Consider the following 229,592-nt stretch of genomic DNA (forward strand, 5'->3'; position numbering starts at 1 on the left):
GGCGTAGCGGGCGGGCAGAGCGGGAGGCCGCCACCCCGTGCCGGGGCGGCGGCCTCCTCACACCTGGTCAGACCGTGCCGCACACCTGGTCAGACCGTGCCGCGCCAGGCGCCCGTCTCCGCTCCGCGGGCCTCCATGAACTCCTTGAACCGGGCCAGGTCACCGGAGACCTGCCGCTTCACGAACCCGAGCTTGTCGCCGACGGTCTCGGCCACACCACTGGGGTCGAAGTCCATCTGCAGCATGACCTTCGTCGTGTCGTCCTGGATCCGGTGGAACGTCACCACACCGGCCTGCCGCGCCTCGCCGCCCACGGTGGTCCAGGCGACGCGCTCGTCCGGGACCTGCTCGGTGATCTCCGCGTCGAACTCCCGCGCCTGGCCGCCGACTTTCGTCACCCAGTGCGTGAGGGTGTCGGTGCGCTGCTCGATGCGCTCGACACCGTCCATGAACTCGGGGAACGACTCGAACTGCGTCCACTGGTTGTACGCGGTGCGCACCGGCACGCGGACCTCGATGGATTCCTCTACCTGCGACAAGGCGATGCCTCCCTCTCTCGTACGTGAGCGACGGACGGGTACCGGATCTCGCGCCGCTCACTCATCGTCATCGCAACTTGTCCCAGCAGGTGTCTTTTCCGCCGGCGCTGGTACCCGGCCCCGAACTACGGAACGGGAGGTGATCGCCATGGCGGACACGCACCGCACGGCCCCCGCCGCTCCCCGCTCGGGGAACGCGCCGGCGGCCGGGGACGAGCCGGTGGGTGAGCTGGTGCAACGGGCCACCGAGCAACTGACCGACCTGGTGCGCGGTGAGATGCGGCTCGCCCGGGCGGAGATGACCGAGAAGGGCAAGCGCTTCGGCAAGGGCGGCGGCCTGTTCGGCGGAGCCGGCGTACTCGGCTTCGTCACCCTCCAGGCTCTGGTCGCCACGGTGATCGCCGCCCTGGCCGTACCGCTGCCGGTGTGGGCGGCGGCGCTGATCGTCACGGGCGTACTGGCCGTCGCCACGGGCCTCACGGCGCTGGCCGGCCGCAAGCAGGTGCGCAGCGCCACCCCGCCCGCCCCGCAGCAAACCATCGACAGCGTGAAGGCCGACGTGGCCGAGATCAAGGAGAGTGCACAGCGATGACCCAGCCCCCGCACGACGAGCCGACCGCCCGCAGCCAGGAGGAACTGCGCGAGCAGGTCGAGCAGACCCGCCACGAACTCGGCGACACCGTCCAGGCCCTGGCGGACCGGGCCGACGTCAAGGCCCGCGCCCGGGAGAAGGCTGTCGCGGTCAAGGAGCAGGCCGGGGCCAAGGCCCAGGAATGGAGCGGGCAGGCCAGGGCCAAGGCCGCGCACGTCGCCCACACCGTGGAGGAGAAGCTGCCCGAGCCGGTGAAGCAGAAGGGCGCCGCCGCCGCTCAGGGGGCGAAGGAGAAGGCCGCACAGGCCGAGCAGGTCTGGCAGGACAAGGCTCCGCAGCAGGTGCGCGACCACCGGGCCGCGCTACTGGCGGGCGCGGGCGCCGTCCTCGTGGCCTGCCTGCTGATCCGCCGCCGCGGCAACCGCTGAGCGGCCTGGCGCTGCTGACGCGCAGTCGCGAGAGGCGCTGAGCGGCCTGCTTGCCGACCCGCAGTCGTGGCAAGCGCTGAGCGGCCTGGCGCTGCTGACGCGCAGTCGCGAGAGGCGCTGAGCGGCCTGCTTGCCGACCCGCAGTCGTGGCAAGCGCTGAGCGGCCCTGCTCGCCGACCCGCCGTCGCGGCAACCGGCGAGCGGCTTGCCTGTTCACGGGCAGTCGTGGCAACTGCTGAGCGGCGTGCTTGCTGACGCGCAGTCGTGGCAACCGCTGAGCGGCCTGCTTGCCGACCCGCCGTCGCGGGAACCGGCGGCGAGCGACAGCGACGTCCGGGCCCCGTCACCGCACGCGGTGACGGGGCCCGGGCTTGCGTGACACGTGCCCGGGCGGCAAGGTCGGGTGCCGTGGCCACCTTGCTGATCGTTCATCACACGCCCTCGCCGAACTGCCAGGCGCTGTTCGAAGCCGTCGTCTCCGGGGCGACGGACCCCGACATCGAGGACGTCCGGGTCGTCCGCGTGCCCGCGCTGTCCGCCACCGCCTCGGACGTCCTCGCCGCCGACGGCTTCCTCCTCGGCACTCCCGCGAACCTCGGCTACATGTCCGGCGCCCTCAAGCACTTCTTCGACCAGGTCTACTACCCGTGCCTGGACGCCACCCGCGGCCGCCCCTTCGGCTACTGGGTGCACGGCGGCAACGACGTCACCGGCGCGGTCCGCGGGATCGAGTCGGTCACCACGGGCCTGGGCTGGCGCCGCACCGCCGAGGCCGTCACCGTGACCGGCGAGCCGGACAAGGGCGACCTCGAGCGGTGCTGGGAGCTGGGCGCGACGGTGGCCGCCGGCCTCATGGGCTGACCCGGCCGACCAGATCCGGCCCCCACGAGGTCCGGCCCACCACCGGGTCAGGTCTCTTCCAGCCGGCGCCGGTCCTGCTCGTCCCACGCCTGGGTGTCACGCGGCTGGGTGTACGGCTCGGCCTCGGGCGGATGCCCACCCGCGATGGCCCGCTGCCGCACCGTCTCCGCGTCGAACTCCAGACCCAGCAGGATCGCCAGATTGGTGATCCACAGCCAGACGAGGAAGACGATGACACCGGCCATGGTGCCGTAGGTCTTGTTGTACGAGGCGAAGTTGGCCACGTAGACCGCGAAGCCGCCGGAGGCGACCATCCAGATCAGCAGGGCCAGGAAACTGCCCGGGGTGATCCAGCGGAACCCCTTCACCTTGGCGTTGGGGGCCGCCCAGTACAGGATCGCGATCATGGTCACGACCAGCAGGACCAGGACGGGCCACTTGGCGATCGACCACACCGTCAGCGCGGTGTCGCCGATGCCCAGGGCGTCTCCGGCCTGCTGCGCCAGCCTGCCCGAGAACACCACGATCAGCGCGCTGATGACGGCCATCAGCAGCAGCACGACCGTCACGCCCACCCGCATCGGCAGCAGCTTCCACACCGGCCGGCCCTCGGGCATGTCGTAGACGGCGTTGGCGGAGCGGATGAACGCCCCCACGTAGCCGGACGCCGACCACACGGCCAGCACCAGACCGACGACCGCCATCAGCGAGCCGATGCCGGCGCTGCCCTGCAACTGGTCGACGGCCCGGGTGATGATGTCGCCCGCCGAGCCGGGCACGAGCTCGCGGACGTTCTCGGTGACCTTGTCCGTGGTCGACCGGCCGGTCAGGCCCAGCATCGACACCAGCACCAGCAGCGCCGGGAACATCGCCAGCACGCCGTAGTACGTCAGCGCGGCCGCCCGGTCGGTCAGTTCGTCGTCCTTGAACTCCCGCAGGCTCCCCTTCAGGACCGCGACCCACGACTTCCGGGGCATCTCGGTCGGCGAGTCCGGCGCCGCACGCTCCACCTCGGCGTCCGGCCCGGGTTCCTCGGAAGCGGGGGCGGGGGCGTCGCGGCGTTCGGCCTCGGGAGACTCCCGGCCGTCCGCCCCGGGGCCGGGGCGCGGGCTCTGGGGAGGTGGGGTCTCGGCCTCGTCGTGCTCTTTACGTCCCGGAATATGCAGCTTCACCATGTGAGCCGGGTAACCCCGGGTCGGGCCCTTAAGCCGAGTCCGTCCGAGCCGGACGCCTCCGCTGCTCCGAAAGAGGTTGAGGGAGCGCTCCCACACCCTGCACGATGCAGCCATGACCCCATCGCCCGCCATCCGTCCGTACCGTCCCGCAGACCGTCCCGCCCTCGACGACATCTGCATCCGCACCGCGCACCACGGCGAGGACAGCCGCCCCCACTACGCGGACCCGGGCATCTTCCCGGTGACCTTCGCCGCACCGTACGCGCATCTGGAGCCGGACCTGGTCTTCGTGCTGGACGACGGGCACGGACGGGCGGTCGGCTACATCCTCGGAGCGGCCGACACGCCGCGCTTCGCCGAGGCCTTCCGCGCGAGGTGGCTGCCCCTGGTCGCCGACCACTACCCGGAACCTCCCCGGCCGCCGCGCACCCCGGATGAGGCGATCGCGGGCCTGCTGCACCACCCCGAACGGATGGTGCTGCCCGAACTGGCCGCCCATCCCGCCCATCTGCACATCGACCTGCTGCCCGACTGGCAGGGCCGCGGTCACGGACGCCGCCTGATGCGGACGTTCCTGGGGGCCCTCCGGGACAGGGGGGTGCCGGCCGTCCACCTCTCCATGGCGACCGCCAACACCCGGGCCAGGGCCTTCTACGACCGGATGGGCTTCGCGGAGATCGACATCCCCGAGCCGGGTGAGGCCACTTACCTCGGACGCACCACGGAGGAACTCGGCCGGCTCTGAACGGTACGGAAGTGGCGTGGTGCAGCCCGTGCAACAGGGAGCGCTGCCATTGACCGTGATCGAAGACAGAAGTGCTCGCTTCCCCGCCGAGCGGCACCGTCCGGCGGGGCCCGGGCCGGCGGGGGCTTCATGAGAGTTCCCCGAAAGTTCTCGAGGGGAGTGAACACAGCGGCGCTCCCGTACGTATGGGGCGAGGGGATTTTCATGCCCGGCACGCCACAAGCGCAGGAGAGCACCCTTGGCACGCAACACGCGAAGACGCCCTACCGGCCCACGACGCGCGACCTTCGCCGCATTCGCACTGATCCTGGGCGGAGGCGGCCTGATGGCCGCGAACGTCTACGCCTCCGCCACGGACGGAGGTTCGGGCGGTGACCCCGCCGGGACGCGGTCCGGCACGGGGGTTGCGGCCGCGGGCGCGACGATCGACTGCCCGGACGTCGGCAGCAAACTGACCTCCGTCCCCGAGCAGGCGCGAGGGGAGGTCGACAAGGAACTCGCCCTCCTCGACGAGCAGATAGCCAAGGCCTATCAGCAGCTGAGCGAATCGGCCCAGCAGGTGCAGCAGGACCCCGGCTTCGCCGACAACGCGGTCGTGAACCCGCTGAAGGAGAAGCGGGCCGCGACCCTCGAGCGCATCGCGATCGCCATCGACCGCGTCGGGGACCGCCCCGAAGGGCTCGAGGCCCTGGCCGCCTGCACCGTCGAGGCCGGCAACGAGGCTCCCGCGCAGGGCGAAGGCCAGGACGCCGGTGACGGACAGTCCGCCGAGGAGCAGGGCCAGGCCGGCCAGGAGCAGGGCGCCAACGGCGGGCAGGCGGGCAACGGCCCCGTCGCCGCCGACTTCGCGGACATCAAGAGCGTCCAGCCCAACGCGAACGACAAGGGCGGCGCGTCCGGCGGTTCCTTCGCCACCAGTTGCGGAGTGAACGAGAACGGCCTGTTCAACTCCGACAACATCATCGCCGCCCCGGGCGTCACCAACGGCGCCCATCACTTCCACGACTACGTCGGCAACCAGTCCAACAACGCCTTCGCCAGCGACCAGGACCTCGCCAAGGCCGAGACCAGCTGCGACGACCAGGGCGACAAGTCGTCCTACTACTGGCCCGTGGTGCGCCTGCAGAACGGTACCCAGGAGCAGGACGCCCAGAAGCCGGGCGGCGGCATCGAGGGCAACGCCGGCGAGATCGTCACGCCGAAGCAGGTCACGCTGACGTTCGTAGGCAACCCGCGCGAGAAGGTCACGGCCATGCCGCGGCTGCTGCGCATCATCACCGGCGACGCCAAGTCGTTCGTCAACGGCCCCGCCAACGCCAACGCCTCGTGGAGCTGCACCGGTTTCGAGGACCGGCAGCTGAAGGACAAGTACCCGCTGTGCCCGCAGGGCAGCGACGTCGTACGGACCTTCAAGTTCCAGAGCTGCTGGGACGGCCGCAACATCGACAGCGCCAACCACCGTACCCACGTGGCGTTCGCGGACGCCGCCGGGAACTGCCCGTCCGGCTTCCGCCCGATCCCGCAGCTGGTCCAGCGCATCGTCTACGACATCGACGCGCCGAGCCTGCAGGACGGCGGCAGTACGACACCGCTGTTCGCCGTCGACTCCTTCCCGGAGCAGCTGCACAAGCCGGTCACCGACCACGGCGACTTCATCAACATCTTCGACGAGGATCTGATGAAGGAGATGGTCGACTGCATCAACGACGGCCGTAAGTGCGGCGCCGGAGCGGACGGCGGGCAGGACCCGGCGCCGAGCGAGGAGCCCCAGGAGGAGCCGACCAAGACTCCCGAGGCCCCGCAGGAGGAGCCGACGAAGACCCCCGAGGCGCCTCAGGAAGAGCCGACGAAGACCGAGGAGGCCCCGCAGGAGGAGCCGACCAAGACGCCTGACGCCCCGCAGAACGGCGACGGCGGCGGCAAGCCCGGTGACAACGGCGACGACGGCGACGACGGCAAGGGCGGGGACGCGAAGCCCCCGGCGGACGAGCCGGACGCCGAGCCGGAGCCCGGCGACGCGTCCACCGCGCCCGGTGGCGCCCGGCCGGAGGTGAAGGCGACGGCCTCCGCCGACGGCGGCAACGCCGCCGGGCAGGGCGGCGGTTCGAAGAACGGCGACGACGAGGACGGCCTCGGCGACTCCCAGGCCGTGGGCCAGGCGACCAGTGCCGCACCGACCCCGTCGGCCCCGTCCCGGACCGAGCCCCAGGCGGTCGGCCAGGGCGGCCTGGCCGACACCGGAGCCCAGCTCTGGCCGGCCGCGGCGGGCGCCGTGCTGGTCATCGCCGGCTTCGTCGTCCTCCGCCGGGTGAGGCGCAGCCACATGTGAGGCGGCTGGACATCACGCCCCGGCGTGAGGCGGTGACGGCGGCGGGATCCCACCGGATCCCGCCGCCGTTCCGTGTCCGGCCAGGGGCGCCCACCGGCACCCTTCGACCGCCGCCGCAACACCCACCCTCTAGCGTGGCCCCATGAACCTCATCTGGAACGGCAACCACGGCGGAGGGGCGGCGTGACGCCGTGGGAGATGGCCGCCGTGCTCGCCGCCGGCACGGGCGCCGGGGCCGTCAACGCCGTCGTTGGCTCGGGAACGCTGATCACCTTTCCGGTGCTGCTCGCCACCGGCATGCCCCCGGTCACGGCCACGGTGTCCAACGGCCTGGGCCTGATCCCCGGTTCCATCACCGCGGTCCTCGGCTACCGCGAGGAACTGCGCGGCCAGCGCCGGCGCGTCCTGCTGCTCGGCATCGGCGCCGTACTGGGCGGCCTAGCGGGCGCCGTACTGCTGCTGACCCTGCCCGCCTCGGCGTTCGAACGGATCGTGCCGGTCCTGGTGGGCCTCGCCCTCGTGCTCGTGGCGTGCCAGCCCTGGATCGCGAAGAGAGTGCGCCGCCGCCGCGAGGCAGGACAGGGCCCCGTCCGCCGTGACGGCGGCCCCCTGCTGTTCACCGGGCTGACGCTGGCCAGCGTCTACGGCGGCTACTTCTCCGCCGCGCAGGGCATCATCTACATCTCACTGATGGGCATGCTGCTCGACGAGACGCTCCAGCGGCTCAACGCCGTCAAGAACGTGCTGGCCGCCGTGGTCAACACCGTCGCCGCCGTGGTGTTCCTGTTCTTCGCCCGCTTCGACTGGACAGCCGTCCTGCTCATCGCCGCCGGCTCGGCGCTCGGCGGCCTCATCGGAGCCAGAACGGGACGCCGCTTCAGCCCGGCCGTGCTGCGCACGCTGATCGTGTCGGTCGGCACCGTCGCCCTCGTCCACCTGGTGCTCCACTGACCCCCGGCGCCGTCAGGAAGCGGAGCGCGCCTCGGCCTTCGACCCCTCGGCGTCGATGTGCGGCACCACCCGGTCGAGCCACCGCGGCATCCACCAGGCATGCCGCCCGAGCAGCGTCATCACCGCCGGCACCATGAGCAGCCGTACGACGGTCGCGTCGATGAGCACGCTGACGGCCAGCCCCAGCCCGAGCATCTTGACCACGATGTTGTCGCTGAGGAGGAACGCCGCGAACACGCTCACCATGATCAGCGCGGCACAGGTGATGACCCGGGCCGTGATCTCCAGGGCGTGCGCGACCGACCCCTTGGCGTCCCCGGTGCGGATCCACGCCTCGTGGACACGCGACAGCAGGAAGATCTCGTAGTCCATGCTGAGACCGAAGACGATGGCGAACATCATCATCGGCACATAGCTCTCGATGGGCACCTTGCCGTGGACCCCGAGAGCGGGACCGCCCCAGCCCCACTGGAAGACGGCGACGACCACGCCGTAGGACGCGGCGATCGACAGCACGTTCAGGACGGCCGCCTTGACGGCGACGAGCAGCCCGCGGAACACGGCCAGGATGATCAGGAACGCCAGACCCACCACGACGGCGATGATCACGGGCAGCTGGGAGGCGACGATGTCACGGAAGTCGACCTGTGTCGCCGTCGTACCGGTGACGTACCCCTTGGCGTCCGTGCCCTGGACGACGTCCGGCAGTGTGTCGTCGACGAGACGGTTCGTCAGGTCCGTGGTCTTGGCGTTCTGCGGGGACACGGTCGAGTAGACCGTGCCGATCAGGACGTCGCCGTCCTGCGTGGGCGTCAGGGGGGTGACGGCGGCGGCGCCCTGCACCTTGTCGAGCGACTGCTGCGCCTTCGAGGCCAGGGCGGAGCGCTGCGACTGAGGCACGTTCGTCTGGTCGATGACGACGGTCAGCGGGCCGTTCGAGCCGGGCCCGAAGGCGTCGGACATCAGATCGTAGGCCCGTCGGTCGGTGAAGGAGGTCGGGTCGGCGCCGTCACCGATGTGCCCGAGCTGGATGGAGAACAACGGGATCGCGAGGACCACGACCACGGCCACACCCGCCGACAGGAACGACAGCGGTCTGCGCTCCACCCGCTGCGCGTACCGGTGCCAGGTGCCCTGCGGCGTGTCACCCGCGCCGGCTTCGGTCTCGGCGATGGGCTTGCGCACGTGGAAGCGGTCGATGTGCCGGCCGATGAGGCCGAGCAGCGCCGGCACCAGGGTGAGCGCGCCGACGACGGCCGAGACGACGGTGACGGCGGCGGCGACACCGAGCAGGGCGATGAAGGAGACCCCGGACGCGGACAGGCCCGCCAGCGCGATGATCACCGTGCAGCCGGAGACGAGCACGGCATGACCGCTGGTGCTCGCGGCCTGACCCGCGGCCCGCACCGGGTCCATGCCGTCGATGAGGTTCTGCCGGTGCCGCGTGAGCATGAACAGGGCGTAGTCGATGCCGACACCGAGGCCGATCATCGTGGCCAGGGTCGGTGAGACCGTCGCGAAGGTGAAGGCCGCCGCCAGCAGCCCGAGGATGGCGAGACCGCCGACGACGCTGATCAGCGCGCTCAGCAGCGGGACGACGGCGGCGATCACGCTTCCGAACCCGACCAGCAGCACGATGACCGCCACGCCGAAACCGATCAGCTCGCTCACCCGGTCGTCGGCGGACGGCCGGGCGAGCTCGCCGAGCGGTCCGCCGTACTCGACCTGCGCTCCGGCCGACCGCAACGGCTGCACGGCGGTGTCGACGCCGTTGAGGTAGTCGTCGCCGAGTGTCGAGGGCTGCACGTTGAAACGGACGGTGATGTAGGCCGTCTTCTTGTCGTCCGACAGCGGCCCCACGTTCTGCTGACCGCTCGGCGTGGCCGGGGCGGTCAGCGGGTTCTGGGCGGACAGCACGTGCGGGAGCTTCTCCAGATCGGCGACCGTGGTCGACATCTGGGAGCTCAGCGCCGTCAGGGGCTGCTGGTCGTCGTGCACCACGATCTGGCTGCTGTAGCCGCCGGCCTGGGGATCGTGCGCCTTCAGCACGTCCAGGCCCTTCTGGGCCTGCGCCTGGGGCAGGCTGAAGTTGTCGGAGTACTCCCCACCGAACTCACGGCTCATGACCTGCAGCGCCACCAGCGCCACCAGCCAGGCGATGATGACGACGACGAAGTGGCGTGCGCACCATTCGCCCAGCCGCCGCAGCACACCCCCGCGCACGGCTTTCGTGTCCCCTTCACCGGTGCGGCTGTGCGGCATGGACGTCGTCTCCTGAGTCGGCCGGGAGGTCAATGCCGTCCATTAGATGCGCGCGGGTTCATTCCGGCCTTTCAGGCACGCGGACGCCGCGGTACTCCGGCCGCCCGTTCCCCCGAAAGGCCCGCTCCCGTGAACGGCGCTCGCCTGCCGCGCGCCTCAGCACCCCCGACCCGAGTGCCACCCCGAGCCCCACCAGTGCGCTGCCCGCCGCCTGTGGGAGTCCGTAGGAGCCCGTGCCGGCGAGCGGTGCGGTGCAGGCCGCCGCCACCGGGATGAGGCCGGAGAACAGGGTGGCGCGTTCCGCGCCGATCCGCTGCATGCCCATGTACCAGCACACGAAGCCCACGACGGTGACCACCACCGCCTGCCACAGCAGCGCGGCCGTCTCGACGCCGTCGGGCCGCCGCAGCCACCCGCCCCCGTCGGCCAGCAGCCCGATCACCGCCGACTCCAGCGCGGCGACGGCGCAGACCGAGAAGGCGATGCCCGTGCTGTCCGTGCGCCCCCAGCCCTGCACCGTGAAGGCGCCGACGGCCACTAGCAACGCCCCGTACAGCACCGGTCGTTGCGGCCCTCGCCCGTCCAGGAGGGGGACGAGTACGGCGACGACCACCGGCGCACACCCCACGAACACGCCGGGCACGGCCGGTTCCGCCGTGCGCTCGGCGGCCAGGACGGCCAGGTTGAAACCGACCATGCCGACCGCGGCGAGGAGGGCGAGACGGCCCCACTGGCGGGGTGTCAGGGCCCGCAGCCGGTCGGCGGCGCCCTTCCCGGCGGCGGGGAGCAGTAACAGACAGGCCAGTCCGTACCGCAGGAACTGGCCGCCGGCGTACGGGTAGTCGCCCAGGACGCTGTTGGCGGTGAAGGACCCTCCGACGAGGACGCAGGCGAGCGCGGCGAGCAGGGCTCCGCGTGTGGTGGTGGCGTTCATGGGGGCGACGCTAGGGAGCCGGGCGGCCCGGGAAGGAGTCCACTTCCGTGCCTGCTTGGTGGACCACTTCCCGGACCGGGGCGTCAGCCGATGTGGTAGCTGTCGCCGTACACCTTCCAGTCCAGCGGCGGGTTCAGATCGAGGTTGCGCCGGTTCAGGAAGACGCGCTGGGCCGTGTCGACCCGGCTCGTGTCGCTGTGTGCCTCCTCCTGCTTCATGGCCCACACCCGTGCGTCCAGGAACGCGTGGAGGTACGTCACCTCGTCACCGCCCTGCGCCGGCGGCTTCGCCGTCCGCAGGGCCCGCTTGCGGATGTTGCGGAAGCTCGTGGGGTCACCGCCGTCGCCGTGCATGACGATCGCGTCGTAGTACGCGAACTGGCCCAGCACCCGCAGCCCGTCCGCCTTGCCCTGCCGGACCGCCGGGTCGAAGTACACCCGGTCGCGCTCGTCGTCCTGGACCCGGCGGAACTCGGCGTCCCGCGCCGCCCGGCGCCAGTCGCCGGGGAAGCCGGGGTCGAGCCCGTCGTGCGAGTCGGAGCCGTCGACCTCGCGCAGGGCCGGCAGGTACTTCTGGAGGACGTTGCCGGGCTTGCGGGCGGCGTAGAGCTCGACGAGGTCCAGCATGTCGCCGGTGCCGGAGCAGAACCCGATGATGCCCGCCGTGTAGCCGCGGCCGTCGCCGATGTCCTCGATGTACTGGTACTGCGCCTTCCAGTCGAGCGAGGAGTTCTCCGCGCTCGACACGAGCTGCATGGCGATCTCCTTCTTCGCCGGGTCGTCGAGCCCGGTCGCCCGCGCGGACGCCGTGGCGTGCGACGGCTGGAGCAGCGGGGTGGTCACGAGAGCCGCGCCGAACAGCGCCAGCACGGTGCGGCGGGTGGCCGGGGCCGAGGGGTGTCTCACGGTGCCTCCAAGCGGAGTGGGGGGTTGGAAGAGCGGGCCGTGCAGAACTGATAGGAAGGTTTCCTATCACTGTGAAGGCGCAAGGGAAACAACCGAGTTGAAAGTTCGTAGGGTCGAACAAGCCGGTTCGCCCGACGAAAATCGGGGTGATCCCCGGCGGGTGATCGCCTAGGGTCGGCGCAGCCGGCGGCATCGGCCCGTCGGGGGACCACCGTGCCGTGGAGGTGCAGCGTGCGCTATCGCGAACTGGGACGCAGCGGACTGTCGGTGTCGGAGATCGGCTACGGCGCCTGGGGCATCGGCGAGTCCGCCTGGGTCGGCGCCAGCGAGAGCGAGTCCGTCCGCGCCCTGCACCGGGCCCTGGACCTCGGCGTGAACCTCATCGACACCGCCCGCGGCTACGGGGAGAGCGAACGCATCGTCGGCCGGGTGGTGCGGGAACGGGCCGGTGACGAGATCCTCGTGGCCACCAAGGTGCCGCCGCTGAACCGGCAGTGGCCCGCCCCGGACGGGGTGGACCCCGCGCAGGCGTTCCCCGGTGAGCACATCCGCGCCAGCCTGGAGACCAGCCTGCGCGCGAGCGGGCTCGACCACTTCGACGTGGTGCAGTTCCATGTGTGGAACGACGAATGGGTCGGCCGCGGCGAGTGGCTGGAGACGGTCGAGGAACTGAAGCGCGAGGGCAAGATCCGCCTCTTCGGCGTGTCGGTCAACGACCACGAGCCCGCCAACGCCGTCCGTCTGGTGCGCAGCGGCACGGTCGACACCGTCCAGGTCATCTACAACATCTTCGACCAGGCCCCGGCCGAGAACCTGTTCCCCGCCTGCACGGAACACGGCGTCGGCGTCATCGTGCGCGTCGCCCTGGACGAGGGCGGACTGACCGGACGGATCACGGCCGGCTCGGCCTTCCCCGAGGGCGACTTCCGCAACCGCTACTTCCGCGACGACCGGCCCGCCCAGGTCGAACGGCGTGTCACGGCGATCTGCGCCGACCTCGGCATCGGCGCGGACGACATGGCCGAGACGGCGCTGCGCTTCGTCCTGAGCCACCCCGCCGTCTCCACCGTCATCCCCGGGATGCGCAGCGTCCGCAACGTCGAGCGCAACACCGCCCTGAGCGACGGCCGGCCGCTCACGGACGAGCAGCTCGCCACCCTCGCCGGGCACCGCTGGCAGCGCAACTTCTACGGCTGAGCCACCCGACGGGAACCAAGCGCCCCTGTCACACGTCAACTCATTGCCCACCAAGGGCCGAACGGTCGGACCGACCAGCCGGAGAGGGGAATCGCCGTGGACGAGGCGACGTCGCAGCAGGGGAGCGAGGCGGAGGGCGCCGCCCGCCGGGCCCGCTTCGGGACACTTCCGGAGCCGGTGCGCGTGGAGGACATGGTCGAGGAGCGGGCGGCCAGTGTGCCCGACCCGGCGCGCACCGCCTACAACCAGGACGAATGGCTCGTGCGCTACTGCCTGTGAGGGGCCTCGCCGGAGGTCTGTTCCTCCGTGTCCAGGTCGCGCAGCCACCGCACGACGTCGTCGGCGTCCTGGGCGCGGGCGATGTCGAGCGGTGTCATGCCGTCGTAGCCGCGCCAGTGGCGGTCGGCGCCGTGGTCGTGGAGGTACTGCGCGGTGGGCAGGTGCCCGCCGTGGCAGGCGCCCCAGAAGGCGCTGGTGATCTCCTGCGGTGACGGCGGCTCGTCCGCCTCGACGAAAGCCCGGACCCGGTCGAGCAGGCCGAGCGTGGCGGCGTCCTGGAGAGTGACGCGGGCGCCGTGCTCGATGAGCCGGTGCGCGGCGCGCCACTGGCCGAATCCCCGGGCGTCGGCGAGCGGGCTGCCACCGCCGATCACCGCCCCGGGCGCGTCGATGTCGGCCCCGGCCGCGATGAGCGCGTCCAGCACGGGTACGTCGTTGTTGCTGGCGGCCCAGTGCAGCGGCGTCTCCGCGTGCGCACCGTCGAAGCGGGCCCGCGGGTCGGCCCCGGCGGCAACCAGAGCCGCGACGACCTCCGCACCCCTCGGGAAGTGACCGGGCCAGTCGGCCGCGATGTGCAGCAGCGTGCGCGTGCCCTTGCCGTCCTCGCCCTGCTCGGTGACGCGCGCGGTGGCCAGACCGGGATGGTCGGCGAGCAGCCGCCCCAGCCCGGGCAGGTCCCCGGTCCGGATCGCCTCCGTGACGGTGACGGCCAGCGGGTCCTGCGATCTCAGCGTCAGCAAGGCGGCCTCCCGATGCCCTCCAGGGCTCCCGATTCTGCCAGCCGGTGCCCGCGTGCACGGCCGTCCGCACGAAACGGCCGCACCGCCGCCCCTGGGCAGTCCGGTGCCCACGCCCCGGGCCTGCACATTCAGCAACAAACCGGGCACCCGTAGGGGGACATGCCCGTACGCTCCGCCAGGCGTAGCGTCCGGGTAGGAGCGGGAGGACACCATGCCCGGCAGCACGGCATACCCCCACGGCGCCGGATCGCTGGACGACGCCCTGGGGGTGGCGCTGGCCGGCACCGTGCGCGCTACCGGCGCCTCCATCGGCGGCCTCTACCTCCTCGAGGAGGCGGAGCCGGTGCTGCGCCTGGTGGCCCTGTGCGGTCTGCCGCTGGCCTTCTCCGCTCCCTGGCAGCGGCTGCCCCTCACCGCGCCGGTCCCGGTCGCCGACGCGATCCACGACGACACCCTGGTCAGCGTCGCCGGCCAGGAGGAGATGGCCCGCCGCTACCCCCGCGCCGCCGCCGTCCTGCCCTACCCCTTCGCCCTGGCCGCCGTCCCGCTGACCGGCGTACGGCGCTCCTGGGGCGGCCTCGTGCTGATGTGGCCCGCCGGCCGGCCGCGCCGGATCTCGCCCCGCGAACGCGGCCACATCACCTCCAGCGCCCACCGCATGGCCCGCCTCCTGGACGACGCCCCCCGGCCACCGGCCCTGCCCGACCAGCCGCGCGCCGTGCCCGTGGACGCCACCCGCCACCCCGCACAGACCGGTCTGGCCGCCGCCGACTACCTCGAACGCCTCCCCGAGGGCGCCGCGGCCCTCGACCTGGAAGGCCGCATCACCTTCGTCACCGCCACCGCGGCCCGCCTGCTCGGCCGCGACGCCGACCGGCTCCTCGGCACCCGGCCCTGGCAGTCCCTGCCCTGGCTCGACGACCCCGTCTACGAGGACCACTACCGCACGGCCCTCGTCAGCCGCGCCCCCGTCTCCTTCACCGCGCTCCGCCCGCCCGACCAGCCGCTGACCTTCCAGCTCTACCCCGACACCAGCGGCATCAGCGTCCGCGTCCTGCCGAGCGCGGAGCGGACCGAGGCCCCGCCGCAGCCCGCCGGTGCACGGCCGCCCGTCGTCGCACCCACGGGGCGCCTCTACCAGCTCGTACACCTGGCCGCCGCGCTCACCGAGTCCGTGACCGTGCGCGACCTCGTCGCACTGATCGCCCACCAGATCCTGCCCGCCTTCGGCGCCCAGGGCCTCGTGCTGTCCGGAGTCGACGCCGGACGGCTGAAGATCACCGGCTACCACGGCTACCCGGCCGACGTCATGGAGCGGCTCGACGCCCTGTCCCTGGACACCGACCTCACCCCCGCAGGCCAGGTCCTCGCCAGCGGCACCCCCGCCTTCTTCGGCCACCCCGCCGAACTCGCCGCCAGCTACCCGGACGCACCCCAGATCAGCGGCAAGCAGGCCTGGGCGTTCCTCCCTCTGATCATCTCCGGCCGCCCGGTCGGCTGCTGCATCCTGTCCTACGTCCGGCCGCACACCTTCACCGCCGACGAACGCGCCGTGCTCACCTCACTGTCCGGCCTGATCGCCCAGGCACTCGACCGCGCCCGGCTCTACGACACCAAACACCGGCTGGTGCACGAACTGCAGCGCGCCCTGCTGCCCCGCGCCCTGCCGCGGCTGCCCGGTCTCGACGTCGCCGCCCGCTATCTGCCCGCCGGTCACGGCACCGAGGTCGGCGGGGACTTCTTCGACGTCCTGCGTCTCGACGACACGACCGCGGCCGCCGTCATCGGCGACGTGGAAGGCCACAGCGTCGCCGCCGCCGCCCTCATGGGGCAGGTCCGCACCGCCATCCACGCCCACGCCACCGCCGGCGCCGCCCCCGGCCAGGTCCTCGCCCGCACCAACCGGCTCCTGTCCGACCTCGACACCGAACTGCTCGTCTCCTGCCTCTACGCCCACCTCGACCTGGGCCGGGGGCAGGCGTCCTTCGCCAGCGCGGGACACGTACCGCCGCTGCTGCGCCACGCCGGGCGCCCCGCCGCCGTCCTGGACGTCGAACCCGGCCCCCTGCTGGGCATCGACACCGGCGACGACTACCCGGTCACCACCGTGCCCCTGCTTCCCGGCACGACCCTCGCCCTCTACACCGACGGCCTCGTCGAACTCCCCGGCAGTGATGTCACCCGCACCACGGCCGATCTCGCCGGGCACCTGGACACCGCCGACGGATACGACCTGGAACGGCTCATCGACCGGCTCGTCCGCCACACCACACCCACCGGACGGCACACCGACGACATCGCGGTGCTCCTCCTGCGCGCCTCCCGCCTGCGCGGCGAACCGGCGTGAGGCGAAGCGGCGTGCGGCCGAAGCAGCGTGAGGCCGAAGCGGGCCCTCAGACCTGTTCGGGCTGGTCGGGCTGGTCGGCGCGGACCCGCTGGGCCACGTCGCGCAGCTTGAGGTTGTGGTCCTGGGAGACGCGCCGCAGCACGCCGAACGCCTCGTCCTCGCTCATCCCATGGCGTTCCATCAGGATCCCCATGGCCTCACCGATGGCGTGCCGGGTGTCCAGGGCGCTTTCGAGCTGGTCGACGGTACGGGCGGTCGCCAGCGCGACGGCCGCGTGCGAGGCCAGCAGCCACCCCGCGGCCTCGATGTCCTCGCCGAACGCCCCCGGGGTCCGCGAGTAGAGGTTCAGCGCGCCGAAGTCCTCCTCGTCGGTGTAGAGCAGAACGCCGGTCATGCTGCCGATGCCGAGCTCGCGGGCCGCCCGGCTGTACCGCGGCCAGGACGGCTGCGACCGGGTCATGTCGGCGATCCGGAACAACCGCTCCCCGTCCACGCGACGGGCGGCGTCGAAGCACGGCCCCTCGCCGAACTCGCCCTGCAGCCGGTCCGACTCGACGACGATGTCACCGCACACGGAAAGGGTCACGGCCCGGCCCTTCGAGACCGTCAGGATCCCGGCGGCGTCGCAGCCCTCGATCACCTTCACCGCCGACGACGAGATCGCGTCCAGCGTCGCCTGCACCGAATCCTGCGCGACCAGGTCCCGGGCGAGCTGCGCCATCTGCTCGGCGTACCGCCGCCACTCCACCGCCACCACCGCCTCGTTCGCCGGTCCCGCCCACCGTACTCCGCGCCGTTTCGTACGTCCCTTCGCCGACTCGCCCGGGCGTCCGGGCAGCGTGCCCGGTGCCGAGCGCCGCCATCAGCGGTACGCCGTCAGCAGCAGCGCCACGTCGTCCGGCCGCTCCCGGGCCTGGAGGGCCGTCCCCACCAGCCGGTCGGCGAGATGCTCCACCGAGTCCGCCGGAGTCTCGGACAGCGTGCGCCGGACCGCCTCGATGCCCGTCTCGATGTCACTGCCCGGCCGTTCCACCAACCCGTCGGTGTACAGGGCGAGAACGCTGCCGGGGGCCAGGGTGAGCTCCGTGACGGGGTACACCGAGTCGGGCTGCACGCCCAGCATGACGCCGCCCGCGAGGTCGAGCGTCTCGGCCCGTCCGTCGGGGTGGCGCAGCAGCGGCGGGGGATGGCCGGCCCGCACCGCGAGGGCCCGTCCGGTGGCCGGGTCGAGCTCGATGTAGCAGCAGGTGGCGAAGACGTCCGACTCCAGCTCGGCCAGCAGCCGGTTGGTGTGCGTGATGACCTCCTGCGGTGGCCGCTCGCTCGCGGCGAAGGCGTGCACCGCGCTGCGCAACTGCCCCATCACGGCGGCGGCGCCGACACTGTGCCCCTCGACGTCCCCGATGACCAGGGCCACGCCCCTGCCGGTGGTGATCACGTCGTACCAGTCGCCGCCGATCGCCATGCCCTGTGTACCGGGCAGATAGCGGCCGGTCGTGCGCAGGCCCTCGACGGCGGGCAGCCGGTGCGGCAGCAGCCCCTCCTGGAGGCCGCGGGCGACGGCGGACTCCGCGTCGTAGAGCCGGGCCCGCTCCAGGGCCTGGGCGACCAGGCCGCTCAGCGCGGTGAGGGCGGACCGCTCGTCGGGGGTGAACCGGTGCGGGGCGTCCCAGCCGAGGATGCAGGAGCCGACGGGGTGGCCGGAGGCGATCAGCGGCAGGAACGCCCAGGCCTGCATGCGGTCCAGGGTGATGCCCGGATAGGCGGCGGAGAGGTCCTCGGGAGACTCGAAGAACAGGGGGAGCCGGGTGGTCAGCGCGTGGACGCCGGGCAGCTGCGTGTCGAGGGTGACGCCCTCGAACGGGGCGAGGAAGTCCTCCGGGTAGCCCGACTCCCACAGCAGGTACATCCGGCCGTCGCGGACGGTGTACAGGGCGAGTTCCCGGGCGCCGAAGGCGGGCAGCAACTGCTCGGACACGGCCCGGCAGACGTCCCGCACGGTGACCGCCTCGGTGAGCACGCTCGCCATCTGCACCACGTGGTACAGCGCTCCGGCCCGCGCCGCGGCCACCGGCCCGGGCGGTGGCGCGCCGGCCGTGAGGGCGGGACCGGTGGCGGTACCGGTCTGCGGCTCCTGCTCGGCGCCGGTGGGCGGCGGGCCGGTCGGGAAGACCCGGCCGGTCAGCCCGTGCACGTCCGGGTACAGCACGAAGCTCAGCCAGTTCCCGTCGGGACGCCGCACGAGGAAGGACACCTGCTCCTGCGAGAGCATCGCCGCCCGGTAGCGGTCCTCGTAGGCGGGATCCCGGAGCCAGGTGACCACCTCCCAGGGGTAGCGGCCGAAGAGGTCTTCGCGGCCGGAGCCCAGCAGCTCCTCGCAGCGGCGGTTGGCGAACGTCAGGCGGCCGTCCTGGTCCAGCGAGAAGAGCCCGTCGGGCAGCCGCTCGGCCGCTTCGGCCGCGGTGATCCCGCCGCCCGCGTCGACGAGGGCGCCCACCAGGATCCGCGCGGAGCCGGTGCCGCCGTGCACGAGGTGGCCCCACAGCTCGACCGGCCGGTACCCGGTCTGCCCCTCGCCCCGGGACTCGTCCCGCACCCGGAAGTGGCGCGACCTGACCCGGCCGTCGGCCAGGGCGTCGTACCGGCTCTCGCGCAGTTCGTGCAGGTCGTCGGGGTGGACCCGGGCCTCCACGTCCTCGATGCCACCGCCGTAGTCCGCCCGGTCGATCCCCAGCAGTTCGAGGGCCTCGTCGTCGGCGGTGCAGCGGTCGCTGTCCAGGTCCCAGTCGATCAGCCCGACCCGGACCGGGCGGGCGGCGGAGGTGGGCAGCCGGACGCTGATCGGCTCGTCGTCGTACTCGATGGGACAGGGGGCGGCATCCGGGCCCGGCCGGCTCGCGGCGAGGTGGTCGAGGCGCTCCTCCATCGCCCGTTCCGCGGGGCGCAGCGCGAGAGTGACCGCCTCCGCCTCCATCGGTGGCCGGGTCGCCGAGCGCAGGACGACCAGGACACCCACGGCCTCGCCGCCGGCCCGGATGGGCTGGTAGGCGGAGCCGAAGGAGTAGGGCAGGCCGGCGGTGAAGTGCGGGAAGCGCACCATGGTGGCCCGCTCGTCCGGGAGCCACAGCGTCTCGTCGCGCCGGTAGGCCTCCGCCATCGGCAGGGCACCGCCCACCGGCACCCGCCACCAGCTCTTGAGCAGCGAGCGGGGCACGCCGGCGACCATCGCGAGCACGAGCGAGCGCCGGTCGCGTGAGCGCAGATAGACCAGACCGCCGTAGCCGTCGAGGTCCCGTACGGCCTCCACCAGCGGGTCCGTGAGGGCGTCCTCGATCCGTCTCGTGTCCCCGCCGGGGACCCGGCCGTCAGCCCCGTCCCGGCTCCGGCCGGCGGCCGACTGCGGCCCGTCCGGTACGGCGGCTGCCTCATCCATGTCGCGTCCTCCCGGTACGGACGCACCGGACATCAATCGCTCCCCACCAGGATGTGCCATGGTCGTCCGTCCGTCGCGGCAAGCGCAACCTTTCGGTCCGCCCGGCCGTCTCACCCGATACCAGCGGAATGCAAGCCTCGGGGGCGGTAATGGGACGAATCAGAACAGCATGCGTGACTCTCGCACTGGTGGGCGCCACGGTGGGCGTGGCGGCCGTCCCGGCCGGCGCGCAGTCCACCTCCCGCGCCACGGCGTGTCCGACCGGCTGGGGAAGCCTCGCCAAGACCGACGCCGGCGCCACGGTCGCACCGCTGACGAACGTCAGGACCGGCCGGCACACCTGCTTCGACCGGATGGTCGTCGACGTGCCCGGCGCGGGCAGCGGCGTCGGCTACCGGGTCCAGTACGTCGACCGGCTCCACCAGGACGGCTCGGGCCGCCGGATACCGGTGGCCGGCGGCGCCGTCATCGAGGTCCGGGTGTCCGCGCCCGCGTACGACCCCGAGACCGGCGCGGCCACGTACCCCGGCCGGGTGGCGCGCCCCCTGCCGGGCGTGAACCTCACGGGGTACCGCACCTTCCGGGACACCCGGTTCGCCGGCAGCTTCGAGGGCGACACCCAGATCGGGCTGGGCGTCCGGGCCCGCCTGCCCTTCCGGGTGCAGCAGCTCGACGACCGAGTCATCGTGGACGTCGCCCACAGCTGGACGGCCACGGGCTGACGCGCGGCACCCGGCTGTACAGGCCGGGCGCCGGGGCCTGGGGCGGGCGCCAGGGTCGCGGTCTATGGGGCGGACGCCCGGCGTGCGCGCTCCATGGGCCGGATGCCGGGGTCACGGACCGTCGGTCGGGTGCCTGGTGCACGGTCCGAGTGCCGGGGCGGTGGTGCGCGGCCGCGCGCGTGGGCCAGGGGGCGGGTGCCCGCCACCACGGTGCAGGGGCATCCGGCTCCCCCGGGCCAGGAGCCAGGGTCGCGGTCTACGGGGCGGACGCTTGGGGCGCGGTCCATGGGCCGAGTGCCAGAGCGTCGGCCCGTGGACCGGGTGCCAGAGCCTCGGCCCGTGGACCGGGTGCCGGAGCAGCCGTCCGTCGCCAGAGCGCCGGGTCCACGGGCGGGGTGCCCGGGCCACGGCCCGCCGGCCGGGCGGCTACAGCGCGGCCGGGGCACGGGCCACGCCGGTTGCCCGGCCCGGCGGTCCGCCTCAGCCGCCGCGGAACCGGCCCAGTTCCTCCAGCGTCCGTGCCGCCGCACCGGCCAGCCGAGGCCGGTTGCGTACGAAGCGGCGGGCGGCCCGGGCGGGCTCCCGGCCCAGCCAGTGGGCTGCCCCGCCCGGTACCGGCCGCACCACCGCTCCCTCGTACACCCGCAGGTCGCGGGTCTTGAGCGACTCCTTGTAGCGGGCTGGACCGCTCCCCAGGTCGACGGTCTCGACGCCGTCGGCCGCCGCGGCCTCCAGCATCCTCAACTGCAGCACGAGACCGGGGGAGTACTTGGCGAACGCGCGGTCGTACGCCGGGAACCACCAGGACAGCACGGTGCGCGAGCGCAGCCCGAAGTGCGCGGCGACAGGCCGGTCCGCGGCGTACAGCACGGACAGCACCCCGCGGCACTCCGGCTCCTCGCTCTCCCCGAGCAGCCCCACCAGCCGGGTGATCCACTCCTGCGCGAACCGGTCCCGCCGGCCGGTGCGCCGGTACTGCGCCGATTTCCACTCCATCAGCGCCCGCAGCGCGGCGGGGTCCCGGGCGTCGTACACGAACCGCACCGGGCCGACCTGCCGGACCAGCTTGCGCTCCTTGGCCAGAGTCTGTCTGAGGAAGCCCGGTGACCGCGCCCGCAGCCGTCGCGTGTACGCCTCGAAGCCCTCGCCGATGTCGACGACCGGAGAGGCGAGCTCTTCGACCGCGTGCGGCACGAACACCTCCTGACCGGCTTCCAGATTGTCGAACTCCCAAGCCGACAGCCCGCAGACCCGTAACAGCCGGCGCGCGTCCAGCCGGATCCCCGGACGCAGCACCGCCCCCTGACTGTCGGACACCCCCAGGCCGACAGCCCGGCCCCGGCCCCACACCCCCACCTCGTACGGGAAGAACCCCACGGGGGAACCGTCGTCCAGCAGCACCGCCACCCTGACTCCCGGCCTGACCCGTCCCACCGCCACGGTGAACGCCGGATCGAGAAAGGGATTCGCCGGGGCGCCGGACTCCGTACGGATCTCCCGCCACATCTTCTGCTCGTTCGGACCGAGTTCGTCCGGCCTCAGAACGAGAACGCGCTGTCCAGGCAACTCTGCCTCCTGTGTCATCGGCATGGGGACACACGAAGGCCTGCACATCACCGCGATTCGGCACCAGGGCAGTACTCAGGCCGCACGGCGCAGGCCCTTGTCGGTACTGCCGTCCCTCAGCAGCGGAACGTCTGCAACCGGGCAGCGCTCGGGGCGGATCCGACCGCCCCCGGACACGGTCCCGCTCCCGCCGCACGGAGGTCCGGGCCATCCCGGTCCGGCACGGAAGCGCCGGTCACCGCAGGGCTCACCCCGGCCGCCCCCACGGCAGCCCGCGGTGTCCGGGCCGCGGGCTGCCGCCCGGACGGCTCCTTTTCACACGGACACGGCTCCTCGGCCTCTCTGGCCCCCTCGGCCCCGGCACTCCACGCCGCGTCCGACTCCACCGCGGCCACGACTGCCGCGCGCCCCTCGCCCGCGAGCCCCGGGACGACGAGTTGCAGCAACAGCAGGCAGGCCACCAGACCCACCACCGCTGCCCAACGTCGCCGCACCATCAGACCCCTGACCTGCGTTCCGGCGGGGGAACACGGAGTGGACTCGACCCCAGGGCCGACGCCGGACCTGCCCCCCGACACGGCCGGCTGCGCCTTCCAGTAGGCCGAGCCCGACTCCACCCCGTCAAGCCCTGGTGTGACGATTCGTCCCCTCGGCCGGTTGCCACCGGAAACCCAACGGAAAGCGCTGCCCTCCCCGAGGGGGTGTTCGGTCGCGGTGCTCAGTCGCTCGCGCTCAGCACCTCACCCGGCTTCGGCGCCCGTACGTTCAGTGGCTCGTCGAAGCCGCTGAACGACGTCGTGGTCTGCTGTGCGGCGCTCTTGTAGACCGTCTTCAGCAGATACGGCTCGCCCTCCCGGGCCACGTAGAAGGTGTACGTCCCTTCCTTGTCCGCCTTGTCGGTGACGATCAGTTCGATGGCCTCGGTGTCTCCGACGCGCGCGGATCCGCCCTTCTTCGCCGTGCCGAACGAGTCGAAGGGCCGTTCGCAGGAGGTGAGTCCGTTGCCCCCGGCGGGGGCCTGCTTCACGGGTGTCTTCACCCAGAGCCTCTGCTCGCCGGTGGCGCCCGGCTTGTTCTTCCACTTCTGGAGGTAGGCCCGGTCCGGACGGACGTAGTCGGTCTCGTCCAGGCGGATCTGCTCCAGCGTGCCGCCCTTGGACCAGGTCGTCCTCGACCGGCACCGGCTGTCCAGGTCGGTCACGAGGTGGCTGGTGACCGTGCCGCTGCTCGTGGTGCGGTTGGTGATGTCGACGGTGACGGAATCCAGCTTCCGCATCCTGGCGTTGGCCTCGTCGAGGATGTCGCCGGCGGATCTCTCCTCCTCGCCGCCGCCGGACCCGCAGCCGGCCAGGGCCGCGCTCGCCAGCAGGCACAGCGCGGTCGTCGTCACGGTAGCCATGGCCCGCACGGAGCCCCCCTGTTGATCGTGTCCGCCGATGATCAGCAGGGGAGCTTACCCGCCGGCTTCCGTGCTAGGTCTCGTGGACCAGCTCGATCGCCCTGCCGAGGGTGTCGAGCCGGTCGTCGAGGGTCTCCCCGGCCGGGTAGAGGCGGACCGTGTCCACCCCGGCGTCGCGCCAGACGCGCAGCCGCCGCCGGACCATCTCCTCCGTGCCGATGAGCGTCGTCGCCAGCACTATCTCGTCGGTGACGAGACCTGCCGCACCGTCCCGGTCACCCGCCTGCCAGCGCTCGCGGACCTCCGCCGCGACCTCGGCCCAGCCCTGCCGGCTGTAGGCCCGGTTGTAGAAGTTGGTCGACGCGGAACCCATGCCGCCCAGGCTGAAGGCCAGTTCCTTCTTCCGCCCGGCGACCATGGCGGCCAGCGCCTCCTCGTCCCGGGCGAACGCGACCTCGGCGCCCTGGCAGACGTCGAACCCGGCACGCTCCCGGCCGGCGGCGGCCAGACCCTCGTCCAGGGGAGCGAAGTAGGCCTCCGCCGCGCCCTCGGGGACGAAGCTCGTGCCGAGCCAGCCGTCCGCGACCTGGCCGGTCAGCCGGAGCATGGCGGGGGACAGCGCGGCCAGATAGACGGGGACGGGGTGCTCGGCGCGCATGGAAAGCCGCATCGGCACCGCCTCCGCGCCGGGCAGCGGAATGCCGAACTCCGAGCCGCTGTAGGAGACTTTGCCGCCTCCGACCACCTGCCGCACGATCTCCACCGTCTCCCGCATCCGCGCCAGCGGACGGGCGAACGGCACCCCGTGCAGGCCCTCCATCACCTGCGGCCCGGACGGGCCGAGCCCCAGCAGGAACCGGCCGCCGGACAGGTTGGACAGGGTGATCGCCGTCTGCGCGAGGGCGACCGGCGTGCGCGTGCCGACCTGCATGACCCCCGAGCCGAGCAGCATCCGCTCCGTACGGGCGGCGTAGAAGCCCAGGGCGGACGGAGCGTCCGAACCCCAGGCCTCGGCCACCCAGCAGATGTCGAGCCCCAGCTTCTCGGCCTCCGTCACGAAGTCGGCCTGCCGGGACCAGGAGCCGAGGGCCGCCGCCTCGACGGTCGTCGCCGCGCGCATCATGCCTCCGCCCGCTGCCTGATGTGCTCCAGCGTCGCGGTCATGCCCCGCTCGAACTCCCGCAGCCTCACGAACACGATCTTCTGCTCCTTCTCCGGCATGGCGTCGATCGCGAACGACAGACCCGAACGGCCGGGCCCCATCCGCATCCACTGCGACAACACGGTCCCGCTGTCCTTCGGCTCGAGCCGGAACCGCCACACGGCACTGGGTTCGGCCGGGTCCCCCACCGCCCAGGCGAACTCCCGCTCCGGCTCGCACGCCACGACCGTCGACGTCGTCTCCCACTCCCCGAGCTGCTCGTGCCTGCTCCGGCCGGTGAACCGGGCCCCCACGGCCGGCCCGGACGCACCCTCGGCCCATCGCGCCGAGTGCAGCTCCTCGCTCATCTCCGGCATCCGCGTCACATCCGACACCAGCTCCCACACCCTCCCCGGCGGGGCGGCGACCCACGTCGTCACCTCGACCGTCGGTTGGTCCGCGTACCGCGCGCCCGTCCACTCCATCGCGTGCCGGCCTCCTCGTCGACAGGAACTGTGGCCACAGAGTTGCGTAATGAGACTCACCAGGTCAAGAGGGATTACGGTCCGCTGAGGTGAGGAGGCGTGCGGATGTCCCCCGGTGCGCGGAACCGCGCCGGCCGAGCCGCGTACGCTACCGATGGGTCCGCCCCCGAGGGACCGTCACGTCTGACGAGTCCGGCGGCGGGGGAGCCATCGAGGATGGTGGTGGCAGTGCCGACGCGTCGGCGGGCACCATGGTCACGGCGGGGCACGGTCCGCGGGAGCCCGCCCGCGCCGGCCTTCGAGCGGAGGACGAGATGGGATCGGCGATGGACGAGCGGTTTCACCGCCGGCAGAGGTGGGCCGCCCGGGGCGCCCTGGCCGCGGCCGCACTGGCGGCGCTGCTGCCGCTCGTCTCCGGCGGACTGCGAGGACTGCTCCTGCTCGTGGCGGGCCTCGCGGGACTCGCCCTGACCGCGGCCGCGCTCTGGTGGGTGCTGTCCCGGCGGGGAGCGGTTCGCATCGTGTCGGCCGCGCTGGCCGTCGTCGCGCCCGTCGGCCTCATCACCCTCTTCGCCACCGCGAATCTGCTCTGGGTGGTCTTCGTCTCCCTGCTCCTGTGGTGCGCGGCGGTCTGGAGCGGCCGCTACGCCCTGCGCAGCACGGGCCTGCGGACCGTACGGGTCAAGGAGTACCGCACACCGCCGCCGCTGCGTCCCTTCCTGCTGCTCAACCCCCGCTCCGGCGGCGGCAAGGTCGAGAAGTTCAACCTGCGGGAGAAGGCCGAGGCACTGGGCGCGCAGGTCGTCCTGCTCGACCCGGACCAGCAGCACGACGTCACCGCCCTGGCCAAGGCCGCCGTGGCCGAGGGAGCCGACCTCCTGGGCGTCGCGGGCGGCGACGGCACCCAGGCCCTGGTCGCCGCCGTCGCCGCGGAGCACGGCCTGCCGTTCCTCGTCATCGCCGCCGGTACCCGCAACCACTTCGCCATGGACCTGGGCCTGGACCGGGACGACCCCGCCACCTGCCTCGACGCCCTCACCGACGGCGTCGAACTCCGCGTCGACCTCGGGTTCGCCGACGACCACCCGTTCGTCAACAACGCCTCGTTCGGCGTGTACGGGGCCGTCGTCCAGAGCCCCGGCTACCGCGAGGACAAAGTGGGCGCGGCCCTGGAGCGCCTGCCCGACCTGCTCACCCGGCAGAGCGGCCCGCGTCTGACCGCCACCGCCGACGGCACCACCGTCGCCGACCCGCAGGCCATCCTGGTCAGCAACAACGCCTACCGCATGGACGACCCCTTCGGCTTCGGCCGGCGCGAGCGGCTCAACTCGGGGCGGCTGGGCGTGCTCGCCGTCCGCGTGGACAGTGCGGTGGAGGCCGCCGAACTCCTGCTGTCCCCGCGCCCGGAGGGGCTCACCGTGCTCACCGCCCAGCACGTCGTCATCGACGCCGACGAACCGCAGCTGGACGTCGGCCTCGACGGAGAGGCGCTCACCATGCCCGCTCCCGTCCACTGCCGCATCGCGCGCCGTGCCCTGCGCGTCCGGGTGCCCCGCGACCGTCCCGGAGTCCCCGAGGCGCCCCCGCGGCTCGACTGGCGCCGGCTGCGCAAGCTGGCCGCCGCCGTCGGGCGCACCGCCGTACCCACGCGCTCCGGGCGCGTCTAGCGCCCGCAGGGGCATCACGCACGAGCGCTCCGGGCGTACCTGAGCGTCCGCGGGACCGTCACGCACGAGGTCCCCCGCGCCGCGTGGGCGTGGGGGACCTCGTGCGTCGCGCCGTCGGTCAGACCTGCTTCGGCCCGGCCTGCTGCACCACCTCGAAGGACCACAGCGTGGAACCGCTCGCCGCGGGCTTCGGCCGTTCGCCGCCCTCGCCGCCGCCCTGGTGCGCGCTCTTCATCGGCCCCTCCATCCAGGCCTGGAACGACTCCTCGTCACGCCACCGCGTGTAGACGAGGTAGGTGTCGGTGCCCTCCACCGGGCGGAGCAGCTCGAACCACTCGAACCCGTCGGAGTGCTCCACGGCGTGCGCCCGGGAGGCGAACCGCTTCTCCAGCGTCTCCCGCTGCTCGGCGGGCACGGTCAGCACGTTGATCTTGACTACGCTCATGCGCCCCATCTTGCCCGATGGCGCGTCCGCGCAGGATGAGCCCTCCACCTCGCCCCGCGTGCCGTCGCCCGAGTCGCCGTAGTCGCCGCAGCCGACCAGCACCACCCCGCCAGAACCCCGGCGACGCCCAAGGCGCACACCCGCCTGCCGTTCCCCGCCCCCGCCCATCGGACCAGCCCACGGGCGTCACGGTCAGTGGCGGCCCCTGAGCTTGCCGAGCAGACGCTGGGCCTGGGCCCGCTTGCGGGGGTCGGCCGCGGCCCGCCGCGCCTGGTCCACGGCCCGCCGCCCCTGCGGGCTCCGGGCGAACTGCTTGATGCGATCCAGCATTCCGGCCATGACGCACCTTCCTTCCTGTCGCGCTGTCGCTTGCCTGTAGTGCGCGTACCCTGCCGAGGACGTGCTCAGGCACGCCGTTGCCCGCTTGGCGCGCGACCGAATGTGTTTGCGGCCGGAGTCAGAGGCAAGTCGGTGTCCATGACTGAAGAGAACAAGCGCACGAATCAGAAGGCGACCACCGTACGGACCGCGGAGTCCAAGGCCCGCAGCACGGCGGACAAGGCCACCGCGCCCGCGTCCCAGGCGGCGAAGGGCGCCGCGGGCAAAGCCGGTGAGGCGGCGTCAGCCGCCAAGTCCGGCGCGGAGCGCTCCGCCGAGACAGCGAAGACGGCCGCACAGACCGCGGCCAAGGGCGTCGAGGCCGGCCGCCAGGCGGTCGTCACGGCCTCGGGCCACGTCGCGACCACGGCGAAGACGGCCTGGACGGTCATCGCCCACCGCAAGCTCGTGGCCGCGGGCGTCGGCGCCGGCCTGACCGCTTTGAGCGCCGCGTCCTACGCCGTCGGACGCCGCGCGGAACGCGGCGCGCACGGCCCCCTCACCCGCCTGACCGGCGGGCGGATCTGAGCACGGCCGGCGCGATGGACGTGCCGGCATCAGGGGAGCAGGCGGCGCGACGCGCCACCGGGTGTTCCGGTGGTCCGTGGCGCCGCCTTCCCCGTGCTCCGAGCCGCTCCCCGACGCGCGGCCTGGCGCACATCCGTCCCTCACCGGGGTGCCCCCCTCGCGCTTCACCGCCGTGACGAGGAAGGATGAGACCGCACGCGAAGGATCGACCCATGCGGAGGAGCGGGCCCATGCAGCACGAGCGAGCGGGAAGTCCGGCCGGACCCGAGGATCTCGTCGATGTCGCTCGGCTGGTCACCGCGTACTACGCGCGCCGGCCCGACCCGGACGACCCGGGGCAGCGCGTCACGTTCGGGACCTCCGGACACCGCGGATCGTCCCTGGCGGCCGCCTTCAACGACGACCACATCGCGGCGACCAGCCAGGCCATCTGCGAGTACCGCGCCGGCCAGGGCATCGACGGTCCCCTCTTCTTGGGTGCCGACACCCACGCCCTCTCGGAGCCCGCCCGGGTGACCGCCCTCGAGGTGTTCGCCGCCAACGAGGTGACCGTGCTGATCGACGACGCGGACGGCTACACGCCCACCCCGGCCGTCTCGCACGCCATCCTCACCCACAACCGCGCCCGCACCAGCGGCCTCGCGGACGGGGTCGTGGTCACGCCCTCCCACAACCCGCCCGCCGACGGCGGGTTCAAGTACAACCCGCCGAGCGGTGGCCCCGCCGCCTCCGACGCGACCTCCTGGATCCAGGACCGGGCGAACGAGATCATCCGGGGCGGCCTGAAGGACGTACGACGCGTCTCGTATGCCCGCGCCCTCGCCGCACCCACCACCGGGCGTTACGACTTCCTCGGCACCTACGTCGCCGACCTGCCCGACGTGCTCGACCTGGACGCGATCCGCTCGGCCGGTATCCGGATCGGCGCCGACCCGCTCGGCGGGGCGTCGGTCGCCTACTGGGGCCGCATCGCCGAACAGCACGGCCTCGACCTGACCGTGGTCAACCCGCACACCGACCCCACCTGGCGGTTCATGACGCTCGACTGGGACGGCAAGATCCGCATGGACTGCTCGTCGCCGTACGCGATGGCCTCGCTCATCGAGCAGCGCGACCGCTTCCAGATCTCCACCGGCAACGACGCCGACGCCGACCGGCACGGCATCGTCACCCCGGACGCGGGCCTGATGAACCCCAACCACTACCTGGCCGTGGCCATCTCCTACCTGTACGCCCACCGCGACCGCTGGCCGGCCACCACCGGCATCGGCAAGACGCTGGTCTCCTCCGCCATGATCGACCGGGTCGCCGCCGACCTGGGCCGCGAGCTGGTCGAGGTGCCCGTCGGCTTCAAGTGGTTCGTGGACGGACTGGCCGGCGGCACCATCGGCTTCGGCGGGGAGGAGTCCGCCGGGGCGTCCTTCCTGCGCCGGGACGGTTCCGTGTGGACCACCGACAAGGACGGCATCCTCCTGGCGCTGCTCGCCTCCGAGATCACGGCGGTCACCGGGAAGACCCCCTCCGAGTACTACGCGGCGCTGACCGCCCGCTTCGGCGAACCGGCCTACGCCCGCATCGACGCCCCCGCGACCCGCGAGGAGAAGGCCCTCCTGGCCAAGCTCTCCCCGGCACAGGTCAGCGCGGACACCCTGGCCGGGGACGCGGTCACGGCGGTGCTCACGGAGGCCCCAGGGAACGGCGCGGCCATCGGAGGCATCAAGGTGACCACGGACAACGCCTGGTTCGCGGCCCGTCCCTCGGGCACCGAGGACGTCTACAAGATCTACGCCGAGTCGTTCCTCGGCCCCGACCACCTGAGCCGGGTCCAGGAGGAGGCCAAGTCCGTCGTGCTGGCGGCCCTGTCCGGCTGACCGCGGACACATCACAGCCCGGGCCACCGCACGGGGCCCGGGCTGTTCCCCTCGCGCGTCAGCTGCGCAGGCTGCGGGCGGGCAGGACGACATGCGCCGCCGAGGCCATCGCGTCCTCGTCCGAGGTGAAGGCGGCGAGTGCCTCGGCGTCACCGGGCTCGGCGCCCTCCGGCCACGGACGCGTGGCGAAGATGAGGTAGGCGAAGCCGAGCTCGCCGACCGTCTCCAGCCAGGTCTCCGGCGGTACGAACTGGGACTTGAGGTGCTGCAGGGTGAGGACGGCCGACCCGGGCACGACGAGCAGGCTCACCGGCAGACTGGGCCGCTGGGCCGCGTGGACGAGCCCCTCGCCCAGGGGCAGCCCGGCGCCGAGCAGCAGTTGCTCGATGGCTTTCGCAGTGCCCTCCGGACCGTTCGCCCCGTCTCCGAGGGAGCAGGCCAGCAGATAGGGGACGTCGGTCCCTTCGGGGGTCGTGCCCCGCCAGGACTGGACGACGAGGGAACCCAGGTCGTCGGTGGACACGGACTGCGTTTCGGGTGAGATCGAGGTCACCGCGGAACCGTACCGGCGCACCTGACGGCACCCGGTCCGCCGTCACCCGAGTGGACCAGCCCCCGCCGGGCTCTCCACACGAACGAGGGGTCCACGCGCCCGACATGGCCGCGATACAGGACACTGGGTGAAGATCCGACCGGAAGGACCGACACGTGATCATCTTCGGCACCAAGGGATACCTGTACCAGCTGGCGATACTGACGCTGGTGTGCGGCCAGTGCGGAAACCCCGCCGCCCACACGCTCAGGAAGCGCGTCACGAAGTTCACCCTGTTCTTCGTCCCGCTGTTCCCCATCTCGACGAAGTACCTGACGCAGTGCACCTTCTGCGGCGCGGAACAGAAGGTGACCAAGGAGCAGGCGGATCACCTGCAGACCCAGAGCGCCAACGGCCCGAGCGGCCAGGAGTACGGGCAACAACAGCAGCACGACCGGTTCTGATGCCCGGAAGGCTCGTGTGCGGCCGGACCGCTCTCGCCGCGGGCCCCGGCACCGGCCACCGGCCACCGGCCCAGCCTCACCGGTCGACACTTCGGCGGGCGTCGAAGCGTCCCGCCCGTAGCGTCCCGGCCATGACGTCCCGCACCCACCTCGTGATCCGCCCGAGCATTCTCTACTTCGGCACGCCCGTGGTCCTGCTGACCACGGAGAACGCCGACGGCACCTGCAACCTCGCCCCGATCTCCTCCGCGTGGGCCCTGGGGCACCACATCGTCCTGGGACTCGGCAGCGAGAGCCACACCGCGCGCAATCTCGCCGAGCGCCCGGAGCTCGTGATCAACGTGGCCTCGCCCGACCTGTGGGAGCACGTGGAACGCCTCGCACCGCTGACAGGGGCGGACCCCGTGCCGGAGGCCAAGCGGCCCGTCTACCGGCACGAGCGGGACAAGTTCGCGGCGGCCGGGCTCACTCCGGCCGCCTCCGACCTGGTGAGGCCCCCGCGGGTCGCCGAGTGCGCCCTGCAACTGGAGGCCCGGGCCCGCGCTCTGACCCCGGGCGGAGCCGGCCTCTTCGTCACCGTCGAGTGCGAGGTCCTGCGCGTCCACGCCGCCGAGCGCATCGTCGTCCCCGGCACCCAGCACATCGACCCCGCCGCCTGGAGCCCGCTCATCTACAACTTCCGCCACTACCACGCGCTGGCCCCCGAGATCGGCCACGGCTTCCGCTCCGAAACGGCGAGGACCACCGTCTGATCACATCCGATGTGGCAACCGGAGCTTCCCGGGTACCCGGCCTCCGCGGGCCCGGACCTGTGTGGGCCGGCCTCCCGCAGTCGATCAGTGAAAACGGAGGCAGTTCAGATGAGCACCATCAAGGAGACCGTGGAAGTCGACGTGCCCGTCCACACCGCCTACAACCAGTGGACGCAGTTCGAGGAGTTCCCGAACTTCATGGAGGGCGTCGAGGAGGTCAGGCAACTGGACGACCGCCACAACCACTGGACCACCAAGATCGGCGGGGTACGGCGCGAGTTCGACACCGAGATCGTCGACCAGCTGGCCGACGAGCGGGTGACGTGGCGTACGACCGGCGGAGACACCCACCAGAGGGGTTCCGTCCGCTTCGAGCGCCTGGACGACACCCACACCAGGGTGGAGCTCGTGCTGGATGTCGAGCCCAAGGGAGCCGTGGAGAAGGCCGGCGACATGATGGGCGCCATCGACCGCCGGGTGAAGGGCGACATGAAGCGCTTCAAGCAGTACATCGAGGAGCGCGGAGTCGAATCCGGAGCATGGCGTGGCCGCGTCCAGCCCGGCGACAGCCCCGGCGGCCCCGGCCCCGTCCTCTGACGCCAGCCACATCTCGAACCCGGCCTCCCCGTGAGGCCGGGTTCTTCTGTGCCCGCATGTCCGCCCCACGCGGAGAGAGCGTGAACTTTCGGTCAACGTCATGACATGCACCTGTCCATATCGCTCTTCCGGTGGCACGCTGCCCCCTGACTGTCCGCAGTGAGACCCCTGCCTGACCGGGTGGAAGGCTTCCCGCCACCCGGCCCCCACAGCAGAAGGAGACCGCGTGATGGGCCAACCCCGCAGCGCACGCTCGACCGGTGGCGACACCCGCGTCCGCCGGTCCGTCCTGGGCGCGCTCGCCGGCGTCGCCGCGCTCCTGGCCACCGGCGTCACCGCCGCACCGGCGAGCGCCGCACCGGACCCCGGCGTGACGACCACCTCGGCGCGGGAACGCGCCCTGGCCTTCTGGACCCCGCAGCGGATGCGCGAGGCCACCCCGCTCGACCTCCTGACCGTCGACCGTGCCGATGTACGGACACCCGCACCCCGCAAGGGCAAGGCGGCGGTTGTGGCCCCCAGCGCGCCGGCCTCCGCCACGGGCCCCCTGGCCTTCCCGCACGGCGGCGGACCCTGGTCCGGCGGGGGAGCGGTCACCAAGACCGCCGGACGGGTCTTCTTCAGCTACCAGGGCCGCACCGCGTCCTGCTCCGGCAACGCCGTCACCAGCGCCAACAAGAGCACGGTGATCACCGCGGGCCACTGCGTGAAGCTGGAGGGCGCCTGGCACACCAACTGGGTCTTCGTGCCCGGCTACCACGACGGGCAGCGCCCGTACGGCACCTGGACCGCGGCCAAGACCCTCTCCACGCCGCAGTGGACGGCGAGTGAGGACATCAACTACGACATCGGCGCGGCCGTGGTCGCCCCGCTGGACGGGCAGAAGCTGACCGACGTCGTCGGCGGTCAGGGCCTCGCCTTCAACACCGGCTACAACAAGGCGATGTACTCCTTCGGCTTCCCGGCCGCCGCGCCCTACGACGGGGAGAAGTTCATCTACTGCAGCGGCACCACCACCCGCGACTTCCTGCTGTCCAGGGACCACGGTATGACCTGCGACATGACCGGCGGCTCCAGCGGAGGCCCCTGGTTCACCCAGTTCAGCGAGGCCACGGGGACCGGCCTGCAGTCCTCGGTGAACAGCTTCAAGTACAACTTCCTGCCGAACGCCATGTACGGCCCGTACTTCGGCACGGACGCGCAGAACCTGTACCAGAGCGCCCAGTCCTCCTGATCCACCGCCGCACCGGGGCCGGGTCCTCCACCACGCCGTGGTGGAGGACCCGGCCCCGGTGCGTTCCGGGACGGGCCGGCCGGTCACTCGCCGCAGGGCGGGCGCCGAGCGGGTGTGACGCAGAGAGCACGGGCGATCGGAATTCCGCGGGGATGCGTTGGGCATACATCGATCGGTTGTCGCCGCCCCCCACAAGGAGTGAAACCGGCCATGAGCGCTCCCGCCACGCCCCCCATCCGCACCGCCCCCGGAGGGCTCCCCCTGATCGGTCACGGTCTCCAACTCGCCCGCAACCCCCTGCCCTTCATCAGCTCCCTGCGCGCCCACGGCTCCGTCGTGCGCATACGCATCGGCCCCACGCCCGCCTACGTCGTCACGGACCCCGCCCTGACCCGCAAGGTCCTGGTGACCGACGCCGCGCACTACGCCAAGGGCGGCAAGATCATCGATGCCCTGCGGGTGTTCTTCGGAGACGGCCTCGCCACGATCGCGGACGGCGACGCCCATCTGCGCAACCGGCGTCTGATGCAGCCCATGTTCAACAAGGCGCACATCGCCGACCGCGGAGACGCCATGATCGAGCAGGTCGCCAGGACGGTCGGCGCGTGGCCCGAGGGGCAGCCGCGCGAAGTGTACGAGGACATGAACGAGGTCACGCTCGCGGCCTTCCTCGTCGCCCTGTTCGGAGCGGACCTGCCCGAGCACCTGGCGGGCGAGTTCACCACGCTGATGCCGGACATCATGAAGGGAACGATTCGGCAGACCATCCTGCCGCCCTGGGTGACCCGGCTGCCGCTCCCCGCCAACCGGGCGCACGCACAGCGCGTCGCCCGCCTGCGCGCCCTCATCGACCAGGCCATCGACCACCGGGCGAGCCGCGCGTCCGGCCCTTCCCCCGACGCCGGGGCCACCGCAGCGTCCGACGCGGGATGCCCCCACGCCGCGGCCGCCCGGGAGGAGCGGACCGGCCTCTTCGACACCCTGCTGAGCGCCGAGAACCCGCTGACGCGCCAGCAGCTCCAGGACGAGGCCATCACCCTGCTGACCGGAGCGATCGAAACCACCGGCACCACCCTGGCCTGGACCCTGTGCGAGATCACCCGGCATCCGCACGTCGAACAGCGGCTGCGCGAGGAACTGGCCGCGGTGTGCGCGGACCGTCCCCTGACCTACGGCGACCTGGAGCAAATGCCTTACGCCCGCCGGGTGTTGCAGGAGGCCATCCGCAAGTACGGCCCGGCCTGGCTGGTGACCCGGACCGCCACCCGCGACCTCGACCTCGGCGGGCATCTCGTTCCCGAGGGCGCCGACGTGGTGTGGAGCCCCTATCTGCACCAGCACGACCCCGGCGTGTTCAGCGACCCCGACACCTTCGACCCGGACCGCTGGACGGCCGAGAACGTCGCGGCCACCCGCGGTTCGTTCCTCGCCTTCGGTGACGGCCGCCGCAAGTGCATCGGCGAGAACTTCGCCTGGGCCGAACTCCAGATCATCCTCGCGACCGTCCTGCGCACCTGGCCGTCCTTCCGGCTCACCTCCCGGGCGCCGCGCGCCCAGGCCGTGGTCACGGTCAAGCCGGACCGCATGACCATGGAGTTCCACCGGGAGCCGGCTGCGCCGACCAGCGACCCGAGCCGCGTCACGTCGGAACCCGGCTCCGGCACGAAGCCCTCACCGTCCATCGGCTGACACCGCGGCCGACCGACGCAACCCCGGGCCGCGGGCAACCATCCCTGAGGATCTGCGTCTCCGGGGGTGGCCATGGAGGGCGGACCGTCAGATGGCGCTCCTGCTGCGGGAGTCGGTGCGGCCGGAGCCGGAGCGGCGTGCCGCGGCACCGAAGGGGCTGGGGAGGACCGGCAGGGGCGAACACACCGGCGTCCTCGTCGATGCGGCCGACGCCCCCGCCCCCCGGGTGCGCGCGGCCGCCGCCCTGGCCCGGGCCGGCTCGGCATTGCGGAGGCGGGCCGGGACGTGCTGCCCCTGCTGACGGACGACGCGGATCCGGCCGTGCGGCGCAGGGCCTCGGTCGCCGCCGTCCGGCTGGGACGCGACGCGCCCGCGGCCACCGGGCGTTCGCCCGGCTGCTGTCCGACCCCGACCGCCGTGGGGGGCCACCGGCTCACCGCCCCCGGACGACGGGAGGCCCCGTGCCCGGCTGACCGCTCTCACCGAGGACCGCTCGTCCCGGCTGCGTCACGCCGCCACCCGCCTGCTCGGCACACCGGACTCCGGCCCGCCGTAAGCGGATCCGGCCGCAGACACCCGCACCGGCGATTTTCGCCCACGTGCGGCCGTGCGCCGTGTGTCCGGCGCCCGGCCGGTCCACACTGGGACCCATGCGCGTGGTGATCATGACGGCGGGTTCGCGCGGCGACGTCGCGCCGTACACCGGGCTGGGCGCCGGGCTGGCGCGCAGCGGGCACGAGGTCACGCTGGCGACCCACGCCCTGTTCGAACCCCTGACCGCCGGCTCGGGGGTGCGCTTCCACCCGACCCCGGTCGACCCGCACGCCGTCTCCCACTCCGACCGGGGCCGCGACCTGCACGCCAGCACCACCGGCTCGCGCTCTGGCCGGGGAGGACGGCGTGGCCCCGGTCCTGGCCGCGCTGGACCGACTCACTTCGTGACCGCTCCACCCTCCCGCGACTGCTCTCCCGGACGGGAACGCCCGTGCAGCCGGATCGCGACGGGGGCCGCGGTGAACACCGAGGAGTACGTCCCGACGGCGAGGCCGATCAGCAGGGCCAGGGCGAAGTCCGTGAGCGAGGAACCGCCCAGCACGGCGAGGGCGGTGAGCATGAACGCCGCGCCCATGCCGGTGTTCACCGTGCGGGGCAGGGTCTGCAGGATCGCCTGATTGACGGTGCCGGCGAACGGCGACCCGGGGCTCCGCCGGGTCAGTTCCCGGACCCGGTCGAAGAGGACGACGGAGTCGTTGACGGAGTAGCCGATGACGGTGAGCAGGGCGGCGAGGAACACCCCGTCGACCGGCTTGCCGAGCCAGGCGAACACTCCGAGCAGGACGACCACGTCGTGGAGGAGGGCGACGACCGCCGCCGAGCCCAGCATCCAGCGGAAGCGTGCCGCGAGGTAGACGAACTGCGCGCCGAGGGCCACCGCCAGCGCGATCAGGGCACCTTGGCGCAGCTCCTTGCCGAGGCTGGGGCCGATCAGCTCGTCGCGGACCTTGTCCGCCCGGCCGTCGAGGTCGCGCACCGCACCGGTGACCTCGGCCTCCTCCGCGTCGGTCAGCGGATCCGTACGCACCGTCAGACCCGTCTCACCGGAGGACTGCACGACCGCCCGGGGGAACCCGGCGTCGGCGAGCGCGGTGCGGACCGGGCCGGGGTCGACGGGGGCGCTGGTGGTGTACTCGATGAGACGGCCCCCGGTGAACTCCACACCGAGGTCGACGCCGCGCACCACGATGCCCGAGCCGGCCAGCGCGAGCACCGCCGCGGAGGTGACCAGCCAGCGGCGCGGGCGGCGCATCAGGAGCGGGTCGCGCCGGGTGAGGCGCTCGCGGACCGCGCCGATGGTGGCGATGCCGGTGAGACGGGGGCGGCGGCGCACGCCCGGGCGGCTCGCGGCGAACTCGGCGAGCACCCGGCTGATGACCAGGGCGCTGAACATGGAGGCGAGCACTCCGATGCCGAGGGTGACGCCGAAACCGCGCACGGGCCCGGACGCGAGGAAGAACAGCAGGGCGGCCGCGATCAGCGTGGTGATGTTGGAGTCGGCGATCGCGCTGAAGGCGTTGCGGAAGCCGGCCGCGAGCGACGAGCGGATGCTGGGCCGGCGGCGGACGGCGTACTCCTCGCGCGCCCGCTCGAAGACCAGCACGTTGGCGTCGACCGCCATGCCGATGGCCAGTACGAAACCGGCCAGGCCCGGCAGCGTCAGGGTGGCGCCGAGGGCGGCCAGGGCGGCGTAGGAGAGCAGGCCGTAGCAGGCCAGGGCCACGGCGGCCAGGCCGCCCATCAGCCGGTAGACGACGATGATGAACAGCGAGGTCAGCGCGGTGCCGATGGCCGCCGCCCAGGCACTGGCGGTGATGGCCTGCGCGCCGAGGGTGGGGCCGACGGTGCGCTGCTCGACGGTCTCGACGGGCACGGGCAGGGCACCGCCGTTGATGAGCAGCGAGAGTTCGCGGGCTTCCTCGGGGCTGAAGGAGCCCGTGATCCGGGTGGCGCCGTCGCGGATGCCGGTCCCGCAGGTGAGGGACGGGTCGACCTGCGGGGAGGAGATGACCTTGTCGTCGAGGACGATGGCGACCCGCCGTGCCGGATCGCCCGGCGCCTCGCAGGCGGCCTCACCGGTCAGATCGGCCCAGCCGGCGCGGCCGGTGTCCTCGAAACCGACGGTGACGTGCCATCCGGCGCCGCCCTGCTGGTCGAACCGGGCGGCGGCCTCCTTGACGTCTTCGCCGGTCAGGGAGGCGGGTCCGAGGCGCAGCGGCGTGCCCGACTCGTCGGGCACAACGCGTTCCCGGGGCTGTTTCGGCAGGGGCCGGGAGGTGTCGTCGGGTCCGTCCGCGGCACCGAGCACGGGGTGGAAGGTGAGCTGCGCGGTGCGGCCCAGGACGGCGGCGGCCTTCTTCGGGTCCTGCACACCGGGCAGTTCGACGATGATCCGGTGGTCGCCGGAGCGCACCAGGGTGGGTTCGGCGACGCCGAGCGCGTCGATGCGGCCGCGCAGGACCTCCAGGGTGCGGTCGGTGGCCGCGCCGTCGGCGTCGGTGGTGGGGGTGGAACGGGTTTCGAGCACGATCTGTGTTCCGCCGCGCAGGTCCAGTCCGAGCCGGACCGGCACGGTGGCGGCGACGTACAGGGACAGGGCGAGCACGGCGAGGGCGAGCAGCGCCCGCACGCGCAGGGAAAGGTTCAAGGGGTGCCTCCGGCAGGCGCGCCACGGCGGCGGCCGTCGTGGGCCGCCGCGGGGCGGGGTGAGTGAAGGGAAGGGGCGTCAGGTGCCGGAGAACCCCGGGGGCGCCCGCCCCCGGTCCCGCGCCGAGTTCTGCTGCGAGGAGGGCACGTGCTCGGCCGGAGCCCCGCACGGGTTCGGAAGCCGGTACGGGGTGGTGTCCGCGCTCTCGCCGCAGGTGCCGAGGAGTCCGCGTGCGGCCGGGTGCTCGCCCTGCGGCTGCTCGTGGCGGGTGGCCGCCCGGACGGCGCAGGCGGCGTCGCAGCCGGTGTCGGCGCGCGTCCCGTCGTACCGGTGGAGGTCCGCGGCCACGGGTACGCCGGTCACTCCCGTGCCCCATGTCCCGGGCGGCGGAGCGGCGATGCCGAGTGTGGTCAGCACCGCCAGGACGACGACGGCCAGCACCGCGCCGACGGGGGAGTGGGGCCGGGTGGTGCCGCCGGCGGACGCCGCGTGCACGGTGTGACGCACCCTGCCCCCTCTCTCGTCGTGGTGTGCGGACCGGGCCCGCCTCCGGGTCAGGGCTCGATCAGACCGGCGCGGATGGCGTAGCGGGTCAGGTCAAGGCGGTCGCGCAGGCCGAGCTTCTGCAGCAGGTTGGCGCGGTGCCGCTGGACGGTCTTGATGCTGATGAACAGCAGGTCCGCGATCTCCTTGGACGAGTGGCCCTCGGCGACCAGCTTGAGAACCTCCTCCTCGCGGGGGGTGACGATCTGATCGGGCGTCTCGTCCCCGTGGCGGGCCCGGTCGAGGTAGTTGCGGATCAGGGCGGTGACCGCGCCGGGGTAGAGGAAGGGCTCGTCGCGCATCGCGGCCCGGCAGGCGGCGACCAGGTCCCGGTCGGCCACGGACTTCAGCACGTACCCGCTCGCGCCGGCCTTCAGGGCCTGGAAGAGGTACTGCTCGTTGTCGTGCATGGTGAGCATCAGGATCCTCAGCCCCGGCTTGAGAGCGGCCAGTTCGCGGGCTGCCTGGAGTCCGGTCAGGCGCGGCATGGCGATGTCGAGCACGGCCAGGTCGACCTCGCTGGTGCGGGCCAGCTCGATGGCCTCGGCCCCGTCACCGGCCTCGGCGACCACTTCGAGGTCCGGTTGCTGGTCGAGGATGAGCCGCACGCCGCGTCGGACCAGTGCGTGGTCGTCGGCGAGCAGGATGCGGATCGTGCTCGACGGCGTCGGGGCGGGCGTGGTCGTGTCGGACATGGTCAGGGCTGCTTCCTTGCGACGGGCGCGGTGAGCTGGACGCGGGTGCCGGCGTGGGGTGCCGGGGTGATCTCCAGGCTGCCTTCGACGAGCAGGGCCCGCTCGCGCATGCCGCGGATGCCGGCGCCTTCGCGGGGTGCCCCGATCCCGCTGCCGTCGTCGGTCACCGTCAGCACCACGCTGTCACCGTCGCGGCGCAGGGCGACGGTGACCCGCCCGGCGTCCGCGTGGCGGGCGACGTTGGTCAGCGACTCCTGGGCGACGCGGTAGAGGACCAGCTCCGTCTCCGGCGCCAGAGCGGGCAGGTCGGCGTCGAAGCGGCGCGTGACCAACAGCCTGGTGTGCGTGGCGAAGTCCTCGGCGAGCGAGGTCAGAGCGCTCACCAGGCCCAGATCGTCCAGCACACCGGGCCGCAGCCGGCGCACCAGACGACGGACCTCGTCCAGGCTCTCCCGGGTGATCTCCTGCAACTCCTGCAGCTCCTCGCGCAGCGGCTCCGGCGCGTCGTCCGCGGAGCGCTTGAGCCCCAGCAGGATCGCGGTCATGCTCTGCCCGACCTCGTCGTGCAGTTCCTGGGCGATGCGCCGGCGTTCCGCCTCCTGGGCCAGCAGGGCCCGGGCGCTGCTGGCGACCCGTTCCTGCTCCAGCCGCTCCAGCATGGCGTTGAACGTGCGGATCACCTCGGCGACACCACCCCCACCGGAAGCGGGCAGACGCTGGCCGGGACGCAGCAGGTCCACGGTGGTCATCAGCTTCGTGAGCCGGTCCAGCGGGGCCAGACCGAGGCGCAGCAGCGCGGCGTTCGCGACGAGCATGACGGCCAGACCGCCGACCAGGATGACCGCCTCGGTCAGCAGCACCGGCACGGAGACGGTCACCGGAGCCCACAGCAGCAGGGCCGTGGCCATGCCCAGCACCACGGCGTTGAGGGCGAAGATCCGCCAGAACAAGGACACCGTCCCTGTGCCTCCCCTTCTACAAGCTCGGTCTCACCTCCACTGTCGGCCATCGCGGAGCCCGCCGCGTTCGCGGCCCGGGCACGTGAGCAAGCCTGCGGTCACCCTGTCCCCCCACCGCGCCTCCCGTCCATGGGACCTGGCCCCCATTTCGGCGGGCACGCCGCACCCATGGCGCGGCCGCATGGGTCCCCCGACCCGGTGGAAATGGGGCCCGCGCCCGATGGGTATCCGCCGCGCACCCGGCCAGGGTGGAGAACACACGACCACCCGACAGCGGACGGGCGGCCCGGCAACGCCGCCGGGCCGCCCGCCGCGCATGACCGACCCGCGCCACCGCGCACCCGCCGGCAACGCGGACCCTTTGTACGTCGCCGGGAACGCGGACCCGTTGTACGCCGCCGAGAAAGGGACCGACCATGTCGCTCGATGTCACCCGGGCCGAATCTCACTCCGACGAGGCCCGCCGGCGCCTGGAACACGCCCGCACCTCCCGGCTGGCCCAGCTGCGTGCCCTCGACGAGACCGAGCGCAGCACGGACGACCACCTGCTGTCCGCGCAGAAGGCGGCGATGGAACGCGTTCTCAAAGAGATCGAGGAAGCCTTCGCCCGCATCGACGACGGCAGCTACGGAATCTGCGTGGGCTGCGCCAAGCCCGTTCCCGCGGAGCGCCTCGAGATCCTGCCGTACACCCGCCACTGCGTCGCCTGCCAGCGCCGCACGGCCTGACCCTCCCTTACCGCCCTCCTACGCCCTGCCGCAAAGGGGTGACGTGGTGAACCACCGGATCATCGACGAGAGCACGACGCACCTGTCGGCCGAGGACCTCGCGGCGCTGCGCGAGAACCTCCACGAGCAGCGGCTGTTCCGCCAGGAGCAACTGCGCCTGCTCGCCGGACCGGTCACCTCCCGGGCCGAGGACCGGATCCGGCAGCGGGCCGCCGCGCAGATCGAGGTCCGCGTCAAACTCGCCGCCTCCGCCCGCATGGTCCTCACCGACGTCGAAGCAGCCCTCACCCGCATGAACGAGGGCTCCTACGGCACCTGCCACCTGTGCCGGCACCCGGTCGAGAGGGAACGGCTCATGATCGTGCCGCAGGCCCGCTACTGCGCCCGCTGCCAGCAGGTCAAGGAGGCACAGCCATGACCGACGCCCACGGCCTGTCCGGTCACGCCTCCCGTCACCGGCCCTGGCCCCTGTGCCGGCGCTGCTGCGGCATCGCCCTGGACATGGGCAGCGCCCGCACCCGCGTCTGGCTCGCCGGCAAGGGCACGGTCGTCGACGTGCCCACCGTCACCTTCCCCGGCACCGGCGCGATCCACCCGGTCCAGCGCGGGACCATCGTCGACACTCCGGGGTGTGCCCGGATGCTGGAGCGTCTGCTCGGCCACCGGTTGCCCCGCTTCACCCGCCCCATGGTCATCGTCACCACTCCGGTCCTGGACGGCGTCGCCTACCGCACCCGGGCCCGCGCCGCCGTCGAGGTGCTTCGGCCGCGCAGCGTCCTCACCGTGCCCAGTGCCCGGAGCATCGCCCTGGCCGCCGACGCGGACCTGTCCCGGCCGCTGCTGGTGGTGGACATCGGCGCCCGCCTCACCGAAGTGGTCCTGCTGTGCGACGGCGCCGTCACCGACGCGCACCGCACGGCCGTGGGCACCAGCGACCTCGACGAGACGACCACACCCGAGCAACTCGTCGAGGCGGTGGTCGCGATGCTGACGGCGATCCGCCGCCAGGACCGCACCTCGCTCACCGCCGGAGCCCTGCGGCGCGGCCTCCTCCTGGCCGGCGGGGGAGCCCTGCGCCCGGACATCACCCACCCCCTCACGGCCCGCCTCAAGGCGCCGCTGCGCATCGTCCCGGCCCCGCACACCGCGGCCGTACGCGGCGCCGCCAAGGTCCTTCAGGCCGCACACGGCCACCCCTCGGCCTCCGCGGCACTCCCGCCCGTCAACCACCCCCACTAGTCCGGTCGCGAACGCGCCGACTGCCGCGCGGCCACGCCCTGTTCGCGACGCTCTCCGGGCTGCCGCGCCTTGCCCCCGTGCCCGGTGGGCGCCGAGAGGCGCGCGGCGGACCAGGACCCGCGCCCGCCGCGGCTCGTGCCCACCGTCGTCGGCCAGGGCCGTCCCGCCGCCGACCTCGGACGCACGACAGCGTCAACGCCGGTGAGCCCACGCGTCACTGGCTCCGGTCCCCGCCTGGCTTCGCTCCCCGCCTGGCTCTCCGGCGGCCGGGTTGTCCGGGCGGCCCGCAACGGGGTACTCGGCGCCGGTGCACACAGGCGTGTCAACGGGGCCCGGCCGCAGGCGGGTTCGGGGTGCGCGCAGAAGTGGAGGGCGGATGACGGTCGACCTGCTCGGTTTCCTCGGCGTTGTGCTGGTGGCGTATGTGGTGCCGGGCCCGGACTTCCTCGTGGTGGTCAGAGCGGCTGCCGAGGATCCATCGAAGGGCAGAGCCGCGGCACTGGGCGCCCAGACCGGGCTGTGTGTGCACATGCTGGCCGCCGCGGCCGGCCTCTCGGTGATCGCCGCTCGCTCACCCGCGGTGTACGACGGGATCCGACTGATGGGGGCGGCCTACCTCGTGTATCTCGGTGTGCGGGCGGTACGTGCCGCTCGCCGGACCGCCCGCACACGGCACCACGCCGACGAGGCCAGATCCGACGCCCTGGAGCAGGGCGGGCCCGCCGAGGGGCGTCTTGCAAGCTGTTTCACTCAGGGGTTGCTCACCAACGTGCTCAACCCGAAGGCCGCCCTGTTCTTCCTCAGCGTCCTTCCGCAGTTCGTCGACGGGGACCGGCCGATCGCGCAGCAGATCTTCTTCCTGGGCATGCTGGACATCCTCATCGGCGTCGCCTACTGGTTCGCCCTCGTCGTGGTCGCCGCGCGACTGGGAGCCCTGCTCGCCAGGCCGAGGATCCGCAGGCGCTGGGAGCTGACCACCGGCTGGTTGTTCATCGCGATCGGCGTCTCGGTGGCGGCCGCCGCCTGAGGATTCGGGGACGACCCGGCCGGGCAATGGGCTAAGGAATGTCATGAGCACGACTGCCCTTCCCCCACAAGGAGGTCGATCATGCACGTCCGAATGCTGACCGGCGGTCTCGCCGCTGCCTGTCTGGTGTCCGTGTCCCTGACGGGTGGTCAGGCCGCGGCCGCCGTCCCCTCAACGGCCGACATGCCTCTGGCCGCCCGTGTCGTGACCTACGACGCCAGCGGGTCCGCCGAGTTCAGGAGTGCCGTCGACCGGGGCGCGGCGATCTGGAACGAGAGCGTCGACGCCGTCGAGCTGCGGCCGGTCGCCACCGGCCAGCGGGCGAACATCCGGGTTCTCGCGGACAACGGCTGGCCCCGGGCCCTGCCCACCACCCTGGGCAACGGCACCGTGTACATCGGGCGCCAGGCCGTCGACCAGGGCTACAACACGATCCGCATCTCCGCGCACGAACTCGGGCACATCCTGGGCCTGCCGGATCGCAAGCCCGGACCGTGCTCAAGTCTGATGTCCGGCTCCAGCGCGGGCACTTCGTGCACGAACCCGTATCCGAACGCGGCCGAGAAGGCGGAGGTCGAGGGCAACTTCGGCGGCGAACTCGCCGGGCGGGCCCGGGCGGTGCGTGCCGGGGTGATCGTGGACTGACGTCCGCCGCGCGCCACGGGTGAAGAGACCCTGCGCCCACGCCGGATCGCTCGCCGTCGACCGGTAGCGGCGGCGAGCCGCGACGGTTCCCCTGCCACCACGCCGCACGGCAGGGGAACCGACCGGCCCCTCGCGGCGGAGGACCCGCCGTTCCGTGGACCTGGTGGAGTCAGCCCTTCAGCGCGGCGAGGGTGGCGTCCAGGTCGGTGGCGTCGGGCCGGTTGTAGGGGAGCCGGGCGAGCATCTTGGCCATGCCGCACGTGTTGGTCACGGCGGAGAAGACCAGGCCGCCGGCGACGCCCGCGGACAGCACGCGCGCCGCGCTCCAGCGCCGTCCGGCGAGCAGGCCGGTGAGCACGAGGGATCCGGCGGCGAGGCGGACCTGGCGGTCCATGGCCCAGGGGGAGCGGGAGCCGGCGGGGCGGTGGGTGTCATGGCCGAGCCGGGCCCAGGCGGTGGTGCCGCCGGTGAGCGTGGCGGCGTCGATCCCCCGGTCGGCCAGGCGCTCGCAGGCGGTGGCCGAGCGGGCGCCCGAGGCGCACACGACGAGGAGTTGCCCGCGCTCGGCAGCGGCGCTCAGCGAGGACACGGCGGCGTCCAGGTGGTCGAGCGGGATGTTGTGAGCGCCGGGCAGATGGCCGGAGGCGTATTCGCCGGGGGTGCGGACGTCAATGACGGTCAGTTCGTGGAGGCGGGCGTGGGCCTGGTCGGCCGTGAGGGCGATGGTGGGTGTCACGGGGGCTTTCCTTTGCTCGGTGCCGTTACCCCTTCGGTAGCATACCCGTAGGGGTATCTCGCGAGGGAGTGTGGGCTGTGGAACTGGCGATGGCGGCTGAGGAACTGAAGACCGTGGTCAACCGGCTGCGCCGGGCGCAGGGGCAGATCGCCGGTGTCGTCAAGATGATCGAGGAGGGGCGGGACTGCGAGGACGTGGTCACGCAGCTCGCGGCGGCGTCCCGGGCCCTGGACAAGGCGGGCTTCGCGATCATCGCCACGGGTCTGCAGCACTGCCTGACCGATGCGGACATGGCCGCCTCCGGTGACCGGGAGCAGATGCGTGCGCGTCTGGAGAAGCTGTTCCTTTCTCTGGCGTGAGCCGTGTTGGCGTGTCGCTGGGCGCTGGATGTCGGGCGTGAGCCGTACTGCCGTGTCGCTGTGCGCCGGTTCTCCGGCGTGAGCCGTACCGCCGTGTCGCTGTGCGCCGGAGCGGACCGTCCGGTGAGGGCATCGGCGAGTGTGACGGCGGCGACGGCCAGGGGGCATCGCGTAGGAGCGTTGCGGCAGACCGCCGGTGGCCTTGGCGGCCGGGCGTTTGCCGTCTCATGCGCCGAGGGTCGCCGCGCCGGTGAAGGGGGCCGGTGACCGCCCAGTCGATGCCGGCGGTGTCGCGTCACGGGTGGTCAGGGAGGCGAGCGAGTTCGCCGAGACGATGAGCAGGCTGGTGCCTACGGCGGCCTGCGTCTCGTACGCCGGCACGGTGACCAGGGCGGGGACGGCGAGGAAGCCCCCGCCGACGCCGAGCAGTCAAACGAGCCGGTCAACTGCCCGTCGGTGAAGGCCACTTGGCTGCGCAGATCCAGCCCGGCCCGGCCTCTCGGCGACGAAGGTGTCGACGTCCCTGGTCAGGGCGTCGTCGGTCCTGCGCTCCCGTCCGATGGTGGTCGCCTCCTCCGTGGCCTGCGAGGAGGAGCAGAAGCCGCCGAATCCGTGCACCCTCCTCACCGTCGTCCGGCTGGGGCGGCTACGCGAAGGACGCGCACGCCTGAGGGGGGCGGTCCAAGACCGGTGACATTGCCGGTCCGCGCGCGGCGGCAGGTCCCCGACAGTGGCACGGCCAGCCCAACGGCGGTGCCCGACCACGGGCACGCGGCAGACGCCCCAGGTCCCGCGTGCCCGTGGAACGGCCGATCGCCACGACAGAGAGGACGACTCGTCGTGCACCTCATTCCCCACACCCCCTCACCCACCCGCACCCGCGGGCGCCGGGCCGGACGACTGGCCGGAGCCACCGCCGCCCTCGCCCTCGCCGTCGGCCTGGGTCCCCTGGCCGGCCCGGGGGCGCACGCCGCGGACAACCCCTACGAGCGCGGCCCGGCCCCCACCACGTCCAGCATCGAGGCTCTGCGCGGTCCGTACGCCGTGTCGCAGACGTCCGTCTCCTCGGTGTCCGTCACCGGATTCGGCGGCGGCACGATCTACTACCCGACGTCCACCAGCGACGGCACCTTCGGCGCCGTGGCCATCTCGCCCGGCTACACCGCCTACGAGTCGTCCATCGCCTGGCTCGGACCGCGGTTGGCCTCCCAGGGCTTCGTGGTGTTCACGATCGACACCCTCACCACCCTCGACCAGCCCGACTCACGGGGCCGCCAGTTGCTCGCCGCCCTCGACTACCTGACCGACCGCAGCTCGGTCCGCTCCCGCGTCGACGCGAGCCGCCTCGGCGTCATGGGGCACTCGATGGGCGGTGGCGGCAGCCTGGAGGCCGCCAAGTCGCGTCCGGCCCTTCAGGCGGCGATCCCGCTGACCCCGTGGAACCTCGACAAGACCTGGCCCGAGGTCACGACCCCGACCCTGATCTTCGGCGCCGACGGCGACACCATCGCCCCGGTCGCCTCCCACGCCGAACCGTTCTACTCGAGCCTGCCCTCCTCGCTGGACAGGGGCTACCTGGAGCTGAACTCGGCGACCCACTTCACGCCCAACTCGTCGGACACGACGATCGCGAAGTACAGCGTTTCCTGGCTCAAGCGGTTCATCGACAACGACACCCGCTACGAGCAGTTCCTGTGCCCGCTGCCCCGGCCGAGCCTGACCATCGAGGAGTACCGGGGCAACTGCCCGCACGGTTCCTGACCCGCCCGCGCGCCCTGGGTCCACGGGGCGGGGCAGCGGAGGACCGGCGGCGGACGCGCGCGAGGCGTCCGCCGCCGGTGCCGTGCCCGGGCACTGCCTGAGCGGCCGTCCGTTGGGACGCCGCACAGTTCGTCCACCGGTCGAGCCCGGTCAACGCGCAGGTGGAGCAGCGGGTTTGCGCACCGGAGCGTGCGGACGTAAGCCTTCCGGTCATTGCTACGCGCAAGTAGCCTCCGTGGGATGACGGGAGACAGCAGCAGAGCGCGAACGGCTCCCCGTGCAGGGAGCCGGAACGGCCACGACGCCGCCCGATCGGCCGCCGAGGACCGCGGCCGTGCCGAACTCGAGCGCGGCAGGCGCCAGCTGTTCGACGGGCCCGTCGGCGACGCGCGTGCGACCCTGCTGCTGGCCGCGTCCCTGCTGGCAGCCGACGCCCCGGAGACCGCCGAGGCCGCACACCTCGGCGCGGCGGACGCCGCCTGGGCGGCCGGCGACGTCCTGGCCTGTCTGACCACCCTCGACGACACGGACGTGTCGGGGCCGGCGGAGGGCCGCGGCGCAGCCACGCTCCTCGCCGTCTCGGGGGGAGCATCGACGGCCGTCGGGGGCGGCGCTTCGGCAACCGGCGAGGACGGTGCCGCGTCGACGCCGCACGGCACGGAGGACCCACCGGTGCCTGGTGCTCGGCGAGGCACGGGAGCCCGGACGCCGTCCGGCGTCGGGCGGGTCCCGGACGGTCCGCCGTCGCCGGGTGCCGCGGGCGGCCCTGGCGCTCCAGTGTCGCCTGGTGCTCGGCGAGGCACAGGAGCCCGGACGCCGTCCGGCGTCGGGCGGGTCCCGGACGGTCCGTCGTCGCCGGGTGCTGCGGTGGGCCCTGGCGCTCCAGTGTCGCCTGGTGCTCGGCGAGGCACGGGAGCCCCGCGGCCGTCCGACGTCAGGCGAGTGGCCGATGGTCCACCGTCGCCGGGTGCTGCGGTGGGCCCTGGCGCTCCACCGTCGCCCGGTGCTCCGCGAGGCACGGAAGCGCCACTGCCGTCCAACGTCGGCCGTGACCTGGACGGTCCGCCGTTGCCGGGTGTCGCGCTGGGCCCTGGCGATTCACTGCTGCCCGGTGCCCCGCGAGGCCCCGGCGCCCCGCCATCGCCCGGCGTCACGAACCTCGCCCTTCCGCCCGCAGAGGCCGCGCAACCGGTACAGCCCGCCCCCGGCCTCAGGCCGGCCGGCTGGGTCCGTGACCCCTTCTTCCGGGACTACCGCGACGGTATGCGTGCCCTGCTGGCCCGGCGGCCGGAGCACGCCGCCGGGCCGCTGCGGCGCGTGCTGGAGCGGGCCCGCCGTGACGACCGCCCGGAGCGGCTGCTGCGCGCAGCGGCCGCGGCCCTGCTGCTCGGGGACGTCCACGCCGCCCGCACCGCCGGGGCCCGCGCCCTCGCGGCCGCCCGGACCACGGAGTGCGCCGCGCTCGAAGCACGCGCCCTGGAGTACCTGGCCTACGGCGAACTGCGCGCAGGCCGTCATGCGCAGGCGCGCGCCCACGCCGAGGAGGGCGTGCGCGCGGCGCTCCTGGCCGGTCACCGCAACACCGCGGCGAGCCACCACGCGATGCTCGCCCTCGCCGCCTCGATCGAGGGCGACACCGCCGCGGTCGCCGGGTACGCCTCGGCCGCCCTGGCCACCGCCCGTCGCCACGGCCTGGCCCAGGCCGCGACCCTGGCCGAGTGGGCCATCGCCCGCGCCGACCTGGCCCGTGGCCGTCCCCTGGACGCCGCCGACCGGCTCGGACCCCTCGTCGGTCCCGGCCCCCGGCGCGGTCACTTCGCCGTCTGGATGCTCGCCGTGCCCTGCTTCGTGGAGGCCGCGGTGCTGGCCGGACAGCCGGAGGACGCAACGGACGTCGTCGGCGACCTCGCCCGATGGGCCTCCTTCGGCGCCGATCCGCACGCGCCGGCCCAGCACGCCCGCTGCCGGGCCCTCCTCGCCGCCGACGACCGTGAAGCCGATGACCTCTACCTGCGGGCGCTCGCCCTGCACGACGAGTCCGGCGGCGACTTCGAGCGGGCCCGCACCGAGCTGCTGTACGGCCGGTGGCTGAGGCGTCGCCGCAGGCTGCGGGAGGCGCGCGGCCGGCTCGGAGCCGCCCTGGTCGGCTTCGACCGCTGCGGCGCCGGAGCCTGGGCCGACCAGACCCGGGGCGAACTGCGCGCCAACGGAGCCGCGTCCGGGAAGGAGCCGGCCGTGGGGCTGTCGGGGCTGACGCCGCAGCAACTGCGCATCGCACGTCATGTGGCCGAGGGCGCCACCAACCGGGAGGTGGCCCAGCGGCTGGCCGTCAGCACCCGCACAGTCGACTACCACCTGCGCAACGTCTTCGCCGCCCTCGGCGTCCGCTCCCGCATCGAACTGGCCCGCATGGTCGACCAGGAGCAGCGCCAAGACCAGCGCCAAGAGCAGCGCTGATCCCTCGAAAATCTTGGTGGCCGTATCGAGAAGACGCCGCACGACCCTGGGGACCGACCGGACGGTATGTCATCCTTCGAAGCAGCACCACACGGGTGACGACGGCCGTACGGGCTGCGCACCCGCCGGACGCCGCCGCGCCCGGACGGCGTCGGGGGCCGCCGGAAGGCCGAAGTCGGGGGAGGACCGCCATGCATCCTGCCGCACGCACACGTACGACGTTCCGCACCGGCCGGACACCCGTGCCGCAGCCGCGGTCACGACGGATCCGGTCGCTGATCGACGCCGACGCGCTGCGCGTCCTGCACCGGGCCGCCCGCGTCCTGCTGGACGACCTGCCGGACCTGACCGACCGGCTGCTGGCGGTCCTGCGCGAGCAGGAACCGGCGTACCGGACCGCGCTGGAGAACGACCACGCCGCCACCTGGCAGGAGGTGCACCGCTCGCTGCGGCACAGCGTGACCTCGCTGCTCGACCCGCGCGGCAGCCGTGAGGCCGCCCACCGCTGCACCTGGCGGATCGGCGCCGACCGCGCCGCGCAGGGGCTGCCGCTGGACGCCCTGCTGCACGCGTTCCGGCTGGGCGGGTCCCTGGTGTGGCAGCGGCTGGTCGAGGAGACCACCCGCTCGTCGCCCGAGGACATCCGGCTCCTCGTGCACGTGGCCACGGACGTGTGGAACTTCGTCGACGAGCACTGCACGCTCGTGGCGGACGCCTACCGTCAGGCCGAGCGGCAGCTCGCCTGGCGGCGCGAGAACCGGGTGCGGCTGCTGGCGGCGGCCCTCCTGGACGGCACGAGCCGGATAGCGGACCTGCCCGAGACCGCCGAGGGGCTGTGCCTGCCCGAGCACGGCCGGTACGTCGTCGTCGCCATCGCCGGCGGTCTGCCGCATGATCTCCCGCCCGGCGGGAGCGCGTACCTCCACTCGGGAGTGGAGGTCGACCACGGCATCGTCCTCATCGGCGACGAGGGCGACGGGACGGCCGGCCGGGATCCCCTCGCGGCCCTGGACCTGACCGCCGACGCCCCGGCCGGGCGCCGGGTCGGCGTCGGCAGCGCCGTGACGGGACTCGCCGCCGTCGGCGACGCCCGGCGCCTGGCCGACCTGGCTCTGAGCATCTGCCCACCGGAAGGCGGCACGGTCCGGCTCACCGAACATCTCCCCGAGGCGCTGGTCGTCTCCTGCCCGGAGCTCGGCGCGAGCCTCACCGAGCGGGTGCTCGGACCCCTGCTCCGCCTGGAACCGGCCGACCGTGACGTACTGCTGGACACCCTGGTCGCCTGGTTCGCCTGTGAGGGTTCCGCCCAGCGCGCCAGTGAACGGCTGTACTGCCACCGCAACACCGTCCTCAACCGCCTGCGCCGCTGCGAGCAGCTCATCGGCCGTTCCCTGGCCCGCCCGCACGACGTGGTGGAGATCAGCCTCGCACTCACGGCGCGCCGGCTGCCGCGCGGCTGACCGGAGACGCCTCAGGCGCTGCCCAGGGGGGCAACACACCCCGGCGTGGGCAGCGCACACCCGCCCCTGGCGTGCCGCACCGGTCCCGTCGCCCGGGTCGCACCCGCCCCTGGCCTGCCGCACCGGTCCCCGTCGGCCCGGGTCGCACCTGCCCCTGGCGTCCCGCACCGGTCCCCGTCGGCCCGGGTCGCACTGCCCCTGGCCTGCGCACCGGCCCCCGTCAGCCGGGCCACACCCGCCCTGCCCAGCCGCACCCACCCCCCGTCAGCCCAGGTCGCGAGCCCACCCCCTGGGCAGCCGCACAATCCCCGCCCGCCCGCGTTGGGAGCGTGCAGCCACCCGGTCCGAACATCTGTACCGCCCCTCCGGGTCCGTGCTGTCGTGAGCTGCCCTTCCACCGAAGCACCCGTGCCCGACGGCACGGGACCCGAGGAGCCGTGATGCCCGAAGCACCACCGGACGAGGAGCCCGCCCTGCACGTCGAGGGCCTCGACGTGACCTACGGCCGCGCCCTGTCCGCCCTTCGCTCCGTGTCACTGACCGTCCCGCACGGCACGGTCGTCGCCCTGCTCGGCGCCAACGGAGCGGGCAAGACGACCCTGCTGCGGGCGGTGTCGGGCACCCTGCGCCTGCACCGCGGCGCGATCACGGCCGGCCGTATCCGCTACGGCGCCACGGAACTCGACGGCCGGGACCCGGTCGCCGCGGTGCGCGCCGGGGTCGTCCAGGTCCCCGAGGGGCGGCGGGTCTTCGCCGGGCTCACCGTCGACGAGAACCTGCGCTCCGGCGGCCTCGGCCTCGGGCGGCGCCGCCCGGACCAGGTCGCCGAGGCGCGGGAGCGGGTCTTCACGCTCTTCCCGCGCCTCGCCGAGCGCACCCGGCAGGCGGCGGGCCTGCTCTCCGGCGGTGAGCAGCAGATGCTCGCCATCGGCCGGGCCCTGATGGCCGCGCCCCGTCTGCTCCTGCTCGACGAGCCCTCCCTCGGCCTCGCCCCGCAGATGGTGTACCGGATCGCCGAGGTCGTCCGCGAGATCAACGCGCAGGGCACCGCCGTTCTGCTCGTCGAGCAGAACGCGGGCATGGCGCTGTCCCTCGCCGACACCGCCCACGTCCTGGAGGTCGGCGAAGTACGCCTCTCCGGGCCCGCCGAAGAACTCGCCCGCACGGACGCCGTGAAGCGGCTGTACCTGGGCGAGACCACCGAAGAAGGCGCCGAGGCTGCAGAAGAGGCCGCTGAAGAGGGCGCCGACACCGCCGAAGAACGCGCCGAGAACACCCGGAGAGCCGGAACCACCGAGGGGCAGGGAGCCGCGTGACCGCCCGCACCACCGCACCGCCCGAACTCGCCGTGACGGACGTGACCGTCCGCTTCGCCGGGCTCACCGCCCTCGACGCGGTGTCCTTCACCGTCGCCCCGGGCACCGTCCACGCGCTCATCGGACCCAACGGGGCAGGCAAGTCCACCTGCTTCAACGTGCTGTCGGGCCTGTGCCGCCCGGCCACCGGCACCGTACGTCTCGGCGACGCCGACCTGACCCGGCTGGCGCCGCACCGCATCGCCGCGCTCGGCGTGGCCCGCACTTTCCAGAACATCGTCACCACCCAGGGCACCGTCGCCGACAACCTGATGCTCGGCCGCCACGCCCTGTCCCGGGCCGGCTTCGCCGCCAGCGCGCTGCGCCTGCCGCACGTGCGGCGCGAACAGCGCGAACACCTCGCCCGGGCCCGCGAGATCGCCGAACTCACCGGGCTCGGACACCACTTCGACAGCCCCGTCGCCCTGCTCTCCTACGGCGACCGCAAACGCGTGGAGTTCGCCCGTGCCCTCTGCCTGGAGCCCAGCGTCCTGCTGCTGGACGAGCCGGTCGCCGGGATGAACGCGGCCGAACGCGCCCGGACGGTCGAGGTCGTGCACGCCGTGCGCGCCGAACTCGGCCTGTCCGTCGTCCTGGTGGAGCACGACATGGGCCTGGTGATGCGGCTCGCCGACGAGGTCACCGTCCTCGACTTCGGACGGGCCATCGCACACGGCACACCCGACGAGGTCCGCGGCGACCCCGAGGTGCTGCGCGCCTACCTCGGCACCGGCGCCGAACAGGAGGACGCGGCATGACCACCCTCCTGGACACCCTCTTCAACGGCCTCGCCCTGGGCGCGGTCTACGCCCTCGTCGCGCTCGGCTTCGTCATCATCTTCAAGGCCTCCGGCGTCATGAACTTCGCCCACGGCTCCCTGCTCCTGCTCGGCGGCTACCTCACCGCCGTACTCCACGACGACCTCGGCTTCGCCGGGGCCCTCGCGGTGTCCGTCCTGGCGACGGCGGCCGTGGCCGGTGCCATGGACCGCTTCCTGCTCCAGGCCGGCGGGCCGGACCAGCACGGAGCCCATGTGCAGACCATCGTCACCATCGGCGTCGACATCCTCATCCTCACCGACCTGTCCCGGCGCATCGGCGGTGACCTGCTCTCGCTCGGCGACCCCTGGGGCGACTCGGTCAGCGCGCTGGGGCCGGTGACCGTCGCGGACAGCCGTATCGCCGCGATCGTGGTCTCCGCCGTGGTCATCGCCGGTGTCTTCGCCCTGTTCCGGTACACCTCCTGGGGCCTGTCCCTGCGTGCCGCGGCCGAGGACGTCGAGGCGGCGTCCCTGATGGGCGTACGGCTGGTGCGGATCCGCATGCTGGCCTGGTGCCTGGCCGGAGCGCTGGCCGCCCTGGCGGCGGTCTTCCTCGCCGCGTTCCCGGCGCCGGGGCTGGAGCGCACGACGGGGCAGATCGCCCTGAAGGCGTTCCCGGCCGCGATCCTCGGCGGGATGGCCTCGCCACCCGGCGCCCTCGCGGGCAGCCTCCTGATCGGCATGACCGAGGCGCTCGTCGCGGGCTACCAGTCCGACCTGCACGTCCTGGGCGAGGGGTTCGGCGACGTCGCCCCCTACGCGGTGATGGTGCTGGTGCTGCTGGTGCGGCCGACCGGGCTGTTCGGAGGAAAGGCGGCGGTCCGTGTCTGAGCGACCCTCCCGAACCCGCGCTGTCCGCGTGGGCTGGACCTCGGCGGCCGTCGTCGTCCTGTGCGCGCTGCCCTTCTACCTCGACGCGTTCTGGCTGCGCATCGGCCTGTTCTCGATGGCGGCGGCCATCGGCGCGGTGGGCCTCGGCCTGCTGTCCGGCACCGCCGGCCAACTCTCCCTCGGCCACGCCTTCTTCCTCGCTGTGGGTGCCTACGGCTACGTGTGGCTGGCCGGTGAACCCGGACCCGGGCTGCCCACCGCCGTGGCCGCCGTACTCGCGGTGTTGCTCGCCGGGGCGGCCGGCGGGCTCTTCAGCCCCGTCGCCGGCCGGCTGCGCGGCATCTACCTGGGCGTCGCGACCCTCGCCCTGGTCTTCCTCGGGCACCACGTCCTGCTCACCGCGGACTCCGTCACCGGCGGATTCAACGGCCGCTCGGTACCGCCCCTGGAACTCGGCGGGTTCTCCTTCTCCGCGGAATCCGAGCTGACCGTGCTGGGCGTGCCGTTCGGCGCCGAGGAACGACTCTGGTACCTGGGCGTCGCCCTGTTCGCGGTCACCTGGTTCACCGCCCGCGGCCTGCTCAGCGGCCGTCCCGGGCGCGCCCTGGTGGCGCTGCGCGACAGCGAGACCGCGGCGGCCGTGATGGGCGTGAACGTCTCCCGGCACCGCTCGGCGGCCTTCGTCGTCTCGTCGATGTACGCGGGCCTGGCCGGGGTGATGCTCGCCCTCTCCTTCCGCCGCGTGGTGCCCGACTACTTCGGCCTGGTGTTGTCGGTCGACTACCTCGCCATGATCGTCATCGGCGGTCTCGGATCGGTGGCCGGAGCCACCGCGGGCGCCGTCTTCGTCACCGCCCTGCCGCTGCTGATGACCCGCTACGCCGACCAGCTCCCGCTGGTGGCCGCCCCCGGCACCACCGACGGCACGGTCGGCCCCACCGAGGCCGCCCGCTACCTCTACGGAGCGGCGATCGTCCTGATCCTCCTCTTCGCCCCCGACGGCCTGCACGGCCTGGTCCGCCGCCTGCGCGCACGCCTGCGCCGCCGCCGGGCCGCCCCGCCGCCCGCCGGCACCACGTCCGCTTCCCTGCCGCCCACGACAGCCGTACGAGCCAAGGAGCCCACCCCGTGAAGTCCACGCACCACACCGCACCACGCGCCAGAACGCTGCTGGCCACCGCCCTCGCGGCCCTGCTGCTCGCGGGCACCGGATGCAGCTCCAAGGCCGGCTCCTCCGGGAGCACCGACGACAGCGCCGACGGCATCAAGACCGGCCCCGGAGTCACCGCCAAGACCATCCGGCTCGGCGCCCTGACGGACCTCACCGGCCCCTACGCCACCCTCGGCAAGAGCATCGTCCAGGCCCAGCAGATGTGGGCCGACGAGGTCAACGCCCGCGGCGGCATCTGCGACCGCCGCATCGAGATCGTCGTCAAGGACCACGGCTACGACGTCCAGAAGGCCGTCACCGCCTACGCCGACATCTCCACGGACGTCGTGGCGCTGCCCCAGGTCATCGGCTCGCCCGTGGTGGCCGCCCTGCTCGACGACATCGAACGGGACAAGGTGCTCACCTTCCCGCAGGCCTGGGCCGCCTCCCTGCTCGACCGGGACTCCGTGCAGGTCCTGGGCACCACCTACGACATCGACATGATCGCCGCCGTCGACTTCCTCACCCGCACCAAGGGTCTGGCGAAGGGCGACACGATCGGCCACGTCTACTTCGAGGGCGACTACGGCGCGAACGCCCTGGAGGGCTCGAAGTGGGCCGCGAAGAAGGCGGGCCTGAAGGTCGCGGGCCAGAAGATCAAGGCGACGGACACCGACCTGTCCGCGCAGGTCTCGGCGCTGCGCAAGGAGGGCGTCAAGGCGATCCTGATCAGCGCCGGACCGGCCCAGACGGCCTCACTGGTCGGGGTCGCGGCCTCCCGGGGCCTGAAGGTCCCCGTCGTCAGCAGCGCCCCCGGTTATGCCCCGCAGTTGATGAAGACTCCGGCCGCCCCCGCCCTGGCGGCCATGCTGAACGTGGTCAGCGCCGTCCCCGCGGTCAGCTCCGACGTGGCCGGGGTGCGCAAGATGGTCGCCGCGTACAAGAAGAAGTACCCGGGCGCCCTGGTCGACTCCGGTGTGCTCTCCGGCTACAACGCCGCTCAGCTCATGGGTACCGACCTGAAGAAGGCCTGTGAGAACGGCAGTCTGGCCCGCGAGGACGTGGTCAAGGCCCACCGCTCTCAGTCCAGCGTCGACGTCGGCCTCGGCTCGCCGCAGAACTTCTCCGACAAGGCACGGCCCGCGAGCACCTCGACCTACGTCTACAAGCCGGACGCCAAGGCGGTAGGGGCCGCGGTGAACGTCGAGAACGCCCACATCGCCCCGGGCGTCAAGCAGTACCTCGATTCGCGCGACTGACAGCGGGTCCCGGCCGGGGCGACGCCGCACGCCGCGTTGTGGAGCGGCGCGCGCCCCGGCCGGCTCAGCCGAACCGCAGGATTCGGTGATCGGTGAACGGCTGCCCGAGACCCGGGCCAGGCTCAGGAAGACGTCGCGGCCCGATCGGACTCGCCGCGCAGGACGCAGAATTCATTGCCCTCGGGGTCGGCGAGGACGGACCAGCCCGCCCCGTCGGGCTTCCGGCGATCGGCGACCAGGGTGGCTCCGAGCCTCAGCAGCCGCTCGACCTCTTCCTCACGCGAGGTCGTCGGCCGCAGGCACAGGTGGATCCGGTTCTTGATCGTCTTCGGCTCCGGCACTTGGTTGAAGTACAGCAGCGGTCCCTCCGGAAGCATCACCTGAACCTCCCGGTCGCCCGGTCCGTCCTGCGGATGCAGCGGACAACCGGTCACCTGACTCCAGAACCGGGCCAACTCATAGGCGTCCGTACAGTCGATCGCCACGTTCTGCACCACCGAAACCATGCGGGTCAGCTTGCCCGAGCGCCGCCCGGCCCGCCAACCGCCACGGCCGCCGGCCACCGTCACCGAGAGTTCACCGGCCGGCGGCGACACCGGCCCTATTCCTGGTATTGCGTGAGGTCGATGCCGTACACGGCGAGGTCGTGGCCGTGAACCGGGTCCTGCGCGGTGCCTTCCGCCTGCATGCCGAGCTTGTCGAGGACGTTCGCGGAGGCCGCGTCGGCGATCCGGCGCACGGCCACCACCCGGTCGAGACCGCGGTCCTGCACGGCGAACTCCAGGGTGGCGTGGGCCGCTTCGGAGGCGTACCCCTGCCCCCAGAACACCCGCCCGAGCCGCCAGCTGATCGCCACCTGCCCGGCGATCTCCGCCGGAGCGTCGGCCACGGACAGACCGACGGCGCCCGCCAGCTCACCGGAGCCGAGGAGTTCCACGGCGAACATCCCGAACCCCTCCTCGTCCCACTCCTCCTCCCACGCCTCGATGTCCCGCGCCGTCTGGTCCTCGGAGCGCGGCGCGCCGTCCCCGACACGGCGCATCACCGCCGGGTCGGCGTGGATCTCGGACAGCGGGACGAGGTCGTCCTCCACCCATCGGCGCAGGAGGAGTCGGGGCGTGCGGATTTCGGTCATGGGCCCATCCTGCCGACGCGGAGGTGCAAGCGCGAACCGCGGCCCACGAACCGGGGCGCTGCGCCTGGCGATCCGACCCGGTTACTGGGCCGCGCGTTCCTCATGCGTCGTGGCGCCCCGCCTCCCGGGTCGGCGGTCACCTCGCCGGAGCACGGCACCTGCCGCCCGGCTGCGCCTACGGTCTGCCCGCAACCGGCTGCCTCTCCCGGGACGGTACGACCGTGCCAACCGCCGCCAGGAGCAGCACCACCGCGGCGATGACGAGGAGCGCCCGGCCGGTGCCCAGCGGCACCAGCAGCAGCGTGCCGAGCACACCGCCGCTGAAGATCCCGCCCACGGTGGCCGTCCAACGGGTCCTGGCCAGGCGCTGCTTCACCGTCATGCCGCGCAGCGCCGCCCGGGGATGTCGCAGCACGTCGTTGATGAGCTCGGCGATGGCCGTCTGGCTCAGCAGCGTCGGCATCCCCGGCACATGGACGCGCAGGACGGTGGAGGCACGCACCCCCATGGCCAGCGCCACCAGCGCGACGACCCCGCGGTCGTCCTGGGCCGGGATGGCCCCGGTGCCGTGTCTCGCCAGGGCCAGTGCGCCGGCGCACAGCAGCAGCACGGCCTCGCAGCCGAGCCCGACCGGGAACCACGACCGTCCGCGCCCCGCGAGCCACGTCAGTACGACGTCCGCGACGGCTGCCCCGGCCATGAACGCGCCGATCGCGACGGCGGGTCGCGCCACCGGAACATCACCCTCCCCGGCGAGCCCGAACGACAGGAAGAGCACGTTGCCGGTCGCCAGCGCGCAGAACACCTTCCCCATGGTCAGGAAGCTCACGGCGTCGACGGCACCGGCCAGCACGGTGAGCACGGTCATGACGGCCACCCGCCGGGCATCGGTCGCGAGGACCGGGGACGCATCGGACATGCGGCCAGTGTGAGCAGCGCCCAGGGCCCGCCACGGCACCGCGGCCGGGACACGCGGCCGATGGCTACGGGCGGGCTACCGGAGTCGCGGGCCGGCTGGAGCGCCCTGCGCCGGGGGGAACCTCATGAGCCCGGTCGGTGAGGCCCGGCGGGCGGGGCCACCTTCCGCCCCGTCCCGCCGACGCCTAGAGTTCCGGCAGAGCGAGTCACCCACGAGGAGCGATCACATGGTCGGTGTCCCGAGCGCGCGTTGACGTCGTCGGCCGTGACCGGCCTGTCATCGCGTGCCGCCCTTGATCTCGCGGCACAGCGAGCCTTCTCCTGCCCGAACCGCCGGCACACCTCCCGTGCGCGCGGTGGCGGGCCTCGTTGTCGCACCACACAAGGGATGCCCGTGCCGTCCGCTTCCTCCGCTGAACCAGATCCCCGCCGGCCTGCCCCGCCCAGCCTGTGGCGAGATGCTGACTTCCGCAGACTCTGGGCGGGGCAGACGGCCTCCCAACTCGGGGAACACGCAAGCCTGGTGGTCCTGCCGCTCCTGGCCGTCCTGACACTCGACGCCGGCGCCGGCGAGCTGGGCGTCCTCCGCGCCGTGGGGCAGGCGCCGATCCTGCTGCTGTCGCTCTTCGCCGGTGCGTGGGTGGACAGATGGCGTACCCGCACGACCATGGTGCTCACGGACGCCGGCCGCGCCCTGGCCCTGGGCGCGGTGGCCGCGGCCGGCCTCTTCGGCCTGCTCGGCATGCCCGGCCTGCTCGCGCTCGCCTTCACCGTCGGGGCCCTGTCCGTGTTCTTCGACGTGGCCTACCAGGCGTCGCTCGTACGGCTGGTGGATCGCCACCACCTGCTGCGGGGCAACAGCGCGCTCGAAGGCAGCCGGTCCGCGGCGCAGATCGGCGGTCCCGCCCTCGGGGGAGCGCTGGTGTCCCTGCTGTCCGCGCCGATCGCCGCCGCCTCCAGCGCGCTGTTCTTCGCGCTGTCCTTCCTGTCGATCCGGCGGATCCGCCGCGCCGAAATGCTGCCCCCGCGCCCGGACGAGCCTCGCACCGGCGACGACCACGGCGGCACGTACCGCATCACCGCCCCGCGGATGTGGCGGCGCATACGTGAGGGCCTGCGCTTCGTCGCCGGCGACTCCGTGCTCCGGGCCGTGTGCCTCGCCTCGGCCGCCTTCCAGTTCTCCTTCGCGGCCATGATGACCGTCTACCTGCTGTTCCTGCCGCGGGAACTGCACCTGTCGGGCACCGTCGTGGGGCTGGCGCTCGCCGCGGCGGGACCGGGAGCGCTCCTGGGCTCGCTGCTGGCGGCCCGACTGCCGGGCCGGTTCGGGTACGGCACGGTCCTCGTGTGCGCGGCGGCGCTCGGCGACGGCGTGTTCCTGTGCGTGCCCGCACTGCACGGCCCCTTCGCGGTGACGGTTCCCGCCCTCCTCGCGGTCGGCTTCGTGTTCGGGTTCGGCGGGCAGCTGGTGAACGTCACGGTCATGGCCGTACGGCAGTCCGTCACTCCCGACGGGCTGCAGGGCCGCGTGGCGGCGACGATCACGTTCGCCGGCATGGGTCCGACCCCGCTCGGCTCCCTGGCCGGTGGACTCCTCGCGGGGGAGTGGGGGCTGCGTACCGGTCTGATGGTGACGGCCGCAGGCATGCTGCTGTCCCCGGTGGTGATGGTCCTTTCCCCGCTCGCCCGTCTGGGACGGGAGCTGCCGGCCCCGCACGGCACGCCACCGGCGGCCGGACGGACACGATCCCCGGACCCCGCCCGGGAAATCTGACCTTCCCGGGCGAAATCGGGACATGTGGAAGGCTGGAGGAGTGAGGACCGACCCAGCGGGCCGGGCACGGCGCGAATCCCGTGCCGGTCGCCCGCGGTCGCGAGGTTCGGCCGAGGCCGCGGCGTTCCCCCGGCGCGTCCCCGGGCCGGACGCAGGCCGCGTACAGCATCGTGAACGGGACGCCGACCCGCAAGGAGACCGCCGTGTGCGGCTGCCCGTGCAGGCCGGTGCGCCGGTCGGGTCGACAGGCCTAAGGGGCGAATGTGATGAGCCGAGCGAATCAGCGTTCGGAGGGTGATCCGGAGGAGGCGGCATCCGGCCCGAGCGGGCTGATGGACCTCCTGGGCGTCGCCGCGGTGCTGGTGGAGGCCGACGGCCGGATCGACATGTGGAGCCCCCAGGCCGAGGAGCTGTTCGGCTACACCTTCGACGAAGCGGTCGGGCAGTACGCGGCCGCCCTGCTGCTCCATCCCGAGCACCAGGAGGCGGGGCTCGCACTGTTCGCCGAGGTGGTGGAGACCGGCCGAGGCTGGGCGGGACCGTTCCCCGTGCGGCGCAAGGACGGCAGCACCCGGACGGTCGAGTTCCGCAACATGCGGCTGACGGACAGCCTCGGCGACCACTACGCGCTCGGGCTGGCCACCGACCGGGCGACCGTGCGGCAGGTGGAGCGCAAGGTGGCCCTGTCCAGCCAGCTGGTCACCCAGGCGCCGATCGGCGTGTCCGTCCTGGACACCGAGTTGCGGTACGTGGCCGTCAACGGAGCCCTGGCCGCGATGCACGGCGTCCCGGAGGCCGAACACCTGGGCCGCCACTTCCGGGACGTCCTGCCCGGGGCGCCCTTCACGAGCGCGGAGAACCGGATGCGGGAGGTCCTGGAGACCGGCCGGCCCCTGGTCGACGCGCAGGTGGTGGGACGCACCCGAGCCGACCCGGACCACGACCACGCCTGGGCGGTGTCGCTCTACCGGCTCGAAGACCAGAGCGGACAGGTGCTGGGCATCGCCAACGTGGCCGTGGACGTCACCGACCGTTACGAGTCGGCCCGGCAGGCCGAACGGGCCCAGCAGCGCCTGCGCCTCATGGCCGACGGTTCGGCCCGTATCGGGACCACCCTCGAAGTGGAGCGGACCGCCCAGGAGCTCGCGGACGTCCTGGTGCCCGACCTGGCCGACATGGTCGCGGTGGACATTCTGGACTCCGTCCTGCGCACGGGCCGCCCGGACCGCGGCGACGGCCCGGCACTCTTCCGCGCCCTGGCGGTGAAAACCGCCTACCCCACCGCCGCCTCCGAGGCGATCATCGCGCCCGGCCACCTCACGGCCTACCACGCCGACCACCCGGCGGCCCACTGCCTGCGCACCCGCAAGCCCCAGCTGATCACCCACCTGGAGCGCGGCGATCTCAGCCGTATCGCGGCCGACGACGCCGCCGCCGGCCTGCTCGCCGAAGCCGGGGTCCACACCGACATGGCCGTCCCCCTCATCGCCCGCGGAGAGATCATCGGAGTGATGGGCCTGGCCCGCGCCCGCAACCCGCAGCCCTTCGACGAGGACGACCTCACCCTCGCCTGCGAGCTGGCCTCGGCCGCCGCGCTGAGCATCGACAACGCCGTCCTGCACCAGCACATCCGCAAGGCCGCCGAAACCCTTCAGCGCAGCCTGCTGCCCCGGCCCTCGCCCCGCCGCCCCGGCCTGCAGATCGCTGCCCGGTACCGGCCCGCGCAGGCCTTCAGCGAGGTCGGCGGCGACTGGTACGACGTCATCCCCCTCAGCGGTGACCGGACCGCCCTGGCGGTGGGCGACGTCATGGGCAGCGGCATCCCGGCTGCCACGACCATGGGCCGGTTGCGCACCGCCACCTCCACCCTCGCCGACCTCGATCTCGCGCCGAACCGGATCCTCACCCACCTCGACAAGATCACGCAGGGCCTGGACCCCTACATCGCCACGTGCGTGTACGCGGTCTACGACCCGCACGACCGCCGCCTGCACCTCTCCTGCGCCGGCCACCTGCCCCCGGTCCTGGTGCGGGCCGGCAGACCACCCGAACTGCTCGACCTGCCCACCGGCACCCCGCTGGGCGTCGGCAGCGGCCCCTTCGAGACCTCATCCGTCGAGATGAACCCCGGCGATCAGCTGGTCCTCTACACCGACGGCCTGGTGGAGACCCGCGACGACCCCATCGACAAGCGCCTGGACCAGCTGCTGCGCCTGCTGGCCCCACCGCACCCGTCCGCGGAGGACACCTGCGACCGGCTGCTCCAGGAGCTTCGCCATCCCGCCGACCACGACGACGTCGCGCTGCTCATCGCACACGCGCAGCCCCTGACCGCACCCTGAGAGGATCCCGGACCCGGGGGCCCGAGCAAGCCCCGGCCGCCACGGGCCCCTCGGCCACGGCACCGGCACCGCCCGCGTCCCTCGCGCTCTCGCTGTGTGGGCGAAGCGGCCCCCGGTGTTATTCAATGAGGTGTGCGGTCAGGGACTCGGGGCCTTACCGCACGGGCCCGAAAACAACCCCGGCACCCACGCCGGGGCTTGCTGAGAGAGCCGCATGGACTCCACACCCTCGCCCTCGTCCTCCTCGGCGTTCGACCTGGTCAGCCGCGCTCTGGGGCGCTACATCCCGCGTGGCGGAGCGGCGGCGCCCGTGAGCACCGCCGAAGAGCAGGGCGACCGCGCCCCCCTGCGGCTCCCCGAGAACCCGGCATCCGGCCGTCAGGAGCAGATCCTCGGCGCGCTCAACCTGGACACGGACCTCATCATCACCCGCTGCAATCTGGACGCGCCCGTGTTCGCGGGGCTGGACGCCGGAGCCGGGAAGCCGTTCGTCGATCTCCTGCCCCCCGGTGACGTGCCGACGGTCACGCGGCGGTTGCACCAGGTCGTCGAGAGCGGTGAGGCGCACGTCGCACGGATCCAGCGGCTGCGCCGGGGCGACGGGTCGGAGCTGGTGGTCTCCATGAGCATCCTGCCCGCCGCGGCACCCGAGAAGGGCCTGACGGTCTCCGTGATCGCCATGGCCAGGAGGCTGCACCTGTACGCCGCCGAGACCGCGATCGGCACCTCGCTGGACATCGGCGAGACGGCCCAGTCGCTGGCGGAGTCCCTGCTGGCCTGGGGTGACGTGGCAGCCGTCGACCTCGACTTCGCCGTGTGGACGGGCGAGGGCGTCACCGGAAAGGCGCAGGGCCGCATCCATCTGCGGCGGGCGGCCCTGGTACCCGACAGGGTGTGGCCCGAGGGGTACACGACTCCGGGCGACGATCTGCCCGGGGACGCCAGTCGGCTGCTGGCGCAGGCGGTACTGCGGGACGACGCCCCGCAGACCATCGTCATACCCGACCGGGAGGCCCTCGAGCGGGTCTTCGACAGCCCACGCGCCGTGCGTGCCCTGGTGCCCGGCGACCGGTCGGCGGGGCTGGCCTGCATCCCCCTGGTCCTGGACGGCGCACCGCCCGTCGTGCTGGGCGTGGCGGAGGTCTGGCGGCGGGCGGACAGCCCCTTCCGCGACGGTGAGCTGTTCGACCTGCAAGAACTGGTGGCCCGGACCGCACACCACGTCGACCTGGCCCGTCAGCACCAGCGTGAGCACACCCAGGTGCTGGCGCTGCAGCGCCGGCTCCTGCCCCGGGCCGGCGGCGACACCATCGACATCGCCAGCGTCTACCAGCCCGCCACCCCTGACAGCGCGGGCGTCGGCGGCGACTGGGTGAACAGCTTCCCGCTGCCCGACGGCCGTACCGCACTGGTCGTCGGCGACGTCGTCGGGCACGGCCTGGGAGCCGCGGCCACCATGGGTCAGCTGAGCATGGAGGCGCGGGCGCTGCTGTCCGCGGGGCTCGCGCCCGACCAGGTGCTGGAGCGCCTGGACGAGACGGTGACGGTGCTGGACGACGCGGAGTCCGGGCTGGCGGCCGGCTACAGCGCCCTCGGTTCGACGTGCTGCATCGCCCTCTACGACCCGGTCGGCCACCATGTGACCCTGTCCAGCGCCGGGCACCTCCCGCCGATCCTGGTCTCCCCGGACGGGCGCGCGGTCCCGCTGTCGCTCCGGCCTCACCCCGGCCTGGGAGCCGAGTTCGCGCTGCGGGAGCCGTTCGATGTGTACACCGTCGGCGTGCCGCCGGGCTCCATGCTCGCCCTCTACACCGACGGCCTGGTGGAGGACCGCGCTCTGTCGATCGACGAGGGCATCGACAGACTGTCGGACCTCGTGTCCACCGTGCACCCCTGGGACTCCCTGCAGCAGACCGCGCGGCAGATCGTTTCCACCCTGGCGCCCGCGCCGCAGCGCGACGACGTGACCCTGCTGCTCGCCCGCATGATCGGCTACCGCAAGGAGGACACGGCGACCTGGCGGCTGCCCGCCCGCAGCGACGCCCCCGCCCGGGCACGCGAGCACGTCGCCGCGCTGCTGAGGCGGTGGGGCACCAGGGACGTCACCCGGGACAACACCCTGCTGCTGGTCAGCGAGCTCGTCACGAACGCGGTGCGCTTCGCCGAGGGGCCCGTCACCGTGCGGCTGATCAGGGCCGGCCACGGCCTGCTGTGCGAGGTGGGCGACAGCGGCAACGGCAGGCCGCGTCTGAGGCGGGCCGATCTGCTCGACAACGGCGGGCGTGGCCTGAACGTCGTGCACCGGCTCACCACCCGGTGGGGGGTGCGGTGGACGGACACCGGGAAGGTCGTCTGGGCGGAAGTCGCGAAGTGACGCGGCTACGCCCCCGGGCCGCGGCCGGCCCGGGGGAGTGCGACGGCCCGGAACGTCTGCTCGTCGCCCTCGCCGGTCCACGGTGCGGACGGCGCCCTCCGGCGCGCTACAGCCACTGCCCTTCCAAGGCAGTGGCGGTGAGTCCCGGAGCCGCCGCGTACAGCACCGCGCGGTTGCCGGGCTTCTGCTGCCCGGCGTCGTGCGCCCGCCGCAGGATGTCGAACACGGCGGCGCCTCCGCGGTTGCCGCTGGTGTAGCTGTCCCGGCTGTAGTCCAACAGCCCCGAGGGCCACGCGCCGGGCATCGTCTGCTCCATGTACTCCAGCACGCGGGTCCCCCCGGGGTGCGCGAGCAGTACGTCGGGGTGCCAGGCGTCGGGGTCGTCCTGGTACCGGGTGCGCAGCCACTCCCACATCGCGGTGACCGTTTCCTGTACGGCACGCGGCCCACGCCGGTCCATCACGAAGTGGGTGCCGTCCTGACGGGTCTCCAGGCGGTGCAGGTCCTGGGTGCCGGGCAGGGTGTGGTGCCAGGCGGCGTCGAGGCGCAGCACCGACTCGGGCCTCGGGCGGCCCGTGACCACCGCCGCGACGGCGGTGTCCGCGAACAGCAGCCGGACGATCAGGGACTCGAGGGTGTCGTCCGCGGGCTGGTAGGTCGTGCTCAGGGCCTCCGAGATGACGACCAGGACCACCCGGTCGGGGTCGGCGGCCACGAGGTCGGCGGCCAGCGCCAGGGAGCGGGTCCCCGCGATGCAGGCCCACTGCGTGGCCGGCAACAGCATCACGTCGTTGCGCAGCGACAGCCTGTTGGCCAGGGACATGTCGAGACCCGGCAGTGCGGGGGTGGTGGAGTGACTGGTGATCAGGCAGTCGACGTCCGCCGGGTCCAGCCCGGCGATCTGCAGGGCACCGCGCGCCGCGTGCTCCCCGTAGGACTGCACGGCCTCCCAGGCGGGTGCGGTGCGTTCCTGCACGGTCTGGGGCGCGGGCACGGTCTCCAGGGCGGCGATCACGCGGTCCACGTCCTGCCGGGTGAACCCGCCCCGGGCCAGCGCCTCTTGGGCCGGCTCTACACCGATCGCCCGCAGGGCGTGGCCCTTGCCGGGAGCGACCGCGGTCTCCAGGGGCAGCATCCACCCGCGGGTCTCTATGCCGGTACTGGCCGCGATGCCGTCGACCCGCGGCGCCCACGGCGCGTCCGGGTGCCGGTCGCTCACCTCCGCCACGATCTGGCTGGTCTTCACGGCATGCTTGCCGTGTATCACGGCAGGCGGGCAGAGGAATGCGGCCATGGTGGAGCACCTTCCGAGGGGCGGGGAGAATGTCACGAGGGCTGTGTCATGGGTCACTTTGCACGTCGTGCCCAAGAGGATGCCAATGGGCCCCACTTCGGGAGCCGACGTCCGGTCCGAGCATGGACGCCAAATGGACATTTCCGCTGTGATGCAGACAACTTAGGCGGACTTTGATGGTGTGACACGGCGCACACCGCCACCTCGGAAGACGTACAACCGCTTTCAGTCCGGTACCGGCTCCAGCTTGCAGCGGAAGTGGCGGAGGAGCGGCGGCTGTTCGACCAGGCGGTAGCCGGGGATCCGTTCCTTGTCCTTGACTGTGGCCGCGAGGACCTCGCCGACGTAGTTCAGGTGCCCGAGACCGTACGTCCTGCGGGGAAGCGCGAGCCGGACCAGCTCGTAGGGCGCCGACGTGACCGGGTCGCCGTTCTCGTCCTCGCTGCCCAGGTAGAGGGAACCCAGCTCCACCGAGCGGATGCCGCCTTCGAGGTAGAGCCGGCAGGCGAGCGCATGGCCCGGAAAGCGGTGGGCGGCGATGTGCGGAAGCAGACGGCCCGCGTTGAGGTAGAGGGCGTGCAGCCCCGGCGGCTCGACGATGGCGACGCCGGCCTCACGGGCCAGGCCGGCCAGGTGCCGGGCGGCGTCGGCGCGGGCCCGGAGGTAGCCGGGTTCGGTGACCTCCGTCAGGCCCTGGGCGACCATGTCCAGATCCCGGCCGGCCAGACCGCCGTAGGTGGGAAAGCCCTCCGTGGCGATGAGCAGCAGCTCGCACCGCTCGGCCAGGGAACGGTCGCGCAGTCCGAGGAAGCCGCCGATGTGGACGATGCCGTCCTTCTTCGCGCTCATCAGGCAGCCGTCGGCCATGCGGAACGCCTGCTCGGCGACCTGTCGTGGACTCATGTCCCGGTAGGCGGCCTCGTGCTGGGTGACCAGCCAGGCGTTCTCGGCGAAGCGCGCGGCGTCGAGGAACAACGGAACCGCGTGCTCCCGGCACAGGGCGGCGGCCCGGGCGAGGTTGTCCATGGAGACGGGCTGGCCGGCTTCGCCGTTGTTGGTCAGCGTCATGATGACCAGGGCGATCCTGGCGGCGTCGGGGCCCCGCAGGGCCTCCTCCAGCCGGTGCAGATCGATGTTGCCCTTGAACGGCTCGTCGCTGTCCAGGTCCCTGGCCTGCGGGCAGGGCAGATCCACCGCCTGACAACCGGTCAGCTCGACGTTGGCGCGCGTGGTGTCGAAGTGGGTGTTGCTGAGCGTGATCCGCCCCGGTGTGAGCAGGGTCGAGAAGAGGATGCGTTCCGCTGCCCGGCCCTGGTGGACGGGCAGGACGCAGGGGTAGGAGGTCAGGTCACGCACCACCTCCTGGAAGTGGTGGAAGGACCGTGATCCGGCGTAGGACTCGTCACCGGCCATGCCCGCGGCCCACTGCGCCGCCGACAGGGCACCCGTGCCGGAGTCCGTGAGCAGGTCGATCGTGACCTCGTCGGACCGCAGTCCGAACAGGTTGTAGTGCACGCGCCGCAGGGCCTGCTCGCGCTGGGCTCGCGTCGTCACCGGAATCGGCTCGACGACCTTGATCCTGTAGGGCTCCACTAGGTCGCCCACCCTTCCTGAACGCGGTTCGCGGCGCGCCGAGGGCGGACCGCGTAGGCCTCCGGCGAGAAGTAGACGTTCACCCGCGGCGGTTGCCAGGTGCTCTGCACGAGGGACACGTACGCGATCAGCCCCACCCCGTCGCGCGGGCGCCGGGACGTCATCGCCGCGCACGCGGAGCCGACGGCGCCGGGATCCATGCCATAGCCCCGCAGCACGGCCGTGGCCCGGTCCCGGGCCACCTCGTCGTCCGGTGCGTAGTCACGGACCGGTACGTGCACGGTGTAGCCACTCGGGTGCGTCCCACCCCGCGCGGTGTAGGACAGGCAGGACACCAGCGGCCGGTGGTCGAAGCGTCCGGGATCGTCCGCGACCACGCGGCAGAACTCGCCCACCCGCTGCGCCGGTTCCCCGGGCAGCAGACGTGCCACCGCGTGCGCCTCCGCGGCGGTGATGCCGTGGTGGGCGACGTAGACCTTCACCCGTGGTGTGTGCCAATTGCCCAGATCGAGCGCGAAGAACAGGATCTCGTCCCTGTCCGGGCCGCGGGGCAAGGCCCGTTCCCGGAGTGCGGGCCATGCCCCGCCGAAGCCGAACCGGTTCAGTGCCTCCTGCGTCACCTGCGCGGACCGCGCCCGCCCGTGGGCCTGTGGATTGACGTACACCTTGACGCCCGCGGGCCGGTCCTGCCGCAGATCCATCGCGCACCACAGCGCGAACCTGCCGTCCATCGCGGGCGGGAAGAACAGGTCCTCGACCCGGCGCACCGGGTCGGTCGAGAAGCCCCGGCGTGCGGCCAGTGCCTCCAGGGCCTGCCGGCCGAGGCGGCCGTTCTCCTCGAGCGTCGTCGCCGAGCAACCGGGCTCGACCAGGAGACGCAGGGCCACCGGACTCCCGGCCGAGAACGCGAGCGAGAACTCCACCGGGGAGTGGTCGTCGCAGACGAACGAGCGTGAGGGCGGGCCGGCCGCGAGGGGGCGGTGGGCCGCGGGACCGAGCAGGTCGAGCAGATCGGTCAGCACGCGACCGGAGCCGTCGGCCGCGAACCCTGCCGCGCCGCACATGCGGCGCGTCTGCCCTCGCACATGCTCGCCCAGGGTCACCGCGGTACGAGGAGGCGGGGACGACGTCAGCCCCGAGACGGAGTGCGGATGCCGGGGGTTGCTCAATTCCATGTGTGGACTCCAGGACCGTGTGCCGTGAACACCGGGCCCACCGTCCCCGCTCCGGTCCTCGCGCCGGTCACCTCCCGGTCACGCGGTGACTACACTGTGTATCCGGGTGGTCACTTCACACGGTGCCGTGGTGGCGGCCCGCGGGCGAGTGACCGGGGGAGCGGTGAGTACGCGGTACGAGTTCAGGGTCCTGGGGCCCCTCGAAGTCCTGCGCGACGGACATCCTGTGCGCATCGACGCGGCAAAGGTCCGGCTGCTGCTGGCGGCACTGCTCGCCGAGGCCAACCAAGTGGTCACCGTGGAGACGCTGGTGAACCGGCTCTGGGGGGAAGACCCGCCCGGCCGCGCGCGCAACACGCTCCAGAACTACGTCCTGCGCCTGCGCCGCGCCCTCGGTTGCCCCGCGGGCGGTGCACCGGTGTTCACCCGCCCCCACGGCTATGTGATCCAGACCGCGCCGGACGCCCTGGACCTGCACCGCTTCACCTCCCTGGTCCGCCAGGGCCGCACCGCTCTGGCGGAAGGCGCGGCGGCACGCGCGGCCCCGCTGCTGGGTGAGGCCCTGGGGCTGTGGCGCGGGGACCCGCTGTCGGACCTGCCCGCGCACCTCGTCCGGGGCATGGTGGCCGCGCTGGACGAACAGCGCCTGGACGCTCTGGAGTTGCGGATCGACGCGGACCTGGCCCTCGGCCGGGCCGCCGACGTCCTGCCGGAACTGCGTGGCCTCATCGGGGAGTACCCGCTGCGTGAACACTTCTGGGCGCAGCGGATGCTGGCGCTCTTCCAGTGCGGACGCCAGGGCGAGGCGCTGGAGAGCTACCGCGAGGTCACCGCGCTGCTCGCCGACGAACTGGGCGTCGCGCCCGGGGCCGGACTCAGACAGGTCCACCAACGGCTGCTGGCAGCCGCCCCGGACCTGGTCGGGGCGCAGGCGGCGAGGGCGACCCCGCCGTCACGGGACGGCGAACTGCCCGTGGAGATCACCACGTTCGTCGGCCGTGAGGCGCAGGTGGCGCAGGTGCGGCGCCTGTTGGGGACCGCCCGGCTCGTCACCCTCACCGGAGTGGGCGGTGTGGGCAAGACGAGGCTGGCTCTGCGGGCCGCCGCCGAGGCGGCACCCTCCTTCGCCGACGGGGTCCGGCTCGCCGACCTCGCCCCGCTCACCGACGCGGCCCTCCTCGACCGGGCCGTGTCGGAGGCGCTCGGCCTGCGCGACCAGTCCGCGCGCCCTGTCGCGGACGCGGTCGCCGACCATCTGCGCGACCGCCGGCTGCTGCTCGTCCTGGACAACTGCGAGCATGTGGTGGAGCACGTCGCGGGGCTCGTGCTGCGGCTGGCGGCTACGGCACCCGGACTGCGCGTCCTGGCCACGAGCCGGCAGCGTCTGGGAACTCCCGGCGAGTACGTACTGACCGTGCCGCCGCTCACCCTGCCCACCGTGGCGGGCACCGCGGGCGGCACCCCCGCCCGCCGGAAGCCCGCGGCCGAGGCCTCAGGTGAGGACGGGGGCATGGCCGCGGCCCCCGTTTCCTCCGACACCGACGACCCGTTGCTGTGCTCCGAAGCCGTGCGGCTCCTCCTGGACCGTGCCGCCGGCTCCGCCCCCGCCTTCCGGCTCACCGCCCGCAACCGTCAGGCGGTGGCCCAGTTGTGCCTGCGGCTGGACGGCATCCCCCTCGCCATCGAACTGGCCGCGGTGCGCCTGAGCGCGATGACGGCCGAGGAGATCCTGGAGCGCCTCGACGACCGGTTCCGCCTGCTGTCCCTGCCGCGGCCGCGCACGTCGGCCCGCGGTCACCACACCCTCAGAGGCATCGTCGACTGGAGCTACGACCTGTGCACCGAAGGCGAACGGCTGCTCTGGAACCGGCTGTCCGTGTTCTCGGGCGGCTTCGACCTGGAAGCGGCGGAAACGGTCTGTGCGGGCGAGGGCGTGCTCCGGGAGGACGTGCTCGACCTGCTGGCCGGGCTCGTCGACAAGTCGATCGTGGCGGTCAACAGTTCCGGTGACCGCGCCAGGTACAGCCTGCTGGAGACCATTCGCCAGTACGGCGGGCAGCGGCTCCAGGAGGAAGGCGGCACGGCACGGGTGCGCGTGCGGCACAGCGCGTTCTACCGGACGACCGCCGTACGAGCCGGCCAGGCTTGGTGCGGGCCGCGTGAAGTCGACTGGCTGGTCCGGCTGCGCACCGACCTGCCCAACCTCCGCACCGCCCTCGACTACTGCGCGAGCCGGCCCGACCTGGCGGATGACGGACTGGAGATCGCGGTCAACCTGGCCCGCACCCGGTGCTGGTTCTTCAGCAGCACGCTGGGGGAGGGCCGGCACTGGCTGGAACGGCTGCTCGCCACGGGGGAGCAACCGGCGGCGCCGGCGGCCACGCGAGCGCCGACGCTGACGGCCGGCGCGCTGGCGATGAAGGCGTGGATCGCGCTCTGCCAGGGTGACAACCCCGCTGCCGAGACGTTCCTTGCCCAATGCCGTGCCGTGGCCCGGGAGCTGCCCGACGGGCCGTCGGCGGCGCCGGTGACGTACATCGAGGGAGCGCACGCCATGCTGGTCTGCGGCGACCCGGCCAGCCGAGCGCTGCTGGCCGAGGCACGGGACCGGTTCCGTGCCGCGGGTCAGGCCGGCGACGCGCACATGGCGACGATGCTGTGGGCCATGGCCGAGGCGTTCTTCGGGACCCGAGCCTCGGCCTCGTCGGCTCGGGACGTGTACGTCGCCGAGGCCGAGGCGAGCGGAGCCGAATGGGCCCGCAGCTGGGCCCAGTGGTGCTCGGGACTCGTGGAGTTGCGGCACGGGGAAGCACAGCGGTCCCTGGCCCCTCTGCAGCGGGCCCTGGCGCGGCAGCGGGCGATCGGGGACAGCTGGGGACCCGTCTGGGGCCTGGAGACACTGGCCTGGGCGGTGGCGGCCACCGGCGACGGCACCCGGGCGGCGTGGCTTCTGGGCGCCGCCCACCGCATGCGTCGGGTCACGGGGGTGGCGCTGATCGGACTGCGCCCGTTCCACGACGCGCACCTCACCGCCGAGCGGCGGGTGCGCGCGTCCCTGGGCGCCGAGGAGTACGCGGCGGCCTGGTCCCGCGGTGCCTGCGCCGAGGACACCCCGGGGCCGGTACCGGAGGAGCGGACGGCACGCGTGCGGTCGACACGCACCCGGACGGGTGGTTCCCACACTCCGACAGCGTAGGAAGGCGCCTCACGCGGGGCGGCGGGAGCGGGCCCGCCGGAAGCTCCATGGAGCCGCGTGTCGCCCGGCCCCGCCAGGAACCGGACTGCCTTCCTCACCGCACCACCCCACGGCCCGGAGCACCCCATGTCCCGTACGACCCCTCCCCGCGTGAGCGTGATCATCCCCGCGTACAACGCGATGCCGGAACTGACGCGCTGCGTCACCTCCGTGATGGAGCAGACGCTCGGTCCCGAGGCGATCGAGATCGTCGCGGTCGACGACGGCTCGACCGACGGCACCGGACAGGAACTGGACCGCCTCGCTCGGACCTGGTCCGGCATGCAGGTCGTCCATCAGCCCAACAGCGGAGGGGCCGGAGTCCCCCGCAACACCGGCCTGGACAGGGCCGTCGGCGACTACGTCTTCTTCCTCGACTCCGACGACTACCTCGGCCCGGACGCCCTGCGCCGGATGGTCGCCATGGCGGACGAGAACCGCACCGACGTGGTCCTCGGCAAGATGGTGTCGGTCGGCGGACGAGCCGTGCCGACCGCGGTCTTCTCGCACAACCAGCCCCGGACCGACGTCTTCTCCTCCGCCGCCTACCGCACCCTGGGCTGCTGGAAGCTGTTCCGGCGCTCGCTGATCGAACGGCTGGACCTGAGGTTCCCGCCGTACCGCAACTGCGAGGACAAGCCGTTCACGGCTGCCGCCTACCTCAACGCCGACGGCATCTCCGTGGTCGCCGACTACGACTGCTACTACTCGCGCAACCGCCAGAACGGCAACAACCTCACCCGCACCGCGGCCGACCTCGTCCACCGCATGGACGGCACCCGGCTGTGCTTCGAAACGGTCGCCCGCTACCTGGAGCCCGGACCGCGACAGGACCGGATCATGCGCCGCCACGTGGAGTGGGAACTGTGCGGGCCGCTGCGTGCGCTGCTGCCCCGCGAGAGCGACCAGCGGGCACGGGAGCACTTCTACCCGCAGTTCCGGCACTGGGCGCGGAACTACGTGAGCGACGGCGTCTTCCAGTCGATCGCCCCGCAGGACCGGCTGATCGTCCACCTCCTGCGCGACGACCGCTTCGAGGACCTCATGACCGTGGTCCGGCACGCCAAGGAGGACGCGGCGCGCGGCCATGTGGTGGACAAGGGCCGCGTCTACTGGGCTCACCCCTTCTTCCGTGACCCCGCGAAGGCGGTCCCGGACATCTGCTTCGACGTCACGAGCCGCATCCCGGTCCCCCACGAACTGGCCGAAGCCGCCTGGACCGGCGACGGCGATGTGCTCCGGCTCGCCGGTCACGCACAGATTGAGTCCCTCGGCCCCCTCCAGTCCGGCACCCGCCTGATCCTGCGCCCGAGTGGCTTCCGGCACCCGGACATCCACGTGCCCGCGACCGTGGGCACGGACCCGCATGACGGCGGGGACGCCGCGACCGGCTTCACGGCCGACGTGGACCTGGACACCGTGGACGCGGGCGCTCCGCTCGGCAGCGGCCGGTGGGACCTCTACCTGGATGTCCGCGCCCAGGGGGTGAGCCGAACCGTGAGGCTCCGGCAAGCCCGGACGGATGCGAACGGCGAGCGGCACGCTCCACCGCAGCGGGACCTGGCCCCCGGCCCCCGGCCCGGGCACGGCCCCACCACCGCACGCCCCTTCTTCACCCCCCACGGCCACCTCTCCCTGGACCTCCGGGAAGCCGAGGTCGCTCCGCTCTGCCGCGTGACCGGGATCGCCTGGGACACCTCCGCGCCCGCCACCCTCGTCGTCGGCGGCCGCCTGACCGACGATGCCGCCGGCCGCCCCGTCACCGCCCTGCGCGCCGAAGAGAACGCGGGCTCGGTGCGCGAGGTACCCCTGCTGTACGCACGCGACGGCAGCCCCGCCTTCACCGCCCGTCTGCCCGTGGGGACGCTGCGACCAGGACGGTGGACGCTGATCCTGCGCACGGACGACCCGGGAAGCCGCATCCCCGTCCCGCCCGCGAGGGCACTGTCCGGCACCCGGTGGTTTCGCGCGTCCCGCCTCGGCCGCCCCTACTACGCCAAGCCGCTCCCGGGCGGCCAGGGGGGAGCCCTGGTGCTGCGCGTGGCACCGGTCAGACTGACGGCGGCGGCCCTCCGCCGCGTGAAGGGCGTCAGCCGGTGGCTGATCCGCTAGCGGATGTGCCGCCCGGCGCGGAGGCCGGTGTACTGGCGGAGCGTCTGAAGGAACGCATCTACGCGACGATCACGATGATCGCCGTGGTGGTCGGTCTGTCCATCGGCGACGTGAGTGCACTCGGCGCCCTCGCCACGGTCCTGACGACCGCTCTGGGTCTCTGGCTCGCGGCGCTCGTCGCCGACCAGCAGGCCCACCGCACCGTCCACCGGCACCTCGCCACCGGCCGTGAGCTGCGCCGCATGCTGTACGTCAGCAGCCCACTGCTGTCCTGCGCCGTGGGCCCGTCCGTGCTGATCGCCCTGGCCGCACTCGACGTCCTGACCCTGCACGCCGCGTTGCCGGCGGCGGCGGGCGTGTGCGTGTTCTCGCTCTTTCTGTGGGGCTGTGTGGGCGGGCTGCGCATGGGAGGCGGCGTCCTGGCGGCTCTGGTGGCGGGCCTGGTGGACGCCGCGATCGGTGTGGCCGTCGCCCTGGTGAAGGCGGCTGCCGGGCACTGACCCGCGGGATCAGTCCCGTTGCGAGGCGAGCAGCTCCCCGAGTTTGCCGAGACCCTGACTCCAGCCTTCCTCGTGGAGGGCCCGCCGCCGCTCCGAGGCGAACTCGCCCTGATCCAGGACGAGTTCGGAGCGCGCGGCGTCGATGTCGTGAAGTGACAGTGTCACCACCGTCTCCCGGTCCTCGGGGTCGGGATCCTCCCAGCGGAAGGTGTACGCCAGGCGTTCCGGGGGCTCGACCTCGAGGAACTCGCCGACCAGGTAGAACAGTTCACCTTCCGGAGGTCGCATCGCGATGCGGTAGGCACCGCCCGGGCGCAGGTCGCTCTCCACACTCGGGATGGTGAACCCGTCCGGCCCCCACCAGCGGGCCAGTTCCCGGGGATCGGTCAGCTCCCGGAACACGGCCGGGCACGATCCGTCCAGGGCGCGCCGCAGACGCACTCTCAGTTCACCGCCACGTGTCATCACGCCCACCTCCCACCGCAAGTGCCAGGAAGGACCGTCACACCCAGTCTATGGTCCGGGGCGGTGGAAAACCGCTGCTGGACGGGATGCTGGTCAGGCGATGCCCAGCCGGTGTGCGACGGTGCCGAGGGCCGTGCCCAGCGGCAGGGAAACCCTGGTGAGGGCGTGCTGATCGCCCCGGGTCTGATCCCGGTTGACGATCAGCACCGGCTTGCCTTCCTGCACCGCCTGGCGGACGAACCGAAGCCCGGACATCACCGTCAGCGACGAGCCGAGGACCAGCACCGAGGTCGCCGCGCGGACCAGCTCACGGCAGTGCGCCACCCGCTGCGGCGGAACGGTTTCGCCGAAGAACACGACGTCCGGTTTGAGTGTGCCGCCGCAGGCCACGCAGGCCACCATGCGGAAGCCCCCGACCTGGTCGTCCGTGAGGTCGGCGTCCCCGTCCGGGTTGATTCCGGCGGCCACGGGTTCGAACGCCGGGTTGGCCTCCTCCAGTCGCAGCGCGAGTTCGTGACGCGGGCTGACGGCCCCGCAGGAGAGGCAGCGGACCCGGGTCAGGGTCCCGTGGAGCTCCACGACGTCCTCACTGCCGGCGGCCTGGTGCAGGCCGTCCACGTTCTGGGTGATGACACCCGAGAGCAGACCGTGCCGCCCGAAGGCCGCCACGGCCTGGTGGCCGGCGTTGGGCCGGGCCCGGCCGAAGGTGCGCCAACCGAGGTGGCTGCGGGCCCAGTACCGTCGCCGGGCCCGGGCGTCGGCGGTGAAGTCCTGGTAGGTCATCGGCGTGTGCCGGCTCAGGCTCCCGCCCTCGCCCCGGTAGTCGGGGATGCCCGATTCCGTGGAGATGCCCGCTCCGCTGAGCACCAGCACTCCGCCGGTGCGCAGCGCGTCGGTGACCGGCTCCAGATCCGTGGTCGCCGGCGGCAGGTCCCCGGCAGGGGTCCAGCTCAGGGTCGGGCGCATGCGCATGTCGTCAGCGTACGGAACAAGGCTGCAGAGCCGATATCGGACGGAGACGTTTGGGCGGGCGGGATCGGCGCACCCGATGACTTAACAGAATCCTTATGCGACGAAGCGGAGACACACCATGGGCATCATTGCTTGGATCATCATCGGGCTCCTCGCCGGCGCGATCGCCAAGGCGCTGATGCCGGGCAAGGACCCGGGCGGCATCATCATCACCATGCTCATCGGCATCGTCGGGGGACTGCTCGGCGGTTGGCTCGGCAAGGTCATCTTCGGTGTGGACTCCATCGACGGGTTCTTCGAGCTCTCCACGTGGATCGCCGCGATCGTCGGCTCCCTTATCCTGCTCGCCCTGTACCGCGTCGTCGCCGGCAACCGACGCTCGCACCGGCACGCCTGACCCGGCGCAGGCAGACGCCTCCGAATACCCCCCAACAGACCCTGAGGGCTCCCTTCCCGTACGCACCGGAAGGGAGCCCTCGGGGTCTGTTCGGTCGTCGGCCGCCCCGGTAGCCATGGCACCCGCGTGGTCAGCAAGGGCTCCGCCACACCCCGAGTTCCGGCTCCTTGCGCATCGACGACAGCCTCAGCCGGCGGGACTCGGCACAGAAGCTGCTCCGCGGCTCCTCGTACTCCACGTGGAACACCGCCTTGCCCGCGGCGATGAACGGGGAGAGCTCGCCGCACTCGTCGTACTGGGCGCACTCCTCGTTGACCGCGAAGTCGAAATGGCCCACGAGCTCGGGGATCTGGGGAAGGTCGTTCTTCAGCCCCACCGACAGCCCCCGCTCGTGGGCGATGTCCGCGATCATGCGGTTGTACCTGAGCTGGTCACTCGCGGTGAGCGGAAAGCCGGTGTCGTTGCCGTAGCCCTCCACCAGATCGGGCTCCACCGCGTCGAAGCCCTTGTCGCGGCACATGTCGAAGCGGCGTTCCATGATCGGTCGCAGGACGGACAACTGCCGGATGTCCAGCCACCGCTCGCCCGACCACCCGTTGGGCTCGCCGAGAACCGCACGGGGGAAGGCGCTCCGGTCCGGCCGGAAGTCCTCCCACGCTCCCACGTTGACGTAGCAGATGACCTTCCTCCCCGCGCGGTGCAGCCGGGCCACGTCAGCGGCGGAGTTCTCGAAACCGTCGATGTCGTAGACCGGCACGTCGGCCGACGCGTCGACCCTGCCGTCCAGCTGCCACTGCCAGGCGAGACCCGGACGGGGCTGCCACACGGACCGCGAGGGCGACGCCGTATCGTGCGCCCCGCCGTGCGCGTCGCGGGGTGGCTCGGCGCTGCCGGAGCAGCCCGTCAGCGCCGCGGCCGTCAGCGCGGACAGCAGGGCCGCACGGGCAAGGGCGCGCCCGCTCATCGGCCGGCCCCGGCGAGAGCGGGCGTCAACTCGGCCCAGGGGTTGGGTGGTTCACCCGTCACCGGACCGCAGACCGCCGCCCCGCGCTCGTGCGCCGTGCGAACGGCCAGCGGAACGAGCGCCTCGGGCACGCCGTACACGAGGTGGCACAGCCGCCCGGCCGGGTGTCGTGCGGTCCATGCCGGCCGGCTGAAGGCGGAGACGTACGTCGACCAGTGCCCCTCGAAGGTGACGGTCAGGTCGGCGAGGCGGGCGTATCCCGGCGCGGGATGGACCCCGGGGTTGAGGACGACCGTCCCCACGCCCAGCCGGCGCAGCGTCCGCACCAGCCGTCGGCAGGCCGCCAGCCCGTCCGCCGTCGCCGTCACCCGGTCCAGGAAGCAACCGTCCGCCGCGTACCAGTCGCGGTGCCGCCGCACGTCCTCGGTGATCTCCGCTGGGTCACGCACCCCGTAGTCGGTGTCGACATAGCCCAGCAGCCGCGCCCCCGCGGCGCGCAGCGCACCGGCCGCCGCGGTGAACGCCGGGTCGGGGACCTCGCCCGGACCGCTCGCCGGGTTGAGAACGACACCGTAGGTGCGGGTCGCCGCGGTGATCAGGCGGTGCCAGGCGCCCGGGTCCTCGGCCGGATGGACGTACAGCGGGATCAGCAGGCTCACGGCGTACCGCCGCCTTCCCACAGAGCGGCCAGCGCGTCGTCGAGGGAGTGGGCCGGACGCCAGCCCAGGGCCTCCTCGGCGGCGGAGATGTCCGAACACTGCCACGACACCTGCGCGGAGCGGGCCGAACCGGCCGGACTCGCCGCGCCCTCCTCGATCCGGCCCCGGAAGCCGGCCAGACCGGCCAGGCCCCCCACCAGGTCGCGCACCGGGACGGCCCTGCCCCCGCCGACGTTGAGGACGGGCGGCAGCGGGCCCGGAGCCGTGGCCGCGAGGACCACCGCCCGTGCCACGTCGCGCACGTCGACGAAGTCGCGGTGGGCGGACAGGTCGCCGAGTCGCAGCACCGCCTCCGGGTCGGGCCCGGCCTCGCGCAGCAGCGCGGCGATCCGGCCGGGCAGCCCGGTGGACGGTGCTCCGGGCCCCACCGGATTGCCCACCCGCAGCACCACCGCGTCCAGGCCGGAGGCGGTCACCGCGACCGTACCCGCGAGCTTCGTCGCACCGTAGGGGCCGACCGGGCGGGTGGCGGCCGACTCCGGCACCGGCATGTCCGGCGTGCCCGGGCCGTACTCGGCGGCCGAGCCCAGATGCACCAGACGGGCCGCGGGGGCCGCCTCGCGCAGAGCCGCGCACAGCGCCGCGGGACCACGCGCGTTGACCTCGGCGAGGGTGACGGCGTCGCCGCCGGTTGCGCCCGCGCAGTTGACGACGGTGTCGGGCGCCGCCGACGCGAGGGCCTTCGCCAGCCGCTCCGGGCGAACGCGGGCGAGATCGGCGTCGACATCGGCGGCCGGTGACCGGCCGCCGACGAGGACCCGCGCGCCCGGCAGAGCACGCAGCCGCTGCGCGACGTGAGCGCCGAGATAGCCGGTGGAACCCAGGACGAGAATGCGCATGACGTGCTCAGGCTCCCTTGAGCAGAAGCGACTTGCGGGTGGTGAACTCGGCATTGGCCCGGTCGTAGTCGTCCGGGCGGCCGATGTCCAGCCAGTACCCGTCGAACTCGTAGGCGTGCGGCTGGTTGTCGGTCTTGAGCAGGTCGAGCACCAACTCGTCGAAGCCGAGCGGGAGTCCGGGCGTGTAGCCGTCGAGGGTGGTGCGGGACAGGCCGTAGACGCCCATGGAGACGCGGTAGTCCACGCTCGGCTTCTCGGTGAACGCGACGACCTTGCTGGAGTCGGTGGTCAGCACCCCGAAGTCGATGTGCACCTTGCGGGCGTACGTCGCGATGGTCAGCGGGGCCCCGGACGCGCGGTGCCGGTGCAGGACGTCGGCGTAGTCGAGGTCGGTGAGGACGTCGCCGTTCATCACAAGGAACGTCTCGGGCAGGCGGTCGCGCAGATTGAGCAGCGGGCCCATGGTGCCCAGCGGGCTCTCCTCGGTGGCGTAGTCGACGGCCAGGCCCCACTGGGAGCCGTCGCCGACGTAGGCGCGGATGATCTCGCCGAGGTGGCCGATGGCGATGGTGCAGCTGGTGAAGCCGGCCGTGGACAACTGGCGCAGCACGATCTCCAGGATCGCGTGCTGGTCGCCGATGGGCACGAGCGGCTTGGGCAGCGCGGTGGTGTACGGGCGCAGCCGGACGCCCTTGCCTCCCGCCAGGATCACTGCGTGCATGGGGCTCCTCCTTCGTGAACGCTTCGTGGACGTGCGCGGACGTGACGGACGAGTTGCGCTGTGCGGGGTCAGATGTTGTAGATGCCGGTCTTGTAGCGGGCGAGGTTGGCCGGGTCGCGGAAGAACTCCACGGTGGCCGCCAGGCCTTCCTCCAGGGTGTGCGCGGGCTGCCAGCCGGTGGCCGCCGCGAGCCGGCTCGCGGCCGCGACCAGCCGCATCACCTCGGAGTTCGCGGGACGGATGCGGGCGGTGTCCTCTCGGACGTCGAGGGCGGTGTCCATCACCTTGCCGATCAGCGCGACCAGGTCGCCGACCGAGATCTCCCCGCCGGTCCCGGCGTTGAAGGTACGGCCGACGACCTGCCCGGCGGGCGCGGTGCCGACGGCGAGGAAGGCCTGCGCGGTGTCCTTGACGAAGGTGAAGTCCCGGGTGGGACGCAGGTCGCCGAGGGTGATGGTGCGTTCCCCCGCCGCGACCTGCCCGATGACGGTGGGGATGACCGCGCGCATCGACTGGCGCGGCCCGAAGGTGTTGAAGGGCCGCAACGTGACCACCGGGGTGTCGAAACTGGCGTGGTAGCTGTCGGCCAGCCGGTCCCCGCCCGCCTTCGAAGCGGCGTACGGCGACTGGGTGTTGATGGGGTGGTCCTCGGTGATGGGCACGGTCTGCGCGGTGCCGTACGTCTCGCTGGTGGAGGTGTGCACCAGCCGGGGCGTGCCGAGTGCGCGCACGGCCTCCAGCACGTTGAGGGTGCCGGTGACGTTGGTGTCCACGTAGCTGTGCGGGGCCTGGTAGGAGTACGGGATCGCGATCAGGGCGGCCAGGTGGTAGGCGGTGTCGGCGCCGTCGAGGAGGCCGCGGACCGAGCCGGGGTCACGGACGTCGCCGAGGACGATCTCCACCTGGTCCAGGACGTCCGGGTGCAGGGTCTCCAGCCAGCCGTAGGAGGAGAAGGAGTTGTACTGGGCCATGGCCCTGACCCGGTGGCCGGAGGCGACCAGTGCCTCGGTGAGGTGCGAGCCGATGAAGCCCTCGGCTCCGGTGACGGCGGCGAGCGGTGCGGAGGTCAACTGCGGTGTCCCTTCGGTTGGGTGGGGTGCGAGTGGAGAGCGGGTGGGGCTCAGGCGTGCGGTGCGGGCCGGCCGAGCAGCCACAGCGCGCACGCCGCCAGGCACAGGGCGGCGGCGCCGCAGACGAGTGGCAGGGCCAGGGCGTTGCCCGGTGGCAGCCGGAACAGGGCGACTGCTCCGGCCGCGCCGGCCGCCGCGAGGCAGATCCCGGCCGACGACCAGGCCGCCCCGAACGCCTGGAGCAGCAGTGCGGTCCACAGGACGGCCGCGAGGAGCAGCAGGGCGGCCGGGTCGGAGCCGGTGAGCAGGGCCGCGGGCAGCAGCGGCGCGAGATAGGCGAACAGACAGAGGCCGAGGACACCGGCCGAGCGCAGCAGGAACCCGGCGGGCGTGGCGGTGGCGCGCAGCGCGGCGACCGACAGTCCGCGGTAGCGGTACAGCAGCCACTCCGCCGGCCCCATGCTCAGTGTCAGCACGATCACCGCGTACGGTTCCTCTCGCCCTTCCAGCAGCACCAGCACCCCCGCGGCCAGCCCGAACAGGCCGTACGGCAGCGACCACAGCAGCCGCGGACGGGGCGCGCCGGTGGAGGCCGGCACGGCGAGAGCGCCCCGCAGGACCCAGCCGGTGACGCCGAGCGTGGCGAGCAGCGCCAGCAAGGGCAGCCCGGCCCGCAGTGCGGGGTCCAGCTCCCACCACGGCAGGACGGCCGCACCCGCGAGCAGCGGGCTGAGCGCGGCCAGAAGCAGGCGTTCGCGGCCCAGCACCAGCAGGACACCGGCGGCCGCCAGATACGCGGACTGCGCGGCCGCCACCAGCGTCACCGCTCCGCCGTCGGCGGGCAGCGCGGCGACCGCCGTGGCCACCACCGCCCCCACGGGCGCGCCGGCCAGGAGGGTACGGCCCGCCTCCCGGCGTCCGGTCGCCATCCGCAGGTGCGCGCGGTGGCCGAGCGCCTGCCCCCACGCCCAGGAGACGAGCCCGGCCACGACGAGGGCGGGCGCGTACCCGCCGGCGTTCCACAACGGCGCGGTCAGCAGGTAGGCGAGCCCCGGCAGGGCGAACAGCACGCCCCGCAGCAGACAGCGCAGGGTGTCGGGACGCCAGGGGTCGACTGCGGGGGCGGGCTCGGGGAAGGTGCGCGGCACCCGCTCATAGAGGGCGGAGGCCAGGGAGAACAGGTTCGGGTGGCCGTAGCGTTCGTTGATCAGGGAGGCGGACAGTCCCTCCGCCTCCAGCAGTGCCGCCACCTCGTAGGGGTGGACGGCGGGGCCGATGCGGTCGGCGAGTTCGGCGGCGAGTTCGCTGACCGCCTCCTCGTCGGGGCCGTGCCGGGGCAGCCGGATGGCGAGGGTGGTGTCGTCCAGGGCCCAGCGCGGCCGGCGGCGCGGCGGGCGGGGACGGGCCAGCCGGATGGCCAGCGTGTCCTGCTCCGCGCCCCCGGGTTCCAGGGACATCGGCCCGCTCACAGCACGAGGCTTCCGGTGCCGTGGACGACCGGCGCGGACATCCCGAACGCCGGCAGGACCGCCGTCGACTCCGGTGCCGGGTGGGCCAGTTCCAGATAGACGGACCGAAACGTGTCAATGGTCTGCCGGAGGGTGAACTGCTCGATGACCCGCAACCGTGCCGCCTCACCCATCGCCCCGCGCCGCGCGGGGTCCCCCAGCAGCTCCAGCGCCGCCGCGGCCATCGCCGCCGGATCGCGCGGGGGCACCACCAGCCCCGTGTCTCCGACGGCCTCGCGGACACCGCCCACGTCGGTGGAGACGGTGGCCCGGCCGCAGGACATGGCCTCGATCAGGGTGAAGGGGAAACCCTCGCTGATGCTGGAGAGCATCACGACGTTCCCGGCGCCGTAGGCGTCCCTGATGTCGTCGACGCGCCCCTCGAAGGTGACGGCGTCGGCGTGCCCGAGCTCGGCGGCCAGCGCCTCACAGCGCTCCCGGTAGGCCTCTCCGCCCCGCGGTGTCCCGCCGAACAGCCGGAGCCGCGCGAGCGGCAGCCGGTCGCGGACGAGGGCGAAGGCCCGGATGAGGGTCTCCAGGTCCTTGATGGGGTCGACGCGGCCGGCCCAGCTGAGGGTGGGGGAGTCCGGCTCGGGCCCCGCCGCCGGGAACGCGGCGGGGTCGACGCCGTTGTAGACCGTGCGGATCGACTCCGGGTCGGCGCCGCCCTCCTCCTCCCACAGCCGGTTGTAGCGGTTGCCCGGTGTGATCAGGGCGGCCCGGCGGTAGCTCTCCTGCGCGAGCAGCCGGAAGAACCCGAGGATCACGGCTTTCACCGGCCAGCGGTAGGGCGCGGTGCGGTACCCGAGGTAGCGCTCGCGCAGATACACGCCGTGCTCGGTCAGCAGCAGCGGAACACCGTGCCGTTCGAGGGCGACCAGGCCCGGCAGGACGGCGACCCCGCCGCTCACCGCGTGCGCGACCCCGCTCTCGGGGGCCGGGGCGGCCAGGGGGCGCAGGGCGTGTTCCAGCAGGGCGGTCGCGGTGAGCGCGTCGTGCAGGGTCGGCCGCGCCTCGCGCACGGCGAGACCGGGGCGGTTCCACAGCGCGGTGAGGATCGCGATCGCCCGGTCCGCGCGCAGAAAGGGGCTCAGCGTCCCCTCCGACGCCGCCCGTGCCAGCACGTACAGGGCGGGCGCGAACCCGTCCTCGCCTCGCGGGTCGAGCAGCGCGGTCAGGAACCGCTCGTAGGCGGCGGCGAGTTGGTTGCGGGACCGGCCCCGGGGCGGGCGGCCCTCGGGCGGGGCGCCCCACATCGGGACGGACAGCACACGGGAGACGTGCGCGGGCAGGTCCCAGACGACCGGCTCACGTCCGGTGCCGGTGACGGCGATGACGTCGAAGGCCAGGTCGGGCATGCCTTGGACGAGTTGGTCGCACCAGACGCTGACGCCTCCGTGGCTGTGCGGGTAGGTGCCTTCGGTGAGCAGGGTGACGCGCGTCGCTCCGGTACGTCGCGCGCCCTGGGGAACGGGCATCGATGTGCTCCACGGCCGAGGTGTGGGGTGGTTCGGGCAGGCCCCGGCCGCCGCCGGGCGGCCAGGACCTTCAGGTCGTGCGCGGATGCGCCGTTCAGCTGTCCGTGGTGCGACCCACCGGGTCGGTGACGCCCGCGGGGACACGGGTGTCCGGTGCGGGCCTGGTGGCGGGGGCGGTCCCGGCGGCGGCCTCGGGGCCCGGAGCCACGGCGGAGGCCGGCAGGGTGAGGGCGAGCGGCGCGCCCGTGGAGGGAGTCCAGCCGGACACCGACCCGGCGTAGGCCTCGCCGAACGCGGCACCGGCCAGCGTGGTGCCGGTGGGCAGGGTCGCGGTGACCGCCAGTCCGTCCCGTGCGTCGACGGTCACCGTGCCACCGATGCGGTAGGCCGTGATCTCTCCGGCCCCGAGTGCGGCCTGCCACTTCGCCCGGCGCCCGAGTTCCGCGCCGATGTCGCGCATCCGCAGGTTCACCACGGGGGTGTTCTCGGAGAACAGTGCCTTGTAGCCGTCCAGGACGCCGTCGAGCACGGGGTAGGCGATGCGGTCCTCGGCCAGGTTCGACTGGTGGATGAAGTGCGGCTTGGGGTCGTTGGCCAGGACGTGCCCGAGAGCGATCTGCGTCTCCAGCGGCACGATGTGATCGGCGTAGCCGGTGGCGGTGTCCAGCGGCGCCGGCAGACATGTGGTCGTGGCCGGGTTGTCCTCGCAGATGCCGCTGCCTCCCTGGGCGCGGCTGGTGTAGATCCAGTTGTACTCGTCGACCTGCTCGGCCGCCCGGCCGGCGTTGTAGAAGACGTTCATCGGGTAGCGGGGCACGGTCGTGGACGGACCGACCCGGCGCTGTCCGGGCTCGCGGGAGTTGTCGGAGCCGAGCCAGGCGATGTCGTTGTCGCCCAGGGCGAGCGCCAGATTGGGGTTGTCCTCGGGCTGCTGCGGCAGGACCTTCATGCCCGAGTGCTCGCCGGTGACCAACTCGCCGTTCACCAGCGGCAGTCCGGCGCTCACGCCCCAGACCCGGTTGATGGCGATCTCGTCGGAGATGTCGTTGCGGCTCATCCACCGGGTGCTGCCGTCGGCGTCGGTCGCGCACGTCCAGGGCACCACGGTCGTGTCCTGAACACAGCCGAGGAAGGGGTGCGAGTAGGTGTGGTTGATCCACCGGAACTCGCCCCGGCGTGCGATCAGCCGGTCGGCGAGCGGGTCGGAGCCGTTGTTGTCCTCGCGGTGGTCGACGCTGCCGGCGCCGTTGTAGGCGAAGTCGAGGGTGAACTGGTTGCCGTTCTGCCACTCGACGGCGTGGTCGACGTCGGAGGGAGTCATCCGGATCGGGTCGGGCGTGGCCGTCGGGTCCGTGCAGTCGACGTCGCCGGGCGTGCAGTTGAGCCGGCTGTTCCACCGGTCGTCCGCCGCGAACACATCGTCCACGTGGACGGCGAAGTAGTTCCGCGAGGCGCCCAGGTGCACACCGCCGGTCATCCACTCCACGATGCCGCGGGCCAGGAGCCGGAACTGCTGCTGGTACCGGTTGTAGACGAAGGTGACGACCAGCTCGCGCCTACCGTCGTGCCGGTACTCGCCCACCAGCGTGCCCTTGCCCGACTGCCCGGGGATCGCCGCCTCGACATACGGGGTGAAGTCGGCCCCCGCCACGGGCTTCGACAGGTAGGCGTAACTCTCGCCGATCGCCGGGTCGTTGTCCTCGAAGGGCACCGCCCCGTCGAGATAGCCGAAGGGGCCCGCCTTGCCTGCGGCGGTAACCTCCGCCCGCTTGCCGTCGATGCTGCCGGAGTAGCCGCCGTGGACCGGGTACTGCAGACCGGCTTCGGGACGCGCGTACGTGTAGGCGTCGACCTGGGGCACGTCGTACGTCCGCTCGTACGCCGCCAGGGCCGCCATCTCGGAGGAGCCGGCCGGGAACGGGTTGTCGTTGGGCAGCACCACGGCCTGGAACTTGGCGCGCGGCCTGCCGTCCACGGTGTCCGCGAGGAAGTCGGCGTCGATCACGGTCCGGCCGGACTGCGTGAGGTCGATCCGGGTGTACGGCGTACCCGCGGCGGCCAGTTCGGCGGCGATGGCGTCGGTCGACGGGCCGCCGTCGCTCACCACCAGCACCCGCAGATCGATGCGGGGCGTGGTGTCGGCGTGTGCCGCGCCGGCCGGCAGGCCCAGAGCGGCGATGAGCGCGCCCACCGTGAGCACGGTGGTGCGTGTGGTCCGCTTCATGCGGTGAGGTCCCCTCCCCGGGCAGGGGTGAGTACTGCTCCGCTGAGCGGACGCACCCCCTTGCGTGCCGCCGGCGTCCCCCTCAGAAGCCAGTTCGTCACGCATCCGTTCGGGTCACATAGTGAGGTCTGTGTGGAGATTTCGCGGTCGTGTTGCGGAACATGACGGAAAAGCGCAGGTGTCGAACAGGACGCTTCCGAAAGCGAAATGAGTCGTTCCCGGTCACGTCCGGACGTCGGAGCAGTTGGGTGCGGGGGCCCGGCATGCTGGTCCGGGGCCTGAGCGGCGCACCGGCGGGCCGGTGGGGCCCGCCGGCCGGAGTGCCAGTGGTCCAGACCGGGGCGGCTGCCTGGGCAGGGAGGGTTTCAGGTCACCGCCGTCGGCTCCGTACGGAGTGTCAGGAACAGAGCACTCGCGTCACGGGCGTGTACACCGGGCCGCCACTGACGTTCGTGGAGTCGCTGAACTCGGCGTAGAAGTACGAGTAGAAGCCGATGTTGCCGTTGCAGCCGGAGTCGGCGGCGACGTCCAGCGTCAGGGTGACCGTACGGCTCTGACCGGGCGGGATGGTGGTGCCGTAGTTGCCGCCGAGGTTGGCCGGGCCGGTGCCGGTGCACGGGGCGGGACCGTTGGCGGTGGCCAGGTCGCACCCGGAGAAGCTGTATTTCAGGTCGGGGCGCTGGGTGGTCAGCCAGGTCGGCTCGATCGTCTGGTACACGAACCAGACGTCGTAGGTGTTGTTGTTCTTGATGGTCATCGACAGCTTGACCGAGCCGCCGGGCGTGGTGGTCGCGCTGTCGGTGGCGAAGGTCAGCTCCGCCGGCGCCGGGTCCGCCGCACTCGCGCCGGGGGCCAGGCCGAACACGGCGAGGGCGAGGGCGAGGACGGCACCGAGGCCGACACGTCTCATCAGGGGTGATCGCATGGCCTGGGAGGCTAGGCAGGGGCCGGGCGGAGCGTCTGCCCCGAAGGGAAGGCGCCGTCGGCCACTCGGCTGGAAGTGTTCATGACGTGATCGAGGCGTGTCGAAAGTATGGAGGTGCGGCGGAGGTCGCGTTCGCCCAGGCAGTCGGCGCGCGCCGGAAGCGGTCGTGCGGGCGGAACGTGGTCGCCCGATTCCATGGCGTGAGGAGTGGACATTGGCGCGTATCGGATCCGGCAGGCCTCTCCGGCGCCCGTGATCATCCCGGGATTCTCGGCCATCCGCCGAATTCCGGCCGCTGCGCCACCGGCCCCCGTCAGGACGTCCCGAGGCCACGCGGCGGCGTGCCGACCACGACGCCCGCCGCCGGCGCGGGACTCAGCCCGAGGTGTCCACTGCCTCGGCGATGTTGTGAAATGGAGGCTAAGCGCTACAGCGACGTAACACTTCTCGAATCGACGCCGTCGAGATGCCAGTCACCTGTCGAGACGGTGACGGCGTAAGGGAAGTGCATGTGCGAGGCTGGTCAGCGGGGCGATACGGACAAGAAAGGTGATGCGCCATGAGCGATGTCGAGGAGAGGGCGCTGCTGGCGGGCGGGTGCTTCTGGGGCATGCAGGAGTTGATCCGGTCGCTCCCCGGTGTGATCCGTACCCGCGTCGGCTACAGCGGCGACAACGACAAGCCCCACCCCACCTACCGTGACCATGGCCGGCACGCGGAGTCGATCGAGATCGTGTTCGATCCGACCGCGACCGACTATCGCGCGATCCTGGAGTACTTCTTCCAGATCCACGACCCGACCACGAGCAACCGGCAGGGCAACGACATCGGCCTGAGCTACCGCTCCGCCATCTTCTACCTCGACGACGAGCAGCGCCGCGTCGCGCAGGACACCATCGCCGACGTCGAAGCGTCCGGCCTGTGGCCGGGGCCGGTGGTGACCGAGGTGGTGCCGGCGGGCCCGTTCTGGGACGCCGAGCCGGAGCACCAGGACTACCTCCAGCGCTACCCGGACGGCTACACCTGCCACTTCCCGCGCCCGAACTGGCGGTTGCCCAGGCGTGGCTAAAGGAGCCAAGGCCACACCGGGCGGTTGAGCGAACGCGAACGAGCTCTGGACCGGGCCGGCCCGGTGCCCTTAGCCCATCTTCTCGTTGCGGCACGGTTTTTGGTGGGGGGCGACGCGGCGCGCGGTCACCCCCGCCGAGTGCCGCAGCTCCGCCAACTGCCCCTGCGCTTCGGCGTACCGCCGCTCCCAACGCTACCGCTCCGCGCCCTTCTCGCCTTGCTCCTCGATACAAGGCCCACGTCACTGGCAGCGCAACAGTCGCCGCGCCGGACACCGCTCGGTTCCAGCAGCCCGGTCCAGCGGTCCGGTCACGCGGACTGCTCCAGCGCTCCGGAACGCACAAAAGGCAAGGAGATCTCTCCTTGCCTCTCCCAACTTATAGCGCACCGGGGGCCTTGCGGCAAGGCCCCCGTCTCGGCGCAGAATCATCGGCCGAAGCCACAACCTGCGGAAACGGGGACACGAGGTGCGTGTGTCGGAGATCGGGACGTGCTGGACCTGCGGCGCGGCAGAAGCGGAGGTGTCGCGATGACCGAGCAGTACGTGCTGGATCTTCACGAGGTGGACGAGACACAGCTCGCGCTCGTCGGCGGCAAGGGCGCGCACCTGGGCGCGCTGTCGCGGATCGAAGGAATCCGCGTGCCGGGCGGATTCTGCGTGACGACGCATGCCTTCCGGCAGATCATGGCGCAAGCGCCGTCGGCCGGCGATCTGCTGGATCAGCTGTTGTGCGTGAACCCCGAGGACCGGGAGGCGATCAGCACGCTCAGCGCACGGATGCGCCGGACCATCGAAGGGATCCCCATCCCGGGCGATCTCGCGTCGGCGATCACCCGCGCGCTCTCCCGCGTCGGCGAGCAGGCCCCCTGCGCCGTCCGGTCCAGCGCGACGGCGGAGGACCTGCCGACGGCGTCCTTCGCCGGCCAGCAGGACACCTATCTGAACGTCGTGGGACCGACGGCGATCCTCCAGCACATCAGCCGGTGCTGGGCCTCGCAGTTCACCGAGCGGGCCGTGACGTACCGTCAGCGCAACGGCATCGACCACCGTACGGTCGACATGGCCGTGGTCGTGCAGCGGATGGTCTTTCCATACGCGTCGGGCATCCTCTTCACGGCCGACCCCGTCACCTGCAACAGGAAGGTCGCCACCGTGGACGCCGGCTTCGGTCTCGGCGAGGCCCTGGTCTCAGGCCTGGTGAACCCGGACGTCTTCAAGGTGCGGCACGGCGAGGTCGTCGCGAAGACGATCGCCGCGAAACAGCGCGCCGTCCACGCCCTGCCGGCCGGCGGTACACAGGAGGTGGAGATCGACGCGCGGCGGCAGGGGCAGCCCGCGCTGACGGATGCGCAGGTCGTGCGGCTCGTCCATCTCGGGCGGCGGATCGAGGAACACTTCGGCCGCCCTCAGGACATCGAATGGTGCCTGGTCGACGACGACTTCCAGATCGTGCAGAGCCGGCCCATCACGACTCTGTTCCCCATCCCCGAGGCCGCCGCCGGCCAGGGGAATCGCATCTTTGTCTCCGTCGGGCATCAGCAGATGATGACCGACGCCATGAAGCCCCTCGGTCTGTCCATGTGGAAGCTGACGGCCATGGCGCCGATGACCGAGGCCGGCGGGAGGCTGTTCGTCGACGCCACGCGAGCCCTTTCCACACCCACCGGCCGCGCCGGCCTCCTGGACCTCGTCGGGAGGGGCGATCCACTGACCAGGGACGCGCTGGAGACCGTCCTCGACCGCGACGACTTCCTCCCCCTGCTCCCGGACCCGGCTCCCGGCGGACCCCCGGCCGGCGGCGCGCCCGCACCGATCGAGACCGATCCGGCCCTGGTCAGCGGGCTGATCGAGCGCAGCCAGGCGTCCATCGCCGCACTGCGGCGCGACATCGCCGCGCAGACCGGACCCGCCCTGTTCGACTTCCTGACGGAGGCCTTCCAGGAGCACAAACGAGTCCTCACCGATCCGCTCAACCATCAGGCGATCATGGCGGGCATGGAGGCCACGTGGTGGCTCAACGACAAGCTGCACGAGTGGCTGGGGGAGAAGAACGCGGCTGACACGCTCACCCTGTCCGCCCCCGACAACGTCACGTCGGAGATGGGCCTGGCGCTCCTCGACGTCGCGGACGTGATCCGCCCGCATCCGGAGGTGGTGGCGTTCCTGCAGAGCGTCGAGGACGACGACTTCCTGGACGAACTGCCGAAACACGCGGGCGGGACCACGGCGCGCGACGCCATCGAGGGATACCTCGACCGCTACGGCATGCGCTGCGCCGGCGAGATCGACATCACCAGGCCCCGATGGCGCGAGAGCCCCAGCACCCTTGTGCCGGCGATCCTCGACAACGTCAGGAACTTCGAACCCGGCGCCGCCCGGCGGCGCTTCGAGCAAGGCCGGCAGGAGGCCTGGAAGAAGCAGCAGGACGTGCTGACCCGCCTGCGGGCCCTGCCCGACGGGGAGAGCAAGGCCGATGAGACACAGCGGATGATCGAGCGGGTCCGCACCTTCATCGGCTACCGGGAGTACCCGAAGTACGACATCGTCAGCCGCTACTTCGTCTACAAGCAGGCCCTGCTGGCGGAGGCCGAACGCCTCGTGCGGGCCGAGGTGCTCCCGGAGAAGGAGGACATCTTCTACCTCACGTTCCAGGAGCTGCACGACGCCGTACGCTCGCACCGGGTGGACGACGGGCTCGTCCGGCAGCGCAAGGAGACGTTCCGGACGTACCAGGCGCTCACACCGTCCCGGGTGCTCACATCGGAGGGCGAGACCGTCAACGGGGCGTACCGGCGCGACGACGTGCCGGACGGCGCCCTGATCGGCCTACCGGTTTCCGGCGGGACCATCGAGGGGCGGGCCCGCGTCATCCTCGACATGGGGCAGGCCGATCTGAAGCCCGGCGACATCCTGGTCACGGCCTACACGGACCCCAGCTGGTCACCCCTCTTCGTCGGGATCGCGGGGCTCGTGACCGAGGTGGGCGGCCTCATGACCCACGGCGCGGTGATCGCACGCGAATACGGCTTGCCGGCCGTCGTGGGCGTCGACCGGGCCACCCGGCTGATCCGCGACGGCCAGCGGATCCGTGTGCACGGCAGCGACGGGTACGTCGAGATCCTGCCCTGACCGGGACCGGGACCGGGACCGGGACCGGGACCGGGCTGTGCCCGACCTGCCCGGGGCCTCCACTGGTTCTGAACTCGGCGGCCCCGACCCGGCCCCGAAGCCTGCTGCACGACCAGCGCGCCGGCCGGGCGGAACCCGTCTGGTGCGCGGCGGACCGAGCCGTGGGGGCCCGTACGCATCAGGCGATCAGGGCCTGCTCCGTCGTGGGGTGGCAGGGGATGAGGGTGTCGACGCCGACCAGTTGGAGAACGCGCAGGACGCTTTCCTGGGCTCCGGCGATGCGCACCCAGCCGTCTGCCCGGCTCACCTGCTGGTGGGCGGCGACGAAGATGTTGATGCCGCTGGAGTCCATGAACGTCACACCGCTGAGGTCCGCGACTATCCGCGGCGGGACCGTACCGTCCTCGACCAGCAGGGCTTCGCTGAGCACGTCCCGGACGTCGTGGTCGATCTCGCCCCGCAGCGTCACGACACGGACGCCTGCGGTCATGTGGTGTTCGGCGTGGAGCCGGCCCGGCCGGTCCGCTTCCTCGAGCTGGGACACCGTCTCCTCGATTGTGCTTAGGCTTGCCCGGTCGGAATGTGCGCAGTCGATTGTGCCCCACCGCCCCGGCCGGATGCACCCGCGCGGCTGAGCCGAACAGCATCCTTCCGGCATGTAGGGCAGCGAAACGGGTACCGGCGCGCATGAACGGGGAGTGAGGGCGAGGCCAGTGAAACCTGATGCCGACGGTGACGGCTGTACTACGCCTGACGAGCATCTCATGCGTGTCGGGTACGCCTTGGACGGAGACGACAGCTGTATCGCGGACGCCCGCCGTCACGCCGCCGCGTTCCTCGACCGGGCGAGCGCCGAGCAGCACCTGCCCGTCTCCGCACGAGCGAGGGACCTCACCGCGCTGGTGGTCAGCGAGCTCGTCACCAACACGCGCAAATACGCTCCGGGTCCCGTCCTGCTGGAACTGCGAGTCACCGCCCGCGTCGTGGAGATCGCCGTCTGGGACAGCGACCCCACCATGCCCGCGGCCCGGGCCGCCGACCCCAGCAGGGTCGGGCAGCACGGCTTGGAGATCGTGAAGGCCGTGGCCGAGGAGTTCGCCGTGCGGCGGGAGGCGGTGGGCAAACGCGTCACCGCCCGCATCCCCTTGGCCGACGGCCCCGGCCGCGGTTTCTGACGGCCGCGACCAAGGGCGTCCGGATACCCACACGTCACCCGCGCCGAGCTGGAGTCCCCGGTGCTCAGCCCTTCGTGACGGACTCTGCGATCCGCAGGGCGGCCTGCTCGGGCGTGAGGTGCGTGGTGTCGATGACCTCGGCCTCGTCGTGCAGCCATGTGCGGGCGGCCTCGGCGTAGGGCTCGAGGTATTCGAGACGGAACGGGGAGGGGCCCATGACGCTGTCCCCTTCGATGCGCCGGCGGAGCGTGACCTGGTCGGCGTGGAGGACGAAGTGCCGTACCTCGATGGCATGTTCGGCAAGGCCCGCGCTGATCTCGCGCCAGTACGGCTCGACCAGGACGGTCATGGGCATCACCAGCGTGCCGCCGGTGAAATCGAGGACGCGGCGGGCGGTCTCGACCACGAGTGGCCGCCAGGGCGGCCAATGCTGGAAGTTGTTCGTCGAAGGCAGCCCCGGCTTGATGTCCATGAGTGTCTCGCCGACCTTCTCGGCGTCGAACACCCGTGAATCCGGGATAAGTTGCTGCACCAATGCACTGGTCGTCGTCTTGCCCGCGCCATGGGTGCCGTTGAGCCATACGATCACGGGCCCCACGCTAGCGCCGTGCGGCCGCGATCGAAGCGTGTCAGTCATCTTCCGCCTCGTCCAGGGTATCGCCGGCGTATCGAAACTCGCATACGCCACCGCATCGCCCCTGCGCATGCAATGGAGGCATGACCCACCACACCTCCCTGCCCTCACCGCCCGGCCGCACGCGCGGCATCGTGCCCCTCGTCCTGGCGATCCTCGCCCTGGCCGGCGCCGTGTTCGTTGTACGGCGGCCGCTCATGCTGTCCGCTCCGGCGTGCATGACCGGCCGGTGGCACGGCTGCTTCGACACGTTCAACGGTGACGTGCTCCTCACCCTGGCCGCGCTGCCGGTGGCCGCGCTCGCGGTCTGGTTTCCCGGTACGTCGTAGCCGGCGGGGTTCGGGCATGTCCCCGCGTCGTCAGCTGTCGGAGTCCTCGGTCTGTGCCCCGGCTTCCGGCGCGGCGGCCGACCGTGCGGCGGGCGCGGTGTAGAAGACGGACCTGCCCTGCTTCGAACGCTCCGCCTGACTCTTGGCGACGAGCCCCTCGAGCGTCACACGTACGACCTTGGCCGCGATGTCGCGGTGGGGGTGGGCCTGGCCGAGCGCCGTGGAGATCTCCGCAGCGGAGCGCGGTTCCTTCTGCACCGCGAGGTGGCGCCGGATGAGCTCCACGAGGGTGGGCTCGGCGGACTTGGCGGTGCCTGCCTTCTTGGCGGTGCCCGCCGCCTTGGCGGTGCCCGCTGCTGTGCTGGTGGCTGCCGCCTTGGCGCTGCCTGTCGTCTTGGCCGCGGACTTCCCGGCTGCCCGCTTCGCCGGCGCGGCGGTGGACTTGCGCGCCTTCTGCTTCCCGCCGGCCGCGGCACCGCCCTTCTTCCGCCGAGGAGAGGGCACCACGGCACCCGCGGAGTCGGAGGCGGACTCGGTCGGGTGCGTGGTGATGCCGAGAGCCTGGTGCATGCTCACCAGCACGCCGTGGTCGCGCTGCAGGGCGGCAAGCTGCTCCTGCAGCGACGCGATCTCCGCACTGACACGTTCCTGCTCCTTGACGTTCGCGTCGAGGTCGCCGGTCACCTGGGCGATGTACTGAGATGCCAGTTCGGTGGCCGGAGTTGTCGTCTCGGACATGCTGCTTGCCTTTCCTCGGCGTCGGAGGCGTACCGCGGATGATGCCTGTCTGGGAGCCAGGTCCCGGCGGCCCGGTAGGACGCCGCATGTGCCGCAAGTTGCCTCGGTGTAGGCATGGTACGGACCGAGGAAGCAGGTCGTTCCCCCTGAGGCGAGCAGGGACAAGGCGAGCAGGGGCAAGGCCTGTTCGGATGGTGTGCCGGGCTCGGCGGCGTAGACGGTCATGGTCAGGCCGGGATCGGCGGCCGGCTCCAGGCCCTCGAAGGCCATCGACCCCCTCCTGACCGGCCGCATCAACCCCGGCGAACGCCGGCTACGGCTCGTTGCGGTTCACCGCCGGACGCTGCCACCACGCGGCACTCGCGTCGCGCAGGGTGTTGGTGCCGCAGTGCACTTCACCCATGCCGAGGTGGTACGTGTACCAGTCGTCGATGTACGACACCTTCATGCCGACCCGCTGGTAGACGGCGGTGACGGCTTCCGTGAAGATGTCCTTGCCGTTGACGACGGGCCCCCACTGGCGTGGCGCGAGGTAGCGGTCGCGCCCCAGGAGCAGGCCGTTGACCGCACCAGGAACGTACGCACCGGTCATCACCGTCGCCGGGGCCGCCGCCCCCGGGGCGGGGCTTCCGGCGAGCCACTTCTGCTGGCCGTGGTCCGAGAGGCCGTCGACGAGGTCGGAGCCGGCGCCCATGCGCGTCAGACGGGGCACGGGAATCTCCTGCCCCTCGGCGCTCAGCGCCTCCGAGCCCCGGGTGTACAGCGCGGGCACCCGCACGATCTCCTCGTCGGTGACCCCGGTCTCCCGCTTGAGGATCTCCAGGTTGGCCGCGATGCGCCGGGCCGCCATCTCGTTGTCGGCCACCAGGTGACGCGAGGCGAGCGCCTGGTCGATGGTCTCCTTGGGCGCCGGAGTGTCACTGCGGCCCGGGACGGAGAACATCTTCGCGCTGCCGTGTCCGTCGCGCTTGGCGTCGCGCAGCAGCCGCAGCCCCGCCTGCGGATCGGCGACCCCGATGCGCCAGCCGCGCGGGGTGTCGGCGGGCAGGAACTGCACGAACTCGTCGACGTGTCCCACGCTCAGCCAGGAGGTGTCCAGCAGCAGCGGGTCCTGCATCCCCTGAGACTTGAGCAGAGTCCGCATCACCTTCGACGGACGCGCCCCGCTGTCCTTGCGCTCGCCCATGATGATCCGCCCGGCGGGGAAGGAGCGACCGCCGTGGGCGTAGGGCGGGATGGTCTCCAGGTTCCCCATGGAGTTGAGCGACCAGTCGTCGGGCTCCGCCGGGTCGTTCACCTGCACGACGCCGATGTCCCGGCCGCGCACCCGCTCGAACAGTTCCCGGCCCGCGTCCCGGTCCGGCTGTGCGGAACGCAGCATCACACGCATCACGTGCCGCCGGCCGTCCGGCCCGGTCATGCTGACGTACGCCGGCTCGACGAAGTCCTGGGCCCAGCGGTCGGCGTACTTCTCGAAGGTGATCAGCGGCGTGGTGATGCCCGCCTTCTTGACCTCCTTGCCGAGGGCGGTGACGAACTCCCGCTGAAGACGGCTGTCCGGGCCCTCGCCCTGGACCTCGGACACCATCACCTGCTGTGTGTTCTGCAGGTGATGCTGGGTCAGCAGTGGTGCGACGCGCAGGGTCACCGCGTCGGAGGTGGACATGCGCCCGGACGTCACCGTCAGCCGGACCACGGCACGTCCGTCCCACTTCGTGGCGTCCCGGACGACATCGGTGGCCTCGACGCCGAACTCCACACCCGCACGCAGCTCGGCGGCCGTCAACCTGGTCGCGGACGTCACGAGGATCCACTTCCCGGCTCGCTTGAGGAAGAGGTGCGCCTGCGTGCCACCCGTGGCGATCTTCAGGCTGCCCGTGGCGTCCGCGGGGAGGTCCGGCAGGGGCACGGAACGGATTCGGGCGAGGTCGGCGGCGTCCTCGGTGCCGTTGACCTTCGTGTCCGTGCCGTCGTTGCACGCGGCCAACTTGGCGTCGGACAGCGGTGCGCCACCGGGCCCGGTCACCGGACACCGCTTGGTGTCGTCGTCGATGTTGGGCAGATACACGGCCCCGCGCTCGATGGACCAGTCGTCCTCGCCGGTCTTGTCGCTGCCACCGGTGACATCGACCCGCCCGTCGCGGTTGACGTCCGCCCGCAGATCCGCGCGTCCGCCGGCGTCGGCGGCGAAGGCGGAGCCGGCCGGACCGGCCAGCACCGATCCGGCGGCAGCCATGGCCAGGACCACCGACCCGGCCGGGTACAGGCGCGACCGCAGACGTCTAGGTGAACGCACAGTGCATTCCTCTCAGTTGGGGGGTTCTCCGCCCTGCAAGAGGAAGGACAGGGGCTGTGCGTTCACTGCGCGGCCAGAGTTGCTTCCCGCGAAGGTGCCGACAGCGCCGCCGCCGAGGCGGCGCTTGGAACCCGTCGGCCGGTCAGGCGATGGACGCCGAAATGATGGCGGACACGGCGAGGTTGCAGGAAGCCGTCACCCAGACCGCGGGATGAGGCTCCTCCTCGACCAGCGTTGCCCCCAGACGCCCGGGCGTGACCAGGTCCACCACCAGGAACGCCACCGCCATCATCACCAGTCCCAGCAGCCCGAACGCCGCGGTCGAGACCAGCCCCTTGCCGAAGTCCTCGTACGTCGTCCATATGGACGTGAAGACGATGCCGCCGATACCGAGCAGCGCGGAGCTGAGGACCGTGGCGGCGTTGCGATTGCGCTGTTCCCAGATCTGCCGGCCGAGCTTTCCGGGCGTCAGCACGTCGACCAGGACGATGCCGAGGACCAGCAGAACCAGCCCCAGACCGCCGTATGCAGTGGCCCGCCCGAGTCCGTTGACGATGTCGCTCATGGGGTTGCCAACTCCGAAGCGTAGAGATCATGAGTGATCGCGGTCAAAGAGAGGCAAAATGTAGCGCACACGCGCAGCCCGCCGAACGGCGCCTGGCCCACTGCGAAGGATCACCGGCGGTGGCGCGCAGGATCCTCGAGTGGTGCCGCAAAGATTCATCGTCGACGGGCGAGGTGATGCGTGTCACTGCCCGGGTGTGTCCTCCGGGGCATGCGCGATCATGACGGGATGGACGCTCGCTTCCTCGGCATCGCCGAGCTGACCGAACCCCCCTCCGTGGCGGTCGTGATCGACGTCATGCGTGCTTTCACGGTGGCTGCCCGGGCCTTCGGCCAGGGTGCGGAAAAGATCGTGCTCGCCGAGTCGCTGGACGAAGCCCTGGCCCTCAAGGCTCGCCACCCGGACTGGCACTCAAGGACGGACCGCCCTCGCCCGGGTTCGACGCCGTGAACTCGCCGGGTCTGCTGCGGTCGCTCGACCTCACCGGACGGACCGTCGTGCAGAAGACCACGGCAGGAACCGTCGGCGCCCTGGCGCTCAAGGAGGACTCGCTCATGGTGCTCCGTCCAACGACCGAACCCGTGCCGGGCCCGGGGGAGGAGTCCCGATGAGCCGGCCCGAGGAACGCGAACCCGTCCTCTTCCACACCCAGGGTCGCGCCGCCCGCATCACCCTCAACCGGCCTCACGCTCTCAACGCCCTCACCCACACCATGGTCCGCCGCATCGACGAGGCACTCACCGCCTGGGAACGGGACCCGTCCGTGGAGACCGTCGTCATCACCGGTGCGGGGGAGCGCGGCCTGTGCGCCGGCGGTGACATCCGCGCCATCCACGACGACGCCCGTGACGGTGACGGCACGGCCTCCGCCGCGTTCTGGCGCGACGAATACCGCCTCAACGCCCGTATCGCCCGCTGGCCCAAGCCGTACGTCGCCGTCATGGACGGCATCGTGATGGGCGGCGGTGTCGGTGTCTCGGCCCACGGCAGCGTCCGTGTCGTCACCGAGCGGTCCCGGGTCGCCATGCCGGAGACCGGCATCGGCTTCGTGCCGGACGTGGGCGGCACCCACCTGCTCGCCACGGCCCCCGGGGAGCTGGGTACCCACCTTGCCCTGACGGGTGCTCAGATCGGCGCCGCCGACGCGGTGCTGTGCGGGCTCGCCGACCACTATGCGCCGACAGCCGCACTGCCGGACCTTCTGGACTCCCTCGCGGAGTCGCCCGTGGGGGAGGCCCTGGCCGGGTTCGTGCGGACCCCGGACAAGGGTGCCCTGGCCGCCCGCCGAGACTGGATCGACGCCTGCTACGCCGCCGACACCGTCGAGGAGATCGTGCGCCGGCTGCTCGCACACGGCGACCCCGACGCGAAGGAGGCCGCGGAGACCCTGCTCGCCAAGTCACCGACCGCCCTGAAGGTCACCCTCGCCTCCCTGCGCCGCGCCCGGAAGCTCGGCACGCTGGAGCTCGTCCTCAACCAGGAGTACCGCGTCTCCTGCGCTGCCCTGGACACCGCCGACCTGGTGGAGGGGATCCGCGCTCAGGTCGTCGACAAGGACCGCAGACCGCGCTGGTCACCGAAGACCCTGGGCGAGGTCACCGACGCTGATGTCGAGCGCTTCTTCACCCCGCTCGGTGAGCGGGAACTCGGCCTGTCGCCGGCCATGAGCTGAAAGCACATGACCCGCCGGCGATGCCGTGGAACGGACTCGTGAGGGGACGCCGGGGCTGAGAAGCCCCCGGCACCCCATCGGCTTCATGAAAGGTCAGAGCATGAGCAGCAGCCGGGTATGGGGGACGAGTTTCCGGTTGACGCTGGTGCTCTGCACGAAAATCGTGAAGTGGTCGTTGTGGTCGGGCTTGACGCGGACTTCCGTGTCAGGCAGACCGAGCAGGGATCGGGCCTCGGGTCCCGTATAGACGCGGTCCGTCTTCTTTTCCAGCACCGCGATCTGCTTCTGTGCCTGGACTTTCTCCGACTTGCTGAGCTCGTAGAACGCCCCACCGGTCCGGTAGGTGTGTCCGCATTCGACGACCCACTCCTTGATACCCGCATTACGGGCCACCGGGATCAACTGGTACTTCGACGGATCGACCGGCGTGAGACCGGCCGCCTTGATGGTGTCCTCGTTGACCGCTTCCGCGCCGGTGGAGAACACCGCGCGCGATCCCCGGATGCCCTGGGTGCGGCCCATCATGAAGTTCTCGGTGGCCTGCCGGATGACCTGCCCGGCCTCCTCCAGACCCTGCGTGCTGGTGGCATCCCATATGGCGATGTTGTCCTTGGGGAAGCCGCACTGCATGGCCTCCCGCTTGCCCATCTGGTCGGGCACCAGCACGGCCAGCGTCCAGTTGTCCTGCTGCCGCTCGATCATCTCGGCCACGGACTGGACCAGTTGGCGAGGATCTTTGGCGGGCGCGTCCGGGCAGCGGTGGCTCGCGTTCTCCTGCCCGTCGGTGAGCACGAACGTCAGGAAACTGTGGTCGCCGTACAGTTGGGCCGTCTGGGCCAGCTCCCGCTGCGACTTCAGCGCGGCCGCCAGCAGGGCCGTCATTCCACCGGTCCGGTAGAGCTGCTTCAGCGACGGCATGCGCAGCACGTCCTTGTCGTAGATGACGCACTCCACCTTGTCGGCGAAGACGTACACCGTGACGCGGGTTTCCTGGTCCAATTCCCTGGAACGGCGCGCAAGATAGGCGATCTGCTGGTCGGCGACCTCGACGACTTTCCGGCTCAGGTGCGACATCGACGAGCTCGCATCGAGCACCAGAGCAACGTGATTGATGTAATTCTGGGTTCCGGACATCACAGCTCCCCCTTGTTCCGACTTGATGCCTCCAATCCTCTCACCCACCACTGACAATCGATCTTGGTCCGATGCGGGCCCGCCCCCCTCGGGCACGCGCACTCCGGCCGGCACGTTCGTCACGCTGGGGGCCACCGAGGTCGCCACCCGCGCGCGCGTGGCCGGCAGCGCGGCACGAGGACGTGCGGCGACGGTCAATGGCCGCCCTGGTGTCATCTCCTGGAACGAGGACGGCACCCCGCTCTCCCTCCTCGCCTTCACCGTCGCCGACGGTCTCATCACCGAGATCTCCGCAGTGGTCGACCCGTCGGAACTCGCGCTCCTGACCCTGTCCGGCCCGAGGTGAGTGCGGCTGTCACCCACCAGGCGTCCGAGCGGGCACCGTCGGCCGCGGTGGCGAACGGTGCCCGCTCAGTGCGCTGATCGGTGGTCAGGCCGTGTGCAGCCGCAGCCCGTACCGGTTGAGGATCTCGTTGACGGGCTGGTGCCAGGTCTCCCCGCCGCTGCCGCAGTTGCCCCAGCCCCCGGAGGTGACGCCCTGGGCCTGGTCGCCGCTGATGAAGGAGCCGCCGGAGTCACCGGGCTCGGCGCAGACGCTCGTCTTCGTCATCTGGTGGACGGCGCCCTGGCTGTAGTTCACCGTCTCGTTCTTCGCCAGCACGGTGCCGCAGTGCCAGCGCGTGGTGGAACCGGAACGGCAGACCGAGGCACCCACCGGCGCTTCGGCGGAGCCGCGGACGAGCTGGTCGGGGACCGTGCCCCAGCCGAGCACGACCGGCACGGTCCACCAGCCGCTGCCCACGCTCACCCATGCGTAGTCGTCGCCCGGGAACGACGACCCCTGGAAGTTGCCGACGTACGACCGGTCCCAGCCGTACACCGCCGCACTCGGCGAGCCGCAGTGCCCGGCGGTGACGAAGCCGCCGTGCACGGAGAAGCCGATGGAGCAGCGGACGTTGCCGGTGTAGTACGGGTCGCCTCCCACGGTGCCTGCCGCGAAGGTGCGCGGTGCCGCCGGGGTCTCCCGCACCGTCACGGGACCGGCCTCGCGGGCCCGGGAGAGGAAGGCCCGGACATCGTTGTCGTCCCGGTGCGCGGCGACGACGTCCACGACGACCTTGTTGGCCTTGGGATCCACATGCCAACTCCCGACTCCGGCGGGCGCGGACAGCGCGTCGATGCTCTTCTTCGCCGCGTCGAGCTGCCGCGCGCTGAACCGCACGTGCTGCACGGCCGCGCCGGTCGCCCGTACCGCGTCGGCGTGCGCGGCACGGGTCACGGCGACGGTCAGTCTGCCGCTGCCGGCGTCGTACCAGGAGCCGCCGTAGGCCGAACCGGCGGCCTTCCGGGCCTTGTGTTCGACGGCCGTCGCGGTCTTCTCCGCGGCCAGGCGTGCCACGGCCTCGCCCCGGGTCAGCCCCAAGTCGCGCTGCATCGCGGAGAGGAGTGCTGAGGAGGCCGGTGCCTCGGTGGAGCGCGGGGGAGCGTCGGCGGCGGAGGCCGGCAGGGCGCTCGCGGTCGCCCAGGTGCCGAGCATGAGCAGTGCGGACAGTCCGGTGCGCAGGAATGTGGTGCGTCTCAAGGGATGCCCCTTCGTTGTTCCAGCAGGGTGGGGGTGGAACAGCAGAGCTTGAGAGCGCTCTCGGATACGCGCGGCAGAGCCTAGCCCGTGATGATGAAAAGGTCTATGCCTGTGCCCGAGGGTGCCGGGTGCTGGGTACCGGGTGCCGGTGCGCAACGGGCGTAGGGGCCAAGGGGATTGAGTTCGCGGGGGCTCGTTCGTGGTGATCGCCTGGAGGAACAGGCTCCGCCGACCGACCACCTGAGCCATGCGGGACAGCTCGCAGAGGGCTCGACGGGGCGGGTGCCTGCTCCTGCCTACCGACTCAGCAACGCGGCAAGACGGGCGGCCGTCTTCTCTCCCGCTCGCTGTTTGATCAGGCCCTCCTTGGCGGCTGCACGGAGCACGACCTCCGTGCAGTTCCCCGTGCTCCTCGTGACGAGGGCGGTGACCACTACGGGATTCATCCCGCCGGCCCCACCCCCGGCCACGACACGGATCATTTCCTGGCCCGTGCCTGATTCGACATGGGCGGGCCTCCCGGACCGCCCCGCCCCCTCCAGGACTCCGACGACGCGCTGCACGGCCGCGTCGAACGGCAAGGGGATGACAAGGTCGATCTCGTGGGCGTTCTTCTTCAACAGCCGGGCCACGAGCCCGGTCAGGCGGCCACTACCCCCACTCACAGCACCCAGCGCGGCAAGCTCGTCCACCAGGATCTGGTCCTCGCTCCGGTCCACGCGTTCCCCCTTCACTGCCTGAGACGTTGCTGCACCCTCCGCCCCGACCATGTCAGATCACCTGGTTCAACTCGGCCTCCATCTGCGACGCTTCGACGTCGCGCGAGACGGCCTGGGCGAGCAGCATCCGCAGTACGAGCACGATGAGAGCGACGCCCAGGATGGCCACGCCGATCCCGCCCATGATGAGAGTGACGCCCGGGTCCTCCCGCTGCCCCGGCGCATTGATGACGGTGACGGCGAACCAAAGGAGGGCAGCCGTCACGATCGCGCCGATCACGGCGTCGACGTACCGGAAGGCGGCGGGGGAGAAGACGGTCCTGCGTCGCACCATCGTCACCAGCCGCCCTACGCAGACCGCGGCGACCTGTGCCGCGACCATGCCCAGGATCGTGATCACACGCAGTGGGGTCAGCGGGAGCGACCCGTCCTCCGGGTCGGTGGCCAACGCCCACACCATCGATGCCTGCACGAACACGGTGCCGAGCAGCACCACCCCGAGCACGGCGCGCAACGCACCCAGTGTCAGTTTCCCCATCGCTCATCCTTCCATCGAGACACGATGGGAATCTATCGAATGTCGATAGGCTAAGCAAAGGCTGCCGACGCCGCCGCCAACCGCAAGCGGTTTGTACGGCCGGTGCCTTACGTGTGTAGCCGACAGGGCGACGGCATGGCGCCGCGTGCGGGCCGGGCCCCTACGCGTCCGCGGTGCGGGAGCGCCGGTCCCCGCGACGTCGCAGGTACAGCGGCAGCGCGTACCAGCAGAGGCCGAACCACAGCATGACCCCGCCGACGAGCACTTCGGCGAGAACGCCGGGGACGACGAAACGGAGTATCAGCAGGAGCGTGCAGCCGATGGTCAGGGCGAGGAGGACCATGCCACACATCATCAGACGGCCGGCGGCTTCGACGACCTCGTCCTTCATGCGCTGCCCGGAGAGGAACCGGTGGATGGAGACGGGGGCTATGAGTGCTCCGGTGGCCGCTGCCCCGAGCACCACGGTGGTGACGTAGATAGCGCGGTCCAGCGTCTCCAACTCCCTGAACAGAGGGGTGAAGGCCACGCTGAGCAGAAAGCCGAAGAGGATCTGCACGCCGGTCTGAGTGACGCGTGTTTCCTGCAGTATCTCGTTCCAGCGCCGGTTGACTCGCTCCCGCGCTGTCTCGGGGTCCTCGGTACCGGGTCTCGCACCCGGCCCGTTGTGCCGCGCGCAGCACGCGCTGCTCTTGCCTTCCGGCTCGACAGGCCGCTCCGTCATGGTCATGGCATCCTCCCTGTTCCAGAGGATCCGCTTGCCCCGCCGTCACGCATTCAAGCAGCGCCGCCCACCGGGTGCGTTCAACGCGTCGAGGTCACAAGGTGGCGGCTTCCCACTCCCACGGATCAGTACAGGTGCACCTTCACCATGACGTCGGGGTCGCCGACATCCGCTCGGCGGGGCCGATCTGCTCGAAGCTGCCGTGTTCGCCACGGGGACCGGACTTGCCGGAGCCGTTCGACGCCCGGCTCCACGTAGCCTCTCTTCCGTGCCGTCCTCCCCTCTCCACCGCGTCGCCGTCCTCGTGCTCGAGGGTGCCAAGCCGCTCGACGTCGGCATTCCCGCACAGGTCTTCACGACGCGCGCGAGCATGCCCTACGAAGTGCGGGTGTGCGGGGCGACACCCGGTCTGGTGACCGGCGGCGACGGACTCGCGTACCACGTCGCCCACGGCCTGGACGCGCTGGCGTGGGCCGACATCGTCTTCGTCCCCGGCTACCGGCACCCGGACCTCGAGGACCCTCCGCAGCCCGTCGTCGACGCGCTGATCGCCGCCCACAGGCGCGGCGCACGGCTCGCCGCCATCTCCACCGGCGCCTTCGCGCTCGCCGCGACGGGCCTGCTCGACGGCAGGCGCGCCACCACGCACTGGCACTACACGCGAGCCCTCACGGCCAGGTACCGGCGCGTCCAGGTCGACGAGAACGTGCTGTTCGTCGATGAGGGCAGCGTGCTCACGTCGGCCGGCGCCGCCTCCGGCATCGACCTGTGCCTGCACATCCTGCGCGGCGACCTCGGAGTGGCCGCCTCCAATCACGCCGCCCGCCGTCTGGTCGCTGCCCCCTACCGCAGCGGCGGCCAGGCCCAGTACGTGCCGCGCAGCGTGCCCGAGCCGCTCGGCGAGCGCTTCGGCACCACCCGCGAGTGGGCGCTGCACCGGCTCGGCGAGCCCCTCTCCCTCGACCTGCTGGCGCGACAGGCCGGGGTCTCGGCGCGCACCTTCTCCCGGCGTTTCGTCGAGGAGACCGGCTACACACCGATGCAGTGGGTGATGCGCGCCCGCATCGACCGGGCCCGGGAACTGCTGGAACGCTCCGAGCGCAGCGTCGAACAGATCGCCGCCGACGTCGGGCTCGGTACCGGCGCGAACCTGCGCCTGCACTTCCAGCACATCCTGGGCACGACGCCGAGCGAATACCGGCGCACCTTCACCCGGGGTGAGTAGCCGTGGCGTGATGCGCGGCGCGATCTGTGGCGCGATACGCGGCGCGACCTGCTACGGGACCTGTGACGGGATGGGCGGATTGGCGGGATCCTTTTGAACCGTGGCGATCGCGCCACTGTCGGCGGCGTGAGCGGCCAGCGAGCCTGGTGGCGATACCGAAGGGACATCACTCATGACTCGCATCGCCATCAACGGATTCGGCCGCATCGGGCGCAATGTGCTGCGCGCCCTGCTGGAGCGCGACAGCGCCCTCGAAATCGTCGCCGTCAACGACCTGACCGAGCCCGCCACGCTCGCCCGGCTGCTCGCCTACGACTCGACGGCCGGCCGCCTCGGGCGTCCGGTGACCGTCGAAGGGGACGTCCTCGTCGTCGACGGCCGCCGCATCAAGGTGCTGGCCGAACGCGAACCGGCGCAGCTGCCGTGGGCCGAACTCGGCGTCGACATCGTCCTGGAGGCCACCGGCCGCTTCACCTCGGCCAAGGCCGCCCGCGCCCACCTCGACGCGGGCGCGCGCAAGGTACTGGTCAGCGCGCCGTCGGACGGCGCCGACGTCACCCTCGCCTTCGGGGTCAACACCGACTCCTACGACCCGGACCTGCACACGATCGTCTCCAACGCCTCCTGCACCACCAACGCGCTCGCCCCGCTCGCGAAGGTGCTCGACGACCTCGCCGGTATCGAGCACGGATTCATGACGACCGTGCACGCCTACACGCAGGAGCAGAACCTGCAGGACGGGCCGCACCGCGACGCCCGTCGTGCCCGGGCCGCCGGCGTGAACATCGTGCCGACGACGACCGGTGCCGCCAAGGCCATCGGACTGGTCCTGCCCGGCCTGGACGGCAAGCTGTCGGGCGACTCCATCCGCGTGCCGGTGCCGGTCGGCTCGATCGTCGAACTCAACACGACGGTCGCCCGCGACGTGACCCGCGACGACGTGCTCGCCGCCTACCGTGAGGCGGCCGGGGGATCGCTCGCCGGCGTCCTCGAATACTCCGACGACCCGCTGGTCTCCTCGGACATCGTGGGCAATCCCGCCTCGTCCGTCTTCGACTCGGCTCTCACCCGCGTCGACGGCCGCCACGTGAAGGTGGTCGCCTGGTACGACAACGAGTGGGGCTTCTCCAACCGCGTGATCGACACGCTGCAGCTCCTCGCCAACGGCTGAGGGACGCGGACTCTCCAGGCCCGTTCAGGTCGCTGTGACACACGGCACGGATGTGGTTCGGAAACGGTGGAATCCAGAGTCGCGGTCAGAAGGTTGGCATATACATCCGACCGTGAGTCTGCGAGGAATCCGTGAACCACTCCGTCCATGAGCAGCCTGCCGACGTCGTCGCCCGTCTGCGCGCCACCTTCCGCACCGGCCGCACCAAGCCCGTCGAGTGGCGCACGGCCCAGCTGCGCCGGCTCCGCGACATGCTCACGGAGAACGGCGCGGACCTGGCCGCCGCCCTCCACACCGACCTGGGCAAGAGCAGCGCCGAGGCCTACCGCACCGAGATCGACTTCACCGTCCGCGAGATCGACCACACCCTCGATCACCTCGCGGACTGGCTGCGCCCCGAGCCCGCCCCGACCCCGGCCCACCTCGGCGCGGACGTGACGGCCTGGACGCAGTACGACCCGCTCGGCGTCGTCCTCGTCATCGCGCCCTGGAACTACCCGGCCCAGCTCCTGCTCGCCCCGATCGTCGGAGCCCTGGCCGCGGGCAACGCGGTGGTCGCCAAGCCGAGCGAGCTGGCCCCGGCCACCTCCGCCACCGTAGCCCGGCTGCTGCCCGCGTACCTCGACACCGACGCGGTCGCCGTGGTGGAGGGCGGCGTTCCCGAGACCACGGCCCTGCTCGCGGAGCGCTTCGACCACATCTTCTACACCGGCAACGGCACGGTCGGGCGTATCGTGCTGCGCGCCGCCGCTGAGTACCTCACCCCGGTCACCCTCGAACTGGGCGGCAAGTCGCCGGCGTTCGTCGACCGCGACACCGACCTGTCCGTCGTCGCGGACCGGCTGGCCCGGGGCAAGTTCCTCAACGCCGGGCAGACCTGCGTCGCCCCCGACTACGTCCTGACCGATCCGGAGACCTCCGCGGCGCTGGAGCCGCTGCTCGCGGACGCCGTGGAGACGCTGTACGGCAGCGACCCCGCCGCCTCCGGCGAGTACGGGCGGATCATCAACGAACGGCACTTCGACCGGCTCACCGGCCTGCTCGACTCCGGCCGCACCGTCGTGGGCGGCACGAGCGACCGGACGGCGAAGTACCTCGCGCCCACCGTCCTCGCCGACGTCGACCCCGACGCGCCCGTCATGCGGGAGGAGATCTTCGGCCCCATCCTGCCGATCGTCACGGTCCCCGGCCTCGACGAGGCGATCGACTTCATCAACGACCGGGACAAGCCGCTCGCCCTGTACGTCTTCACCGAGTCCGACGGGACGCGGCGCCGGTTCGCCACCGAGACCTCCTCGGGCGGCCTGGGCCACGGCCTCCCGCTCGCCCATCTCACCGTCTCCGACCTGCCGTTCGGCGGGGTGGGGGAGAGCGGCATGGGCAATTACCACGGCCGCTACTCCATCGAGACCTTCAGCCACCGTAAGGCGGTCCTGGACAAGCCGCTGCGCTGACGACCACCGCAGGATCCGGCACGGCCCGACCCCCGCGGAGCCGCCTGGTCGCGGCCGGGCCGTCCACCGGGTCAGCCCTCGGCCGGGCCGCGCAGCGGCTCGCCGACACTCCTGAGGTGGCGCAGCGCCTCCCGGTGCGAGGCGATCAGCCCCGTCCGGTGATACGGCACGCCCAGCTCCGCGCAGTACCGCTCGGTGATGACCTGCGCCCTGGCCAGTGCGGGTGTCGGCATGCTGGGGAAGAGATGGTGCTCGATCTGGTGGTTGAGCCCGCCCATGAATGCGTCGACCAGTGCGCCGCCCCGGACATTGCGCGAGGTGAGGACCTGGCGGCGCAGGAAGTCCAGTCGGGTCCCCTCCTCGATCATCGGCATCCCCTTGTGGTTGGGCGCGAACACCGAACCGAGGTAGATGCCGAACAGGCCCTGGTGGACAGCCAGGAAGAGCAGCGCCTTGGCGGGGGACAGGACTGCGAACAGGCCGCCGAAGTACAGCACGAAGTGGGTCACGAGCAGCGTGCACTCCAGCGCGGGCCTCTTCACCGACGGACTCTTGAGAGCGCGGAAGCTGCTGAAGCTCAGATTCAAGCCTTCCAGGGTCAACAGCGGGAAGAAGAGCGCGGCCTGATGCTTTCCGATGAAACGCGGCAAACCCCTGGCCTTGCGCGCCTGCCGGCGCGACCACACGAGAATGTCCGGCGAGACGTCCGGGTCCTTTCCCTCGTGATTGGGATTCGCGTGATGCCGGGTGTGCTTGTTCATCCACCACCCGTAACTCATGCCCAGCAACAGGTCGGCGACCAGCAGCCCCCCTGCCTCGCTGGGCCGCCGACGGGAAAAGACCTGCCGGTGAGCGAGGTCGTGCGCAGCCAGTCCGAGCTGGCCGAAGACCACGGCCAGAGCGACGGCGACGAACAGCTGGCCCCAGCTGTCCCCCAGGGCGAGAAAAGCACCGACACACCCCGCGAGAGCGAGGGCCACCAGTCCGAAACGGACCGTGTAATACAAAGGGCGGCGCCGGAGAAGCCCGGCCTCGGCCATACGCCGGGACAATTCGGAAAAGTCACTTCCCCTGTTGTCGCTTCCCCTCTTGTCCCTTCCCCTGTTCTTCTCCTGCCGTTCTCTTTGCGTCGACGGGTCCACCGGAAGCGCCATGGAATTGGTCATGCGGCTCAGTATCCGGATCATTCTCCGGCGGCAGAATGGCGTTCACCCCCTGAACGAGGTGGAGTTGGCTCCACCATCCTTCGGGGGGAACACCGCAGCCGGGGGGGCAGCCGGTCAGGTGACCGACCACCGAGCGCATCGCATGCCGCAGGGCAGGAAGCGTCTCCTCCGGCGGGTCGATCGTTTCGAACCCATGGTGGCCGTTGGGGACATCGACCAACTCGAGTCGCGCTGCGCAGCCCTTGGCCGCGGTCACGAACGCATCGACGGTCGCGGCGATCTCGGGTGCCTCTCGCCCGGCCCGCAGGAGGACCACGAGCAGGGAGCCCGCCTGATCGACCGCCCCCGCGGGGTGAAAGCGGCTGCCGGACATCCCCCAGGCGGGAAGGGGAGCCAAGATGGGGTAGGACGCGGCCAGGCAGCGCAGCCAGGCGGGAGGCCGGGCCAGCCAGTCCGTGGTGAGAAGACCGCCGCCGGAGAAGAACCACAGGGCGATCCGGTCTGCGTCCACCCGGGCGTCGGCCCGCACCAGTTCCACCGCGGCGGCGACGTCCTCGGCGGCGCGGTCATAGTCCGAGAGGTCATGGAGCCGGTGGTCGAGAGTCACGCCCACCATGCCCTCGGTGGCGGCCAGGCGGGCATGGCCCACCAGGGTCGGCCACTCCCGCGGACGCGGGCGCGCTCCGGCGGGCACCGGTCCGCCGTGCACGAAGACCACGGCCGGTCGCGGGCCTTCGCCGTCGGGGACGTACAGATCGACCTGCCCTTGGCGGTCGCGAGGCAGCTCGGGCAATTCCAGCGGGAACGGGCGCAGATGGGCAGGTGCCGATGCCTCGCCGCCGGCCGGCCGCAGGCGGTGCCCCTCACCGGCGGCGGCCCGCAGCAGCGCCTCCGCCAGCGCGTCGGGGCAGGACAGCATCGGCCAGTGCCCGGTGGGCAGTTCGAAGAAGCTGACCTGAGGTTCGGTGAGGACCGCCAGTGAGGGGTCGCCGAAGTCGACGAGCCGTTGCACCAGGTCGATGGTCGCGCCGTTCCCGGCGCACAGCACGCCGGTGACGGGAACCGAGGCCACCGCTCCGCTCAGTCGCAGCGGCTGAAACAGGGTGCCCAGCGGTTGCGGCACTGCGGAGGCGGTCAGCCGCTCCAGCGCCGCCTCGCCGACACCGGCGGTACTGCCCCAGCGTCCCCACTCGTCATGGGCCGGTGGCGCCAGCACGCCCTCGCGCTCACCCGCCTCGGCTCGTCCGGCCAGCTGCGCGCGCAGGGCCTGGTCCGGTACGGCGGCCAGCGGCGGAACACCGTTCTGCGGCATCCCGCAGTCCAGGTACACGACGCGTGCGATGCGCTCCGCCCGCCGGTCGGCGGCGCCGAGCACCGGGTGGATCCCGTAGTCGTGACCGACGAGCACGATGTCCGGCCCGGATGCGGCGTCCACCGCGTCGATCGCCGCGATCACATCCTCGATGTGCGTCTCCAGACCGACGTGCGCCGGCGCGGCGGGCCTGGCCGGGTCGATGCCCGTCAGCGGGACCGCGTGCGCCGCGCCGCCCGCCGCGACCAGCCGCTCGGCCGTCTCCTGCCAGACATGGGCCCCGGTGAACACACCCGCCACCATGATGAACACCTGCACAAAGGCCTCCCCGGACTCGTCCCATGACGGCGCGCCGGTCGCGTACGCCGTCCTCCGCGGTCGTCCACGGCACCTGCCGTTCCCCGCGCCCCGGTACCGTAGGAACTCCCCTTAAGGGAGGTTCAACTGTCCGCGCCACACGAGCCGTTGTGGAGCATCGGGGAGCTCGCCGAGCGCGCCGGTGCCACGGTGAAGACCGTCCGCTTCTACTCCGACCAAGGCCTGCTGCCCGAAGCCGCCCGCAGCAGTGGCGGACACCGCCGCTACGGACCCCAGGCACTGGAAAGACTGCAGCTGATCCGCTCCCTGCGCACCCTCGACCTGCCCCTGCCCCAGGTACGCCGCATCCTCGAGGACGAAGACGCAGCCGGCGATGCGCTCGAGGACGCCGTCGACAGCCGCCTGCGCGAGCTCGGCGGTGAGCTGAAGGCCCTGCGCTGGCGGGAAGCGGCACTCCACCTGGTGCGGGACTGCCCTCCGGCCCAGCGCGCCGGCCGGCTGAGGCTGCTCGGCACGCTGGAGACCCCGCCGAGCACCGCACCACTGGCCAGGTTCTGGCGCACCTGGCTGCCACCACGTATGCCGCGCCGGTCTACCGCGGCATTCCTGGAGGTGGCCGTCCCGCGGCCGCCCGACGAACCGCACCCGTCCCAGGCACTCGCCTTCGCGCAGCTCCACGCGATGACGACGGCTCCCTGTCCGGGCAGTCGGCAGCCCCAGCCGGACGTGCACCGAGTAGCGGGAGCCGACGGCGCGGCCCTGCTGTACGAGGGCCTTGTCGAAGCATTCGAACTCGCTGCCCCACACCTGCGCAGAGCACGTGACCCGCAGCCGGGCGAGGCCCTGGACGCCTATGTCGCGGCCTACGCGAGCGCATACCGCAGCCGCGACACCCATGATTTCCGCCGCCTGCTCGCCGCCCGGCTGTCGGCCGATCCGCGCCTGGACCGCTACTGGGAACTCACCGCCGTCGTCCTGACCCCGCCGGGCAGCAGCCCGCAGCCGACCCCGGGCACGGCGGACGACTGGCTGCGCGCGGCACTGCGACGGGACAACGCCGAAGCGGCGTGACGGGAGGATCCGCGACAGGCTGCCCCTGTCGGTCACGGACGTTGCGGGGGTGGCAGGTTACGCCCGGCGAGTCGTCGTACCGGGCACCGCACACGCCGCCGTCCCACCTGGCAGCCGCCCGCGGTTGTCGGCCACGAGTCGGTACACGCCGTGGGCGACCCAGCGCACGGGCGGCAGGGTGAGCACCGCTCCCCACATGGTCCAAAGGCCGCCCGCGCTCAGCAGGACTTTCGCCACGGCCTGCGCACCGCCGTACACCCGTCCCGTGGGTGTCACCCACAGGGCCTCGTAGCAGGCCCGCTCCTCAGTGACGCCGAGCGACACGAGGTCCGCGTGCTGCCATGCCACGGCCTCGCACCGGGGCCGCACCAGACGGCGGGCGAGGTCCACCGACGTGGTGCAGAAGCCGCAGTCTCCGTCGAAGATCAGTACTGGTCGCTTGCGCACACCTCCATCGTGCCGCACCCGGGGCGGATCCGCCCCGGCAGGAGGCGGTGGGGAGGTGCCCCGATGGTGGAACTGATCACGGGTGGGCAACACTTGGTCCTGGGAAGCCTTCTCGGGGAAGGCCCGGGGGAGAGGCGGTGACGACTAGTGGGTGAGCAAGGTGGCCGCGACTGGGTGTGCATGACTCCGGACGACTTCGACCGTGACGCGCCGCCTCGCCCGGAGGTGGACGGACGGATCCCCGCCGAACTGGACGAGTGCGGTACGGCTCCGCTCTTCGGCGACGATCCGGTTCCGGCGAGAACGGACGGGCCCACGTCGCGACGCGTCCAACGTGGGTATCAGGGGCGGTTGTTCTAGGAGACCGGTCTTGTGGTCACCGCCGGCGTGCCCGATGTCGTGGGTCGCCGTACGACCAGGTGGCTCACCTCGTACGACATCTCGGTCGTCTCCGGCTGGGGTGGCGGGTGGTAACGCCCGGCGCACACGGAGAGGTTGACGATGAGGTAGGCATACCAAGTGCGGCCCACGCCGCGTCCGTCGGCGAAGATCCTCGTGCCGTTGAGCCACCATTCCACCGACCGGGAGCCGAACACGGTGCGCAGGTCCACCTGGGCGCCCGGCCGGACCGCCTCGTCGTGGTGGTAACGGTTCGTGCCGCGGACGTGGTTGGTGAATTCGAGGAGGTCCGGGTTGTCCGGGTGGTACTCGAAGATGTCGATCTCCTGGTCGCCGTCCCGCCAGGTCCAGATCGCCGGCCAGGCGCCGATCTCCTTCGGAAGCCGCACCCGGGCTTCCAGGATGTCCCCGGGGCGGACGGTGAATCCCTCCTCGCTGCCCTCGGTGGTGAGCAGCCCGGTGTTCCACCGGCCGTCCGGCCGTCGCCTGGCGCGGAAGACGCCCGACCGGCTGTACGCGGCGTCGGAGACCAAGTGGTCGAGCTTGTCGTCGCGCGGATTGACCGGGCCTCCGCCGGGATAGGCCCATGAACGGCCCGCGACCCACTGGGTGGTGGAGGTGAAGTCGGCCGTGAAGACGACCGGGGCGCGAAGTGGTGGGCCGAGAGCCGGAACCGGGCTGTCCGGTAAGGGTTCGTTCATGCCGAATGTCTCACCGGCTGGTGGCCGACTATGCATCATGGCCACTCTCCACGGCATCCCTTGACCCTTGCGGGTGAAGCAGGCACCCGGGGAGGTGGTACCGGTCAACTCAACATCGACGCGGCGCGCGGCTACGCGGTGGCCACCATCGACGCCGCCGGGTGCGGTGGCCGCCCCCTGTCCGCCGCGGAAGGCCCGGTCGGGTACTCCGGGGATGGACCGCCCCCGGTGTCCGGCTGGCGGTGGTCGAGCCGCGCATCGCGGCCGCGGGCTTCTTCGCCGGTGGCTTCGTGCCCTGTGCCGAGCGGGAGCAGGCCCGGCAGGTTCCATTCCGCGCCGAAGACGCCGGTGGAGGACTCAGCGCCAGTCGTCGATCACGTAGGCGTCCGGGTGGCTGTAGCCGGGTTCGTTCGGCTTGTGCATGGTCACGCCTTGCAGCCAGGTACGGAAGCCGCGGTCGGCCATGCGCCGGTACGCGTCCTGGCGGGCCAGGTTCACTCCGGCGTCCAGTTGTCCCAGGCCCTTCTCGGTGGCCAGCTGCTCGCACGCGTCCAGCAGTCGTTCGAACCGCTCCCCGGCGTCCGGGCCCGGCCGCACGGCACCGAACTTCACGAAGCACACGTCCTCACCGGCCTCCGATCCCGCTCCGCAGTGGCAGACGGCCAGACCGTCCAGGTCGGAGTCGGTGCCCTCGAGGAGGATGGTGTCCCCGAGCTCCTGGGCCTGCGTCGCCACGATCTCCCGCTCCAGGCTCAGGCCCTCGTGCACGGCCCCCGTCAGTGCGCGCGCGAGCCTGAGTGCGTCGGGCCGCTCGGCGGCGGTCAGCTCGCCGTACAGCACGCGGCCGGGGGCTGCGGCACCGCCGGCGACCTGCTTCTTCATGATGGCTGTGAGGAATCGGGGCCAGAAGCCGTACCGGCGGTAGAGCTCGAGGTGCTTGGGGCTGTGCGAGAAGGTGAACAGGCCGAGGTGGCGGTTCTCCCAGGTGTCGAAGCAGGCCATGACCGGATCCATGAGCCGTCTGCCGATGCCCTGGTCCCACAGATCCGGATGTACGGTCAGCGGGCCGAAGAACCCGACGCTGCCCCAGTCGGCGGCGAAGTTCGATCCGACGACTTCGCCCTCGACGGTCGCTGCGAAGGCCGCGTGCGGATCCGCAGCCCAGCGGGTGCGGACGTAGTCGGCCGTCCCGAAGAACGTCTCCGGCTCAGGGGCTCCGAGGAAGGTCCCGAAGGCGACCCTGAAGATCTCGTCGGCCCGGTCCAGGTCAGGCTCGACCAGCGGGCGGACGGACACCGGGGCTGCGACACTCGTGCGTTTCGCTGCGGGCATGATCGCTCTCCCTTCCGCCCCAGTTCCATCGCACCACGGACGTGGCCCGCGGGCGAAACGGGAGATCCCGCGGTAGCTGAGGGGTCGAGGTGCGCCGGGGCCACGAGAACGCAGGACTAACCCGGGGGAGCCCGCTGAGATCGGAGTGGAGGAGGAAGGGAGCAAGGTCACAAAAGCATATCGGGCATTTGGCGCTTGGATCTTCACGGGAGGATCACAAGGTGGCTAAGTTGGTCACTGTCTGCACGAGTTCCATCGATCGGCAGGTGGCCTTGTGCACGCTCGGATGAAAGGAGCGCTTATTTCATGGCGCCGGAACGAACCTCGGGCCCCGGAGTGACCGGCTTCGCGGACAGGATCAACTCCCTTGCCCCGCAGGCCCTCATCGCCGAGGTCCGATGCTCACGGTCTGCTGGGGCCCGCGTTGACGACTGAGAGCGAGGCGCCGAGCCCCGACGAGGTCCGGCGGTATGTCGACAGCCTCTACGACCGGGCCGAGAGTGACACGGGCAAGTTCAACGCGACTCGCGCCGCCGGGATCCCGCGCCAGCGGAGCGCGACCACCCGCGATCCCTCCCGGGAGGACACGGAGCCTGCCATCGGAGGCCTTGCCCGGCAGTGGTTCGACGCAGCCCGCGCCAAGCTGGGCCCGACGGTGCCGGCGTCGCTGCCGGAGAGAAGGTCGCCGGCCGTTCCCGACCGCGCCCCGCAAGCGGCGCGCCCCGTGCGCCCGGTCGAACGACCTGCGGAGCCCCTCGCCCTCGAAGCGCCCAGGACGCCCAAGGCCCTCGAGGTCCCTGAGGCGCCCGCCAGCGTTGCATGGGAGCTGACCGCCGGCTCAGCTCAGACACCGCCGACTGCCGCCCTGCCACAGCTCCCCGAGCGGCCGGTCGCACCGGACCCCGCAGGCGAGTCCCGACGGGACGAGAGCACCTGGCGTGCCGATGCGCGGCCGGCCGCGCGCGACACGGTGGCACCGTGGCCGCTGTATGAGCCCGAGCCGTCTCCCGCCCTGGACTCTGTCCCGGTGCTCGCCCCGCAGCCCGCCCTGGCGCTGCCCACCGGTTCGGACCCCACCGCGACCTATCGCACCGGCCTGCCGGACATCACTGCTCCTGCCGTGACGGCACCTGTTCCGGTACCGCCTGCCGAGCCGGCCGGCGCACCCGCCATCGCGGCGCCCACAGCGGCTGCCATGCCGGCGCCACAAGTCACCTCCCCGGCTTGGGAAACCACCTCCACCACCGTCACATCGGCGACGTACGGCGGATCCTGGCAGTCCCCGGACGCCGGCCACAGGACCCAGGCAGAGCGCGTGATCACCTTCGCCCGGGCGCAGATCGGCCGGCCCTGCGTATGGGGCGCGGTCGGACCCGGATCGTACGACGCCCCCGGTCTCACCCAGGCCGCGTGGAAGGCCGCGGGCGTCACGCTTCCCCGGACCACCGAGGCGCAGTGGAGAGCGGGGATGCAGGTCACGCTCGCTGACGTTCAGGTCGGCGACCTGGTCTTCTTCCACGACGACCTGCGCCACGTCGGCATCTGCAGCGGCAACGGCACGATGATTCACGCACCGGGCCCGGGAGCGCGCATCTGCGAGGAGTCGGTGTTCTTCGCCGGTCAGTCGGCGATCAAGGGTGTGATCCGTCCGGCCTGACACCGGCCCGGTCTGACGTCGGCCGGCCTCCTGCGGCGCGGCTACGGCCAGGGCAGGACCAGTGCGCCCCAGGCGACGACAGGGCCCAGGAGGTGTCGACGATCGTCGTGGAGGGGAAAGCCAGTCGGCGGCACCTCATGCGGTACCCGGCATGACAAGCTGTGCTCTCCAACGTCCGAGCCCAGGAGGTCACCATGGCCGCAGAGTCTCCAACACCCGAAGGTTCGGAGCCGGCTGACGCCGAGAGCCCTGCCCTCACGCCCGACGCCGACGGACAATACGATCTGAAGCGCAAGTTCCGTGAGGCCCTGGCCCGCAAGCGCGGTATGCAGGCGGAGGCCGCCGACCTCGCCGCGAATCCACACGCGTCGAAGATCCGTGGCGCGCACGGCCCGGCGGCCCACCAGCGGTCGTTCCGGCGCAAGAGCGGCGGCTGAGCCGAGACCCGGCAGGGCACGGCCCGTCGGCGATACAGACGAGGTGCGCTGTGCCCTGCCGGGTGTAGGTCGGCCTGATGGCGCGAGAGGACCCTGCCCGGCCGCGGCGACGGTTCGCCAAGACCACAGCCGCCGTCCATCATGGCCGCGCCCCCGCCCTGATCCCGGGCGGGGGCGCCGTCTTCGTCGCGCGATGGGGTCAGTTGGCGTTCACCAGGTCGTGCGCCGGGACGGTGACCGTGCGCTTCCCCGGCTTGCCGCCGAGCACGATCTTCCGCAGGGCGCTGTTGTTGTCGAGGCTGGTTTCCTTCAGCCGCTTCTCCGGGTTGGCCAGCACCTGGATGTAGTAGGTGCCGTTGGGCACGCCGGTGATGTCGAACGACTGGCCCGGCAGGTCCTGGGTGTAAGTGTCACCGGATCCGACGTCCAGCACCTCGCGGACGGAGATCGAGTTCTCCTCGCCACAGGCGGTGGCCAGGTCGGTGTTGTACGGATGCCAGTTGGCGTTCTTCACCGTGTAGTCGATCGCGTCGGTGTTGGCCAGGCAGAACGCTTCCTTGCCGCTGCGCACGGTCTCCTTCTTGTCGGCCTTCAGCAGCCGGTAGCTGGCGAAGTCGGTGAAGTGCCAGTGCACATGCCCCGGGCGCGGGTCTCACTCCATGGTGCCGGTCGGGGTGTAGCCGACCTGCTTGCCCTTGGCGTCGTAGAAGTACTGGAAGGCGTCCATTTTTGCCTTGCCGGGCGAGCGGAATCCGTCCACCACGAGCTGCGCCGGGCCGGCGTTCCAGACGTTGGCGCTGAACGCCAGGTAGTCCTTGCCCGGGACGTCCTTGTCGCCGTCGCTGATGGTGATGCCGTAGGCCGGCAGCGAGCGCAGGTCGGGCTTGGGGACGTCCGGGACGGAGGCCTTGCCGGTGGGCCGCTTCGACAGCGGTTCCAGAGCGGGCGCCTGACGTGAGCCGTCGGTCTGGCCCCGGGTGTCCCGGGCCTGCTGAGACAGTGCGGACTGCTGCTTCTTCTTCAGCGCCCACGGCAGCGCAGGCGGCGCGGCCTTCAGCGGACCGTGGCCCACGTTGTACGAGGGGCCCGCACCGCTCGTCACCGGAGCGGCGGCCTCGGCGCGGCTCGGGGCATGCCCCGGCCCGTGACCGGCGTGCGGGGTCGGCGCCTGATGACCGGCACCGTGCCCGGCGTGCTCGCCGGCCTTCGCGGAGCGGGGCGCCACCCCGGTGGAGCCTTCATCGCCCTCGTCGCTTCGTTCCACCACGGTCACCTTGACGGTGGCCGCCTTGTCGGCCATGCCGAACAGGTCGCGGTACTTCTTGGCGACACCGACCCTGGCCGTGTACGTACCGGCCGGCAGCTGGACCGGCTCGCCGTACGAGCCCGCGTAGGTGTTGGCCGCCCAGCCCTTCTCGACGCCCCACACCGAGCCGAGGGTGAAGGGGTTCGTGGGGCAGCTCTCCGGATACTTGGACTTGGCGGGTGCGTCGGGCCGTACGCGGCCGCTGGCGTTGTTCGGGCAGAAGCTCTCCCTGCGGGTGAGGACCTTCTTGCCGGCCTTGTCGGTCAGGGTGATCTCCGAGAAGCCGGGCAGCCCGGAGAAATCCTTCACGGTGCCCGTGGGCAGCTTCTTCGCTTTGGCCTTGCCGCCCTCGTACACGGTCTGGGTGACAGCCACCGGGTCCTTGTACGACTTCCGGGTCACCTTGAGTTCCAGCGGCCTCCCCTCCGCGATGAGGTAGGTGCCGAGGTCCAGGTACACACCCGGCTCCTCCTTCCAGGAGGTGAGCGTCACCGAGTTGGTCGCGGCGACGAGGCTCAGCTCGGGGCCCTTCGCGGCCTTCGTCGGCTCCTGGGCGGCGGCCACGATGCCGGCCGTGACGGCCGTCACGGCGATGGCCGTGGTGCCGGCGAGCAGCGTACGCCGCAGCCGAGTGGTGCGTCTTCTGGTCATGGTTCCCTCGTCCTCCGGTGCTCGGGAAGGAAGCAGGCGGCACGACGCGTCCACGAGGGCCGGGCCGGGGCCGTCACGTAAGAGGCGTTTTGTTCCGCCCGCGCTGTGAGAGGAACGGACCGGTCGTGTGGTTGTCCGGAGGAGGAAAGGGGGTGAAGGGTTGGCCGGATGCCGTCGTGGTGACGAGATCCGGCCGTTGGTGCGAGCACGCCTCATCCGAGGGCAGCTCGCTGTCGTCGCGCCCTCTCGGGATCGTGCCGTTGCTCAGGCGTGTGTCTGGCGTGCCCGGTCGGAGGTGGGTTCGAGGCGGACGATGATGCCCTTGGACGTGGGCTGGTTGCTGATGTCGGCGGTGCTGTCCAGCGGCACCAGGACGTTGGTCTCGGGGTAGTAGGCGGCGGCCGAGCCCTTGGCGGCCGGGTAGGACACGACCTCGAAGTTCTCGGCACGGCGCTCGATGCCGTCCGTCCAGACGCTCACCAGGTCGACCCGGTCGCCCTGGGCGAGGCCGAGTTCGGTCAGGTCGGCCGGGTTGACGAGCACGACGTGGCGGCTGCCGTGGATGCCGCGGTAGCGGTCGTTGTCGGTGTAAGGGATGGTGTTCCACTGGTCGTGCGAGCGCAGCGTCTGCAGCAGCAGGTGTCCCTCGGGCGCCTGCGGGACCACGCGCTCGTTGCAGGTGAACAGGGCTTTGCCGACCGCGTTGTGGAAGACGCCCTCGTTGACCGGGTTGGGCAGCTGGAAGCCCCCGGGACGGGTCACCCGCGCGTTGAAGTCGTGGAAACCCGGCACGACGCGCGAGATACGGTCGCGGATGGTGCCGTAGTCGCCCTCGAACTCGTCCCAGGGGATCTCCGCCTTGCCGTCCAGGGTGCGGCGGGCGAGCCGGCACAGGATGGCGACCTCGCTGAGGAGCACGGGTGAGGCCGGCTCCAGGCGGCCCCGGGAGGTGTGCACCTCGCTCATGGAGTTCTCGACGGTGACGAACTGCTCGCCGTCGGCCTGGACATCACGCTCGGTGCGCCCCAGGGTCGGCAGGATCAGCGCGGTGTCGCCGCACACGGTGTGCGAGCGGTTGAGCTTGGTGGAGATGTGGGCGGTCAGCCGGCACGAGCGCATCGCCTCCTTGGTGACCTCGCTGTCGGGAGCGGCGCGGACGAAGTTGCCGGCCAGCGCGAGGAAGACCTTGACGCGCCCTTCGCGCATCGCCCTGATGGAGTTCACCGAGTCCAGGCCGTGCGGGCGCGGCGGGTCGAAGCCGAACTCCTCCTGCAGGGCGTCGAGGAAGGCGTCGGGCATCTGCTCCCAGATGCCCATGGTGCGGTCACCCTGCACGTTGCTGTGGCCGCGCACCGGGCAGGCGCCGGTACCGGCACGCCCCAGATTGCCGCGCAGCATCAGGAAGTTGACGATCTCCCGGACGGTGGGCACGCCGTGCTTGTGCTGGGTGATGCCCATGGCCCAGCAGACGACGACGCGTTCGCTCTTCAGGACGTCGTCCCGGACCTTCTCGATCTCCTCGCGCGTCAGCCCGGTCGCCTTGTGCACGTCGTCCCAGTCGACGGTGCGGGCGTGCCGGGCGAACTCCTCGAAGCCGGTGGTGTGGGCGTCGATGAAGTCGTGGTCCAGGACGGTGCCGGGCCGGGCGTCCTCCGCTTCCAGCAGAAGGCGGTTGAGGGCCTGGAACAGGGCGAGGTCGCCGCCGGGCTTGATGTGCAGGAAGCGGTCGGCGATCTGGGTGCCTCGTCCGACGATCCCGCTCGGCTTCTGCGGGTTCTTGAAGCGCCTCAGCCCGGCCTCCGGCAGCGGGTTGACCGCCACGATCCGGCCGCCGCCCCGCTTGGCCTCCTCCAGGGCGGAGAGCTGGCGCGGGTGGTTGCTGCCGGGGTTCTGCCCCACCAGGAAGATCAGGTCGGCGTGGTGGAGGTCGTCGAGGCTGACCGTGCCCTTGCCGGTGCCGAGGGTCTCGGCGAGAGCGAAGCCGCTGGACTCGTGGCACATGTTGCTGCAGTCGGGCAGGTTGTTGGTGCCGAAGGCGCGGGCGAAGAGCTGCAGGACGAAGGCGGCTTCGTTGCTGGCGCGGCCGGAGGTGTAGAAGACAGCCTCGTCGGGGGAGTCCAGCGCCTTCAGCTCCTGTGCGAGGACGCCCAGGGCGTCGTACCAGCCGATGGGCTCGTAGTGCTCCGAGCCGGGCCGCTTGATCATCGGCTCGGTGAGCCGGCCCTGCTGGTTGAGCCACATGTCGGACCGTGTGGCGAGGTCGCGGACGCTGTGCTCACGGAAGAAGTCGGCGGTGACCCGGCGCGTGGTGGCCTCGTCGTTGATGTGCTTGGCGCCGTTCTCGCAGTACTCGTTGCGATGGCGTTGGCCGGGGGCCGGGTCCGCCCATGCACAGCCGGGGCAGTCGACGCCGCCCACCTGGTTCATCGTCAGAAGGTCCACCCCGGTCTTGCGCGGGGAGGTCTGGGCCAGGGAGTACTCCAGCGCGTGCACGACCGCGGGGACTCCGGCCGCCCACTTCTTCGGCGGTGTCACGGAGAGGGTGGTCTCCGGCTCCTCGGCGGGCGGGTTCTGCATCGGTTGGCCTTTCTCTTGCGGTGTCCGGTGTCCGGTGTCCTGTGTGCCGGTCAGCCGACGGGCCACTGGGGCACGCGGCTCCTGGGCGGTTCCGGGTGAGCGTGCTGCACGCGGCCGTTGCGGATGGTGCCGCGCCAGGCCCCACCCTCCTGCCCCACTGCCTCGATGAACTGCTTGAAGTTCACGAGTGCGCCCCGGACCAGCCGGGCGGTCAGCTGTGCGGCCCAGGGCGAGCGGGTGAGGATCCTGGCGGCGCCCCGCGGTTCCAGGAGCATCCGGACCGTGATCGCGGTGCCGCCGGAGTGCGTCGGCCTGAACTCGACCTCGCCCTGGTGGGAGGGGTCCTGCTCCAAGCCGCGCCAGGCCAGGTAGGCGTCGGGGTCCTGCTCCACGATCTCGACCGTGAAGCGGTGGCGCAGGGGCCCGTAGCCCATGGTCCACGCGGTGACGGTGGGCTTGATCTGCTCCACGCCGTGCACCACGGTCGCGAAGCGCGGGAAGGTCTTGAACTGCGTCCACTGGTTGTACGCGGTCCGCACCGGGACCGCGACCTCCACCGTCTCCTCTACGTGCCGCTCCCGCAGCGGACGGCGACGCTGGACGCCGTCACCGCCGGTGCGCTTCCCCGGCGGGTTGGGCACGGCTTGCTGGGCCTCGTCGTGGTGCGCCATCGTGGTCTCTCTTCCGGTGAGGGAGCCGGGCGTCCGAGCAACCGGCCTGGCCTCGTGTGTGAGGGCTTTTCTACCGGTTCCCCCATCGTGCCGTCCGAGTCACTCCGGTGGCCCGTACGCCACGCGTTCGGAGTGCCGGCTCCACCACTCGTGGACACCAAGGCATCGAACACCTGTCAGATCCGCGGCCGCGGCCAGCCGAAAGCGGCCCGGGCGAGACGCGGCTGGTCCGCCGCCAGGTCTGCCCGCGGACCAGCGACACCGCATGTCGCACGCAGGGTCACGGGCCGGGGCGGTTCACCCTGCCACGGTCGCCAGCACGTCGTGTCCCAGTCGCCGGACGACGTCGGTGGCGAGCCGGTGACGCACGCACCAGCTCAGCAGCCGGTCCCGCAGCTCCAGCGGGGCCGCCGCCCACACCACCAGCATGATCACGGCGACGGGCAGGGTGAAGGGGATCGGGGTACCGATGCCCGCCTTGCGGCGCAGTGTCTGCAGATAGCCGACGCAGAGCATGAACGACGTGCTCATCGGGGTGATGGGGTTCGTGCAGGAGTCGGCGATGCCGTAGAGCGCCATGGTCATGGCCGGACTGGTGCCGAGCGCGCAGAGGGGGCATTGCGTCGCCCTACCTGAATGCAGCGCTGCTTCGTCAGTCTTGCCCTCGCTGCCCGGCACGACCCTCAAAATCCCGGCGGACTGCCGCGCCTTCGTCCTCGGTCAGCCCACCCCGGTCGGGAAATTCCAGAACACTGCCACAGTGGCTGCACAGCTTCCCGTCCTCGGCGGGTGTGCCGCATGCCTTGCAGAACCGATTGCCCTTCGCGTCCTCAATGCCCTGAGTCATGACTCTCCGGATGTAGCCAGGCTGGTGGTTTTGAGTGCGGGGGTACCCACGGCATTGCAGTCGATGCCGCCCGACGTCCTGCTGGAGAGGTGCCAACCCCTCTCATGTGCCACCGCCAGCCGCCAAGTGACGTGGCATCAGGCCAAGTTGCGTCGGCTGCCTTCCGGGATCGTTGTCTCGCCCATATTCTCGTGCGCCCAGCGTTACCAACGGTAAGGGGTGGCGATGAGCGGCACCACGCGCAGAGGGTTCCTGGGCACTGCCGCGGCCGCCGGTGGCGGAGCAGCCCTCGGAATCCCAGAACGGGCCTCGGCCGCGAACGGCTCCACGCCGCAGTCCGTGGCGGTCCTGGGCGGCGGCGTCGCCGGCCTCACGGCCGCTCACGAACTCGCCGAGCGCGGCTTCCGGGTCACGGTCTTCGAACGCAAGGCACTGGGCGGCAAGGCCCGCAGCATGGACGTGCCGAACAGTGCCACCGGCGGCCGACGCCCCCTGCCGGGCGAGCACGGCTTCCGCTTCATCCCCGGCATCTACCACAACCTGCCCGACACGATGCGGCGCATCCCTTTCCCCGGCAACCCGGGCGGCGTCCACGACAACCTCGTCGCCCCGAAGGAGATGCTGTTCGCCAGGTCGGGCGGCCGTGAAGACATCCGGATCCCGCTGCCCTGGCCCGACAACCCCCCGGCCGAACTCACCCCCGACGACATCCGCCGCGCCCTCACCGCCGTTCTGGACACGGCCTTCAACCTCCCCCTCCACGAGGCCCTGTACTTCGCCAACCGTCTCCTGGTCTTCCTCACCAGCTGCGACCAGCGCCGCGACACCGTATGGGAGCGCACGCCCTGGTGGGACTTCGTGCGGGCCGGACGGATGTCCTACGACTACCAGCGCGTCCTTGCCGTCGGCATCACCCGCAACATCGTGGCCACCAAGGCGGAAGAGGCCAGCACCCGCACGGTCGGCACGCTGCTGGAGGCCTTCGCCTTCAACCTCCTCGGGCGGGGCGCGGACGGACCACTGGACCGGATCCTCAACGCGCCCACCAACGAGGCATGGATCGACCCCTGGGTGACCTACCTGAAGTCACTCGGGGTCGAGTTCCACGTCGGCTGGACCGCACGGGACCTCACCCTGGACGCGGGTGCGATCGCAGGAGCCGTCGTGGAGGACCCCTCAGGCGTCCGCCGAACCGTCACCGCCGACCACTACATCTCGGCGATGCCCGTCGAGCACGCCCGCCGCACATGGAACTCCGCCGTCCGCGCAGCCGACCCCCAGCTGGCCGAGTGCGACCGGCTGGAGACGGACTGGATGACGGGCATCCAGTTCTACCTGACCGAACGCACACCGATCGTGCACGGCCATCTCGACCTCATCGACTCGCCCTGGTCGCTGACCGCGATCGCCCAGGCCCAGCACTGGCCCGGCCGCTGCTTCCCGGCCGACTACGGCGACGGCACGGTCGCGGACTGCCTGTCCGTGGACGTCTCCGAGTGGGACCGCCCGGGCATCCTGTACGGCAAGACGGCCAAGCAATGCACCCGTGCCGAAGTCGCACGCGAAGTGTGGGCACAGCTCAAGGCATCGCTCAACGACAGCGGCCGTACGGTCCTGAAGGACTCGGTGCTGCACTCCTGGTTCCTCGACCCCGCCGTCGACGGCCTCGGCACGCCGCATCCCGTCAACGACGAACAGCTGCTCATCCACCCGGTGGGCACCTTCCACCACCGTCCGCGGTCGGCCACGAAGATCCCCAACCTCTTCCTGGCCGGCGACTACGTGGCCGTGCCCATCGACCTCGCCACCATGGAAGGCGCCAACTCCTCGGCCCGGCAGGCCGTCAACGCCCTGCTGGACCGCTCCGGTTCCACCGCACCACGCTGCACCGTGACCCCCCTGTACCGGGCCCCCGAGCTGGAGCCCTTCCGACGCCACGACCGCACCCGCTACCTCCTCGGACTGCCGAACGCGTTCGACATCGGCTGACCGCTGGGGAGTTGTACCGACGTCCAAGAACGAACATCACCATGTTCGGAGCGACGCCCGGGCCTCCCCACTCACGCGGCACGCGCCCGCTTCGCACAGCAGTGGAATGACCGCCGGGCCCACCTGCATGACGGTGCCTTCACCCCCTTGACACCCGCCGGGTGCGAAGGGGGCGGCCGCGTGTAATCGTCGATGACCTGCCTGGAAAGCCCGACCGGTGATTAGTACGGCACAGCCGGGTACCCGGCGCCGGATCATACGGCACCCCCCATGCACATGGCCTGAGCCGGCCGTGGCCGGTCAGACGCGGAGGAACGATAGCGATGAGCCAGCCCAACCCCCTCAAGCGGGCGGCGGACAAGGTCACCGAAGCCATCCAGGGCGTCGGACAACCGGAGGAGGGGATCCCGGGCAAGCCGGCCCCGGAATCCCCCAGTGTCGCGGAACCCACGGAACCGCGTGAGCCGCTGCCTCCGAAGCCCGATCAGAGCGGCCCCGACACCATGTCACCCACGGGGCAGCCCACCGGCGCGGCGCAGGCACGCATGGCCCAGTCCGGCGCCTACCTCACCGATGCTCAGGGCACGCGCCTGTACGACACCGATCACTCGCTCAAGGCGGGCCCGCGCGGGCCGGTCCTGCTCCAGGACCACCACCTGCGCGAGAAGATCATGCACTTCGACCACGAGCGCATCCCGGAGCGGGTCGTGCACGCCCGTGGCGCGGCGGCGCACGGCGTGTTCAAGAGCTACGGCACCGCGGCCGCCGTGTCGAAGGCGGCGTTCCTGGCGCCGGGCGCGGAGACGCCGGTGTTCGTGCGCTTCTCCACGGTGCTGGGCTCCCGGGGTTCCGCCGACACGGTGCGGGACACCCGCGGGTTCGCGACCAAGTTCTACACCGAAGAGGGCGTCTTCGACCTGGTCGGCAACAACATCCCGGTCTTCTTCATCCAGGACGCCATCAAGTTCCCGGACGTCATCCACGCCGGCAAACCGCACCCGGACCGGGAGATCCCGCAGGCCCAGAGCGCGCACGACACCTTCTGGGACTTCGTCACGCTGCACACCGAGGCCACGCACCACACCCTGTGGAACATGTCCGACCGGGGCATCCCGCGCTCGTACCGGATGATGGAAGGCTTCGGCGTCCACACCTTCCGGCTGGTGGCGGCCGACGGTTCCACGACGCTGGTGAAGTTCCACTGGAAGCCCAAGCTCGGTGTGCACTCCCTGGTGTGGGAGGAGGCGCAGATCGCAGGAGGCGTGGACCCGGACTTCCACCGCCGTGACCTCGCCGACGCCATCGAGGCGGGTGCCTACCCGGAGTGGGAGCTGGGCATCCAGACCTTCCCCGACACCCCCGACCAGACCTTCGAGGGTATCGACCTGCTCGACGCGACCAACCTCGTCCCCGAGGAGCTCGCCCCCGTCCAGCCGATCGGGCTGCTGACGCTCAACCGCAACCCGTCGAACTACTTCGCCGAGACCGAGCAGGTCGCCTTCCATGTCGGTCACCTCGTGCCCGGCATCGACATCACCGACGACCCGCTGCTCGCCGGACGGCTGTTCTCCTACCTGGACACCCAGATCACCCGGCTGGCCGGCCCGAACTTCTCGCAGATCCCCATCAACCGGCCGCACTCGCCGGTCAACGACATGCTGCGGGACGGCTTCCACCAGGACGCCGTCCACCGGGGTGTGGCACCGTACCGGCCCAACTCGCTCGACGGCGGCTGCCCGTTCCTGGCCGGGGCGGACACCGGGGCGTACATCGAGACGCCGGTACGGGTGCCGGAGGCGACGAAGGTCCGTGAGGCTCCCGAGTCGTTCTCCGACCACTTCAGCCAGCCGCGCCGGTTCTGGCTGAGCATGAGTGCGGTGGAGCGGGAACACATCATCGCCGCCTACACCTTCGAGCTCGGCAAGTGCTACGAACAGGCCATCAAGGAACGGGCCTTGCAGGTGCTGGCCAACATCGACGCCGAGCTGTGCGCGAGCGTCGCCGAGGGTCTCGGACTGCCGGCGCCCGAGCCGACCGTGCCGCTCGCCGAGGTCGAACCGAGCCCCGCGCTGTCCCAGGTCGGGCAGTCCTGGCCCACGGACGGCCGCCTCATCGGCATCGTCACCGGCCCGGACGGGGACCTGGACGCCGTGCGCGCGGTGCGCGAGGCAGTGCTCGGCGCGGACATGGTGCCGCTGATCATCGCCCCCACGGGCGGCAAGCTCGGCACCGGTGACGACGCGGTCACCGTCCAGCGGACGTTCGTGACCGCCCGGTCCATCGAGTTCGACGCCCTGCTGGTGGCCGGGGCACCTGCCCCCGGCAGCGATGCCTACGGCTCCCGCGACGCCAAGGCCCAGCCGGCCGGTGCGCCCGGGGCGGTCGACCCGAGGGTGAGCCTGCTGCTGTCGGAGATGTTCCGTCACGGCAAGGCCATCGGCGCCTGGGCGGGCGGCGACGCGGCGCTTCAAGCGGCCGGCATCCCCGCGGACGCGCCGGGCGTCGTGGTCGGACAGGACGGCACCTCGGTGCTGGAACAGGTACGTGAGCTGATGTCCAAGCACCGCGCGTGGGAACGGTTCGCCACGAGCGCCTGAGCGGCCGGCCGCCGTCCACACAGCGGCCAGGGCTGCTGCCCCCTAACGGGGCAGCAGCCTCTCGCTCCGTACTCGCCGGCCCGGCGGCGGTGACGGTGATGGTCTGCCGGACCGGCGGTCCGGAAGCGCCCCGGTGGCCCGCGGCCAGGATGCGCGGCGGCTCGCGCGGCGGCCGCTGGGTGGCGTTGGTGCGGCGGCGGTCCGTGCCGGACGGTGGGGTCGTCGTGCGTCTCCGGCGGCAGTGGCGGTCAGGGCGTCGGTCGTGGGCCGATGCCTCGGCCGGAGGCCGGGTGAGGGTGCACCGTTTTCGGCGCTGTCACCGGTTCCCGGCCCCCCTGCCCTCCAGCAGTCCGTGCAGGTGCGCGGCGGCGTTCTGGATGTCCACGTATTTCTGCTGTCCGGCGCGTACCTCGGCGGAGAGCACACCACAGCGGTGGACACGATGGAAATCGCCGTAGGGGAACTTGTACCGGCCCTTCGTCTCGTTTCCCATCTCGTCGTCGATGCCCAGGTACCACCTGGCGTACTCGGCGAATCCGTGCTCCTCGAGGTAGGCGTTCTCGTCCGCTGCCGAAGGCCGGTGCTCGCTCCACTCGTCCCGGTCGTCCAGCACGATCCGCCCCTCTTCGGTCAGCTTCTTTGCGTGGGCGAACGCCGCCGCGTTCAGTTTCACCGTCATGCCGTTTACCGCCGTATCTACTGTCGTGCTCAGATGTCGGCTGCCGCAGACTGGATGTCCTGCCGCGCCTGCCTCATCAGCTCGTCCAAGTCGCCGACCTCAGGGGCGAGTTCCCGTGCGCGCGGCCCGATCTGCTGCAGCCATGCCGCAGTGGCCAGGGCCAGATCGGCGGCCTCCCGGGTCCGCTCCTCGCCGAGCAGTTTCTCGACCTTGAAAGCAATGCTCGCGAGCGTGTCGTCATCGGTGACCGGCACCAGGTAGGACTCCAGGCCCGGCGGATACGGTGTCCGCGCTCGGTACTCACGCATCGCGGTCACGACCCCGGGCACCGCGCTGTACTGGTCGAGGAGGCCCATGAAGACGTACAGGCGGGCCGTCAGCCGTGGCAGGCCGGGGTGCCGATCCAGCCAGGCCATCAGCTCACGCTGATCACCGAAGTGGGCCATGATCTGCGACATCGCCTGCGCGACCCGGGTGGGCCAGGTCCAGTGGAAGGGCAGCAGCCGCGCCACCTGATGGGCGAGCGCCGCCTCGCTCTCCGCGTCCAGCGTGCCGGCTACGAATTCGGCGACCTGTCTGTGGTCCAGTCCGTAGTCGGTCGGCGTCGCCCGGTCCTGTGAGCTCTGCGACGAGTCGTGGCGCAGACGCAACAGCTGTGTGCCGATCTTGCTCAATGTCCGGTTCCGCATTGTTCCTCCCAGCTCGCGATGCGTTCTTCAGCGTCCGGAGCAGGACCAGCCTGGCGCCGGGTGCCGGACGTCCCAGCCAATTCAGGCGCAGGCTGCCCGCGGCCCCCTGGCCAGGGCCGCGGACCACATCGCCGGTCTGGTGATCCAGTCGCCGCGCGGCCGTGCGGTCGTCGGCGATCCGCCGGTCCCGACCGCGCGGCCTGCCGTACGTCCGCGGGGCGGAGGCGGACCCGTTCGTCCCGGGGCACCCACTCGCCCCGCCGGGCCGCGTCGGCCTGCTCGGCGGTCAGCGGCCTGGCGATGCTCTCCAGGGACTGAGACACGGCCGGTCCAGCCGTACGGGCGAGGGCCGGGCTCGCGCCCAGCGCAACGTCCCGCCATGCGCTGCGCGCGGACGAGCCAGGGGAGCAGGTTCGGCGCTCGATGACAGCGCTCGATGACAGACCCCCGGCGCCTTGAGACGTTGTCCTGTGCAACGGCATTCATGGCCTCAGCTCGAGCTCTGGTCAAACGGTGCACGGGGTGACGGCGGCGCCTTCCCTTTGGCATCTCGCGCAGCTCTCAGTAGACATTCCGCTGCCGGCATCTCTCTTCGTCCGTCCAGTACAAGACGCGAAGTCGCCATTTGATCCTGCAGGCGGAAGCGCCCGGACGGCATACCGGCATGCCCAGCACGCCCGCCCTGGTCGTCGGCGTCCTGGCGGCCCCAGCTGCGGCTTCGGCCGGGCCTCGTCCAGGCAGGTCCAGCATGGCCCGACGGATCGACCTGTCAGGCCGAGGCAGTCGCTCAGAGCCGCGGCTAGCGTCGGGTGAGCAGATCGCCACCGGAGGAGGAACGACGATGGCCGGTACCGAAACGCTCGACCGCAGCACCTGGGAGACCGCCCTCAACCAGATGACCGAGGAACACCAGGGGGAGTTCGTCACCATCGAGGTACTGGACCCGGAGGTCGGGCACCAGTACGAAGCCAACCGGCTGCCCTTCGCCGCCATCGTGTACGACCCGAAGGACGACGTAGTGGCCGTCTCCGTCGGCGGACGATCGCCGCGCTACCCCGTCGTCCTGCGGCACCTGGTGTGGCACCCCAGGGAGATCGACGTCGCCACGCAGGACATTCCCGAGCCGGCGGTCCGGATCGTCGACAAGGACGGCACCGCCACGCTGATCACCTTCTTCCCCAAGGAGTCCGGCACGGAGTCCTGACCCCTGAGGCGCGCCCGCCGCCGGCAGCCGTCGCGGCACCTCGTTCGCCGGGCCGTGATGCGACGCAAGACCCGGGGCTTTCCGTCCGTCCTGCACCAGCACCACCGGGCGGACCCGGTTGCCGGTGCGCGCCCGCCTGCGGGCCGTGGAGCGGACCGCACAGCCCGCCCGGCAACCCTCCGTCACCGCGTGTCGTGCGGCCGAGGGGCCTACCGTGGGAGATGGTCCCGGTGTCGGCCCCGCCGACCGGCCGGTCGTTCATGCCGGGCGCGGAAGGAGGCACGAGATGTCCGATGCGATACGGGACACCACGGCCCGGCGCGTACGACATTTCGTCGACGCCGGATACCCCGACGCCGGGCCCGTCGAGGCGGCGGTGGAGGGAGCCGTCTACCGACTCGGGGACGGAACCGTGGCCAAGGTGTGGGAGCGCCGACAGGGATCCGAGCTGCGGCGGATGCAGCGTTTCTACGCCGATGCCGCGGCGCACCTGCCGTTCGGCGCCCCGGAGATCCTCGCCGTCGAGGACATCGACGGCGTCCCGATGACCGTGGAGCGGGAGCTGACCGGCGAGCCCCTGGCGGGCAAGATCCGCACCGACGACCCGGACGAGGTGCTGCCCGAAGCGGTCGACTGCCTGGTCGGCGTGTTGCGCGCCCTCGCGGACGCCCATGACGTCGACGAGGTCAAGCACCTTCCCGTGCTGGACGAGGAACGCCCGCTGTGGGAAGACCACGCCACCTTCGGATCCGCCCTGGCGGACCTGGTGGACCGGCGGGCCGGCCGGTGCGCGGACCGGCTCTCCACGCAGGTCCGCGACTTCGACGACACACGCGCCCAGCTGCTCCGGAAGCTGCGCTCGCTGCCCCGTACCGACGAGGCGGTCGTCCACGGTGACGTCTTCCCGGAGACCGTGCTGGTGGACGACGACCTGCGGCCGCTCGCCCTCCTGGACTACGGCTTCCTGTCCACGGGCGGGGACCCCCGCTTCGACGCCGCCGTGGCCGCGGCCATCTTCCCGGCGGGCACCGAGCACGCCCAGGAGATCACCCGGCAGCTCACCACGCGGTTCGCCGACGAGTTCGGCTACGAGGCCGACGACCTCCTGCTGTACCAGGCTGCCTATGCGATGGCCACGAGCGACGCCTTCGCGCCGGGCGGCGGAGACGAGCACTTCAACTGGTGCGCCACCGTGCTCGAGGACCCGGCCGTCGCCGAGTCCCTGCACCGGTGAGGCACCGCGGGCAGCCGAAGTCGCTCGACTGGATCTGCGACTTCCGGGTTTTCTCCGCGATGGCTCCTACTTCAATGCCGACTTCAGCGCATTCGCAGCGGGCCCTGAGCTGGTGGAGGGAACCTTCCAACGAAACGCGACGCCGTGGCCGTCGACGTAGACGAGGGTGCCGCCCTTGTCGGCGCTGGTGATGTCGAACGCGACGGTGTTGACCTGGTAGGTGTCGGCCCGCACCGCGGACTTGCCACCGCCGTCGTTGAAGCCGACGGGGGCGACGCCGCGTGCCCCCTCGCTGTTTCCGGCCTTGATGGTCTTCCCGTCAAGCGCCTTCCATCGGAAGCCGCCCTGGCCGGCAGTGGTCGTCACCGACTCCTCGGTCCGATTGCCCGTCTTGAACGTGACCACAGCGAAGAGACCGTGCTCCGGAGCGTCGGTGCCGGCTTTGGCGACGTAGACGATGGTTTCCGGGGTGATCTGCGCGGTGCCCTTCCCGTCGGCCCCGACGGTGTCGGCGGTCTGCCCGAAGCTGAGCGCGGTGCGCGGGCTCGGCTGCGGTTCACTCGTGCCGTCACCCGCAGAACAGGCTGCAAGGCTCAGACACGTTGCGGCGAGCACGGATGCTCCGGCGACATGGCGCATGATCCCCCCGGGACCGACACAGATGCAGTAGGTGTTTGCCGCGACACGCTAGCAAGCCACTGGCACTTCTTTGCCCCGCGGTGCCCAACCCAGCGGCAGCGCGTCCAGCACCCCCCGGCCGTCCTCTATCCGAGCGTGAGCATCGCCTCGGTGACCTCGTCGGCCGCCGTATCGGGGATCACGGTGGCGGCCTCCTCGAGGACGAGCAGCCGTGCCCCGGGGATCTCGCGCGCGATCGCCTCGCCATTGCCGACAGGGAAGAACCGGTTGCGGCGGCCGTGGACGACGAGCGTGGGGACCTCGATCCCGGGCAGGCGCTCGCGCCAGCGCGGCGTGCAGTCGAGCCTGGAGAACACCAAGCCCAACTGGTTGGCCATCTGCACCGGGGCTGCGGTGCCGGGCGTGCGGTCCCAGACGCGTGCGGCGACAGCGCGCGCGGCGACGGGGTCGTCGCCCAGGATTCCCGCGCCGGTGGCGGCGAACTCCGCGACCGCCTCACGGTCGGCCCAGTCGGGCATGGGACGCGCGAACAGCCGGCTCATCGTCGCCCGGTCGTGGTCGGGGAGGTCGTCGTCGGGCGGGCCGGGGGCGACCGGCCGGGTGCCGACGAGGGTGAGTGCCGAGAACGCGCCCGGGTGGTCGAGCGCGGCCACCTGCGCGACCATCCCGCCGACGCCGATGCCCGCGAGGTGCGCCGGCCCGCCGCCGAGCGCGTCGGCGAGGGCCACCGCGTCGGCGGCGAGGTCGCGCAGGGTGTAGGCGGGCGCCTGTGGGTCCGTCGTCGTGGACTCTCCGCTGTCGCGCAGGTCGTAGCGCACCACACGCCGCCCGCCGGCGGCGAGGCGCTCGCACAGCGCGTCGGGCCAGGAGAGCATCGTCGTGCTGCCCGCGAGCAGGACCAGTGGCGCGTCGTCGTCACCGAACGACTCGATACCCAAAGCGATCTGATTGACGTTCACAGTGGTCATCGGATCACCGGCGGACGTCGTAGGTCATGTGCGTGGCCTCGCCGGCGCCGTAGCCGGACGTGTCGTCCCAGCCCGGGCCCGGGTGGAGCCCGGTGGCGAAGCTGTCCAGAGAGACCGAGATGTCAGCGATGATTCGGGTCATGCCGGGGTAGACCCGGCCTGCTGCCGGAACTCATCGCTCACACATGCAGCGGCCCAGCCGACGGGCGCTGTCGAACGCCTGCGTACCAGATGTCCGTTCACCGGGCGGCCCTGATGCCGCTGTAGGCCGCCGGTACCGCTGCCCTTCTCACGTGGTGAGACATTCCGGGGAGGGTGTAACGCGCACCCTTGACGGGGCCTGTTCGCGACACGACACTCCCGTACAGGAAGTCCTAGTGAATCGGTAGGGAAAGATGGGCTGCACTGTGCTGGACCTCGGCCGTCGGGCTGTCCGCATCGTCGTCCGGATGCTGCCCCTGCTGACGTCCCGCCGCCACATCGACCTACTGCGCGTATGCAGTGCGGCGAGTTCCCTGCACGGTGAGCGCGTGTCCATCCGCGCCTGATCCTCACACCGGTACCGCATCACGGCCGTGCCGAAGCCGCCACGAGCCGCCGCCCCCGTATGCCCGTACGTCTGTGACCGAGCACCCAGGGAGACGCATGTCCGCCTCGTTCCCGACAGCCGTGCCGTCCTTCCGGAGCAGGATCGGCTGTGACACGCGCGGCGGCTTCTACGCCGCGCCGCAGCGCTACCGGCTCCACGTCTCGCCATCCTGTCCGCACTGCTTGCAGATCGCCGTCACACACAGCCTGCTCGGCCTCGACCGCGTTCTCCCGGTGGCATGGCTGCCCGCTGTGCCCGACGCTCCGGACGGCGGGTACGCGGCACTGCGCCCGCTGTACGAAGCAAGTGCGCACCAGCATTCAGGACCGGCCCTGGCACCGGTCCTGAGTGACAACTGGACGGGAACGATCGTCAGCACCCACACTCCCGACATCCTGCGGGACCTGGCCCGGCGGTTCGACGGACATGGCCTCGATCTCTACCCTCGCGGTGCCGAGAAGGGCATCGACACCGTCGGGCGGCTCTGCGAGCAGGGCATCACATGGGCCGCCCAGCGTGCCGGGCAGTCCGGTGGGGACGTGGCGGCCCGCGACACCGCGCTGGCCACCTTGCTGCGCACGCTCGATCTGCTGGAGTGGCGTCTCACCTCCCAGGAGTATGCGCTGGGAGATGAACTCACCCTCGCAGACGTTCACTTGTGGGTATCGCTCGTGCAGTTGGACACCGTGCACCGCCATCACCTGGACGTCGCCGCAGTGCACCGGATCACAGGGCACCCCCACGTGTGGGCCTACGCACGGCGGCTGGCGGCGCACCCCGCATTCGGATCTCACCTCGACCTGGACGGCATCGCCCGCAGGCACCACGCCCACTGCCGGGGCATGGAGGCGGCGGGGGCGGCGGTACAGATCGTGGACTGGAAGGCTTACGCGCCTCGCAACGAGTCCGTGCGACATCCCGGCTGACCGCGGCGAACGGATGGCGGACCTGCGGGCGTGATTCGGAGGGACAGTTCGAGGAAGTCCAGGTCGGCGACGTGCCGTCTCCGTTGACGTCGTACATGTAGTCGTGTGTGCGACACCCCCCACCGCGTCATGACCCGGCGCCGTCCGGCCGCCGAAGAACCCAAAACGACGGCACGCGGGCGACTTTGCCGGGGAGAATGACCGTTATGACGTACGAAGGCTCCTCCATCGACCCGGCCAAGCCCAGCATCGCCCGCGTCTACGACTACCTGCTGGGCGGCAAGGACAACTATGCCGTGGACCGTGAGATCGGCGAGGTGTTCAAGCGCGATCTGCCCGGCTCGGTGGCCATCGCCTTCGCCAACCGTGCGGCCCTGACCCGGGCGGTCGGACAGATCGCGAAGACAACGGGCATCCGGCAGTTCATCGACCTGGGCAGTGGCCTGCCGACCGCGGACAATGTCCATCAGGTCGCCCAGCGGCACGCTCCCGAATCGCGCGTCGTCTACGTCGACACCGACGTCCAGGTGCTGGTCCACGGCCGCGCACTGCTGGAGGACAACGACCGGACCCGCGTCATCGGGGTCGATGTGCGTGACCCCGAGGGCATCCGCTCTCACCCCGCCACGCTCGAGATCATCGACTTCGCTCGTCCCGTCGCGGTCATCCTCAGCGCCATCCTTCACCACGTCAACGATGACGAGGACCCGGCCGGCATCGTCCGCTACTGGCGCGACCACGTCCCGTCCGGAAGCTACTTCTTCATCAGCCACTTCCGCTCCGGCGACAACCCGGAGACCGAAGAGGCCGAGAAGGTCCTCCAGCAGACGTTCGGCCGCGGCCGGTGGCGCACGGACGCGGAGATCGCCTCCCTGCTGGACGGCCTGGAGATCCTCGACCCCGGGATCGTCCCCGCGTCCCTGTGGCGTCCTGACGAGACCGACAACCCCTGGACCAGCGCCGAAAGACGAGAGCTCACCGTCTGGGAACACCTCATCGCCGCCGGACTGGCCCGGAAGGTCTAGACGCGGACCGAGCTGCACCGTCACCTCGCGAGCACACGGACGTGCCCGCGAGAGACATCGGCGTGGGCGCCCGCGAGCCTCTTCGTGATGATCGGCCTGTGCGTCTCCCTGCGCGCCGAACCGGCGGACGTCTACGAACCGGCGCGTGAACACGAGCGCGACACCGACGCCGCCGAGCCGCCCCGGTTCCGGCCGGCCTCTTGACCCCCGGTGTCCTCCTCCCCGATGCTCGGTTGCGTATAGCGGTGCGTGTATCTGATAAAGCAACTCATGAAGCAGTGCACCCGCGCGAGTTTCCCGTTTGAGGAGCAGCTCATGGCTCACGAGGTACGTGCTGTCGTCGCCCGGAAGAAGGGCGCCCCGGTTTCCGTCGAGACGATCGTCGTCCCCGATCCCGGTCCGGGTGAGGCGCTGGTCAAGGTCGAGGCGTGCGGCGTCTGCCACACCGACCTCCACTACCGCGAGGGCGGGATCAACGACGAGTTCCCCTTCCTTCTGGGGCACGAGGCGGCCGGCCGTGTGGAGGCGGTGGGGGAGGGGGTCACCGGTGTCGAGCCCGGCGACTTCGTGATCCTCAACTGGCGTGCCGTGTGCGGTCAGTGCCGGGCGTGCAGCAAGGGCAAGCCCTGGTACTGCTTCGCCACCCACAACGCGACGCAGCCGATGACTCTGCTCGACGGCACCCCGCTCTCGCCCGCCCTCGGCATCGGCGCCTTCGCGGAGAAGACACTGGTCGCCGCCGGGCAGTGCACCAAGGTGGACCCGGCCGCCCCGGCGGCCGCGGCCGGGCTGCTCGGATGCGGTGTCATGGCGGGCTTCGGCGCCGCCGTCAACACGGGTGCGGTCGGGCGTGGGGACTCCGTCGCCGTCATCGGCTGCGGCGGAGTCGGCATGGCCGCCGTCGCGGGCGCCCGGCTCGCAGGCGCGTCCAAGGTCATCGCGGTCGACATCGACCAGCGCAAGCTGGAGCGTGCCATGACCATGGGGGCCACCCACACCGTGGACAGCACCAAGGGCGACGTGGTGGAGGCCGTGCGCGAACTCACCTGCGGCTTCGGCGCGGACGTCGTCGTCGAGGCCGTCGGCCGTCCGGAGACGTACCGGCAGGCCTTCTACGCCCGCGACCTGGCCGGCACGGTCGTGCTGGTGGGCGTGCCCACCCCGGAGATGAAGGTGGAACTGCCCCTGCTCGACGTCTTCGGCCGCGGCGGCTCGCTGAAGTCCAGCTGGTACGGCGACTGCCTGCCCTCGCGCGACTTCCCGGCCCTCATCGACCTGTACCTCGGCGGCCGGTTCGACCTCGACGCGTTCGTCACGGAGACCATCGGACTCGGCGACGTGGAGGAGGCCTTCGGGAAGATGCACGGCGGCGACGTACTGCGCTCCGTGGTCGTGCTGTGATGGCCGGCGCGCCCCGCATCGAACACCTCGTCACCAGCGGGACGTTCAGTCTCGACGGCGGCACCTGGGACGTCGACAACAACGTCTGGATCGTCGGTGACGACGACGAGGTGGTCGTCATCGACGCGGCTCACGACTCCGACGCCGTCCTGGAGGCCGTCGGTGACCGCCGTCTGTCGGCCGTTGTGTGCACTCATGCCCACGACGACCATGTGCGCGCCGCACCGGACGTCGCCCTCGCCACCGGCGCGCGCGTCCTGCTGCACGCCGACGACCAGGTGCTCTGGAAGACGGTGCACCCGAACCGACGCCCCGACGCTCCCCTCGCCGACGGCGACGAACTCGTCGTGGCGGGCATCGGGCTGCGCGTCCTCCACACGCCCGGCCACGCACCCGGGGCCGTGTGCCTGTACGCCCCCGACCTCGGGGCACTGTTCAGCGGCGACACGCTGTTCGCGGGAGGCCCCGGCGCGACCGGGCGCTCGTACAGCGACTTCGGCACGATCATCACGTCGATCGGTGACCGGCTGCTGACGCTCCCCGGCGAGACCGTCGTCCACACCGGACACGGCGACACGACCACCATCGAGGCGGAAGCCCCGCACCTGGAGGAGTGGGCCACCCGCGGCTGGTGACACGAGCACCGCCGCACCGGCCGGGGCGGCCGAACGCCCTCGGTCCTCCAAGCTCCGGGCGAGCCCCATGGGCACGACCACCCCGGCCCCCACACCACCGCCGAAGCCCCGCTTCTCAGGCGACCCCAGCTCTGACCTGCGTTTCCCATGGCGCAGGGCGTCTCGCATCACGCAACGAAAATTCGGGTCGTCGAGCGCCCCGTGAACTCCTTGACAAGGGTTTGTGAGCGACCCCAAACTGACGTTGCGTTCACCGCAATCCGTTTCGCTATACGCACCGAGGTGTCATGATGATTCCCGCGTGCCGTCTCGTGGATCTGCCCCGAGGCGAGGCCCACAGGCTCGACATCGACCCGCCGGTCTCGGTGTTCCACACCGAGGACGGCGAACTCTTCGCCATCGACGACACATGCACCCACCAGGACGCCTCGCTCGCCGACGGCTGGCTGGAGGGTCGCGAGGTCGAATGCCCGCTGCACGCCTCGAAGTTCAACCTTGAGACCGGAGCCGTCGACGCCCCGCCGGCCAAGCTCCCGGTGCGCACGCACGAGGTCTTCGTCGAGGACGGCATGATCTACGTCCGGCAGTCCACGGCAGCCCCGAACCTTCCTCCCTGCGTCGCCGCCCGGCTCGCCGGGGGCCTCGCGTGAGGACGGTGGCCGTGGTGGGCGCGTCGCTGGCAGGTCTGTCAGCGGCGCGCTCCTTGCGCAAGCAGGGGTACGACGGACGGCTGGTCGTCATAGGCGACGAGCTCCACCGCCCGTACGACAGGCCGCCGCTGTCCAAGGAGTTCCTGGCCGGCGGCATCGGCGAAGCCGACCTCGCACTGGAGCCGGACGACGAGGACCTGCAAGCGGAGTGGCTGCTCGGAGCCCGCGCCGCCGGACTCGGCACCACCCCCCGGGCCGTGCGGCTCACCGACGGCCGTGAAGTGAGAGCCGACGGCATCGTCATCGCCACCGGTGCCGCCGCCCGGACCCTGCCCGGCATGGACGGCCTGGCCGGTGTGCACACCCTGCGCACCCTGGACGACGCCCGCGCCCTGCGGGACGAACTGGCCGGAGGCGGACGCCTGGTCGTGATCGGCGGCGGCTTCATCGGCGCCGAGGTCGCCTCCACCGCCTGTGCGCTCGGCGTCGACGTGACCATCGTGGAGGCGGCGCCCACACCCCTGGCCGGACCGCTCGGCGCGAGCATGGGAAGCATCGTCTCCGCCCTCCACGCCGACCACGGCGTACGCCTGTTGTGCGGCGTGGGCGTCAAGGGGCTGAGCGGCGAGACCCGCGTCGACGCCGTCCTCATGGAGGACGGCCGCAGCATCCCCGCCGACATCGTCGTCGTGGGGGTCGGGGCGCGCCCCTGCGTCGACTGGCTCGAAGGCTCCGGCGTCGAACTCGACGACGGCGTCAAGTGCGGTGCGGACGGCCGTACCAGCCTGGCCGGGGTGGTCGCGGTAGGCGACTGTGCCTCCTGGTACGACCCGCGGGCGGGCACCCACCGCCGCGTCGAGCACTGGACCGGCGCCCGGGAGCGCCCCGACGCGGCGGTGGCCGCACTGCTGTCCTGGGGCGAGTCCGAACCGGGCGTACCCCGGCCACCGTACTTCTGGTCCGACCAGTACGGAGTGAAGATCCAGTTCGCCGGCTACGCCTCCCGTGCCGACAGCGTGACCATCGAGGAAGGCGCGCCGGACGACCGTAACGTCCTGGCCGTCTACCGGCGTGCCGGGCACCCGGTCGCCGTCCTCGGGATGAACCAGCCCCGGCTGTTCATGCGCTGGCGCAAGCAGCTCGCGGCCCACCCGTCCTGAGAAGGACGCTGCTCCTCCTTGATCCGACGGCGTCCGGTGCAGCCCGTCCCGGCGCGCGCATGCCCGATCCATGACGCTTCTGCGAGGAGTGCCCTGTGACCTCGACCGGCCTGCCGGAAAGTCTCATCGCCACCCTGCCCGGGACCGCCTACACGGATCCCGGCTTCTTCGCCCGGGAGCAGGAGCACATCTTCGAGGCGATGTGGTTCTGCGCCGCGCGCGCCGCCGACCTCGCCGGTCCCGGGGCCTTCCGGACCGTCCAGGTCGGCCGCGAGAGCATCCTCCTCACCCGTGCGCGCGACCAGTCCGTACGCGCCTTCTTCAACGTCTGCCGGCACCGCGGAGCCAAGCTCTGCACGGCGGAGAGCGGCGAGGTCAAGCGCGCCTTCCAATGCCCCTACCACGCCTGGACATACGACCTGACGGGCAAACTCGTCGCGGCGCCCAACCTCACCAAGATGCCCGACGTCAGCCGCACCGAGTACGGTCTGGCAGCCGTGGCGACGCGCGAATGGCTCGGCTATGTCTGGGTGTGCCTTGCCGAGAACCCGCCCCCCTTCGACGAGGTCGTGCAGGACGTGGTCGCGCGTCTCGGCGACACGGAGTCGATCGAGCACTACGGCATCGAGGATCTCGAGGTCGGAAGACGGATCGTCTACGACGTCCGGGCGAACTGGAAGCTCATCGTCGAGAACTTCATGGAGTGCTACCACTGCGCGACGATCCACCCCGAACTCACCGAGGTGCTCCCCGAGTTCGCCGACGGCTACGCCGCCCAGTACTACGTGGGACACGGCGCGGAATTCGGCGCGGACGTCAAGGGCTTCACCGTCGACGGCTCGGAGGGGCTCGACCTCATTCCGGGCGTCACCGAGGACCAGGACCGCCGCTACTACGCGATCACCGTCCGGCCGCAGGTGTTCATCAATCTCGTCCCCGACCATGTGATCTTCCACCGGATGTATCCGCTCGCGGCGGACCGCACCGTCGTCGAGTGCGACTGGCTCTACCTCAAGCACGTCGTCGACAGCGGCAAGCACGTCAGCCGGTCGGTGGAGCTCTTCGACCGGGTCAACCGGCAGGACTTCGACGCGTGCGAGCGCTGTCAGCCCGCGATGAGCTCCCGGCTGTACGCCAAGGGCGGGGTCCTCGTGCCCAGCGAGCACCACATCGGCGAGTTCCACACCTTCGTCCAGGAGCGTCTGGACGCGGGACGGCCACAGTAGCGGCGGCTCCCGGCGGCCCGGCGCTCCCCGGCGCGCGGGGGCGGTCGACGCCGGCGACGCGGCGGGATCAGCCCAGGTAGCCCATTCGGTGGCTGATCTCGTCCGCGCCCTTGACCAGCACCGGAGCGAGGTCGTGCATCCGGTCCTCGGTGAGCCGGTACGCCGGTCCGGAGGCGCTGAGCGCCGCGATGACCTCTCCGTCCCGGTTGCGCACCGGTGCGGCCATGGCGTGCAGCCCCGCCTCGAACTCCTCCAGCGTCCAGGAGTAGCCGCGCTCCAGCGCCTCGGCGAGGTTCTTCTCCAGCTTCGTCCTCGCGGTCAGGGTGCGGGGCGTCATCTTCTTCAGGCCCGCGTCCGACAGCAGCGCGGCACGCTCCTTCGGCGGCATGTGGGCCAGCAGGATCTTGCCGCTGGACGTGGCATGCAGCGGCGTCAGCTGGCCGACCCAGTTGAACGCCGTCACGGCACCCGGACCGCGCACCTGGTACAGGTTGATCGCGTACTTCTCCTGCATCACCGCGAGGTTCACGGTCTCGCCGATCTCCTCGGCGAGACGCTCGCAGACCGGGCGGCTCTGCTGGGTGATGTCGATGCGCCCGGTGACCGCACCGGCGAGCCGGACGATGCCGAAACCGAGGCGGTACTTGCCGCGCTCACCCGCCTGTTCCACCAGACCGCGCACCTCCAGGGCGCCCAGCAGCCGGAACGCGGTGGACTTGTGGACGTCGATCTCGGCGGCTACCTCGCTGACGCCGGCCTCGCCGCGCTGGGCCAGGATCTCCAGCACGGTGATGGCCCGGTCGACCGACTGCACCCCACCGGTCGGCGCACTTGTCGTTTCGGTATGTGCATGGTAGTTGCTCACAACGCAACTATACGGGTGATTAACATAGCCAGCAGCGGTGCAGGTCAGGGGTCTGGAGCGGAAAATCTGAAGTTGCGTTGTCCGCAACCTGGTGCGCATAGAGATACCGGTACTAGCATGCCGCGCATTCTCTACGGCGCGAGCGAGACGAGGCCTCATGGCTGACTTGCAGTACGACTTCGTCATCGTCGGTGGTGGATCGGCCGGCAGTGCACTGGCCAACCGGCTCTCCGCGGATCCCGGCAACCGGGTACTGGTCCTGGAGGCGGGCAGACCCGACTACCCATGGGACGTCTTCATCCACATGCCCGCGGCGCTGACCTACCCGATCGGCAGCCGCTTCTACGACTGGAAGTACGAGTCCGAACCCGAGCCCCACATGGGTGGCCGGCGCGTCTACCACGCGCGCGGCAAGGTCCTGGGCGGTTCCAGCAGCATCAACGGCATGATCTTCCAGCGCGGAAACCCCATGGACTACGAGCGCTGGGCAGCGGACCCCGGGATGGAGAACTGGGACTACGCGCACTGTCTGCCGTACTTCCGGCGGATGGAGAACTGTCTGGCCGCCGACCCGGACGACGAGTTCCGCGGCCACGACGGCCCCCTCGTCCTCGAACGGGGCCCGGGGACCAGCCCGCTCTTCGAGGCCTTCCTCAAGGCCACCGAGGAGGCGGGGCACGCTCCCACCAGCGACGTGAACGGCTACCGGCAGGAAGGTTTCGCCAGGTTCGACCGCAATGTCCACCGTGGGCGCCGTCTGTCGGCCGCGAAGGCGTACCTCAAGCCCGTGCGCAAGCGGCCCAACCTCACCGTCACCACGCGCGCCCTGGTCACCCGCGTCCTCTTCGAGGGCAAGCGGGCCGTCGGTGTCGAGTACCGGCGCGGTCGTGGCAGACCCCAGCAGGTGAGAGCCGGAGAGGTCATCCTCTGCGGAGGCGCGATCAACTCCCCGCAACTCCTCCAGCTCTCCGGTATCGGCAACGCCGGGGAACTCGCGGCGCTCGGCGTGGACGTCGTACACGATCTGCCGGGCGTCGGCGAGAACCTCCAGGACCACCTGGAGGTGTACATCCAGTACGCCTGCAAGCAGCCCGTCTCCATGCAGCCGTACCTCGCGAAGTGGCGTGCCCCCTTCATCGGCCTGCAGTGGCTCTTCCGCACGGGACCGGCCGCCACGAACCACTTCGAGGCGGGCGGCTTCGTCCGCGGCAACGACGACGTGGACTACCCCAACCTGATGTTCCACTTCCTGCCCGTCGCGGTCCGCTACGACGGCTCCGTGCCCGCCGGCGGACACGGCTACCAGGTGCACGTCGGACCCATGTACTCCGACGCCGTCGGCTCGGTGAAGATCAAGAGCAAGGATCCCTCCGAGCGCCCCGCACTGCGCTTCAACTACCTCTCCACCGAACAGGACCGCCGCGAGTGGGTCGAGGCCGTCAGGGTCGCGCGCAGGCTGCTCAACCAGCCCGCCCTCGCCCCCTACAACGCCGGGGAGGTCTCGCCCGGCCCGTCCGTGGAGAGTGACGAGGAGATCCTCGCCTGGGTGGCCAAGGACGCCGAGACCGCACTGCATCCCTCCTGCACCTGCAAGATGGGCACCGACGAGATGTCCGTCGTGAACCCGGCCGACCTGCGCGTGCACGGCGTGGAGGGGCTGCGGGTCGTCGACGCGTCCGTCATGCCCTACATCACCAACGGCAACATCTACGCGCCGGTGATGATGATCGCCGAGAAGGCGGCCGACCTCATCCTCGGCAAGGAGCCGCTGCCGCCGTCCGGCGCCGCGTACTACCGGCACCGCGAAGCATCCGCGTAACCCACTGTTTTCAGCCAGCCGACCGGCCCGGAAACCTGGCGCTCCGGGCCGGTCGACGTCGGGTTCTCAGGGTTGTCTCCTTGGTGGAACCGTCATCGGCCAACCCCTTGACGTGGGTTCCCGCCTTCTCCAGAGTGTTCCACCACAAGCAATTCGGTGCGCGATGCGCAACGCTGTTCGCTCGAAGGGCCCCGACGTGGCAGACCTGTACGTGGATGGCACATGGCGAGATCCCGTGGCCGGAGGCCACCGGGACATCCACTGCCCCGCAGACGGCACACTCTCCGTGACCGTGTCCGAGGGCACCCGCCCGGACGCCGAGGCGGCCATCGCCGCGGCCCGCCGGGCCTTCGACGAAGGCCCCTGGCCGCACACCTCCGAGCGCGAGCGCGGCGCACTCCTGCTGCGCACCGCCGACATCCTCGAACGCGACACCGACGCGTTCGCCCGCGCCGAATCACTGGACACCGGCAAACGGCTGGTGGAGAGCGAGTACGACATCGCCGATGTCGTCTCCTGCTTCCGCTACTTCGGGGGGCTGGGCGGCACCGACGCCGGCCGCGTCATCGACACCGGCCGCGACGACGCCGTCAGCCGCGTCGTGTACGAGCCGATCGGCGTGTGCGCGCTGATCACCCCCTGGAACTACCCGCTGCTCCAGGCGAGCTGGAAGGTCGCACCGGCCCTCCTCGCGGGCAACACCATCGTCCTCAAGCCCAGCGAGCACACCCCCTCCACCTCGATCCTGCTGATGAGGGCACTGGCGGAAGCCGGACTTCCGGACGGCGCCGCCAACCTCGTCCTGGGCACCGGGCCCGAGGTGGGAGCACCGCTCGCCGAGCACCCCGCCGTCGACATGGTCTCCTTCACCGGCGGCCTGGACACCGGAAGACGCATCATGGCCACCGCCGCCGCGACCGTGAAGAAGGTCGCCCTGGAGCTCGGCGGCAAGAACCCCAACGTCGTCTTCGCCGACGCCGACTTCGAGACGGCCGTGGACTTCGCGCTCACGGCCGTCTTTCTGCATTCGGGCCAGGTCTGCTCGGCGGGCGCCCGGCTGATCGTCGAGGACGCGCTGCACGACCGGTTCGTGGACGAGGTGGTCCGCCGTGCCCGGCGGATCCGCCTCGGCGGCCCCTTCGACCCGCACGCCGACACCGGACCGCTCATCTCCGCCCAGCACCTGGCGAAGGTCGAGGCATACGTCGCCGCCGGACTCGCCGAGGGCGCCGTCCTGCGCTGCGGCGGCGAACGCCCGGACGACCCCGCCCTGGCCGGCGGGCACTACTACCCGCCGACCGTGCTCGACGCATGCGGCCAGGACATGAGCGTGGTGCACGAGGAGTCCTTCGGACCCGTCCTCACCGTGGAGCGCTTCACCGACGAGGACGACGCGGTACGCATCGCCAACGACACCGAGTACGGACTCGCCGGTGCCGTCTGGACGCAGGACGCCGGCAAGGCCCAGCGGGTCGCCCGCCGGCTGCGCCACGGCACGGTGTGGATCAACGACTACCACCCCTATGTGCCGCAGGCGGAGTGGGGCGGGTTCGGGCACTCCGGCGTGGGCCGGGAGCTGGGACCGACGGGCCTGGACGAGTACCGGGAGCCCAAACACATCTGGCAGAACATCCAACCCCGGCCGCAGCACTGGTTCCGCGGCTGAACGCCGAAAAGAGGTCGAACATGACCCCAGCAACGACCGAGGCGCCGCGGCGGCGCGACACCCCCCAGGACTCGGCACCCACGCCGGTCATCTCCGTACGCGCACTGTGGAAGGTGTTCGGGCCGAAGGCGGCCCACGTACCCGGATCCGAGGAGCTGCGGGGACTCACCCGGCGCGAACTGATGGACCGCACCGGATGTACGGCCGCCGTGCGCGACGTGCACTTCGACGTCGCACCCGGCGAGGTGTTCGTCGTGATGGGTCTGTCCGGCTCCGGCAAGTCCACGCTGGTGCGCTGTCTGACCCGGCTCATCGAACCCACCGCCGGCGAGATCCTCTTCGAGGGCGAGGACATCCGCGACGCGGACGCGAGCCGCCTGCGCGAACTGCGCCGCAGCAAGTTCTCCATGGTCTTCCAGCACTTCGGGCTGCTGCCGCACCGCCGGGTCGTCGACAACGTGGCCTTCGGCCTGGAGATCCGCGGCATGAGCAGAGCCGAGCGCACCAAGCGCGCCCTGGAGGTCGTCGAACTCGTCGGCCTGTCCGGGTACGAGAACTCCTACCCCGACCAGCTCTCCGGCGGCATGCAGCAGCGTGTGGGCCTCGCCCGCGCCCTGGCCGGCGACCCCGACGTCCTCCTCTTCGACGAACCCTTCTCGGCGCTCGACCCGCTGATCCGCCGGGACATGCAGAACGAGGTCGTCCGGCTGCACCGCGAGGTCGGCAAGACGATGGTGTTCATCACCCACGACCTGTCCGAGGCACTGCGTTTGGGCGACCGCATCCTCATCATGCGCGACGGCAAGACGGTCCAGTGCGGCACCGGCGACGAACTGGTCGGCGCCCCCGCGGACGACTACGTACGGGACTTCGTCAGGGACGTGCCCCGCGGTGACGTGCTGACCCTGCGGTGGATCATGCGCCCCGCGGAGCCGGACGACCCCCTGGACGGTCCCGAACTCGGCCCGGACGTCGTGGTGAAGGAGGCCACGCGAGCGGTGCTCGCGGCCGACAAGCCGGTCAAAGTCGTCGAGAACGGCAAGCTGCTCGGCATCGTCGGCGACGACGAGATCCTCGCGGTGGTCGCCGGGCAGGAAGGCGACGCGTGATGACCGTCGCCGTGCAGAAGGCCGGGAGGCCGGAGAGAACCGGGACCGAGGAGCCGCCCGCTCCCGCCCGGCGGGCGCGCACGGTCAGCCGCTCGATGATCGTGGCCGCGATCCTGGTCGTCTGGCTCGCCCTCTTCGCCGTGCTGCGCGGCAAGCAGACCCTGTCCCTCGCCGCGGCCGATCTGACCGACCTGCACCGGTGGTTCAACGACGTCAACGACTCCATCGGGGCGAACCGCAACTCCAACCCGCTCTTCCTCTACTTCTTCAACGAGATCCGCCTGGTCATCGACTCCCTGGTGACCTTCGTCCAGGAGCTGATCTCGCAGCCGGCCGCGGGCCGCCCGGTTCCGCAGATCGGCTGGCTCGGTGTCGTGGGCATCGTCGGCTACGTCTCCTGGGCCGTGGGCAACTGGCGGGTCGCGCTGCTGACCGTCGCCGGCTTCACCTTCCTCGGCCTCCAGGGCCTCTGGCAGGAAAGCATGGACACGCTGGCGCTGACCCTCTCCGCGGTGTTCGTGGCACTGCTGTTCGCCCTTCCCCTGGGCGTGTGGGCCGGGCTGTCCGACCGGGTCAACCGGATCATGACGCCGTTCCTGGACTTCATGCAGACGATGCCCACCTTCGTCTATCTGGCGCCCCTGACCCTGTTCTTCCTGATCGGCCCGGCCTCCGCCACCATCGCCACGGCGATCTACGCGGCACCACCCGCGATCCGCATCACCGCCCACGCCATCCGGTCGGTGCCCGAGACCACCGTGGAGGCGGCGGACTCGATGGGCGCGACGCGGCGTCAGGCGCTGCTGAAGGTCCTGCTTCCGATGTCCCAGCGCACCGTGGTGATGGGCGTCAACCAGACCATCATGGCCGCCCTGGCCATGGTGACCATCGCGGCCCTGATCAACGCGCCCGGCCTCGGAGCGACCGTCGTCCAGGCCCTGCAGTCGCTGGACGTCGGCACGGCCTTCAACGCCGGACTCGCCATCGTCGTCCTGGCCATCGTGCTGGACCGGGTCACCACCGCCGCGAGCGGACGGGCCGACTCGGCCCGGGGCTCGGACAGTTCCTTCCTCAAGTGGCGGCGGCAGCTCATGGTGGCCGGGGGAGTGATGGCCGCGGTCCTGGTGTACCTGTCGCACACGTATCTGTGGGCGGCCGAGTTCCCCGGCGAGGGCAGCACCGGAAGCACCATCGCCAGGGCGGCGACCGATGTGACCACCTGGGCACAGGACAACCTGTCGGGACTGACCAACGCCTTCCGGGACATCCTCACCACCGGCCTGCTCAACCCCTTCCAGACCGTGCTGACGGACTCCCCGTGGTGGCTCGTGGGCGCCGCCCTCGCCGCGCTCGGCACGGTGCTCGGCGGATGGCGTGCCGGGCTCACCACCGCCGTGTGCGTGGGCCTGCTCATCGGCACCGGTGTGTGGTCGGACGCCATGACGACCCTGGCGTCCACCGCGGTGGCGACCGTGCTCGTGATGCTGCTCGGCGTCGTCCTCGGGGTGTGGATGGGCCGCAGCGCGCTCGTCGACCGGCTGCTCAGGCCCACGCTGGACGCGGCGCAGGTCATGCCGCCGTTCGTCTATCTCGTGCCGTTCCTCGCGCTGTTCGGCGCGACACGGTTCACGGCCATCGTCGCGGCGATCGTCTACGCGGCGCCCGTCGCGATCAAAATCATCGCCGACGGGGTGCGGGCCGTGCCCGGGACCACCGTCGAAGCGGCGATGTCCACCGGATGCAACACCTGGCAGATCATCACCAAGGTCCAGCTGCCCATGTCACGCGGAGCCCTGACCCTCGCGACCAACCAGGGCCTGATCTACGTGCTCTCGATGGTCGTGGTGGGCGGCCTGGTGGGAGCGGGCGCCCTCGGCTACGACGTCGTGGCCGGGTTCTCGCAGGGCCAGCTGTACGGCAAGGGACTGGCGGCCGGACTCGCCATCGTCCTGCTCGGAGTCATGTTCGACCGGATCACTCAGGCAGCGGCTCGCCGCGCCGGGGCATAAGGAGCACCTCACCATGGCACGACACTGGAGAGCCGGCGCGGCCGGCCTGGCCGTCCTCGGCCTCACCCTCACGGCTTGCGGGGGCGCGAAGGTCGGCGACGACAGCGCGGCCGGCTCGGGCAGCTCGGGCACATGCGGAACCTTCAACCTCGCGATCAACCCGTGGGTGGGCTACGAGGCGAACGCGGCGGTCCTCGCCTACGTCGCCGAACACGACCTCGGCTGCAAGGTCGAGCAGAAGGACCTCAAGGAGGAGATCGCCTGGCAGGGCTTCGGCACGGGTGAGGTCGACGCCGTCGTGGAGAACTGGGGCCACGACGACCTGAAGAAGAAGTACATCACCGAACAGAAGACGGCCGTCGAGGCCGGTCCGACCGGCAACAAGGGCCTCATCGGCTGGTACGTGCCGCCGTGGCTGGCCAAGGCGCACCCCGACATCACCGACTGGAAGAACCTCGACAAATACGCGTCGAAGTTCAAGACCTCGGAGTCGGGCGGCAAGGGCCAGCTCCTCGACGGCGACCCCTCGTACGTCACCAACGACGAGGCCCTCGTCAAGAATCTCAAGCTGGACTTCAAGGTGGTGTACGCGGGCAGCGAGACCGCGCTTATCCAGGCGTACCGCAATGCAGAGAAGAACAAGGAATGGGTGATCGGCTACTTCTACGAGCCGCAGTGGTTCCTGTCCGAGGTGCCGCTGAAGAAGGTCAGCCTCCCCGAGTACAAGGAGGGCTGCGACGCCGACGCGGAGAAGGTCGCCTGCGACTACCCCGTGTACGAACTCGACAAGATCGTCAGCGCGAAGTTCGCCAAGTCCGGCAGCCCCGCCTATGACCTGGTGAAGAACTTCACCTGGACCAACGACGACCAGAACACCGTGGCCAAGTACATCGCGGTGGACAAGATGGCGCCCGAGGCCGCGGCGAAGAAGTGGGTCGAGGCCAACCGCGACAAGGTCGACGCCTGGATCAATTGACTTGCTCCTCGGGCTGAAGCCCGAGGATTCTGGCCTTCCCTAACCGGTTGCTGTGCCGCTACGCGGCACGGTTTCCGGTAGGGAATCCGTGGCTTCCTGCTTCTTCGCGCTGTGCCGGGATTTCTCCTGGTCTCACCGGCGCTCCGCAGGCCGATACCGCCAGTCCGGCGGCCGTCTTCACATTGATCGCGGCGTTGGTGTCCCGGTCGTGGACGGTGCCGCAGGCGGTACAGGTCCATTCCCGCACGTTCAGGGGTTTGGGTCCGTCCTTCACACCACAGGTCGAGCAGGTCTGGGACGTCGGTTCGAACCGGCCGATCCTGACCAGGGTGCGGCCGTACCGTTCCGCTTTGTACTCCAGCATGCTGATGAACGATGACCATCCGGCGTCGTGCACGGACTTGGCCAGCCTCGTACGGGCCAGTCCCGCCACCGACAGGTCCTCCACGGCGATCCCTTGGTTCTCGGAGATCAGCTTCGTGGAGAGCTGGTGGTGGAACTCACGGCGCGCGTCGGCGACCTTGGCGTGGGCGCGGGCGGCCTTCAGGCGGGCCTTGTCCCGGTTCTTGGACCCCTTCTGCTTGCGGGACAGTTCCTTTTGGGCCTTCTTGACTTTCTTCTCCGCGCGCCGCAGGAAGCGCGGGGAGTCGATCTTCGTGCCGTCGGAGAGGACCGCGAAGTGGGTCAGGCCGAGATCGATGCCGATGGTGCGGTCGTTCTCCGGCATCTGTGCCGCGTCGGCGTCCGGGTCGGTGTCGATGACGAAGGAGGCGAAATATCTGCCGGCCGCGTCCTTGACGACGGTGACGGAGGTGGGCGTGGCGGGCAGGGTGCGGGACCATTTCACCTTCACCGCGCCGATCTTCGGCAGGCTCAGACGGCCACGGTCGGTGATGCTCCAGCGGGCGTTGGCAGTGAAACGGATCGACTGTCGGGCGTCCTTGCGCGACTTGAAACGGGGCGGGCCCAGTTTCGGTCCTTTACGGGCGCCCTTGAGGGAGGCGAAGAAGTTCTTGTAGGCGGCCTCGGCGTCCCGCAGGGACTGCTGGAGGACGACGGCGGACACCTCGCCCAGCCAGGACCGTTCCGCTGTCCGCTTCGCCTCGGTGATCAGCTTCCGGGACAGATGGCCGGCCGTCGGGAACGGCTGTGCGGACCTTCGGGCGTCTTCGCGGGCGCGGACCGCGTCGTTGAACACGACACGGGCGCACCCGAACGCCTTCGCCAACGCAGTCTGCTGGCCGGTGTCCGGGTACACGCGGAAGCTGTACCTGAGCTGCATGATCGTCACCCTACGTGCTCGGGTTATGGGTGAGATGCAGGAGATCAGAACTGGTCGCCACTGTGCTTTCGTGATGCATGTGTACTCGGTCTTCGTGACCAAGTTCCGGCACAAAGTCTTCACCGATGCCCACTTGAGGCGGATGGAGGAGATCATGCGGTCGGTGTGTACGGACTTCGAGTGCGACCTGGTGGAGTTCAACGGGGAGGCCAATCACGTCCACCTGCTGGTGAACTTTCCGCCCAAGGTCGCCGTGACCAAGCTGGTCAACTCCCTCAAGGGCGTCTCGTCCCGCGGCCTCCGTCAGGAGTTCCCCGACCTGGTGCGCCATTACTGGCGGGCCAACAAGCTCTGGTCCGCGTCCTACTTCGTCGGAACCGGCGGCGGTGCCGAGCTCTCCGTGGTCAGGCAGTACATCGAACAGCAGAACCGGCCGGTGTGAGCACCGCCCGGCTCCGCCGGGAGAAGCCCTCCCGGCGCTCCGCGCCGCGGGCGAAGAACCGCGGTGTCCGGCGCCGCCGGACCAGATGCGGCGACGCTCCGCGTCGACACCACCAGATTCGCTTCACCACCGGCCTGAAGACCGATGCACTGCGAATGAATTCCGGGAGCGCGCGGGAACGCCCGTGTGAGTCCGGCCGCGGAGGCCCGGCAGGCTGTGTCGTCAGCCTGCCGGGCCTCGTCGTTTTGCGCTGGTACCTCCCCGTCGCGGCCAGGTGATTTTCCGGCGTCGCGGACCTCTTGACACGCCGATGCACGGCGGGCACATTGAGTTGCGCAACCTGAACCCTGTTGCGTAGACAGCAACTGGATCGCTTTCAACGTCGGAGGTGCGGCGATGGCGGGACCCCGGGTGGTCATCATCGGAGCGGGCGTCGTGGGGGCGGCGCTCGCCGACGAGATCTCCGCGCGCGGCTGGACCGAAGTGACCGTGGTCGACCAGGGCCCACTGCCCGCCACCGGGGGCTCCTCGTCGCACGCCCCGGGCCTGGTCTTCCAGACCAACGCCTCCAAGACCATGACCGAGATGGCCCGTTACACCGTCGAGAAGCTGTGCTCACTGGACGTCGACGGGCAGCCCTGCTTCCTCCAGGTCGGCGGCCTGGAGGTGGCCACCGGCCCGGAGCGCGTCACCGAACTCCAGCGACGCCACGGCTGGCTCGCCTCCTGGGGCATCGAGTCCCGGCTGCTGACCACCGAGGAGTGCGTCGCACAGCACCCGCTCGTCAACCCGGACAAGGTCCTCGCCGGCCTCCACGTGCCGACGGACGGCCTCGCCAAGGCGGTCCTCGCCGTCGAGGCGCAGATCCGCCGGGCCACCGAGCGCGGCGTCAGCTTCCTCGCCCGCCACGAAGTCCTCGACATCCGGCAGGCCGAGGGCGAGGTGACCGGCGTCCTCACCGACCAGGGCGAGATCCCCGCCGACATCGTCGTGTGCTGCGCGGGCATCTGGGGCCCGAAGATCGCCCGCATGGCCGGCATGAACCTCCCGCTCACCCCGCTTGCCCACCAGCTCGCCTGGACGGGCCCGGTCCCCGCCCTGGCCGGGCAGACGCAGGAGGCGGTCCGCCCGATCCTGCGCCACCAGGACGCCGACCTCTACTACCGCGACCGCTTCGACGGCCTGGGCATCGGCTACTACGGCCACCGCCCCATGCCGGTCTCCGCCGACGACATCCTCTCCGTGGACGAGTCCGACGAGATGCCCTCCGTCCTGAAGTTCACCGAGGAGGACTTCGAGGAGGCCTGGACCGAGACGCAGTCACTGCTCCCGGCGACGAAGGACGCCAAGGTCGAGGAAGGCATCAACGGCCTGTTCTCCTTCACCACCGACGGCCTGCCCCTGCTCGGCGAATCCCCGGACGTCAAGGGCTTCTGGGTCGCCGAGGCCGTCTGGGTCACGCACTCCGCCGGCGTCGGGAAGGCCATGGCCGAATGGCTCGTCGACGGCTACTGCTCCTCCTTCGACCTGCACGAGTGCGACGTCAACCGCTTTGAACCGCACCAGCTCTCACCGGAGTACGTACTGGCCCGCGACTGCCAGAACTTCGTCGAGGTCTACGACATCCTGCACCCGCTGCAACCGTCCGGGGACCCCCGCCCGATCCGCACCAGCCCGTTCCAGACCCGCCAGCGGGAACTGGGCGCCTTCTTCCTGGAGGCGAACGGCTGGGAACGCCCGCAGTGGTACGAGGCCAACGCGGGCCTGGTCGAGGGCCGTTCCATCGTCACCCCCAACGACTGGGCCGCGAAGTACTGGTCGCCCATCGTCGCCGCCGAGGCCCAGACCACCCGCGAGACCGTCGCGATGTACGACATGACGGCCCTCAAGCGGCTGGAGGTCAGCGGGCGCGGCGCCGGCGCGTTCCTGGAGCGGCTGTGCACCGGCAAGGTCGCCAAGTCCGTGGGCTCGGTGACGTACACGCTGCTCCTCGACCACGACGGCGGTATCCGCAGCGACGTCACCGTCGCCCGGCTGGCCCCCGACCTCTTCCAGGTCGGCGCCAACGGCAACCTGGACCTCGACTGGTTCACCCGCCACCTCCCCGTCGACGGCACGGTCCAGGTCCGCGACATCACCCCCGGCACCTGCTGCATCGGTCTGTGGGGACCGCGCGCCCGCGACGTCCTCCAGCCGCTCACCGACGCGGACTTCTCGGCGACCGGCCTGAAGTACTTCCGCGCCCAGCGCGCCCACATCGGCTCCGTGCCCGTCACCGCGATGCGCCTGTCGTACGTCGGTGAGCTCGGCTGGGAGCTGTACACCACCGCCGACCTGGGGCAGAAGCTGTGGGACACGCTGTGGCAGGCGGCCGAGCCGCTGGGCGGCATCGCGGCCGGGCGGGGCGCCTTCAACAGCCTCCGGCTGGAGAAGGGCTACCGGTCCTTCGGCACGGACATGACGTACGAACACGATCCGTACGAGGCCGGTGTCGGCTTCGCCGTGAAGCTCGACAAGGACGACTTCGTGGGGAAGGCGGCGTTGGAGCGGCGCAAGTCCGAGGTCCGGCGGAAGCTGACCTGTCTCACGATCGACGACCCGAAGGCCGTCGTCATGGGCAAGGAGCCGGTGTACGACGGGGACTGTGCGGTGGGGTACGTCACCAGTGCCGCTTACGGCTACACGATCGGCAAGGGCATTGCCTACGCGTGGCTGCCGGTGGAGCTTGCGGAGCCGGGGACCGTGGTGCACATCGGGTACTTCGATCAGTCCGTCGAGGCGGTTGTTGCTGAGGAGCCGTTGTTCGATCCGTCGATGTCCCGTCTTCGTGGGTGAGTTTTCGTCTGCGGGTGCGTCGTGGCTTGTCGCACAGTTCCCCGCGCCCCCTGAAGGCCGTTCCACCACAGCCTCGTTGGAAGGAACCCACCCGGTGACTGCACAACTCCTCGACGGCCCCGGACTGATCACCAAGGACATGCCGCGCCCCGGCGCGGCCGTCCCCGACGTCGGCATCACCCGCACCGACCAGGGCCTGGTCGGGGACATCCACCCGGACGCCGCGGAGAGGAACGCGAACGCCGTATGAACGCGCTGAACACCCCCTTGGCGGAGCTGGACCCCGAGGTCCACGCCGCGCTCCGCGCCGAGCTGCACCGCCAGCAGTCCACCCTCGAGATGATCGCCTCCGAGAACTTCGCGCCGTCCGCCGTGATGGAGGCCCAGGGTTCGGTCGCGACCAACAAGTACGCCGAGGGCTACCCCGGCCGCCGCTACTACGGCGGCTGCGAACACGTCGACGTCACCGAGCGGCTGGCCATCGAGCGCGTCAAGTCCCTCTTCGGCGCCGGCTTCGCCAACGTGCAGCCGCACTCGGGCGCCCAGGCGAACACCGCCGTCTTCTTCGCCCTGCTCCAGCCCGGCGACACCGTCCTCGGGCTCGACCTCGCGCACGGCGGGCACCTCACCCACGGCATGCGCATCAACTACAGCGGCAAGATGCTCAACGTCGTGCCGTACCACGTGTCCGAGGCGGACAACCTCGTCGACATGGACGAGGTCGAGCGGCTCGCCAAGGAGCACCGCCCCAAGATGATCATCGCGGGCTGGTCGGCGTACCCCAGGCAGCTGGACTTCGCGGCCTTCCGCCGGATCGCCGACGAGGTGGGCGCCCTGCTGATGGTCGACATGGCGCACTTCGCCGGACTGGTGGCGGCCGGCCTGCACCCGAGCCCCGTACCGCACGCCCACGTCACGACCACCACGACGCACAAGACACTCGGCGGCCCGCGCGGCGGCGTCATCCTCACCGACGAGGCCGGCCTCGCCAAGAAGATCAACTCGGCGGTGTTCCCCGGCATGCAGGGCGGCCCGCTGGAGCACGTCATCGCCGCCAAGGCGGTGTCGTTCAAGGTCGCCGCGACACCGGAGTTCGCCGAACGCCAGGCGCGGACGCTCGCCGGCGCCCGCATCCTCGCCGAACGCCTCACCCGGGCGGACGCGGCGGCCGCCGGAGTCAAGGTGCTGACCGGCGGCACGGACGTCCACCTCGTCCTGGTCGACCTGCGCGACTCCGAGCTCGACGGCCGTCAGGCCGAGGACCTGCTCCACGAGATCGGCATCACCGTCAACCGCAACGCCGTGCCCTTCGACCCGCGCCCGCCCTTGGTCACCTCGGGCCTGCGCATCGGCACCCCGGCTCTGGCCACCCGCGGCTTCACCGAGGAGGACTTCGCCGAGGTCGCGGACGTCATCGCCCTCGCCCTCCAGCCGGAGCCGGACGTGACCGCCTTGCGTGCCCGCACGGAGGCCCTGGCCGCCAAGCACCCGCTCTACCCGCACCTGTCCGACAACGGAGACGCCCGATGAGCCCCCGCACCCCCGGCGCCGAGCTTCCCGAACACCCCGACTGGCTGTGGCGCAACCCCGAGCCGAAGCGCTCGTACGACGTCGTCATCGTGGGTGGCGGCGGACACGGCCTGGCCACCGCCCACTACCTCGCGAAGAACCACGGCATCACCAACGTCGCCGTGCTGGAGAAGGGCTGGCTGGCGGGCGGCAACATGGCCCGCAACACCACGATCATCCGCTCCAACTACCTCTGGGACGAGAGCGCCGGCATCTACGAGCACGCCCTCAAGCTGTGGGAAGGCCTGGCGGACGAACTCGACTACCCGATCCTCTTCTCCCAGCGCGGCGTACTGAACCTCGCCCACAGCCTCCAGGACGTCCGCGACAGTGTGCGCCGCGTCGAGGCCAACCGCCTCAACGGCGTGGACGCCGAGTGGCTCGACGCGGACGGCGTCAAGGACGTCTGCCCGATCGTCAACATCTCCCCGGACGTGCGCTATCCCGTCCTCGGCGCCACCTACCAGCCCCGAGCGGGCATCGCCAAGCACGACCACGTCGCCTGGGGCCTGGCCCGCTCCGCCGACGCCGCCGGCATCGACATCATCCAGAACTGCGAGGTCACCGGCCTCGACGTGGTCGGCAACCGGGTGGTCGGAGTCCGGACCACCCGGGGCCCGATCGCCGCGGGCAAGGTGGCGCTCTGCTCGGCGGGCCACACCTCTGTCCTCGCGGCCATGGCGGGCATCGAACTCCCGGTGCAGAGCCACCCCTTGCAGGCGCTGGTGTCGGAGCTGCTGGAACCGGTCCACCCGACGGTGGTCATGTCCAACGCCGTCCACGTCTACGTCAGCCAGGCGCACAAGGGCGAGCTGGTGATGGGCGCGGGCATCGACGCCTACAACTCCTACACCCAGCGCGGCGCCTTCCACATCATCGAGGAGCAGATGGCGGCGGCCCTGGAACTCTTCCCGGTCTTCGCCCGCGCCCATGTCCTGCGCACCTGGGGCGGCATCGTCGACGTCAGCCCCGACGCCTCACCGATCATCGGCCTCAGCCCGGTGGACAACCTCTACCTCAACTGCGGCTGGGGAACCGGCGGTTTCAAGGCCACGCCCGGTGTCGGCTGGGTCTACGCCCACACCATCGCCCACGACACCCCGCATCCGCTCAACGCCCCCTTCTCGCTCGACCGTTTCACCACCGGCGCGCTCGTCGACGAGCACGGCGCGGCCGCGGTGGCCCACTAGGACCACTGGAAGCTTTGGGAGCCGATCCATGCTGCTGATTCCCTGCCCGTGGTGCGGACCTCGCGACGAGGCCGAGTTCCACTACGGCGGCCAGGCCCATGTGCCGTACCCGGAGGACCCGGCGTCCCTCACCGACGAGGAGTGGGCCCGCTACCTCTTCTTCCGCGACAACCCCAGGGGCCCCTTCGCCGAGCGCTGGAGCCACGCAGCGGGCTGCCGCCGCTGGTTCAACGCCGTCCGGGACACGTCGACGAACGAGATCCTGACGGTGTACCGGGCGGGGGAGGAGCGCCCGGAGACGGTTGAGGCGCGTTCGGTTGCTCCGCAGCCGCGTCCAGCAATCCCAGCCCGTCCGGCGTTTGAGGACGAGGCCGTTCAGGCCGATACGGGGGCCTGGGGGCAGAGCCCCCAGCGGGATCCGGGGGCAGAGCCCCTGGTTTCGGGAAGGGGCGGGGTGGGGGAGAACACCCAGCCGTTCCGTCACCCCACCCGCGGCCTCATCCACCGCGACGAGCCCCTCACCTTCACCTTCGACGGCACCGAATACCAGGGCTACAGGGGCGACACCCTCGCCTCCGCCCTCCTTGCCAACGGCGTCATCCAGACCGGCACCAGCATCAAACTGGGCCGCCCCCGCGGCATCTTCTCGGCCGGCGTCGAGGAACCCAACGCGGTCGTCCAGATCGAGGAACCGTTCCCCGAGCCCATGCTCCCGGCCACCACCGTCGAGCTCTACGACGGCCTCGTCGCAACCAGCCTCCCCGGCCAGGGCCGCCTCGCCACCGAACCGGACCCGGCCCGCTACGACGCCGTGCACACCCACTGCGACCTCCTGGTCGTCGGCGCGGGCCCGGCCGGCCTCGCCGCGGCGGCCGCCGCCGCCCGCTCGGGCGCCCGCGTCATCCTCGCCGACGACCAGCCGGAGCTCGGCGGCAGCCTCCTCGGCACCGGCGAACTCCCCGACTGGGTGGCCGAGACGACCGCCCGGCTGGAAGCCGCCCCCGACGTACGCGTCCTGCGCCGCACCACGGTCTTCGGCTACTACGACGACAACCACCTGCTCGCCGTCGAGCGCCGCACCAACCACCTCGGCGCCGCGGCTCCCGAGAAGACCGCCCGGGAACGCGTCCACCGCATCCGGGCCCGCCACGTCGTCCTCGCCACCGGCGCCCACGAACGCTCGCTGGCCTTCGCGGACAACGACCGGCCCGGGGTGATGCTGGCCGCTTCGGCCCGCACCTACGTCAACCGGCACGGCGTGCTGCCCGGCCGCCACGCGGTGGTCTTCACCACCAACGACAGCGCCTACCCGGTGGTGCTGGACCTCGCCGCGGCGGGCGTCACCATCGAGGCCGTGGTCGACACCCGTCCCGAGCCGGGGGAGTGGGCCGAGCGCACCCGCCGGGCCGGCATCGAGGTGCTGACGGGCCATGCCGTCACCGCCACGGACGGCGCCCCCCGTATCACCGCCGTGACCGTCGCGCCGTACGGGGAGACGACAGGGCGACGGGAGTTCGCCGCCGACCTGCTGCTGGTCTCCGGCGGCTGGAACCCGGTCGCGCACCTGTTCAGCCAGGCGGGCGGCAAGCTCCGCTACGACGAGGAGCTCGGCAGCTTCGTACCCGACACCTCCCGCCAGGCCGTGGAGGTCGCCGGCGCCGCGAGCGGCGTCCTCGACCTGGCCCGAGCTCTCGCGCAGGGAGCGGCTGCCGGAGCCCGCGCGATCGAGGCCGAGGGCTACACCTCCGAGGCGCCCCGCCTGCCGCAGGTGGCGGCGCAGCCCGAGACGCCCCCCATGCGGGTCTTCACCGTCCCGGGCCGGGAGGACGCCCCGCGCTTCGTCGACCTCCAACGCGACGTCACCGTCGACGACCTGGCCCGTGCGACCGGCGCCGGAATGCGCTCGGTGGAGCACACCAAGCGCTACACCACGGCCGGCACCGCCAACGACCAGGGCAAGACCTCAGGCGTCCTCGCCAGTGGCGTCGTCGCCGAACTGCTCGGCGTGGACATCTCCGCGCTCGGCACGACCACGTTCCGGCCCCCGTACACCCCCGTCTCCTTCGCCGCCCTCGCCGGCCGCGACCGCGGCGTGCTGAGCGACCCGGTCCGCACGACCGCCCTGCACGAGTGGCATGTCGCACAGGGCGCTCTCTTCGAGAACGTCGGCCAGTGGAAGCGGCCCTGGTACTACCGGCGGGACGGCGAGGACAGGGAGACGGCCGTGCTGCGCGAGTGCGCCGCCGCCCGTGAGGGCGTCGCCTTCATGGACGCCTCGACCCTCGGCAAGATCGATGTCCTGGGCCCGGACGCCGCCGTCTTCCTCGACCTGCTCTACACCAACATGATGAGCACCCTCAAGGTCGGCATGATCCGCTACGGAGTGATGTGCCGCCCGGACGGGATGGTCTTCGACGACGGCACCGTCATCCGCCTCGACCAGGACCGTTACCTGGTCACCACCACGACGGGCAACGCCGCCACCGTGCTGGACTGGATGGAGGAGTGGCTCCAGACGGAGTGGCCCGAGCTCAAGGTCCACTGCACCTCCGTGACCGAACAGTGGGCCACCGTCGCCCTGGTCGGTCCGAAGTCCCGCGAGGTGCTCGGTTCGCTGGCGCCGCGACTGGCCGTGGCCAACGAGGACTTCCCGTTCATGGCATGGCGGGACACCACCGTCGCGGGCATCGAGGCCCGGGTGTGCCGGATCAGCTTCTCCGGCGAACTCGCCTACGAGATCAACGTGTCGCCGTGGGAGGCCCTCGCCCTGTGGGAGGCGCTGTACCAGGCGGGCGAACCGTACGGCATCACCCCGTACGGCACGGAGACCATGCACGTCCTGCGCGCGGAGAAGGGCTATCCGATCGTCGGCCAGGACACCGACGGCACGGTGACACCGCAGGACCTCGGCATGAGCTGGGCGGTGTCGAAGAAGAAGCCCGACTTCATCGGCAAGCGTTCCTTCGCCCGTGCCGACACCGTCCGCCCCGACCGCAAGCACCTGGTGGGCCTGCTCCCGGAGGACCCGGGCACGTTCCTCCCCGAGGGCACGCACCTGGTCGCCGACAGTGTGCTGCCCGCGCCCCCCGTTCCGATGCTCGGCCATGTCACGTCCAGTTACCGCAGCGCCGCCCTCGGCCGGACCTTCGCACTCGCGCTGGTCAAGGGCGGACGCGAGCGCATCGGTGAGCGCCTGTACGCCCCCGTCGGTGACCGGCTGGTCCCGGTGACCGTCGCGAGCCCCGTCCTCTACGATCCCGAGGGAGCCCGCCGCCATGGCTGACACCGCCCTTACCGCCCCGCTCCGCAGCCCTCTGTCGCATGCCGCGGACCGGCTGGCCGCCGCGACCCGCACCTCCGGGGGCGCCGTCCGGCTCGCGGAACTCCCCTTCCTGACCCAGATCGACGTCCGCCTCGATCACAAGGGAGCGGCGGCGGACGCCGTGGGGCTGGCGCTGGGCTTGCAACTGCCCGTCGAGCCCGGCACCGTGGTCCGCGCCGGGGAGCTGACCGCGCTGTGGCTCGGCCCCGACGAGTGGCTGGTGGTGGGGCCGCCGGGCGGCCGGCGCGGGCTGGAGAACCGCATCCGTGAGGCCGCGGGGGACGAGCCCGTGTCCGTCGTCGACGTGTCGGCTCAGCGCACCACGCTCCTCGTCGCCGGCCCCCGTGCCCGCGACCTGCTGGCCCACGGCTGCTCGCTCGACCTGCACCCGCGCGTCTTCGGCCCGGGCCGCTGCGCCCAGACGACCCTGGGCCGCACCCAGGTCGTCCTGGTGGCCCGCGACGATCCGAGGGCCGGGTTCTGGGTACTGGTTCGCTCCTCCTTCGCCGGCTACCTCACGGACTGGCTGCTGGACGCCGCCGTGGAGTGGACGGGCTGAGCGGACACCACGAAAGCGGCGGTCGGAGAAACGGATCCGGTTCTCCGACCGCCGCTCGGCGTGCGAGTCCTGCCCTGGCGTGCGACCTGGCCGGGCCTCAGCCCGTATAGCCCAGACGGCGGCTGAGCTCGTCCGCTCCCGCGACGAGCACCTCCGCCAGCTCGTGCATCCGCCCGTCGGTCATCCGGAAGGCCGGCCCCGACGCGCTGAGGGCGGCGACCACCTGACCCTCGTCCGAACGCACCGGCGCGGACACGGCGTTGAGCCCCTCCTCGTATTCCTCCACCGTGATGGCGTAGCCCTGCGCGCGGGCCTGGGCGAGGTCTGCCTCCAGCTTCTTCCTGGAGGTCACCGTGCGCGGTGTCATACGGGGCAGGCCGGCCTCGGCGAGGAGTTCTTCGCGGTCCGCGCGGTCGAGGTGGGCGAGAAGGACCTTGCCGCTCGACGTACAGTGCAGCGGCGTCTGCCGTCCCACCCAGTTCTGCGCCGCGATGGCCGACGTGCTGCGCACCTGGTAGAGGTTGATCGCGTGGTGGGACTCCAGGACGGCGATGTTCAGCGTTTCGCCCACGTCGTCGACGAGACGCTCGCAGATGCCCCGTCCGTGCCGGGTGACGGCGATACGGCCCGTCACCGCACCGGCCAGACGCACGACTCCGAAGCCGAGACGGTACTTGCCGCGCTCGCTCTCCTGCTCGACCATCCCGTGCGCTTCCAGAGCGCCGAGCAGGCGGAAGGCGGTGGACTTGTGGACATCGATGGCCGCGGCCACTTCACTCACGCCCGCTTCTCCGTGCTGGGCGAGGATCTCCAGCACGGAGACAGCGCGGTCGACGGACTGCACTCCGCCACTCGGAGCGACTGCGGACTCGGCACCGTGGTTGCTCATGGCGAAACCCTAGGTGAAATGGTCAACAGGTGTGAGGGGGTGGAGGTCAATTTCCTCAGCGGAAGACGACCGTCCGGTTGTCGTTGACCATGACGCGGCTCTCACTGTGCCATTCCACGGCCCGCGCCAGGACCTGCGCCTCGACGTCGCGCCCCAGGGCGACCAGGCTGTCCGGTCCCTGGGAGTGGCTCACACGGACGACGTCCTGCTCGATGATGGGCCCCTCGTCCAGATCGGGGGTGACGTAGTGGGCGGTCGCTCCGACGAGCTTGACGCCGCGCTCGTGTGCCTGGACGTATGGCCGGGCGCCCTTGAAGCTCGGCAGGAACGAGTGGTGGATGTTGATGGCCCGGCCTTCGAGCTGCTTGCACAGGTCGTTGGACAGGATCTGCATGTAGCGGGCCAGGACCACCAGGTCGATGTCCAGCTCCTCGACGAGCTCCAGCAGCCGCGCCTCCGCCTCGGGCTTGGTCTCCCTGGTCACCGGCACGTGGTGGAAGGGAATCCCGTAGCTCTCCGCGAGCGGCTCGAAGTCCCGGTGGTTGGAGACGATCGCCGGCACCTCGATGCTCAGCGCACCGGTACGGCAGCGGAAGAGCAGGTCGTTCAGGCAGTGCCCGAACTTCGACACCATGATCAGCGTGCGCGTCGGGGTCGACGCCTCGTACAGCTGCCAGGAGATCCGGTACGCCTCCGCCACCGGGGCGAAGCCGGACTTCAGGTCTTCCAGCGACACGGCGGGGTCCGTGACGTCGAAGTGCACCCGCATGAAGAAGCGGTCCTTGAGCCGGTCGTCGAACTGCTGGCTCTCCTGGATGTTCCCGGAGTGCCGGACGAGGAAGCCGGTGACGGCGTGGACGAGGCCGGAGCGATCCGGGCACGACAGGGTGAGGACGAACTCGCGGCCGGCGGTGGGTCCAAGAGACACTGAGCCCTCCCTGAGGGAAGTGCGTAATGCGCAACAGCGGGACTGATACGCAACATGGTCCCGGCTCCTGCGGCCCTCGGTCAAGGTCTTGACAGTGCTTCGGGCGGACTGCACTGTGAGTTGCGTAGCAAGAGGCTCGTTGCGCATGAGGCAACCACCGCCCGATCGGGGCGCTTCACTCCGAGGTGAACCATGACCACGACCGGCCTGCCGGACAGCCTGATCGCCACCCTTCCCGGCGACCACTACACCGACCCCGAGATCTTCCGCCTGGAGCAGGAACACATCTTCGAGGCCATGTGGTTCTGCGCGGCACGCTCGTCGGAGCTGGCGAAGCCCGGTGCGTTCCGGACCGTCGACGTCGGGCGGGAGAGCATCCTGCTGACCCGCTCGCGGGACGGCTCCGTCAAGGCCTTCTTCAATGTGTGCCGGCACCGGGGCGCCAAGCTGTGCACACAGGAGTCCGGCGAGGTGAAGCGAGCCTTCCAATGCCCGTACCACGCCTGGACGTACGACCTGAACGGCAAACTCGTCGCGGCCCCGAACCTGACCAAGATGCCCGACATCGGCCGCACCGAATACGGCCTGGCGAGCGTGGCGGTGCGCGAGTGGCTCGGTTACGTGTGGGTGTGCCTGGCCGAGAACCCCCCGCCGTTCGAGGAATCGGTGATCGCGGACGTGGTCGCGCGCCTGGGCGACGTGGAGTCCATCGAGCGGTACGACGTCGGCAGCCTGGAGGTCGGCCGGCGGATCGTCTACGACGTCAAGGCCAACTGGAAGCTGATCATCGAGAACTTCATGGAGTGCTACCACTGCGCGACCATCCACCCGGAACTGACCGAGGTGCTCCCGGAGTTCGCCGACGGCTACGCCGCGCAGTTCTATGTGGGGCACGGCGCGGAGTTCGGCGCGGACATCCAGGGCTTCACCGTCGACGGCTCGGAGGGCCTGGACCGCATCCCGGGCGTCACCGAGGACCAGGACCGCCGGTACTACGCCATCACCGTGCGCCCCCAGGTGTTCATCAACCTCGTCCCCGACCATGTGATCTTCCACCGGATGTACCCGGTCGCGGTCGACCGCACGGTCGTCGAGTGCGACTGGCTGTACCTGAAGGGCGTGGTGGAGAGCGGCCGGGACGTCAGCCGTTCCGTGGAACTGTTCGACCGGGTCAACCGGCAGGACTTCGACGCCTGCGAGCGCTGCCAGCCGGCGATGAGCTCCCGCCTCTACGCCAAGGGCGGCGTCCTGGTGCCCAGCGAGCACCACATCGGCGAGTTCCACGACTGGGTCCAGGACCGCCTCGGCACCCGCGCGAACCTCGCGGAGCACTAGCCGGTCCAACTGCGGGACTTCGTGACGGCCGCGAGGGTGAGCGTCGCTTCGGAGTGCTCGGGCCCGCCTCTCGTGGTCCCGGGCGCTTCTGCGGGCGTGGAGCCAGAGCCGAACACCCCGGGTGGGGGACCCACCCGGGGTGTTCGGTGAAGCTCCAGCGAATCCACTGTGATGTCAGCGGCGCTCACGCCGCGTTGAGCACCTGCGCAGCCCGGGAAGAACTATCCAGTGGCGCACCTGGGATGCTTCAGGCCGCGAGGAGCTCCCGCTCGCGGTCCGGCGTCTTGACCTTGGGCTTCTTGTTCGGCAGCGAGAGCCGGACGACCTTGCGCCACGCGGAGTACACCTGCTTGGGCAGCGGCCCGGTGACGTACTCCAGCTCGTACTTTTCGAACAGTGCGCGCACCTTCACCGCGACCTCGGCGTACCGGTTGCTCGGCAGGTCCGGGAACAGGTGGTGCTCGATCTGGTGCGAGAGGTTGCCGGTCATGAAGTGCATGGCCTTGCTGCCGCTGATGTTGGCCGAGCCCATCATCTGGCGCAGGTACCACTGGCCGCGCGTCTCGCCGTTGATCGACCGGCGCTCGAAGACCTGTACGCCCTCGGGGAAGTGCCCGCACATGATCACCGAGTGGGACCAGAGGTTGCGGACCAGGTTCGCGGTGAACGTGGCGGCGAGGGTGGGGAGGAACGACGGGCCCGACAGCAGCGGGTGGACCACGTAGTCCTTGAGCACCTGCTTGCGGATCTTGCGGCCCACGGCCTTGGCCCGCGCGCGGAACTCCGGGTTCTTGCGGCGGCGCTTGTCCAGGTTCTTGCCGAGCTCCAGGTCGTACGCCGCGATGCCGTACTCGAAGAAGCAGGCGTTGATGAAGTTCCACAGCGGCTGGCCGAGGTGGAAGGGCTGCCACTTCTGGTCCTCGTCGACGCGCATGATGCCGTAGCCGAGGTCGTTGTCCTTGCCGATCACGTTGGTGTACGTGTGGTGCAGCTCGTTGTGGGAGTGCTTCCACTGGTCGGCCGGCGAGACGTGATCCCATTCCCAGGTGGTGGAGTGGATCTTCGGGTCCCGCATCCAGTCCCACTGGCCGTGCAGGATGTTGTGGCCGATCTCCATGTTGTCCATGATCTTCGCCACGGACAGCCCGGCGGTGCCGATGATCCACGCGGGCGGGAAGAACGAGAACAGCAGCACGCCCCTGCTGACCAGCTCGAGCTTGCGCTGCGCCGAGATGACCTTGCGGATGTAGGCGGCGTCCTTCTCGCCACGGCTGGCGATCACCTCGTCGCGGATCGCGTCCAGCTCGCGGCCGAGCTCCTCGATCTGCTCCGCGGTCAGGTGGGCGGTGGGGTCGATGGCGGTCAAGGTGGTCCTACCGTTCGATGTCGCAGGGGCCCGCCGCGGCGGACACACAGGTCTGGATGAGGACGCCCGGTTCGGCTTCGGTGATCTCGCCGGTGCGCAGGTCGCGGACGGCGCCCGCCTTGAGCGGTGTGATGCAGCCGAAGCAGATGCCCATGCGGCATCCGGAGGGCATGAGTACGCCGGCCTCCTCGCCGACGTCCAGCAACGGCGTGGCGCCGTCCGCGTCGACACTCTTGCCGGTGGCGCTGAACGTGACCTCACCGCCGTCACCGGCGACGACGATGGTGGGGCGGAAGCGTTCGGTGTGCAGGCGCTCTTGTACGCCGTGCTCGCTCCAGTGCTCTTCGGCGGCGTCGAGCAGGCCCGCGGGCCCGCAGGCCCAGGTCTCGCGCTCGGCCCAGTCGGGCACGAGCTCGTCGAGTCGGGCGATGTCGAGCATGCCGTCCGTGTCGGTGTGCACCTCGGTGAGCTGGAGCTTCTTGTCCGCGACCAAGGCGTGCAGCTCGTCGCGGAAGATCACGTCTTGCGGCTGTGGCGCGCAGTGGACCATGACGACGTCGTCGAACTCGGTGTCGCGCAGCATGCCCATCACGGGCGTGATGCCGCTGCCGGCCGTCAGGAAGAGCACCTTGGCGGGCTTGGCCTGCGGCAGCACGAAGTCACCGGTCGCCTGGTCGAGCTGGATCAGCGTGCCCGGTTTCGCACTGCGGACCAGGTGATTGCTGACCTTGCCGTCCGGGATCGCCTTCACGGTGATCGTGACGCGGCCGTCCCGGCGCTTCGCCGGTGAGGTGAGCGAGTAGGCACGCCACAGGCGCACCCCGTCGACGTCGACACCGATCCGCACGTACTGACCGGCGGTGTGTCCGCGCCAGCCCCGTCCAGGCCTGATCACGATGGTCGCGGCGTCACCTGTCTCGGGGTGTACGGCCTCGATGCGCCCCCGCAGGTCAGCGCCCGCACGCAGCGGACTGACCAGGTCGAGGTAGTCCGACGGCAGCAGTGGCGTCGTGACCATCTCCAGTAGTTTCCACGCCCTGCTGCGGAGGGCTGTACTCGTCATGGCTACAGCTTGCTGCGTCTCAGGGCGTAAAGTCCTGACCGAAGGACGTGAATCTGGTCGGAAAAATTGTTCGCAGGGAATAGATTGTGAGCCATGTAATCCGGAGGGCCAGCGAACTGGCATTGGATGAGACGACGGTCACAGCACTTCGGGCCGCGCTGAAGACCACCGCCGACGAGGTCGTCCAGGCGATCATCGACGAGGTCCCTCCCTACGCCAATGCCCTCTCGGGCCATATGGGCGCCACCATCCGCCGAGCCGTCCGCACCGCCCTGGGGCACTACCTGGACCTCGCGAGCGGGAACGCCACAGGCGGCGACGGCGGTGACGCGGCCTACGAGCTGGGCCGCGGCGAGGTCCGGGACGGCCGTTCGATGGACGCCCTGCTCAGCGCCTACCGCGTCGGTGCCCGCGTGGCCTGGCGATGCCTGGCAGCGGGTGCCGTACCCGCGGGTCTGCCCGCCGCCGAGGTCGCCAAGTTCGCCGAGCTGACCTTCGCCTACATCGACGAGCTCTCCGCCGCGAGCGCCGCGGGCCACGCCGACGAACTGGCCGCCCGGGGCAGGGACCAGGAGCGCCACCTGGAGCACCTGGCCCGCGACCTCGTCGCCGGCGCGAGCCCGGACGCGCTGCTTGTCTCCGCTCAACGGGCCGGATGGCAGCCTCCGGCTTCGCTGACCGCGGTCCTCCTGCCCGCCGCCCAGGCCCGGCCCGCCTACCGCGTACTCGACCCGAGCACCCTCGTCCTCGACGATCTGCCGGACGCCACCGGTGTGCTGCTCGTCCCCGACGCCGACCGACCACATCTCTTGCGGCAGCTGACCGACCGCACCGCCGTGGTCGGCCCGCCCCGGCCGTGGACCCGTGCGTCCGCCTCGTACGCCCGAGCCGCACGCGCACGCTCCCTCTCCTCCGATATTCGCGACACCGAGGACCACCTGCCCGAACTGGTGCTGAGCGCCGACGCCGACGCGTACGCGGACCTGCGTGCCCGAGCCCTCGCACCGTTGCTGACCTTGCCTGACGCGACCGCACGGCGGCTGGAGGCGACGCTGCGGGCGTGGCTGCTGCACCAGGGCAGGCGGGACGCGGTGGCGGCGGAGTTGTTCGTCCATCCCCAGACCGTCCGGTACCGGATGTCGCAACTGCGGGAGCTGTTCCCGGATCTCGCATCGCCCCACCGGGTCCTTGAACTGACGCTGGCGGTCGGTCTCGGGACCGGCTGACGCGTACGGGTGACCGGCGGTCGGGCCTGGGAAACTGCCCCCGGAGGGGGAGAACTGCCCGTACTCCCGAAAGGCCCGGGCGCCGATCACGGGCCGGCGGCCAGCTGGGAACACCCGGTCCGGTCGGCGCGGTTGCATCAACCGAGGGACCGGCATTTCACGGACGGGCAACAAGGAGACCACGAGGCCGTCGGTCCTACGGGGATCCGGGCCCAGGCCGCGGCATCCCGGGCCGCACGCTTGGATCGTGACGCATTTCTTCAGGAGGACGCTCTATGACCGACCGGCCCTTGACGCTCATGGCAGTACACGCCCACCCCGACGACGAGGCCACCGGAACTGGCGGCGTCCTGGCGCGGTATGCGGCGGAAGGTATCCGTACGGTTCTCGTGACGTGTACCGACGGCGGTTGCGGCGACGGACCGGGGGGTGCCAAGCCGGGGGATCCCGGGCACGATCCGGCGGCGGTCGCCGTGATGCGCCGTCGCGAACTCGAGGCGAGCTGCGACGTCTTGAAGGTCAGCGATCTGGAGACGCTGGACTACGCCGACTCCGGGATGGCGGGCTGGCCCAGCAATGACGCCCCCGGGTCCTTCTGGCAGACCCCCGTGGAGGAGGGCGCGGCCCGACTCGCGGAACTCATGCGGCACTACCGGCCTGATGTGGTCGTCACCTATGACGAGAACGGCTTCTACGGTCACCCCGACCACATCCAGGCCCACCGCATCACGATGGCGGCGCTCGAGATGACCCCCCTGACACCGAAGGTGTACTGGACGACGATGCCCCGCTCGATGATGCAGCGGTTCGGCGAGGTCATGCGCGAGTTCGATGAGGGCATGCGGGAGCCGGATCCTGCCGAGGCGGCCGCGATGGCCGAGATCGGCCTCCCCGACGATGAGATCACCACGTGGGTGGACACCACCGCGTTCAGCGGCCAGAAGTTCGACGCGTTGGCCGCGCACGCCAGCCAGGGCGAGAACATCTTCTTCCTCAGGATGGGCAAGGAGAGGTTCGGCGAGTTGATGGGCACGGAGACCTTCGTACGTGTCCAGGACGCCACCGGCGCGCCCGTACCCGAAAACGATCTCTTCGCCGGACTGCGCTGACCCGCCGGCCCGCCCGAGCGGGGCCGGGAAACGGCTGACCGGTGCTCAGCCCCTCGCCCCGTCGTCAGGAGCCTGTGAGCCGGGCCGCGAGATAGGGCGCGGTGGCGCTGCGGCGGGCCCTCGCCACCTTGGCCGGCGGGCCCGCCGCGACCACCCGTCCGCCCGCGTCACCGCCGCCCGGCCCGAGATCGATGACCCAGTCGGCGGTGGCGACGGTGTCCAGGTCGTGTTCGACGACGACGACCGTGTTGCCGGCGTCGACGAGCCGGTGCAGCTGTCGCAGCAGCAGCGCGATGTCCGCGGGGTGCAGCCCCGCCGTCGGCTCGTCGAGCAGGTACAGCGCGTGCCCGCGGCGGGCTCGCTGCAGTTCGGTGGCCAGTTTGATGCGCTGCGCCTCACCACCGCTGAGTTCCGTAGCGGGCTGGCCCAGCCGCAGGTACCCCAGTCCCACCTCGCGCAACGTCTCCAGACTGCGGGAGGCGGCCGGGACGGCGGACAGGAACTCGGCGGCGGCGTCGACGGACAGCGCCAGCACCTCAGCGATGTTCTTGCCCTTGTACGTGATCTCCAGCGTCTCGGCGTTGTACCGGGCGCCGTGGCAGGTCGGGCAGGGCGCGTAGGTGCCGGGCAGGAACAGCAGTTCCACCGCGACGAACCCTTCACCCTGGCAGGTCTCGCACCGCCCTTCGGGCACGTTGAAGGAGAACCGCCCGGCCGAGTAGCCGCGCGCCCTGGCCTCGTCCGTCGCCGCGTACAGCTTGCGCACCGCGTCGAACATCCCGGTGTACGTGGCCAGGTTGGACCGGGGAGTCCGGCCGATGGGCCGCTGATCGACCAGGACCAGCCGGTCGAACGACTCGACCCCCGACGCGTCCTGGACGTCGACCTCCAGCAGCGCCTCGTCGGGCTCCTCGGGCGCGAGCCCGAGGTGGCCGCGGACGACCTCGGCGAGCACCTGCGTCACCAGCGTCGACTTTCCGGAACCGGACACGCCCGTCACCGCCGTCAGCACGCACTGCGGTACGTCGACGGACACGTCGCGCAGATTGTGGCGGGAGACGCCACGCAGGTGCAGCCAGCCGTGCGGTGAGCGCGGGCGGTGCTCGACCGGTTGGGCGCGCCCGAACAGGTAACGGCTCGTCGCTGACTCCCCGACCCGCTCGAGACCGGCCACCGGGCCGCTGTACAGCACACGTCCGCCGCCCTCGCCCGCGCCGGGGCCGATGTCGACCACCCAGTCCGCCCGCCGTACGACGTCCATGTCGTGCTCCACGACGAACAGCGAGTTGCCCGCCGCCTTGAGACGGCCCAGCACGTCCAGCAACGGTTCCGCGTCAGCCGGGTGCAGGCCCGCGGAGGGCTCGTCGAGGACGTAGACGACGCCGAACAGCCCCGAGCGCAGTTGGGTGGCGATCCGCAGGCGCTGCGCCTCGCCGGGTGACAGGGTCGTCGAGCGGCGCCCGAGGCTGAGATATCCGAGGCCCAGGTCGAGCAGTACCTCGATCCGCGCGACCAGATCGCCGCAGATCCGCACCGCGACCTCGGTCGTCTCCCCGGATCGGGCGGTCGACGTGGTGGCGTCGGCCTCGGACCGCTCCGCGACGGGCCGCAGCAGCGCCACCACCTCGGTCAGCGGCATCGCGTTGATCTCGGCGATGGAACGTCCGGCGAAGGTCACGGCCAGCGCCTCGGGCCGCAGCCCGCTGCCCCCGCACTCGGGGCAGGGCACACTCCTGACGAACCGGAGCGCCCGTTCGCGCATCCTCTCGCTCTTGGAGTCGGCGAGGACATGCATGACGTGCTTGCGGGCGCTCCAGAACTTGCCCTGGTAGCCGTAGTCGATGCGGTCCTCCTCCGGCTCGATGTACACGGAGGGCTGCTCGTCCGTGTACAGCAGCCAGTCCCGGTCCTTCTTCCTGAGCCTGCGCCACGGCCGGTCGATGTCGATCCCCAGGCCCTTCACGACACTGCGCAGGTTGGCTCCCTGCCAGGCGCCCGGCCAGGCGGCGATCGCCCCCTCACGGATGCTCAGCGAGGGGTCCGGGACGAGCAGATCCTCGGCGACGTCGTGCACGACGCCCAGTCCGTGGCAGTTGGGGCAGGCGCCGGCCGCGGTGTTGGGTGAGAACGACTCGGCTTCCAGCCGTTCGGCGCCCGGCGGATAGGTGCCGGCACGCGAGTACAGCATGCGCAGCAGATTGGACAGGGTGGTGATGGTGCCGACCGTCGAGCGCGAGCTGGGCGACCCGCGTCGCTGCTGCAGGGCCACGGCGGGTGGCAGTCCGGTGATTTCCTGCACGTGGGGTGCGCCGACCTGCTGCAACAGTCTTCGGGCGTACGGTGCCACGGACTCGAAGTAGCGTCGCTGGGCCTCCGCGTAGAGCGTGCCGAACGCGAGCGAGGACTTGCCCGAACCGGAGACGCCGGTGAAGGCGACCATCGCGTCCCGCGGAACGTCGACGTCGATGTTCCGCAGGTTGTTCTCACTGGCGCCCCGGACATGCACGAAGGGGTCGGTCGCGTCCTTGTTCACCGTTCCTGATTACCTGATCACACCGGGAACCGCGCGCCACGAGGCGACCGACGGGGACATACAGCTCGGTCCCCAGGTGACTGCACGGTGGGTTCGTGGGTGGGGCTGACCATGGCGTGCTGCGTGCTGCGTGCTGCGGGCTGCGTGCTGCGTGCCGCGTGCTGCGCCAGGCGCGGACCGCGTCTAGTGCAGCAGAGGCGTCATGTGGGCGGCGGGTTCGCTGCGCGGGCGCTCTTGGCAGAGTTGCTGGTAGAGGGCGGCGTAGGCGGCTGCCATCTGGTCGGTGTCGAAGTGGCGGTGGACTCGATCTCGGCAGGCTCGGGGGTCCAGCCGGTCCAGCGAGCCGATCGCCTTGGCCAGTTCGGCGGGGTGATCACAGATGAAGCCGGTGACGCCTTCCTCGACGATTTCCGGCACCGATCCACGGCGGAGTGCGACGACCGGTGTGCCGCAGGCCATCGCCTCGATCATCACCATCCCGAAGGGTTCCTCCCACTGGATCGGGAACAGCAGGCAGCGGGCGCTCGCCAGGAGCTCCAGTTTGGTGCGCCGGTCGGCCTCCCCGACCCAGCGCACGTCATCGCCCATCCGGGGCCGGAGTTCACCCTCGATGTAGGGCTGCTCGGCGGGGTCGTTGCGGGAGCCGGCGATGGTGAGCGGCAGCCCTGCCTCCCGGGCCGCGTCGATGGCCAGATGGACACCCTTCTCCTCGGCGATGCGGCCGAGGAACAGCACATGGTCCTCCTTGCGGTCGCGGTAGGGATAGTCGCCGGTGCGCAGCGCGTTGTGCACTTGTCCGGACCAGAAGATGTCCGGCGTCTGTGCCTGCTGTGCGCGTGAGATCGCCACCATGTGCACGGTGTCACTGAGCGCCCGGTAGTAGCGGCCCGTCTCCCCGGACACGGGGCCGTGCGCGGTGACCACGGTCGGCGCCTGGCGCTGCCCGGCTTGGAGCGGACCCACCGTGCTGTGGTCGTGGATCACATCGGAATCGAGGGAACGCAGCACGCGTGCCGCACGCGCGGCGTGCAGGACCTCCGGGCCGGAGTTCCCCAGCCTCTGCGGCCCCGCGGGGCTGTCGTCCGTGGCGATGAAGCGGCCCTTGGTCCCGTTGCTGCCCACTCCGATGACGGTCACCCGATGCCCCAGTTCGACCAGGCCGTCGACCAGCTCGGCACACATGGCCTCGATCCCGCCGTAGGCCACGGGCGGCAGGGCGAACCAGGGTGTGGTGATCATGGTGATGTCGAGTAGTGGCTTCAGTCTCATGAGGTCCGCCCTCGGGGTGATCCCGGGCCCGATGACAGGTCCGGGCCGGGGTGCTGCTCGTGGTGGTTGGGGGCGGGAGACAGCGGACGGCGAGGCTGGCGCACGATCTCCACGTCGTCGGGCAGCCCGGTGATGCGGGTTGACGCCCCGTCGACCTCCACGTTCACGCGCCTGCCGGCCAGCGGGATGTTCTGAATGGACAGATGTCCGTAGCGGGCGGGCCAGGCCGGCGCCACCCAAACCTGGCCGTGCGAGATCCACGGATCGATGCGCAGCAGCGCGCGCATCAACTGAACCGGAGTGGCGGCAGCCCAGGCCTGCGGGGAGCAGGAGGTGGGATACGGCACCGGTGCCTCGTAGTCGCCGCGGTCGAAGCCGCAGAACAGCTCGGGCAGCCGCCCGCCGAAGGTCTCGGCGGCATCGAGGATGCCGGTGGCCACCCGCTGGGCCTGCTCGACGAACCCGTAGCGCATCAGCCCGGTGGCCAGGATCGCGTTGTCGTGCGGCCACACCGACCCGTTGTGATAACTCATCGGGTTGTACGCACCCATCGTCGTGGCCAGGGTGCGCACTCCCCAGCCGGTGAACATCTCCGGGGACAGCAGTCGCTCTGCCACCTGCTCGGCCTTGTCGCGGTCCGCGATCCCTGTCCACAGGCAGTGGCCCATGTTCGAGGCCAGCGCGTCGATGGGGCGCTTGTCGCGGTCCAGACCGACGGCGTACCAGCCCCGCTCGGGCAGCCAGAACCTCTCGTTGAAGGCTTCCTTCAGCGCGGCAGCCCGATTGCACCAGTGCTCGACGGCCTTGAGGTCACCGGCCTCGTGAGCGAAGTGCGACCGCACGACATAGGCCGAGTAGACGTAGCTCTGCACCTCACACAGGGCGATCGGCGGCTCGGCGAGGCTGCCGTCGGCGAAGTTGACACCGTCGAAAGAGTCCTTCCAGCCCTGGTTGAGCAGGCCGTTGCCGGTCATGCGCTGATATTCGACGAAGCCGTCACCGTCTCGGTCGCCGTACTTCTCGACCCACTCCAGCGCCCGGTCGGCGTGCGGCAGCAGGGCCTCGACGGCCTCGGGGGCTATGCCCCAGCGGCTCAGCTCACCGAGGACGATGACGAACAACGGGGTGGCGTCGGCAGTCCCGTAGTACACACTGCCGCCGCCGCGGGCCAGCGGGAAGTCCAGGCCGAAGCGCGTCTCGTGCAGTATGCGTCCCGGCTCTTCCTCGGTGGCGGGGTCGACCCTTTGGCCCTGGGCCCGCGCGAGCGTCTGCAGGGTCCCCAGGGCCAGGTTCTGGTCCAGAGACAAGGCCATGTAGGAGGACAGCAGAGAGTCCCGGCCGAACAGGGCCATGAACCACGGCGCGCCGGCGGCCACTGCCACATCCTCCGGGTGTGCCGGATCGAAGATGCGCAGCGCGCCCAGATCCTCCAGGCTGCGCCGCACCGTCCGGTGCAGTTCCGGGTCCTCGATCTTCGTGATCCGCGGAGTGTTCTCGCGCCAGGCACGCAGGCGGCGGGCCGGCGCGGACTCGGTCGGCTCCACGCCCACTGGAAAGACACCGCTGGCGTGCTCCTGGTCCACGCTGGGCCGCACCAGCAGCGTGGTGCGCCACTCGCCGTGGGCCGGCACCTCGGCCCGGAAGTCCAGGCCGTCCGGGCGGGCGCGGGCGCCCTCGCTCTGCACCCGTACGCCGCGCCATGCCGAACCGGAGCGGAGGTCGAACTCCAGGGCCGAACCGTCCGGCTTGGCCGTCACCTCGCCCTGCGGGCGTACTCGGCTCTCCTTGACGGCGAAGACGTCGGCGAAGTCGGCGCCGATGTCCAGGGAGACCGCCACGGTCATCGCTCGTGGGCTGAGGTTGCGCACCTTGAGGTCCTCGCGCATCCCCTCACCCACGTAGCGGGTACGCTCCACCAGCACTTCGCTCTGCGAACCGTGGGGTGGGACGCGGGCCAGGAACGTCGTGCGGTAGGGGTCGGGGGACATGACGGTCAGATGGTGCGGGCGGACGCCGTCCACCCGCACCCGCCAGTCGGAGATGACCCGCATGTCCCGGAAGAACAGACCCTGCGGGACGTCGGCCTCCATGTCACCGGAGGCACTCGACACGCAGAACGTCGGCCCCTCGACCAGGGTGATGGTGGCCGGGGTGAGTACGGCCGGTTCGCTTTCCTCGACGATCGTGTCGACGTCGTCGCTCATGTCGCCTCCCTGGCCCCGGCGCCGACGCTCAGGCGGCAACGGCGGCTCACCAGGTCGGCACATTCCTTTGGTCCGTAGCCCTCCGCTTCCGGCGCCGGGGCGATGAGGGGTGTCTGCGGCGGCTCGGGCAGCTCCGAGGCGAGATCGTCCGCCTCGCCCCTGGTGAGCCGCTCGGCCAGGGTGTGCAACGTCGCACGGGTGACGCTCTCCGCTTCGTCCCGGGGGACGCGGGAGCGCCGGGGCACCGTGTCGATGAGGGCCTCGTGATCCATGAGCTGTCTCCTCGTGTTCATGTCGCCCTGGTCCCGCAGGGGGTGCACGGCTCTCGTGCCGGCAGGGGCCCGGGGCGCGCCGGACCCGGCAGGGAGTGCCCGGGCGATGGCCCGGCCGGGTCACACCCGGGCCACGCTGCGGTAGAGCGAGGTCTGTTGCAGCAGTTGACGGTCGTCCAGGAAGTTCTCCCGGACCCGGCGCCGGGCACCGGCTCCCAGCGCACCCGCAAGGCGGTGATCACCCACCACACTGCTCGTCTGAGCGGCGAAGGACACGCTGTCGCGGGGATCGTCGAGCAGCATGCCGTCGACTCCGTGCTCGATCTGGTCACGGATGCCACCGACGGCGCTGGCGACGACCGGGCGTCCCTTCCACATGGCCTCCGTGACGGTCAGGCCGAACCCCTCCGCCAGGCTCTTCTGCGTCACCACTGCCGCCGAGCACTGCAGGGCACTGACGATCACCGCGTTCTCCTCCGCGTCGGCCATCGGCAGGCACGCCAGGTGCGCCCGAGTGCGCACCCGGTCCGGCAGCCGGTGCCACAGCGCCGCACATTCCGCGAAGACCCGCCCGCCCTCGGGATCGTCGGTGACACCGGTGACATCCGGGCCCACCAGTGCCAGGTGGGCCCCGTCCAGGCTGCCGCCGGCCTCGGCGAACGACGTCAGCACGCCGGCCATGTCCTTCAGCGGATCCCAGCGGGAGACCTGCACGATGAGCGGCGCGTCAGCGGGTGGCGGCGAGGCGCTGCACAGGCACGTCGGATTCCGCCGTATCCGGCCCACCGAGCCGTCGCCGCGCCGGTAGATCGCCGGCCCGTCCCGGTCCGCGGGCGCGCGCAGACCGACCCGGCCCAGGATGGCCGCAGCCGCCGCGGGGGCCAGGGGCCGGTTCTTGGCCGACAGGGGATCGATCGACGGCCGGATCACGGCGACCTGCCGCCCGGCGAGCCAGCCGGGAACGTACTGCTCCCGGGAGAACACGTAGGCATCCGCCGTCTCCAGCCAGGGGCGCAGAAACGCCCATGCCCGGTCGGTGTACGGATTGGGGTCGTCCGTGCCGACATGGCACCGCCAGACCACCCGCGCCCCGGCCCGCTGCAGGTGGGCGACGAGACCGGCGGTCTGCGGATCGTGGAGGGTGACCACGTCTCCCGGACGTACCGCGCCCAGCAGGGCGCGCGCGTTGGCCTCGCACACCGCCGAGTAGTGCTCGGCTCCGGCTCGGTCGAGCGGTGGGCCGTAGGAGTCGGCCCCGTGCAGCAAGTGGTGCAACCGCTTGGTCAGGGCGAAGAAGGCGGGATCTCCCCGCATGGTGAACCAACGGGCCTCGAGCCCCGCACCACGGGAGTATCGCTGCAGCCGGTGCAGCATCTCCGCCACACCGCCACCGTTCATCGTCGAGTTCACGTCGATGATCCGCCGGCCGGCGAGCTCTTCTTTTACCGTGCGGAAGGCGGAGTCCAGCTCATCGGCCCGCGCTGACCCGACCGTGCCGCTGAGCAGAAGCGGATCGGCCCCGGTGATCTGGGCTTCCGGAAGTACCGGTGGCGCCGCATCCGGTCCCTGGGGGAGGACGGTCAGCGATTGTGGTGAGCCGATGTATGCCATGGTGCCTCCGCCCGCACGTCGGCTGGAGCGTTCGGGCGGTTTGCCCGTCGGTCCAGGCTCCGGGCACGGGCAGTCCCCTGCATGCCCCCGGCGGTACCAAAGCCGGAGAACGCGTTAGACCCGCCAGTGCAAGCGGCGACGGGGCCGACACAGGCGGTGGCCTCCTCCGGAGGACCGCGTGTGTCACGCCGGGGCGTCCTGGACACGGCTCGGCAAGCGAACTGATCTACGCCGTACGGTGCGGCCGGCGAGAGCCCCGGTCGCCGGGTGCGAACCCGTTCTTCGACGTCGGGCGCTGGGGCACTTCGAGTCCTGAATCATCCGCAACTCCATCCCAGGGAACTCGCGGTCTACCAAGAACAGATGTGATCACAGCCGTGAAGCGACCTGCCCGGTGAAACAATCCGCGACCGCTCCCCATGACACAGAAGGTCCTCGACGCGGTATGCCTGGCGGCACTACGGGTCGGCGACCTCCTGGTGCTGGGCCTGGACAGTGGGGAGCTCGACCGGCTGGGTGCCTACCACTTCGCGCTCACCGCCGGGCTCACGGCCCACCTGCAGGCCTCGCTCAGGACGCGGCCCTCCTCCCGGGCCTGATCGACCTCGTCGCCACGGTACGCCCGGGGGGCGTACCGCCTGGGGGCGTCCCTCCCGGCACTCCCGGACCCCCGCTGACATGAGCCGGCTGGCGTCGTCGCCCGGGGCAGGCGCCGCACGGCACACCGGCGTCGACGGTGTCGCCGGTCGTCTCGACGCTTGACGAGGGCGCTGAGCTGCATGCGACCTGGAGTCGGTGTACGCCGGATCCCTCGTCCCGGACGGGACGATCGTCGTCGACGACGCCGGCACAGACGGCAGCCGCGCCCTGCTGGACCGGGCGGACCTGCGGGCCCGCGGCGTCGTCGTACGCCGCATCCGGCACGGTGGCGGGCTGTGGGGCGCGGCTGGCCGACGCCCACCTGCGCGTGCGTCGGCTGCCTCCGGAACCCGACGGTACCGTCCCGTACGCCGGGCTCCTCGCGCCGGGCGGCTGCCTCGCGGTACGCCGAGCGACGTTCCAGCGGCTGAGCGACTTCGGCGCCTTCCGCGAACTCTGCCTCGAAGACGTGGACTTCAGCCTCCGGGCCTGGCGGGCTGGGCTCGACGTGCTGGCCGTATCGGAGGCACAGCTGGCACACCGCTTCCGCCCATATCCGCCGTACCGCCTGAGCGGTACGAGCCGTGCCTACAACCTGGTGCGCGCCGCGCTCGTCCCCTTCGGCGGTTCCCGCCGCGAGCAGTGTCTGCGCAAGGTGATCGGTACCCCAAGGGCTGCAGAGGATGCTGGTCGAAGCGCTCGCCGGCGACTGGGATGCGCAGCGGGCCGACGTCGAGGCGACCAGTGCGCGCTCCCCGGCGGCGCACTTCGAGACATTCGGCGACTGGCGCCAACGCCCCGTCCTGAGCAGGCCGCAGGCGCGAACGGCCAGCCTCCACGGCGCCCTTCGGACAAGGCGAGGTGCCCCGACGACCGATCAACGATGGTGCAAGTGCGGGCCGCGGTGCTCGCGGAGATCGGCACCCACGCTGTCCTGGACGCCGGTCTGGGCGGCTACCGGGACGGCGAACGCCGCCTGGCCTACCCGCTGGCCCGCTCGACCGGCGTCGGCGACCTCGTGATCGCCGGCCGGGGGACCCCTGAAGCGGCGGCACTCACGTGGGAGCCGAGGCATGGCCGGTCCACATGCGCGGCCATTCCTGACCGGGCTTGCGAAGGCCGCCGCCGGGTGAACCGGAGCCGGGTGGGTGACGATGGAGATGTACGGCCGACCGTGCTCTTCCAGAAGGAGGCAGCGGCATGACTTATCCCTCTGATGCCTCGGGCACCGGCCCTCCACGCGGCAGCCAGCCACAAGACGCTCCCTTGACCGAGGGCCTGGGCGCGTTGGCGAACATGGGTTGGCAGATCCTGCTCACCACGGGCCTGGCCACGATCGCCCTGGGCGTCGTGGTCTTCGCCTGGCCTGAGGAGACACTGCGGGTCGTCGGCGTACTCTTCGGCATCTACCTGCTGGCCACCGGCGTCTTCGAGTTGGCCGCCGCCTTCGGCACGCACGTCCCACGACATCTCCGGGTGCTGCACTTCCTCACGGGTGCGCTCTCCATCCTGCTGGGGCTGATCTGCTTCCGGGGCACCCTGCAGTCCATCTTCCTGCTCGCCCTGTGGATCGGCTTCGGCTGGCTGCTGCGCGGCATCATGGTGACGGCAGCGGCCGCCTCCGCCGAGGACACGCCGGCACGCGGCTGGCAGCTGTTCTACGGGATCATCAGCACTCTGGCGGGCATCGTGCTGATCGTCTCGCCGTTCACCTCGATCGCCGCACTCACCCTGGCGGTGGCCATCATGGCCGTGGTCCTGGGGGTGGTCGAGGTGTTCCAGGCCATCCGGATGCGCGTCGAAGTCGGCCGCCTCGCTCCGGGCGGCACCGCCACTCAGCGGCGGCCCCTCTTCCACCGCCCGCACCCCCAGCACTGATCATCGGAACCGGACCGAGCAGCCACGGGCGAGCGGCGAAGCGGCACTCCGTGCAGCGGGCGGGCACTTCGGTCAGTGCCTGCACCACACGGTGAGGGTCCCGGCAGCCCCACGTTTTCCTGAAGCGGGCGCGGCGCCTCGCCGTGCAGTGTGATGCCAGGAGCAGGCGAAGGTGACGGCCTTGGTGTTCCGCGACGGTGAACGCCGAGGACGCGCCACGGCCGCTCCGAATGTCGGTGAGATGCTCGGAGCGGGCCGGGCGGTCGAGGTGGCGGCGTCAGCAGGGCTGGGGAATGCCGTTGCCGATGTGGGTGGGCACCGGGTCGGTCTCGCTGTAGATGTCGGTGTCCTTCATCCAGCCCCACTTGCCGTTGTCGGCCTGTGTCCAGAGCCACCGGTTCGGGTGTGGGCCGCCGACGTAGGCGCCCGTGTCCCTGCGGCACTCGAACCAGCTCGGGTTCGAGTACATCGTGCCGACCGGACGGCTGGTGTCGGGAGTGGCGTAGACCGTGGCCCCCGAGACGTTGTTGCAGTACATGCGCATGCCGCCATCACCCCACCAGCACGGATTGGCTGCCTCAGCCGTGCCGGAGAAGACGGTGCCCAGAGCGGTGAGTGCCAGGCCGGTGACGACGGCCGAGAGCTTGCGCGCGGACGTTTTCAAGGTGGTCCCCCTGTGGTGGAGTCGGCGGTGCGTGGTCAACAAGGACGCACCGAGGTGGTCTCGCTGGTAGTCGAGGTGTCCTTCATAGAGCCCCACTCCTCGCCGTTGTCCGCCTTGTTGAACAGTTGGCGGTGCTGACGCCTTTTCTCCGGAGGACGGCTTGCGTATCCGGTGATCCCCGACGAGATGACCTTGGCCTCGGCGCCAGAGAACTCCGAGTTCGTGAGGCGGCTATCCGGAGATGCTCCTGCCGCCAGACAGCAGGGTTTCAGTCGGGTACGCACCGCGGCTGCGGGCGGACGGTTACCAGGCGGCCTGTGGCAGAGGGTCGCCGGCCGAACGGCTGTTACCAGACTCCGCTCTGGACGTACGGGTTGACGGCCCGGAGATTGCTGTCATAACTGGCCCTGAACACGTAGTTCGGGTCGGACTGGGTCAGCCACCCCGACGTGTGCGCGTAGCCGGTGCCGTCCGACAGATAGGTGCCGTCGGCGAAGGACCAGGTTCTGCCGCCGTCCCTGCTGATGTCCATCCAGATCCAGCCTCGCGGGTCCCAGCCGGAGCCGACCAGCCGCCCCCAGCCGTACTGGTAGCCGTTGTAGTAGCCGGAGCGGAGCTCGATGCCGATCGTTCCGCGCTGGTTGGGGGCGTGGGTCAAGCGATTGGTGGTGGCCATCACCTGGTCGGTGTTGATCGTCGCCGGTGCCGCCTGGGCGGGGGTGGCAAGCGCCGCGACTCCCAGCGCGCCCAGCGATCCCGCCGCCGCCGCGGACCCGGCCGACCTCAGCAGCGTTCTGCGATCCATGGAGCGACTCATGCGTTCCCCTCGTCTCGGAAGTGGAGGCTTTGACCTACGGAAAGCGCCGTGGACAGACCCTAGCGAGGCAGCTGGGTGCTCAACTCCTGACAGATGTCAGGGCAACTCCCGTCCTGGGATTGGTTTCAGAAGTGAGAGCGGACAACGTTTGTCGACGGGTTCGGACAGCATTTTGGCGATCAATGTCGCCACAATGTTGACGAGAACCCACAACGCTTTGGCCGCCTGCCAGGACCTTCTTGTCAGCCACGCCTGCACTTGGGGGCTGGCATACCCGCTGCCGCTGCGAGAGGCTGACCCATCACGGGTTGATCTTCAGCACACGGAGGCTACGAGCTCATGGCAGCATCAGAGAACCAGCTCTTACCAGCAGCAGGTGCATACGAGATCGATCAGGCGGCATCAACGGTCCGCTTCGACACACGCGCCATGTTCGGGCTGCTCCCAGTCAGAGGTACCTTCACCATCGGCCACGGCCGGATCGCTGTCGCGGACCCGGCAGAAGAGTCGTTGGTGCACGTCGCAATAGAGGCAGGAAGCTTCGAGTCGGGCAATCAGCAGCGTGACGACCACGTCAGGTCCTCTGACTACCTGGACGTGGCCCGGCATCCCGAGATCGGCTTCCGGAGCCAGCGTCTGGAACGATCCGGCGCTGATGCCACTTTGTGCGGCGAGTTGACGGTATGCGGGGTGACTCAGCCGATCGCCGTCACACTCGACACGGTTGCCCACGAGGGCAGGCGGCTGACAGCGAGCGGCACTACCACGATCGACAGGTACGCCTTCGGCATCACCAAGGCCAAGGGCATGACGGGGCGGCATCTCAAGATCACTTTGGAAGTCGTCGCACATCGCTGAACCGATCGTGGTGCTGAGCGGCGCATGGACCGGCGTGGCAGTGATGAGGTCGGCCTGCGGCGTCTTGCGATCGGGCCGCCCTGGTGCTGGCGAGCCGGTAGGACTCCGTGCCGGTCTCGATGATGACCCGCCGAAGGTGAGGCGGTCGACGATGGCCGCGCAGAGCCGCGGATCGGATCGGTGAACATCCTGGTCCAGCCGCCGAGGCGTTCTCGGCCCTGAGCGACAACTGGTGTCGGATCCCGTCAACAAAACCATGGGATCGCCGCGACTCACTCGGAACGCGAGTCCGAGACATCTCCGCCATCTCGGTGAATGACTCCACCACACAAGTTGAAACGATGAACGAAGCCAGCACAGTGGACCCCGCCGCCCGTGTCACGCGCCGCGATCCTGCCTGGCCGAGCACCGGCGTGCCGACTTCCGCGTGCCGCGCTCCACGGACGACGCCGGCCTGCTCGACTTCGCCCGGCGCGAGTTGCAGACTCTTTACCACCCGGCGAGCAGTTGCTCCATCGTCCCGTCGTGGACTCCCGGCTCAGGGTGCCCGGCGTGAACGGCCTGCGGGTGGTGGACGCCTCGGTGTTGCCCACTGTGGTGCGGGGCAACACCAACGCCCCGACGATCATGATCCCGGAGAAGGGCGCAGACATGATCCGCGGTCTTTGATCTCCAAACAGGGCAGGAGCAGGACTCCGTTGGGCCCGCCCGACCGCCCGGACAAGGCACGTTGAACGGTCGGTGCGGAAGGGATGCCGTGGGCGAGCGGTCACCATCTGCGGTCATGGCCGGTGACTTCCTCTCTTTCGTTCAGCCGGCCCAGGTCGGGTCCTGGCGGCTCGGACGCCTCGAAGCCGAGAGATGCGGCTATCGCCCGCCAAAGGATTGAGACAACGCCACGCCGAGTGCGTATCGCTTGAAAAGGAGACGAGGCGCACCTCTGCGGTCCGGCTCACCAACAGACGACATCGACCCGATTTCCCGCGCTGACCGGCCAGTTCAGCAGATCACTGGAGTGGCCGGCACGCATTCCACGGAGCGCTACGCGGTCCGTGGTGGCGCCCCACCCCGGACCTGGTTGGTCGAGGAGGACTACCGATGGGATTCGACGAGGCCGAACCGCCACGGGCCCTCAACTGGGGGCGCGAGCCCGCGCAAGAGATCCAAGATTCGTTTCAGGCAGTTCTCAGCGCCCTGGATGCCGCTCGCGCCGATCTCTACGCGAGGGAGGAGCACCAAGGTTTCGGAAGCCCGTTACCGTCCACGGACCGCCCCAGCGCAACAGCCGCATACGGCAGCCCCACCCATGCCGTCCCGTCCCTGCCGCCACCGCAGCCGGGGACGCAGGGCCTGGGATCCCGGCCCGAGCTGGTTCCGGTCCGTCCGGAAGGCCTCCCACCGTCTGCCGACCCGCCCCAACCCGCTTGGGACCGGCCGGCCGACGGGAACGCCGCAGTAGGGCCGCTGTGGTCACGCGGGGCGCGGCAGGAGGCGGTCGCACCACGGGAGGCGGGACAGCCACCCACTGCGCCCGGTGGGGGCCCGGCGCAGGCCGAACGGCCGGCAGCTTTCCCGCCGCCCCCAGTCGCTCTGCAGGATCGTGCGCGCCGATGGACCGACTCAGCTGAGGACTCCCCCTACCCATCGCGGGCCGCGCAGCCGAACCGCTTCGTCGCCCCGCCCTCGCAGACGCCACTGCGGCCAGAACCGGTCCGCCCCCGTGAGCCCAGGGGAAGCCAACGACATCGCCGCTTCACCGACCGGCGACACAGCCGGCTCGCCGGAGTCTTCGGCCTGGGCGCCGTGAGCGGATTGATCCTTGCCTCTTCGCTGCTCAGCAACGGCGACTCCGCACCGGCGACGCCGCCTGCGTCCTTGGAGCAGCCGGACCGGCCATTGCCTGAGAATCCGGCACCTGCGGCCCCGTCCCCACCGAACGGGCAACCGAACCGGCCGGCTCCCGGCAACGCGTCGCTACCCGAGATCCCGGGCACCGGGCTGCTGCGCCCAGGCGACACCGGCCACGGTGTTTACGAGTTGCAGGTACGTCTGCTCCAGATCCCTCACATCTATGACGGCGGCGCCATCAACGGCCGTTACGACACGGAGGTCCGTCAGGCAGTGGTCCGATTCCAGAATGCATATGGCATCCATGGAGACGAGACCGGCGTCTACGGGGACAGCACTCGACACGCCCTCATGCTGCGGACGCAATAGCCGCACAGCTACATGCCAGATGCCGCGACACCTGACGGGCTGCTGGAAGTCACCTCACGGAGCAGTTCCGCGTCGGCGCGGAGACCACGGCCTGTGCGGCACGGGCGACCCATCCGACGGAGTATCCCCGCGTCGGCGGGGACACGAGGTACGTGGTCCCCCGGTCCGGAACGGAGAGAGTTACCCCCTCACCGGAGCAGGCCCGTCGGCCCACCCCCACCTCGTCCACCTGCCAATCGGGCAGGCAGCGCGTATCGGTGGACGCACTCGGGCGAGGCGCCGGTGCGGACGGGGTACACACGTGCCTGGAGTGATCGCGTCGGGCAGGAGGATGGCAGTGACGCTTTCGGACGTGGTTTACGTCTGCCTGGGCCTGGGGGCGCTGGGGGCGGCTGTGCTGCCCCGAGTGGTGTCCAGACGGCCGTTGTCCCTGCCCATGGTCTTCCTCGCGGCGGGTGTTCTCATCGAGTTGTTGCCGGTGGGCGTGCCGACCGTGGATCCCGTTCGTGACCGGCTTTGGGTCGAGCACACCACAGAGGTGTGTGTGATTGTGTCGCTGATGGGCGCGGGGCTCGCCATCGACCGGCCCTTCGGGTGGCGCCGGTGGTCCAGTGCCTGGCGGCTGCTGGGCATCACGATGCCGCTGACGGTGGCGGCCGTCGCCCTGCTGGCCTGGGGGCTGCTCGACTGGCCACCCGCTGCCGCTCTGCTGCTGGGTGCTGTGCTCGCTCCCACGGACCCTGTGCTGGCCGGCGAGGTGCGCGTGGGGGAGCCGCTCGGCACCGAGCGCGACGAGGACGAGGTGCGGTTCTCCCTGACCAGTGAGGCAGGGCTGAACGACGGACTCGCCTTCCCGTTCGTCTACGCGGCGATCGCCCTCGCCGCGGCGGCCGGGACAGGGTGGTCGGCGGACTGGATCGGATCGTGGGCGCTGACCGACCTCCTGGGCAAGTGCGCTGTCGGGCTGGCCGTCGGGGGCGGTATCGGCTGGCTGCTCGGGTGGATGTTCTTCCGGGTGCGTGCCCCGGAACTGCGGCTGTCCGAGCACATGGAGGGCTTCGTGGCGCTGGGCGCCACCTTCGTGTCGTACGGCGTCGCCGAGGTGCTCCACGGTTACGGCTTCCTGTCCGTGTTTGTGACCGCCTGTGTCATCCGGGCGGCCGAGCGCAGTCACGGCTATCACAAGGTGCTGCACGAGTTCACCGAGCAGATCGAGCGGTTGCTCACGGCCGTCCTGCTGTTCCTGCTCGGTGGATACCTGGTGGCCGGTGCCTTGTCCGCCCTGACGTTCATGGGCGCGGTGCTGGGGGCGCTGGTGCTGCTCGTCGTCCGGCCGCTGACCGGGTGGCTGGCTCAGGTCCGCACCGTCATGGGGAAGAAAGAGCGGGCCGTGGTCGCCTTGTTCGGGATCCGGGGCATCGGTTCGCTGTTCTACCTGGCTTACGCCTTGGGGCAGGACTCCTTCGGTGGGCTGGAACGGGAATTGTGGGCGATCGTAGCCCTCACGGTGGTGATCTCGGTGGTGCTGCACGGGGTCATGGCGTCCCCGGCCATCGGCTACCTGGAACGGCGGCGCGAGGGTGCGGAAATCAGCGGTCGGTCGTAGGGGGCAGGCGTACGGGCCCGTACCCACCAAGGCGCGAGGTGAGCACGGGCCCGTAGAGGAGCCGGGCCGCCGGGGGGGGAGTTCAGACGGTGGTCTTCACCGACTCCTGGTCTTCGCCGCGCTGATCTCACCGCCCTCGCGGGCGCGGACGAACTCCAGGAAGGAGTCGAGCACGCGCTTGGCGACCGGGGCGAGCAGGTACAGGCCGATGATCGACCGGGAACCAGGTCAGCACGGTCTCGAAGGCGTCGGAGGTGATGGTGACGCCGCCGATGCTCTCGCCCGCGCGGGCCTCGGCCCAGTTGGCCGGGTTGACGATGACGATGGTCAGCGCGGTCATGGTGCAGATGACGACCGTGTCGGTGAACGGCTCCAGCAGGGCGACCAGGCCCTCGCGCGCGGGGTGCTTGGTCTTGACCGCGGAGTGGGCGATCGGGGGCGGAGCCGAGACCGGCCTCGTTGGAGAACGCGGCCCGCCGGAAACCGATGATCAGGGCACCGAGCACACCGCCGGCGACGCCGTCGGCCTCGAAGGCGCCCTGCAGGATGGTCTGCAAGGCGTCCGGTACGTGGGTGACGTTGCCCAGGATGACGACCAGGCAGGCCACGATGGAGATGCCGGTGTCGGTTCGACGCCCCCAGGAACGTTACGGCACGGGCGACTTCCCGGTGCTGTGAGTGTCCGTCACCCGTCGGGCCTCCGCCTCCCGCGCGAGTTCCGCGGCGAACTGAGCGCCGGTGAGCAGCGCCAGGTTCGACAGCCACAGCCAGACGAGGAAGACCACAGCCCCCGCCAGTGAGCCGTACAGCCGGTTGTAGACACCGAGCGTCGAGGCGTACAGGGAGAACCCCGCGGACACGGCCAGCCACAGCACGGCGGCCAGCACTCCGCCGGGCAGGCTGTACGCGCGTCGGCGGGCCGGTACGGGGCCGGTGTGGAAGACGACCATGACCAGGAGTGCGACCAGACACAGCAGCAGAGGCCAGCGCAGCGAGCCCCACACCCATGCGACGGTGGCGTCCACGCCGAACGGGCGGCCCACGGCCTGTGTGAACGGGCCGCTCAGCAGCAGCGTGAGCGAGCCGAGCAGGAGCAGACCGACCAGCGCGAGCGCGGTGAGCACGATCCGGTGCGCCCGGCGCCAGGGCGAGCGGCGGTCCTCGACCCGGTGCATGTGGTGCAGGGCGCGGCGGAAGACCGCCAGATAGCTGGTCGCCGACCACAACGCGCTGGCCGTTCCGACCGCCATCAGGGACCAGGCCGTACCGGCCGCTCCCAACGCCCGGGCGAGCCCGGCGTGCAGTTCACGGCCGGACTGGGCGGGCGCGTAAGCGGTGACGTGAGCGGCGAACTCCTCGGCCGTCTCCGGGCTGATCAGGGCGAACGCCAGGACGATGGCCGGCAGCGCGGGCAGCACGGCCAGGATCGAGTAGTACGTCAGTGCCGCCGCGTAGTCCGAGATGTCGTCGTTCCACAGGGACAGCGGCGTGTGCCGCAGAGCCGGCCACCACCGCGCGCTCATACCCGCCCACCTCTCACCGGATCCGTCGTCGCAGGTCCTCGTGCCCGGTCGCTGCTGCTCCACGCACCCCGGCGGAGTCTGTGGCCTCCCACTCGGGCAGCCGGACGTCGCGGCTCGTGTTCCCCGCGGTTCCCCGTACGATCTGGCACGCCTATAGCACGGACGGGTTCGTCCACACCCCCAACCTGGTCTTCGAGTAGGGGTGCCGCGGGCCCGGGCGCCAGTGTCGGCGAGCACGCTGTCCAACTCTGTTGGTGGTGCGAGACGAGCCCGGCGTGTGGTCGTTCCAGACTGGCCATGAACAAGACTGAACGAGACGGAAACCGAGACGGACGGTCACGCAGGGCTGAGGCGCCCGGCCTGTCCAATTGCCGGTCTGACCGCTTCGACCATACGACGTCCGGGCGCAAGACCACCGCATGGAGTACTGATCCGTCCCCGGCTCGGTGGGGCCTTCCTGCGTGCCCTGGTGCTACGAGCAACCGTCCGACTATCGGCGGCTGTTCGTAGCCGCTGATGTCAGCGTCGGATGTCATTCGGATCATCCAGACAGCGCCAGGAGGATCAGACGCCCTTCCGTGCGAACCGAACGCGATACCGCCCCACAGGAGTTCCCCAGGGTGCTGAGCCCGTGGTCGATCGAAGACACTGCCGTGCCCTTCCGGTGCTCTTGGTCGTTGTGACGGTCATGCGGAAGATCATTGCTTGTGGCCTGATCACCATGGCAGCGCTCTCGGCCGCCACGCCGGCCCTAGCCGCCGACGACACCTCTCCCGGCAGCGGCTTGAGCGCCGCGAACAACAACTGGAACTTCAGCGCTGCCGCCGTGTGCCTGCAGGAGGTCGCGGTCGTGCCCGTGCTCGGCGACTACGCCTCTGATCACGTCAGCAACTGCTCGCTGGGTAATGTCGTCGATCAGGCCGTCGATGGCGTGCAGACGCTGGGCCGCCCCTGACGCGGCCGCGTCGCCCCGGACTGCGGTTGCCCACGGACTGGGCTTCCGGTCCGGCCCTGCCGAACGCCCGGCATCTGAATGCGGACGCCGGCAGAGTGGCCAAGTAGACGAGCGCGCCGGCGGCAAGAGCGCCGGCGGCAACCTCGCGCGGGGCGAGCTACAGCGCCTGGTCGCCACTTTGCGCCACCCCCTAAGGCAACGGTCCGTCACTAGAAGGTGAGCAACAGTGCGAGGGCCCGCGCCCCTGGCTCTGCTGGTGTCGCCGGGCCCCTGCGACGGCGCAGACACGGGCCTGCGCCGCATCGACAGCGACCATGTCCTGCTTCGGCAGCCAACTGGGTACTCCCACCCTGCGTTAGCCCCCCCCGGAGCTAGGGGGATGGGTGTGAACCAATCGTCTGCCTCTCAGTCGCCACTGCACAGTGGCGCGCGCAGTGTAGCGGCGGGCAATGGCGTACACCGGCGGTCCTGAGTCGGCGCCGTGGTCACCACTCATGTGAGGAATGGGAGTTGCATGCCCCCTGCGGGTGACCTGACCAGTCACCCATGTCGTCTGGGTTCGGTCGTCTGCAACCGTCAGAGTCGAGAGCGGAGTGTTCCGTTCCTCTCCTCGTGGGTCCCGACGAAAGGGCATAGGCATGCCTTCGGCCATGCGTAAGAGGCTGGTGCTTCCAGGCCACGGAGAACTACCCCGCCGTCGCCACCCAGCGCCTCAAGGACAAGGACATCACCCTCGACGTCCAGTCGGACGTCTCCTGCGGCGGCGCGCTCGTCGAACACTTCTGGAAGGAGCAGCAGCTGCCCTTCGGCGCCGGGACGGTCCCGGCGCAGCAGGACGCGCTTAAGGACGATACCCAGTTGGTCGTGGGTGGTATGGGCGGCAACACGATGGGCTTCACCAGCATCCTCAAGCAGTGCTCCGACGAGCTCCGCAAGCACCCTCTGCTGCCCGGAGAACCGGTGGACCCGGACCAACCGGCCGGCGAGTGCCGGGACTTCCTTGAGTGGGAAGACGGAAAGGCATGGCTGGACTACCGGCTCGATCAGGTCGAAGGGGACCTGGAGCAGACGCTCATGCGCATGAGCTACTTCGCCCCGGACGCCGAGCGTGTCCTGGTCGGTTACCCCAGGCTCGTGCCCAAGAACACGACCAAGTGCCTGACCGCGGCCCCCGGCCAGACGGAACTGCCGTTCGCCGACATCCCCCAGGACGCGCTGCCCATCCTGGGCCAGGCGCAGAAGCGGCTGGATGACCGCATGAAGAAGGCCGCCGCGGACAACGGTGCCGACTTCGTGGACCTCTACGCCAACACCGGAAGCAACACGGCGTGCGACGGCGCCAACCGCGGCATCGGCGGCCTGACGGAGAACTCCAAGCTCGAACTCTTCGGCCAGCCCATCCCGTGGTACGGACACCCCAACGAGAAGGGCCGCGACATCCAGGCCAAGCGCGTGGCCGCCGAGATCGAGACGGTCCTCAACCGCTGACCGGACTCCACCCCCGAGCTCGCTTCACGCGAACGCCAAGTGTCTGGCCAGCCTCGCCGAACGCACCACAACGGCCGGTCCTGTGATGGGCCGGCCGCTGCGGCAGGCGCCGGACTCATGACCGGGCGTGCCCCACCCTGCTCGCGCTTCCGCCGGGGCGGGGAGTTCATGACGCCCCTTGCTGTGCGGTCTTCGGCTGGTGGGCGTGGCACGGATCGAAGCCGTACTACACGCCCGGGCCGCGCATCAGCCCTCAGCGTCCGGCTTGCCTGGGTGCTCCGCTCGCCAGGTCATGAAGGTGCGCAGGCGTTCCAGCGGCCCACGACCGTGTCCCGGCCGGGGGACCCTGCCGGACGGGTTCCGCGCCTCTGACATCCTGGGCGCATGACGCCAGCGCTCGGTACCGCCGAGGAGTTCACCTCCCACCGCCCCCGCGTGTTCGGCCTCGCTTACCGACTGCTTGGTTCCGCCGAAGACGCGGAGGACACCGTCCAGGAGGCGTACCTGCGCTGGCGCAGCGCCGAACGCGCGGCGATCGGACACCCTGGCGCCTGGCTCGCCAAGGTCGTCACCAACCTCTGCCTCAACCGACTCACCTCGGCCCGTGTGCAGCGCGAGCGGTATGTGGGGTCGTGGCTGCCGGAGCCCGTGTTCACCGAGGACGGGACGCTCGGCCCGATGGAGTCCGCGGAGCAGCGCGACGCCGTGTCGACAGCCCTGCTCATGCTGCTGGAGCGACTGACCCCGGCCGAGCGCGCGGTCTACGTCCTGCGTGAGGCGTTCGCCTACAGCCACCGGGACATCGCCGAAGTGCTCGATCTGAGTGAGGCCAACTGCCGCCAGCTGTACCGCAGGGCGCTGCGGCACGTAGCGGCGGCGCGCACCCGCTTCGAGCCCACGGTCGGGCGGCAGCGCGCGCTCGTCGAGTCCTTCGTGGCGGCGGCTCGTGAGGGAGACCTGGCCGGGCTGGAGCGCCTGCTCGCCGATGACGCCGTCTGGTGGAGCGACGGCGGCGGAAAGGTCAGCGCGGCCCTGCGTCCCATCGTCGGCCGGGAAAAGGCCATGCGCTTCCTGGGCGGCGTGCAACGGTTCGCGAGCGGCTGGGCCCTCACCGTTGCCGAGGTCAACGGCGCGTCGGCGTTGGTGGCGCACGCGGCGCGGCGGGTCGTGGCCGTCGCGTCCTTCGAACTGCGCGACAGCGGCATCGCCCAGGTGCAGGTCGTCGTGAACCCGGACAAACTCGTGTTCGCGGGCCGGCAGTTCGCCGCGATGTCTCCTGGGGCGTGACCCGCAGGGGTGGGATCAGCGGGGAGCTGTCACATCTGCGGGCGGTCGTCGGTTCTCAGTTGATGACGTGCGCTCCACCGGGGAGCGCACGCCCATCGAAGGGACAGCAACTGCGATGACCACGATCCTGGTGACTGGCGGCACCGGAACGCTCGGCAGGCTCCTCACCGAGCGGCTGCGCGCGGACGGGCACGAGGTGCGAGTGCTGAGCCGGCACTCGCAGCCGTACGCCGTGGACCTTCGTGAGGGCACAGGCTTGACCGCGGCTGTCGCGGGCGTGGACACGATCGTGCACTGTGCGACGTCGCCGCGCGGCGGTGACGAGCTGGCGGCCCGCAATCTGATCGAGGCGGCCCGCCAGGCCGGGGTGCCGCATCTGGTGTACATCTCGATCGTCGGCGTCGACCGGGTGCCGTTCGGCTACTACCGAACCAAGCTCGCCGTCGAGCGGATGATCGAGGAGTCGGGGCTCGGGTGGAGCGTGCTACGGACGACGCAGTTCCACGACCTGGTACTGCGGGTCCTGCACGGCTCGGCGAAGCTGCCGGTCATGCTGCTCCCGGCGGGAGTCTCCGACCAGCCGATCGAGGCGGCGGAGGTCGCTGTCCGGCTGGCCGAGCTCGCCACCGGGGAGCCCACGGGGCGGGTGCCGGACATGGGCGGCCCAGAGGTCCGTACGTTTCCGGAGCTGGCTCAGGCCTATCTGCGCGCGAGCGGACGGCGCCGCCCCCTGCTGAACGTGCGCCTGGCCGGCACGACCTACCAGAGGTTCCGCGCGGGCGGGCATCTGGCGCCGAAGCGGGCCGTGGGCAAGGTCACCTTCGAGCAGTTCCTGGCGAGCCGTTTTCCTGAGCAGGACTGACGCCTGGACCGGGGGTCTGGTGGCACGTCGGGCTTCCGCTACTTGGTGGTCTGCCTGCCTCGAGATCGACTGAGGGCATGATCGTCCGGTTCGTCCGGCCGGTTCATCCCCCTCCCCGGGGACGTCCGCCCGGGGCGTAGCGGCGGAAGCGGGTGTAAACCGTCTGCCATGGCCAGGGCGTCGACCTGGCCAAGCTCGCCGCCGCCTGGCTGCCGAGCCTCCCGGGCGGTCCAGCTCTTCGTTCTGGGCCGGATGGTGGCGTGTTTTGGGTGGCGGCTTCTGCCAGGCCGTTATAGCGTTGTGATCAGCAGTCGTGGTTCCGAAGTTCCGTTCGCCCGTGATCGCCATCACGGGCGTTCTTGCTGTTCAGCGCCTCTCCGGACCAGGGCGATCACCTCCCGGTCGCGCACGGTGCGTGCCCGGTTTCCCTCAAAGGAGACAGTCATGGCCAAGGGCACAGTGAAGTGGTTCAACAGCGAGAAGGGCTTCGGCTTCATCGAGCAGGAGGGCGGCGGCCCCGACGTCTTCGCCCACTACTCCAACATCGCCAGCCAGGGCTACCGCGAGCTGCAGGAGGGCCAGAAGGTCGAGTTCGACGTCACGCAGGGCCAGAAGGGCCCACAGGCGGAGAACATCCGCCCCGCCTGATCGCGCGCCTCGGTAAGGGCCCGACGTCCCGGCTTCGGGAGGCCGGGCCCTTACCGTCTGCCGATCCCGCCTGCATCGCCGGGAACATTGCCGCTCTGCCGCGGACCTGGCCCACCGCGACCTGACGCTCGCAGGCCAGCCTGGCGTCGGGGTCCGGTGACGGCCCGCCTTGTGCGACGGAGCAGGTATCCGGCCGACGTATTCATGGGTCCAGTGTGGCTGTCGGGGTTCTTCATCGCATCAAGTACCGGGCGGTACGGCCCGTTCGGTGCCGTACCGCCCTTCCGCATTGGGTCAGACGGCCGGTTCGGCGGCCGGCGCGGCCCCAGTTGCCTCCGCCTGTGCCGCGGCGGCCCGGCCAGGCAGGGTGAGCACGGCCAGGAATCCGGCGACCGCCACGGCGGCGAAGAAGTAGAAGCCCCACGGGTGGCCGATGCCCGCCGCCACGAGGGCACCGGTGATCGAGGGGCCGACGATGGAGCCGATACGACCGATGCCCGAGGCCGAGCCGAGGGCGGTGCCGCGGACCGAGGCCGGATAGAAGTGCGTCACGTACGCGTAGACCAGCACCTGGGCGGAGAAGACGAACACGCCGGTGAGGAAGACGACGGTGTTGAGGAGCAGGTCGCTGTGCATCCTGATGCTGAGGCAGGCCAGCAGGGCCACCGACAGCGCGAACCAGCCGAGCGTGGTGGACTTGATGCCCCGTCGGTCGGCCACGAAGCCGCCCAGCACCAGGCCGGCGATCCCGCCGGCGTTGAGGATGAGCAGTTGGGTGACCGCCGTGGGGATGGGGTAGCCGGCGTCGTTCATGAGCTTGGGCAGCCAGGTGTTGAGGCCGTAGACCAGGAGCAGGCCCATGAAGGATGCGACCCAGATGCCGATGCCGGCGCGGAGGTAGGCCGGCTTGAGGAGTTCGCCGAACGCGACGCGTTGGGAGGCGGGCGCTTCCTTGGCGCGGACGAACGCCTCCGACTCCGGCAGGCGGAACCACTGGATGACCGCGACGACGAGTCCGGCGATGCCGAGGACGTAGAAGAGGACCTGCCAGTTGTCGGTGACCTGCAGGGCCAGCAGGGACGTGATCACGGCACCGGTGTGGTAGCCGGTCATGGTCAGCGTGCTGGCGCGCGCCCGGCGTGCGGCGGGCATGTTCTCGGCCATCATGGTCAGCGACGCCGGCATGCAGGCGCCGAGACCGATACTGGCGATGAGCCTGAGCGCGGCGAACATCCCGACGGAGGTGGCCAGGGGCAGCAGGAGGGTGAAGACGGAGAACTCCACCACCGAGCCGATGAGCAGCAGGCGTCGTCCGAATCGGTCGGCGAGCGGGCCGACCATGACGGCGCCGATGGCGACGCCTACGAGCGAAAGCGTTGCGACCGTGGTGGCGTCCGCGGCCGTCATGCCCAGGTGATGGGTCTTGAGCAGGGTGGGGATGATGGCGCCGAGGACGACGAGGTCGTACCCCTCGAGCATGACGGTGATCCAGCACAGGACCACGGTCCAGACCTTGCGGTCGGACATGCCTGGTCTCGAGGCGGCGCCGGTGGTGTTCGGTGAGGTGGTGGGTGCCATGGCTGCGTTCCCTCTGTAGCGGCTACGGGGACGGGACGGGGGCGGACGGGGGAGCGGGGATCAGAACGGGTAGTCGGCGATGTCCGGGCGGACGGTGACCCACTGGGCCTCCGTGAACGCCTCGACGTTGGCGGCGGCTCCACCGAAGCGGGACCCGGTGCCGGAGGCCTTGACTCCGCCGAACGGGGCGTTGGGCTCGTCGTTGACGGTCTGCTCGTTGATGTGGACCTTGCCGGAGTCGATCTGGTCGGCGAGCTTCATCGCCGTACCGACGTCGCCGAGGATGCCGACGGACAGGCCGTACTCGCAGTCGTTGACGATCCGCGCGGCCTCCTCCAGCGTGGAGAAGCCGATGACGGGTGCGACGGGGCCGAAGATCTCCTCGCGCCACGCCCGCATCTCGGTGGTGAGGCCGGTCAGGACGGTGGCCGGGTAGCCTGTGCCGTCGATCTCGCCGCCCGCGGCCAGCGTCGCGCCCGCCGCGACGCTGTCGGTGACGATGCTGTGCACCCGCTCCAGCTGCCGCCGGTCGATGATCGGGCCGAGCGCCACGTCCTCGCGGGCGGGGTCCCCGACGGTCAGCCCCCGGGCCTTCGAGGCCAGCGCGGCGCTGTACTCGCCGAGCAGCGACTCGTGCACGATGTGGCGACCGGTGGTCATGCAGATCTGCCCCTGATGCAGATACGAGCCGAACGCCCCGGCGGATGCCGCCTTCTGCACGTCCGCGCCCGGCAGCACCACCAGCGCGTTGTTCCCGCCGAGTTCGAGGTGGGCGCGCTTGAGCAGACGGCCCGCCTGCTCACCGATCGCACGGCCGACCGGAGTGGAGCCGGTGAAGGAGATGACCCGTACCTCGGCTGCTTCGACGACCGCCTGGCCGACCGCGCTTTCGCCCGGCAGCAGGTGCAGCAGTCCGGAGGGCAACCCGGCCTCCTCGAAGATGCGGGCGATGACCACGCCACCGCTCACCGCCGTACGCGGATCGGGCTTCAGCAGGACCGCGTTGCCGAGCGCCAGCGCGGGTGCCGCCGAACGCAGGCCGAGGATGAGCGGGAAGTTGAACGGCGCGATCACGCTCACGACGCCGGCGGGGCGGCGCCGGGCGAACGACCAGCGGGCCTCCTCGGACGTCAGTACTTCTCCCTGAGGGTGCGTGGGCAGTGCCGCGCACTCGAACGACTCGCCGATCGCCAGTTGCACCTCGAACGCCGCCTTGGCCCGAACCGAGCCCGCCTCGCGTATCAGCCAGTCCTCGATTTCGGCGGCGTACTCGGTGAACAGCTCGCCCGCGCGGCGCAGTACGGCCGCCCGCTGCTGCGGGGGCGTGGCAGCCCAGGACCGCTGCGCCTCGGCGGCCCGGGTGGCGGCGCGGCGCACGTCCTCGGGCGTTGCCAGGCCAACGGTGCCGAGCTGCGCGCCGGTCGCCGGCTCGGTGACCAGGTGCTCGCGGGTGGCGTCCTGCCAGCCGTCGCTGAGGAACTTCTTGCTCCAGACGTCGCTGTCCAGGAGTGTCATGGGTCTTCCTTCCGATACCCGAGGGGGATGACTTCTGCGAGGCGTGTTCGTGGGTGGGCGTCGTGGCTACGACGGTGTCGTGAGCGCGGTGTCCACCTGGACGAGCCGGGGTCCGTCCGGGCGCCCGGACAGCACCGCCCGTAGCTCGTCCACGCTCTCGACGTGCTGGGCGGACACGCCGTAGCCCTCCGCGATGCGGGTGAAGTCCAGGCCCGGGATGTCCAGGCCCGGTGCGTCCGGGACACCCAGCAGGCCGCTGAACCAGCGCAGCGCGCCGTAGGTTCCGTTGCGCAGCAGCACCACGGTCACGGGCAGGCGGTGCTGGGCGGCCGTCCACAGGGCGGTGATGCCGTAGTTGGCCGAGCCGTCCCCGATCACGCCGACGACCGGCCGGTCGGGCTGGGCCATGGCGACCCCGACGGCGCCGGGCAGGCCGAAGCCGAGTCCGCCCGCTGCCGGGAAGTAGTAGGAGCCGGGCCGCCGCAGGTCCATCTGGCGCCACCACGAGGAGTTCGTCGAGGTCGACTCCACCACGTACGCCGTGTCGTCGGGCAGTTCGTCCCGGAGGGAGGCGAAAACCTCCTCGGGATGCAGCCGCGTCCCCTGCCCGGTGGCCGGCGCGGGGGCGGGCCGGTAGTCACCCGGCGGCTCCGTCGCCGCGTCGAGCACCTTGAGCAGCAGCTCGATGACGGCGGCCGGTTCGGCGACCAGAGCCTCGCCCATCGGCGCGCGGGCGGCGGCGGAGGCGTCCTCCGTGACCTGGATCAACCGGGTGCCCTCGGGCAGATACCGGCCGGGCAGGTACTCGTGATAGCGGAAGACCGGTGCCCCGAGCACCAGCACGAGGTCATGACCCTCGAAAGCCTGGCAGACGGGTTCGATCCCCGCCGGCAGCACCCCGCGGAACTGCGGGTGGCGGTTGGGGAAGGGCAGCCGGAACAGCGACGGTGCCGCCCACACCGGAGCGCCGAGCCGCTCCGCCAGCCGCACCGCGTCGTCGAAGAGACCGGCGGAGTCGATGTCACCGCCCAGCACCAGCGCGGGCCTGCGCGCGGCGCTCACCGCATCGGCCAGCCGGCGCCCCTGCTCCGTGCCGGGCACTCCCGCGCGGTGCACCTGCCGGTCCAGCACGGCCGACGCGTTCTCGCCCGCGTCCACCGCCCAGTCGTCATAGGGGACGGAGAGGTAGGTGGGCCGGCGCTGCAACCGTGCCTCGAAGACGGCCTGGGCGAGGGCCCGTGGCACGTCCTGGGCACACGCCGGTTCGGCGGCCCAGCCGACGAGCGGCTTCATCAGCGACGGGGCGTCGATGTTGGCGAGGTTGGCCTCCGGTCCGATGGCCGGCCGCACCTGCTGGCCGGCCACGACGACCAGCGGAGTGCGCGAGGCCACGGCGTTGGTGAGCGCGCCCATCGCGTTGCCGGAGCCGGACGCGGCATGCAGGTTGACGAGCACCGGACGTCCCGTGGCCTGCGCATAGCCGTCCGCCATGCCCACCACGGCACCCTCGTGCAGCCCCAGGACATACCGGAAGCCCTCCGGCAGATCGGCGAGGAAGGGCAGCTCGTTGGAGCCGGGATTGCCGAAGACGGTGGTGAGCTCCTGGCGTTGGAGGAACTCATGACAGACACGGCGCACGGATGGCACAGACGTTCCTTTCGCAGCGGCGTCGCAGTGACGCAGGCCACGCTAGGCATCGCACGACATTCGGACCAATAGATGTTGGCGGGCTGCGATATAGACTCGCTCGATATGAGCAGCTTCGATCTCAACCTCGCCCGCGTCTTCGTGCTGCTCTACGAGACCGGCAGCGTCACGGCGACGGCCGAAACCCTCCATGTCACTCAGCCCACCGTGAGCTACAGCCTGGCCAAACTGCGCCGGCACTTCGACGACGAGCTCTTCCGGCGCACCGGCCGCGGCCTGACCCCGACCGCCGGCGCCCAGCGTCTCTACGAGCCTTTGCAGCGGGCCCTGGCCGGTATGGACGCGGTGATCCGGCAGGACGACGACTTCGACCCGGCGACCATGTCAGGGCGTTTCACCGTCGCCCTCTCCGACCTGGGTCAGGTCACCCTGCTGCCCCGGCTGGCCGCGGCGGCCCGCGAGCGGGCTCCCCGTGTGTCGTTCACCGTCCGCCCGCTGGACGTGGACGCCGCCGAGAGCCAGCTGCGCCGTGGTGAACTCGACGCCTTCGTCGCCACCCCGGTCCTCACGTCCCACCGCACCGTTCGCATCCCGCTCTTCCACGAGCGCTACGTCGGTATGGTCGCCTCCGACCACCCCCGCATTCGCGGCGCCTCCGTCACGCTGGCGGACCTCGCGGCCGAACACCACGCGACGGTGTACGGCCCCCACGGCCACGTCGTGCCCCGCTCGCTCCTCGCCACCCACGGCCTCCTGGAGCGCGTCGCCGTCGACGCCACGCGCTTCACGACGCTGCCCTACCTGCTGGAACACACCGACCTCATCGCGATCGTCCCCGAATACGTCGGCGAGGTGTTCACCGCCTCCCACCGCCTTCGCCTGGTGCAGCTCCCGTTCAACACGGAACCGATCGAAGTGGCGCTCTACGCCCGGCATGAGGCCTCACGCAGTCCGTCCGAGCGGTGGCTGGTGCAGTTCATGGCCGATGTTCTGGGGGAGCTGGTCAGCCCCGCACAGCTGCCGCCGAGCGCGGGCTGAGCAGTCGGCCGCGCTGTCGTCATGAGCAAAACGCGCCGGTCGCGCCTTGCCGGGCAGCCCAGTCGGCGGCGGAACCGCCGGTGCTGACGGCCATCACCGGCGGCGGAACCGCCCGTGATGGCTGTCAGCTGGACGGACAGGACATGATGAGACAGCAACGGAGCTCCTCGGGTGCAAGCTGTCCTGGTCGACTGCCTGTACCGACGAACTCCGTCGCTCTGTCAACTGGTTTGCGTGACCCGCCCGCCGCTCAGGCGCTCCGCAGCCGTACCGTCGTCCCGTTCGATCCCGTCCGCACCTGCACGGTGTCGCAGAGCATCCCGACCCCCCAGAGTCCGAAGCCCGAGTCCACCGCGGACTCGGGCGGCTGCCAGCTGATGAACTCCTCGGGCTGCCAGTTGCCGGAGTCGGTGATCTCGCAGATCAGGCCGTCGTCGGGCCAGGTGCGCAGCGTCACCGGGGCGTCGCCGTGGCGGATCGCGTTGGTGGCCACCTCGGTCACGGCGACGAGCAGGTTGTGCAGCGCGTCGGCCGACAGCCCGCAGCGCTTCGCCTGGTCGGCGACGAACGCCCGGACGGCGTGCAGTTCGGTGGGAAGAACGCGCATCGTCGCGGCCGACTGCGGGGAAGAGGCGAGAGGCAGCCGGTCGAGGTCGCGGACGAAATCCTCGGGTTCCCGGTACTGCGGGTTGTCCCGCAGTACGGCACCCTCCAGGATCTTCGGGTGGGTCTGGCGTACGAGTGCGATGGCGTCGGACGACAGGACCGCGGTGTTGTAGCAGCAGCGACTGCGCAAGGGCACGTCGGCGAAGCTCAGGTTGAAGATCGAGTCGTAGCGCACCCACTCGATCGCGTCCCGGTACCGGCTCCAGTCGTCCGACGCCACCACCCACGCCGGGCGTGGACCGAGCGACTTGGCGACGGCGTTCATCGCGGCCATGGCCCGGACGGGGTTCGTGTAGACGTCCGCGGGATCGATGAACTGCACGGCCTGGGCGTCCTGCCCGAGCGAGTCGCGCAGCGCCTCGGCCTCGTGGCCCGGTGTCACCACGAACGTCGGGGCGCCGGCTTCGATGCCCTCGCGGACGTGGGGAAGTGTGCCCGCGAGGAACTCCCGCTCGTCGCCGTAGAGCAGCGCCTGGTGCCGGACCGTGTGGTCGCCCCGCCGGCCGTCGGCCACCGGCTGATCGGCACGTGTCCCGGTCGTCATGAAGTCCCCCTCTGCCCCTGCACGAGCCCCGGCAGGCGTTCCCAACCCACTGTCTCGATGAGGTTCCCCACCGCGGGCGACAGATTGTCCAGGACGAGCCGGAGGGCGCCACCGCGGCTTTCCACGAAGCTCGTCAGCAGGCTGAGCGCGCCGAGGTCGATGAAGGTCAGCCCGGCCAGGTCGAGCCGGACGTCACCCTCCTCGGCCACGTGCGAGGACAGCGCCTCGGAGAGCTCGCCGTGCCGCGTCGCGTCGAGTTCACCGGCCAGCCGGAGGCCGGGCGGATCGTCGGTCGGGGTGATCCGCAGAATGCGGTCTTCGCTCGGTGCTATGACTTCCATGAGACCTGCCGAGTCCGGGGACGGAAATCTTGAAATCCTGCAGTCCTGACCGACTGTGCACGCCACCGGTATAGCGGCGGTAGACCAGTCGCACGCGCGGGCCCGTGAGCACCGATGTCCGGCACCCCCGCAGCCCGGCTCCCGTCACAGCGGCGGCGGTCCGACGGTGTCCGGGCCGATCCGCAGGCTGAGACAGGCGGGGAAGAACGCGCTCCACGCGTGGCCGCGCCAGCCGACGTACGTCGTGAGGTGTCCTCCGCCGAGGGTCCCGGCGCGTTCCAGATACTCATGTGCCTCCTGGTTCCTGCCCTGTTCGAAGCAGAGGGCGCTGATCTCGTGGAGGGCGAAGCTCTGCAGGCTGCTGTCACCGAACTCCCGCGCGTGCTGGAAACTCTCCTCGAAGCAGGTCAGGGCGTCCTCGACGCGGCCCAGACCGCGGTAGGCACGGCCGAGGTCGCCCAGGCCGGTCACCTGGGCCGCACGGTCGCCGGCCTCGTGCGCCAGGTCGAGTTGCCGGGTCTGCAGGGCCACGGACTCCTCGTACGACTGGATCTCCGTCAGGGCGTCCGCGAGGTTGTGCAGGGAGCGCCGTTCGCCCTCGCGGTCGCCTGTCTCACGCCAGATGACGAGCGCCGATTCCAGGCACTGCCGCATCCTGTCGAACTGGCGGTGCAGCCAGTACACCGCCGACAGGTTGTGCAGCGCCCAGGCCTCACTCTCCCGGTCGCCGAGACGCCGGGCGGTACGCACGGCGGCCTCGCCCAGGGTCCACAACTCCCGGGCGCGGGCGTACGGGTAGAGGTACCACTGCAGCAATTCCGTCAGCCGCACAGCGAGGCGCGCCGTCGAGTCGGACTGCGTGAGCGCGTCCAGGACGGTGGCCATCAGGTTCGCGCGCTCGGTGACCAGCCATGCCTCGGCCTCCCTCTGGTCCCTGATGCGCGCCGTCGGGAGACCCGGCGTGCCGGCCAGGCCCGCGGGCACGTGATCCTGCGCGCGACGGTCGAAGTAGGACGGCACCTCCAGGAAGGCCACGGCCTGCTGCGTGGCGGCGAGATAGAAACGAAGTACGCGCTCCAGAGCCCGTTCGCGCTCCGCCCCGGGCTCCTCCGCCCACACCTGCTCACGTGCGAACAGGCGGAGCAGGTCGTGCATCTGGTAGCGGGCCGGAGCGGGGCTGTTCAGCAGATGCGCGTCCACCAGCCGTTCGAGCGCGTCCTCGGCCGGACCGGTCGACACGCCGAGCAGGGCGGCCGCCGCCGGCAGACTCATGCTGGACCCCGGCACGACCCCGAGGAGCCGGAAGGCACGGGCCGCGGCCTGGTCGGTGGGATGGTCGCCGTGGCAGATGGCGTGATAGCTCGCGTGGAAGCTGGCCCGTACCGACACGTCGCCGACACGGATCTCGTCGAGCCGTCCCTGGGCGTCGGTCAGCCGCTCGACGAACGCGCTCAGGGGCCAGCTGGGACGGGCGGCCAGCCTGGCCCCGACGATCCTCAGGGCCAGGGGGAGGCCGCCGCACATCCTGATGATCGCGTCCGCCGCCTCCGCGTCGGCGGCCACCCGCTCCGGGCCGAGGAGCCGTTCCAGCAGTTCCATCGCCTGGTCGTGGAAGAGGACGCCGAGGTGGAGGTGTGTGGCGCCCTCCAGGGCGGTGAGCATCTCGCGGCTGGTGATCAGTACGGCGCAGCCAGGACCGGCGGGGAGCAGCGGGCGGACCTGCTCCACACCGGCGGCGTTGTCGAGCACCACGAGGATGCGGCGGTCGGCGACCATGGAGCGGAACGTGGCGGCCGCCTCGTCGGGGTGGGTGGGGATGGCCACTTGCGGCAGCCCCAGCGTGCTGAGGAACCGGCCGAGCACGTCACCCGGTTCCAGGGGCGTCAGGCCGACGGTGGCTCCGTGCAGATCGACATAGAACTGGCCGTCCGGGAAGCGGTCGGCGAGCTGATGGGCCGTGTGGATCGCCAGAGCCGACTTGCCCACGCCACCGGTCCCGTCGATCGCGGCGATCGCCACATGCCCGTCGTCGGCGCGGTCCAGCACCTTGCGCAGTACGGAGCTCTCGCCGGCGCGGCCGATGAAGGCGCTGCCGACGTGGGGGAGTTCCCGGGGGACCAGGGCGGGTATGCCTGCCGCGGTCTCCGTACCGCCGGCGGGCGCGCGGTCCTGCCGGGTACGGTCCGGGCGGGCGCGGCCGGACGGAGCGGGGTCGGACGGAGCGGGGTCGGTTTCGGGGGCACGGCCGGCTGGTCCGCGAGCGGTGACGGGCTCGGGGACGGGCCCGGTCCTGGATTCAGCCCGGGCTTCCGGCTTGGGTCCGGGTTCGGGCCCGGGCTCGGGTCCCAGAAGCAGGGACGCGTCGGCGGTGAGGATCCGCTGGTGGAGCTGCTGGAGGGACGGACCCGGTTCGATGCCCAGTTCCTCGGCCAGACGGTGGCGCAGTTGCCGGTAGGCGGCCAGGGCGTCCGCCTGCCGGCCCGACCGGTACAGCGCCAGCATGAACTGGCCCCGCAGGGCTTCCCGGAGCGGATGTTCGGCGATCAGTGCCTCGAGTTCGTCCAGCACGGCCTCATGGTGGCCGAGCCGCAGCCGCGCTTCGATACGTAACTCCCGCGCCTGCGTATGACTCGCCGTCAACCGCGAGGCCTCCGCCTCCAGGGCGGGTGTCGGCGGCACGTCGGCGAACGGAACGTCGCGCCACAGGTCCAGCGCCTCGTCGAGCAGGGCGGCGGCTGCGGCGGCCGCATCGGCCGAGTTCCGGCCGAGTTCCTGTCCGCCCCGCTTCACCAGTTCGACGAACCGGTGGGAGTCGACCTCGTCCGGTGCCACGACGAGCCGGTACCCGTGGGCGCGGTAACCGTGCACATGCGTCACCAGCAGCTCACCCGACTCGTCGCCCAGCGCGCGCCGTACCCGCGAGACATAGCCCTGCAGCAGCTTGTTCACGCTCTGCGGAGGCCGGGCGCCCCATAGTTCCGCGATCAGCCGGTCGGTGGACACCAGCTGGTTCGCGTCGCAGAGGAGCACCGCCAGGAGCATCCGCCACTTGGCCGGGGCGAGGGGAACCTCCTGACCGTCGCGCAGGAGCTGGAGCGGCCCAAGTATCCGATACCGCATGTCACGCACCGTACGCCGTCACCCGGTCCGGCAGGGTCGGACGCACGCCGGTCGCGCGGCAGGACGCGGGCGCCGGCCGAGTGATCGGGCCTGGCCAACCATGTGGTGTCCCTCTCCTGGGCGACGGTGACGCGGAACGCGCGGATCACGGATTCTCGGCTCGAACTCCCTTGAGAGGCAAGACCGCACGCGTACTCGCGTGAACTCTACGACGGCGTCGGAGGCCTTAGGAACCTTTGCGGCCTCCAAGGCCTTCAAGGCCTGCGAGCCCCTTGAGACCTGCGACGAAGGCCTGCCACTGTTCCCCGGGGAACCTGAGCACCGGCCCGTCGGGAACCTTGCTGTCGCGCACGTCGATGGCGGGCGCGTCGACGGTGTGGGCGTCGAGGGCGTGGGCGCCGTCCGCCACCTCGACACAATTGCCGCCGTTTCCCATGCTGTAGCTGCTCTTGCGCCAGGGCCGTTCAGTGGAATGCACGGTCCAATTCCTCTTTCATATCGCGTATCAGAACCCGTGAGTCGTCCCGGGAGAGTGCCTCGGACTGGATCAGGTTGAAAGCCAGCTTGTGCTGCTGGATCTGGGCGGGGTCGACGGTTGTCTGCCCGCCGATGAACGTCTCCCCGTACAGGACGTCCGTGCCTTCACGGAATCCCATGAGGCGGAAGGGCGTCATGCCGCCGGGGTGTTGCCGGACGTTGAACGGGATGACTTGGAGGTGGACCTTGGGCAGGTCGGCGCGCTCCAGGAGATGCCCGAGCTGCTCGCTCATGACGCGACTCCCGCCGATGCAGCGGCGCAGGACGCCTTCGTCGAGGGTCACCATGACCTGGGGTGGTTCGGCTCTGGTGAGGATGCGCTGCCGGTCGATACGGGCGGCCACGAACTGCTCGATCCGCAGTTTCGGGGCGACCGGGTGGGCGGCGGTGAAAATGGCGCGCGCGTACGCCTCTGTCTGCAACAGGCCGGGAATGGCAACGGACTCGAATTCCTGGATGAAGCCGGCTCGCTGTTCCAGCTCGATGACATGCCAGAACCAGTCCGGATATGCGGACCGGATGAGCAACGGCCACAGTTTCACCAGCGTGCCATCGGCACCCAGGAGCCGGTCCGCCCGTTGAGCGAAGTCGTACGACGGCATCTGCTGGGCATTCTCGATGCGTCCGGCCGTCGTCTCGGTGCAGTCCACGGAATCGGCGAACTCCGCCTGGGTGAGTCCGACGGTGAGCCGGTACCGCCGGACCTCACGACCGAACCGGGACAGCAGTGACGAGATGCTCTCCGCGGACGCCGCCGACGTCTCGCCCCCCTGCACCGCGACGAGCGGCCGACCGCCGTGGGACAGCCAGGCAACTGTTCCGTCCGGTCCGGGTGCGGCCCACGCGACGGGCGTACGGCTCCACGACGGCTCCGTCCCCGTCGTCCCGGCGTGTGCCGTCCCGGCGTGTGTCGTCCCGGCGTCCGTCGTCGCGGCGGAGACGCGGCTGAGCAGACCCCAGGCGTAGACGTCCGGGCCGACTGCGGCGGCCAGCGCCGCCTCGATGCAGGCGCGTGCGCTGTCCTCGGTCACGCAGGTACCGCACGGCCCGTGCTGATGCCGGCTGTTGGAGACGTGGTGGATGTCCCACCGGTAGAGGCTTCCGTCCGGCCGGTCGGACGCACCCTGGCCGTTGTCGTTCATCACGCCGGTCACTGGTCCTCCTCAAGACCGCCTGCGGAGGCGGCGATTACCCGTTCACCGTGCCTGTGAGCGGGAGAGCAGCGGTATACCGGCGGTAGGAACCGGTAGGCCCGGTGCCCGGGAGCAAGGACCGGACGGGGTTCCGGCCGAGTCCTGGCGGTACTGGGGCGGCATCCCTCACCCGCCCCGGACTCAGGCTCCACCGCTCGCTCTTGCCTTCTACCGCCGCTCTGGCGAGGAAAGACTCACCGAGCGACGGAAGGCTCAACGGGGCGAGGCGGAGGCGGTCCGGGCGGTAGGGGCGGTCCGGGCGGTGGGGCGGTCGGGGCAACGAAACAATCAGGGGTGCAGAGGCGGCCGTGGTGGCTGGACGGCGCCGTCGAGAGCGAGAGTGCACCACGTGGTCTTCCCCCTGTGGGACTCCTGCCGCGACCCCCAGGCGGACGCGAAGGCCTGCACCAGGAACATCCCGCGCCCCTGCTCCTCCTCAAGCCCCGGCTGCCGGACCGTGGGGCGTACCGGGGAGGCGTCGGTGACCTCGAGCAGCAGTCTGTCGCCGACGTGCACGAGGTTCACCGTGATCAGCGCGTCCGGCCCGTGCCTGACAGCGTTTCCCAGGAGCTCGCTGGCGAGCAGCACGCTGTCGTCGATGACGGGAGACGGGCAGCCCCACGCACAGAGGGCTGTACGCACGGCCTCGCGGACTCTGCCCACCTCGGCCGGCACCGGGTGGACGTGCAGGTGCAGGTGCCTGCCGAAGGCGAGGTTGCAGTCCGAACAGGGGAGGCTGCGTCTGCTCGCCGTGACCGGGTCGGCGCCTCCGGCCCTGCGCGGCAGTACGTCGTCGCGGTCACCACGGACGACGGGCACGTCGGCCCAGTCCTCGAGCGGCTCATGGTCCAGAGGTGCGGGACAGGGGCGGCGGGCTGCGTGGGAGCGCGGATCAATACCTGTCATATCGGGTCCATGTGCCGGGGCTGGATGAGAGAGGGTCTGTCTGACGTCCGCATGGTCGACCGCCCGGGGCCGCATGGACCGTGCGGGTCACTTCGTGCGTTCCCAGTCATGGAAGCCCCTCCCCATCGAGGTGCCGCTCACCGGCAGCTTGTACCCGGGCACCTTGCAGCACGTGAGGAGAGCGGTGGTATATCGGCAGTAAGCGGCCAACTCCTGGACGGTCCTGTTACCGCCGGATACATCGCGTCTCAACGACAACTCCCCTGGACACAGGACAACTCCCGCACTCAAAGGAAATGTCGACCACCTCCCCAACTCCACGTCCCTCACCACCTTGGCTCCCGGGTGCCCTCCGGGCGTGCAACCTGGTTGCAACCAAGCGGCGGTTGGGTCGATCCGGAGGCCCCTGCCACCGGCCGATCGCCGCAGATGACCTCCCGGTCCTTGTGGGCGCTGCTGAGAGAGGCCTTCCCAGATGCCTCCTCCGCCCAGTGCACGGTGACTGCTCACCGGCTGCTGAAGGAAGTGCTGCGGCCGACGCTCGACGCAAGTGACGCTATGCAACTGCGCCGAGAGAGCACTCTGGCCCTCCACGCCGGCACCAAGCCGCCGACCGACGAGCGCGAGCATCTCCGCAATCAGTGGATCGTCGAGTCGGTGCTCGGTCGGGTCGTCGTGCCACTAGCCGATCAACGCAACCGGCTCGCGGCCGCTGTCGATGACGTGCGCGCCCTTCATCCAGCGATCCCGGGCGGGAAGTGCCCCACCTGCGAGGTCCTGTCCCCGTGCCCGACGCTGCAGGCAGTGGGAGGCGGCGATGACGGAGTACGAGACGTACGGTGGTACCCCAGTGCTTGCTGGCGTGCGGGCGGGAGTGACTTCGCTGATCACAGAGTGCTGGTCGCCGCGGCGGCCCCAGCATTTTCACCGACTGCAAGATCTGTCAGAGCGGTCGCCCCAGGGGCAGCAGGGCATCCTCTGGCAGACCGTCCTTCAGGACCGGCAAGCGTCTCTGGGGGTCCCGAAGGACGCCGCCGCCGTCCCCCGGCAGCGGGTGCGGGGCAACGGCTGAGCGGCCTCCGGACGAACAGCGCGCCGATCGGGCCGCGGACGGCGCGTCCGCGGCCCGATCGCCATGTCACCGTCAGGCCGACGGTCGGCAGGGCGAGCTGAGGTAGCAGGTGCCGCAGGAGGTGTAGCCACCGACCACATGGCAGGTCTGCCGGTAGTAGAAGCTGTTGCGCTGGCTGCAGTAGCAGATCTTCTGGAAGGTGGTGTCCGCCTGAGCCACGGCCTTGGGCACGAGCCTGCCCAGAATCTTGTCGCCCATCGTCCCCATGAATCCCATCATTGCCGTTTCCTTTCGAGTACGCACTGCCGGAAAGAAGCAGATTCGACCGTAGCAACGGCAGATACGGCGCTTCGTACAGTTCGGATACAGCGAGCGGAAGGGGCCGGTCCGCAAACCGTGTCCAGCGAACCGCCCGATACACCCATAGACACCCAACTTCCACGCGAGTTGCAAAGGGGGCGAGCAGGGCGCGACGCACCCCCGGGTCTGCCGCGCGGGGGCAAGAAGAAATACATTGACAGGCAATATGGCGGGCGGGCACGATCACACCGACCGGCGGAACCCACGGGGGGTGTCTGTGCCTGTTCTGTTGATTGCCGTTGGGTTCCTTGTCGGCCTCGCCGGCGCCGTCCTTGCCGCGCTCCGTATACGCGGCCGATACACCGTGGTCACCGTGGAAGGCACCAGCATGGCGCCGACGCTTTCGCCCGGCGACCGGGTGGTGGTGGAACGCCGCACCGTCGACCAGGTGCGGACCGGGGACATCGTCGTACTGCAGCCCCCGCGAAGGACGGGCGACTACGAACCGCTGAGCGACCGCGCATGGAACATCAAGCGGGCCGCCGCGCTTCCCGGGGACCGTATTCCGGAAGGAATACCGGGAGGCGGAGACCTCGCCGAGGTCCCGGACGGGCGGCTGGTGGTGCTCGGCGACAATCCGGACAGTATTGATTCCCGTCATCGGGGATTTTTCGAGGCCGACCGGATTATGGGCGTGGCGGTCCGCCGACTGGGCGGCAGTGCTTTGTAAAAATCACATACCGGGGGACAGCCACAAGAATGACCATCGAGTTCCGGGCCCTCGGCCCGCTGGAAATCGTGGACGGTGGCCAGACCGTCCGTATAGCCGCTGACAAGCAGCGCACCATTCTCGCGATGCTGGTCGCCCACCGGGGCGGCGTCGTCTCCGTGCCCGCCCTCGTGGAAGAACTCTGGGGCGGCACCCCGCCCCGGTCGGCGGTGCCCAATCTGCGCACGTATGTGATGCAGTTGCGCCGGCTCCTGCCGCCCGCCGCGGACGGCACGCACCCCCGGCTGATCACGTCCCGCTCCGGCTACGCGCTCCGGACGGACGACGGCGAGACCGACATCGCCTGCTTCGAGGCCCTCGTCGAGCGGGCACGGCAGGCGGCGGCCGGGCACGACCTGGCGGGGGCCACCCGCGCACTGGGCGGCGCCCTGGCACTCTGGCACGGGGCGCCACTGGAGAACGTCGTCAAAGGACCCGCCCTGGAGGGCATTGCGGCGGACCTCACCGAGCGATACCTGAGCGCGATCGAGGCACAGGCGGACGTGGAACTCGCGCGCGGTACCGGGGCGGCCGTGGTCGACACCCTGCGCCGGGCCGTGCGCCGGCATCCCCTGCGCGAACGGTTGCGCAGCCGCCTGATGCTCGCCCTGCACCACAGCGGCGACACGGCCGGCGCGCTCGCCGCCTTCACCGACGCCCGCGAAACGCTGCGCAACGAACTCGGCCTGGACCCGGGGCCGGAGCTGTGCCGTACCCAACAGGCCGTGCTGCGCCGGGAACCGGATCCGACGTCCGTCCCGGAGGTCACCGCCCTGACGACGGCGCGGCCCGCGCACCCGGCCACCGGTACGGTGCCGCGCCAGCTCCCCCGGGCTCCCGGGCCGTTCGCCGGACGGGCGCACGAGACGTCCCTGGTGCGGGACGCCCTGTGCACCCGGGACGGGACGACCGCCGGGGCGCCGGTCGTGGTGCTGCACGGGCCGGCCGGACGTGGGAAGTCGGCGCTGGCCCTGCACGTCGCCCACCGGGCCGCCGCGGACTACCCCGACGGCCAGCTCTACGTCGATCTCGACAGCCCGCGGGCCGGCGCCGGCCCCCTGACCCCGGTCACCGTGCTGCGCCACTTCCTCCGCTCGCTCGGCATGCCCAGGGCGGACGTGCCGACCGCCCTCTCCGAGGTCTCGGCCTACTACCAGTCCATGGTCGCGGGCCGGCGCGTCCTCGTGGTCGTCGACAACGCCTTCCACCGCGGCCAGGTCCTTCCGCTGCTGCCCGCAGGCCCGGGGTGCGCGGTGCTGGTCACGAGCCGGAGCGTCCTGCCCGCGCTGGACGCGGTGCATGTGCCGGTGGACCCCCTGGACGAAACGGACTCCGTCCGCCTGCTGTCCCTGCTGGCCGGGGACGCGCGCGTCACCGCGGAGCCCCGGGCGGCGCGGGAGATCGCACGGCTCTGCCACGGAAACCCCCTCGCGCTCAGCATCGCGGGGGCCCGCTGCGCCGGCCGCCCGCAGGGGAGCCTCGCCGGACTCGCCGCCCGGCTGCGCGACCCGGCGCGCACCCTCGACGAATTACGGGTCGCCGACCTGACGATGCGCTCGGCGTACGCCAGGAGCTACCGGGAGCTGTCGGCCCACGACCCCGAACACCGCGCCGCCGCACGGGCGTTCCGCCGGCTGTGCACCCTCGGGGCGTCCTTCAGCGCGACGCGCGCCGCCGAGGCCATCGGCGCCGCCCTGCCGGCCACCGAGCGGGCCCTGGACTGCCTGGTGACCGTCGGGCTGCTCACTCCGGTGGCGCGTGAGGGGTTCCGGATGCCTGATCTCGCGGGCCTGTACGCGCGAGAGCTCGCCGCCCGCGACCAGGTCCGCTACAGGGAGCCGGTGCTCAGCCGATCGGCGATATGACCGCGTGCGACGGCTCCGCCGCCGGTGCCCCGGGCCGGTCCGCCACGTCCGGACGAGCCGGTGCGTCCGGGGCCTGCGGTGCGTCCAGGGCGTCCACGGCCTCGGGTGCGTCCGGGGCGTCCGGGGCGTCAGGGGCGCGATAGCCCTCGGCCTGGATGGCGAACAGACGCGCGTACTCGCCCTCCCCGGCCATGAGCTGCTCGTGCGTTCCCCTTTCCACGATCCGGCCGCCCTCCAGCACGACGATCGTGTCCGCCTCGCGGACCGCGCCGAGCCGGTGGGAGACGAGCAGGCTGGTGCGCCCCGCCCGGTGTTCGCGCAGCCGGGCGTGGATCTCCGCCTCCGCCTGGGCGTCCAGGCCGGCACTGGGCTCGTCCAGGATCAGCAGGTCCCGGTCGTCGCGCAGCAGGGTGCGGGCGAGCGCCAGCCGCTGCCACTGGCCGCCGGAGAGCACGACCCCGGACTGCGGGTCGTCCTCGGCCTGGTCGGCGAATATGCGGCTGAGCATGGTGTCGTAGCCACGGGGCAGCCGCTCCACGGTGCCGTCGGCATCGGCGAGCCGGGCGGCCTCGCGCAGTCGCGGGCGGTCGTCGAGCGCCTGGAGTTCCCCGACGCCGATGTTCTCCGCCGCCGTCAGGTCGTAACACATGTAGTCCTGGAACAACACGCCCATACGACGGCGCAGTTCGGCCGGCGGCACGTCGCGGATGTCCACTCCGTCCCAGTAGATCGCCCCCTGGGTCGGATCGTAGAAACGGCAGAGCAGATTGATCAGGGTGCTTTTCCCCGCGCCATTCAGCCCGACGAGGGCGACCGCGGTTCCGTGCGGTACGGTCAGGTCGACGCCCCGGAGAATCCACGGATGGTCCTCGGCGTACCGGAACCAGACGCCGCGCAGTTCGATGCCCCGGCGCAGGGCCGGCAGTCGCCCCGAAGGGTCCGCCGACGGCAGGTCGTCGGGGAGCGATATCACCTTGTCGTGGTACCCGAAGACGAGCAGCGCCTCGTGCGCCATCGCGACGTTGTCCACCAGACCGGTCAGGGCGGCCTGGGTACCGGCCACGGCGGCGACGAACGCCGTCACGTCGCCCACGCTCAGGGCCCCGGTTGTGGCGGCCCGCACCGCCCACACGAGTCCCAGTCCCGCGACCACCGTGGACAGCAGCGCGAGGAGGGACTGCGTCCGCGCCTCCTGGCGGTCGAGCCGCTGTTCGCCCTCCTGCCGGATCGCGAGCTCCGTGAGCATGCGCCCCTTGAGGAAGTCGCCGAGGCCGAACAGCCGGGTCTCCATCGCGCTTCGGACGTCGGTGAGAAGCAGCGAGTAGAAGACCTGGCGGCGGACCGCAGGGGAGACTCCCGCGAGCATGCCGACCCTGCGCCGGGACAGGGAGAGCCGCGCGAGGAGCGCGGGGACGGCGGCCACCGTGACGAGTGCGGCCATCGACGGGCTCAGCAGCGCCAGCGTCCCGAGCAGACTCACGAGCGTGATGACGTTGCGCGCGGTGTCGAACAGGCCCGTGGTGACGGGGCCGAGCCCGCCCCCGGACGCCTGCATGGCCATGTTGAGGTCGTTACGGAACCCGGGGTTCTCGAACCGAGACAGCCCCTGCAGCCGGTTGACGGCGCCGTACAGGCGGTCCTGCATCAAGCGGTCCAGTCGGCGGCCCAGTTCGTTCTGCAGGTAACCGCTCAGGTGCGGCAGCACACCGGCCGCGAGGCCCACGGCGGCCAGGCCCGCCGCCAACTCCAGCACGTGTTCCGGTCGTCCGCCGGCCAGGTCGTCCACGACGAGTTTCGTCAGCCATGCCGTGGCGGTGGGCAGCAGGCCGAGGACGACGGTGACGAGCGAGTACGCCAGCGCGTGCCACGGTCCCGCCCGCCAGCACATCGACCAGGCGACCCCGAGGTGCCGCACGGTCTGCCTCGGCCCCGCCGTGGCCGCCCGCCCGGCGGGCCCGGCCTGCGGTCCGTTCTCCACGCTCACGCCGCCGGGGCCGGCTCGGGCAGCTCGGCCAGCTCGGTGGACGCCTGCACCACGGAGCCCTCCCCGTCGACCAGCACGAAGGTGGGGAAGGCCTGGATGCCCATGTCGTCGGCCACGGCGTGGGCGTCCTCACCCCGGATCACCGCCGCGGCCGGACCCACCGCGGCGACCAGCTCATCGGCGCGCGCCCCGTCACCCGACACCACCGCCAGCGCCCCGCACCGGCGGGCCCGGACGGCGAACTTCGGCGCGTGGTCGTGGCAGGTGTCGCACTGCGCGTCGAAGAAGGCCACGAGGGTGGCGCCGGATGCCCGGGCGGCTTCCGGAAGCCGGTGGCCCACCAGCATGCCCGGGTCGTACGAGGAGAAGCCGGGCCGACCCGCCAGCCGTTCGAGTTCCGCGGTGTGCTCGCGCAGCCGGCGCAGCACCGCGAAGGTGAGGAGCAGGTCGAACAGGCACAGCACACCGACCAGGACGACGGCGGCAATCAGAAAAGGCATGAAGGAGACCTCACTTGTGGACGGCGCGTGGACGGGCGGCGACCGGGGCCGGCCGGCCGGTGCGGAAGACGGCGGCCAGGTCGTCGAGCCGGGCGACCAGCAGGGCCGCGACGATCGCCGCGACCGCCGCGATCGCGCCGCCGCCGGCGTGAGCCGGCCATCCGGCGGCGGGCAGCGCGGTCATCACCGCGAAGCCGGCCGCGCCCGTTCCGGCCAGGATCAGGTTGCGGACCACGTGCAGCGGTCCCAGCGGAGTGGCCGATGCTCCGAAGCAACGGCACGGGGCGCGGCGTCCGCCGCGCAGTGCCACCACGATGCCCGCGGTGAAGGCGAGCAGCAGGAGCACCGCGGCAGCCAGCCCCAGGGGCGCCGTTCGCGGGGGCACGAGCAGCAGAAGTACCGCGACTTCTCCGGCGATCACCGCGGCGGCCGCCGCCCTCGACACCTTCCGGGGAAAGAGCCGCAGGTCAGTGATCGACCGGGCGAACGAGGCGAAGGCGGTCCTGCTGCGCACCTTTCCGGCGAGCGCCAGCAGAAAGACACCGAACAAGAGAATCCGGCATGTGAAAGCGACGTAGGTCATGCGCGAAGTCCTCGTATGTGGGGCACGGGAGCGGACGGCCCGGACGCGTGCCGGCGCCGCCCGCCCCGCACTCGTGTTCTGTCAGCAGCCGATGTAGCGGACGTTCTCGCACTTTCCGCACGAGGTCCGTCCGCCCACCACGTGACACAGGCGGTAGATCTTGCGCCAGTCGGCGGTGCAGTAGCAGTACTCCCACCAGCTGGTGTCCGCGGACGCGGACGCCTTCGGCACGAAACGCTCGAGCACCCGGTCGGCGACCTTGCTCAATGACGGCATCATGAGTTCCCCTCCTCCTTTCGGCAGACGGTACGCACGCGCCATAGACCGGCCCGTACAGCGGACATACAGCGGCCGCCGGGCCCGCGCCGGTACGGGAGTCCGGGGCGGGGCCCGGGGCCGGCTCCTCAGCTTCCGGCCGGGGGCCACCGGGAGCGTCACGCTGCTGAGTCCGGGTCCTTACGGTCATCCGCGTGCCGGGCGGGTGGCGCAGCGTGTAGTCGTGGTCGGTGGAGATCAGCACCACGCCGAGCCGGTGCCCCTTCTCGACGACGTAGTCCTGGGGCTGCATGGCCCAGCGCAGCCGGTACTCGCGGCCTTCGATGACCGGCGACGGCCGGGCGGCCGAGTCGCGGTTGCGGACGTCGAGCCAGCCCCGCGTCACGATCTTGAAATCGGTGGTCTCGGCGGTGCGGTGCTTCGTCCGGTACGCGCAGCCGGTGTCGCCGGCCACCCCACCCCGGCAGCCGCGGCACGCAGCGCGTCGGTGGTCGTACCGAGGCGCTCGGCGAGGGGCTTCAGCTGGGCGTGCGGGGTGCCGATACCGCGCACCGCGGTGACGAGCGCGACGGGGGAGACGGGCGGGGGCCGGTGGGCGCTGGCGCGGCCGCGGGCTCCGCCTCCGTGCCAGCGGTGTCCTGCGGCTGCTCACCGTCGGCCGGCGCTGCGGGGGCGGCGGGCTGCTTGTTGGCATCCCAGCCGTCCTGGCCGCACCGGTACGCGGCCACCACCCACACGGCGGCCGCGCCCAACATCAACCACGGCGCAGCAGCCCCGAACTCGACCCGCACGTACACGCCGACGGCCACACATTAGCGAGAGGATCCGGACCGGACGGCGGCCCTGTTCCCCAGCTCTGTGCGGGAGGGCGTCGAGAGCAGAGTGCAGAAGGCGTACAGCGCGCGATCGAAGTACGTATACGGAGACCTGCTCGCTGACCAGAAGGAGGCCGAACTGCGCGAGCTCAGGCTGCTCGTCCGGCAGGTCGTCCTGCGCTGGCTCATCCTCACCCCCTGCGACACTCAAGACCTCGCGCCTCGTCTCGACGCCGCAGCCGACTGCACCAGCTGGGCGCGCGCCGTTGACGAACCTCTACGCGCCTTTTCCAGGAGTCACCGCCACAGGACGGCATCCGGAGCTGAGCCCAGCACTGCCGCCGTGACTGCCATCGTCGCCCACAGCCGAGATGCAGTCAGATCGGCTCCCGGCTGCACCACCAAGTCACCGCTGTCACGCCAGGGATACCGTGGCCGGGTGAACGGATCGAACGCACCGGCCGGGTCAGTTGCGCCCACCTGGCGGCCCGACGTGCCGGGGGCCTTGCTGTCCCTTCTGGGAACCGATGAGAGGGCCGTCGCGTTTTTTGCCGGCGTCGCGGATCTCGACGCGACGGACCCGGACTCTCACGTGTTGGAAGAGGGGGTCCGGCTCGCCTCCGGGGCCCGGCTGGAGCAGTTCGCGCGAGCCGGGTCGGGGGACGCGTTCTGTTTCGTCGGCGAGGGCGGTGAGGAACGCCCCGTGGTGTACGTGGGCCTTGACGGCGAGGCCGGCCTGCTCGCGCTCGGACTGCCGGAGTTGGTGCAGCTGTGTCTCGTGGCGCCGTGGTGGCGAGACGCTCCAGGCCGGACGCCCGAAGAACTTCAGGCGATCGCCGACGAGTACCGGCAGGACGTGCCTGACTTTGCGCGGCGACGGGACCGTGCGGCCCGGGCGCTCGGTATCGACCTGGATGAACTGCCATCCGAGGCGACGGTCCTGGCACGGCTCGTGGAGCGCTCCCGCGGGCCGGTGGCAGCGGCTTACCTCGTCGTCGGGTACGAGGGCGATCCGCTCGACCCCCTCTTCAACACCGCCTGCCCCTGATTGACCGGCCACCGGGCCCGGCAGGCCCCTGGCTGGTGCGTGTGTGGTCGACGCCCTTGAGTACGGCGGCGCGCAAGATCCCGGTGGGTGATCTTCGCTGTGACGTACAGGTCGCGCGGGCTCATCGATCTTTTCGGCGACAGCCCGCTGCGACGCTCGTAGGATGCCTACATGCCCAAGCCGTTACGGATGAGCCGCCGCCCGTGGGTTGCCGTGTGGGCGGTGCTGTGTGTGGCCGGCATCGCTGCCACCGCTGCACTGAACGCCTTTCCGGCGTCTGACCCGCAGCCCGAGAAGCCCGTCAGCGCGGAGTGCGCCGCGTACATCGCGGACATCGAGGCGCAGCTGGCCAAGGCCAAGAGGGAAGGCAACGACGATGGCGTGCTGGCCTTCAGTCGAACCCGGGTCGGCGCGGACGACTGCAGCGATGAAGTTCTCGACCACTTCAGCGGCGACCGGTGAGTCGCCGTACAGGGCTCGCCGCTATGGCGGGGCTGATCTGTGCCGGTGTCGTGGCGTTCATCGCTGTGAGCGCCGCGAGGGAACCACAGTCGCAGCCCACTCCGCCGCGGGTGTACTCCTCCTGCCTGGCGGCCGACACCAAGCCGATGCCGGTGGGCGACGACCCGTGCGACGGCAGTTGAAGAACCACTGAGTGACTGTCCCCCGCAGGACGGCGACTGAGGCCCCTGCCCGTCTGCGTCTCTCCCGACCGGCGCCCGCAGCCGGGAGGCCACCAGCGCCGCCCCGGGCCCCCGAGCGAGGGCGCCGCCCGGGAAAAGGCAGCGTGGGCGCGCCTCGCCGAAGTCGAGGCGCCCGCCGCCGAGGCGGCGGGCACGAAGGCTCAGCACTAGCAGGAGCTGGCCGAGCCAAGGTGGCCCAGGCCCAGCGCCGAGAGCACCAGGCCCAGCTGCGTCAGGCGCGGGGCGGGGCGCACGCACCTTGGCTTGGCCCGGGAGGGACCTCGTTGCCGTGTGGCAGCGTGGTCAGCCGTCGCGGCGGCGCAGGGCACGGAGCCCGACGTCGTAGGCCATCGCGCCGAGAGCGAGGACCACGAGCGGGGATGCTGCCGGGACGGTGCCCTGGAGCAGGGCCGAGCCGACGCTGCCGGTGCCGAGTACCGCGGTGCAGGCCGGAATTCCCGGCAGGGCGATCCGCAACACCACCTCCCGGCGGGCCGGGCGGGCAACGACGGGGTCGGGGGCGTTCATCGGCCGCTCACTGTGGTCGCCTCGGCTGCGGGGGAGCTCCCGGTGATGCGCTTAGCGAGCCCCTTCACCTTCCGGCGGACCTTCTCACCCTGCCTCTCCGGATTCGCAGCACTAGGGTCCGTCTTCAAGCGGATCTTGCCCAGAGCAGGAACGATGCGAGGGTGACCGCCGCTTCCCTGGATCCCCGGCCTCCTCATCCGTGACGTCCGGAGTATCCCTGTCCGCTGGTAGCGGCTGACGGCGGCGGCCCCGGAGCGCGAGAGCGCGGGCGACCTGCCGCGCACGTCACCAGGGAGGTGCCGCAGTCCGCCGCCGGAGGGTCATGGCATCCGGCCGGTAACTTCGTTGTAGGGGCCGACGTTGTGGGAGATCATGCGCGTTTGTGACCTCGCGAGCAGATGAACCCATTGACGAAGCGGCCCCGCCCGCCCCCGCCATGGCCGTCACCCCCTCCACCCCGGTGCACCGGGACGGCAACGTCCTGCGCTGGCTGATCGCCTACACCTTCTCCGTGGTCGGCGACGCCGCCTACTTCGTGGCGCTTGGCTGGGCCGCGCAGAAGGTGGCCGGACCGGCCCAGGTCGGCCTGGTGATGGCGGTCGGCGCGATACCCCGGGCGATCCTCATGCTCGGCGGTGGTGTGATCGCCGACCGGTTCGGCCCGCGTCGGGTGGTCATCTCCTCCGACGCGGCCCGCGCTGTGGTGATCCTCGCGGCCGCCGCAGCGCTCGCGTTCAGCACGCCCGGCCTCTGGGTGCTCGTCGCGCTCGCCCTCGTCTTCGGCGTCGTGGACGCCCTGTTCATGCCGGCGGTCGGAGCGATGCCGCCCCGGCTCACCGGCCGCGACCAGTTGATGCGGGTGCAGAGCCTGCGCAATCTGGTGCAGCGGTCCGGCCACATCGCCGGTCCGCCGCTCGCCGGGTTCTCAATGGGGCTCGGCGGCCCCGCCGCCGCGTTCGCCGTGACCGGCATCCTCTTCACCTTCTCGCTGCTCCTCCTGGTCGCGATCCGGCTCGCCCCGCTGCCGCCCGAGGAACAGCCCGCCGCGGACTCAACTGCCCGCCGCGACCTGGTCGACGGCATCGTCTACCTGCGCCACGAGCCCGTCGTCGGCCCGCTCGTCCTCTCCGGACTGCTCTCCATGATCGGCTGCATCCCGCCGATGGCGATCGGCGTCATCCTCCTCGCCGAGGAACGCGGCTGGGGCCCCTCCGGCGGTGCCTGGGTGAACGCCGCCCTCAGCGCCGGCGTCTGCACGACCTCGCTCCTGCTCGTAGTGCGCGGCCGCTTCCATCGGGCCGGCCACTGGCACAACATCGCCCTGCTCGTCGCCTCCGCCGGCATCGGCCTGATCGGCGTCATGCCGAACCTCGCCCTCGCGGTCGCCGTGGCGCTCGTTTCCGGCCTGGTCTCCGGCCTCTGCGGCGGTCTGGCCCTGGCCCTGATGCAGGCCAACACCGCCCTCGCCTTCCAGGGCCGGGTCGCCTCCGTCCAAGCGCTCAGCGCGGTCGGCATCACCCCGGTGATGTTCCCGCTCTTCGGCCTCCTGGCGGAAGGGTGGGGCGCCGGCCCCACCTTCCTCCTCTTCGGCTGCATCAGCATGCTCGGCGCCACGGTCTCCACCGCCTCCCACGCCGTCCGCCATGCCGACCTGGACTTCACAAAGACCGCGGACTGACTCCGGCTCCCGGCCCGGGCACCCAGGGTCCCTTTCAAAGATCACCCGGGTGGTGGATCGTGGTGTCGTGGTACGTCGTCATGAACTCACTGACCGGGAGTGGGAATTGCTCGCTCCGCTGATACCCAGGGCCGCTACGGGGTGACCCCGCGTGGAGGACCGGCAGGTCCTCAACGGGATGGTCTACAAGATCCGCACCGGGATCTCCTGGCGTGACCTGCCGGAACGCTACGGGCCGTGGAAGACCGTGTACACGCGCTTCCGCCGCTACGCCCTCGACGGGGTGTTCACCCAAGCCCTCCAGCAGATCCAGGCTCGTGCCGACGCGGCCGGCGACATCGACTGGCTGGTCCAGATCGACTCCACCATCGTCCGCGCCCACCAGCACGCTGCCGCCACCGGCCGAAAAGGGGGCGGCACCGGCGGGACGAACCGGACGATCACGCCCTTGGCCGATCCCGAGGCGGGCTGACCACCAAGATTCACCTCGCCTGCGACGGCAAGGGCCGGCCGCTCGCGATCCTGGTGACGCCCGGCCAACGCCACGACAGTGTCTGCGCACGCCCTCTGCTGGAACGGATCCATGTTCCCCGCACCGGCCCGGGCCGGCCTCGGTGCAGGCCCGACCAGGTCATCGCGGACAAGGCTTACAGCTCTCGAGGCTTCCGCGCCTACCTGCAACGACGCGGCATTGCGCACACCATCCCGAGAAGACCGACCAGCGACGGCACCGGCTGAGGCGCGGTGGCCACGGCGGCCGACCGCCAGGGTTCGACCGGGGGACCTACCGGCGGCGCAACATGATCGAGCGCTGCTTCAACCGACTCAAGGGCTTCTGCGGTATCGCCACCAGATACGAAAAGACCGCCACTTCCTACCAAGCGGCGGTCACCCTCGCATCGTTCCTGCTCTGGGCAAGATCCGTTTGAAGACGGACCCTAGTCCAGCTCGGCGGCAGGTCCGCCTGCGGGCCGTCGTTCACCACGGAAAGTAGTCGTGAGAAGTTGGGTGGACGGGTTCCGTCGGGCGTGTCGTGCACGTCGTCCGCGCGCGCTTCGCGGTCTTACTGGGAGAACGCGTAGGTCCGGACGGAATCGAGGTGCAGTTCGAAGGGCCCGAAACAGTCGGCCGCGAGAGTCGCGACCGGAGCGCCGCAGGGGCAGGCCCGGTTGAGTCCCTCGTCGCCTGTCGGTCCGCAGCACCCGTTGCTGTTCTCCCAGTTGGGCAGTGGCTGAAGGCCGACGGCGTCATCAGGGTGCACCATCACTGTGTGTCGACTGCCGGCCGAGATGACGAAGCTTTCTTCACGGCAGACCACGGGTCCGCGCGACTGAGCTGGCTTCGGGTGCTCCTGATCGTCCTGCACGACGTAGGGAGGTCCCCAGGGCTCGGGATCGATCGCGTAGTGGCCCCGCGGAACGGTGGAAGGTGCCCGGCGCGTCTCCTTGTCCCGGTCGCGCTCGTCGTCTGAGACGTCAGGGATGGCGGCAATCTCGGCCAGCTCCGGCGTGATCGCGGTGCCGCACTTGGAACACAGGAAGACGGTCATCCCCTCGTTGTAGTGCTCAGGACTGCCCCTCCGCATCCTCGTTTCGCTGCTCGGAGTCGATGCGCGCGACGACGCTGCGGAAATCGGGCATGCCCAGGTGGACGGTGGTGTGCGGGTGGCGAGGTCGCGCATGGCGGCGAGCTTCTGCTCGGCGGCGGCGAGGCTGGCCTCGATCGCGGCGACCTCGCCGAGCCAGCCTTGTTCCTTGGCCTCCTGAAGCCGGTCGAGCAGGTTCGCGTGGATCTCCTCCAGGCGGGGCATCTGCTCGGGATCGGGCCGCAGGACGGGACATCTGATGCAAGCGTGCTCATGGACGCAGGGGCAGCAGCGCGGCCCGCGCGGCCAGGTGCTCCCCGGCCGTGGCGGGCAGGTTGAGCGAGGCGAGCACGGTGGGCTTGGTCTGCTGCCACGCCTCCCCGTCGAGGAGCTTGGCCCGCGGGTCGCCCCACTTGGAGGCGCTCGCGCAGCTACTCGCCCGCCGCGTCGAACAGCGACTTCGGCCCGTCGCCCGTCGTCCAGGCCCGCGCGTCCAGCCACTCGCTCAGCTCGTCCCGCACCTTGGCGAAGTCCCACCAGCCCCCGGCCTCCTGGATCTCCCCGGCGTGCGTACGCGCCGTCCCGTCCCGCTCGCCGTACTCCTTCGGACACGACGCATCGGCGATCCCCAACTGCTCGGCCAGGTACGGCCTCGGGGAACATCGGTACAGCGGTTAACGCTAAGCCGGTGATCTTGTTCAGGTGGGTGCTCCGAGGCCGGTGACGCGGTTCTCGTACTCGCGCCGGGTCTTGCGCTGGGCAGGGACGGCAGGGGCACCCTGGCCGCGTCGTACGGGCACCCCTTGGTCGAGCGCGGCCTGCTCGGCGGGCTCCAGGTCGGACGCTCGGAGGAAGTCCGCGACCTTGCCCAGCACGTCGAGGGTGACCGGCAGCTCCGGAGCGGGGGTGTCCTCCTGCACGATGGCGTTGTGGTCGGGCATGAGGTCGGCGACCGCCGTGCGGATCGCGCCGCGGCTGACGCCGTGGTCGCGTGCGAGGGCAGCGATGGAGCGGCCTTCCAGGTAGGCGGTGCGTACGGCGTCGGTCTTCATGGCCGCCACGGCGGGGCGGCGTCCGCCCTTGCCGCCCTTGGCCTCGGCGGCGCGCAGTCCGTCGTAGGTCAGCTCGCGCTGGAGGTCGCGCTGGAGTTCGCCGGCGGCGGCGAGGGTCTGCACCATGAACTTCACGGTGGACAGTAGCTCGCCGGTGCGCGGGTGGCGGGCGGTGAGGTCCATCGCGGAGAACGCGCCGTCGTGGATACGCGGCGCCACCTGATCGCGGTGGAGGAGGTCGAGCACGTCGAGGATGTGCCCGGTGCCGCGTACGAGGCGGAACATTTCGGAGATGAGCACGGTGTCGCCCGGCCGCGCGTAGGTAAGCAGCTCGCGGAACTTCGGGCGCTGGAGGGGGGTGGAGGCGGCTGGAGGTGCCCGGGTCTTCCTCGAAGACGACGGGGTCCTCGATCCCGGCCTCGTCCAGGACGAGGTTCTGCCGGGCGGTGGACTGCTGGTCGGTCGAGACCCGCTTGTAGACCAGGTTCGCCACCGAAGGGCCCCTTCCGTACGGAGGATCGGACCCCTATCTGTCGTCAACCCTGTCAGCAATCACCATCGGATCTGATTGGATTCACGCCGCCGCGAACCCCCAGATTGCACGGGTTCATTGGACGCGCTGGCTGCCTGTCGTCAAACGATCGTTTGACGACAGAAGGGCGGCCGGGAGGGCATCACCATTCGCAGCGCCGGTAGTGATGTAGGACATGGTACCCAACACGGTCTTCGAATCGATCATCGGCGTCCCGGCTCCCCGGGACGAGGCCGTCGTCGCCGAGCCGATGAACATGGAGAACGCGGGAGCCGCGTGCGACTTCTGTCCCAACGGCCCGTTCGTCGGCATCAAGTCGCCCTCCGGTGGTGTGGGCCCTCCCGGCTGGCCAGGCCGAGCAGTCCGCCGAACTCATGCCCGGCTCGAAGGCGGGTGGTCTGCCTCGCTGCCTGCGGTGGGTGGCCTGGTCGGCTGAGATCTCACCGGCATCGTCACCAGGACTAACCCGTGTGTGCGCCGAGGAGGTTGGAGAGACGGTGTGGCGGCCGCCGCACCCGCCGTCTTCGCAGGTGTGGAGGCGTCTCGTATGCTGACGCCGTGGAGCGGGGGAAGTTGTTCGCGGACCGTTACGAGCTGATCGACCGTCTGGGCCGAGGCGGCATGGGCGAGGTGTGGAGCGCGCGGGACCGCGCGCTCCACCGTGAGGTCGCGCTCAAGCTGCTGGATCCCGACGGGATCGCCCAGGCCGACCTGCCCCGGCGGTTCGAGCGCGAGGCGGTCGCCGCTGCCCAGATTGTCCACCCCAACGTCGCCGCCCTGTACGACCGGGGCATCCGCGACGACGTGTTGTTTCTGGTCATGGAGAAGGTGGACGGCCAGACGCTCACAGCGCGTCTCCAGGCTGAGAGTCCTTTCCCCGTGACGCGTGCCGTGGCCATCGCCAGCGGCATCTGCGCCGCGCTGGAAGCCGCCCACCGGGCCCAGGTCATCCATTACGACATCAAGCCCCACAACGTCATCGTCACCGGCGACGGACTGGTGAAGGTCATCGACTTCGGGATCGCCGGGTTCGTCCAGGCCGCGTTCACCGTGGCGCGCTCCACCCAACTGACCCCGGCCGGAACGCCGGAGTTCGGCGCACCGGAGCAGTTCCTCACGGAACGCGGCGACGAACGCTCCGACCTGTACGCACTCGGTGGGACGCTCTTCGCGATGCTCGCCGGCCGGCCGCCCTTCACCGGGCACAACAGCCTCGCGGTCGTGCGGCGCAAGCTCGACGAGGAGGCCCCGCCCCTCGACGCGTTCCGCCCCGGCCTGCCGCTAGAGCTCACCGCGCTCGTCGCCGAACTACTGGAGCGCAACCCCGACCGGCGCCCCCGGTCGGCACAGCAGGTCCAACAGCGGCTTCAGGCACTCCTGGCGTCGTGCGCGGCAGCGGACGCTCCCACCGCGGCGATGCCCCCGACCCAGCGCACCCGCCTGATGGACGACACGCGGCGCGCGCCCCGGCCGCCCTCGCCCGACTCCTGGAACCGCGCCTCCACCGACGAGACGCCGTTCACCGCAGACGCACTGCTGCCGCGGCGGTTCACCAACGACATGGACATCGAGTTCGCCCGGATCGCCGAGGACACCCGCCCCTCCCGCGAAGCCGGCCCCAGCGACCTGATCGGGGAACTCGCGCGCCGCGACTGTACCGAAGTGGTCGCCGGCGTCTACGCGGAGCAGCCCGGTCCCCACGCCACGCCCGAGAACCCCGTCTACGTCTCCGTCCAGGTCTTCGCTTTCCCCGACGTGGAAATGGCCCAGGGCGCGCACAAGTACCTGGGTGACGGGGGAGGGGTGTGGCGCCTCACCATGTGGAGCGCCCGCGACGGGGGCGGCCTTGCCCCTTGTCCCGACAAGGTCTACCGCAGCTACCGGTGGCGATACAGTTGGAGAGTCCACCGCTACCTGGCCGTGGCGCTGGCCTACCGCGCCGACCTCACCAACGACGGCTCCATCGGGCCCTGGCTCGCCGCAGCCGCCCGCAGGGCCGCGCGCTCCACTGGGCCGCAGAACCACGACGGCTAGGACCCGTCTGCAGTTGTGATCATTGGAGGCTGCGCATCCAGATCAGCGCTCCTCGCAGAGGGAGGCCGGCGAGGTAGCTCTGGGGTGTCTTGTCGTAGCGAGTTGCGATTCCACGCCACGCCTTCAGCTTGTTGATCAGACGTTCGACGGTGTTGCGGCCTTTGTAGAGCTCGGCGTCGTGAGCGACGGGCCGTCCGCCCTGACGGCCCTTCTTCTTGCGGTTCGCGGCCTGGTCGGCCTTCTCCGGAATCACAGCCTGGATGTTCCGTCTGCGCAGATAGGCGCGATTGGCGCGGGAGGAGTACGCCTTGTCGCCGGCGACCGCGTCGGGTCGGGTGCGTGGGCGACCGACCGGCCCCCGGACCTTGATCTTCTTCAGGCCCGGGACGAACCGGGGACTGTCGGCGGCCTGCCCCTCAGTCAGCAGGAAGGAGAGCGGGCGGCAGCGCGGATCGGCAGCGAGATGGACCTTGGTGGTCAAGCCGCCACGCGAACGGCCCAGCAGGGCCGCCTTCAGGCGGGCCCGGCGTCGCCGCCGGATGCGCCTCCGTTCGTCCCGACCCGGGTCGGACGTGCCCCGTTCGCCTTCGGCCTGCGGCTTTCGTTCCTTCCATCAGCACCTGGAAGACACCCGCGTCACGCCATCGGAGGAAGCGGTCGTAAACGGTCTGCCAGACCCCGAACTCCGGCGGCATCTCACGCCACTGGGCACCCGAGCGGAACTTCCAGATCACGCCCTCGAACTGCTCCCGCAGATGCTCCGGATACGGGCCGTATCTGCCTATCGGCAGGAACGGGCCGATCAACTCGCACTCAGCGTCCGTGAGTTCTCTACGCGCCATCCCAGACGTCTACCAGCCCATGTCCTTGGCCACCTCTTCCTGGGCTGCGGCGATCTCTGGCGCGGTGGAATCCGTGATGTCCACATCGCATGCCCACTCGAACCGCGACAGCAGGTCTGCCAGCGCCTGCTTCTGAGCCGGGTGCGTGATCGGTACAGCGTTCAGGTCGGTGCTCATCAGCCAGTCGAACAGCACGATGGCATCGGCGCGCCACAGCCGCACGTTGACAGTCGGCACGGATTCCCACGATTCATCGGCATTCATGAGGGCATCGTGCCAGGTGGCATCTCACCCGTTGAACACGACTTCAGACAGGCCCTAGTACTGCAACGGTGCTTGCCGTGACTGCTGGCCAGCTCTGTCGTTGGTGTGGTCATGGGTGGGGACCTTGCTGATGTCAGGCTGTGGGCCGGTGAACTGGACGCTCTGCATGACCGGTTCGTGCACCGGTTCAACCGGGAAGAGCCGCGCCAGTCGGCGCTCGCTTACATGCGAGGCCTGGTCGCACCGCTGGAGCGGAAGAACGGCTGGACGCTGGCGGAGGAAGCCGGGCACGAGGGTCCCGATCGCATCCACCGGTTGCTGAATCGGATCGAGTGGGACGCCGACGAGGTCCTGGACGACGTACGCGACTACGTCGTGGAACACCTTAGCGACCGAGAAGCGGTGCTGATCGTCGACGACACCGGCTTCCTGAAGAAGGGCCTGCGGTCGGCCGGGGTGCAAAGGCAGTACTCCGGAACCGCCGGCCGGACCGAGAACTGCCAGATCGGTGTGTTCCTCGCCTACGCCACCGGCCGCGGCCGCACGCTGATCGACCGGCGGCTGTATCTGCCCACGTCGTGGACGGACGACCGGGAACGCTGTCGTCGGGCGGCATCGGCGACGAGGTCGCCTTCGAGACGAAGGTGGCCATGGCCAAGGCGATGGTCCACAAGGCCATCGCGGACCGGATCCCGTTCGCCTGGGTGACAGCTGATGCCGCCTACGGCTTCAGCAAGGGCTGGCGCTTCGAGCTCGAGCAGGCCGATGTCTTCCACGTCATGGCCACCACCCGGCACGACACCGTCGTCACCCGCTGGGCACTCGACCACCCCGTCCACGACCTGTTCCCTGGCCTGCCGCGGCAGAAGTGGAAGCGTCGTTCCTGCGGCGACGGGGCACACGGTCGGCGGATCTACGACTGGGCCCGCGTCGAGGTCAGGCCCTGGCACCGCCAAGACCGCCGGCACTGGGTCCTCGCACGCCGCAGCGTCAGCCGACCCGAGGAGATCTCCTACTACATCGCCTACTGCCCGGCCAACACCACACTGGACGAACTCATACGCATCGCGGGCAGCCGCTGGGCTGTCGAGGAATGCTTCCAGACCGCCAAGCAGGAGTGCGGCCTGGGCGACTACCAGGTCCGCCGCTACCCCGGCTGGCACCGCCACATGACCTTGGCGATGGCCGCCCACGCATGCCTCACCGTCCTGCGGGCCCGCCAGCTGGACACGGAGAAAGCAGAAACGGATCCTCCCAGCTCATCCACCTCAGCCTCGCCGAGATCCGACGGCTGATCACCCGCCTCACCGGCCGCCGTCCCACCCCGATCGGCCACGTCCTGCACTGGTCGACCTGGCGCCGCCGACGCCAATACCAAGCCCGCATCAGCCACTACAAACGACGCGGACACAGCCCCTGAAAACTGCCCAGCACTCAGCACAAACACCGTTGCAGTACTAGAGCCTGTCTCTTGGAAGTGTGGTGCGCAGGGTGCTGTATGCCGGATCGATAACCTGTGTCGGCGTCGGCGGCATGGTGCGAAACTTCGGGCCATGACCTCACCCGAGCTCAGTGACCTGGACTATCTCCGGGAGATCGAGCGTCTCGCCCACCGCGTCAGTGTGGAGGCGTCCAACGAAGGATGGCTCTCATTCCTGGCGGACCCTGATGAGGCCACACCGCTCCAGCGCAGTGTGAATGTGCTTGCTCGGGCTCTGCGCCATTACCACTTCGCGGGTGATGGCTGCCTGGAGGAGGACCGTCCGCTGGTCCGCCTCGTCGGGGCCTCGGTGTTGAAGCCCGGGGCCATGCCGGCCGGGGTGGAGGAGGCATACGAGGAGGTGTGCGCACGGATCGGCGTCGAACCCAGGCCGGAGGGCTGGGCATTGTGGAACGCCTGGGGCGACGGGGACCTGAAGGTGACCATGGTGGTGTCCGCAGTCGAGACGACCGAGGGGCTGTTCGAGAACTGGGCGCGTGGGAGGGCATTCGACCCGGTGTCACCGTTGCCCTCTCAGGTCGCCCTCGTCCGCCAGGGTTGGATTGGGCCGATGACGTTCTCGCCTCGCGGCGTCAAGCGGACGGACCTTGGCGGTCGGCCGCTGTCCTAGGCTCTACCCCTCGGTCAGCACCGTGTCCACATGAGAATCGCAGCGAGGTGCAGTGCGGCCTGGTAGGCGATGGCGAGCTTGTCGGGTCGCATGGCCAGACCACGCCACTGTTTGAGGCGATTGATGCATCGCTCGACGGCGTTGCGCTGCTTGTATGCCTCGGCATCGAAGCCCGGCGGGCGACCACCGGCGCGACCTCGCCGCAGTCGGTGACCGACCTGGTCGGCGGGCTGCGGGATCACGGCACGAATACCTCGTCGCCGGAGATGCCCACGGATCGCGCGGGATGAATACGCGCGGTCCGCCAGGACGACGTCCGGCCGGGTTCGTGGTCGTCCCGGTCCGCCTCGCGGAACACGGATGCCTGCCATGACCACCTCGAAGGCCGGTGCGTCGCCCGCCTGTCCCGCGGAGACGCGGAGGGCCAAGGGCTGTGCATGGCCGTCGCTGACGAGATGGACTTCCGTGCCCAGGCCGCCGCGGGAACGTCCGAGCGGTCATCGGGCTCAGCCCGAAGTGGCGCCCCTTTCTCCTGGCTCCGGCGGCGTGCTGGTGAGCCCGGCAGACGGTGGAGTCCACGACACGTTCCAGCCGATGTCGTCAGCACCGTCGGCCGCTGCCAGGAGCGCGGCGAGGATACGTTCCCAGGTGCCGTCCACGGCCCACCTGAGCAGCCGTTTGTGAGCGGTCTGGAATGAGCCGAGCTCGGCAGGCAGGTCCCGCCAGGGTGAGCCGGTGCGGTACTTCCACACGATGGCCTCCAGGGTTCGACGATGGTCGGCCCATCGCCGACCACGAACCGGATCGGCCGGCATCAACGGCTCGATCCGGTCCCACATCGCATCAGTGATCACCCACCGGACAGACACATCCGATCAACCGACGAGCAGATCAAGGAGACACGCTCTAGCCCTAGGACTTGTCCGGACGATCATGTATATAACGGGGATGACCGCGTGTTGCTGCGGTGGCGGTATCGAGGAACGCATGGCCGCGTCTGCCATAACGGGCGTCGGCCCGGGCGCGGAGCCGAGCACCGCCCTGCCCCGTGTGCTGATCGGCGGAGACGGCATGATGGGGATCATGAAGTCTCTCGCCGTAGCCGGTCTGCGCATCGTGGAGGGCTGGACCGCGCCCGACGGGCTCCTTCCGCCCACCGTCACCAGCCAGGCACCGAGCGTCCCGTCTGAGGACGGGCGCGTCGAGGCCATGCTGGACTTCCTCGATCCGCAGCTGCACGAGAAGGCGAACGCCGACTGGTACCGGCTGTCGGTCGAAGGAGGACTCTTCTCCGGGACCGACTGCAGGTTCCTGATCGCGCTCCACCCCGGCCAGGACCGCCTCGCACGGTGGCACTGCGTCGAGCTGCAGAGCGAGTGGGACATCATGGGCAAGGGTGCTGACGGGCTGCTCGGCAGTGCCCCCTACCGCCCCGAGTTCAGCATGCTTTCCCTCGACGGGAACGTGCTGTGCTTCGCCACGACGTGGGAGCACGCCATCAGCACCTCGGTGCTGAAGGCGCCGCATCGTTCGCAGGTCCTCCGTGAGTGGGCCGAGGATCTGACGGACGGCACCATGGACGACATGGGCGATCCGGACGAGGCACCGCTGAGCCTGGCGGCACGCCGCTGGCTCGACAGGCTCTAGGGCCTGTCTGAAGTCGTGTTCAACGGGTGAGATGCCACCTGGCACGATGCCCTCATGAATGCCGATGAATCGTGGGAATCCGTGCCGACTGTCAACGTGCGGCTGTGGCGCGCCGATGCCATCGTGCTGTTCGACTGGCTGATGAGCACCGACCTGAACGCTGTACCGATCACGCACCCGGCTCAGAAGCAGGCGCTGGCAGACCTGCTGTCGCGGTTCGAGTGGGCATGCGATGTGGACATCACGGATTCCACCGCGCCAGAGATCGCCGCAGCCCAGGAAGAGGTGGCCAAGGATATGGGCTGGTAGAGGTCTGGGATGGCGCGTAGAGAACTCACGGACGCTGAGTGGGAGTTGATCGGCCCGTTCCTGCCGATAGGCAGATACGGCGTATCGGGAGTGTAAATCTAACGGCGGATCCGACGATCACGGGAGAGACGTCAAGTGACTGATGCCGCCGTGGAGTTGGAGGCCGTGGAACCTGTCGAGAGTGCCCAGTCCGGGCCGTCCGTCCCCGTGTCGGACGAGCAGCTGGTCGCGATGCTGGTGGAACGGGCCCGGTCGAAGGGACTGCAGCTGACCGGGCAGGGCGGGCTGCTGCAGCAGCTGACCAAGCGGGTCCTGGAGTCTGCGCTGGAAGGCGAGATCGCCGATCACCTCGGCTATGAGAAGCACGATGCGGCCGGCCGGGGCAGCGGCAACTCCCGCAACGGGGGCCGGGCCAAGACCGTGCTGACCGACGTCGGGCCGGTCGAGGTCAAGGTGCCTCGTGACACTGCGGGCACGTTCGAGCCGCAGATCGTCAGGAAGCGGCAGCGGCGGCTGACCGGGGTCGACGAGATGGCGCTGTCGTTGTCCGCGACAGGGGCTCACGCACGGCGAGATCGCCGCTCACCTGGCCGAGGTCTACGGGGCCGAGGTGTCCAAGCAGACCATCTCCACCATTACCGACATGGTGATGGAGGGCATGGCCGAGTGGCAGAACCGTCCCCTCGACCGTGTTTACCCCGTTTTGTTCGTGGATGCCATCAACGTCAAGATCAGGGACGGGCAGGTCGCGAACCGTCCGGTCTTTGTCGTGATGGCGGTGACGGTGGACGGGACCCGCGACATCCTCGGCATCTGGGCCGGCGACGGCGGAGAGGGCGCCAAGTACTGGCTGCACGTGTTCACCGAGCTGAAGAACCGCGGCCTGGACGACGTGCTGATGCTGGTCTGCGACGGGCTGAAGGGCCTTCCCGAGGCGGTGGAGACCGTCTGGCCTCGCACGATCGTCCAGACGTGTGTGGTTCACCTGCTGCGGAACTCGTTCCGATATGCGGCCCGTCAGGACTGGGACAAGGTCGCCAAAGCTCTCAAGCCCGTCTACACCGCGCCCAGCGAGGACGCGGCGACGGAGCGGTTCCTCGAGTTCCAGGAGGCATGGGGCCGAAAGTATCCGGCGATCGTGAAGCTGTGGTCGGACGCCTGGGCCGAGTTCGTGCCCTTCCTCTCCTTCGACATCAAGATGCGCAAGGTCATCTGCAGCACGAACGCGATCGAGAGCGTCAACGCCCGCATCCGCAGGGCCGTCCGGGCCCGCGGGCACTTCCCCAACGAGGCCGCCGCCCTCAAGTGCATCTACATGGCGCTGATGAGCCTGGACCCGACCGGGAAGGGCCGCAAGAGGGTGGACCATACGCTGGAAGGCACCCTTGAATGCGCTCCAGATCGCCTTCGAAGGCCGCCTCACCCCGAGCAACAACTGACATTAACAACCAAGATCAGCCGTTAAATTGACACTCCCCCTGACGGTGGTCAGGAAGTGGTACGTGTACGGGTAGCTCACTGCCATGACGACGGTCATCGCATCCGGCTGAGCGGCGGGCTGCACAAAGGACTGTGCAGCCCGCCCGTGTGTATTTCGAGGGGTTGCAGCCGAGGCCCTGCGTGTGTCCGGGTACCGGTCACGCGAGCAGGGGCAGGAGGGCTCCCAGGAGGGCGACGAACAGCGTCATAATGCTGAAGGCCACGAAGCTCCCGCGGTTGATCGATTCCGGGACGGGGGCGCCTCCCCAGCGTGCGACGCCGAACGCGATGCTTCCCGCGAGCAAGGCGAAGAGCATGCCTATGGCCAGGGCGATCATGAGGAGCACGAGAGCATGGATGCTCACTTGGCAGGCTCCGTCTGATCGCGGGTGCCGTTCGCGTGCGGAGGCCGCAGCGAGGTGCGCAACTGCTGTTCGTGGACGGTCCGGTGGCGGTGGTGAAGGGGCTGAGGGGTCATTTCCGCTCCATGGGTTGTGCCGGTTGGATATGGTCCGATCACACCGGTGGCACGCATGGTTGCGGCAGGTCGCATTTGCACATTTCCGCAGGCCGGCGCACGTTTCCTGGGCTGCAACACGAGGGGAGTGACGGTCGTGGGGGAGAGGCTCCCGCAGCGGCGTGGACTTGCCGAGCTCGATGAGAACCTTCCCGTCGAGGTGCAGCGATGCGCACAACGCCTGCGCGAGCTGCACGCCCGAATGGGACTGCCCTCGTACGAGGTGGCGGAGCGGCTGAGCAGCGACGGCATGAGTGTGGACAAGACGCGCCTGTCGAAGTTCCTCAACGGGCGCGAGGTCCCCCGCCATGCGTTGGCGGCGCGGTTTCATCAGGTCCTGGCCGAAGAAGAGGGCACCCAGGTCGAACCGCGGGAAGTGTCTTTGACGCGCAGGCTGATGTACGAAGCAGCCCGCGCGAGCGGAGCCGCGCTAAAAGTGCGGGAACACAAACTTGCCGACGCGGCCGAAGCGATCGAGCAGGAGCGCCAGCGCACGGCTGAGCAACTGACCGCCCTCAATGGTGAGTTGGAGGCCGAGCGCCAGTTGCGCCGCCAGGCCGAGGAGGAGCTGAAGGATCTGTCCTCCCGGACCGAGGAACAGATCGCCGTCCTCCAGGCGCAGCGTGATGCCGCACAGCGACGTATCGATGAACTCCAGGATCAGGTTGCACAGGCCGAAGCGCTCCTGCGCCTGCAGAGCAGCGAGGCGGCCATGATGTCGCGGGCAGCAGCCGAAACCGCAGCGGAGCTTGCCCGCTGGGAGCAGGCACCTCCGCAGGCTGCAGTGTTGAACGTGATCGCAGAACGCTTCGTCGAACAGGTGGCTCAGTGGCGGGACCAGGACGAGGACCAGACGGCAGAAGCAGCGATCGAGCACCTGAGCCAGACCGAACCACTCACCACAGCGCGAGCAATCTGGTACCAGTTCAACACCTCCCGGCGGATGTTTGACCAGCAGCGCATGATGACCGCGATTGCGCGCTTCGCAGACCCTCTGGAGCTCTACCGTTCCGCAGGTATGGTCTCCTCCGGCAAGATCCACAGCAGCGACTGGACCGGAAACCTGCTTTTCGCGCTCGCAGACCACGCACCTCCTGCGACCGTGCGCCGCTTCCACAAGGCTGCTCGCGAACGTCACAACACGCAACTCGTGGCCGCGCTGAATCGCCAGCTCGTCGAACGGCAGTCACGGGCCGCCCGAAAGGCTCTCATCAAGGACTCCCCTGCCCTCGACGAGGATCTGAAGGCATGGAGGCGAGAGACAGCCAAGGAGCGTGCCTCGGGCATTGCCTTTGCACTTCTGAAGCCCTTCGTCCTGCCGATCTTCTACTTCTTCAACC

Annotated in this window: 193 protein-coding genes and 14 pseudogenes (2 of these 207 only partly in view); 108 read left to right on the forward strand and 99 right to left on the reverse strand. The window is 71.0% G+C overall.

Going from position 1 to position 229,592, the window contains the following annotated elements; genetic code table 11:
- On the forward strand, positions 1 to 7 hold the final stretch of the coding sequence (locus IGS69_RS33200; RefSeq protein ID WP_190904141.1) for a cation-translocating P-type ATPase. The gene continues 4,322 nt to the left of window position 1, outside the view; 7 of the gene's 4,329 nt are visible here — the last part of the coding sequence; the start codon falls outside the window, past its left edge; its stop codon occupies positions 5 to 7.
- Between the two features lie 82 nt (positions 8 to 89).
- Here IGS69_RS33200 and IGS69_RS33205 read toward each other — a convergent pair whose 3' ends face one another.
- Positions 90 to 539, reverse strand: a complete 450-nt coding sequence (locus IGS69_RS33205; protein WP_190904142.1) for an SRPBCC family protein — start codon at positions 537 to 539, stop codon at positions 90 to 92.
- A 148-nt stretch (positions 540 to 687) separates the two neighbouring features.
- Here IGS69_RS33205 and IGS69_RS33210 point away from each other — a divergent pair, with 148 nt between their 5' ends.
- The 3 genes from IGS69_RS33210 to IGS69_RS33220 all read left to right on the forward strand — a co-directional run bounded on the left by IGS69_RS33210 (position 688) and on the right by IGS69_RS33220 (position 2,420).
- Complete coding sequence (locus IGS69_RS33210) at positions 688 to 1,131, forward strand: phage holin family protein (protein WP_190904143.1); 444 nt, start codon at positions 688 to 690, stop codon at positions 1,129 to 1,131.
- Entirely contained in the window at positions 1,128 to 1,559 is a 432-nt protein-coding gene (locus tag IGS69_RS33215) for a DUF3618 domain-containing protein (protein WP_190904144.1), read from the forward strand. Before IGS69_RS33210 ends, IGS69_RS33215 begins: the two co-directional genes overlap by 4 nt.
- Positions 1,560 to 1,967: 408 nt before the next feature.
- On the forward strand, positions 1,968 to 2,420 hold the full coding sequence (locus IGS69_RS33220; RefSeq protein ID WP_232543706.1) for a flavodoxin family protein: 453 nt from the start codon (positions 1,968 to 1,970) through the stop codon (positions 2,418 to 2,420).
- A gap of 47 nt (positions 2,421 to 2,467) precedes the next feature.
- On the opposite strand, the gene IGS69_RS33225 is transcribed toward IGS69_RS33220, so the two are convergent.
- On the reverse strand, positions 2,468 to 3,595 hold the full coding sequence (locus IGS69_RS33225) for a YihY/virulence factor BrkB family protein (protein ID WP_190904146.1): 1,128 nt from the start codon (positions 3,593 to 3,595) through the stop codon (positions 2,468 to 2,470).
- A 112-nt stretch (positions 3,596 to 3,707) separates the two neighbouring features.
- Between IGS69_RS33225 and IGS69_RS33230 the strand changes: the two genes are divergently transcribed.
- The 3 genes from IGS69_RS33230 (at position 3,708) to IGS69_RS33240 (ending at position 7,620) form a co-directional block, all read left to right on the forward strand.
- Positions 3,708 to 4,340 carry a GNAT family N-acetyltransferase gene (locus tag IGS69_RS33230; protein WP_190904147.1) on the forward strand — a complete coding sequence of 211 codons (633 nt, stop codon included), beginning with the start codon at positions 3,708 to 3,710 and terminating at the stop codon, positions 4,338 to 4,340.
- Between the two features lie 325 nt (positions 4,341 to 4,665).
- Positions 4,666 to 6,669, forward strand: a complete 2,004-nt coding sequence (locus IGS69_RS33235; RefSeq protein WP_232543707.1) for a DUF1996 domain-containing protein — start codon at positions 4,666 to 4,668, stop codon at positions 6,667 to 6,669.
- A 183-nt stretch (positions 6,670 to 6,852) separates the two neighbouring features.
- Positions 6,853 to 7,620, forward strand: a complete 768-nt coding sequence (locus tag IGS69_RS33240) for a sulfite exporter TauE/SafE family protein (RefSeq protein ID WP_190904149.1) — start codon at positions 6,853 to 6,855, stop codon at positions 7,618 to 7,620.
- Between the two features lie 12 nt (positions 7,621 to 7,632).
- Here IGS69_RS33240 and IGS69_RS33245 read toward each other — a convergent pair whose 3' ends face one another.
- From IGS69_RS33245 to IGS69_RS33255, 3 genes are all read right to left on the reverse strand, one after another.
- Positions 7,633 to 9,882 carry an MMPL family transporter gene (locus IGS69_RS33245; RefSeq protein ID WP_190904150.1) on the reverse strand — a complete coding sequence of 750 codons (2,250 nt, stop codon included), beginning with the start codon at positions 9,880 to 9,882 and terminating at the stop codon, positions 7,633 to 7,635.
- A 58-nt stretch (positions 9,883 to 9,940) separates the two neighbouring features.
- Entirely contained in the window at positions 9,941 to 10,816 is an 876-nt protein-coding gene (locus tag IGS69_RS33250) for an EamA family transporter (RefSeq protein ID WP_190904151.1), read from the reverse strand.
- Between the two features lie 83 nt (positions 10,817 to 10,899).
- On the reverse strand, positions 10,900 to 11,721 hold the full coding sequence (locus IGS69_RS33255) for a chitosanase (protein ID WP_190904152.1): 822 nt from the start codon (positions 11,719 to 11,721) through the stop codon (positions 10,900 to 10,902).
- 231 nt (positions 11,722 to 11,952) lie between these two features.
- On the opposite strand from IGS69_RS33255, the gene IGS69_RS33260 reads away from it, so the two are divergent.
- Together IGS69_RS33260 and IGS69_RS33265 are read left to right on the forward strand one after the other, a co-directional pair.
- Positions 11,953 to 12,918 carry an aldo/keto reductase gene (locus tag IGS69_RS33260; RefSeq protein ID WP_190904153.1) on the forward strand — a complete coding sequence of 322 codons (966 nt, stop codon included), beginning with the start codon at positions 11,953 to 11,955 and terminating at the stop codon, positions 12,916 to 12,918.
- A gap of 96 nt (positions 12,919 to 13,014) precedes the next feature.
- Positions 13,015 to 13,197, forward strand: a complete 183-nt coding sequence (locus IGS69_RS33265) for a hypothetical protein (RefSeq protein WP_030853560.1) — start codon at positions 13,015 to 13,017, stop codon at positions 13,195 to 13,197.
- Here IGS69_RS33265 and IGS69_RS33270 read toward each other — a convergent pair.
- A complete protein-coding gene (locus tag IGS69_RS33270) occupies positions 13,185 to 13,937 on the reverse strand; it encodes an ankyrin repeat domain-containing protein (protein ID WP_232543708.1) in 753 nt (250 codons plus the stop codon). The genes IGS69_RS33265 and IGS69_RS33270 overlap by 13 nt on opposite strands.
- A gap of 211 nt (positions 13,938 to 14,148) precedes the next feature.
- Between IGS69_RS33270 and IGS69_RS33275 the strand changes: the two genes are divergently transcribed.
- Positions 14,149 to 16,284 (forward strand): SpoIIE family protein phosphatase, encoded by a 2,136-nt coding sequence (locus IGS69_RS33275; RefSeq protein ID WP_190904154.1) that lies wholly within the window; start codon positions 14,149 to 14,151, stop codon positions 16,282 to 16,284.
- 46 nt (positions 16,285 to 16,330) lie between these two features.
- Here the strand turns inward: IGS69_RS33275 and IGS69_RS33280 are convergent, their stop codons facing one another.
- Both IGS69_RS33280 and IGS69_RS33285 read right to left on the reverse strand, forming a co-directional pair.
- Positions 16,331 to 17,032: a GAF and ANTAR domain-containing protein gene (locus IGS69_RS33280; protein ID WP_232543822.1), complete on the reverse strand. Its 702-nt coding sequence runs from the start codon at positions 17,030 to 17,032 to the stop codon at positions 16,331 to 16,333.
- 114 nt (positions 17,033 to 17,146) lie between these two features.
- Positions 17,147 to 19,717: a SpoIIE family protein phosphatase gene (locus IGS69_RS33285; protein ID WP_190904155.1), complete on the reverse strand. Its 2,571-nt coding sequence runs from the start codon at positions 19,715 to 19,717 to the stop codon at positions 17,147 to 17,149.
- 149 nt (positions 19,718 to 19,866) lie between these two features.
- Between IGS69_RS33285 and IGS69_RS33290 the strand changes: the two genes are divergently transcribed.
- The gene (locus IGS69_RS33290; protein ID WP_190904156.1) at positions 19,867 to 20,439 is read left to right on the forward strand and encodes an AMIN-like domain-containing (lipo)protein; all 573 of its coding nucleotides are present in this window, start codon (positions 19,867 to 19,869) and stop codon (positions 20,437 to 20,439) included.
- Positions 20,440 to 20,919: 480 nt separating this feature from the next.
- Here the strand turns inward: IGS69_RS33290 and IGS69_RS33295 are convergent, their stop codons facing one another.
- From IGS69_RS33295 to IGS69_RS33310, 4 genes are all read right to left on the reverse strand, one after another.
- Positions 20,920 to 22,023, reverse strand: a complete 1,104-nt coding sequence (locus IGS69_RS33295) for a GNAT family N-acetyltransferase (protein ID WP_190904755.1) — start codon at positions 22,021 to 22,023, stop codon at positions 20,920 to 20,922.
- Between the two features lie 700 nt (positions 22,024 to 22,723).
- The gene (locus IGS69_RS33300) at positions 22,724 to 23,404 is read right to left on the reverse strand and encodes a hypothetical protein (RefSeq protein WP_190904157.1); all 681 of its coding nucleotides are present in this window, start codon (positions 23,402 to 23,404) and stop codon (positions 22,724 to 22,726) included.
- 73 nt (positions 23,405 to 23,477) lie between these two features.
- The gene (locus tag IGS69_RS33305) at positions 23,478 to 24,524 is read right to left on the reverse strand and encodes an LLM class flavin-dependent oxidoreductase (RefSeq protein ID WP_190904158.1); all 1,047 of its coding nucleotides are present in this window, start codon (positions 24,522 to 24,524) and stop codon (positions 23,478 to 23,480) included.
- Positions 24,524 to 25,030 (reverse strand): SRPBCC family protein, encoded by a 507-nt coding sequence (locus tag IGS69_RS33310; protein WP_190904159.1) that lies wholly within the window; start codon positions 25,028 to 25,030, stop codon positions 24,524 to 24,526. The genes IGS69_RS33305 and IGS69_RS33310 overlap by 1 nt, the downstream gene beginning before the upstream one ends.
- A 314-nt stretch (positions 25,031 to 25,344) precedes the next feature.
- On the opposite strand from IGS69_RS33310, the gene IGS69_RS33315 reads away from it, so the two are divergent.
- Positions 25,345 to 26,697 (forward strand): diacylglycerol/lipid kinase family protein, encoded by a 1,353-nt coding sequence (locus tag IGS69_RS33315; protein WP_190904160.1) that lies wholly within the window; start codon positions 25,345 to 25,347, stop codon positions 26,695 to 26,697.
- A 118-nt stretch (positions 26,698 to 26,815) separates the two neighbouring features.
- Here IGS69_RS33315 and IGS69_RS33320 read toward each other — a convergent pair whose 3' ends face one another.
- On the reverse strand, positions 26,816 to 27,142 hold the full coding sequence (locus tag IGS69_RS33320; RefSeq protein WP_190904161.1) for an antibiotic biosynthesis monooxygenase family protein: 327 nt from the start codon (positions 27,140 to 27,142) through the stop codon (positions 26,816 to 26,818).
- A gap of 192 nt (positions 27,143 to 27,334) precedes the next feature.
- Positions 27,335 to 27,481, reverse strand: a complete 147-nt coding sequence (locus IGS69_RS33325; RefSeq protein ID WP_179878731.1) for a hypothetical protein — start codon at positions 27,479 to 27,481, stop codon at positions 27,335 to 27,337.
- A gap of 138 nt (positions 27,482 to 27,619) precedes the next feature.
- On the opposite strand from IGS69_RS33325, the gene IGS69_RS33330 reads away from it, so the two are divergent.
- Together IGS69_RS33330 and pgm are read left to right on the forward strand one after the other, a co-directional pair.
- Positions 27,620 to 28,048: a hypothetical protein gene (locus IGS69_RS33330; protein WP_190904162.1), complete on the forward strand. Its 429-nt coding sequence runs from the start codon at positions 27,620 to 27,622 to the stop codon at positions 28,046 to 28,048.
- Positions 28,049 to 28,278: 230 nt separating this feature from the next.
- Positions 28,279 to 29,919 carry a phosphoglucomutase (alpha-D-glucose-1,6-bisphosphate-dependent) gene (gene pgm / locus IGS69_RS33335; RefSeq protein ID WP_190904163.1) on the forward strand — a complete coding sequence of 547 codons (1,641 nt, stop codon included), beginning with the start codon at positions 28,279 to 28,281 and terminating at the stop codon, positions 29,917 to 29,919.
- A 58-nt stretch (positions 29,920 to 29,977) separates the two neighbouring features.
- Here the strand turns inward: pgm and IGS69_RS33340 are convergent, their stop codons facing one another.
- A complete protein-coding gene (locus IGS69_RS33340; protein ID WP_190904164.1) occupies positions 29,978 to 30,472 on the reverse strand; it encodes a DUF5949 family protein in 495 nt (164 codons plus the stop codon).
- A gap of 155 nt (positions 30,473 to 30,627) precedes the next feature.
- On the opposite strand from IGS69_RS33340, the gene IGS69_RS33345 reads away from it, so the two are divergent.
- The 7 genes and pseudogenes from IGS69_RS33345 to IGS69_RS33375 form a co-directional block, all read left to right on the forward strand.
- Positions 30,628 to 30,915, forward strand: coding sequence for a zinc-ribbon domain-containing protein (locus IGS69_RS33345; protein ID WP_190904165.1), 288 nt, complete (start codon positions 30,628 to 30,630; stop codon positions 30,913 to 30,915).
- A 131-nt stretch (positions 30,916 to 31,046) separates the two neighbouring features.
- Positions 31,047 to 31,667, forward strand: coding sequence for a flavin reductase family protein (locus IGS69_RS33350; protein ID WP_190904166.1), 621 nt, complete (start codon positions 31,047 to 31,049; stop codon positions 31,665 to 31,667).
- Positions 31,668 to 31,775: 108 nt separating this feature from the next.
- The gene (locus IGS69_RS33355; protein ID WP_190904167.1) at positions 31,776 to 32,264 is read left to right on the forward strand and encodes an SRPBCC family protein; all 489 of its coding nucleotides are present in this window, start codon (positions 31,776 to 31,778) and stop codon (positions 32,262 to 32,264) included.
- Between the two features lie 229 nt (positions 32,265 to 32,493).
- On the forward strand, positions 32,494 to 33,498 hold the full coding sequence (locus tag IGS69_RS33360) for a trypsin-like serine peptidase (protein WP_190904168.1): 1,005 nt from the start codon (positions 32,494 to 32,496) through the stop codon (positions 33,496 to 33,498).
- A gap of 210 nt (positions 33,499 to 33,708) precedes the next feature.
- Positions 33,709 to 35,187 carry a cytochrome P450 gene (locus IGS69_RS33365; RefSeq protein WP_190904169.1) on the forward strand — a complete coding sequence of 493 codons (1,479 nt, stop codon included), beginning with the start codon at positions 33,709 to 33,711 and terminating at the stop codon, positions 35,185 to 35,187.
- 91 nt (positions 35,188 to 35,278) lie between these two features.
- Complete coding sequence (locus IGS69_RS33370) at positions 35,279 to 35,488, forward strand: hypothetical protein (protein ID WP_190904170.1); 210 nt, start codon at positions 35,279 to 35,281, stop codon at positions 35,486 to 35,488.
- Positions 35,489 to 35,852: 364 nt separating this feature from the next.
- Positions 35,853 to 36,008: pseudogene (locus IGS69_RS33375) on the forward strand (glycosyltransferase); the annotation flags it as partial.
- A gap of 110 nt (positions 36,009 to 36,118) precedes the next feature.
- On the opposite strand, the gene secD reads toward IGS69_RS33375, so the two are convergent.
- The 4 genes from secD to IGS69_RS33395 all read right to left on the reverse strand — a co-directional run bounded on the left by secD (position 36,119) and on the right by IGS69_RS33395 (position 40,583).
- On the reverse strand, positions 36,119 to 38,389 hold the full coding sequence (gene secD / locus IGS69_RS33380; protein ID WP_190904171.1) for a protein translocase subunit SecD: 2,271 nt from the start codon (positions 38,387 to 38,389) through the stop codon (positions 36,119 to 36,121).
- Between the two features lie 78 nt (positions 38,390 to 38,467).
- Positions 38,468 to 38,896: a hypothetical protein gene (locus tag IGS69_RS33385; protein ID WP_190904172.1), complete on the reverse strand. Its 429-nt coding sequence runs from the start codon at positions 38,894 to 38,896 to the stop codon at positions 38,468 to 38,470.
- A gap of 47 nt (positions 38,897 to 38,943) precedes the next feature.
- Entirely contained in the window at positions 38,944 to 39,627 is a 684-nt protein-coding gene (locus IGS69_RS33390; RefSeq protein WP_190904173.1) for a response regulator, read from the reverse strand.
- Positions 39,628 to 39,629: 2 nt separating this feature from the next.
- On the reverse strand, positions 39,630 to 40,583 hold the full coding sequence (locus tag IGS69_RS33395) for a sensor histidine kinase (RefSeq protein WP_190904174.1): 954 nt from the start codon (positions 40,581 to 40,583) through the stop codon (positions 39,630 to 39,632).
- 419 nt (positions 40,584 to 41,002) lie between these two features.
- Between IGS69_RS33395 and IGS69_RS33400 the strand changes: the two genes are divergently transcribed.
- From IGS69_RS33400 to IGS69_RS33420, 5 genes are all read left to right on the forward strand, one after another.
- Entirely contained in the window at positions 41,003 to 41,314 is a 312-nt protein-coding gene (locus IGS69_RS33400; protein ID WP_190904175.1) for a TraR/DksA family transcriptional regulator, read from the forward strand.
- A 43-nt stretch (positions 41,315 to 41,357) separates the two neighbouring features.
- A complete protein-coding gene (locus IGS69_RS33405; RefSeq protein WP_190904176.1) occupies positions 41,358 to 41,732 on the forward strand; it encodes a TraR/DksA family transcriptional regulator in 375 nt (124 codons plus the stop codon).
- Positions 41,729 to 42,553 (forward strand): rod shape-determining protein, encoded by an 825-nt coding sequence (locus tag IGS69_RS33410; protein ID WP_190904177.1) that lies wholly within the window; start codon positions 41,729 to 41,731, stop codon positions 42,551 to 42,553. The genes IGS69_RS33405 and IGS69_RS33410 overlap by 4 nt, the downstream gene beginning before the upstream one ends.
- A 376-nt stretch (positions 42,554 to 42,929) precedes the next feature.
- A complete protein-coding gene (locus IGS69_RS33415) occupies positions 42,930 to 43,580 on the forward strand; it encodes a LysE family translocator (protein WP_190904178.1) in 651 nt (216 codons plus the stop codon).
- Between the two features lie 81 nt (positions 43,581 to 43,661).
- Positions 43,662 to 44,225, forward strand: coding sequence for a snapalysin family zinc-dependent metalloprotease (locus IGS69_RS33420; protein WP_190904179.1), 564 nt, complete (start codon positions 43,662 to 43,664; stop codon positions 44,223 to 44,225).
- A gap of 169 nt (positions 44,226 to 44,394) precedes the next feature.
- On the opposite strand, the gene IGS69_RS33425 is transcribed toward IGS69_RS33420, so the two are convergent.
- Complete coding sequence (locus IGS69_RS33425; RefSeq protein ID WP_190904180.1) at positions 44,395 to 44,961, reverse strand: rhodanese-like domain-containing protein; 567 nt, start codon at positions 44,959 to 44,961, stop codon at positions 44,395 to 44,397.
- Positions 44,962 to 45,038: 77 nt separating this feature from the next.
- Between IGS69_RS33425 and IGS69_RS33430 the strand changes: the two genes are divergently transcribed.
- From IGS69_RS33430 to IGS69_RS33470, 9 genes and pseudogenes are all read left to right on the forward strand, one after another.
- Positions 45,039 to 45,320 carry a metal-sensitive transcriptional regulator gene (locus IGS69_RS33430; protein WP_190904181.1) on the forward strand — a complete coding sequence of 94 codons (282 nt, stop codon included), beginning with the start codon at positions 45,039 to 45,041 and terminating at the stop codon, positions 45,318 to 45,320.
- Between the two features lie 840 nt (positions 45,321 to 46,160).
- Complete coding sequence (gene bdeA / locus IGS69_RS33435; RefSeq protein ID WP_190904182.1) at positions 46,161 to 47,081, forward strand: bis(hydroxyethyl) terephthalate hydrolase; 921 nt, start codon at positions 46,161 to 46,163, stop codon at positions 47,079 to 47,081.
- Positions 47,082 to 48,329: 1,248 nt separating this feature from the next.
- A pseudogene (locus IGS69_RS35285) lies at positions 48,330 to 49,538 on the forward strand (helix-turn-helix transcriptional regulator); the annotation flags it as partial.
- Positions 49,539 to 49,729: 191 nt separating this feature from the next.
- Positions 49,730 to 50,998: a PucR family transcriptional regulator gene (locus IGS69_RS33445; RefSeq protein WP_190904184.1), complete on the forward strand. Its 1,269-nt coding sequence runs from the start codon at positions 49,730 to 49,732 to the stop codon at positions 50,996 to 50,998.
- A gap of 440 nt (positions 50,999 to 51,438) precedes the next feature.
- Positions 51,439 to 52,314 (forward strand): ABC transporter ATP-binding protein, encoded by an 876-nt coding sequence (locus IGS69_RS33450; RefSeq protein ID WP_232543709.1) that lies wholly within the window; start codon positions 51,439 to 51,441, stop codon positions 52,312 to 52,314.
- Positions 52,311 to 53,111: an ABC transporter ATP-binding protein gene (locus IGS69_RS33455; protein ID WP_190904185.1), complete on the forward strand. Its 801-nt coding sequence runs from the start codon at positions 52,311 to 52,313 to the stop codon at positions 53,109 to 53,111. The genes IGS69_RS33450 and IGS69_RS33455 overlap by 4 nt, the downstream gene beginning before the upstream one ends.
- Positions 53,108 to 54,004 (forward strand): branched-chain amino acid ABC transporter permease, encoded by an 897-nt coding sequence (locus IGS69_RS33460; RefSeq protein ID WP_190904186.1) that lies wholly within the window; start codon positions 53,108 to 53,110, stop codon positions 54,002 to 54,004. The genes IGS69_RS33455 and IGS69_RS33460 overlap by 4 nt, the downstream gene beginning before the upstream one ends.
- Positions 53,997 to 55,136, forward strand: coding sequence for a branched-chain amino acid ABC transporter permease (locus IGS69_RS33465; protein ID WP_190904187.1), 1,140 nt, complete (start codon positions 53,997 to 53,999; stop codon positions 55,134 to 55,136). Before IGS69_RS33460 ends, IGS69_RS33465 begins: the two co-directional genes overlap by 8 nt.
- Positions 55,133 to 56,413 (forward strand): ABC transporter substrate-binding protein, encoded by a 1,281-nt coding sequence (locus tag IGS69_RS33470; protein ID WP_190904188.1) that lies wholly within the window; start codon positions 55,133 to 55,135, stop codon positions 56,411 to 56,413. The genes IGS69_RS33465 and IGS69_RS33470 overlap by 4 nt, the downstream gene beginning before the upstream one ends.
- 122 nt (positions 56,414 to 56,535) lie before the next feature.
- Here the strand turns inward: IGS69_RS33470 and IGS69_RS33475 are convergent, their stop codons facing one another.
- The 3 genes from IGS69_RS33475 to IGS69_RS33485 all read right to left on the reverse strand — a co-directional run bounded on the left by IGS69_RS33475 (position 56,536) and on the right by IGS69_RS33485 (position 58,467).
- The gene (locus tag IGS69_RS33475; protein ID WP_190904756.1) at positions 56,536 to 56,919 is read right to left on the reverse strand and encodes a VOC family protein; all 384 of its coding nucleotides are present in this window, start codon (positions 56,917 to 56,919) and stop codon (positions 56,536 to 56,538) included.
- A gap of 95 nt (positions 56,920 to 57,014) precedes the next feature.
- Positions 57,015 to 57,548 (reverse strand): GNAT family N-acetyltransferase, encoded by a 534-nt coding sequence (locus IGS69_RS33480; RefSeq protein WP_190904189.1) that lies wholly within the window; start codon positions 57,546 to 57,548, stop codon positions 57,015 to 57,017.
- A gap of 175 nt (positions 57,549 to 57,723) precedes the next feature.
- Entirely contained in the window at positions 57,724 to 58,467 is a 744-nt protein-coding gene (locus IGS69_RS33485; protein WP_190904190.1) for a YoaK family protein, read from the reverse strand.
- A gap of 387 nt (positions 58,468 to 58,854) precedes the next feature.
- Between IGS69_RS33485 and IGS69_RS33490 the strand changes: the two genes are divergently transcribed.
- From IGS69_RS33490 to IGS69_RS33500, 3 genes are all read left to right on the forward strand, one after another.
- Positions 58,855 to 60,240, forward strand: coding sequence for an MFS transporter (locus tag IGS69_RS33490; protein ID WP_190904191.1), 1,386 nt, complete (start codon positions 58,855 to 58,857; stop codon positions 60,238 to 60,240).
- A 266-nt stretch (positions 60,241 to 60,506) separates the two neighbouring features.
- Positions 60,507 to 62,582 carry a SpoIIE family protein phosphatase gene (locus IGS69_RS33495; RefSeq protein WP_190904192.1) on the forward strand — a complete coding sequence of 692 codons (2,076 nt, stop codon included), beginning with the start codon at positions 60,507 to 60,509 and terminating at the stop codon, positions 62,580 to 62,582.
- Between the two features lie 214 nt (positions 62,583 to 62,796).
- Complete coding sequence (locus tag IGS69_RS33500; protein ID WP_190904193.1) at positions 62,797 to 64,956, forward strand: ATP-binding SpoIIE family protein phosphatase; 2,160 nt, start codon at positions 62,797 to 62,799, stop codon at positions 64,954 to 64,956.
- Positions 64,957 to 65,062: 106 nt separating this feature from the next.
- Here the strand turns inward: IGS69_RS33500 and IGS69_RS33505 are convergent, their stop codons facing one another.
- The 3 genes from IGS69_RS33505 to IGS69_RS33515 all read right to left on the reverse strand — a co-directional run bounded on the left by IGS69_RS33505 (position 65,063) and on the right by IGS69_RS33515 (position 69,018).
- Entirely contained in the window at positions 65,063 to 66,250 is a 1,188-nt protein-coding gene (locus tag IGS69_RS33505) for a beta-ketoacyl-[acyl-carrier-protein] synthase family protein (protein ID WP_190904194.1), read from the reverse strand.
- A 225-nt stretch (positions 66,251 to 66,475) separates the two neighbouring features.
- A complete protein-coding gene (locus tag IGS69_RS33510; RefSeq protein WP_190904195.1) occupies positions 66,476 to 67,843 on the reverse strand; it encodes a tryptophanase in 1,368 nt (455 codons plus the stop codon).
- On the reverse strand, positions 67,843 to 69,018 hold the full coding sequence (locus tag IGS69_RS33515) for a tryptophan dimethylallyltransferase family protein (RefSeq protein WP_190904196.1): 1,176 nt from the start codon (positions 69,016 to 69,018) through the stop codon (positions 67,843 to 67,845). The genes IGS69_RS33510 and IGS69_RS33515 overlap by 1 nt, the downstream gene beginning before the upstream one ends.
- A gap of 163 nt (positions 69,019 to 69,181) precedes the next feature.
- Between IGS69_RS33515 and IGS69_RS33520 the strand changes: the two genes are divergently transcribed.
- The 3 genes from IGS69_RS33520 (at position 69,182) to IGS69_RS33530 (ending at position 74,865) form a co-directional block, all read left to right on the forward strand.
- A complete protein-coding gene (locus IGS69_RS33520) occupies positions 69,182 to 72,214 on the forward strand; it encodes an AfsR/SARP family transcriptional regulator (RefSeq protein ID WP_190904197.1) in 3,033 nt (1,010 codons plus the stop codon).
- 126 nt (positions 72,215 to 72,340) lie between these two features.
- Positions 72,341 to 74,365: a glycosyltransferase family 2 protein gene (locus IGS69_RS33525; RefSeq protein ID WP_190904198.1), complete on the forward strand. Its 2,025-nt coding sequence runs from the start codon at positions 72,341 to 72,343 to the stop codon at positions 74,363 to 74,365.
- Positions 74,350 to 74,865 (forward strand): hypothetical protein, encoded by a 516-nt coding sequence (locus IGS69_RS33530; protein ID WP_190904199.1) that lies wholly within the window; start codon positions 74,350 to 74,352, stop codon positions 74,863 to 74,865. The genes IGS69_RS33525 and IGS69_RS33530 overlap by 16 nt, the downstream gene beginning before the upstream one ends.
- A 9-nt stretch (positions 74,866 to 74,874) precedes the next feature.
- Here IGS69_RS33530 and IGS69_RS33535 read toward each other — a convergent pair whose 3' ends face one another.
- Together IGS69_RS33535 and IGS69_RS33540 are read right to left on the reverse strand one after the other, a co-directional pair.
- Positions 74,875 to 75,330: an SRPBCC family protein gene (locus IGS69_RS33535; RefSeq protein ID WP_232543710.1), complete on the reverse strand. Its 456-nt coding sequence runs from the start codon at positions 75,328 to 75,330 to the stop codon at positions 74,875 to 74,877.
- A 93-nt stretch (positions 75,331 to 75,423) separates the two neighbouring features.
- Positions 75,424 to 76,302, reverse strand: a complete 879-nt coding sequence (locus IGS69_RS33540; RefSeq protein ID WP_190904201.1) for an NAD-dependent protein deacetylase — start codon at positions 76,300 to 76,302, stop codon at positions 75,424 to 75,426.
- Between the two features lie 118 nt (positions 76,303 to 76,420).
- On the opposite strand from IGS69_RS33540, the gene IGS69_RS33545 reads away from it, so the two are divergent.
- Positions 76,421 to 76,699, forward strand: coding sequence for a GlsB/YeaQ/YmgE family stress response membrane protein (locus IGS69_RS33545; protein ID WP_190904202.1), 279 nt, complete (start codon positions 76,421 to 76,423; stop codon positions 76,697 to 76,699).
- A gap of 130 nt (positions 76,700 to 76,829) precedes the next feature.
- Here IGS69_RS33545 and IGS69_RS33550 read toward each other — a convergent pair whose 3' ends face one another.
- The 9 genes from IGS69_RS33550 to IGS69_RS33590 all read right to left on the reverse strand — a co-directional run bounded on the left by IGS69_RS33550 (position 76,830) and on the right by IGS69_RS33590 (position 87,132).
- Entirely contained in the window at positions 76,830 to 77,663 is an 834-nt protein-coding gene (locus IGS69_RS33550) for an endo alpha-1,4 polygalactosaminidase (RefSeq protein WP_190904203.1), read from the reverse strand.
- A complete protein-coding gene (locus tag IGS69_RS33555) occupies positions 77,660 to 78,322 on the reverse strand; it encodes a spherulation-specific family 4 protein (protein ID WP_190904204.1) in 663 nt (220 codons plus the stop codon). The genes IGS69_RS33550 and IGS69_RS33555 overlap by 4 nt, the downstream gene beginning before the upstream one ends.
- A complete protein-coding gene (locus IGS69_RS33560) occupies positions 78,319 to 79,221 on the reverse strand; it encodes an NAD-dependent epimerase/dehydratase family protein (protein WP_190904205.1) in 903 nt (300 codons plus the stop codon). Before IGS69_RS33560 ends, IGS69_RS33555 begins: the two co-directional genes overlap by 4 nt.
- 7 nt (positions 79,222 to 79,228) lie before the next feature.
- Positions 79,229 to 79,942 carry a nucleotidyltransferase family protein gene (locus IGS69_RS33565; RefSeq protein ID WP_190904206.1) on the reverse strand — a complete coding sequence of 238 codons (714 nt, stop codon included), beginning with the start codon at positions 79,940 to 79,942 and terminating at the stop codon, positions 79,229 to 79,231.
- A gap of 68 nt (positions 79,943 to 80,010) precedes the next feature.
- Complete coding sequence (locus IGS69_RS33570) at positions 80,011 to 81,012, reverse strand: GDP-mannose 4,6-dehydratase (RefSeq protein WP_190904207.1); 1,002 nt, start codon at positions 81,010 to 81,012, stop codon at positions 80,011 to 80,013.
- 50 nt (positions 81,013 to 81,062) lie between these two features.
- Entirely contained in the window at positions 81,063 to 82,481 is a 1,419-nt protein-coding gene (locus IGS69_RS33575; protein ID WP_190904208.1) for a hypothetical protein, read from the reverse strand.
- Complete coding sequence (gene pelF / locus IGS69_RS33580) at positions 82,478 to 83,998, reverse strand: GT4 family glycosyltransferase PelF (RefSeq protein WP_190904209.1); 1,521 nt, start codon at positions 83,996 to 83,998, stop codon at positions 82,478 to 82,480. The genes IGS69_RS33575 and pelF overlap by 4 nt, the downstream gene beginning before the upstream one ends.
- Before the next feature lie 94 nt (positions 83,999 to 84,092).
- A complete protein-coding gene (locus tag IGS69_RS33585) occupies positions 84,093 to 86,222 on the reverse strand; it encodes a hypothetical protein (RefSeq protein WP_190904210.1) in 2,130 nt (709 codons plus the stop codon).
- 397 nt (positions 86,223 to 86,619) lie between these two features.
- Positions 86,620 to 87,132 (reverse strand): hypothetical protein, encoded by a 513-nt coding sequence (locus IGS69_RS33590; protein ID WP_232543711.1) that lies wholly within the window; start codon positions 87,130 to 87,132, stop codon positions 86,620 to 86,622.
- 574 nt (positions 87,133 to 87,706) lie between these two features.
- Here IGS69_RS33590 and msrA point away from each other — a divergent pair.
- Positions 87,707 to 88,216: a peptide-methionine (S)-S-oxide reductase MsrA gene (gene msrA, locus IGS69_RS33595; RefSeq protein ID WP_190904212.1), complete on the forward strand. Its 510-nt coding sequence runs from the start codon at positions 87,707 to 87,709 to the stop codon at positions 88,214 to 88,216.
- A 528-nt stretch (positions 88,217 to 88,744) separates the two neighbouring features.
- On the forward strand, positions 88,745 to 91,345 hold the full coding sequence (gene rph, locus IGS69_RS33600) for a rifamycin-inactivating phosphotransferase (RefSeq protein WP_190904213.1): 2,601 nt from the start codon (positions 88,745 to 88,747) through the stop codon (positions 91,343 to 91,345).
- A gap of 178 nt (positions 91,346 to 91,523) precedes the next feature.
- On the opposite strand, the gene IGS69_RS33605 is transcribed toward rph, so the two are convergent.
- Positions 91,524 to 91,889 carry an STAS domain-containing protein gene (locus IGS69_RS33605; protein ID WP_232543712.1) on the reverse strand — a complete coding sequence of 122 codons (366 nt, stop codon included), beginning with the start codon at positions 91,887 to 91,889 and terminating at the stop codon, positions 91,524 to 91,526.
- A 220-nt stretch (positions 91,890 to 92,109) separates the two neighbouring features.
- Here IGS69_RS33605 and IGS69_RS33610 point away from each other — a divergent pair, with 220 nt between their 5' ends.
- Positions 92,110 to 92,520 carry an ATP-binding protein gene (locus IGS69_RS33610; protein WP_190904215.1) on the forward strand — a complete coding sequence of 137 codons (411 nt, stop codon included), beginning with the start codon at positions 92,110 to 92,112 and terminating at the stop codon, positions 92,518 to 92,520.
- A gap of 64 nt (positions 92,521 to 92,584) precedes the next feature.
- Here IGS69_RS33610 and IGS69_RS33615 read toward each other — a convergent pair whose 3' ends face one another.
- Positions 92,585 to 93,109, reverse strand: a complete 525-nt coding sequence (locus IGS69_RS33615) for a P-loop NTPase family protein (protein ID WP_190904216.1) — start codon at positions 93,107 to 93,109, stop codon at positions 92,585 to 92,587.
- Positions 93,110 to 93,237: 128 nt separating this feature from the next.
- Here IGS69_RS33615 and IGS69_RS33620 point away from each other — a divergent pair, with 128 nt between their 5' ends.
- Positions 93,238 to 93,483 carry a hypothetical protein gene (locus IGS69_RS33620; protein ID WP_190904217.1) on the forward strand — a complete coding sequence of 82 codons (246 nt, stop codon included), beginning with the start codon at positions 93,238 to 93,240 and terminating at the stop codon, positions 93,481 to 93,483.
- Between the two features lie 30 nt (positions 93,484 to 93,513).
- Here IGS69_RS33620 and IGS69_RS33625 read toward each other — a convergent pair whose 3' ends face one another.
- The 3 genes from IGS69_RS33625 to IGS69_RS33635 form a co-directional block, all read right to left on the reverse strand.
- Entirely contained in the window at positions 93,514 to 94,221 is a 708-nt protein-coding gene (locus IGS69_RS33625) for a hypothetical protein (protein ID WP_190904218.1), read from the reverse strand.
- A gap of 313 nt (positions 94,222 to 94,534) precedes the next feature.
- Positions 94,535 to 96,457 carry a protein-arginine deiminase domain-containing protein gene (locus IGS69_RS33630; RefSeq protein WP_190904757.1) on the reverse strand — a complete coding sequence of 641 codons (1,923 nt, stop codon included), beginning with the start codon at positions 96,455 to 96,457 and terminating at the stop codon, positions 94,535 to 94,537.
- Positions 96,458 to 96,659: 202 nt separating this feature from the next.
- Complete coding sequence (locus IGS69_RS33635) at positions 96,660 to 97,082, reverse strand: DUF350 domain-containing protein (RefSeq protein ID WP_030850679.1); 423 nt, start codon at positions 97,080 to 97,082, stop codon at positions 96,660 to 96,662.
- 228 nt (positions 97,083 to 97,310) lie between these two features.
- Between IGS69_RS33635 and IGS69_RS33640 the strand changes: the two are divergent.
- A pseudogene (locus IGS69_RS33640) lies at positions 97,311 to 97,642 on the forward strand (2-phosphosulfolactate phosphatase); the annotation flags it as partial.
- A 47-nt stretch (positions 97,643 to 97,689) separates the two neighbouring features.
- The gene (locus IGS69_RS33645) at positions 97,690 to 98,754 is read left to right on the forward strand and encodes an enoyl-CoA hydratase/isomerase family protein (RefSeq protein ID WP_190904219.1); all 1,065 of its coding nucleotides are present in this window, start codon (positions 97,690 to 97,692) and stop codon (positions 98,752 to 98,754) included.
- 93 nt (positions 98,755 to 98,847) lie between these two features.
- Here IGS69_RS33645 and IGS69_RS33650 read toward each other — a convergent pair whose 3' ends face one another.
- Entirely contained in the window at positions 98,848 to 99,888 is a 1,041-nt protein-coding gene (locus tag IGS69_RS33650) for a vWA domain-containing protein (RefSeq protein ID WP_190904220.1), read from the reverse strand.
- Between the two features lie 157 nt (positions 99,889 to 100,045).
- Between IGS69_RS33650 and IGS69_RS33655 the strand changes: the two genes are divergently transcribed.
- Positions 100,046 to 100,234, forward strand: coding sequence for a hypothetical protein (locus tag IGS69_RS33655; RefSeq protein ID WP_232543713.1), 189 nt, complete (start codon positions 100,046 to 100,048; stop codon positions 100,232 to 100,234).
- Between the two features lie 84 nt (positions 100,235 to 100,318).
- Here IGS69_RS33655 and IGS69_RS33660 read toward each other — a convergent pair whose 3' ends face one another.
- From IGS69_RS33660 to IGS69_RS33675, 4 genes are all read right to left on the reverse strand, one after another.
- Positions 100,319 to 101,470, reverse strand: a complete 1,152-nt coding sequence (locus tag IGS69_RS33660; RefSeq protein ID WP_190904221.1) for a S1 family peptidase — start codon at positions 101,468 to 101,470, stop codon at positions 100,319 to 100,321.
- A gap of 296 nt (positions 101,471 to 101,766) precedes the next feature.
- Positions 101,767 to 102,189, reverse strand: a complete 423-nt coding sequence (locus IGS69_RS33665) for a hypothetical protein (protein WP_232543714.1) — start codon at positions 102,187 to 102,189, stop codon at positions 101,767 to 101,769.
- Positions 102,190 to 102,241: 52 nt separating this feature from the next.
- Positions 102,242 to 102,727 carry a DUF2975 domain-containing protein gene (locus tag IGS69_RS33670; protein ID WP_190904222.1) on the reverse strand — a complete coding sequence of 162 codons (486 nt, stop codon included), beginning with the start codon at positions 102,725 to 102,727 and terminating at the stop codon, positions 102,242 to 102,244.
- A gap of 160 nt (positions 102,728 to 102,887) precedes the next feature.
- Complete coding sequence (locus IGS69_RS33675; RefSeq protein WP_190904223.1) at positions 102,888 to 103,457, reverse strand: DUF6328 family protein; 570 nt, start codon at positions 103,455 to 103,457, stop codon at positions 102,888 to 102,890.
- Between the two features lie 262 nt (positions 103,458 to 103,719).
- On the opposite strand from IGS69_RS33675, the gene IGS69_RS33680 reads away from it, so the two are divergent.
- The 3 genes from IGS69_RS33680 (at position 103,720) to IGS69_RS33690 (ending at position 107,301) form a co-directional block, all read left to right on the forward strand.
- A complete protein-coding gene (locus tag IGS69_RS33680; protein ID WP_190904224.1) occupies positions 103,720 to 104,676 on the forward strand; it encodes a GlxA family transcriptional regulator in 957 nt (318 codons plus the stop codon).
- A 172-nt stretch (positions 104,677 to 104,848) separates the two neighbouring features.
- Positions 104,849 to 105,847, forward strand: coding sequence for a type I glyceraldehyde-3-phosphate dehydrogenase (gene gap, locus IGS69_RS33685; protein WP_190904225.1), 999 nt, complete (start codon positions 104,849 to 104,851; stop codon positions 105,845 to 105,847).
- 131 nt (positions 105,848 to 105,978) lie between these two features.
- Complete coding sequence (locus IGS69_RS33690) at positions 105,979 to 107,301, forward strand: aldehyde dehydrogenase family protein (protein WP_190904226.1); 1,323 nt, start codon at positions 105,979 to 105,981, stop codon at positions 107,299 to 107,301.
- Positions 107,302 to 107,372: 71 nt separating this feature from the next.
- Here the strand turns inward: IGS69_RS33690 and IGS69_RS33695 are convergent, their stop codons facing one another.
- Together IGS69_RS33695 and IGS69_RS33700 are read right to left on the reverse strand one after the other, a co-directional pair.
- Entirely contained in the window at positions 107,373 to 108,341 is a 969-nt protein-coding gene (locus IGS69_RS33695; RefSeq protein WP_232543715.1) for a fatty acid desaturase family protein, read from the reverse strand.
- A 22-nt stretch (positions 108,342 to 108,363) separates the two neighbouring features.
- Entirely contained in the window at positions 108,364 to 110,097 is a 1,734-nt protein-coding gene (locus IGS69_RS33700) for an alpha/beta hydrolase family protein (protein WP_232543716.1), read from the reverse strand.
- Between the two features lie 126 nt (positions 110,098 to 110,223).
- Here IGS69_RS33700 and IGS69_RS33705 point away from each other — a divergent pair, with 126 nt between their 5' ends.
- Complete coding sequence (locus IGS69_RS33705; protein ID WP_190904759.1) at positions 110,224 to 111,168, forward strand: helix-turn-helix domain-containing protein; 945 nt, start codon at positions 110,224 to 110,226, stop codon at positions 111,166 to 111,168.
- A gap of 57 nt (positions 111,169 to 111,225) precedes the next feature.
- Here the strand turns inward: IGS69_RS33705 and IGS69_RS33710 are convergent, their stop codons facing one another.
- Both IGS69_RS33710 and IGS69_RS33715 read right to left on the reverse strand, forming a co-directional pair.
- The gene (locus IGS69_RS33710) at positions 111,226 to 111,615 is read right to left on the reverse strand and encodes a thiol-disulfide oxidoreductase DCC family protein (RefSeq protein ID WP_190904228.1); all 390 of its coding nucleotides are present in this window, start codon (positions 111,613 to 111,615) and stop codon (positions 111,226 to 111,228) included.
- Positions 111,616 to 111,971: 356 nt separating this feature from the next.
- The gene (locus IGS69_RS33715; RefSeq protein WP_190904229.1) at positions 111,972 to 112,715 is read right to left on the reverse strand and encodes a LamG domain-containing protein; all 744 of its coding nucleotides are present in this window, start codon (positions 112,713 to 112,715) and stop codon (positions 111,972 to 111,974) included.
- A gap of 60 nt (positions 112,716 to 112,775) precedes the next feature.
- On the opposite strand from IGS69_RS33715, the pseudogene IGS69_RS34900 reads away from it, so the two are divergent.
- Positions 112,776 to 113,041, forward strand: a pseudogene (locus IGS69_RS34900) (hypothetical protein); the annotation flags it as partial.
- 31 nt (positions 113,042 to 113,072) lie between these two features.
- Here IGS69_RS34900 and IGS69_RS33720 read toward each other — a convergent pair.
- Positions 113,073 to 114,047 carry a GNAT family N-acetyltransferase gene (locus IGS69_RS33720; RefSeq protein ID WP_190904230.1) on the reverse strand — a complete coding sequence of 325 codons (975 nt, stop codon included), beginning with the start codon at positions 114,045 to 114,047 and terminating at the stop codon, positions 113,073 to 113,075.
- Between the two features lie 424 nt (positions 114,048 to 114,471).
- On the opposite strand from IGS69_RS33720, the gene IGS69_RS34905 reads away from it, so the two are divergent.
- Together IGS69_RS34905 and IGS69_RS33730 are read left to right on the forward strand one after the other, a co-directional pair.
- Positions 114,472 to 115,704 carry a C40 family peptidase gene (locus IGS69_RS34905; RefSeq protein ID WP_232543718.1) on the forward strand — a complete coding sequence of 411 codons (1,233 nt, stop codon included), beginning with the start codon at positions 114,472 to 114,474 and terminating at the stop codon, positions 115,702 to 115,704.
- A 194-nt stretch (positions 115,705 to 115,898) separates the two neighbouring features.
- Complete coding sequence (locus IGS69_RS33730) at positions 115,899 to 116,141, forward strand: DUF5302 domain-containing protein (protein WP_190904231.1); 243 nt, start codon at positions 115,899 to 115,901, stop codon at positions 116,139 to 116,141.
- Positions 116,142 to 116,340: 199 nt separating this feature from the next.
- Here IGS69_RS33730 and IGS69_RS33735 read toward each other — a convergent pair.
- From IGS69_RS33735 to IGS69_RS34910, 4 genes and pseudogenes are all read right to left on the reverse strand, one after another.
- Positions 116,341 to 118,098 (reverse strand): annotated as a pseudogene (locus IGS69_RS33735) (lysyl oxidase family protein).
- A gap of 264 nt (positions 118,099 to 118,362) precedes the next feature.
- Entirely contained in the window at positions 118,363 to 120,675 is a 2,313-nt protein-coding gene (locus IGS69_RS33740; RefSeq protein ID WP_190904232.1) for an FdhF/YdeP family oxidoreductase, read from the reverse strand.
- A 50-nt stretch (positions 120,676 to 120,725) separates the two neighbouring features.
- Positions 120,726 to 121,346 (reverse strand): SRPBCC family protein, encoded by a 621-nt coding sequence (locus IGS69_RS33745; protein ID WP_190904233.1) that lies wholly within the window; start codon positions 121,344 to 121,346, stop codon positions 120,726 to 120,728.
- Between the two features lie 297 nt (positions 121,347 to 121,643).
- Positions 121,644 to 122,024, reverse strand: a complete 381-nt coding sequence (locus IGS69_RS34910) for an AbgT family transporter (protein WP_269783199.1) — start codon at positions 122,022 to 122,024, stop codon at positions 121,644 to 121,646.
- 394 nt (positions 122,025 to 122,418) lie between these two features.
- Between IGS69_RS34910 and IGS69_RS33755 the strand changes: the two genes are divergently transcribed.
- Positions 122,419 to 124,182: a hydroxysqualene dehydroxylase gene (locus IGS69_RS33755; protein ID WP_190904234.1), complete on the forward strand. Its 1,764-nt coding sequence runs from the start codon at positions 122,419 to 122,421 to the stop codon at positions 124,180 to 124,182.
- 323 nt (positions 124,183 to 124,505) lie between these two features.
- Positions 124,506 to 126,779: a catalase gene (locus IGS69_RS33760; protein ID WP_190904235.1), complete on the forward strand. Its 2,274-nt coding sequence runs from the start codon at positions 124,506 to 124,508 to the stop codon at positions 126,777 to 126,779.
- A gap of 316 nt (positions 126,780 to 127,095) precedes the next feature.
- On the opposite strand, the gene IGS69_RS33765 is transcribed toward IGS69_RS33760, so the two are convergent.
- Positions 127,096 to 127,458 (reverse strand): hypothetical protein, encoded by a 363-nt coding sequence (locus IGS69_RS33765; protein WP_190904236.1) that lies wholly within the window; start codon positions 127,456 to 127,458, stop codon positions 127,096 to 127,098.
- Positions 127,459 to 127,487: 29 nt separating this feature from the next.
- Complete coding sequence (locus IGS69_RS33770) at positions 127,488 to 128,147, reverse strand: hypothetical protein (RefSeq protein WP_190904237.1); 660 nt, start codon at positions 128,145 to 128,147, stop codon at positions 127,488 to 127,490.
- 841 nt (positions 128,148 to 128,988) lie between these two features.
- Between IGS69_RS33770 and IGS69_RS33775 the strand changes: the two genes are divergently transcribed.
- Complete coding sequence (locus IGS69_RS33775) at positions 128,989 to 129,351, forward strand: DUF5335 family protein (protein ID WP_190904238.1); 363 nt, start codon at positions 128,989 to 128,991, stop codon at positions 129,349 to 129,351.
- Between the two features lie 286 nt (positions 129,352 to 129,637).
- Positions 129,638 to 130,585 carry a phosphotransferase family protein gene (locus IGS69_RS33780; protein ID WP_190904239.1) on the forward strand — a complete coding sequence of 316 codons (948 nt, stop codon included), beginning with the start codon at positions 129,638 to 129,640 and terminating at the stop codon, positions 130,583 to 130,585.
- 66 nt (positions 130,586 to 130,651) lie between these two features.
- Here the strand turns inward: IGS69_RS33780 and IGS69_RS33785 are convergent, their stop codons facing one another.
- The 3 genes and pseudogenes from IGS69_RS33785 to IGS69_RS33795 form a co-directional block, all read right to left on the reverse strand.
- Complete coding sequence (locus IGS69_RS33785) at positions 130,652 to 131,200, reverse strand: hypothetical protein (RefSeq protein WP_190904240.1); 549 nt, start codon at positions 131,198 to 131,200, stop codon at positions 130,652 to 130,654.
- A gap of 149 nt (positions 131,201 to 131,349) precedes the next feature.
- Positions 131,350 to 132,192, reverse strand: a complete 843-nt coding sequence (locus IGS69_RS33790; protein ID WP_190904241.1) for an alpha/beta fold hydrolase — start codon at positions 132,190 to 132,192, stop codon at positions 131,350 to 131,352.
- A 28-nt stretch (positions 132,193 to 132,220) separates the two neighbouring features.
- A pseudogene (locus IGS69_RS33795) lies at positions 132,221 to 132,334 on the reverse strand (dihydrofolate reductase family protein); the annotation flags it as partial.
- Between the two features lie 503 nt (positions 132,335 to 132,837).
- On the opposite strand from IGS69_RS33795, the gene IGS69_RS33800 reads away from it, so the two are divergent.
- The 7 genes from IGS69_RS33800 (at position 132,838) to IGS69_RS33830 (ending at position 139,804) form a co-directional block, all read left to right on the forward strand.
- The gene (locus tag IGS69_RS33800) at positions 132,838 to 133,707 is read left to right on the forward strand and encodes a glutathione S-transferase C-terminal domain-containing protein (protein WP_190904242.1); all 870 of its coding nucleotides are present in this window, start codon (positions 132,838 to 132,840) and stop codon (positions 133,705 to 133,707) included.
- A gap of 197 nt (positions 133,708 to 133,904) precedes the next feature.
- Positions 133,905 to 134,732: an SAM-dependent methyltransferase gene (locus tag IGS69_RS33805; RefSeq protein WP_190904243.1), complete on the forward strand. Its 828-nt coding sequence runs from the start codon at positions 133,905 to 133,907 to the stop codon at positions 134,730 to 134,732.
- A gap of 315 nt (positions 134,733 to 135,047) precedes the next feature.
- The gene (locus IGS69_RS33810; protein ID WP_190904244.1) at positions 135,048 to 136,133 is read left to right on the forward strand and encodes an S-(hydroxymethyl)mycothiol dehydrogenase; all 1,086 of its coding nucleotides are present in this window, start codon (positions 135,048 to 135,050) and stop codon (positions 136,131 to 136,133) included.
- Positions 136,133 to 136,768 carry an MBL fold metallo-hydrolase gene (locus IGS69_RS33815; protein WP_190904245.1) on the forward strand — a complete coding sequence of 212 codons (636 nt, stop codon included), beginning with the start codon at positions 136,133 to 136,135 and terminating at the stop codon, positions 136,766 to 136,768. The genes IGS69_RS33810 and IGS69_RS33815 overlap by 1 nt, the downstream gene beginning before the upstream one ends.
- 287 nt (positions 136,769 to 137,055) lie before the next feature.
- Positions 137,056 to 137,418 (forward strand): bifunctional 3-phenylpropionate/cinnamic acid dioxygenase ferredoxin subunit, encoded by a 363-nt coding sequence (locus IGS69_RS33820; RefSeq protein WP_190904246.1) that lies wholly within the window; start codon positions 137,056 to 137,058, stop codon positions 137,416 to 137,418.
- Positions 137,415 to 138,578, forward strand: a complete 1,164-nt coding sequence (locus IGS69_RS33825) for an NAD(P)/FAD-dependent oxidoreductase (RefSeq protein ID WP_190904247.1) — start codon at positions 137,415 to 137,417, stop codon at positions 138,576 to 138,578. The genes IGS69_RS33820 and IGS69_RS33825 overlap by 4 nt, the downstream gene beginning before the upstream one ends.
- A gap of 95 nt (positions 138,579 to 138,673) precedes the next feature.
- A complete protein-coding gene (locus tag IGS69_RS33830) occupies positions 138,674 to 139,804 on the forward strand; it encodes an aromatic ring-hydroxylating oxygenase subunit alpha (protein WP_190904248.1) in 1,131 nt (376 codons plus the stop codon).
- Positions 139,805 to 139,871: 67 nt separating this feature from the next.
- On the opposite strand, the gene IGS69_RS33835 is transcribed toward IGS69_RS33830, so the two are convergent.
- Complete coding sequence (locus IGS69_RS33835) at positions 139,872 to 140,618, reverse strand: IclR family transcriptional regulator (protein ID WP_190904761.1); 747 nt, start codon at positions 140,616 to 140,618, stop codon at positions 139,872 to 139,874.
- Positions 140,619 to 140,826: 208 nt separating this feature from the next.
- Here IGS69_RS33835 and betA point away from each other — a divergent pair, with 208 nt between their 5' ends.
- From betA to IGS69_RS33860, 5 genes are all read left to right on the forward strand, one after another.
- On the forward strand, positions 140,827 to 142,488 hold the full coding sequence (betA, locus tag IGS69_RS33840) for a choline dehydrogenase (protein ID WP_190904249.1): 1,662 nt from the start codon (positions 140,827 to 140,829) through the stop codon (positions 142,486 to 142,488).
- Between the two features lie 196 nt (positions 142,489 to 142,684).
- Positions 142,685 to 144,154 (forward strand): aldehyde dehydrogenase family protein, encoded by a 1,470-nt coding sequence (locus IGS69_RS33845; protein WP_190904250.1) that lies wholly within the window; start codon positions 142,685 to 142,687, stop codon positions 144,152 to 144,154.
- A 20-nt stretch (positions 144,155 to 144,174) separates the two neighbouring features.
- A complete protein-coding gene (locus IGS69_RS33850; protein ID WP_190904251.1) occupies positions 144,175 to 145,263 on the forward strand; it encodes a quaternary amine ABC transporter ATP-binding protein in 1,089 nt (362 codons plus the stop codon).
- Positions 145,263 to 147,272: an ABC transporter permease gene (locus IGS69_RS33855; protein WP_190904252.1), complete on the forward strand. Its 2,010-nt coding sequence runs from the start codon at positions 145,263 to 145,265 to the stop codon at positions 147,270 to 147,272. The genes IGS69_RS33850 and IGS69_RS33855 overlap by 1 nt, the downstream gene beginning before the upstream one ends.
- 13 nt (positions 147,273 to 147,285) lie before the next feature.
- Complete coding sequence (locus IGS69_RS33860) at positions 147,286 to 148,248, forward strand: ABC transporter substrate-binding protein (RefSeq protein WP_190904253.1); 963 nt, start codon at positions 147,286 to 147,288, stop codon at positions 148,246 to 148,248.
- Between the two features lie 58 nt (positions 148,249 to 148,306).
- Here the strand turns inward: IGS69_RS33860 and IGS69_RS33865 are convergent, their stop codons facing one another.
- A complete protein-coding gene (locus tag IGS69_RS33865) occupies positions 148,307 to 149,530 on the reverse strand; it encodes an RNA-guided endonuclease InsQ/TnpB family protein (RefSeq protein ID WP_190904254.1) in 1,224 nt (407 codons plus the stop codon).
- Positions 149,531 to 149,555: 25 nt separating this feature from the next.
- Here IGS69_RS33865 and tnpA point away from each other — a divergent pair, with 25 nt between their 5' ends.
- The 7 genes and pseudogenes from tnpA to IGS69_RS33900 all read left to right on the forward strand — a co-directional run bounded on the left by tnpA (position 149,556) and on the right by IGS69_RS33900 (position 159,447).
- Positions 149,556 to 149,972 carry an IS200/IS605 family transposase gene (gene tnpA, locus IGS69_RS33870; RefSeq protein WP_190904255.1) on the forward strand — a complete coding sequence of 139 codons (417 nt, stop codon included), beginning with the start codon at positions 149,556 to 149,558 and terminating at the stop codon, positions 149,970 to 149,972.
- A gap of 396 nt (positions 149,973 to 150,368) precedes the next feature.
- Complete coding sequence (locus tag IGS69_RS33875; RefSeq protein WP_190904256.1) at positions 150,369 to 152,807, forward strand: GcvT family protein; 2,439 nt, start codon at positions 150,369 to 150,371, stop codon at positions 152,805 to 152,807.
- A gap of 118 nt (positions 152,808 to 152,925) precedes the next feature.
- Positions 152,926 to 153,036: pseudogene (locus IGS69_RS34915) on the forward strand (bifunctional methylenetetrahydrofolate dehydrogenase/methenyltetrahydrofolate cyclohydrolase); the annotation flags it as partial.
- Positions 153,037 to 153,053: 17 nt separating this feature from the next.
- Entirely contained in the window at positions 153,054 to 154,337 is a 1,284-nt protein-coding gene (glyA, locus tag IGS69_RS33885; protein WP_190904257.1) for a serine hydroxymethyltransferase, read from the forward strand.
- On the forward strand, positions 154,334 to 155,566 hold the full coding sequence (locus tag IGS69_RS33890; protein WP_190904258.1) for a sarcosine oxidase subunit beta family protein: 1,233 nt from the start codon (positions 154,334 to 154,336) through the stop codon (positions 155,564 to 155,566). The genes glyA and IGS69_RS33890 overlap by 4 nt, the downstream gene beginning before the upstream one ends.
- Before the next feature lie 28 nt (positions 155,567 to 155,594).
- On the forward strand, positions 155,595 to 158,849 hold the full coding sequence (locus IGS69_RS33895; RefSeq protein ID WP_190904259.1) for a sarcosine oxidase subunit alpha family protein: 3,255 nt from the start codon (positions 155,595 to 155,597) through the stop codon (positions 158,847 to 158,849).
- A complete protein-coding gene (locus IGS69_RS33900; RefSeq protein WP_190904260.1) occupies positions 158,842 to 159,447 on the forward strand; it encodes a sarcosine oxidase subunit gamma in 606 nt (201 codons plus the stop codon). The genes IGS69_RS33895 and IGS69_RS33900 overlap by 8 nt, the downstream gene beginning before the upstream one ends.
- 97 nt (positions 159,448 to 159,544) lie before the next feature.
- Here the strand turns inward: IGS69_RS33900 and IGS69_RS33905 are convergent, their stop codons facing one another.
- Both IGS69_RS33905 and purU read right to left on the reverse strand, forming a co-directional pair.
- Positions 159,545 to 160,336 (reverse strand): IclR family transcriptional regulator, encoded by a 792-nt coding sequence (locus IGS69_RS33905; protein WP_190904261.1) that lies wholly within the window; start codon positions 160,334 to 160,336, stop codon positions 159,545 to 159,547.
- A gap of 55 nt (positions 160,337 to 160,391) precedes the next feature.
- A complete protein-coding gene (gene purU, locus IGS69_RS33910) occupies positions 160,392 to 161,264 on the reverse strand; it encodes a formyltetrahydrofolate deformylase (protein ID WP_190904262.1) in 873 nt (290 codons plus the stop codon).
- Between the two features lie 192 nt (positions 161,265 to 161,456).
- On the opposite strand from purU, the gene IGS69_RS33915 reads away from it, so the two are divergent.
- Positions 161,457 to 162,599, forward strand: coding sequence for an aromatic ring-hydroxylating oxygenase subunit alpha (locus IGS69_RS33915; RefSeq protein WP_190904263.1), 1,143 nt, complete (start codon positions 161,457 to 161,459; stop codon positions 162,597 to 162,599).
- Between the two features lie 247 nt (positions 162,600 to 162,846).
- On the opposite strand, the gene IGS69_RS33920 is transcribed toward IGS69_RS33915, so the two are convergent.
- Together IGS69_RS33920 and IGS69_RS33925 are read right to left on the reverse strand one after the other, a co-directional pair.
- Entirely contained in the window at positions 162,847 to 163,965 is a 1,119-nt protein-coding gene (locus IGS69_RS33920) for a fatty acid desaturase family protein (RefSeq protein WP_190904264.1), read from the reverse strand.
- Between the two features lie 7 nt (positions 163,966 to 163,972).
- Entirely contained in the window at positions 163,973 to 165,028 is a 1,056-nt protein-coding gene (locus tag IGS69_RS33925; protein WP_190904265.1) for a ferredoxin reductase, read from the reverse strand.
- Between the two features lie 86 nt (positions 165,029 to 165,114).
- Here IGS69_RS33925 and IGS69_RS33930 point away from each other — a divergent pair, with 86 nt between their 5' ends.
- Positions 165,115 to 166,254 carry a helix-turn-helix domain-containing protein gene (locus tag IGS69_RS33930; RefSeq protein ID WP_190904266.1) on the forward strand — a complete coding sequence of 380 codons (1,140 nt, stop codon included), beginning with the start codon at positions 165,115 to 165,117 and terminating at the stop codon, positions 166,252 to 166,254.
- 275 nt (positions 166,255 to 166,529) lie between these two features.
- Positions 166,530 to 167,363 (forward strand): PIG-L family deacetylase, encoded by an 834-nt coding sequence (locus IGS69_RS33935; protein WP_190904267.1) that lies wholly within the window; start codon positions 166,530 to 166,532, stop codon positions 167,361 to 167,363.
- A gap of 64 nt (positions 167,364 to 167,427) precedes the next feature.
- Here the strand turns inward: IGS69_RS33935 and uvrA are convergent, their stop codons facing one another.
- From uvrA to IGS69_RS33960, 5 genes are all read right to left on the reverse strand, one after another.
- Positions 167,428 to 169,896 (reverse strand): excinuclease ABC subunit UvrA, encoded by a 2,469-nt coding sequence (gene uvrA, locus IGS69_RS33940; RefSeq protein ID WP_190904268.1) that lies wholly within the window; start codon positions 169,894 to 169,896, stop codon positions 167,428 to 167,430.
- Positions 169,897 to 170,079: 183 nt separating this feature from the next.
- A complete protein-coding gene (locus tag IGS69_RS33945) occupies positions 170,080 to 171,165 on the reverse strand; it encodes a glycosyltransferase family 4 protein (RefSeq protein ID WP_190904269.1) in 1,086 nt (361 codons plus the stop codon).
- Positions 171,162 to 173,369, reverse strand: coding sequence for an amylo-alpha-1,6-glucosidase (locus IGS69_RS33950; protein WP_190904270.1), 2,208 nt, complete (start codon positions 173,367 to 173,369; stop codon positions 171,162 to 171,164). Before IGS69_RS33950 ends, IGS69_RS33945 begins: the two co-directional genes overlap by 4 nt.
- Positions 173,366 to 173,641, reverse strand: a complete 276-nt coding sequence (locus tag IGS69_RS33955) for a DUF2267 domain-containing protein (protein WP_190904271.1) — start codon at positions 173,639 to 173,641, stop codon at positions 173,366 to 173,368. Before IGS69_RS33955 ends, IGS69_RS33950 begins: the two co-directional genes overlap by 4 nt.
- Before the next feature lie 120 nt (positions 173,642 to 173,761).
- Complete coding sequence (locus tag IGS69_RS33960) at positions 173,762 to 175,252, reverse strand: glycosyltransferase (RefSeq protein WP_190904272.1); 1,491 nt, start codon at positions 175,250 to 175,252, stop codon at positions 173,762 to 173,764.
- 419 nt (positions 175,253 to 175,671) lie between these two features.
- Between IGS69_RS33960 and IGS69_RS33965 the strand changes: the two genes are divergently transcribed.
- From IGS69_RS33965 to IGS69_RS33975, 3 genes are all read left to right on the forward strand, one after another.
- Complete coding sequence (locus IGS69_RS33965; RefSeq protein ID WP_190904273.1) at positions 175,672 to 175,851, forward strand: hypothetical protein; 180 nt, start codon at positions 175,672 to 175,674, stop codon at positions 175,849 to 175,851.
- Positions 175,852 to 176,774: 923 nt separating this feature from the next.
- Positions 176,775 to 177,095: a hypothetical protein gene (locus IGS69_RS33970; protein ID WP_190904274.1), complete on the forward strand. Its 321-nt coding sequence runs from the start codon at positions 176,775 to 176,777 to the stop codon at positions 177,093 to 177,095.
- Positions 177,092 to 177,769, forward strand: coding sequence for an HdeD family acid-resistance protein (locus tag IGS69_RS33975; protein WP_190904275.1), 678 nt, complete (start codon positions 177,092 to 177,094; stop codon positions 177,767 to 177,769). The genes IGS69_RS33970 and IGS69_RS33975 overlap by 4 nt, the downstream gene beginning before the upstream one ends.
- A 277-nt stretch (positions 177,770 to 178,046) precedes the next feature.
- Here the strand turns inward: IGS69_RS33975 and IGS69_RS33980 are convergent, their stop codons facing one another.
- Together IGS69_RS33980 and IGS69_RS33985 are read right to left on the reverse strand one after the other, a co-directional pair.
- Positions 178,047 to 178,433: a hypothetical protein gene (locus IGS69_RS33980; RefSeq protein ID WP_232543721.1), complete on the reverse strand. Its 387-nt coding sequence runs from the start codon at positions 178,431 to 178,433 to the stop codon at positions 178,047 to 178,049.
- Between the two features lie 346 nt (positions 178,434 to 178,779).
- A complete protein-coding gene (locus tag IGS69_RS33985) occupies positions 178,780 to 179,238 on the reverse strand; it encodes a hypothetical protein (RefSeq protein WP_190904276.1) in 459 nt (152 codons plus the stop codon).
- 351 nt (positions 179,239 to 179,589) lie between these two features.
- Between IGS69_RS33985 and IGS69_RS33990 the strand changes: the two genes are divergently transcribed.
- From IGS69_RS33990 to IGS69_RS34005, 4 genes are all read left to right on the forward strand, one after another.
- On the forward strand, positions 179,590 to 180,108 hold the full coding sequence (locus IGS69_RS33990; RefSeq protein ID WP_190904277.1) for a YceI family protein: 519 nt from the start codon (positions 179,590 to 179,592) through the stop codon (positions 180,106 to 180,108).
- A 525-nt stretch (positions 180,109 to 180,633) separates the two neighbouring features.
- On the forward strand, positions 180,634 to 180,777 hold the full coding sequence (locus tag IGS69_RS34920) for a GMC oxidoreductase (RefSeq protein WP_232543722.1): 144 nt from the start codon (positions 180,634 to 180,636) through the stop codon (positions 180,775 to 180,777).
- Between the two features lie 1,134 nt (positions 180,778 to 181,911).
- Positions 181,912 to 182,325 carry a peptidoglycan-binding domain-containing protein gene (locus IGS69_RS34000; protein ID WP_190904278.1) on the forward strand — a complete coding sequence of 138 codons (414 nt, stop codon included), beginning with the start codon at positions 181,912 to 181,914 and terminating at the stop codon, positions 182,323 to 182,325.
- A 337-nt stretch (positions 182,326 to 182,662) separates the two neighbouring features.
- Complete coding sequence (locus IGS69_RS34005; protein ID WP_190904279.1) at positions 182,663 to 183,931, forward strand: cation:proton antiporter; 1,269 nt, start codon at positions 182,663 to 182,665, stop codon at positions 183,929 to 183,931.
- An 82-nt stretch (positions 183,932 to 184,013) separates the two neighbouring features.
- Here the strand turns inward: IGS69_RS34005 and IGS69_RS34010 are convergent.
- Both IGS69_RS34010 and IGS69_RS34015 read right to left on the reverse strand, forming a co-directional pair.
- A pseudogene (locus tag IGS69_RS34010) lies at positions 184,014 to 184,551 on the reverse strand (alanine:cation symporter family protein); the annotation flags it as partial.
- 27 nt (positions 184,552 to 184,578) lie between these two features.
- Positions 184,579 to 185,454, reverse strand: a complete 876-nt coding sequence (locus tag IGS69_RS34015) for a YihY/virulence factor BrkB family protein (RefSeq protein ID WP_190904280.1) — start codon at positions 185,452 to 185,454, stop codon at positions 184,579 to 184,581.
- Positions 185,455 to 186,142: 688 nt separating this feature from the next.
- Between IGS69_RS34015 and IGS69_RS34020 the strand changes: the two genes are divergently transcribed.
- The 5 genes from IGS69_RS34020 (at position 186,143) to IGS69_RS34040 (ending at position 190,694) form a co-directional block, all read left to right on the forward strand.
- Positions 186,143 to 186,409: a hypothetical protein gene (locus tag IGS69_RS34020; RefSeq protein ID WP_190904281.1), complete on the forward strand. Its 267-nt coding sequence runs from the start codon at positions 186,143 to 186,145 to the stop codon at positions 186,407 to 186,409.
- 864 nt (positions 186,410 to 187,273) lie between these two features.
- Positions 187,274 to 187,897, forward strand: a complete 624-nt coding sequence (locus IGS69_RS34025; protein ID WP_332836572.1) for an SGNH/GDSL hydrolase family protein — start codon at positions 187,274 to 187,276, stop codon at positions 187,895 to 187,897.
- A 384-nt stretch (positions 187,898 to 188,281) separates the two neighbouring features.
- Positions 188,282 to 189,184: an RNA polymerase sigma-70 factor gene (locus IGS69_RS34030; protein WP_190904282.1), complete on the forward strand. Its 903-nt coding sequence runs from the start codon at positions 188,282 to 188,284 to the stop codon at positions 189,182 to 189,184.
- A gap of 115 nt (positions 189,185 to 189,299) precedes the next feature.
- The gene (locus tag IGS69_RS34035) at positions 189,300 to 190,046 is read left to right on the forward strand and encodes an SDR family oxidoreductase (RefSeq protein ID WP_190904283.1); all 747 of its coding nucleotides are present in this window, start codon (positions 189,300 to 189,302) and stop codon (positions 190,044 to 190,046) included.
- A gap of 444 nt (positions 190,047 to 190,490) precedes the next feature.
- Entirely contained in the window at positions 190,491 to 190,694 is a 204-nt protein-coding gene (locus IGS69_RS34040) for a cold-shock protein (RefSeq protein ID WP_014670069.1), read from the forward strand.
- A gap of 294 nt (positions 190,695 to 190,988) precedes the next feature.
- Here the strand turns inward: IGS69_RS34040 and IGS69_RS34045 are convergent, their stop codons facing one another.
- The 3 genes from IGS69_RS34045 to mdlC all read right to left on the reverse strand — a co-directional run bounded on the left by IGS69_RS34045 (position 190,989) and on the right by mdlC (position 195,434).
- Positions 190,989 to 192,272, reverse strand: coding sequence for an MFS transporter (locus tag IGS69_RS34045; protein WP_190904284.1), 1,284 nt, complete (start codon positions 192,270 to 192,272; stop codon positions 190,989 to 190,991).
- A 60-nt stretch (positions 192,273 to 192,332) separates the two neighbouring features.
- Complete coding sequence (locus IGS69_RS34050; RefSeq protein WP_190904285.1) at positions 192,333 to 193,787, reverse strand: benzaldehyde dehydrogenase; 1,455 nt, start codon at positions 193,785 to 193,787, stop codon at positions 192,333 to 192,335.
- Positions 193,788 to 193,853: 66 nt separating this feature from the next.
- Positions 193,854 to 195,434, reverse strand: coding sequence for a benzoylformate decarboxylase (gene mdlC, locus IGS69_RS34055; protein ID WP_190904286.1), 1,581 nt, complete (start codon positions 195,432 to 195,434; stop codon positions 193,854 to 193,856).
- 105 nt (positions 195,435 to 195,539) lie between these two features.
- Here mdlC and IGS69_RS34060 point away from each other — a divergent pair, with 105 nt between their 5' ends.
- A complete protein-coding gene (locus IGS69_RS34060; protein ID WP_190904287.1) occupies positions 195,540 to 196,472 on the forward strand; it encodes a LysR family transcriptional regulator in 933 nt (310 codons plus the stop codon).
- 250 nt (positions 196,473 to 196,722) lie between these two features.
- On the opposite strand, the gene IGS69_RS34065 is transcribed toward IGS69_RS34060, so the two are convergent.
- The 7 genes from IGS69_RS34065 to IGS69_RS34095 form a co-directional block, all read right to left on the reverse strand.
- Positions 196,723 to 197,682, reverse strand: a complete 960-nt coding sequence (locus IGS69_RS34065) for a sensor histidine kinase (RefSeq protein WP_190904288.1) — start codon at positions 197,680 to 197,682, stop codon at positions 196,723 to 196,725.
- Positions 197,679 to 198,023 (reverse strand): STAS domain-containing protein, encoded by a 345-nt coding sequence (locus tag IGS69_RS34070; RefSeq protein ID WP_190904289.1) that lies wholly within the window; start codon positions 198,021 to 198,023, stop codon positions 197,679 to 197,681. The genes IGS69_RS34065 and IGS69_RS34070 overlap by 4 nt, the downstream gene beginning before the upstream one ends.
- Before the next feature lie 144 nt (positions 198,024 to 198,167).
- Positions 198,168 to 201,143 (reverse strand): AfsR/SARP family transcriptional regulator, encoded by a 2,976-nt coding sequence (locus IGS69_RS34075; protein WP_190904290.1) that lies wholly within the window; start codon positions 201,141 to 201,143, stop codon positions 198,168 to 198,170.
- A 226-nt stretch (positions 201,144 to 201,369) separates the two neighbouring features.
- Entirely contained in the window at positions 201,370 to 201,621 is a 252-nt protein-coding gene (locus tag IGS69_RS34080; RefSeq protein ID WP_198427733.1) for a DUF397 domain-containing protein, read from the reverse strand.
- On the reverse strand, positions 201,608 to 202,834 hold the full coding sequence (locus IGS69_RS34085) for a helix-turn-helix domain-containing protein (RefSeq protein WP_190904291.1): 1,227 nt from the start codon (positions 202,832 to 202,834) through the stop codon (positions 201,608 to 201,610). Before IGS69_RS34085 ends, IGS69_RS34080 begins: the two co-directional genes overlap by 14 nt.
- 327 nt (positions 202,835 to 203,161) lie before the next feature.
- Positions 203,162 to 203,692, reverse strand: a complete 531-nt coding sequence (locus IGS69_RS34090; RefSeq protein WP_190904292.1) for an ATP-binding protein — start codon at positions 203,690 to 203,692, stop codon at positions 203,162 to 203,164.
- Positions 203,693 to 204,923: 1,231 nt separating this feature from the next.
- On the reverse strand, positions 204,924 to 205,130 hold the full coding sequence (locus IGS69_RS34095; RefSeq protein WP_232543723.1) for a hypothetical protein: 207 nt from the start codon (positions 205,128 to 205,130) through the stop codon (positions 204,924 to 204,926).
- 247 nt (positions 205,131 to 205,377) lie between these two features.
- Between IGS69_RS34095 and IGS69_RS34100 the strand changes: the two genes are divergently transcribed.
- On the forward strand, positions 205,378 to 205,881 hold the full coding sequence (locus IGS69_RS34100) for a S26 family signal peptidase (RefSeq protein WP_190904294.1): 504 nt from the start codon (positions 205,378 to 205,380) through the stop codon (positions 205,879 to 205,881).
- Positions 205,882 to 205,910: 29 nt separating this feature from the next.
- Positions 205,911 to 207,785, forward strand: coding sequence for an AfsR/SARP family transcriptional regulator (locus IGS69_RS34105; protein ID WP_190904295.1), 1,875 nt, complete (start codon positions 205,911 to 205,913; stop codon positions 207,783 to 207,785).
- Here the strand turns inward: IGS69_RS34105 and IGS69_RS34110 are convergent.
- From IGS69_RS34110 to IGS69_RS34130, 5 genes and pseudogenes are all read right to left on the reverse strand, one after another.
- Positions 207,766 to 209,763, reverse strand: a complete 1,998-nt coding sequence (locus IGS69_RS34110; RefSeq protein WP_332836573.1) for an ABC transporter ATP-binding protein — start codon at positions 209,761 to 209,763, stop codon at positions 207,766 to 207,768. The two genes, IGS69_RS34105 and IGS69_RS34110, sit on opposite strands and share 20 nt — an antisense overlap.
- A 2-nt stretch (positions 209,764 to 209,765) precedes the next feature.
- Positions 209,766 to 210,269 carry a hypothetical protein gene (locus IGS69_RS34115; protein ID WP_190904296.1) on the reverse strand — a complete coding sequence of 168 codons (504 nt, stop codon included), beginning with the start codon at positions 210,267 to 210,269 and terminating at the stop codon, positions 209,766 to 209,768.
- 10 nt (positions 210,270 to 210,279) lie between these two features.
- Positions 210,280 to 210,852 carry a MauE/DoxX family redox-associated membrane protein gene (locus IGS69_RS34120; protein WP_190904297.1) on the reverse strand — a complete coding sequence of 191 codons (573 nt, stop codon included), beginning with the start codon at positions 210,850 to 210,852 and terminating at the stop codon, positions 210,280 to 210,282.
- A gap of 81 nt (positions 210,853 to 210,933) precedes the next feature.
- Positions 210,934 to 211,131, reverse strand: a complete 198-nt coding sequence (locus IGS69_RS34125; protein ID WP_031104392.1) for a hypothetical protein — start codon at positions 211,129 to 211,131, stop codon at positions 210,934 to 210,936.
- Between the two features lie 229 nt (positions 211,132 to 211,360).
- Positions 211,361 to 211,822, reverse strand: a pseudogene (locus IGS69_RS34130) (CocE/NonD family hydrolase C-terminal non-catalytic domain-containing protein); the annotation flags it as partial.
- A 560-nt stretch (positions 211,823 to 212,382) separates the two neighbouring features.
- Between IGS69_RS34130 and IGS69_RS34135 the strand changes: the two are divergent.
- Positions 212,383 to 212,991, forward strand: coding sequence for a hypothetical protein (locus IGS69_RS34135; RefSeq protein ID WP_232543724.1), 609 nt, complete (start codon positions 212,383 to 212,385; stop codon positions 212,989 to 212,991).
- Between the two features lie 171 nt (positions 212,992 to 213,162).
- Positions 213,163 to 213,453, forward strand: coding sequence for a hypothetical protein (locus tag IGS69_RS34140; protein ID WP_190904298.1), 291 nt, complete (start codon positions 213,163 to 213,165; stop codon positions 213,451 to 213,453).
- A gap of 524 nt (positions 213,454 to 213,977) precedes the next feature.
- On the opposite strand, the gene IGS69_RS34145 is transcribed toward IGS69_RS34140, so the two are convergent.
- On the reverse strand, positions 213,978 to 214,202 hold the full coding sequence (locus IGS69_RS34145) for a hypothetical protein (protein WP_190904299.1): 225 nt from the start codon (positions 214,200 to 214,202) through the stop codon (positions 213,978 to 213,980).
- Between the two features lie 436 nt (positions 214,203 to 214,638).
- On the opposite strand from IGS69_RS34145, the gene IGS69_RS34150 reads away from it, so the two are divergent.
- On the forward strand, positions 214,639 to 215,880 hold the full coding sequence (locus IGS69_RS34150) for an MFS transporter (RefSeq protein WP_190904300.1): 1,242 nt from the start codon (positions 214,639 to 214,641) through the stop codon (positions 215,878 to 215,880).
- 67 nt (positions 215,881 to 215,947) lie between these two features.
- A pseudogene (locus IGS69_RS34155) lies at positions 215,948 to 216,809 on the forward strand (IS5 family transposase).
- Between the two features lie 134 nt (positions 216,810 to 216,943).
- Here IGS69_RS34155 and IGS69_RS34160 read toward each other — a convergent pair.
- The 3 genes from IGS69_RS34160 to IGS69_RS34175 form a co-directional block, all read right to left on the reverse strand.
- Positions 216,944 to 217,690 carry a hypothetical protein gene (locus IGS69_RS34160; RefSeq protein ID WP_232543725.1) on the reverse strand — a complete coding sequence of 249 codons (747 nt, stop codon included), beginning with the start codon at positions 217,688 to 217,690 and terminating at the stop codon, positions 216,944 to 216,946.
- A 206-nt stretch (positions 217,691 to 217,896) separates the two neighbouring features.
- Positions 217,897 to 218,136, reverse strand: coding sequence for a DUF4158 domain-containing protein (locus IGS69_RS34170; RefSeq protein ID WP_332836581.1), 240 nt, complete (start codon positions 218,134 to 218,136; stop codon positions 217,897 to 217,899).
- A gap of 27 nt (positions 218,137 to 218,163) precedes the next feature.
- A complete protein-coding gene (locus tag IGS69_RS34175; protein WP_232543727.1) occupies positions 218,164 to 218,817 on the reverse strand; it encodes a recombinase family protein in 654 nt (217 codons plus the stop codon).
- 790 nt (positions 218,818 to 219,607) lie between these two features.
- Here IGS69_RS34175 and IGS69_RS34180 point away from each other — a divergent pair.
- Entirely contained in the window at positions 219,608 to 221,083 is a 1,476-nt protein-coding gene (locus IGS69_RS34180; protein ID WP_190904302.1) for a serine/threonine-protein kinase, read from the forward strand.
- Between the two features lie 19 nt (positions 221,084 to 221,102).
- On the opposite strand, the pseudogene IGS69_RS34185 reads toward IGS69_RS34180, so the two are convergent.
- Positions 221,103 to 221,925 (reverse strand): annotated as a pseudogene (locus IGS69_RS34185) (IS5 family transposase).
- Positions 221,926 to 221,934: 9 nt separating this feature from the next.
- On the reverse strand, positions 221,935 to 222,189 hold the full coding sequence (locus tag IGS69_RS34190) for a hypothetical protein (RefSeq protein ID WP_190904303.1): 255 nt from the start codon (positions 222,187 to 222,189) through the stop codon (positions 221,935 to 221,937).
- Between the two features lie 111 nt (positions 222,190 to 222,300).
- Between IGS69_RS34190 and IGS69_RS34195 the strand changes: the two are divergent.
- Positions 222,301 to 223,484, forward strand: a pseudogene (locus IGS69_RS34195) (IS701 family transposase).
- A 258-nt stretch (positions 223,485 to 223,742) separates the two neighbouring features.
- Positions 223,743 to 224,300: a hypothetical protein gene (locus IGS69_RS34200; protein WP_190904304.1), complete on the forward strand. Its 558-nt coding sequence runs from the start codon at positions 223,743 to 223,745 to the stop codon at positions 224,298 to 224,300.
- A 14-nt stretch (positions 224,301 to 224,314) separates the two neighbouring features.
- Here IGS69_RS34200 and IGS69_RS34205 read toward each other — a convergent pair.
- A pseudogene (locus IGS69_RS34205) lies at positions 224,315 to 225,169 on the reverse strand (IS5 family transposase).
- A gap of 118 nt (positions 225,170 to 225,287) precedes the next feature.
- Between IGS69_RS34205 and IGS69_RS34210 the strand changes: the two are divergent.
- The 3 genes and pseudogenes from IGS69_RS34210 (at position 225,288) to IGS69_RS34220 (ending at position 227,695) form a co-directional block, all read left to right on the forward strand.
- Positions 225,288 to 225,947, forward strand: a complete 660-nt coding sequence (locus IGS69_RS34210) for a hypothetical protein (RefSeq protein WP_232543728.1) — start codon at positions 225,288 to 225,290, stop codon at positions 225,945 to 225,947.
- A gap of 54 nt (positions 225,948 to 226,001) precedes the next feature.
- On the forward strand, positions 226,002 to 226,256 hold the full coding sequence (locus IGS69_RS34215; RefSeq protein WP_190904303.1) for a hypothetical protein: 255 nt from the start codon (positions 226,002 to 226,004) through the stop codon (positions 226,254 to 226,256).
- A 231-nt stretch (positions 226,257 to 226,487) separates the two neighbouring features.
- Positions 226,488 to 227,695 (forward strand): annotated as a pseudogene (locus IGS69_RS34220) (IS256 family transposase).
- Positions 227,696 to 227,893: 198 nt separating this feature from the next.
- Here the strand turns inward: IGS69_RS34220 and IGS69_RS34225 are convergent.
- Positions 227,894 to 228,100, reverse strand: coding sequence for a hypothetical protein (locus IGS69_RS34225; protein WP_190895788.1), 207 nt, complete (start codon positions 228,098 to 228,100; stop codon positions 227,894 to 227,896).
- 159 nt (positions 228,101 to 228,259) lie between these two features.
- Between IGS69_RS34225 and IGS69_RS34230 the strand changes: the two genes are divergently transcribed.
- Positions 228,260 to 229,592 carry the 5' portion of a hypothetical protein gene (locus IGS69_RS34230; protein WP_190895786.1) on the forward strand. It continues 62 nt past the right edge of the window, so the window shows 1,333 of its 1,395 coding nt (coding positions 1-1,333); it begins with the start codon at positions 228,260 to 228,262; the stop codon falls past the right edge of the window.

This window comes from Streptomyces tuirus (genome assembly GCF_014701095.1).
Lineage (GTDB): Bacteria > Actinomycetota > Actinomycetes > Streptomycetales > Streptomycetaceae > Streptomyces > Streptomyces tuirus.

Bases quoted from the DNA above. Each gene is read 5' to 3' on its own strand.
- IGS69_RS33210 (WP_190904143.1), top strand. From the start codon at position 688: ATGGCGGACACGCACCGCACGGCCCCCGCCGCTCCCCGCTCGGGGAAC.
- IGS69_RS33215 (WP_190904144.1), top strand. From the start codon at position 1,128: ATGACCCAGCCCCCGCACGACGAGCCGACCGCCCGCAGCCAGGAGGAA.
- IGS69_RS33225 (WP_190904146.1), bottom strand. From the start codon at position 3,595: ATGGTGAAGCTGCATATTCCGGGACGTAAAGAGCACGACGAGGCCGAG.
- IGS69_RS33230 (WP_190904147.1), top strand. From the start codon at position 3,708: ATGACCCCATCGCCCGCCATCCGTCCGTACCGTCCCGCAGACCGTCCC.
- IGS69_RS33235 (WP_232543707.1), top strand. From the start codon at position 4,666: ATGGCCGCGAACGTCTACGCCTCCGCCACGGACGGAGGTTCGGGCGGT.
- IGS69_RS33245 (WP_190904150.1), bottom strand. From the start codon at position 9,882: ATGCCGCACAGCCGCACCGGTGAAGGGGACACGAAAGCCGTGCGCGGG.
- IGS69_RS33250 (WP_190904151.1), bottom strand. From the start codon at position 10,816: ATGAACGCCACCACCACACGCGGAGCCCTGCTCGCCGCGCTCGCCTGC.
- IGS69_RS33275 (WP_190904154.1), top strand. From the start codon at position 14,149: ATGCCCGGCAGCACGGCATACCCCCACGGCGCCGGATCGCTGGACGAC.
- IGS69_RS33285 (WP_190904155.1), bottom strand. From the start codon at position 19,717: ATGGATGAGGCAGCCGCCGTACCGGACGGGCCGCAGTCGGCCGCCGGC.
- IGS69_RS33290 (WP_190904156.1), top strand. From the start codon at position 19,867: ATGGGACGAATCAGAACAGCATGCGTGACTCTCGCACTGGTGGGCGCC.
- IGS69_RS33295 (WP_190904755.1), bottom strand. From the start codon at position 22,023: ATGACACAGGAGGCAGAGTTGCCTGGACAGCGCGTTCTCGTTCTGAGG.
- IGS69_RS33300 (WP_190904157.1), bottom strand. From the start codon at position 23,404: ATGGCTACCGTGACGACGACCGCGCTGTGCCTGCTGGCGAGCGCGGCC.
- IGS69_RS33305 (WP_190904158.1), bottom strand. From the start codon at position 24,524: ATGCGCGCGGCGACGACCGTCGAGGCGGCGGCCCTCGGCTCCTGGTCC.
- IGS69_RS33310 (WP_190904159.1), bottom strand. From the start codon at position 25,030: ATGGAGTGGACGGGCGCGCGGTACGCGGACCAACCGACGGTCGAGGTG.
- IGS69_RS33315 (WP_190904160.1), top strand. From the start codon at position 25,345: ATGGGATCGGCGATGGACGAGCGGTTTCACCGCCGGCAGAGGTGGGCC.
- IGS69_RS33320 (WP_190904161.1), bottom strand. From the start codon at position 27,142: ATGAGCGTAGTCAAGATCAACGTGCTGACCGTGCCCGCCGAGCAGCGG.
- IGS69_RS33325 (WP_179878731.1), bottom strand. From the start codon at position 27,481: ATGGCCGGAATGCTGGATCGCATCAAGCAGTTCGCCCGGAGCCCGCAG.
- IGS69_RS33330 (WP_190904162.1), top strand. From the start codon at position 27,620: ATGACTGAAGAGAACAAGCGCACGAATCAGAAGGCGACCACCGTACGG.
- pgm (WP_190904163.1), top strand. From the start codon at position 28,279: ATGCAGCACGAGCGAGCGGGAAGTCCGGCCGGACCCGAGGATCTCGTC.
- IGS69_RS33350 (WP_190904166.1), top strand. From the start codon at position 31,047: ATGACGTCCCGCACCCACCTCGTGATCCGCCCGAGCATTCTCTACTTC.
- IGS69_RS33355 (WP_190904167.1), top strand. From the start codon at position 31,776: ATGAGCACCATCAAGGAGACCGTGGAAGTCGACGTGCCCGTCCACACC.
- IGS69_RS33360 (WP_190904168.1), top strand. From the start codon at position 32,494: ATGGGCCAACCCCGCAGCGCACGCTCGACCGGTGGCGACACCCGCGTC.
- IGS69_RS33365 (WP_190904169.1), top strand. From the start codon at position 33,709: ATGAGCGCTCCCGCCACGCCCCCCATCCGCACCGCCCCCGGAGGGCTC.
- IGS69_RS33370 (WP_190904170.1), top strand. From the start codon at position 35,279: ATGGCGCTCCTGCTGCGGGAGTCGGTGCGGCCGGAGCCGGAGCGGCGT.
- IGS69_RS33390 (WP_190904173.1), bottom strand. From the start codon at position 39,627: ATGTCCGACACGACCACGCCCGCCCCGACGCCGTCGAGCACGATCCGC.
- IGS69_RS33400 (WP_190904175.1), top strand. From the start codon at position 41,003: ATGTCGCTCGATGTCACCCGGGCCGAATCTCACTCCGACGAGGCCCGC.
- IGS69_RS33410 (WP_190904177.1), top strand. From the start codon at position 41,729: ATGACCGACGCCCACGGCCTGTCCGGTCACGCCTCCCGTCACCGGCCC.
- IGS69_RS33415 (WP_190904178.1), top strand. From the start codon at position 42,930: ATGACGGTCGACCTGCTCGGTTTCCTCGGCGTTGTGCTGGTGGCGTAT.
- IGS69_RS33420 (WP_190904179.1), top strand. From the start codon at position 43,662: ATGCACGTCCGAATGCTGACCGGCGGTCTCGCCGCTGCCTGTCTGGTG.
- IGS69_RS33445 (WP_190904184.1), top strand. From the start codon at position 49,730: ATGCATCCTGCCGCACGCACACGTACGACGTTCCGCACCGGCCGGACA.
- IGS69_RS33450 (WP_232543709.1), top strand. From the start codon at position 51,439: ATGCCCGAAGCACCACCGGACGAGGAGCCCGCCCTGCACGTCGAGGGC.
- IGS69_RS33460 (WP_190904186.1), top strand. From the start codon at position 53,108: ATGACCACCCTCCTGGACACCCTCTTCAACGGCCTCGCCCTGGGCGCG.
- IGS69_RS33475 (WP_190904756.1), bottom strand. From the start codon at position 56,919: ATGGTTTCGGTGGTGCAGAACGTGGCGATCGACTGTACGGACGCCTAT.
- IGS69_RS33480 (WP_190904189.1), bottom strand. From the start codon at position 57,548: ATGACCGAAATCCGCACGCCCCGACTCCTCCTGCGCCGATGGGTGGAG.
- IGS69_RS33485 (WP_190904190.1), bottom strand. From the start codon at position 58,467: ATGTCCGATGCGTCCCCGGTCCTCGCGACCGATGCCCGGCGGGTGGCC.
- IGS69_RS33490 (WP_190904191.1), top strand. From the start codon at position 58,855: ATGCCCGTGCCGTCCGCTTCCTCCGCTGAACCAGATCCCCGCCGGCCT.
- IGS69_RS33495 (WP_190904192.1), top strand. From the start codon at position 60,507: ATGAGCCGAGCGAATCAGCGTTCGGAGGGTGATCCGGAGGAGGCGGCA.
- IGS69_RS33500 (WP_190904193.1), top strand. From the start codon at position 62,797: ATGGACTCCACACCCTCGCCCTCGTCCTCCTCGGCGTTCGACCTGGTC.
- IGS69_RS33505 (WP_190904194.1), bottom strand. From the start codon at position 66,250: ATGGCCGCATTCCTCTGCCCGCCTGCCGTGATACACGGCAAGCATGCC.
- IGS69_RS33515 (WP_190904196.1), bottom strand. From the start codon at position 69,018: ATGGAATTGAGCAACCCCCGGCATCCGCACTCCGTCTCGGGGCTGACG.
- IGS69_RS33525 (WP_190904198.1), top strand. From the start codon at position 72,341: ATGTCCCGTACGACCCCTCCCCGCGTGAGCGTGATCATCCCCGCGTAC.
- IGS69_RS33535 (WP_232543710.1), bottom strand. From the start codon at position 75,330: ATGACACGTGGCGGTGAACTGAGAGTGCGTCTGCGGCGCGCCCTGGAC.
- IGS69_RS33540 (WP_190904201.1), bottom strand. From the start codon at position 76,302: ATGCGCATGCGCCCGACCCTGAGCTGGACCCCTGCCGGGGACCTGCCG.
- IGS69_RS33545 (WP_190904202.1), top strand. From the start codon at position 76,421: ATGGGCATCATTGCTTGGATCATCATCGGGCTCCTCGCCGGCGCGATC.
- IGS69_RS33550 (WP_190904203.1), bottom strand. From the start codon at position 77,663: ATGAGCGGGCGCGCCCTTGCCCGTGCGGCCCTGCTGTCCGCGCTGACG.
- IGS69_RS33560 (WP_190904205.1), bottom strand. From the start codon at position 79,221: ATGCGCATTCTCGTCCTGGGTTCCACCGGCTATCTCGGCGCTCACGTC.
- IGS69_RS33565 (WP_190904206.1), bottom strand. From the start codon at position 79,942: ATGCACGCAGTGATCCTGGCGGGAGGCAAGGGCGTCCGGCTGCGCCCG.
- pelF (WP_190904209.1), bottom strand. From the start codon at position 83,998: ATGCCCGTTCCCCAGGGCGCGCGACGTACCGGAGCGACGCGCGTCACC.
- IGS69_RS33585 (WP_190904210.1), bottom strand. From the start codon at position 86,222: ATGAAGCGGACCACACGCACCACCGTGCTCACGGTGGGCGCGCTCATC.
- IGS69_RS33590 (WP_232543711.1), bottom strand. From the start codon at position 87,132: ATGAGACGTGTCGGCCTCGGTGCCGTCCTCGCCCTCGCCCTCGCCGTG.
- msrA (WP_190904212.1), top strand. From the start codon at position 87,707: ATGAGCGATGTCGAGGAGAGGGCGCTGCTGGCGGGCGGGTGCTTCTGG.
- rph (WP_190904213.1), top strand. From the start codon at position 88,745: ATGACCGAGCAGTACGTGCTGGATCTTCACGAGGTGGACGAGACACAG.
- IGS69_RS33610 (WP_190904215.1), top strand. From the start codon at position 92,110: ATGCGTGTCGGGTACGCCTTGGACGGAGACGACAGCTGTATCGCGGAC.
- IGS69_RS33620 (WP_190904217.1), top strand. From the start codon at position 93,238: ATGACCCACCACACCTCCCTGCCCTCACCGCCCGGCCGCACGCGCGGC.
- IGS69_RS33625 (WP_190904218.1), bottom strand. From the start codon at position 94,221: ATGTCCGAGACGACAACTCCGGCCACCGAACTGGCATCTCAGTACATC.
- IGS69_RS33630 (WP_190904757.1), bottom strand. From the start codon at position 96,457: ATGGCTGCCGCCGGATCGGTGCTGGCCGGTCCGGCCGGCTCCGCCTTC.
- IGS69_RS33635 (WP_030850679.1), bottom strand. From the start codon at position 97,082: ATGAGCGACATCGTCAACGGACTCGGGCGGGCCACTGCATACGGCGGT.
- IGS69_RS33645 (WP_190904219.1), top strand. From the start codon at position 97,690: ATGAGCCGGCCCGAGGAACGCGAACCCGTCCTCTTCCACACCCAGGGT.
- IGS69_RS33650 (WP_190904220.1), bottom strand. From the start codon at position 99,888: ATGTCCGGAACCCAGAATTACATCAATCACGTTGCTCTGGTGCTCGAT.
- IGS69_RS33670 (WP_190904222.1), bottom strand. From the start codon at position 102,727: ATGGGGAAACTGACACTGGGTGCGTTGCGCGCCGTGCTCGGGGTGGTG.
- IGS69_RS33675 (WP_190904223.1), bottom strand. From the start codon at position 103,457: ATGACCATGACGGAGCGGCCTGTCGAGCCGGAAGGCAAGAGCAGCGCG.
- gap (WP_190904225.1), top strand. From the start codon at position 104,849: ATGACTCGCATCGCCATCAACGGATTCGGCCGCATCGGGCGCAATGTG.
- IGS69_RS33695 (WP_232543715.1), bottom strand. From the start codon at position 108,341: ATGGCCGAGGCCGGGCTTCTCCGGCGCCGCCCTTTGTATTACACGGTC.
- IGS69_RS33715 (WP_190904229.1), bottom strand. From the start codon at position 112,715: ATGAACGAACCCTTACCGGACAGCCCGGTTCCGGCTCTCGGCCCACCA.
- IGS69_RS33720 (WP_190904230.1), bottom strand. From the start codon at position 114,047: ATGCCCGCAGCGAAACGCACGAGTGTCGCAGCCCCGGTGTCCGTCCGC.
- IGS69_RS33730 (WP_190904231.1), top strand. From the start codon at position 115,899: ATGGCCGCAGAGTCTCCAACACCCGAAGGTTCGGAGCCGGCTGACGCC.
- IGS69_RS33740 (WP_190904232.1), bottom strand. From the start codon at position 120,675: ATGCAGAACCCGCCCGCCGAGGAGCCGGAGACCACCCTCTCCGTGACA.
- IGS69_RS33745 (WP_190904233.1), bottom strand. From the start codon at position 121,346: ATGGCGCACCACGACGAGGCCCAGCAAGCCGTGCCCAACCCGCCGGGG.
- IGS69_RS33755 (WP_190904234.1), top strand. From the start codon at position 122,419: ATGAGCGGCACCACGCGCAGAGGGTTCCTGGGCACTGCCGCGGCCGCC.
- IGS69_RS33760 (WP_190904235.1), top strand. From the start codon at position 124,506: ATGAGCCAGCCCAACCCCCTCAAGCGGGCGGCGGACAAGGTCACCGAA.
- IGS69_RS33765 (WP_190904236.1), bottom strand. From the start codon at position 127,458: ATGACGGTGAAACTGAACGCGGCGGCGTTCGCCCACGCAAAGAAGCTG.
- IGS69_RS33770 (WP_190904237.1), bottom strand. From the start codon at position 128,147: ATGCGGAACCGGACATTGAGCAAGATCGGCACACAGCTGTTGCGTCTG.
- IGS69_RS33775 (WP_190904238.1), top strand. From the start codon at position 128,989: ATGGCCGGTACCGAAACGCTCGACCGCAGCACCTGGGAGACCGCCCTC.
- IGS69_RS33780 (WP_190904239.1), top strand. From the start codon at position 129,638: ATGTCCGATGCGATACGGGACACCACGGCCCGGCGCGTACGACATTTC.
- IGS69_RS33790 (WP_190904241.1), bottom strand. From the start codon at position 132,192: ATGACCACTGTGAACGTCAATCAGATCGCTTTGGGTATCGAGTCGTTC.
- IGS69_RS33800 (WP_190904242.1), top strand. From the start codon at position 132,838: ATGTCCGCCTCGTTCCCGACAGCCGTGCCGTCCTTCCGGAGCAGGATC.
- IGS69_RS33805 (WP_190904243.1), top strand. From the start codon at position 133,905: ATGACCGTTATGACGTACGAAGGCTCCTCCATCGACCCGGCCAAGCCC.
- IGS69_RS33810 (WP_190904244.1), top strand. From the start codon at position 135,048: ATGGCTCACGAGGTACGTGCTGTCGTCGCCCGGAAGAAGGGCGCCCCG.
- IGS69_RS33815 (WP_190904245.1), top strand. From the start codon at position 136,133: ATGGCCGGCGCGCCCCGCATCGAACACCTCGTCACCAGCGGGACGTTC.
- IGS69_RS33820 (WP_190904246.1), top strand. From the start codon at position 137,056: ATGATGATTCCCGCGTGCCGTCTCGTGGATCTGCCCCGAGGCGAGGCC.
- betA (WP_190904249.1), top strand. From the start codon at position 140,827: ATGGCTGACTTGCAGTACGACTTCGTCATCGTCGGTGGTGGATCGGCC.
- IGS69_RS33850 (WP_190904251.1), top strand. From the start codon at position 144,175: ATGACCCCAGCAACGACCGAGGCGCCGCGGCGGCGCGACACCCCCCAG.
- IGS69_RS33855 (WP_190904252.1), top strand. From the start codon at position 145,263: ATGACCGTCGCCGTGCAGAAGGCCGGGAGGCCGGAGAGAACCGGGACC.
- IGS69_RS33860 (WP_190904253.1), top strand. From the start codon at position 147,286: ATGGCACGACACTGGAGAGCCGGCGCGGCCGGCCTGGCCGTCCTCGGC.
- IGS69_RS33865 (WP_190904254.1), bottom strand. From the start codon at position 149,530: ATGCAGCTCAGGTACAGCTTCCGCGTGTACCCGGACACCGGCCAGCAG.
- tnpA (WP_190904255.1), top strand. From the start codon at position 149,556: ATGGGTGAGATGCAGGAGATCAGAACTGGTCGCCACTGTGCTTTCGTG.
- IGS69_RS33875 (WP_190904256.1), top strand. From the start codon at position 150,369: ATGGCGGGACCCCGGGTGGTCATCATCGGAGCGGGCGTCGTGGGGGCG.
- glyA (WP_190904257.1), top strand. From the start codon at position 153,054: ATGAACGCGCTGAACACCCCCTTGGCGGAGCTGGACCCCGAGGTCCAC.
- IGS69_RS33890 (WP_190904258.1), top strand. From the start codon at position 154,334: ATGAGCCCCCGCACCCCCGGCGCCGAGCTTCCCGAACACCCCGACTGG.
- IGS69_RS33895 (WP_190904259.1), top strand. From the start codon at position 155,595: ATGCTGCTGATTCCCTGCCCGTGGTGCGGACCTCGCGACGAGGCCGAG.
- IGS69_RS33900 (WP_190904260.1), top strand. From the start codon at position 158,842: ATGGCTGACACCGCCCTTACCGCCCCGCTCCGCAGCCCTCTGTCGCAT.
- IGS69_RS33905 (WP_190904261.1), bottom strand. From the start codon at position 160,336: ATGAGCAACCACGGTGCCGAGTCCGCAGTCGCTCCGAGTGGCGGAGTG.
- IGS69_RS33915 (WP_190904263.1), top strand. From the start codon at position 161,457: ATGACCACGACCGGCCTGCCGGACAGCCTGATCGCCACCCTTCCCGGC.
- IGS69_RS33925 (WP_190904265.1), bottom strand. From the start codon at position 165,028: ATGACGAGTACAGCCCTCCGCAGCAGGGCGTGGAAACTACTGGAGATG.
- IGS69_RS33935 (WP_190904267.1), top strand. From the start codon at position 166,530: ATGACCGACCGGCCCTTGACGCTCATGGCAGTACACGCCCACCCCGAC.
- IGS69_RS33945 (WP_190904269.1), bottom strand. From the start codon at position 171,165: ATGAGACTGAAGCCACTACTCGACATCACCATGATCACCACACCCTGG.
- IGS69_RS33950 (WP_190904270.1), bottom strand. From the start codon at position 173,369: ATGAGCGACGACGTCGACACGATCGTCGAGGAAAGCGAACCGGCCGTA.
- IGS69_RS33955 (WP_190904271.1), bottom strand. From the start codon at position 173,641: ATGGATCACGAGGCCCTCATCGACACGGTGCCCCGGCGCTCCCGCGTC.
- IGS69_RS33960 (WP_190904272.1), bottom strand. From the start codon at position 175,252: ATGGCATACATCGGCTCACCACAATCGCTGACCGTCCTCCCCCAGGGA.
- IGS69_RS33965 (WP_190904273.1), top strand. From the start codon at position 175,672: ATGACACAGAAGGTCCTCGACGCGGTATGCCTGGCGGCACTACGGGTC.
- IGS69_RS33970 (WP_190904274.1), top strand. From the start codon at position 176,775: ATGGTGCAAGTGCGGGCCGCGGTGCTCGCGGAGATCGGCACCCACGCT.
- IGS69_RS33975 (WP_190904275.1), top strand. From the start codon at position 177,092: ATGACTTATCCCTCTGATGCCTCGGGCACCGGCCCTCCACGCGGCAGC.
- IGS69_RS33985 (WP_190904276.1), bottom strand. From the start codon at position 179,238: ATGGATCGCAGAACGCTGCTGAGGTCGGCCGGGTCCGCGGCGGCGGCG.
- IGS69_RS33990 (WP_190904277.1), top strand. From the start codon at position 179,590: ATGGCAGCATCAGAGAACCAGCTCTTACCAGCAGCAGGTGCATACGAG.
- IGS69_RS34015 (WP_190904280.1), bottom strand. From the start codon at position 185,454: ATGAGCGCGCGGTGGTGGCCGGCTCTGCGGCACACGCCGCTGTCCCTG.
- IGS69_RS34020 (WP_190904281.1), top strand. From the start codon at position 186,143: ATGCGGAAGATCATTGCTTGTGGCCTGATCACCATGGCAGCGCTCTCG.
- IGS69_RS34030 (WP_190904282.1), top strand. From the start codon at position 188,282: ATGACGCCAGCGCTCGGTACCGCCGAGGAGTTCACCTCCCACCGCCCC.
- IGS69_RS34035 (WP_190904283.1), top strand. From the start codon at position 189,300: ATGACCACGATCCTGGTGACTGGCGGCACCGGAACGCTCGGCAGGCTC.
- IGS69_RS34040 (WP_014670069.1), top strand. From the start codon at position 190,491: ATGGCCAAGGGCACAGTGAAGTGGTTCAACAGCGAGAAGGGCTTCGGC.
- IGS69_RS34045 (WP_190904284.1), bottom strand. From the start codon at position 192,272: ATGGCACCCACCACCTCACCGAACACCACCGGCGCCGCCTCGAGACCA.
- IGS69_RS34050 (WP_190904285.1), bottom strand. From the start codon at position 193,787: ATGACACTCCTGGACAGCGACGTCTGGAGCAAGAAGTTCCTCAGCGAC.
- IGS69_RS34060 (WP_190904287.1), top strand. From the start codon at position 195,540: ATGAGCAGCTTCGATCTCAACCTCGCCCGCGTCTTCGTGCTGCTCTAC.
- IGS69_RS34065 (WP_190904288.1), bottom strand. From the start codon at position 197,682: ATGACGACCGGGACACGTGCCGATCAGCCGGTGGCCGACGGCCGGCGG.
- IGS69_RS34070 (WP_190904289.1), bottom strand. From the start codon at position 198,023: ATGGAAGTCATAGCACCGAGCGAAGACCGCATTCTGCGGATCACCCCG.
- IGS69_RS34075 (WP_190904290.1), bottom strand. From the start codon at position 201,143: ATGCGGTATCGGATACTTGGGCCGCTCCAGCTCCTGCGCGACGGTCAG.
- IGS69_RS34095 (WP_232543723.1), bottom strand. From the start codon at position 205,130: ATGATGGGATTCATGGGGACGATGGGCGACAAGATTCTGGGCAGGCTC.
- IGS69_RS34100 (WP_190904294.1), top strand. From the start codon at position 205,378: ATGGCGGGCGGGCACGATCACACCGACCGGCGGAACCCACGGGGGGTG.
- IGS69_RS34105 (WP_190904295.1), top strand. From the start codon at position 205,911: ATGACCATCGAGTTCCGGGCCCTCGGCCCGCTGGAAATCGTGGACGGT.
- IGS69_RS34115 (WP_190904296.1), bottom strand. From the start codon at position 210,269: ATGCCTTTTCTGATTGCCGCCGTCGTCCTGGTCGGTGTGCTGTGCCTG.
- IGS69_RS34120 (WP_190904297.1), bottom strand. From the start codon at position 210,852: ATGACCTACGTCGCTTTCACATGCCGGATTCTCTTGTTCGGTGTCTTT.
- IGS69_RS34125 (WP_031104392.1), bottom strand. From the start codon at position 211,131: ATGATGCCGTCATTGAGCAAGGTCGCCGACCGGGTGCTCGAGCGTTTC.
- IGS69_RS34140 (WP_190904298.1), top strand. From the start codon at position 213,163: ATGCCCAAGCCGTTACGGATGAGCCGCCGCCCGTGGGTTGCCGTGTGG.
- IGS69_RS34145 (WP_190904299.1), bottom strand. From the start codon at position 214,202: ATGAACGCCCCCGACCCCGTCGTTGCCCGCCCGGCCCGCCGGGAGGTG.
- IGS69_RS34150 (WP_190904300.1), top strand. From the start codon at position 214,639: ATGGCCGTCACCCCCTCCACCCCGGTGCACCGGGACGGCAACGTCCTG.
- IGS69_RS34160 (WP_232543725.1), bottom strand. From the start codon at position 217,690: ATGCCCCGCCTGGAGGAGATCCACGCGAACCTGCTCGACCGGCTTCAG.
- IGS69_RS34190 (WP_190904303.1), bottom strand. From the start codon at position 222,189: ATGAATGCCGATGAATCGTGGGAATCCGTGCCGACTGTCAACGTGCGG.
- IGS69_RS34200 (WP_190904304.1), top strand. From the start codon at position 223,743: ATGACCTCACCCGAGCTCAGTGACCTGGACTATCTCCGGGAGATCGAG.
- IGS69_RS34210 (WP_232543728.1), top strand. From the start codon at position 225,288: ATGGCCGCGTCTGCCATAACGGGCGTCGGCCCGGGCGCGGAGCCGAGC.
- IGS69_RS34215 (WP_190904303.1), top strand. From the start codon at position 226,002: ATGAATGCCGATGAATCGTGGGAATCCGTGCCGACTGTCAACGTGCGG.